Below are 230,686 nucleotides of genomic sequence, written 5' to 3'. Positions count from 1 at the left end.
CAGTATTTTGATAATATCTCACCGGTTGACGGAACCAGTTTTACCAAAATTGCTCGTTCTACAGCTGAAGATGTTGAACTTGCCATAGATGCAGCATGGGCAGCCGCACCAGAATGGAATAACTCATCGGCTACTTTTCGTAGTAACTGTCTCTTAAAAATTGCAAATGTAATCGAAGAAAACCTTGAGGCGTTAGCCCGTGCCGAGACCTGGGATAACGGAAAAGCTATTCGCGAAACTCTCGCAGCCGATCTTCCGCTAGCTATTGATCACTTTAGATATTTTGCAGGCGTAATTCGTGCCGAAGAAGGATCTGTAAGCGAAATAGACTCAGAAACTGTATCCTTAAATTTACAGGAACCTTTAGGGGTCGTAGGTCAGATCATTCCATGGAACTTTCCTATACTCATGGCAACCTGGAAAGTCGCTCCTGCTCTAGCTGCCGGAAATTGTGTAGTTCTTAAACCGGCAGAACAAACTCCCGTCGGTATTATGATTTTGATGGAACTTATTGAAGGTATTCTTCCTGATGGTGTGCTTAATGTAATAAACGGTTTTGGAACCGAAGCCGGTAAGCCTTTAGCTTCAAGCCCCAGAATCAATAAAGTTGCATTTACTGGAGAAACAACTACCGGACAGCTTATTATGCAATACGCATCAAAGAATATTACTCCTGTTACTCTTGAGTTAGGAGGGAAATCTCCAAACATCTTCTTCGAGAGTATTATGGAAGCCGATGATGAATTCTTTGATAAAGCCATAGAAGGTGCCGTTATGTTTGCACTAAATCAAGGAGAAGTATGTACTTGTCCCTCGAGAATTTTAATACAAGAAAGTATTTATGATGAGTTTATCCAACGTGTTATAGAGCGTACCGAAGCCATCAAACTGGGACATCCTTTAGATCCAGAAACGATGATGGGAGCTCAAGCATCTAACGATCAATTCGAAAAAGTATTAAACTACATAAATATTGGAAAAGACGAAGGATGCGAAGTATTAACCGGAGGTGAAGAAGCCTATGTTGAAGGCTTAGAAAATGGATATTATGTAAAACCAACCTTATTAAAGGGTAACAATAAGATGCGTGTTTTCCAAGAAGAAATCTTTGGTCCTGTAGCTTGTGTAACCACTTTTAAAGATGAAGCAGAGGCTATTGAAATTGCCAATGATACTTTGTATGGGCTTGGTGCTGGTGTATGGACTCGTGATACACATCAGGCATATCAAATCTCTAGGGCTGTACAAGCAGGGCGCGTTTGGGTAAATTGCTACCATAATTATCCTGCGCATGCGCCTTTTGGAGGATATAAAAAATCTGGAATCGGTAGAGAAAATCATAAAATGATGCTTAATCATTATCGACAAACCAAGAATATGCTTATCTCATACGATAAAAAGCCAATGGGATTCTTTTAATGTGTAATCATGATAGAACGGGTTAAAATAACAGATTCGGCTATAGCCGTTATCGATACCCTTACAAAAGAACACGGGGAGTTGATGTTTCATCAAAGCGGTGGTTGCTGCGATGGCTCCTCCCCGATGTGCTTTGAAAAAGGAGAGCTAATGATTAATGAAACCGATGTATGGTTAGGAAAAATCCATGGATGTAATTTCTATATGTCAGCCGACCAATTTGAATATTGGAAACATACACAATTAACTGTAGATGTGGTAAAAGGCCGTGGAGCTAGTTTTTCTCTTGAAATTCCATTAGGCGTGCGATTTATTATCGAATCGCGTATGTATACAGAGAATGAAGTAAACGAATTAAGCCCTGTCTATGTGGGTGAACATGTCTAAATTATAGAACTACGTCGGAATTAAATCACAATACCAGAAAGAAGTATCCCAATTTATTTTGTTATCTTCATCTTTGGTAAAACAATTATCATTTTCATCCTTCGATGGTTCATAACTACGAAGTACCTTCTCGCCTATTTCAAATTTAATTGGGTGTTTAAATATGGGGCCATCAAAAACAAAGGTATGAAACTCACCATTCTCACCGCAAGGGTCTACATCCGATGGTAAATCATATAGAAACTCTTTATCTATTAGCCTACCACAAAAAGTTTCATCCAGATATTTAGCATTTACGCATACTGTTATTGCTTTAAATCCTAGTTCGATAAATTCTAGTAATAAATCTTTGGTATTTTTCTTCCATAGCGGAAAAACACACTCAATTCCCACAGATGTTAACTGATTCTCTCGATACGTTCGTAAATCTTCTAAAAAAATATCTCCAAAAACGCAATGTGTGTATCCATTCTCCATCAATTTTAAGACTTTGTTCTTCATCACTTCATTATATGAAGACATCGAAACCTGTGCAGGTAGCTTAACTTTTTCTAGAGGTATATCTAAACTTTTGGCCTGTAAATCTAACAATTCCTCTCGTAAACCATGCATAGATACACGCTCATAGTCTTGATTTACAGTGGTCAATAATTTTGATACCTGAAATTCTTTTTGTTGTAGCACATAATATAATGCAAGAGAAGAATCCTTACCGCTACTCCAATTAAAATAAGTAGTATACATCGTATTATAAAAAGCTTTGTATTGCCAAGATATAACTTTGTAATCCAAAACCAAGAATAACCCCCTTGGCATTAGGCGAAATATAGGATTGATGCCTAAATTCTTCTCTACCAAAAGTATTAGAAATATGAACTTCTATCACTGGTTTGGATATGGCTTTTATAGCATCACCTATGCCAATAGAAGTATGTGTATAGGCTCCGGCATTAAGAATAATACCATCAAAAGAATCATTTGCTTTTTGAATTTTAGTAATAAGTTCTCCTTCTATATTAGATTGAAAATAGGATAATTCGAGGTTGGGAAACTTAGATTGTAATTGAGTAAAAAACTCATCAAATGTTTGATTTCCATATATCCCAGGTTCTCTTTTACCAAGAAGATTTAGGTTTGGCCCATTTATGATGATTAACTTCATGTGTTATTGTTCTGTTTGTCGTCTTCGGTTATTCTTGGTTTTAAATAGGTACCCCACAGATAACTGAGCAATCGAATTATTACTTGAAATATCGGTTACATTGGTATTTATGATATTGCTTACTCCTAAAGTATAATGTAATTGGAAAAACAAACCACTTTCTGCTTTATATCCTGCTCCAAAAACCCATCCAAAATCAAAGTCATTAAAGGTATCAAAAAACTCATCGGGCGTGTCATCCCTACCATCTGATGCATTTGCCAGTGTAGCAAATCGTGGTCCTGTTTCTAAACTAAAACGAGGAGTAAAATAGTATTTAGCAATAATAGGAAGCGCTAAATAATTTAAACTGATTTCGTTTTCTACTCCTGCCTCATCAAATTTATATCCTTGTGCAGAATACAATATTTCTGCCTGAACATAAAAACGTTGGGATACAGGATACTCTACCACAGCACCCAGATGCATTCGTATTCTTGCATCTGTATTTTCGAGATCACCCGTAACATTAGCGTAGTTAGCCCCGAATTTAAAACCCGCACGAGTATATAAGGGGTCATCATCCTGTGCCCGTGCAATATTTGTACATACTAAAAGTAAAATTACGACAATAAATATATTCTTGTTCATATCTAGATTATATACGGCTATTCAAAAGTAACTTTATTTTTTAAAAAATAGTATAAATAAAAAAGCATCCTGGCTTTCAGGATGCTTTTAAAGTACATTTACGATATATATCTTAGAACTTGTATCCTACTGATAATTGAATTACAGCGTTTTGATTTTTACTATTGTCAAAACCAGATCCATCATTTATATTAGAAAGACCAAGATTATATCTTGCATCAAAGAAAAGTCCCATGTCTAACTGATACCCAGCACCAAAGTTTAATCCAAAATCGATACCTTTTATAAACTCATCAATATCGATTTCTGTTGTCAAACCTGCCGTATCCGATTCAGCTTTGGCAGAAACTAAAAACCCAACCTGTGGACCTGCTTGTAAACTAAATCCTTGAGCAACATAATACTTTGCCATTAATGGTACGTTTATGTAATCAAGTTTTGTTGTACTTTCAATAGTTACTACTCCTAAAACATCAATAAAAGTTATTGTATTGAATCCGAATCCTTGAGAAGAGTATACTAACTCTGGTTGAAAAGCAAACTTTTCTGCTATAGGAATTTCTACAACAGCACCTACATGAAAGCTTGTTCTACCGTCTACACCATTAGTGCCATCTCCAGCAATATTGGCAAAGTTCACACCTGCTTTGGCACCAAATCTAATTTTTTCTTCTTGTGCAGTTACTAAACTACTAAAAGAAGCTAATACTGCGAATACTAAAAGTTTTTTCATTGTTTTTTGATTTAATAAATTTCGGGTGCAAAACTAGAATTTTTATGCATATAATTGACGTTTCTAATAATTTTAAAGCATTTTAAATTATAAACTACTGAAAAACAATACTTAACTTTTCTTTTTTTTATAAATTAAAATTTTAGCTCTCCGATTTTACAATGGTCTTTCTTTTTATATCTTAGTCATAATGAAATGGAATCACGCTATTAAGGACTATGCACACTATTTAAGAATTGAAAGAGGGCTTTCTGAAAATTCTATAGTAAATTATATTTTCGACATTGAACGACTGCTTAAGTTTCTTGAAACTAAAGAGGTACAATCTGATCCTATTTCTATTGAAACAGATATATTACAACAGTTTATATTTGAAACTGCAAAACTGGTGAACCCCAGATCACAATCAAGAATCATTTCTGGTCTAAAAAGTTTCTTCAATTACCTCGTTTTCGAAGATTACAGAGATACCAACCCTATGGATTTAATAGAATCTCCTAAAATTGGTAGAAAACTCCCAGATACATTATCAGTTGAAGAAATAGATCTTATTATTGGTGAAATTGACTTAGGAAAACCCGAGGGAGAACGCAATCGTGCTATTATAGAAACTTTATATGGCTGTGGATTACGAGTTACCGAACTGATTGAACTAAAACTATCTAGCCTTTTTTTTGAAGAAGGATTTATTAGCGTTACCGGAAAAGGAAATAAGCAACGGTTTGTTCCCATTGCAGAAAACACTCAAAAATTCATTAACCTTTATAAAAATGAAATACGAAATCATATTGCTATTCAAAAAGGATTTGAGGATACTTTGTTTTTAAACCGAAGAGGAAAACAATTAACCAGGGCGATGATTTTTACCATCATAAAACGATTGGTAGAAAAGGCCGGTATACATAAACAAGTAAGTCCGCATACCTTTAGACACTCTTTTGCTACCCATTTGCTAGAAAACGGTGCCGATTTAAGAGCCATACAGCTTATGTTAGGTCATGAAAGCATAACAACTACAGAGATTTATATGCATATCGATCGAAGCCATTTAAGTGAGGTTATTCATAATTTTCACCCAAGAAAGTAAGTATGAATAAGAGCATTGTCAGGTTACTAATTTTCTATATTATTTTCCTGTGCTGTTCTACACTATATGCTCAAAAACTACAAGCAGACGGAGGTGTTCTTCTTAACGCAGAAATTACTCTTGGAAACCAAAACCAGTGGCTAAAACTAGGTGTTTTTGGGTTTGGTACGCTTAATTATGGAGATATATCAATAGAAAGTGGATTATCATTCGCTTCGTATCAATTCTTAAAACGGCATACTGTAAATATGAATGGATTTGCATATTCATATGAGTTTTTTGCATTGGGAGGAATAGGAAAAAACAGTAATCTATTGGGTTCTTCGGTGTCAAATATGAATACATCAATTCTATTTAATCCCTACGGAAAAGGTGGGTTTAATGGCCTTGGATTGGGGTTTGGTAAAGATTTTTTACCTAAAGAACTTACAACTTATGGTATTAAACGTGGAGCATTATTATTACGATTTAGCAATGCAAATCATAACCTCCACCTCTCATTTCTTAATGATTTTAAAATAGGTTGGTTTAATGGCTCAAGAACCGATTATGGAGTAACAGGTTCTTTAGATATTGGATTTTCTAAAATCGAAAACTTAGATACCATATATCAACTTGGATTAGGAATAGATCTTTTTACTCCGAGACCAGATTATAGTCGATCTCCCAGAAATCCCATTAACTCTGATGACAACAGGAAAAATGTATGGTACACTTTGCCTCCGTTTAAAAGCTTATTTTATGGAAACATCTATACATACGGAACGTATCAAAAAGATCTATTTACACTACATACAAAACTAGGTATGAATAGTAAAAAAGCCGGTGCGTATATACAAAACACATTACATGATGGTATTGGTTTAAACCCTCGTTTTCCGTGGCGGGTTGACCAAAAAGACAAGATATACATAGAAATTTCGGGAAATGTTTTCTTAAAAGAAATTACCAATGACTAGAAAGCTCTCCATATATATAGCCCTTATATCATTGGTTATCTTTACCAGATGTAGCACATACACCAATTTTTATAGCCACACCTTCACCTCTATTCCTGATACAAACAATGCTGAGATCTATCGATTAGATGTAAGCCACCAAAACCTAGATTCTTTACCACGAAATATCTCGAAAGTAAAGAACCTAAAAATGCTAAATATAAGTGGTAATCCTAATTTAGACTTAACAAGAGTGTTTCAAAAAATAGAATTCCCGAAAAATTTAGAAATATTAATTCTTGACAGTTTAGCGATATCTAATATACCCGAATCTATAAAAGAATTTTCGAATCTTAAACATTTATCAATAGCCTATAATCCTGAGCTAGATCTTAAACAAGTTGTTGAAATCATTCCAAAAGACCAACTAGAGTTTTTAAACCTTAAGGGAAATGGCATAAAAAAGTTACCCGAAAATATTACGAAGTTAAAAGCCATAAAAGACATAAACTTATCACACAACAGGTTAACAGATATAGATAGTTATGTGCTTTTAGGGCAATTACCCAAGTTGTATTCATTATGGATCGATAATAATAATTTAGAAGAATTACCAGAGACTATTGGAAATCTCAGACAAGTACGATTTTTATATTTAGATCATAATAAATTGAAAGAACTACCAAGTTCTATGTCTGCCATGAATACAGTTTGGGTAATTCATGCAGGATATAATCAGTTTCAGGAACTACCAAAGGTTTTTACAACAATGCGGTCTCTATTTATGGTTCATATTAACAACAGTTATATTCAATCTATTCCCAATGTTTATGAAACAGATAAATATCCATTAGCAGGTTTAATTTTGGATAATAATCCAATTTCAGAAAGAGAGCGTGTTAAAGCCGAAAAAATATTCAAAGGATTTTTTCTGCTCTCCTTTAAGCAAGAATAAAAATTAATTGAAAATATCTCAACCTAGTTAGCTTTCAGATTTTTCTTTACTCCCAGCTGGTGCTTTAAACAATTCTAAATAAGCCGCGCCTATGTGTGATATTATATCTGACGCTATTAATCCTTCAAAACCGATCTGCAATGCTGCTATATCCCCAGAACTTCCATGCAAATACACTCCAAAAACAGTAGCTTGCAGAGGATCATATCCTTGTGAAAGTAACCCAGTTATTATTCCGGTCAATACATCTCCGCTTCCTGCAGTTGCCATCCCTGGATTCCCTGTATTGTTTATATACATTTGATCACCATATACGATAATAGAATTAGCTCCTTTGATTACAATAATGCAACGATGTTGTTTTGAAAATGATTTTGTTTTTTCAATTTTCTCAAAATCATCGTTCCACCCTCCAATTAATCTTTCTAACTCTTTTGGGTGCGGAGTTATAATTGTATTTTCCTTAAGGTGATCAAGTAATTCTGGATGTTTCGATACTATATTAATCCCATCTGCATCGATGACAAGTTGTGACGTGTTCTCTTTTAAGAACTCTCTAAAAGCTTTTATTGTTTTTTCGTTTGTTCCTAGTCCAATTCCTATTCCTACTGCCGAGGGTTCAAAATCAAGCTTAATTTCAGCAAGTTCATCATCATCATCTGTAATGACCATAGCTTCGGGCACCGCAGTTTGTAGTACTTCATATCCACATTCTGGCACATAAGCAGTAACCAGACCAGCTCCTGTTCGTAGTGCTGATTTTGTGGCTAAAACTACGCTTCCGATTTTGCCATAGCTCCCACCCACTATTACACAATGTCCATAGGTACCTTTATGGCTATATTTATATCGTGAACGATATAAAGGCAATATTTCATTTTTGCTAATTAACTCTGCAATTCCTGATTGTTGTTGCAAATAATTACGATCTAGCCCTATATCAATCACTTCTAGATCTTGAGTATATATTCCTGTTTGTGGTAAAAAGAAGATTAATTTTGGTACCTGAAATGTAACTGTAACACTTGCAAAAATTACTCCTTTAGGATCTTCGGGTGCTTTGTCGGCATATAACCCCGAGGGAATATCAACAGATAACGTAAAACTCCTAGAATTATTAATATGCTTAATTAAAGAAATTACCCAAGGTAACAGAGGTCTATTAAGACCTATCCCAAAAATCGCATCAATTACCATATCATTAGACTGAATAGCCGGAAAATCTTCTTCAGATTTTAGCTGAATCGGCCATTCTTTAGCAATTTCTTTAAGACGGTCATAATTTGCCAAAAATTCTTCTGAGCGGTTATCACTAAAATTAACAATATAGCTCTTTACATTATATCCATGTTTTATCAATAATCGTGAAATCACCAAACCATCACCTCCGTTATTACCGATCCCGCAAAAAACATGAATAAATATAGGTGCTCCCTGTAATTTTTCATGAATAAAATTAAATGTTTTTGTGGCAGCATGTTCCATTAATTCTAATGAAGTGATTTTTTGGGACTGCATGGTGGCTTCATCTGCCATTCGCATTTGTTGCGCAGAAAATATTTTCATTTATTTCTTTTGATTTTATGATTGCATTGTAGCACAATGAATTAAATAATAATAGTACTTTTATACTAGTGATTTCATTTACTTTTTTAGGAATTCTATAATGAAATAAGTCCTAAATTACTGAATTAACAAAAGTTTAGGGATAGTATTAATTTAATTTTCTTTAAAAGTAAAAAATTATACATTTGAATTAAAATATAAGGCAAACTAATGTTTAGTACCGTTTATATCTCAACTTTTTTGATCATGCTAGGAACGATTATCGTATCTGAGATAACTTCTATTATGGGTACTACAATTATTATTACCCCTAGGGGTTAATTTATTTCATATCATCGCCAAAAAAAGTAGGTAGTTTATAAAAACAACGACCGAAAACAAGCCTCAACATTAATTTCAATTTAAAAAAAGTATTATGAACGTTCTAAAATTTGGAGGTTCTTCTGTTGCTAATTCAGCGACTATAGAAAGTGTAATAGAAATTATAAATAAACAATCAAAAAAGCAACCTATATCAGTAGTAGTTTCCGCCATGGGCGGAATAACAGACCTTTTAATAAAAGCCGGGAAAGAAGCCTCTGAAAACAGTGAAAATTATAAAGACACACTTTTAGAAATCGAAAAAAGACATCTAGATGCGGTAAAAAAACTTATTCCGGTGGTCTCACAAAGTGCAATCATTAGTAAAGTAAAAGCAGAATTAAATACCTTAGAATCTCTATGTGTAGGTGTGTTTCTGCTAAGTGAACTATCTCCAAAAACCGAAGCTGTAATAACTAGTTTTGGGGAGATGCTATCATCCTATATTATTGCAGAAGCTGCTAAAGTAAAAGGATTAGATATTGTTCTGAAGGACTCTAGAGATTTAATTGTTAAGACCGTAAATTCTAAAACAGCAATTAATTATAAAGAAACAAATCATAGGATTAAAGAGTTTTCTGATAAGAACACACATAAGATCAGTCTTTTTCCCGGATTTGTTGCAAGAACACAGGACGGAGAACCAACTACATTAGGAAGAGGCGGTTCAGATTTTACCGCAGCCATTCTTGCCGCGGCTCTTGATGCCAAAGAATTACAAATATGGACAGATGTTAGTGGAATGTACACCGCTAATCCTAAATTAGTAAAACAAGCAAAGCCTGTTCGCCATATTTCATATTTAGAAGCTATGGAGCTCTCACATTTTGGGGCCAAAGTCATCTATCCGCCTACAATACAGCCTGTGCTCGAAAAAGATATTCCGATTGTAATTAAAAACACCTTCGAACCCCAAGATAAAGGTACACTGATCACAAGAAAAGTAGATAATCTCAAGAACCCTGTTACGGGTATTACTCATATAGATAGTGTAGCAATCTTATCGCTTGAAGGTAGTGGAATGATTGGTATTCCTGGGTTTTCGAAACGTTTATTCGAAGCTCTTTTTTTAGAAAACATTAATGTAATTCTAATTACTCAGGCATCTTCAGAACATTCTATATGTCTGGCAGTGGATGCTTCTGAAGCCACAAAAGCAAAAACAATTCTAGATGCTACTTTCGAGTTTGAAATTTCTAAACACAAAGTGAATGCCGTGAAAATTGAAAATGATGTCGCTATTGTTGCTCTGGTAGGAGATAATATGTACCATCATCAAGGACTAAGTGGTAAAATGTTTAGTACTTTGGGTAAAAACAATGTCAATATTAGGGCTATTGCTCAAGGTGCATCAGAGAAAAACATTTCTGTTGTCATAGAGAAAAAAGATATTAAAAAAGCACTTAATACATTACATGAACGATTCTTTGAAGTAAAAACAAAACAATTAAACCTATTCGTTACCGGGGTCGGAAATGTAGGAAGTAAATTAATTGAACAGTTAGAGCAACAAAACAAATATTTGAAAGACAAATTGCGCTTAAAAATTCGGGTCGTGGGTTTATCAAACTCCAGGAAAATGGTTTTTAATGAAAATGGAATTGACCTTACTGCCTGGGAAGAACAACTAGCAAAAGGTGAAAAGGCCAATGCTCTTGAGTTTTTTAATACTGCAAAAGAAATGAACCTTCGTAATTCTATTTTTGTAGATAATACGGCTAATCCCGATATCGCAAAAATATACAAGCATTACTTAGCCGAGAGTATGGCAGTGGTTACCTGTAACAAAATTGCTTGTGCAGATGAGTATACCAATTATGAAGAATTGCAAGATTTGTCTCGAAAATTTAATGCTTCATTTTTATATGAAACTAATGTTGGTGCTGGACTACCAATCATTGATACACTAAATAACCTTATTGCATCTGGGGATAATATCCATAAAATACAAGCGGTACTATCGGGAAGCTTAAATTTTGTGTTCAACAATTATAGTGAAGGAGTAACATTTCACGATATTGTAAAACAAGCACAAGAAGAAGGATACACAGAACCTGATCCGAAAATAGATTTGAGCGGCGTTGATGTAGCTCGTAAGATCCTTATTCTTGCTCGCGAAAGTGGTAAGGTTATGGAGCTTGAAAATATCGAAAAGGAAGCTTTTTTACCACAAGAAAGTTTAGACACCGCCAATAATGAAGACTTCTTTGAATCATTAAAAGAGAATGAAAACCATTTCAAAACTATTCTTGATGAAGCGAATAAAAAGGATTGTCGTTTAAAATATGTAGCACAATATGAAGATGAAAAAGCAAAAGTAGGTCTACAAAATATCCCCGCAGATCACCCTTTTTATAATCTCGAGGGAAGTGACAATATTGTACTTTTTTATACAGATAGATATCCAAAGCAACCTTTAATTGTTAAAGGAGCCGGAGCTGGAGCTGATGTAACTGCCTCTGGAATTTTTGCAGATATCATAAGAATTGGTAAAAAGTAAATCAAAATGAAAAGTATCAAAATATTTGCTCCGGCCACTGTAGCCAATCTTTCTTGTGGATTTGATGTCTTAGGATGTTGCCTTGATAATGTAGGAGATGAAATGGTTATTACTCTGGTATCAGAACCTGGGGTAAAAATCACAAAAATTGACGGAGCAGATCTTCCAAAGGAAACTCATAAAAATGTTGCTGGTGTTGCAGTAGAAGCATTACTCGAAATTTATGGTAAAAATGTGGGAGTTCATATAGAAATCTATAAGAAAATTAAAGCCGGTAGCGGAATCGGTAGTAGTGCCGCTAGCAGTGCAGGTGCAGTTTGGGCGGTTAACCATCTTTTAGATCAACCATTTACAGCCAATGAATTAGTAAAATTTGCAATGGAAGGAGAAAAATTGGCCAGCGGTAATGCCCATGCCGATAATGTGGCCCCTGCCCTTTTAGGTGGTTTTACTTTGGTGCGTAGCTATAATCCATTAGATGTTATAAAGTTGCATACTCCAAAAGATTTAACCATGACCGTAATTCATCCACAAATCGAAGTAAAAACTTCTGATTCTCGATCTGTTATCAAACATGATGTTTCTCTAAAACAAGCCATTCAGCAATGGGGTAATGTGGGTGGATTGATTGCTGGATTGTTTACCGAAGATTACAGCCTTATCGGCCGTAGTCTCGAAGACGTAATCATAGAACCTCTAAGATCCATATTGATTCCAGAATTTAAAGCTGTAAAAGAAGCCGCCCTTTCAAAAGGCGCTTTGGGGTGTGGTATTTCGGGTTCTGGCCCTTCAATTTTTGCATTAAGTAAAGGAAAAGAAACAGCAAACCTTGTTGCCGAAGCCATACGAGAAGTATACAGTAAAACGGGACTAGACTTTGATATTCATGTCTCAAAAATAAATAGTCAAGGAGTCAAAATAATTACATAACTATGAAAGAAATCAAAAAAATATCAAGTGGAGCCCCATGGGAGGATATTGTAGGATATTCTAGAGCAATTAAAATTGGCGACACTATTGAGATATCGGGAACAACAGCTAAAGGAGCAGACGAATACGAGCAAACCGTTGCGATTATTAAAATTGCCGAAAAAGCATTAAAAGAACTTGGTGCAGATTTAAGTAATGTTGTAAGAACAAGAATGTACTGCACTAATATTTCAAATTGGGAAAAGATTGGCACTGCACACGGTGAGTTTTTCGGTAAAATAAAACCTGTAACAACGATGGTTGAAGTTTCAAAATTGATTTCACCAGAAATTTTAGTAGAAATAGAGTTCTCTGCAATTATCTAAATACTATAAAGAACAAAAAAATAATGCAATATTATAGCTTAAACGACAATACAATAAAAGCATCCTTTTCTGAAGCAGTGATCAAAGGAATAGCTCCGGATAGAGGATTATATTTTCCAGAAAACATAACTCCATTACCACAATCGTTCTTCGATACTATCGAGAATTTAGATACAATTGAGATTGCTTATCAAGCGATCCAACAATTTGTTGGAGACGAAATCCCTGAAACAGAATTAAGGGATATCCTCGCTGATGTTTTAAATTTTGAATTTCCGGTTGTAGAAATTGAAGATAATATCGCCACACTTGAATTGTTTCATGGTCCCACTATGGCATTTAAGGACGTCGGAGCACGTTTTATGGCACGTTGTCTTGGATATTTTAATAGAAATAACAACAATCAGGTAACTGTTTTAGTAGCAACATCTGGGGATACTGGCGGTGCAGTTGCCAATGGGTTCCTTGGAGTTAAAGGTGTGGATGTGGTTATTCTCTATCCTTCAGGAAAAGTAAGTGATATACAAGAAAGACAATTAACTACTCTAGGTCAAAATATTACTGCATTAAAAATTGATGGTGTGTTTGACGACTGCCAGGATATGGTTAAGACAGCATTCCTGGACAAAGGCATCACAGATCATAAGCAATTAACATCTGCCAATTCTATTAATGTTGCTAGATGGTTACCTCAACTGCTATACTTTTTATTTGCATATAAACAAGTAAAAAGCAAAGGAAAAGATATCGTTTTCTCTGTACCCAGTGGAAATTTTGGAAACATCTGTGCTGGTATAGTAGCGCATAAATTGGGATTACCAGTAAAACACTTTGTTGCTTCTACTAATATTAATGACACTGTAGTTCGATACCTAAAAACTTCTGACTATGATCCGCAGCCATCAAAAGCAACAATTTCTAATGCTATGGATGTAGGAAATCCAAGTAATTTTATAAGGATACAAAGGCTTTTTGACAATAATTTTGAAGAGCTAAAAGATAATTTTTCGGCCTATAGCTTTGATGATGGTCAAACTAAAGATGCTATGAAAAAAATATATGATCAAACAAAATATATTGCAGATCCTCATGGTGCTGTAGGATATTTAGGACTTAAAAAGCAAGAACTACAAGATAATGAATATGGTATTTTTTTAGAAACCGCTCATCCAGTAAAATTTATGGATATTGTTGAAGAAACCATAAAAACGAGTTTAGAAATTCCTCCTCAAATACAAAAAGTGATGAATAAGGAAAAGAAAAGCTTTTCAATAAAAAGCTATAAAGAATTAAAGGAGTTCTTATTACAAAAATAAGAACTCCTTTAATTGATTTTTTCTATCTAAAATACTATCTATTCTTTAGCCATAGCCTTCATTACACTGTATACAATGCTGGTAGTCGAGGCAAGATATTTAAAATTAACGGTAGTATACTTATCAGAACTTTGCTTAACAAACGGAGAGTTGTCGGCATTTTTTAGTTCAGCGGTAAGTGTTACTGTATCGTACCCGAAGTTTGAAAAGAACCTACTCTCTGGGGTCGCAACAGTTCTCTTATAAATTGGTACGGGTGACTCAATACGATACAAAGATTCTAAACTTAGATTGGATGCCAGCATTTCTATAGCTCTATCCTCATCATTGTCCCATCCCATATAATCCGATCTATGCATTGAATGAACATTATAACCCTCTGTTTGTAACATCTTGGTAAACATTCTGGTTCCTATCATATTACTTTTCCAATGGTCAAAAAAGACGATCATAAAATTTTTGTTTCGCTCTTCTAATTCGGCAAGCTTCTTTGCTACATAGTAAGCAATTGCTATACCCGTAGCATTATGTATTGCACCTGGACTATTTTCTACAGTATCGTAATGAGCACAAATAATCACATATTCATCACTACCATTAGTCGCAGGAATTGTTGCATAAATGTTAGCACCTTGAAACTGATCTCCTTTTTTGTTCTTTACGTTATAATCATTCTTTTCTGGCTTAAGACCAATTTCCTTTAGAGAATTTGATAAAAAATCTGCAGTAAGTTTCCTTTCAGAGGCACTTGACCTACTATTTAAGGTTTTCTTGCCCTTAATAGGTTCATGACCGGTTAACTTACCAACTACACCACGTTGTATGTTGATAATCTCGGCTTCCATTCTTTCTTCTTCAGTTTGAGCTGGGGCTACCTGAATACCGAAAACAAATACTAGTAAAAATATTCTATAATAATTCATTTTGTAGGTTTTGTATTCCATTTTAATTTAACACAAATTTAGGCAAATAATATAATAATCCAATTTATTACTTTTAAACCTAAAATAACACATCGAATATGAAATTTCCAAAAATCGTGCCCTTTTTTTTCATTTTACTGTTTTTTGCCCACTGTAAAAAGAATAATTCCTCAAAAAACCCACTAATAGCAAAAGAAAATTGGCGTTCAGAAACAATTGATTTTCCTTTAGATTTTGCACCTTCATTAGACTATTCTGGTATAGAATATATTCGTTTTGCTCCTGGATGGGGAAACGAAAATGCAACAGATTATTTTTCTTATGTTTTTTTATGGATCATAGATCAAGATCCTAAATTATCATCAAAAAAGATAGAATCTGAAATGGAAACCTATTTTGATGGCCTTATTGCGGCAGTATCAAAAGACGATTTGAGCACTGAAAAGAGAAAATTAAACGCTAAAGCTTTTTTCGAAAAAGTAAATGATTCGGTATATGCTGGAAAAATATTAACCTACGACCCATTTACAACAAAAAAAGAGCTCAATCTCAATATTATTATAACCCATACATTCTGTAAAGCAGAGAATAAATATCTTGTACTATTCAATCTATCTCCCCAAACACCTGAACATTCAATTTGGAAGAAAATGAAAAAAATAGGTATTGATTTAGATTGTGATTGATCAATTTCTTGTTAACGGGTAAAATTTATTTTAAGTTTTTTCTTGATTTTATCATAAAAAACGTAAATTTTTACATCCAAAAAAATCATCCGTAATGAATGTTTGCTTTTTAATGTATCCCTGGGAAGATATTAGTCCGGAAAATGACACTTCCTTAACCTTAATTCATGAATGTGCCAAACGTGGGCATGGAGTCGCTATTGCTACACCGTCTAATCTTACCATACGGGATAGTGTAACCTATTCATTTTGTAAAGTACTTAACCGAGCCGAAAAAATTTCTTCTTCTATGAAGTCTTTTCATGCCAAAACTACTTTTAGAGATGAAATGTTACCTCTAGCGGGGTTTGATGTGATTATTATGAGAAGTAATCCGCCTTTGGATATGATTATGCTTAATTTTTTGGATTCTGTAAAAGATGACGTTTTTATCATGAATGACATTGATGGGATACGAAGATCCAATAATAAACTATATACTGCAGCTTTTGATGATATCGAAACTCATTTTATACCAAAAACTCATGTCACCAAGAATAAAGATTATCTTATTAAGATGATTAAAGAGGCACCCAATGATAGGATGATATTAAAACCTCTTAATGGCTTTGGTGGTTCTGGAGTAATCTTAATAGAAAAAAGAGCAATGAGCAGTATTCGCTCTCTACTTGATTTTTATATTGACAATAAAGATGGGTCCACAAATTATGTTATACTACAGGATTATATTGAGGGAGCGGATCAAGGTGATGTTAGAATTTTGATTCTCAACGGAAAACCCATTGGTGCTATGCGCCGAATTCCGGGAGAAGATGACCATAGATCTAATGTTACTGCAGGGGGTTCTGTTGTAAAACATTCTTTAACCAAACAAGAAAAAGAATTATGCCGTAAGATAGGCCCAAAATTAGTAAAAGACGGTCTCTATTTTGTTGGTATTGACGTTATTAATGGGATGTTAGTAGAAGTAAATGTAATGAGCCCTGGTGGTATTACCTACATTAACAAAAAATACAAAGTGAAGTTACAGGAGAAGGTAATCGATTTTGTTGAAGATAAAGTCGTTCAACGCGTAAACAGATTTGATAGAAAAGCCCAACTGCGAAAAACAGTAGATGATGCATAAGCTTTCTATTAAAGAGATTATAGTAAAAATTAATGCCGAAGAACCTTTTCATGCTGTGGCAGAAGATTACTCTTTCACTTTAAAAATAGATTCGTATGCCCACTATATTTGTGGTGCCGTGCATGATGGACATCAATTTCGTAAAGAATTATGGGATAATTGTTTGCATACCGAATATGATCGTTGGTATGAAGAGGATCCCGCAACCCGACAAATGGTAGAGCATCATCCTATAGTTATTGCCGGTTGTGATTCTCGTTTTGAATATGATCTTAATAGAGCTCCTGATGTTGCGATTTATGAGGACGCCTGGGGTAAAGAACTTTGGAAAAAGTCACTGCCATCTGAAATTAAAGATCGCTCTTTAGAAAAACACCATAATTTTTATAAAGTTGTTTATGCACTGGTTTCTAAGATAGAATCTAAATACGGTGCGGCTATTGTTTATGATATGCACTCATATAATTGGAGGAGATGGGATCGCAAAGTACCTGTCATAAACCTGGGTACTACTAATATTGACAGTTCAAAATATTCTACGTTCGTAGACTCATGGTCTTCTACTCTATCACAAATACATCTACCACACGGCATCGAAACTACATCGGATATTAATAATACCTTTTATGGTAATGGGTATTTCTTGAAGTATATTACTCAAAATTTTAAGAATACTCTGGTTTTGGCAACAGAGTTTTCTAAGATCTACTGTAATGAGTTAGATTATATTATGTATCCCGAAGTAGTTAAAGCTATCGAAATTGGATTGCATACAAGGCTCCCACTACATGCACAATCCTTTTATAACCATTTTGTTGAATAAGAAAACAATACACATTTGGTAATTTCCGGTTTTTGCAGTTAGTTTGTGTTTTCCCAAATTAAATAATCAAATACACAATAATGATTGAAGATGTTGTAGAAACGTATAGTGACCTTTTTGAAATCGATCAAAACCTGGATAGATTAGTTAAAAACATAGAACTTCTTAACTATCTAAATCCATTAAATATTGAACAAGAAAAAAAGGTTTTTTTTACTGGGAAATATCGAAAAAACCCAACGTTCAAATATCGTAAGCTAAAATTCAACCCCTATAAAATGCAACGGTTGTTCTTTAACCAACGATTAGAACGTATAGAAAATGAGGATATAAGAAAATTATACCAGGATATTATTTACGAATACTCTGGATTAATTCAATGTATTGAGACTATAGGAGCGGGGAAAAAATTTTATTATAACTCTCTAAAAGTATTTGGAACACCTAAAGAAAGAGATGTAGAAAATGCCCGTTTTATTCTTCATTTTGAAGATGAAGCCCTTCATGATGATGGAATAAAAAAATATTCTGCCCACGATGCAGAATTATATTTTGAAGATTTTGCTCAACGATATGATTTCAAGATCAACATTAAAAAATCTACACATATTTCCGCAGCGGCAATGGTTCTCAATGCATCCGAAATGCTTGTCTTAAAAAAGAATCATAAGTTTAGTGATAATGACCTAAAAGTACTTGCGAATCACGAAATTGGAGTGCATATGGTAACTACTTTTAATGGTAAAAGTCAGCCTTTAAAAATATTCTCTAATGGTTTTGTAAATAATACCGAAACTCAAGAAGGTCTAGCGGTGTTTAGCGAGTATATGTCTGGATGCCTTACTCTAAAACGAATGAAAGAATTGGCATATCGAGTAATTGCCGCAGATAGCTTAATCAAAGGTTACGATTTTAAAGGAACTTTTGATTTATTATACAGTCAATATAAGTTGAATAGAGAAGCTGCCTGGCAAATCACATTAAGAGCGCATCGTGGTGGCGGGTTTACAAAGGATTATTTATATCTAACCGGGCTTAAAAAAATATATGACTACTACTACGCCGGTCTGGATATGAATCCTCTATTAACCGGTAAGGTTACTCTTGAAAATAAAGAAAGTATTGTGAACCTTCAACAACTAGGCCTAGCCAATAAAAGCAAACACATGACAGATTCTTTTACTCAAAATCTAAACTCCAACAAGAAACTGGATTTTATTTTAAGGAACTTGAAATAACGGTATTTCAATATCACAGCACTTTCTTATACTTCTGAGCACAAGCTTCGATACAAATAAAATTAAGAATAAGCTCTGAACCATTCTTTTCAAAAAAAATGGTAATCACGTCATCATCACAACCAATGTTGATCGTATTATTATCTAGAGAAAAAGTGCCTGAACTTATATCTTGTGACACCGTAAACATGTTGCATAATGACCCATTTGTCGAAATCACAGTGCCATTATCAAAAAATTCTATTGTAAGTTGACTATCCACAGGTTGAAATGTGCCACTACCATCACCTGGATCCACCAACTGTTCTATCAATTGCCATTTTCCTATTAAATCAGTATTCATGACCACTGTGGTATCATCATCATTAGAACAGGAAACTAGTCCAATAAAACATATAAAAAACCCAATATATATTTTCATAATTAATCCCTTTATTAAAAGATTAGGTTTTATAGAAAAGGTTGCTTTATCACAAAATAGTAATTCTGCTTCATATTATTATGAATTCTTTAATAATGTACTGCATATATGTCCTGTGTACTGATAATTTATCAAGATTATAACAAAAAAGCATTGTATAGCTACTCAAAGTTTTTTACTTTCGGCGTCAATTTGATAACCATTCATACAATGAAAAACACCGCTTTAACCGAAACTCACATTGCCCTTGGCGCTAAGATTGTGCCCTTTGCAGGGTTTAATATGCCTGTATCTTATGAAGGCGTAAATATAGAACATGAAACTGTTCGTAAAGGAGTAGGTGTTTTTGATGTTTCGCATATGGGAGAATTTCTCATTACCGGACCTAAGGCATTAGATTTAATACAAAAAGTAACCTCTAATGATGCTTCAAAATTAATAGACGGAAAAGCACAATACAGTTGTTTACCAAATGATAAAGGTGGAATTGTAGATGACTTAATTGTTTACAAGGTTGCAGACGAAAAATATCTAATGGTGGTTAATGCATCAAATATCAAAAAAGATTGGGATTGGATTAGTTCACATAATACTATGGATGCAGATATGCGTGACTTGTCTGATGAATATTCTTTGTTGGCAATACAAGGACCTAAAGCCGCAGCGGCCATGCAATCTTTAACATCGATTGACCTTGAAGCTTTGAAATTTTACACTTTTGAAGTGGCAGATTTTGCTGGCATCGAGCATGTAATTATCTCGGCTACTGGTTATACTGGAAGTGGTGGTTTTGAAATCTATTGCAAGAACACCGAAGTACAACAGATATGGGATAAGATTTTTGAAGCTGGATCAGATTTTGATATCAAACCTATTGGGTTGGCGGCAAGGGATACCTTGCGATTAGAAATGGGGTATTGCCTATATGGTAATGATATCAACGACTCCACCTCTCCTATCGAAGCTGGATTGGGATGGGTCACCAAATTTTCTAAGGATTTTATTAATGCAGATGCCTTAGCAAAAGAAAAAGAACATGGAGCAAAACGAAAACTAATAGGTTTCGAGCTTGATGAACGTGGTATACCGCGTCATGATTATGATATTGTAGACGGTAATGGCAATACAATTGGGATCGTTACTTCGGGTACCATGTCTCCTTCTTTAGGAAAAGGTATTGGATTAGGGTATGTGCCTCCAGTTTTTGCAAAACCAGGGAGCAAAATTTATATTCAGGTTAGAAAAAAAGCAATTCCGGCTACGGTAGTAAAATTACCTTTCTATAAAGGGTAATTTTAACAATAAAAATGGTATAGTTAAGTTTCAAGGTTACATATGTAATTTTTGAAACTTAATTTTTTTTAGAATACATTATAATTGAAAAAAATTCTCATCATAGGCGCCAGTGGTTTTATAGGAAATGCCCTTTACAAAGAGCTAAACTCCTATTTTGATACCTATGGCACATATTATACCGACAATGCTTTTTTTGAAAAAAACCAAAAGTTCTTTCAGTATGATATGGAAACTGAAGATATCTCTATCTTACTTGATAATTTAAAACCTACTTTTATTATCTCTGCGCTAAGAGGTAATTTTAATTCGCAATTAGATGCACATCAACGCATGATTAATTGGATTAAAAAACATAGATGCCGATTGTTGTTTATCTCTAGTGCTAATGTATTTGATTCTTTTAGTAACTACCCATCTTATGAATACGATAAAACACTTAGTGAAAGTGTTTTTGGGAGGTTAAAAATTAAAATTGAAAATGCATTGATGAGACTACCAGCAAATAAGTATGTTATAGTAAGAGTACCCATGGTATTTGGTGCTGCAAGTCCAAGAGTACAGGAGCTTAGAACACTTCATGATTTAAAAGCCCCAATAGAAGTTTTTCCTAATGTAATTATTAATGTGACCAGCATATTAAAATTAACCCAGCAAATACATTATATTATAAATCGTGGCAAAAAAGGAATTTTTCATTTAGGAAGTACAGACCTTATCTATCATCTAGATCTCATTAAAGAGGTTTGTGACATGCTACAGCTTCAAGACGCTGTTTTTAAACAGGTTTATGATTCTAATAATGACCGTTATCTTGCGGTATTACCCAGAGATAATAAACTACCAAAAAATCTTCATATTACCACCCAACAAGTAATCAATTCTGTAATAGTAAAGTGATTCTTAATGAACTCATAATTGGTTATTAACTACTCATAATTCATGTTATCTTTGCCTTATGATTCAAGAAGGAAAAAAAATTATCTTGTTTGATGGTGTATGCAACCTGTGCAATAGCGCCATAAATTTTGTTATTAAACGTGATAAAAAAGATATATTTCGTTATGCATCTTTACAAAGTGAAGTTGGTAAAAAAATGATTGCCGAAAGAAGTATAGATACGTCAAAAATAGATTCTATACTATTAATAGACCCTTCGGTAGCTTATTACCATAAATCAACAGCTGCTTTGCAAATTGCAAAGCAGCTGTCGGGTATTTATCCTTTACTTTCTGTTTTTTTTATTTTACCGAGATTTTTAAGAGATTGGATTTATGATATCATTGCCAAGAACAGGTATACATGGTTTGGCAAAAAAGAAACCTGTATGATTCCCACCCCAGAACTTAAAGCCCTTTTTATTGATCAAAAAAATTGATCAGCATTGAACTATCTCTATCTATTTATTGTGGTGTAGATTTAGAATCCATATTTACATCCTGTATTTCTAAAACTATATTCTCTTTACTTATTTTGTTCATATTATCAATATGTACAAAAGTTAAACAAGCCATTGTAAAACAAAGTAATGCTATAGGTATTAAAAATTGTTTCATACAATTACTTTTTTTGATTTAATTTGATTTGAGGCAAAAAAACCATATCTATATTACGGTATAAAAGTAATGACATATGGATATTGCCCCCAACAACTTTTTAGAATTCGTAGTTAATCAATTAGAATTCGTTAAGTCCTTTTTATTGATCAATAGCAATTGAATCAATTTTTGCACTTCATTTAGTATCTGGAATGTCTGCAGTAATAGAATGATTTACCTGATTTTCCATATGTACCTCTGTTTGCTGTTTTTTTCTTAACTCATCTGATTGAGATTCAAGTTTATTTACATTATCAATATGTACAATACTAAGACATATCACTGCAAAAGAGATAAGAGATAATGGTAGTATAAATTGTTTCATGGTTTGTGAGTGTTTATTAGTGTGATAAAGTGATACTTCAAAAGTATGTATAAGTAGTATACGACGTAAGGGGAGTTTACCTATAAATCAAAAGGGGTTTTTCCCCCTATTGATTGTATTTTATGATGATATATATCTGTTTACTCAATCAAAATACCACTTTGCTCATTTCTGGTTTTATGAGATACAAAGGCAATATACATTAGCGTAGTAACTAAAAACTATTGTATTATGAGAACATATACCCTACTCTTTTTGTTGCTTTCTATGATGGCATCAGCGAATTCTGAAAAGAAAACACCTTCTGTTATCCAAGAAGTAACTGTATATCTTACAGGGGCACAGATCAAAAGAACAGCTCAGATAAATCTTACATCTGGTGTTAACGAAATTTTGCTCGCTAACCTATCTCCAAATATTGATGAAAACAGTATACAAGTTTCGGGCTTAAAGAATACTTCTATCCTATCGATAAACTTTAATATCGATTATCTTGAAAAGAAAAAAGATTCTGAAGAGCTAACATCATTACGAAATCAATTAGAAGATTTACTATTGAAGAAAAACAGGTTAGAGAATATACTCTCTGGACTTAGTCAAGAAAAAAAAGTCTTAGATAATAACCAACGTATAAGTAGTGATAACACAGAACTCTCACTAGAAAAAGTAAAACAAATTTCTGCATATTATAGGGAAAGATCAATAGAAATTCAAAATGAAACGTATACAATTACTCAAAAGATAAACCTGATAGATGATACCATCAAAGATTTTACCAATCAAATTGATACATTAGATGATCAAACTAAAGAAAGACGTGGAGAAATCAAACTAAAACTGGATACTCCTAGTATGACTAACCTGTTGCTAGAGATACGTTATACTGTATCAAATGCGGGATGGTTTCCTCTATATGATATTAAATCAAATAGTACAGAATCCCCTCTAAACATAGCATATAAAGCTAATGTTTATCAACAAACCGGTACCGATTGGAAGAATGTAAAAATCGTCTTATCCACTGGTGACCCTAATACTAATACTATTAAACCCAATCTAAGCACTAAATATCTAAACTTTACATACGGTGGTTATAGAAGCAATTATCCAACCAAGAGATATTCGTATAAATATAATCCAACGGTACGAAAAGTTAGCGGAATCATTAGCCACCAAAATGGCCAACCTTTACCCGGTGTAAACGTAATAGAAAAAGGAACCTCGAATGGAGTGGTTACTGATTTTAATGGAAGATACACACTAAACATTCAAACCGGAAGAGAGCTCTCTTTCTCCTATGTAGGATTCGCAAGCCAAGAAGTTCCTATCTATTCATCACTAATGAATATAAAATTAGAAGAAGATACCGCTCAATTAGAAGAAGTAATTGTATCAGGATATAGTTTAGGGTCCAGGAGAAGTTCTTCGACTTACAGTAGAAAAAAAGCTATAGAAAAAGCCGACTATAGTCAAATCGTTGAAACTAAAGAAGAAGGTGTAACCAATACCCGATTTAAAATCAAAAAGAAATACAGTATTAATTCTAATGCAGATATTACTGCCATAGAAATTGACAATTTTGATATGAATGCCGACTATAGACACTACGCTGCTCCAGAGCTTAATGAAAATGTATTTCTGACCGCAAAATTAGGAAATTGGGAACAATTTAATCTACTTGCCGGCGAAGCCAATATTTACTTTGAAGGAAGTTACGCCGGTAAAACCAATATTGATCCTTTGGCAACTACAGATAGCCTTACCATATCTTTGGGTATAGATCCAAATATTGTAGTACAACGTGAACAATTAGATGATTTTAAAAGTAAATCGTTTACAGGTAGTAATCGAATCATAAATCGTGGTTATAAGATTAGTATTAAAAACAATAAACAAAGCCCGATATTAATTACTCTCGAAGATCGTATCCCGATGTCTCAAAACAAAGAGATTAAATTAGACGATATCAATACTTCTGACTCAAAATATGATCACAAAACCGGTATTATGAAATGGAAATTAAATATCTCTTCAAATCAAAAAACAGAGAAACAATTTTCATATCAGGTAAAATACCCAAAATATAAACGAATAAATCTTTAATGCATCCAACAATTTAAAGATAAGACCTCACAGGTTACTAAAACCCGTGAGGTCTATTATTTTGATTTTATTTAACGCTGAAACGAAAAAAGGAAACCATCTCTAAATTGTTCGTCAATAGTAAACTTATTATTGATCAGCTTAATGTTACCTATACTAATTTCATTAACAATCAATTCTTGATTACCTTCAATTGTTTGTATTGAGTAATTATAGGTCCCCGTCGACAGACTGTCTTCTAAAGTATCGTCTGTATTATTATTAACAACATCGATAGTTTTAGAGGCCTCGTCAAAATTCCAGACAATGGTTTCAGCTTCAAAAATATGATCGACACCCAGAAATCCTCCGGTAACGGCAACTAAACTCCATTTTCCTTCTAATCCCGATGAATTTATATCAGGAATCGTTACGGTAGTATCATCATCGTTACTACAACCTAAGAGTGCTAAAAAAAATAATATGTACGTTAGATGTTTCATCTTCAGTTTCTATTTAGTTAACCAATATATAACTGTAGATGAAGTACTTTTAGTGTTTGTTGCGTGAATGAAATGTTAAAAATCTATATAGTTTGTTATTTTCATGTAAAATCTAAGGAAGTAATGTGCCTGCTATATACTCTATTTCATCCAAAAGCAATGTAAGATCAGCTTCTTGAGTCAATGGATTCATAATAGTTGTTCGCAAATATAGACACCCATCTATTCTAGTCTGAACAATATAAAACTTACCAGATCTAATCAGGGTTTGTCTAATTTGTTCATTTAAGGTATTAACATCCCTTTGTTTTACATCTATAAATCTAAAATTCACAATATTAGCTTTAGGCATCAATGCAAGCTCAAAATTTGGTCTTTTCTGTATGATTTTTGCAAAAACTAAAGCCATTGAATACAATCTGTCTATATTTTGCTCAAATATCTCCTCCCCGTATGTTTTTAGAATGGTATATACCTTTATAGCCATCATTGATTTAGTACATTCAAATGTTCTTTTTCCAGAATTGTACCACTCAATAGAATGTTGTGAATCCCATAGATATTGTGCTTGCTGTTCGAATGTTTTATAGGCATCATCAGATTTCTTAAAAATAAGCCCTGTATTTAATGCAGGGGTCATTAACATTTTATGAAAATCTAAAACTACCGAATCTGCATGAGCGATTCCGTTTACTAAATATTTATATTGTTTCGAAAACACTACCCCTGCTCCATGTGCTCCATCAACATGAAACCAAAGATTATTCTTTTCGGCAAAATCTGCTAGAGTTTCTAAATCATCATATGATCCGGTTGCAGTCGAACATGCGCTACCAATAATTGCTATTACATGAAATCCTTTTTCTGTTGCTTTATCTTTATATTCCTCTAGCAGATTTGTATCTATACTAAACTTTTTATTTACAGGTACTTTTATAATTCCCTCGCAACCAAAACCAAGAATTCTAGCTGCTCTATCGATACAGTAATGCGCCTCTTCAGAAACCATGACTGCTAGTTTTTCTTTATGTCCTTCTTCCCATACCGCCGAAGGCGATTTTGCCTTACGGGCTGCTAATAATGCCGTTAGATTTGCCAAAGTCCCTCCCGAAGTTAAAAAGCCAGAAGCATTTGATGTATACCCTATTTTTTTTGCTACAAGGTCAGTAACAATTTTCTCTATTGCATTAGACGCCATTCCCATTTCATATACCCCTGTTCCATTACTTAGCAAATCAGACATAAGACCTGCTAAGCCCGAAACCAATGCAGGGACTGATACTTGATGTCCAATATACCTGGGATGATGCACACTAATTGAATGATCCAAGATATTTTTAAAAACATCACTTATATCCGAATTTGATAAAAAATCTTGTTTCCAGTAGGCTAACTCATCTTCAGGATTTTGATATGATAATACAGGTTGTTCTTGATCATTTTGTACTTTCTCTATATGATTTGCCATTAAATCAATAACCTGGTGCCCTAGTGTTCTAAAATCAGAGGGATCATAAGCTTTTTTGAGTACATCTTCATTAACTATTGCGTCTTTCATCGTCTACCAAATTTGTTTGATATTCAAAATTAATCATCTTTATTTATAATAAAAAATACTTAATTTTGATAGATTAATAACAAAAATGCATTAAATGAATATACAGCAGCTTAAAAATGTAGTCGTGTTATCAGAGAAATTAAACTTTACGCGTACTGCTGAAGAATTAAACATTGTTCAACCTGCATTAAGCAGGCAAATTAAACAACTAGAAGAAGAGATTGGTGCAGTATTGTTTAAGAGAGATAAACGTAATGTGCAATTAACTCCTGCTGGATATTACTTTATAAAAGAATCAAAAAAATTATTGATTCAATTAGAAAGGATTAGTAAACAAACCCTTCATATTCATAATGGAGAAGCTGGAGAAATAAGAATAGGCTTTACTCATTCTATAATGCAAACAATTCTTCCTGAAATTCTGAAAACAATCAACCACAAAATACCTGGGATAAAGGCTGTGTTAAAAGAGATGAACAATCGGGATCAATATGTAGCATTACAACAAAATGAATTAGATATTGGTTTTGCGACAAACCCTATGGTGCCTTTCAATTTAAAGAGCAAAGTATTACATATTGATAATTTTGTAGTTCTATTGCCAGATTATCATCCTGTTGATAAAAACAACTATAAGGATTTCTCTGTTTTTGCCAAAGAAGAGTTTATTTTCCCCACTGTATCAGATGGACCTAATTATGTACATATATTAGAATCAATTTGTGTAGATGCAGGTTTTACTCCAAAAATTGTACATGAAACCGATTCTGCCAGTACGAGTTTCAGGTTAATTGAAGCCGGTCTGGGCATATCGATAGAGCCTATATCTTCATTACATGGGCACGAATTCCCAATTAAGAGTATAGAGCTAAAAAGCATCAAACAAAAAGCAAAACTCACTATGATGTGGAATCCCGAAAAAGAGTCAGAATATCCTGAATTATTCAAGTTACTAAAAAACTGGAAAGTAGATTAGTTACTTCACTTTTTCATAATGATCATCCCAATCTTTCACTTTAGGATCTCCTAATTTACCAACAGATTTTGCTACAATCATAGACACAGTAGCATCTCCGGTAACGTTAATGGTAGTTCTTAGCATATCTAAAGGTCGATCAACCGCAAAGATCAATGCTAAACCAATTGGTAATTTATCTGAAGGAAAACCTATGGCTTCGAGAACAATAACTAGCATTACCATTCCTGCTCCAGGAACAGCAGCAGATCCTATTGATGCCAATAGAGCGGTCAAAACAATAGTAATCTGATTGCTAAATGTTAGACCTTCTGGCCATAACACTTGCATAATAAATACCGAGGCAACCGCTTGATACAAACTAGTACCATCCATATTGATCGTTGCTCCTACTGGTAATACAAAACTTGATACCTCTTTGTCTACACCGATATGTTCTTCTACTCTTTCCATAGTAACGGGTAGCGTTGCAGCACTTGAACTTGTAGAAAATGCTAACAATTGTGCAGGGCTTATCTGCTTTAAAAACCAAAATGGTGATTTTTTCGTGAGTACAGAAACCAAAATACAATAAAATACAATCATCATCATCAATCCAAAAAATACAACTCCGGCATACTTTAAAAGTGCTAATAAAATATCCGGATCATCAGAGGTTACCACCACATTAGCTAATAATGCAAAAACTGCATAGGGTGCCGTTAACATGATTAAATCCACCATTTTTAATACCACATCATTAAGACTATCAAAGAATTTTTTTAGAGGTTCTGATTCTGAAGGCTTTATTAACAGCATACTAATCCCAAGAAAAATAGCAAAGAAAATCACCTGAAGCATGAGCTTATTATTACTCATTGCTGCAACCGCATTTTGCGGTACCATATCGACTACAAATTGTAATGGGCCACTTTCTTTTTGTCGTCCAGCTTCAGCAATACGTTCTGATATTTTTGCACTACCAGCATATTCTGAAGTTAATTTTTCTATAGTTTCAGGAGTAATTCCTTCTCCTGGTTTTAAAACATTTACTAATAATAATCCTATGGTTATTGCAATTACAGTGGTAATAATATAAATGACAATGGTTCTTCCTCCAATTCTTTTAAACTTCGAAATATCTTTTAGATCAGAAATTCCTTTAATCAAAGAGGCTAAAATTAGCGGAACGGCTATTAATTTAAGAAGATTAACAAAGATTGTACCCAACGGAGCAATCCAGTCCCCGGTAAATCCTTTTCCCCATGATGGGTAAGTCATAATAAACCCGAACAGTATACCCGCTACCATTCCAATTACAATCTGCCAATGCAATGCTATTTTCTTCATGTGAATTCTTTAATAATTAAGCCAAACAGCGTCGAAGATATAAATTAAAAACAAAAAAACGGTAACCCGATTAAGATTACCGCAATTATTAACTTTTATTTTAATAACTATTTTTTTATTGTTCTATTCATTAACCAATAGTCTACAAGAACCAAAGCGGCCATTGCCTCTACTATGGGAACCGCCCTAGGTACAACACAAGGATCATGTCTTCCTTTACCTTGCATATTCACAACATTACCATCTTTATCGATCGTTTCTTGATCTTGCATAATAGTAGCTACAGGCTTAAAGGCAACATTAAAATAAATATCCATTCCGTTAGAAATGCCCCCTTGTATCCCTCCAGATAGGTTCGTTTTTGTGCTTCCGTCGGTATTGAAAAGATCGTTATGCTGACTACCTTTTAACTCGGCTCCTGCAAAACCACTTCCGTATTCAAAACCTTTTACTGCATTAATAGAAAGCATCGCCTTACCAAGTTCTGCATGAAGTTTATCAAAAACAGGTTCTCCTAACCCCACAGGTACGCCAGAAATTGCACAACTCACAATACCTCCAACGGTATCGCCTTCTTTTCTGATCTGCTTAATGTATTGCTCCATCTCGTTAGCCATTTCGGGATCAGGGCAACGTACAATGTTACTTTCTGTTAATGAGAAATCAAGTTCGGTATGTGGTTTCTCTAATTTAAGAGAACCTACACCCGTTACATAGGCATTAAAACTCACTTCTGACAGTACTTGTTTAGCAATAGCTCCTGCTACTACTCTACTTGCCGTTTCGCGAGCAGAAGAACGCCCGCCGCCACGATAATCTCTTACTCCATATTTCTGATCATAGGTATAATCGGCATGTGATGGTCGATATGAATCTTTGATATGCGAGTAGTCTTTTGACTTTTGATTTGCATTTTTGATTACAAAACCAATGGGGGTTCCTGTCGTAACTCCCTCAAAAATACCGGAATAAAATTCTACAGTATCAGGTTCTTTACGTTGGGTAACAATAGCCGATTGACCAGGTTTACGACGATCCAGTTCATCCTGGATTGCCTCTAAGTCTAACTCGACCCCAGAAGGGCAGCCATCTATGACCCCGCCAATTGCTACACCGTGTGATTCTCCAAAAGTGGTAAGCTTAAATAAATTACCAAATGTATTTCCCGCCATTGAATGCAAATTTTAGCAAATGTACTTGTTAATCTTTAAAAATATGGTAGTAATATGATAGAAAAAATGGGCTTTCAATTGCAAAAATTTAATCAAGCTTTAATTTTGAGGTTTTTTTTGAGAAAAAGTTTGTTCCAGGTTTTTTTTTAATCTAATCAGTTTAAGATGACCGTTCTTTATTTAATAAACCTCAATAGATTGAAAATCGTATTAAATGAATATTTATTAGAATAAAAACCATAGAATTAATGACATAAATAACCCTGTACATGCAATAAGTGTTGTCATTACTGTCCAGGAACGAAATGTTTGCTTTTCGGTTAAACCAAGATACTGACCAACCAACCAAAAACCACTATCATTTACATGAGACAAAATTGTTGCTCCCGATGCGATAGTAATCACAAAAAGTGCAATCTGCGCCGCACTAAAATCTCCTACACTAATAATAGGAAATGTAATTCCCGCTGCTGCTATCATTGCTGTAGTGGCAGAACCTTGTAATACACGTATCAAAGCCGCAACGATAAAGGCGAAAAGTAAAGGGTGTACATATGAACTTTGCAGAGAAGAAGCTAACATCTCTCCTGCTTTGGTATCTACTAATATTTGTTTAAAAGCGCCTCCGGCACCAGTAAGTAAAATAATAGCTCCTGCGGGTTGAAATGATTTCATTGATATTTTTAATAATTCACCTCTGTTCGTTCCTCTTTTAATACCTAAAACATACCAAGCAATTAAATTTGCAATAATTAGTGCTGTAAAAGGGTGTCCAAGCAGAGAAATCGTATAGACAAACCATTCTGAAAGTACATTTTTACCAAACCAATCGCCAAGTAAGACAGTCTTAAGAACAATCAAAAAAATGGGCAATGCTATAATTAATATAATGGTTATTGGATTAGGATATTCTTTATCTTCAGTACTTTTGATATTAGTATTTGTAGGTAGTGTAAGATTTATTTTTTCTGAAATATACTTTGCAAAAAGAGGTCCACTAATAATAGCAGCCGGAATCCCAACAATAAACCCTAAAACAATTACCCATCCTAAATTTGCTCCCAAAATATCTGCAACCGCAACAGGTCCTGGCGTTGGAGGAATAAAACTATGTGTGATTGCTAATCCGGCAAGTAAAGGTATTGCATATAACAACACAGATTTTTGTGTCTTTCTGGCAATTGCATAAACTACCGGAACTAGAATAATAAAAGCTACATCGAAAAAAACAGGAATAGCAATAATAAAACCAGTAATCATCATAGCCCAGGAAGCATTTTTCTCTCCGGAAAGTTTTAGTATATATGCTGCTAATCCTTGAGCTCCTCCTGAGTGCTCTAATAGTCCTCCAAATAATGCTCCTAAGCCTACTACCGTAGCTACAAAACCAAGAGTACTACCCATGCCATTTTTTATACTCTCAAGAATCATTTCGGGAGACAATCCTGCAACAACACCTACAAGTATACAAACTATGAGTAGCGCGATAAATGCCTGTATCTTTAATTTTAAGATCATAAAAAGCAAGGCAGAAATGCCTACCCCTACAGCAATTAGTAATTGATAATCCATAAAGTTTTAGCTTTTCCAGTTTGTGTGAAAGTATTCATCTGTTGATTTATCTATTCGTTGATACGCATGCGCACCAAAGTAATCTCGTTGTGCCTGAATCATATTGGCTGAAGATTGTGCAGATGTATACGTTAAAAAGTAATTTAAAGCAGCAGATATTACTGGTAGCGAGTATCCATTTTTGATAGCTGTAGCTGCTATATTCTTTAGTGCTATATTATTGGCCTTCATAGTGGTAATTATTTCCGGAAACAGTAAAAGAGAAGTAGTATTAGCATTTACAAACAATGACGATATTTTTTCCATTAAATCACTACGAATGATACAACCATTGGTCCATACTCTAGCAATTTCAGACATGTCCAAATTCCAATCATACTCTTGAGATGCATGAGCAAGCAAATCAAATCCTATGGTATGATTAATAATACTTGTTGCATAGAAAGCTTTTTCGAGAGAAATAATAAAATCGGCTTCATTTTCTGTAATACTTGCCTGCTTTAATTGATAAGCATTTGACGCAATACCTCTTTGGGATTTCATACCAGATAAGTTTCTTGCCATTACAGCTTCAGAAATCGTATTAGCTGGCATACCTAATTCTAGTGCATCTATGGTAGACCAACCTCCTGTTCCTTTCTGCCCAGCCTTATCAAGAATTATATCGATCAAAAACTGTTCTCCTTCTTTTTTCTGAAGAATATCTGCTGTAATTTCAAGAAGAAAACCATCTTTACCATTGCTCCTCCACGATTCAAAAATCTCGCTAATCTGCTCTGGGGTCATGTTGCAATAAAATCGTAATAGATGATATATCTCTGCTAGTAATTGCATTTCACCATATTCGATACCATTATGTACCATTTTCACGTAATGTCCAGAACCTTCAGGACCAATATATGCACAACAAGAGTTATTGTTTTTGTCTTTGGCTGCAATGGCTTCAAGGAATTTTCCAGCCCTATCGTATGCTTTTTTTACTCCCCCAGGCATTATCGAAGGTCCTTTTAATGCGCCTTCCTCTCCTCCAGAAATTCCGGTTCCAAGAAAATAAACACCATGTTTTAATAGCTTCTTTTCCCGTTCTGAAGTTTTCTTATAATGAGAATTACCCCCATCAATTAAACAATCTTCTTTTGACAACAAGGGCAATAATGCTTCAATTATCATATCCACAGGCTTACCCGAATTAACCATAATCATAATTGTTCGCGGTTGTGCTATCGATGATACAAAAGATGATAAATCATCAAACCCTAATACACTTACATCGTTTGATTGTTCATTTACAAAATGTTTGGCTACATCTACTTCTTTGCCTTCGATTTGACGATTATAGACCGATAAGCTAATCTTTTTAGATAAAATATTCTTAGCCAAATTTTTACCCATAACACCAAGACCAATAAGTCCTAACTGTGATTTCTTTAGGTTCAATTTATGGAGTATTTCAACAATGATTTCTTCGGTACCTTGATCAATATTTATAGAAATGCCCGTTGATGGTTTTTCTAAAGTTTCAAATTGCGAGGTTAATAGTTCTTTTTTAAAAAAATGCTTCCTCCTAGCCTTCAAACGACTAGAGATCAAATCATAGTTTCCATCAAGAAAAATCCATTTTATAGACTCATTGTGAATAGACTTAAGCATTTCTCGATATTTTTGTTTCAATGCTGAACAAGCTAATACTGCTCCTTTTTCATGATGCCAATCCTTAATCTTATTTGCCAATTTTTGAAGCCATGGATTTCTATCTTCATCGTTTAGAGGAATGCCATCTGACATCTTTTTGATATTTGTAGCAGAATGAAAATCATCTGCATCATAAAATGGAATGTCTAATGTTTTAGCTAATACCTTACCTATTGTTGTTTTACCGCTTCCTGATACTCCAAATACAATATATACAGTTTTTGAATTCATTTAAAAGTGTAAATGATTATATATAATTCAGGTTTTTTTTAAAACCATACATTTTTAAACAAAAAAATAATGAAAGTTTAGAATTTATAATATCACAAAACGAGGTTTCAAAATTTAATTTAATATTCTGGTAACAAACCCAATAATTGTTTAAAAACCAGTAACAATATACTCATAGTAAATTAATCCTAAGTAAAAACTGCTTTACTTAATTTGTATGGATAGATAATTTTATGAAAAAACGTACTGTAGAGCTTGTTGTAATTTCTGATGTTCATCTTGGAACCTATGGCTGTCATGCCAAAGAATTACTCAACTATCTAAATAGCATTAAACCTAAAACATTGATCCTTAATGGTGATATTGTAGATATTTGGCAATTTAGAAAACGATATTTTCCAAAATCTCACCTTAAGGTTATAAAAAAGATCATATCATTTGCTTCTAAAGGCACTGAAGTAATTTATATCACCGGAAATCATGATGAAATGCTTCGAAAATTTAGTGATATTGAAATGGGTCATTTTAAATTAGTCGATAAATTGGTATTAGAATTAGACGGAAAAAAAGCATGGTTTTTTCACGGAGACATTTTTGATGCTTCTATTCAAAATGCCAAATGGCTAGCCAAGTTAGGTGGCTGGGGATATGATATGCTTATTCTTCTAAATCAACTCATTAATTGGTTTTTGGTAAGTATCGGAAAAGAAAAGTTCTCTTTATCAAAAAAGATAAAAAACAGTGTTAAAAAAGCGGTTAAACATATTACCGATTTTGAAGATGTGGCAGCAGAATTAGCGATAAAGAATGATTATCAGTATGTAATTTGCGGACATATTCATCAACCCCAAATGAGAAAGTTTACCAATAAAAATGGTTCTTGTTGTTATTTAAATTCTGGGGATTGGGTTGAAAACTTAACTTCTCTAGAATATCATAACCAAGAATGGACACTAGTACATTACGAAAATGAATCTATGCAAGCTTTTGTAGATCACACTGAAGATACTGATGATTTAACAATACTGCCAGAAACACTAATCACAACAATTGCCTCATTTAAAAAAGGATAATACTTATCTTTGACGATATAAGTTACATATCGTTCAAAACAAAACAACTATGCTTGGTTTAAAATTGGCAACAGATCCACGTTGGGCAACTATTGTAGAATCTAATATCGAAGAAATTCTTACAGATCATGCATGGTGTGAACAAAAAGCTGCAACCAATGCAATTACCATTATTACTTTAAATTCTGAACATACAGATTTAGTTACCGATCTGCTAAAACTAGCCCAGGAAGAATTACAACATTTTGAAATGGTACATGAGATCATTAAAAAAAGAGGATACAAATTAGGGCGTGAACGTAAAGATAGTTATGTAAACGAATTGTTTAAGTATAAGGTTAAGCAAGGTGGTAGCCGCACTCAAGGTTTGGTGAGTCGATTATTGTTTTCGGCAATGATCGAAGCTCGCAGTTGTGAACGATTTAAGCTTCTTTCTGAAAAAATAAAAGACCCAGAATTATCGAAATTTTATCATGATCTAATGATTAGCGAAGCAGGTCATTATACTACTTTTATTGGCTTTGCCCGTAAGTACGGAAAAGACATTGATGTAGATCAACAATGGGAAGACTTATTACAGTTTGAAGGAGAACTTATCCAGAACTATGGTAAAAGTGAAACTATTCATGGGTAAGTGAATATGAGCCATATATAAATGGTCTGCAAAACTTTGTAAATTTCTTGGGTTATCTTCCAGTTTCAATCTAATTTTTCGCGAAGCTCTTTTGCTTGTTGAAAATTAAAGTTTCTTTCATTTTTTAGAATTAAATTTAGCATATTTTTAGCTTTTTGTATATCGTCTTGTTTCAGATATACCATAGCCTTATACCAATATGCTTTAGAACTATCTACAGTACCACTATTTAATAATTCGTCAAATGTAAGTAGTGCTTTTTCGTAATCATTCAGACCTAAATAAGAAGCGCCCAGATACGATAATATATAAGGTTCAAAACCTTGTCCCTGCTCCGAAGGCTCCTCAAGTTCTTCAGAAAATATAGCAATAGCTTGTGCATACTTTTCCTCAAAAAAGAGATTCTCGCCTTTAGCAAGGATATTTTCACCATCACTTTGAACTGTTAGAGATGGTAAATCCTTCCAATTACTATACTGAGCATACAATGAACTTGCCGACTCATTAACGGTGTAGTAATTAATAAAAAAGGCGATCAATATTGCAGCAACCGACGCACTAACGTAATACATCCATTTCCTGCTTTTCTTTGATTTTACTTCATTTTCAAAATACTGGTCCCCTATCTTTTGTATTTTCGATTCAAGATCAACATATTCTTTACGTCTTCTAATTTGTTTAATACCATCAATCTCATCATTATCTTTTGGGCTTTCAGTTAAAAACCACTCTTTATCATGTATAGCATATTTTAAAGATCGATGTAGATCAACTTCTTTTCTAAGATCATTATCAACTAGAATTTTTTCTTCGAATTGTTTTTTTTCATCTTCACTCATACGTCCAGCAATAAATGCTTCTATTTGTTCGTATATTGTATTATCAAAGTCCATAACTATATGAGGTATTAGTTAAACTTGGTATCGTATTTTATTAATTTAATAAGTTTACTTTTACATTTAAATATTCTCTGTCTTGCTGTATTAATTGTAGCATATGATAGCTCTCTAACAATATCTTCATACGATACATCGTTAAAAAAAAGTGATAAAATCTGCTTACAATTATCCGAAAGTAAGCTAAACTTCTCGCGATATAATTCTAAGTGCTCCTGTTCTACCATAAAAGAAGCAAAATTTGTCTCTTTATCCTCTAGTGTATGTAGACCATCTTTTATTACCCGTTTTTTTTGTTTTTCTATCTCTCTTCTCCACATATTCTTGCAAATAGTAAATAAGTACGCCTCAAAATTATTAATCGTTAGGTTTCTTTCTCTAATCCCGACAATGATATACATTAAAGATTCCTGAAAAATATCTTTAGCCTGGGCATGAGTTCCATGATTTTGTAAAATAAAATGTAATGCTTTTGGAAAAAAACGTTTGTAAATTTCTGAAATAACGACACTATCATTTTTCAGTAATGCATGTACAAACCTATCTTCTGATTGTTCTAATTTATAGTCAGCCATAAAATCAATCTGTTTTGAGTGCTCCACAACATCAATGTTTGCGGTAAGCCCCCAACCTAAATTAAATAGTTATTGTAAAACAATTTATGTATTTTAAAGCACGATAACAACTCATAACCAATCAGTTATCTTACTTCATTTTCTAAAAAAAAACGAAAATCGCGCACCCAAAAATTTAGAGAACCCTGCAAGTTAAATTTAAAAAATGGGTAATGAATTAGTAATTCATATACTATTAAGATAAAAGTAACACTTAAAACCTAAAAAAATGAAAAGTTTAAAACCTTTATTATCTATGATGGTATATCTTATACTCTTTGGATGTACAAGTGAAGAAATCAACGCTGTTGATATAATGCAAGATGTAAAAGAGAAAAATGATCCAACTGATAATCAGCTTAATTACCCTATACTATCTGATAAAGAGCTTATTATAGAATATCCTCATGATGATTATTCTGAATTTCAAAAAAAAGAATTGAGACAAGAACATGGTGTAATTAGTTATGAAACATGTGACTGCTCAGACAAACAAATAGAAAAATGGGTATTTCAAAGTGGGATTAATATTGAAGAAGAAGAAGAACAGATTACGGCAACAGGTATTGGTGTAGAAAATGAGTTTTATTATCAAAATACGCATACAACTCCAGATAGCTTACACATTACAAATACTGAACAAAGTGATCTCTTAATTACATCTAACATTGTACCAAACTATACCTCGATAACCATAGCCATTTTGGATACTGGTATCGATCTTAATTTACTACCAAATACTGGTCCTTTTTTATTCAGACGCAGACCAAACCCACCACGTTGCATGGAAAACGGAGAACAGGAACTATCTGGGTGGGATTTTGTAAATCATGATAACAATCCACATGATGACAACGGACATGGGAGTATTGTAAGTGGCATTATAAAATCCAATCTACATGATCAAAATATAACAGATTACGAGATCTTACCTGTCAAAGTTTTTAATCATGAAGGAGAAGGATCCTATTTTAACTTACTCTGTGGCTATAGGTATGCAGTAAGTAAACCCTCTGTTTCTATCATTAACATGAGTTTTGGGTGGTATCATAAAAATGGAAGGTTACTCAAAAAGTATATTTCTCAAAACAATGATATTCTTCACATTACTTCTGCCGGAAACGATGACAATGATAATGATAAGGTGCGTCATAATCCCTCGTCTTATAACCGTCAAAATATTGCTGCAATAGGAAGCATAAATGCTACCAGAACCGAAATTGCAGATTTCTCTAATTACGGAGAAACTAGTGTAGATTTTCTATCTCTGGGCGATATGGTCAAATTTACTGATAGTAATGGCATCAATCATATGGTTTCAGGAACATCATATGCAGCACCCTTTGTAACCGCAAAATCAGCTATACAGTACCTTAATGCTATCACTGATCCTGTGGATATACTAAATCAATTGCGAATAAATGCTACTGAGCTAAGTCCTGGTGTTTTTCTACCTGTACGATGTAGACGTAAGATCATAGATTAACCCGGTTTATCAATGTCGTTAAATTATTAGTTTTTTTGACCATTGTCATCATCTCAACTTTTCCCATAGTAGAGGAAATACATGAAAGACTTCTTAATTTAACGACATCCCCCAATGTAATCAATACACCATAGAAAATTATCTTTTTTGTCGATGACCAATTAAAAAAATACCTACTTTTAGATTGCATTCATTATTTCCATATAGATACCAACTCATATATGCGATCTCTATATTGTACTTTTCTTTATATACTACTATTAAGTGTCCAAAACTTGGGACATTGCCAAGGTATCATAGAATCAATAGAAACCAACTATAAAAAATTAGAAGTTTCTGATATCGAGTATAACTGCAAGGTTGAAAAAATTAACCAACTACTCGAAACCAAAGAAGTAAATATTGATTCTGTAAAATTGGGTTATTTATACAGTGAGTTTAGTAAACTTAACTTCAGGCATAAAGACTATGATAATGCCATTCAGAATGTTCAAAAGGCGTTAGATATCCAAACCAAATTTATAGATTCTATTCCATCTACCGTTAATAAGAGTTATAATAACCTTGCTCTGTTTTATCTGCATTCTGGAAATGAACCTATGGCATTAGAGACGTTTAAAACCCTTGTTAAACAATCTCATAAGGATAAATATGTCATTAATGCCTATGCGATACGGTTGACCGATATATATATAAATCGGGGCGATTATTATAAAGCCATTGATTATCTTCAGGAAGCAGAGAATACCATCATAAAAGCAAATGACCCCATCCTTACTAGAAAACTACATCTTATATACGTTAATTTTTATAGAGTGTATTCCTTAACTATGAAAAAGGACCATTTTACAAAAGCACTAGATTATCTAAAAAAAACTGAGGATGTCATCGCTCACTTATCTCCTAAAAAACAATTAGAATTTAAGATTATTATCTATGCTGGGTACGGTTATATTTATAATCGACTAGAACAATATGATATGGCTATAAGTAATCATAAAAAAGCTTTAGAATTAGGTCTAAACGCCAAAAAAATAAACAATTCTGATATTGCCAAATCGTATAATTCTTTGGGTATCTCTTTTACCAGAATGAAAAAACCTGATCTAGCTTATAAGCATTATACCAAGGCCCTTCAACATGATTCTCTTAGAAGCGCGGTCTATAATAATTTGGGAGACTATTATGTAGCTAAACAATATTATAAAGAAGCGCTCATTAATTATCAAAAAGCCATAAGTTATAAAATTGAAAATTTTGAAAATATTGAATTTTCAGCGCTTCCTTCTCTTGAAAAATTAGCACATTCTGATCTCAAAGTAAATTTGGTAAATAACCTAAAAGATAAAGCAAATGGATGGTATGCATTTTTCTCAAAAACTAAAAACAAAGAATATTTGCATCATGCCTTGAAGACCATTGAACTTGCGGATCAGTTAATCGATGTTATTCGATCTGAAAATATAGAGCAACAATCAAAGTATTTTTGGAGAGAAAAAGGTGTTGATCTTTACATGTTAGCAACATCAATATGTTATGAGCTAAACAACCATAAACAGGCGTTCTACTTCATGGAAAAAAGTAAATCCTTATCCTTATTAGAAAACTTAACTCATGAAGAAGCTAAAAATAATGCAAACCTTCCTGAATTTGTAAAAGAAAAAGAGTATACCCTAAAACACGAAATTTTTAAAATCAGTGAGCGATTAAAAAAGGACAGTAATAGTACAGAAATAGAAAAGCAATCCCTCATTTTTGAACAAAAAAAAGTATATGAAAAATTCATAAGTTCTTTAGAACATAATTACCCAGGTTACTATAATTATAAAAAGAGAATCGATATCTCTTCATTCGATGAAACCAGGTCGAAAGTCGTTTCCCCTAACACTAATTTGCTACAATACATTTTAACCGAAAATGAAGGGTACGGAATATTAATAACAAATGAATCGACATATTTTTTTAAAATTCCGGAGGCAGAGCTATTAAATGAAGAAATTAGAATGTTGGGTAGACTTATAGCAAAACCCCTTGTAACTAAGCAACAATTAAATTCGTATACAGAAATGTCTTTTTCTGTATACCAGAAATTATTTCCATTTAAGGGTGCTTCAGAATTACTATTAGATAAAAAAATACTAATAATACCCGATTACACCTTACAATATTTTCCTTTTGAAACCTTAATTACTAATCGCTCTACAACAGAGGGAATACTGCCCTACTTAATATATTTTACAGAAACCAGTTATGCATATTCTGCATCATTACTTAAAAAGATAGAACAGAAAGAACGTAATCCAAAATCTAATTTAATTGGTTTTGCTCCAATACAGTTTAAGAAACATGAATTATCAAGTCTAAACAGAAGTGAATATAAAATGAATGAAATAGGAAAACGTTTTTTGAACACAACATTACTTCAAGAACAAGCTTCTAAATCAAATTTTGTAACCAACGCCAATAATTACAATATAATTCATCTATCAACTCATGCTAGCTCTATGAGCGATCAAGAGCCTTGGATAGCATTTTATGAAGATATCCTAACGTTAAATGAATTATACTTTATTAAAAATCAAGCAGATTTAGTCGTTTTAGATGCTTGCAAATCTGGTATTGGTGAGCTTCAATCTGGTGAAGGTGTAATGAGTTTATCCCGCGGTTTTTTTCATTCAGGTGCAAAAAGTGTTATTTCATCGCTGTGGAGTACAAATGAAAAGTCCAGTACTAAAATTGTACTTGATTTTTATGCACATTTAAAAAAAGGGAAAACAAAATCTGCAGCACTACGAAAAGCAAAACTTCAGTATTTAAAAGAAAATCAGCTCTCAGAAAATTCTCCTCATTTTTGGGCCCCTTTAATTTTGTCAGGAAGTATCGAAAACTCAATGTCTACAGCTGCTAGTACTACTACATACCTATACATTGGGTTACTTCTCTTTCTTATTGTATTTATAGGCCTTTGGCGTCGTTATAAATCATAGCGAACGTTCTTTTTTCATTTCATAAATAATTAATATTCAAAATAATAAATTTTTTTGGGTAATGAATTTGATGTACCTGCACTTTACTATGATTAATCATCAAAAACTAGAAAAGTTCTAGTACAAAAAATCATTAAACACATAAATTATGAAAAATTCAATTTTAAAAACATCAATTTTAGCAATGAGCCTAGTAGTGGTATTTATTGCTTGCGAAAAATCAGAAGAAGTATTTACTAAAGAATCTATCGAATTTACAAATGAAGAGATCCAAAGTGAGACTGATACTCATGACCATGTAGTAAGTAATAAAGAAGTAAAAGTAGGATCAGTGTTGCATATGCGTTTTGATAAAAACCTAAGTGAAGAGGAAGCCGAACTTACCTGGAATAGTGCAGTGAAAGACTATTTAATTAAAAACCCTAATCTAAGCAAAGGAGTAAGTACAGAAGCATATTACCAAGTGGTTACCAAAACTGGTAGTCAAGTCACCAATGGTACTGATGCCTTGGTACAGGCTTCAGCAGATTTTAATCATAGCGGAGGATCATTCCATACCGATTATATTACCTTAAACAACCCCGGTGATGACAGAGAAGAAGGGCAAAAGGATTTTTATCTTATTAGAATTTATTTTCCAAATATTACTATATCATGGATAGAGGTTGAACATGCACATATCCGATTACAAGGTACAGATGGATGGGTTGTTAGTTCGTTTAAAACCAAATTATTACCCGAACATCAAACTGTTCCGGCTACGGGGGTATCAAAAGTAGTTACATACCCAGAAATTTGGTTAACTAACGCTAATGCAGGAGACTGGGATTACTATTATACCGGAGTTATTGGAACAGGTAGGTTAAATTTTTAAGCTTAAAAAGACATACACATCTCAACTTTTGTTGGTTTAAAGAGGGTATCAAATAATATGCGGATACCCTCTATAATCAACATAAAATCAAAATATAGATACTAAATCTCTCCCATTACGATCTAATCTATCCTATTAAAAAATAAAAACTCATGGTCACCGAGGTTTTGACTACAGGCATATCCCAATGTCTATATAAAAACGACGGGGCCACTTTAAAACATATATTATGAAAACAAATCAAATTAGCCGTGTGCTATATCAACAAAAAAAGAGTGTACTATTCTTTTGTAGCATTGCATTTCTTGCCATTGTCTTTACAACGCAAAGTTGTGAAAACGAAGAGGTTATTGAAAGTAAAAACACAGTAACTACCAAGGAGGTAACTAAAAATAGTACATTAGGGAATCTTCAAAGTACGAACAATGAACCTATATCAAATGCTAAGATAAAACTAGGAGATCAAATATTGGCAATTAGTGGCTCACGAGGGAATTTTGCACTTGATAAAAAGGACTTTGAAATCAATGATGTCTTGATCATAGAACATGATGATTTCGTAACACTCTATAAGGTTATTGTCCCCAATATGAAGCTATTCTTTTTAATGAAAGAAAGAGCAGACCTAATTCGTATAGGTTCTAATGACGGTGGAGTTATCCCTGTAGGGCCAGGAGGAGAAATATCAATTCCATCCAATGCATTTAGTAACAATGGTAATCCATATAACGGCGCTGTAGATATTCGGGCAACTTACATAGATGTAACTGATGATTCTGAATTAGAAAGTGCTCCCGGAGCCTATATTGCCGATGATGGCCCAGGTACTAATCCTTATCCGTTAGCATCTTACGGAATGATGGAAATCATGGCTACAATTGCCGGAACCACTACTCTATTGGATCTACGTCAGGGAAAAGAAATAAAAACATCATTCCCAATTCTTGATGAGGATAAGCCAAACGATGTTAATCTTTATGAATTAAACAGAGTAACCGGTTATTGGTCTGAATTGGGAGAACTCACTGCAGTAGATAATACGCTACAAGGATCAATAACTTCTTTAAACAATGGTTATAATGCAGATAAACCATGTGCAAATCGACGTATCTGTGTGAAAATAAAAATAGTATACGCTAATGGAGGCACAGATTGTGGTATAGGGGTCAGAGGTATTACATATCGAGGATTTGACGGGTTAAAGACTCCTGATAAAGATGGATATGTGCGATTTTGGGTATGTCCCAATAGCGTATTTCAATTAAGAGCCTGCAGATCAGATGACCCGATTTATAACACAACTTTCGATTTGTCCACTGTAATTATGAATCCTTTTGGCTGCACTGATTTAGGGGTTTGGACTATAAATAATTAATAATCAAGATAAAGCATTCTTTAAAATGGTAATGGGATGGGGCGCTTTACGTCCTGTTCCATCTTGTATTTGATGTCTACAACTTGTCCCAACTGCTGCAATAATAGTATCTTCGGCCGCTTTTCTTACTGCAGGAAACAAAGTCTGCTCTCCAATTTGCATACTAATATCATAATGTTCTTTTTCATACCCAAAAGACCCCGCCATACCACAACAACCCGAAGGAATAATGGTAACTTTAAAATTCTTTGGTAAATTAAGATATGCAAACGTTGTTTGAATAGTTGATAATGCCTTTTGATGGCAATGCCCATGTATTTTGATTGTTTTGGCTGCTGTTGTAAAATGATCAGAGGTTATATTGCCCTTATTTATTTCGGAAGCTAAAAATTCATCTATTAAGAGTATATTTTCTGAAAGAGATCTTGCTTTTTGCTTATTATCTACTAAACGCAAATATTCGTCTCTAAATGTGAGTATTGCCGACGGTTCTAATCCTATAAGAGGGGTTTCTTTTGAAACCAAATTGTGAAAAACTTCTACATTATGATTAGCCAATGCCTTTGCTTGCTTTAACAACCCTTTAGAAATAAATGTACGTCCGCTCTCTTGATGATCAACTACCTTTATCTCATATTGTAAACTAGTAAGCAATTCTATGGCATCAATCCCAATTTTGGTATCCAGATAATTGGTAAACTCATCGATAAAGAAGTAAACCGTTTTGGTTGGGTTCTTGGGCTGAATTGTATGTAAATTCTTTTTGCACCAGTTTCGTAAAGATTGCTTACTTAATAATGGTAAATCACGTTCTTTAGCAATTCCTAAAACAGATTTCAGTATCCCCGAAGTAACATTATTCTTAAAAAAGAAATTAGTTAACCTTGGTGTTAATCTCCCTAATTGATTCAATTTATTGTTGTAAGCAAACAATTTGGTGCGCAGAGATACTCCATTTTTTTTCTGATATTGATATTCAAATTCTGCTTTTAGTGTAGCCACATCAACATTCGAAGGGCATTCACTAGAACATCCTTTACAACTTATACAGAGATCAAAAACCTCTTTTAATTCTTTAGTATTAAATCGATTTGTTTCTTCGCTATTTGTTAAGAATTCGCGCAATGCATTAGCTCTTCCTCTTGTGGTATCTTTTTCGTTTTTGGTGGCTCTATAACTTGGGCACATAGTCCCTCCTGCTTCTACCGATTTGCGACAATCTCCGCTTCCATTACATTTTTCGGTAGCTCTAAGAATTCCCATAGAATCCGAAAAATCTAATAGCGTTTCTATCTCCGGTTCCTCTCGATCAATTTTATATCGTAGCTTTTGATCCATTGGATATGGATCGACAATCTTACCAGGGTTTAATATAAAATTAGGATCAAATAGTTTTTTAACATGTTCAACAATCTTATAATTTTCTTTTCCTATCATAAAAGGAATGTATCCCGCCCGTACAATACCATCGCCATGCTCACCACTCATAGATCCCTGATACTTTTTGACTAAAGATGCCACATCATCTGTTATTTTCCTGAAAAGAACAACATCTTGGCTTCTTTTAAGGTCTAAAATTGGTCGTAGGTGTAGTTCTCCAGCACCAGCATGTGCATAATAGACCGCCTGCTGATCATAGGATTTCATTATTGCAGTAAACTCGGTAATATAATTTGCTAAATCCGAAATTGCAACTGCGGTATCTTCAATACATGCTACAGCTTTCTTATCTCCAACAATATTACCCAACAAACCTAGTCCCGCTTTACGAAGCTCTAATGCCTGATCTATTTCTTTTCCTTTTAAAATTGCATTGGCATAGCTTAATTTTGAATCTTCGAGAGATTTTAGCAATGCTTGTTCTTGAGTCTTTAATTCTTCTGAAGTATCACTTCTTAATTCTAGCATTAGAATGGCTTCGGGATCATCAACAATAAAAAAGCGGTTTTTCTGCTGTTCAATGTTATTTTTCGTGCAATCCAGAATGGTTTTATCCATCATCTCGCATGTAAATAATGGATGCTGCATTACAGATTCTACGGCGTTCATACAGTCATCAATAGTTTTAAAATGGGCTGCAATCATTATGGATTCCTTTGGTGGAAGTGCATCTAATTGTAAAATAATTTGTGTGGTAAACGCCAAAGTACCCTCACTACCAACTAATAATTTACACATATTAAATGCTTCAGAATGCTCTGAAAAAACATTAGAATTAATTAGCTCATCAATAGCATAACCAGTATTACGACGATGAATTTCAGGTTTTGGAAAATTATCTTTTATCTGTTTTTGAATAATTTCTGGAGAAAGCTCATCATATAAACTTTGATATATTTTCCCTTCTAGAGTATCCAGACCTTTTTTAGTATTAAATTCTTCTAAGGATAGTTCCGAAAAAACCACTTCACTTCCATCAGACAGAATCGTATGCAACTGTACCACTTTATCTCTGGTCACTCCATATTGTATTGATGTTGTACCACTACTATTGTTCCCAACCATTCCTCCTATCATACACCGATTAGATGTCGAGGTATTGGGTCCAAAAAATAGCCCATAGGGTTCTAAAAATCGATTAAGATCGTCACGTATCACACCTGGTTGAACCGTTACTGTTTTATTCTTTTGCTCTACAGAAAGGATTTTAGTAAAATGTTTTGACACATCAACCACTATGCCCTCTCCAACGCACTGACCTGCAAGAGAAGTTCCTGCCGTTCTTGGTATGAGTCCAATATTATTTTTTGAAGCAAAAGCAATCAATATTTTTATATCTGCAACAGATTTCGGAAAAGCAACGGCAGCGGGGATTCTTCGGTACACAGAGGCATCTGTAGCATATAATGCTTTTGAAAGTGAGTCGAACAGTAGTTCACCCTCGATTTGATCTTTTAGTATTTTTAATGCACTAGTATCAATCATATATTTTTCTTCGTTATAGAATCCAAAGAAACCGGTTTTTTAAAATTAGTATCAAAACAGATAAAACTATCGGTTCCGGCAACGCCATCAATTTGATGCACTTGTTCATACAAAATCCTTCGTAAATGTTGGTTGTCGATTGCAAAAATAAGAATGAAAATGGCATAATTACCCGAAACATAATTGCATTCTAATATTTCAGGGATTTTTTTTAAACCTTCTACCACTTGTTCTGCATATCTAGCTTCTCTAAGGCGAATGCCCACATAAGATTTGGTTCTATACCCTAATTGCTTTTCATCTATAACAAACTCTGCTTTTTTAATAACTCCTCGTTGCTTCAATTTTTTAATCCGTTGATGCACTAAGGAGTTCGAAATTTTTAAATCATCTGCAATTTGAGAGAATGGTTTTCTTGCATCTTCACGAATTTGCAACAAAATCTGTTGGTCAACATAATCAAAATGGTTCATAACAATCAAAAAATTAAATAGTAAGTGGTCAATATGACAATAAGAATTTTGCTCTATACCAAATTGACATATAAATCATTAATATATAGCCAAAACTAACTTAAATCATCTAAATAATAACCAAAACTAATATTTTTGCATCAAATAAAAACATAATAAGATGAATTCTACTTATTTTTTTAATGAACTATGGAATCAATATACCACAAAAACCCCTTCTGCAGAAAAGATAAAATCTTTATTAGAAGCAGAAGGTAATACGGTTTTTAATGATCATATAGCCATACGCACTTTTAATGATCCCAGAGTACATATAGAGGTACTTGCCCAACCTTTTATTGCAATGGGCTATGAACCTAAAGGTGAATATCATTTTAAGACCAAGAAATTATTTGCCAGACATTTTGAACACAAGAGTGACCCTAATGCTCCGAAGATTTTCATTAGTCAATTACTATTAGAAGAGCTTTCTGCTGAGCTAAGAGAAATTATTGATGAAATCCTAAATCAAGTGGATCAAGATATATACGAACAAGAAGATTTGATTTTAAAAGGAAGAGTTTGGCGCACACCTTCTATTGAAACCTACAATACACTTCTTGATGTATCTGAATATGCAGCGTGGATGTATGTTAACGGCTTTTGTTCTAATCATTTTACCATAGATGTTAACAAGTTAAACACTTTTGAAAGTTTATCTGAAGTCAATGAATTTTTAAAGGCCAAAGGGTATACCATGAATTCCTCTGGAGGGGAAATAAAAGGTTCTTCTTCTTTACTTTTAGAACAATCTAGTATTCTTGCCGATGTTGTAGAGGTTGAATTTGAAGAAGGTTCTAAAGAAGTAACTTCATGCTATTATGAGTTTGCTTTTCGCTATCCAAATACCGATGGAAACCTTTATTCTGGCTTCATTGCAGGTTCTGCAGATAAGATTTTTGAAAGTACAGATATGGTACTTCAAGATAGGTAGTTAATCGAAATTAACAAAAATTTAAGAATTTTACTTACAGATCAGAACAATTGTGACGTTATATTCGGGAACTAAATAAAAACCTATTTTACTATGACAAAACGTATTTTGATTATTGCAGCTTTCTTATTAAGTACACTAAGTACGATCCAAGCACAAGAGGTTTCCAAAAATGCCCTGGGAATCAGAATTGGCGATAATGATGGATTTGGAGCTGAAGTTTCTTACCAAAGAGGGTTAAGTGGAAATAACCGATTAGAATTTGATTTAGGATGGAGAGATTTTGATGCTGCTACTGCTATAAAAATAGCTGCACTTTATCAATGGGTTTTTAATCTTGATAAAGGATTTAACTGGTACGTAGGCCCAGGTGGTGGAGTTGGTTTTGTAGACTATGACGATCGTTTTTTTGGAAACAGTGGTAGTGATAGTTACTTCTTTCTTGCTGGTGATATTGGAATCGAATATAATTTTGATGCTCCGATACTTATTTCATTAGATATACGACCAGAAATTGGTTTTGGAGACTTTAACGATGGTCTAGATTTAGACATCGGTCTGGGTATTCGTTACCAATTCTAACAACCTATTATAATTTATATAGAATCGTTCCTAAGATATTGCTAATGCGCTTTCGTATAATGCAATATACTTAGGAACGATTTCATTTACATCAAATTTTAATGCTTCAGAAAAAGCCCTTTGCTTAAATATTTCTAAGGTTGCATCATCTTCAAGGATCTTGATTGCGTTTTCAGACATTTCTTTTACATCACCTACATCACTTAAGTATCCAGAAACCCCGTGATTATTAACTTCAGGAATACCACCTGCATTACTGGATATCACAGGAACTTTATTCACCATCGCCTCTAACGCAGCCAATCCAAAACTTTCTCTTTCCGAAGGAAGTAAAAACAAATCCGAAAAACACAGTATTTTATCAATTTCATTACTGTTTCCGAAGAAAATCACTTTATCCTTAATTCCTAATTCTTTACATTTTTGTTCTGCGGGTTTGCGCTCAGGGCCTTCGCCAACCATAAGAAGTTTTGCTGGTATCTTTTTTTGAATCGTATAAAATATATCCACAATATCAGAAATTCGTTTTACAGCTCTAAAATTACTGATATGCGTTACTATGCGTTCTTCTGGTTCGGCCATTAGCTCTCTCTGGCAATCTGTAAAACTAGTTTTTTGATGACTCACATCGATAAAGTTGGGAACCACCTGGATATCTTTTTTGATATCAAACAAACGTAATGTATCTTCTTTTAAACTTTGAGAAACAGAAGTTACAATATCACTATTGTTAATACTAAATGTAACTGCAGGTTTATAAAAAGGATGGTTTCCGACCAGGGTAATATCTGTACCATGCAAGGTGGTTACCATTGGTACATAAATCCCCTCTTCTTCGAGCATCTTTTTTGCCATATATCCTGCATACGCGTGAGGAATAGCATAATGTACATGAAGTACATCTATTTGATATTTTTTAATGGTATCAACTAGCTTACTGGATAATGCCAACTCATAGGGTTGATAATGAAAAAGCGGATAGGTAGGAACATTTACCTCATGAAAATGAATGTTTGGATTTAAAAGATCCAAACGTACCGGTTGCTTATACGTAATGAAATGAACTTCGTGATTCAATTTAGCCAAGGCAATACCCAATTCTGTGGCCACTACACCACTACCACCAAAGGTAGGATAACATACTATCGCAATTTTCATGTAGATAATTTTCTTGCGGTACAAGGTACAAGAAAATAGGTATTGACAGTTGTTAAAGTAGTTTTAAAAATATCATTCAAGCCCGGTCAAAAGAATCCTTCTAGAATCTAGTTTTCTAACTAAAAACTTCTTATAGCCATTTATTACACTTTTACTAGATATTTCTAAGATCCCGTCTTTCTCATCGTATTTCCAAGAAATTTTACTATACTTAAATGATTTATTATATGAAATCCTATGATCATTTCCACATCTAATTCCCTTAGTATTATAGATTTTAGCTATTCTATTTTTTTCAATATAAATTTTCTCATTATAATTGTCAGTTTGAAAATCTTCAATCAAAATATATTCTCTAACTTTTGCAGTATACTCTTCAATTTTAATTGTCAATATCCAATCTCCTATTAATTCTTGCTTATTTGGTATTTCTTCTTGAGAAGAAACGAAAGAAAATGATAATAATAAAATTAAAGTAGCTTTTATTTTCATGGTCAGTTTTTATTCGAAAAACTTATCAAATAACATGCCTAAAAAATTTATTAAAAAAAAAGCAGATCATAAGCCGGATTCTGTTCCCATAAATGGGCCCTTATCATTTATCTAGACCAGTAATTACTCACTGATTCTAACCGCCTACCCTCCAACATTGGGCGCACAACCCTCAAAAGCTGGTTTACGTGGCGTTGCACCGCATAGAGTTTACCTGGTTTCACTACAGCATTACCTGTACATACTTTCTGTTGCACTTGTCCTCGTCTCACGACGGACGGGCGTTACCCGCTATGCTGTGCTGCGGTGTCCGGACTTTCCTCGACCCTAAGGCCGCGATAAAGTGATCTGCTTTGTGCAAAAATAGGATAATAAGTATACCTTTTAAGGTTTTATATTACTAATTCTAGTAGTTAGTTATTCTTTATTTATCAAATTATTAGTTTCTTCTCCCTCTGGGAGAGGATTAAGGCGAGGGTTTTAATGTAAAAATCCCCTCATCCTAACCTTCTCCCCAAGGAGAAGGGACTTTAAGGTCTAATTGAAAGAAGCTAACAACTAGAATTAATAATCCACATTGTTAATAACTACAGCATAAAAACCACCTGATAGAATTCGCTTTTTGGCTGCAATTTTTAACTTTGTAGCAATGGAACATTTTATAGTATCTGCGCGTAAATACCGACCTCAAGCATTTAAGGATGTTGTGGGGCAACAGGCTATTACCAATACGCTGCTTAATGCTATAGACAATAATCATTTAGCACAAGCCCTTCTTTTTACTGGGCCTCGAGGAGTTGGTAAAACATCGTGTGCAAGAATTTTGGCCAAAACCATAAATCAGGATGGTAATGAGCATCCCGATGAAGATTTTGCATTCAATATTTTTGAGCTTGATGCCGCTTCAAATAACTCTGTTGATGATATACGTAATCTTATTGATCAAGTACGTATTCCACCGCAGGTTGGAAAATACAAGGTATACATCATAGATGAGGTGCATATGCTCTCACAAGCTGCTTTTAATGCGTTCTTAAAAACATTAGAAGAACCTCCTAAGCATGCCATCTTTATATTAGCGACTACCGAAAAACATAAAATCATTCCTACCATCTTATCCAGGTGTCAAATATTTGATTTTAAAAGAATTACAGTTACCGATGCAAAAAATCATCTAATGCAAGTAGCTGTTCAAGAAGGTATCACTGCAGATGAGGATGCTTTGCAAATTATAGCGCAAAAAGCAGATGGAGCTATGCGCGACGCCCTATCTATTTTTGATAGAGTCGTAAGCTTTAGTGGTAAAAATCTTACCCGACAAGCAGTTACAGAAAATTTGAATGTTCTGGATTATGAGACGTATTTTAAAACTACCGATTTAATTTTAGAAAATAATATCCCACAACTACTTTTAGAATTTAACGAGATTTTAGCGCATGGATTTGATGGCCATCATTTTATAGCAGGTTTAGCTTCGCATTTTAGAGATTTGCTCGTTTGCAAAAACCCTGCTACCATAAATCTTCTAGAAGTAGGTGATCAAACCAAAACTAAATACTTAGAACAATCACAGAAAGCTCCTCATGATTTTCTTATTAAGGGCATAGAGCTTGCTAACGACAGTGATCTCAAATACAAAACCAGTCGAAACCAAAGACTGTTAGTGGAGCTTTGCCTAATGCAGCTTGCCTCTATCCTACTGGATGGAGAAAAAAAAAATGACCAACCCTATATAATTCCGCCTTCTTATTTTAAAGAAAAAGGCATTAAAGCTGTCAAGATTTCAAAAGAAGTCAAAGAAAAGGCAGAGGAAAAAATTGAGGTTCAGCATCAAACTAAAACCGTTGAAGATAAATCTGAAATTAGTACTGTAGAAATCGAGGAGAACAGCACTGCTGAAGAACAAGAAGTTTTGAGTGTTGACACTCCGATAATTACAGAGAAAAAACAAATTTCTGTTCAGCGAGATCGCAAAACATCAGGCTTATCACTTAGTAGTATTCGAAAGAAGAAAGAACACCAAGAAAAAAAGGTGGATAATGTTGTTGACCCAAAAAACCTTCCTACTGAAGCTTTCGAGGAATCTGTCATGCAAGCCGCCTGGATTGAATATGGTAAAATGCAGGATAAAAAAGGGGAACGAATCATCGGTTCTATGTTTGCCATGAATATCCCAGTAGTAAAAGATGATAAAATTCAATTAGAATTACCTAATCAATCAATGAAGGTTGATCTCGAAAATGCGCTTCCGGGTCTATTTCAATTCTTATACAAAAAATTGAATAATTATAGTGTAGAACTGGTAATTACAGTTAACGAAGAAGCCTCTAAAAAATATGCTTTTACACCACAGGATAAATACGAAAAACTACGAGAGAAAAATCCGCTAATTGACAAATTGCGATCTTCTTTTGATTTAGATATATAAAGCAAACTCATCAATTCCAACGAGTATAAATTGCGTTTAATTTTTTCTTTTCCTAGAGGAATTCCTAAAGTAATTTCTGGTTTTAATTTTATTATATAAAACTACAAGAATTACAAACAGGCCTAATATTAACATTCCGCCTCTTCCTGTTAAGTAATCTAGTATTTCGATCATAATTATATTTTTCTCGAAGTTGTTGTCGTCTCAATTAAAAAAAACTTACACTTATGATCTCATTGTAATAAAACTGGTGTTGTAATTTATTACTATTTAAAAGCCTAGATTAACTTTAGATACCATTAGTTTTACCTAATTTTGTACTTTATAGAATAACTAAATAAAGAATTATAATGCTTGGCCTAAAACTTCCAACAGACCCAAGATGGGTTAATATTGTAGAAAAAAATATAGAAGAAATTCTAACAGATCATGCATATTGCGAACAAAAAGCTACATCAACTGCAATATCTCTAATTGTGAGTTTCCCGGAATATACAGAACTCGTGCAAGAAATGACCAAATTGGTAAAAGAAGAAATGAGTCATTTTAAAATGGTACATGATAAAATCATAGAACGAGGTTGGGTATTGGGAAGAGATCGAAAAGATGACTATGTGATTCAATTAGTTACTTTTTTCCCAAAAGGAGGAAGTCGAACAACACAGTTGGTGCATCGTTTACTATATGCTGCCTTAATTGAAGCCAGAAGTTGTGAGCGTTTTAAATTGTTATCAGAAGAATTAGAAGATCAGGAATTATCAAAATTTTATAAAGACCTTATGGTTAGTGAAGCTAATCATTATACAATGTTTCTTGGTTTTGCAAGGCAATATGGAGATCGTGCTGAAGTAGATCAAAAGTGGCAGGATTTACTTACTTATGAAGCAAAGATCATGAAAGATTTGGGTAAAAAAGAGACAATGCATGGATAAAAAAAACTCACCATTAAGGTGAGTTTTATAGTATATATTTTGATAAACTCTTATAACTTATACCCCACTGATAGTTGAATATTTGTACTACTCGCATCTATACCCCCTGGAATACCTTCATCATCAATAATATTAGACAAACCATAACCGTAACGCAGGTCTGCAAAGAAGTTTTCGGTGATACTAACTCCTATACCCGCTACAGCGGCAAAATCGAATGTATTGAAATTGGTCTCTAGTGCTGTATTATCTTCCCACTCCCATATCTTAAGTCCTACCTGCGGACCAATATGTATATTAATCATCTCGTTAATATGATACTTAATGAAAACTGGTAATTGAAGATAATCTACTCTTAAGGTTTCATCATCATTTCCTTTTGATGAGTATTGAAATTCTGGTTGTATACTCCATTTTTCGGCTATAGCATACTCTGCCAGAAATCCAACCACAATACCAAACCTACTATCGTCTAGGTTTTCTGGGATATCATCAGAATTTATTGAACTTAGATTAGCTCCGATTCTTATTCCGTAGGAGTTTTCTTGGGCAAAAGAATGTAAAGTTCCTAGCATTAAAATACAGGTAAGGTAGAGTAATGTTTTTTTCATAGTAGTATTTAGATTAGTGTTTCTGGGGTAACTTATTCTACAAATATACTGATTTCAAAAAACTTTATTATTTATTAAGTTTTTCATTGTATAGCGACTTAATAATACCATCAGACAATCCAATTTTAGGCACATAAATGTCTTTTGCACCACTCCATTTCATTGCAGATAAATATATCCGGGCAGCAGGAACTATAACATCTGCCCTATCTTGGTTTAAATTGAGCTGCCAAATTCTTTCTTCATAAGTCAAAGAATTTAAGAGTTTATAGTAAGAACTTAGGTATAAAAAAGATAGAGGTTTCCCCATACTTTTTCCACTATTCTTAAAGATGTTATTGATATTTCCCCCAGACCCAATTAATGACACTCTGGAGTAACCCCTAGTCTTTTCTTTAATCCAATGCTCTACATCTTTCCAAGATTCATCTGAAACCAGATTATTAAGCAGTCTTACCGTACCCAGTTTAAAAGATTTAGACGCAATAGTCTTTCCATTGTGATATATTGTAAACTCTGTACTCCCTCCACCTACATCAACATATAGATACGTGGCATCGGTATTAATTAATTCATGTAAATCAGTCATTGCAATAATTGCTGCCTCATCTTTACCATCAATAATATCAATTTGAATCCCTGTTCGCTCTTTTATAAGATGTACTAATTCTTCTCCATTTTCTGCCTCGCGCATTGCAGATGTAGCACATGCCTTATATTTAACTACTTTGTGCGTTTTCATGAGAAGTTGATAGGCTTGCATAGCATCTATCATCCTGGTAATATTTTCTTCGGAAACTTTTTTGGTTTTAAAAACATCTGCCCCCAATCGAATAGGTACACGTACGAGGCTTGTTTTTTTAAATCTGGTGGTTTTTCCTTCTTCTTCATGAATGCTGCTTATCAATAGTCTTACCGCATTCGAGCCAATATCAATGGCTCCATATTTTTCTATAGTTAACAAAATAAATTAGTTTCCAAGTTTTTTTAAATAATAATCATATGTAGCTATCTGCGATCTGTTTTGTTCTTGATCGTTCCTAATGTACGTATTATCTTGATCTTCAGAAAGTCTTCTTGCCTTTACATTATCTTTCCAACAAATATCAAAAGTTTCCATTAATTCCAACTTAATATCTTCATCATAGATCGGGCAAGATATTTCTACTCTTCTATCAAGGTTACGTGTCATCCAATCGGCAGACGAAATATACACTTTAGGGTCTCCTGCATTTTGAAATATAAATAGTCGCGGATGTTCCAGAAACTTATCTACTACACTTATTGCTCTGATATTTTCACTCATTCCCTCGATCCCAGGTATTAAACAACAAATGCCTCTAATAATAAGATCAATTTTTACTCCAGCCCGACTTGCTTCATATAATTTATCAATCATATCATAATCACTAAGGCTGTTTAATTTTAGCTTTATACCTGCTTGTTTTCCTTCTATACTATTTTTGATTTCTTTATCAATTAATATCACCAAAGCAGATCGCGTATAGTGCGGAGAAACCAACAAATGTTTATAGCGATTTACTTTATAATTTATTTCAAAAAATTTAAAAACTCTATTGGTTTCTTTGAGAATTGCTTCGTTTGTAGTAAACAGCGTGTAGTCTGTATAAATTTTTGCTGTAGACTCATTAAAATTACCTGTACTAATAAAACCGTATCTTTTTAACTTCCCTTTTTCTTCTCGTTCTATCACGCAAGCTTTGCAGTGCACTTTGAGCCCGGTAACACCAAAAATTAGGTTTATTCCTTCTCTCTGCATCTGCTCTGCATACCGTATGTTTGCTGCTTCATCAAAACGAGCTTGCAATTCGATCTGAACCGTAACATTTTTTCCGTTTTTTGCGGCATTAATAAGAGAACTGGCAATATGCGATATACTAGCCAATCGATATATTGTAATTTTAATGCTTTTTACTCTGGGATCGATAGCAGATTCTCTTAAAAATTTTACTGTATATGAAAATGTATGGTACGGTGTATATTGTAGAAAATCTTTTTTGGCAATTTTATTTAATAACCCTCCTTGCAAACTTAAACCAGGAATAGCTAAAGGCTGAATTGGCTGATAAATCAACTCTTTGTTACCTAAATCTGGAAAATTCATGTAATCTCTACGGTTATGATATCTACCTCCGGGTATTATACTATCGGTATTATCTACCCCCATTTTATCCATTAGATAATTAAGAGTGTCTTTACCTATATTTTTATCATAAACAAATCGTACTGGCTCTCCATCTCTTCGGGATTTTACACTACTAGAGATTTTTTGAATAAAACTTTTACTAAGATCGTTATCAAAATCTAATTGCGCATCACGAGTGATCTTAATCATATGAGCCGAAGCACTTGCATAGTCAAAAATACTGAAGTTAATGCGCATACAATACCGAATAAGATCGTCTAGAATAATGATATATTGTTTTCCATCCTTTTCGGGAAGAACTACAAATCGATCTGTATTTTTCGGGATTTCGATTAATGCGTATATTTTTTCTTTGGTGGTATGTTGTAAGATTTTAGAAATTCTACCTTCTTTCGGAATTTTATCTTTTAACACCAATTTTACTGCTAGATATGCTACACTATCCTTTAAATGAGGAAATTTTTCAAGATCATTAAGTATATAGGTCACTAAAGCCGGACTAACTTTACTAATGAAGTATTTACGAATAAAAGCATCTTGATCGGGAGTAACTTCTTTTTCATTAATAATAAAAATATTATGATCCTCCAGTCTGTTTTTTATGGTATTGATGGTTTTAAGACTTTCGGCCTGTTGCTTAATAACTATGCTCGTAATTTTTTCAAGCAAATCACTAGCCGTAGTTCCTTTAAGTACATTTTTTCCGTCTTTTCCAGCCAGATCAATCCTTTTAATAGTTGCATATCGCACCTTAAAAAACTCATCTAAGTTATTAGAAAATATCCCGATAAATCGTAGCCTTTCTAACAAAGGAACCGTATCATCTGCTGCTTCTTGTAACACTCTCGCATTAAACTGCAACCAACTCAACTCCCTATTAATATACTGATTAGTAATAATTTCTGGCATTATTTCAAAGATTTAGGAAAAATTGTTAATAAGGTTTTTCCTACATTTATATCTTTCCATTTATTACAATCAAATTCGATCCCTACTACACCAGCAGTAGGTAAATTATCAATTCTTTCGCTTCCGTAAAGATTTGCTATTGAAGTAAATGCATGGTTATGTCCAAAAATCATCAATGTGTTAATCTTATCTTCACAATTTTTTATAACATCAACTACTTTATGCCCTCCAAAATCGTAGAGATCAGGTTCTAAAGAAAAAATAGTGCTAGAAATATCTAATTGATCTACTATAATCTTTGCTGTAGAATGTGCTCTTACCGCAGGACTACATAAAATTTTATCTACTGGTTTTATCAGTGTTTTCAGCTCTTCCCCTATTAATCCTGCATCTTTAACCCCTCTTTTATTAAGTGGTCTATCCTCATCTGACACGTCAAATTCCCAAGAAGACTTTGCATGTCTAATTATATATAAAGTTTTCATAAATTCTATACTATTATTAGCAAAACGAAGTTATATAATACAAGTTTAAGAATTAGCTTTTACAATTCTAACTTTAGGAGAATAAAAAATATTATTTTATATGATCATCGACATGATAGAAAAGTTATTAACAACACATAAACAACATTTAAAACACATAGAATCATATGGCCTATGTGCGTCCTAAATCAATGAGAATGAATATAATATCCTTATGATTTTAATCGATGAAAAGTGTATTTACATCGAAAAATCGTTTTTTTTAGCCTAAAATTAAATGTTAAAATCTAAATTTACATACGGTTTTCCCTCATACCAAAATATATCCCAACACAATTATGAACACAAATTTATCATAACATAATTTAGGGTTAACAAAGACAACGAAGTGGAAAAAGTAATTATTAAAAAAAGAAATCTAACCCGATTTCAGAATTTAGGCCTACTTATTATTATATGCAGTTTATTTTCTTCTATTGCATATGGTCAGGTAGAGGTGCCTTTAAAGAAACGTACAGAGTTTACTTTTAAGGGTGATTTCAAATTTGTATCCAATACAATATTAGGGAAAGTTAGTAACGATGATGGGTCAGGAATTTTTAATCCCAATAAAAGTTATAATGACGGAGGATTGAATAATCAGTTCCAAATGGGTTTTATAGATATAGATAAGGACCCTTCGACTTTTAATTCTAGTAGTGCCGATCTAAATATTGAATCTGAATGCAATACAATCAAGCATGTAGGTTTATACTGGACTGCTGCCTATGCCGATGAGAATCGAGCACACGATATTACTACAATCAAAATTAAATACCCGGGAGATCAATCCTACTCTACCATTACGGGAGGACAAATAATCCATGATTATTATAATGACGATAAAGCTTTATTTAAACAATACTCCTGCTATAAGGACATCACTAAAGATGTATTGAACCTAAAGGATCCTCAGGGAACCTATACTTTGGCAAATATACCTGCAACAACAACAGCCGTAAATAATGATCAAACCCTAGGAAATGGCCTTACAGGCGGTTGGACTATGGTAGTAATATATGAAGATGACACAAAACCAAGAAAAAGATTTTATGTGTATGATGGTTTTGTGAATATTGACTCTAAAGCTAAACCTGTAGCTTTTTCTTTTGATAATTTTCAGACTATCCCTAATGGTGCTGTGCATGGAAGAATTGGGGTTATTGCCTTTGAAGGTGATAAAGGTATAAGAGGTGATCGTTTTCAAGTCATGTCTAATGAAACCAATAAGTACAAAAGTCTTGCAGATGGCACGAATCCGATGAATAACTTCTTCAATGCCAACATTACTGAAAATGGTAAAAATATAATGTCAAGAGTTCCCGCTAGTTATAACACACTGGGATATGATGCCGACTTATTTGATATTAAAAATGTTAGAAATAGTATTATAGGCAATAATCAAACTGAAGCAAAATTTAGATTATCTACAGATAACGATGGGTACTCTGTAATGGCTGTTGCTTTTAGTGTTGATATTTATGAACCTGCAATTCATATAATTAAAAGATCAAAATATGCAGATAACACATATGTTCATCCAACTGATGTCTTATCACCCAAGCAACAAATAACATATAATCTTACTATATATAATGATGGTAACGATGATGCAAAAAATACAATTATTAAAGATGTACTTCCTAAAAATGTAATTTTTTCAGCAAAATCTTTAGTATTACCGTCCAAAAAAATCAAAACTAAGTTTGACCAAAAATCAAGAACCTTAAGTTTTATCATTCCTAATAAAATGGTGAAAACAGACAGTGAGCCATTTGATATTAGTTACAATGTAATCGTTGACACGGCATGTGAAACTATCGAAACAATTGATGATATTTTGGTTGTTGACCAACCTGTTACTGCAGCATTTAATGGTTCCCTAAATGAAACTGTAAAATATTCTGAAGGATACAATCACATTAATAGATGTAATTTACCTGACTATTATCAATTTAAGTTGGCCATTGATATAAGCGACCTCAATTGCCCAAATGCTGTACGTCTTGCATCTCTTCCTAAAATGCAACCAGGAGATTTTGATGAGACAAGTAAATCTAATAATACAGAAAGTGGAGGAATAACACCGGGAGATATTGTTAAGTCAAACAAATCCCCAGAATCAGGACTAAAATCGAATCAAAGCATCAATAGAACCATAAATGACTTAATCGATTTAAATGAAATATATTTTGATTTTGACAAATGGGATATTACTGAAAAAGCTGAAATAGAATTAGATAGAGTGGTACGAATTATGACCGAAGATTATCCTAACATGGTAATTAAGATTGAAACTCATTCTGATAGTCGCGGTGATGAAGACTACAATCTTGAACTTTCTCACAAAAGAGCAGAGTCTATTTATAACTACCTGTTAACTAAGAATATTTCTAAAAACAGAGTTCTTTCTTATAGAGGTTTTGGCGAAAGCAAACCGGTTAACGAATGTAAAGACGGTAAAGATTGTTCTGAAGACCAATACCAGAAAAACAGAAGATCTAGTTTTGTGATCATGTAGAATCAGGGAGAAAGCCTGCTTTTTATCCACTTATTTTCTGCCGCATTAGTGAAGCGTATACGATCATGTAATCGATTAGCCCTACCCTGCCAAAATTCAAATTCAATTGGTTGCACACAATATCCTCCCCAAAATGGTGGTTTAGGTATTTCTTTTTCAGAATACTCTTCTTCAAGGGATTTAAGACGTTGTTCTATAATTTCTCTAGAATCAATTAACTCACTTTGGTAGGACGCCCAAGCTCCTAACTGACTTCCCTTTGGACGAGATCTAAAATATGCTATACTTTTTTCTTCTTCAATTTTATCTACAATACCCTTGATAATAACCTGACGTTCAAGATTTGGCCAAAAAAAAGAAAGACATACTTTATTGTTATTAGCCATTGCTTTTCCTTTCTCAGATGTATAATTGGTATAAAATACAAAACCATTTTCATCGTAATGCTTTAACAACACAATTCTAGCCTTTGGAAAGTGATCTAAGCCCAATGTAGTAATTGTCATAGCATTGGTTTCATCAACGCCTCCTTCTTGTTCTACTTCAGAAAACCAATCAGAAAAAAGTATAAATGGAGAATCAGGAAGGTTTGCTTCTTCTAAAAAACTCTTTTCGTAAGACTTTCTATACCCTGTAAGGTCTCTATTCATTTCACAAAATTATAATGCAATTTACCATTTTCTGAAACAGAAATTAACAGCACTTTCGATAAATTATTGAACTAAAACTCGAATACCTTACCATCATCTCCAATTTCAACATTCTCAAAGACGGTTTTAGCTTCTTCTCTAAACATTTCTATATTATCGTACCGAGTAGAATAATGTCCTAAAATTAAGGTTCCAACATTTGCTTTTTCGGCTATTGTCGCGGCCTCAATTGCCGAGCTATGCCCTGTCGTTGCGCACAAATGTTTGTGGCTTTCTAAAAAAGTAGATTCATGATATAATACTGTAGCATTTTCAATTAAAGGAATTTTTGCTTCATCATACCGTGTATCACTGCAATATGCATAGCTTTTAGTTGGTCTAGGAGCATCGGTAAGTTCATTATTAGGGATAATAGTGCCATTATCAAGCACAGCATCTTTTCCTTTTTTTATAGAGCGATAATACGCTTTATCAATATCAAAATTCATTACTTTGCTCATCAATAATTTTCGATCACCAGGTTTTTCCTGAAACAAGAACCCGTTGCAATACACTCGATGTTGTAATGGAATCGTTCTTACTACAACTGTTTCATCTTCAAAAACAACTTCAGATTCTTTATTTGTAAGCTCATGAAAATGTAATGGATAATCTGTCCAGGAACTAGAAAGTTTTAATTGCAGCGTAATCGCTTCTTTTATCCCTTTTGGGCCATGTATATGCAAAGGGGTTTCTCTACTCAGCATTCTAAATGTTGAAACTAACCCGATCAACCCAAAAAAATGATCTCCATGAAGGTGTGAAATAAAAATATGCTGTATTCTGGAAAATTTAATCTTATTTCTTCGTAATTCAACTTGGGTACCTTCTCCACAATCGATTAAAAAGGTATGATTGTTTATTTCTAAAACCTGAGAGGTAGGATTTGTAAATGTTCGGGGAGTTGCAGAATAGCAACCTAAAATAGTAAGTTTCAAAATTTATCTACTGCTTAATTAACAAGATTGTGAATATAAATCAATCTTATGTATAAATCAATTATCTTCCAAAAGAATCAAATGTGGTTAATAATGATATGTATCCTTTTACATCTAAATCTCTTCTATAGCCAGTTGCTCCCAAGACTACACCATTCTTATTAAGAACTAAAATAACAGGAAAAACTAATCTTTTGTTATATCGATCAGCTAGTGCCAAATTTTTCTTTTTTTGTTCTTTTGAAATTCTATTCTTTTTCCGTCTAGGAAAATCAGCTTTTAACCATACATATTTTTGATCTGCAAATGCTGAAAATTCATTACTAGACAACACATTTTTTTCTAACTTGATACATGGAGGGCACCAATCAGATCCAGTAAAAAACAATACAATTTTTTGATCCTTTTCTTTCGCGATGGCCAATGCATCATCTAAATCATACTGCCAATCCTGCGCACTTAGTGTCAAGTTACATAGCAAAGCAAAAGCAACAATTATAAACGGGGCAAATTTATTCATAATGATTGAGACGAAAAATCGTAAAATTGATTACAAAAAAAATTACTTTTTTTTTAAAAATCCAGGTCTCTTTCTATTTCTTCCATCTCCACTAAATCATAAGCCTCTTGCAGTGTAGGAACAATTGTTATTTCGGCTGGTGTATCTTCATAAGAAATCTTATCAGTAACAATAACAAATGAATGCTTTGTCGCTTTATGAGCATTAGAAACCCTTAAAAACTCATTAACATCATCTACTGTAAACTTTTTCAGTGAAAATAAATTTATTATGATGTTATCATTTTTTAAGGATTCGTATCTATCCTCAACACCTTTAACAAATTCAACAATTGTAGTTTTTTCTTGCGTAATTATGGTTGTAGAACCTTCTTTATTAAAAATCATAGTTATCGTTTAATTTTTGAAGCTAAAAGATATATTACCGCCATTCTCACTGCTACTCCATTCTGTACCTGATCTAATATAATGGCTTGATTAGAATCAGCAACATCACTCGTGATTTCTACGCCACGATTGATAGGCCCTGGATGCATAATTACAATTTCTTTATTCAGACTATCCAATAACTTTTTATTTACCCCAAATTGTTGTGTATATTCTCTGGTAGAAGGAAAATAACTAATTTCCATCCTTTCATTTTGCACGCGAAGCATATTAGCAATATCACACCACTGTAATGCCTTTTTAAGATTAGTTTCTACTGTCACCCCTAGTTTTTCGATGTATCTAGGTAATAACGTTTTAGGTCCACATACTTTTACTTCGGCTCCTTGTAGTTTTAGCGCAAAAATATTTGAAAGTGCGACTCTAGAGTGTAAAATATCGCCCACAATCACTATTTTCTTCCCTGCCACTTCACCTAATCGTTCTCTAATAGAATACGAATCTAATAAAGCTTGTGTAGGATGTTCATGAGCTCCATCTCCTGCATTGACAATACTTGCATTAATATGTTTAGAAAGAAAAACACCAGCTCCTGGATTAGGATGTCTCATGACCACCATATCTACTTTCATAGAAAGGATGTTATTAACGGTATCTATAAGTGTTTCTCCCTTTTTTACCGAAGAGGATGCTGCAGAAAAATTAATTACATCGGCAGAGAGTCGTTTTTCTGCTAATTCAAAAGATAATCTGGTTCGTGTGCTATTTTCAAAAAAAAGATTGGCAATAGTAATATCTCGGAGCGAAGGAACTTTTTTAATAGGACGATTAATAACTTCTTTGAAATGGTCTGCTGTTTCAAAGATGAGATTAATATCATTTTTGTTTAGATATTTAATTCCTAGTAAGTGATCCACACTTAATTCGCTCATTTCTAATATTTAGTTTAAAAAATCTTTTCTCTTAACATTATTCATTTACTAAATACACTGCATCTTCTCCTTCATTTTCTACCCAATGTACTTTTACTTTTTCTTGATTGATTGCATCTACTTGTCGGCCACGATAATTAGGCTGTATAGGTAAATGCCTGCTAAAACGCCGATCTATTAATGTTAATAATTCTATTTCTAACGGCCTTCCAAAAGATTGCACAGCAGTTAAAGCCGCCCTTATACTTCTACCTGTATACAATACATCATCAATAAAAACCACTCTTTTATCCTCTACGACAAAATCAATATGTGTTTTATTGGCTTCTAATGGCTTATCCCCTCGTCTAAAATCATCTCTGTAAAAGGTAATATCAAGATATCCAATTTGTATATCTGTAACTTGGTAATTATCAATTAAAATCTGACAAATTCTGTCTGCTAAAAACTTACCTCTAGGCTGAACACCAATTAGGACTGTATTCTTAAAATGCGTATGATTTTCTATTAATTGACAAGCCAAACGGTGCAGAATAATGTCTATCTCTTTTGCACTAAGTAGTAGTTTTTGACTCATAATCTCCAAATAGATATCTGGAGTACAAAAGTAGTGAAATTTTAGAATTATTATTAAGCAATTGCTATAAGTTTAAGAAAGAAGTCATCATTATTGCTTAAAATAAAAAAAGCCGTTCTTTCGAACGGCTTTAACTATACTAAAAAAATTGAGAATTATTTCCCTCCTTTTTCCATTTTAGCTTTAAGATCTGCTAATGCATCGATATCACCAAGCGTAGTTTTCTCAGAGGCATTAGATGCCGCTTTCTTCGCTGCTTGTTTTACAATCTTAGCTTCTTCTTCTTTAAACATCGCTGTATGTGAAGCTACCACTCTTTTGAATTCTTTACTGAACTCAATGATCTGGAATTCTGCTTCATCACCTTTTTTAAGCTTGCTACCGTCTTCTTTTTCAAGATGACGAGAAGGAACAAATGCTACGATATCTTCGTTAAAGTCAATTGTAGCTCCTTTGTCAACTATTTCACCAATTGATGCTGTATGCTTAGTACCTACACCAAACTCAGTTTCATATTTATCCCAAGGATTTTCTTCAGTTTGCTTATGACCAAGACTTAACTTACGTCCTTCAACATCTAACTCAAGAACTACAACATCAAGTTTATCACTAACATTTGTAAAGTCTGATGGGTGCTTAATTTTCTTAGTCCAAGAAAGATCTGAGATATAAATTAAACCATCAATACCTTCTTCTAATTCTACGAATACACCAAAGTTAGTAAAGTTACGTACGATACCTGTGTGTTTAGAACCAACTGGGTATTTGGTAGTAATATCAGTCCATGGATCTGGAGTCAATTGCTTGATACCAAGAGACATTTTACGCTCTTCTCTATCTAAAGTAAGAATTACAGCTTCTACTTCGTCACCAACTTTTACAAAGTCCTGTGCAGAACGTAAGTGAGTTGACCAAGACATTTCTGAAACGTGAATTAATCCTTCTACTCCTTCTTCAACTTCGATAAACGCACCGTAATCAGCGATTACAACAACTTTACCTTTAACTTTGTCTCCAACTTTAAGTTCTTTATCAAGAGCTTCCCATGGGTGTGGTTTTAATTGCTTAAGACCTAATTGGATACGAGTTTTAGCCTCATCAAAGTCTAAGATTACTACATTTAATTTCTGATCAAGTTCTACGATCTCATTTGGATGATTGATTCTTGACCAAGAAAGATCTGTAATATGAATAAGACCGTCAACTCCACCAAGATCAACAAATACACCGTAAGAAGTAACATTCTTAACAGTACCTTCTAATACCTGACCTTTTTCTAATTGACCGATAATTTCTTTCTTCTGCTCTTCGATATCTGCTTCGATAAGCGCTTTGTGAGATACAACAACGTTTTTGAATTCGTGGTTAATTTTTACCACTTTAAATTCCATTGTTTTACCAACATATGCATCATAGTCACGGATTGGCTTAACATCAATTTGAGAACCTGGTAAGAACGCTTCGATACCGAATACGTCTACAATCATACCACCTTTTGTTCTACATTTAACGAAACCATTTACGATTTCACCAGAATCATGTGCTGCATTTACTCTATCCCATGCTTTGATCACACGAGCTTTACGGTGAGATAAGATTAATTGACCTGTAGCATCTTCACGTACATCAATTAAAACTTCTACCTTGTCTCCTACTTTAAGATCAGGATTGTAACGAAATTCATTTAATGAAATAACACCTTCACTCTTTGCATTAATATCGATGATAGCATCACGATCAGTAATATTAATTACTGTTCCCATTACTACCTCGTCATTTAGAGTGTCAACGAAGTTTTCTGCAACTAATTTCTCAAACTCTTCTAATTTAGAGTCTGCGATAGGATCAATTCCTTCTTCGTAGTTGTGCCAGTTAAATTCTTTTAAGAATTGTTCAGGATTTGCTTGTTGTTCTGAAACTACTGGAGTTTCTACTTCCTGAACGTCTGTGTTTTTTGTTTCTTCAGACATTGAAGATAAAATTTGTATTCTGTATATCTTTGAAAATCAAGGCGAAAACTATACAGAAGCGTTAAAATAAAATTTATATCATACCCTTTTTAATTCTCTTACTCGCTAAAAAGGAGTGCAAAAGTACGATTTAAATTATTAGAAAACAATTTTCAAGTAATTGAGTTACTGAGTATTTGAGTATTTATATTTTAGCAGATGTGATTTAGCAAATAAAAAACTGACATCAATTACAAATATTCTGATTACCGATACTAAGAAAAGCTACTTCTTACGCTATCGATTTTTAAAATTTTTGAATTAATTTTCTTTCCTCAATAACTCACAAACTCAAAGACTCACACACTAATACTTCACAATTTCAAACTCACTTCTTCTATTGGTTTGATGCTCTTCTTCTGTACACCCCTTAGCACCACAATCTATTAGAGGCTGTGATTCTCCGAACCCAACAAACTTCATTCTTCTGGCATTTACATACCCCACTAATGCCAAATAGTTTCGTGTAGACTCTGCTCTTCTTTCTGATAAAACCTGATTATATGAACTTGTTCCTCTACTATCTGTATGCGAGCTTATCTTTATATATACTGTTTTATAGCGCTCTAATTTTAATGCTAGCTTATCAAGTACCTTTTTAGAATCTGCCCTAATATTCCATTTGTCATAATCAAAGTAGATTGGAGGCATTTTAAAGTATAGTTTTCCATTCTTCTCAACAACCGGAGGTCCTTCTGTATCGGTAAGAAGAGTTTCTTTTAGCTTCGTTTTTGTAATTTCTTCTTCCTTTTGTCTACTGGTAGTTATATCTGTGATTCGTACTTCTTCTCGTATAGAGACACTGTCTTTGCTTCTATTTCTCGAATCTTCTTCTGAGGAAGTAATACGTTCTTCTTTCTTTTTCTCTCTATCAAGAAAAATCACATAGGTTTCTTCTTCCTTTTCTTTTATTACAACAGGTTTAGTTCTTGTTCTATACCCTTGGGCAGAAGCCTTAAAATTATACTTACCAGGAAATAGTTTGATCCCAAAACCAGCTATAGAATCTAATTGACTCTCATACACCTCTTTATTATCATTATCATACAAAACCACATCTGAGTCTGTAATATAATCATCAGTAGCAAAGTCCCTAACTTCGAAACGTGCCCTATATTCTTTCGGGAAAATATCTCCGACCTGAGAAAACGCATAAATATCATCTCCTATTTTCTTACGATTTGAAGCAAAAAAACCATCGGTTTCATTATAATATGCCATCGAAAAATCATCAAAATTAGAATTAATAGGTGCTCCTAAATTAATTGGCGTAGTTAACTTTTCATTTTTAAACTCTGAAACAAAAATATCCATCATTCCTAATCCAAGATGGCCATTAGACGAGAAGAACAGATGACCTTCTTTATCAACATATGGAAATTGCTCTCTATGGGGTGTATTAATTTCTGGTCCTAAATTTACCGGATTGCCATAGGTACCATCTAGATTAACATCAACATAATAAATATCAAAATCACCGAATCCCCCAGGCATATTAGATGCAAAATATAATTTACTTCCATCTATACTTAATGAAGGATGCTCTATAGAATAATTCACATCATTGAATGCTAGTTTTTCGGGTTTGGTCCAATTACTATCCACTTTTACAGATTTGTATAGGTGGATTGAATTTTTTCTGATGCTATCAAATTTCTTTTTCCCTTTTTCTGAATTACTCTTCGATACATACATCGTGTTTCTATCTGCTGTAAAACAAAAATTTCCTTCATGCAGTTTAGAGTTAATTTCTTTTGCAACCGCAGCGATATCAGAGATTGGATTATTTTCTTGATCTACCTCAACTTTATAAATATCTAAAAATGGTCTATGCGTCCATTTATACTTTCTATTTAGCACACCATAAGGCTTTCTATCTGTAGTAAAATACACTAAACTATCCACCTTTATCGCCCCAAACTCAGACGCTTCAGAATTAAAGCCTACACTCTTTATTGTGTAATCATCATCTTTCAGTTTAAAATCTTCTATGATAGAAATCGCATCGGTTTTGCTAAAATCTGAAGTTTCAGTTTCGTTTGATTTATACAGTGCCAAAAATTCGACTGATTTATCATACTCACCTAGAGCCGAAAGTACCTGGTACATCATAAAGTTATATCGATTATCATAGGTTTTATCTCGATTATAAAACTTACCCGAAGTCAACACCTTTAGATATCGATAGGCTTGCCTAAATTGAAATGTGTTGTAATATGAAGTAGATATATTCTGCACAATGTGCTTCGTATATCCTTCTTGATTCAATTCTTCTTCATACTGCATCGCAGCATTTATATAATCACCTTTTTCAAAAAAACGATCAGCCCTACTTTTATTTTGAGAAACAGCAGCTTGAGTAATCAACACTGTCAATATAAATATTGTCTTAAACTTCATAATTTAGAAAAATCTTGGAGATGAATATGTATTACTGAAATTTAGAAGATCGAAATTAAAAAGCAACACAATCTCATGACTTCCATTATTATAACCACTTAAATCACTTACACTAAAGTCATATGAGTATCCTATTTTAAGGTTATTAGTAATATTAAATCCCGCTAAAGCAATAAAAGCGTCGGTATATCGATAAGAAACCCCTAGCTCAAACTTATCATATAGTAAAGAATTTAAGGAAATATCAAAAGTTAAAGGAGAATCAACAACCTGTTTAACTACTAATGAAGGTTTTAAACGGACTTCATCAACAAAATCAAAAACATAACCGGCAATACCATATATATGAGTTTTTGTTTCGGCTACACTAACGCTATTAATTTCTACATTACTAGGTAAAAGGTTAGGCGAAGAAATTCCTGCATAAAAATTGCCCGTAAACATATACAACCCGGCTCCAATATTTAATTGAGTGGTAGAAGTATTATCAGAAAAAGCGGGATCTGTAGACACATCAGAATTAGACGGGTCTATCTTAAAATTATTAACTCCTGCTTTTAATCCATAAGATAATCGCATTCGATCTGAAATCTTTGTAACATATGCAAAGTCCACATTTATGTAGTTATTATTTACAGGAATTGCATCTCCTATCTTATCGTTTACGTAATTTACACTTAACTCAATCTTTTCATTTAACGGTATATTACCAAAAACATTAGCCGTTTGAGGTGACCCTTCTATACCTGTCCACTGTTTTCTATACAAAAGACCCGTAGACACCAATCCACTTTGGTTTGTTGCATATGCAGGATTTACTGTACTCATATTATACATATATTGAGAATACTGGGGCTCTTGCTGGGCATGGATTACCGAGTAAAAAACTATAATTAGTATAAAAGTTAATTTTAATCTTATTTGTTGCATTTATTTTATTTATTAGTCAGATAGAATCGCCTAATAATCATTTTGTTACTTCAAAATTGAATATCATGACTTATTTTATATTTATCTGCTTAGGTAAAAACTTCCTTGTATTGGTAAATTGTTTTCAAAATTGGGAGAAAAAATATAGAAGTAGGTTCCAGAGGGAAGATCATCTCCTAATCGCACAGATATATTACTTTCTCCTCTAAATTCTTCGGTATCGCGTTTACCTTCGTAAACAAGTGTACCATACCTATTGTATATTTTTAAATCAAAATCGGGGAAAGCTTCTGGAATATTATACACCTCGTCTATTAACAAATCAAAGGTGTCATTCTGGTTATCGTTATTAGGCGACACCCCATCCTGAAAATCTAAAGTACATAATTCACCATTAGAGAACTTCTCCCCAGTATTAAGTATATTGATTACCACTGCTAATCGTTCGGATTCACAATTATCTACATCAACATTCGTGATATAATATACCTGGTTATCTAAAAGCAGTGGATTATCTACAATTGGAGTTTCACTCTCTAAGGTAGCATACCAATTATAATTTAGAACATCTATCTCTATATCTTCTAACCTCTTAGCATCTAGAATACAAAATTCTTGTTCGGGAACATTGGGTACTGGTACATCAATAATCTGTATAGATACATTTAACGAAGATTCATCACATGGTAACGAATTTGTCACTACATATCTAAAATTATAAATACCGTTGGTTAATGTTTCGAAATCTACTGTACCATCTGGAGTTAATGCATCTGTATTATCGGTATCTTCAAAAAAACCAGTACGCACTGTATTTCTATCCAAAAGAGAATATAAGTTTACATTCCCTTCTAGTTTACAGAAAGTTTCACTTCTATCGTTACCAATTTCGGCAGGATTAGCAATTCGTATTGCCACTGTAGATAAAGCGGCGCTACTACATCCTGCATTCGGAGGGACTGTATACGTATAAACACCTTCATTTAAAGGGGCTAACATTGTATTATTTGCTTCAAAAACCCCTAAATGATCTGGGGATCTGTACCCAAAAGGGCCTGTCCATATCCCTGTAGTATCTGGATTACCACTCAACAAATCAAAAAGTGTAATCGTTAAATTATCAGAACATAAGGTAATACCACTACTACTTCCACCTGCGTTAGACACTTTGTTTATGTTAAAAACTAGATCAGCCCTATCTGTACAACCTCCTGAGCTTGTTGTTGTATACGTAAATGTAAAGGTCTGTGACGTATCACTAACTGGAAAAACAAAAGTATTGTCAACAACATCTCCTGCAGGGTTTGTCCATACCCCTGTAGTCACTATAGCATCTGTTCCGTTTGTATTTAACAAGCTCCTTAAATCAACAGTCCCTAACGATTCACAAAGATTTACCCCTGTGGTATTCTCACCCGGGTAATCTATTGGAGATATTATGATAGTAATTTCTGTTGATTCTGGTCCACATGGATGCAATGGATTAATTGATGGTCTGCAAAAATTTGGATTGTATAATTCTTGTGTATCATACATTGAACAAAGCAATTCTGGAAACACGGTGTACCTAAAGACATATGTTCCGGTTGCCGCTCCCGGTATATTTATAATTCCTCTATGTCTTTCAGCTGGATTAGTTATCAATAAATCATCAAAGTTTGCCTGTAAATTTAGATCAGAAGGACCACTTACAAATTCCCATTGCACATAATCCTCTGTACTACTTCCATCCATATAATCAAACAAAACATCATTACTATCTCTAAAGAACTCAACAAAATCATATAAATCAGTAGAAGGATCAGTAAACTCCTCGGAACAAATTTCTGGTGGAGGACCATTTTGAGTAAATGGTTTTAACGCTTCAAAAACTGTAAATCTTACTGTTGAAGATGCATCTTCACAAACACCAGAACGTTGCTCAACGGTGTACGTAAAATTAAAATCTTGGCATCCAAACCGGGGTGTGGTAGCTACCAAATCATCATACAATGTTCTAAGATTTACTTCAGAATCATCTGGACTTGTAATTTGAACACCATCTAGCGACCATGTTCCTTCGAGATCTTCATTTAATAGATAGTCATTATCCCTTAAATTTATTGGAGCATCATAATCTCCGTTTTCAAAATTACTTTGACAAATGTTATACTCAGAAGCATAGCCAGAAAAAACCTGTCTCACGACTGATATTTTTACTTCGGTTACCGATTGTGGAGAACAAGCTGGATCAAACCCAGTAACGGTGTATCTAAATGCAAATTCATCGCTATCTATTCTACCATCTCCCGGAGTATACGGAATTGTGGTACTAAATAATGATCCATCCAAATTTACATCTGCTCCTGGTGGTCCAATATATTCCCATATTCCATTTAAATGAGGTGGAGGCACACTTTCTAAAGAAACCAATGTTTCAAATAAATCTATATCTACTAACGGATCTGGATCAGTTCTGCAAATGTCTTCCTTATCACATACGATAACATTTACTTCATTCAATCCTGAAGGTGGCAAAGCTTGCCCAGAGTAAGGCCCTAAAATTAAATTAACCCTACCCACAATTTGATCTGTACAACCAGAACTTGAATTCAATAAAACAAATTGGTAGTCATTCACAGCTCGAGAAGCGTTGTCAAGATCCCATAAACGTAGAGTTCCATCAGGATTTAAAGCAAAATTAAATCCGGGATCAAACCATTCGTCTCCCGCTTGAGGAGTTAAACCAGCTATTTCATCATAAAGATTAATAACACCATCGGGACCAGCAGTTGCATCACCGTCAATTATGGTCATATCACATATGCGTATAGACGGATACGCCGTATTACACTGTGAAAAAGAGGCATTTGGTATTATAAAAATAAAAAATAAAAATTTTACTAAGCTTCCTCCCAGAACCCTTAGCAGGTTTCCTCTTGTTTTCAAAATAATATATTTTTTTAAGTACGCGAAAATATGATTTTATTTTAAAACCCTGGTTAACCTGCGGCATTTACCTACTTAAACGTTTAAGTACATGTATTACACTCTTGTTTCCAGAGTTTTCACTATATCTTTTAATGTATACCCTTTAGCCTGAAGCAATATTAAATAATGAAACAATAGATCTGCACTTTCATTTAAGAATAGCTCTTCATCATCATCCTTTGCTTCAATAACCACTTCTACAGCTTCTTCTCCTACTTTTTGTGCTATTTTATTAATTCCCTTTCTAAACAAAGAAGCAACATAGGATTTCTCATCTTCTTGATTGCTTTTACGGTCTTTAATTACTGCTTCTAACTCTGATAAAAATCCAAATGAAGGGTCATTATCTTCTCCCCAGCATGTATCTGTTCCTTTATGACAAGTAGGACCTTCAGGATCTACCATTACCAATAGTGTATCTTGATCACAATCAACCTTAATGTCTACTAGATTTAAAATATTACCACTCTCTTCTCCCTTTGTCCATAATCTATTTTTAGATCTACTAAAAAAAGTAACCTTTTTTGTTTCTATTGTTTTTGTATATGATGCATGATTCATATAACCTAACATTAATACATTTTTGGTTTTTGAATCTTGTATGATTGCAGGAACTAATCCATCATTATTTTTGTTGAAGTCTATTTTCATATTTTAAGTTTAGAGGTATGAGCGAAGATCGACGAATAAGTTTTAATACTTATTTTATGGTATTCAATCTCTTTCTTGCTGTTATAATTGATGAAACTGTTATAGCCACAAGTTCATTCGCTTCTTTTATTAATCGCTGATTTTCATTTTTATTAATTGATAGAATTTCTTTAAATATTTCTAACCAATACATACTCTCATCTGCTTCTTCTTCTACAATTTTTAGCTTATTAATAAAATCTCTATCTGATTTTGCTCTATTAGCGGCTCTATAATTTGCTCCAACTGAACTCGAAGATCGAATTAATTGTCTAACTAAAGAATCAAACTCCCTAGACTTAGGAATAGATGAACAAAATTTGATACAGTCAAGATTGAATCTTTTTGTTCTTTGTTTAAGATCTTGCATATTGATTATTTAACATTCACTTTTAAAACTCTACGTTCTACTTTCGTAACTCTTACTTTTTTATAATCGAACAGGAATTTCATTATTCCTTAATTCTTCTTTTAAATCTCTAATTTCTATTTCTTTGAAATGAAAAACACTAGCCGCCAAAGCAGCATCGGCTTTTCCATCTTTAAAAGTATCTACAAAATGCTGTATATTACCTGCTCCACCAGAGGCTATTATCGGGATATTAAGTTCTTCAGACAATTTTGCTAACGCCTTGTTTGCAAAACCGTCTTTGGTTCCATCATTATCCATAGAGGTGAAAAGGATCTCTCCGGCCCCTCTTTTCTCAACTTCTTTTGCCCAATCAAACAAATTTAATTCTGTAGGCACTTTTCCTCCTACTAAATGCACTTTCCATTCGCCATCGATCTGTTTAGCATCTATTGCCACAGTGATACACTGGCTACCAAATTTAGCCGCTAAGTCATTGATCAATTGTGGATTTTTGACTGCGGAAGAATTTATGGACACCTTGTCTGCTCCATTTTGCAATAAAACATCAACATCTTCTACAGAAGCAATCCCACCACCAACTGTAAACGGAATATTTACTTTCTCTGCAACATGTAGCACTAAGTTTGCTAATGTTTTACGTCGCTCCTCGGTAGCAGAAATATCTAAGAATACTAATTCGTCGGCTCCGGCTTTAGAGTATATATCTGCTAACTCTACAGGATCCCCTGCATCACGCAAATCAACAAAATTGACTCCCTTTACGGTTCGTCCGTTTTTGATATCTAAACAAGGTATGATTCGTTTTGTTAACATATATTCTACGCTATTTTAGTTCCATTTTCTACTTTTCGCTCTGGTTGAAGTAATATTACCTCTTTGTCATCACCTAAACCTCCTAGCACTAGGCATTCACTCATAAAATTTGCAATTTGCTTTGGAGGAAAATTAACGACAGCTGCTACCTGCTTTCCGATAATTTCTTCGCAAGTATATAATTTAGTAATCTGGGCGGATGTTTTTCGTTTTCCTAATGCTCCAAAATCAATTGTGATCTTATATGCAGGATTTCTAGCTTCTTTAAATACTTCGGCAGAAATGATTGTACCTATTCGCATTTCTACCTTTTCAAAATCTTGCCAACTTAAATTATTACTCATTTTATTATATATTAAGAATATAGTTCTCCAATTGTTTCAAACTAATCCTATTTTCATAAATCGCTTTTCCTATAATGGTTCCTTCACAACCCAACTCTGCCAACCTTGGTAGCTCATCAAATGTTGAAATCCCTCCTGAAGCAATCAGTTTCAGGTTTTCTGTTTCTTCAAGAATTCTTTCGTACAACTCAAAAGAAGGGCCTTGCAGCATACCATCTTTACTAATATCTGTACAAATGACATACACAACTCCTTCTTTTTGATATTCTTGTACAAAAGGAATCAGTTCTTTATCACTTTCTTCTTGCCATCCGCTAACTGCAATTTTTTCATTATTGGCATCTGCTCCCAAAATAATGTTATCGGCACCATACTTTTGCACCCAAGACCTAAACGTATCGGGATCCTTTACAGCTATGCTACCTCCTGTAATTTGGCTTGCTCCACTTTCGAAGGCAATTCTTAAGTCTTCATCGGTTTTCAACCCCCCTCCAAAGTCTATTTTCAAACTAGTTTTACTAGCTATCTGTTCTAAAACTTTATGATTAACGATATGCTTAGATTTTGCGCCATCTAAATCTACCAAATGCAAATATTGGATTCCATGAGCTTCAAACTCTTTGGCAACTTCTAATGGATTTTCGTTATAAATCTTTTTTGTATCATAATCTCCTTTTGATAGACGAACGCATTTTCCTTCGATAATATCTATGGCAGGGATAATTCTCATGTGAGTAATATATTTTGAATAGTTATTTAATTAATCTAGAAGTTTTAATAGTTTTTCTGCTACCATATCACATTTTTCTCTGTTTCCTGGCATTCCAATAGTAGTTGTTTCAAACTTAAATAGAAGGTCCGATAACCCTTTTACATTTGTTCCACCAACAAGTATATTATAAACTGATGGAACATAACCGCGATATTCGTCATCAGGTGCTATATTATTTATACCTATAGGATCCCAATCCCTCCATAAAATAGTATCAATCTGTTTATATAATTGTTCCTTTTCCATTTTACATTTCCAAAAAATTTCTTAATATTTGTTCACCTACTGTACTACTTTTCTCTGGATGAAATTGCGTGCCATAAAAGTTATCTTTGTGCAAAGCTGTACTATACTCTACACCATAATTTGATTGGGCCACTGTTTGTGCCATTACGGGCACATAATAACTGTGCACTAAATAGATATATTCTTTTTCATCAACCTCTTTAAACAAAGGAGATTTTAGCGATTCTATCTGATTCCATCCGATCTGAGGAACTTTAACTCCATGGTTGAAACGCACCACATCGGTATCAAAAATCCCTAATCCCTTGGTATCGCCTTCTTCTGAGGAATTGCACATTAGTTGCATTCCAAGGCAAATTCCCAAAACTGGTTGCTTTAATTGAGGCACTAAAATATCTAACCCAGAGGCTCTTAACTTTCGCATTGCACTACTGGCCTCACCTACTCCAGGAAAGATAACTTTATCTGCGGCTTTTATTTCTTCAGGATCATCGCTCAAAACGGCTTCATACCCTAATCGTTTCATTGCAAACTTTATAGATTGAATGTTCCCTGCACCGTAATTAATAATTACAATCTTCACTTTGATTTTAGATTTATGGTTTCCGATTTACAATTTTAAAATTCGTAATTCGTCAATCTTAATTTATAATTAAATTATAGCATTCCTTTTGTACTTGGCAAAATCATTTTCTCAGGATCTCGTTTTACAGCTACTTTAATCGCTTTAGCAAAAGCTTTAAAAATAGCCTCGATCTTATGATGCTCATTAGTGCCTTCTGCTTTTATATTTAAATTAGCTTTAGCACCATCGGTAAACGATTTAAAGAAATGAAAAAACATCTCTGTAGGCATTTTACCAATCATTTCACGTTTAAAATCCGCTTCCCAAACTAACCAATTGCGCCCTCCAAAATCGATTGCCGCTTGGGCCAGGCAATCATCCATAGGTAAACAAAAACCATAGCGTTCTATCCCTAGCTTATTATCCAGCGCTGTAGAGAAAACTTCGCCTAGTGCAATTGCCGTATCCTCTATGGTATGATGCTCATCAACTTCAAGATCTCCTTTTACCTTTACATCCAAATCCATTTGACCATGACGCGCAATTTGATCTAACATATGATCAAAAAACTCTAAACCAGTGCTAATATTACTTTTACCTGTCCCATCGAGATTGAGTTTTATGTAAATATCTGTTTCATTGGTTTTTCTTGAAATTTCGGCTACTCGATCATTTAATTTCAAGAACTCATATATTTTTTGCCAGTCATTACTCTCTATAGCAATATGCCCGTTGAGTTCTTCACGTTTTATGGTTATTTCTCCCGTTCCTAAGTTGGTATTATCATTAATAAATATCCCTTTCGAACCTAGATTTTTCGCCAACTCCATATCGGTTAAACGATCTCCTATTACAAAAGAGTTTTCTAAATCGTATTCATCAGAAAAATACGCCGTTAATAAGCCTGTACCTGGTTTTCTGGTATTTGCATTTTCATGCGGAAAAGTTCTATCTAAAAACACCTTATCAAATACAACCCCTTCGTTTTCAAAGGACTTCATTATAAAATTATGTACCGGCCAAAAGGTATCCTCGGGAAAAGAATCTGTACCCAACCCATCTTGATTAGTTATCATGACTAGCTCATAATCCAATTCTTGAGCTATTTTACCCAAATAGGTAAACGCCTTGGGATAGAACATCATTTTTTCGAACGCGTCTATCTGTTCATCTACCGTTTCTTTAATGATCGTTCCGTCTCTATCTATAAATAATACTTTCTTTTTCATATGGCCTCACCTTAGCCCTCTCCGAGAAGGAGTGGGAACTAAGGATTTGTTATAGTTGTTTTAATATTTTTATTAATTTCTCATTCTCTTCAGGGGTACCCACCGTAAACCTAAGTGTATTTTCGCATAAAGGCTGAGTACTTCGATTACGTATTACGATACCCATACTCAATAATTGATGATATCTTTTATCTGCATCATCTACTTTTGCTAAAATAAAATTGGCATCACTATGATATACTTTTTCTACAAAATTAATTTGCGATAATATTCTTGCAAGGTTTTTTCTTTCTTCCAGAATCTTTGCTACCTCAATTTTTACTTGATCACTGTCTAAAACCCGCTTTAAAGCACGTTTTTGAGTTAGTTCATTAACATTATAAGGAGGTTTTATTTTATTAAGAATACTTATTACTTCTTCTGAAGCATAACAAACACCCAATCTAATTCCTGCCAGCCCATAAGCTTTAGAAAGCGTTTGGGTTACAATAAGATTAGGATAGGTTTTGATCTTTTCAATCCAGCTCTTTTTAGAAGAAAAATCTATGTAGGCTTCATCAATAATGACCAAGCCGTCAAATTTATTTAAAATTTGAGTTATATTTTCCTCAGAAAAAGAGTTCCCCGTTGGGTTATTGGGAGAGCATAGAAAAATAAGTTTTGTATTTCTATCTACTGTATCTAAAATATCTGAAACATTAGGTTGAAAAGTATTGGTTAACAACACCTCACGTTCTTCAATATTATTGATATTAGCTAATACTTTATACATTCCATAGGTTGGTGGTAATGTTATAATATTATCCATCTTAGGTTCGCAAAATGCTCTAAATAAAAGATCTAATACTTCGTCACTCCCGTTTCCTAATAATATATTCTGTACAGCAACTCCATTTTGCTCTGCCAGAACTGATTTTAAATTTCTTTGTTGTGGGTCTGGATAACGATTTACTCCATTCTCGAATGGATTTTCATTCGCATCGAGAAAAATCATTTTAGATCCATCACTTACATATTCATCTCTTGCCGAAGAGTATGGTTTCAGCCCCAATACGTTTTGCCGAACTAATTGATTTATATTAAATTGTGTTTTATTCATTTTTATGGTACTCCCGAACTAATTTCGGGATCTCTTTTTTTATTTTAAACTTTTTAATCGAAGTGTAACCGCATTTTTATGTGCTTGTAAGCCTTCAGCCTCGGCCATTAACTCAATCGCATTGCCAATCGCCTGAATCCCTTCTTCAGAAATCTTCTGAAATGTCATAGATTTCATAAAACTATCTAGATTTACACCACTGTACTGTTTTGCATATCCATTGGTAGGCAAAGTATGATTTGTACCCGAAGCATAATCCCCCGCACTCTCTGGAGTATAGTTACCTATAAATACTGATCCGGCGTTTTCAATATTATCAACATAATAGTTTTCATTTTCTACGCATACGATAAAATGTTCTGGGCCATATTCATTTATAAGTGCTAGCGCATCTATATCATTATCAATATAAATTAGTTTTGAATTTGAGATAGCGGCTTCTGCAATTTCTTTTCTTGGTAACACTGAAAGTTGTATATCTACTTCTTTTTCTACTTTATCGATCATCTCTTTTGAGGTAGAAACCAAAATCACCTGGCTATCTTTACCATGTTCGGCCTGGCTCAATAAATCTGAAGCAACAAAGGTCGGATTAGCCGTATCGTCTGCTACCACTAATAACTCACTAGGTCCTGCGGGCATATCTATAGCAACCCCATATTTAGTGGCTAATTGCTTAGCAACGGTTACAAATTGATTACCTGGACCAAATATTTTATATACTTGTGGGATACTCTCTGTACCAAAGGTCATCCCAGCAACAGCTTGTATACCTCCTACCTTACAAATTTTGGTAACCCCACAAAGATCTGCCGCATATAAAATAGCAGGATTGATTTTACCCTCACTATTTGGAGGTGTACATAGAACTATTTCTTTGCACCCTGCAAGATTTGCAGGTATTGCCAACATTAGAATTGTAGAAAACAACGGAGCCGTACCTCCTGGGATGTACAACCCAACTTTTTGAATAGGCCTTTTTTCTTGCCAACACGAAACCCCGTTGGTGGTCTCTACAGTAATTTTTTTAGTTTTTTGTGCAGCATGAAAAGCTTCAATATTTGATTTTGCAATTGCTACAGCATTCTTTAGATCCTGACTTACTAAATTTTTAGCCTCTTCAATTTCATCACTAGAAACCAAAATGGTTTTAAGCGTTGCATTGTCAAATTTTTGAGTATATCTATCAATTGCCACATCGCCTTCTGATCTAACTTCATTAAAAATATTCAAAACCGTAGTTTCTATATCCTCGACAGTTTGTGTTGGCCTTTCTAACAATGTAGACCAGGTATTTTTATTTGGACTGTATATCTTTTTCATAACCCTTCACCCTAACCCTCTCCCCAAAGAGACGGAACTTGGGCTTAATTTAATTATTCTCTAAATCGTAATTCGTATAACTTAATTCAAAAATCATAACACCATCTTTTCAATTGGGCATACGAGTATTCCTTCAGCTCCTTCTGCTTTTAGCTCATCAAGAATATCCCAAAACTTGTTCTTCTCAACTACTGTATGAATAGAGCTCCACCCCTTTTCTGCTAATGGTAATACTGTAGGGCTGCGCATCCCAGGTAATATTTTCACGATATTTTCTATCTTCTCATTGGGAGCATTAAGCAATACATATTTCGAATTTCTGGCTTTTAGAACCGCTTTAATTCTAAACTGTAATTTTTCGAGAAGTTCTCTATTCTCTTCAGAAATTTTCGGCGAAACAGCAAGTACTGCTTCTGATGCAAGCATAACCTCTACTTCTTTTAGATTATTCTTAAACAATGTACTTCCGCTAGAAACAATATCACAGATTGCATCTGCCAAACCAATGTTGGGTGCAATCTCAACAGAACCCGAAATCTGGTGTAATTCTGCAGAAATTCCCTTTTTTTCCAGGTATTGATTTACTGTATTAGGATACGAAGTAGCAATTCTTTTACCGTCGAGATCTTTAATAGTATTATATTCAAAATCCTTTGGGACCGCTAATGACACTTTACACTTAGAAAAATTAAGTCGTTCTGCAATAGATATATCTGTTCCTTTTTCTATTAATACATTTTCGCCAATGATAGCTATATCTACCACTCCATCACGAAGGTATTGCGGTATGTCACCATTTCTCAAAAACATAACCTCCATCGGGAAATTGCGCGTTTGAGCTTTTAATTGATCTTTACCGTTATCGATCGAAATTCCGCAATCTTTAAGAATTTTAACCGAATCTTCATTAAGTCGGCCACTTTTTTGAATAGCAATTTTAATTTTTGACATTCTCTTTGTTGTTGAGTTTAATCAGTTCTAACAAGCCCGTTTTAAAACAAAAAACCCGTTTGAACTTCTCAAACGGGTTAAATTTATTGTTGTATTATACACATACCACACTTACCACGCCTGAGCGAAAATGTAAGAATGATGATGATGTAAAAAGATGTTTTTCATTGATTTTTGTAAATACAACGCGAATTTATAAAAAAATATTTTCTTCAAAAGCATTTCAACTTAATTTTTTGCAATTAATCTTTTTTCTGCAATAAATCTTTAGAAATTAAACCTCATAATAGGCTGATTATAAACATTTTTAATAACTTTAAGAGACTAACACTAATCATCAACATATGAAAAATTTAATTTCTTTCATCATTTTCCTGCTATTTGCATGGTTAGGAATGTGGTGGTATTATTCCTGTAACTGGTGTTTAGGAAATGGCAATTCTACAACAATAGTAGAAAGTAATCCAGATCCAAATACTGAAACACTCACCAAAAAAGCTTATGAAGACAGTATCGCTAATGCCAATAAGAATACTGTTGGATTATTTGTAAATGATGATCAAGGTAATGAGTTATTTACGTTTAAAGAAAACTTAGAAATCAATCGTAATAACGGAAATGTATTGATTCCAAATTCTGTAAATGGTTTTAGTGATCAAATTGTCGAATACTTAGGAAAACACCAGGATCAAGAACTAGTAATATCAGGGTATGAAAATTCTTCTGAAAGAGAAAAAAGTACAAATTTTGGTATTTCGAGAGCTAATTTTATTAAAGAAATACTTATTGAAGCAGGAGTAAATGGAGATCGAATTGTTACTAAGCCTACATTAGAAGATTACAATTATAATAATGACACAGGAAATTATATAGGGGGCATACACTTAGATTTCCACAAACCAGACGAATCTAGACTAGCGGAGATAGAAAAAGGTGTCGCCAACAAATTGTTATATTCTAAATTTGCACAAAAAACATTTACCCCCGATGCTACCTTAGCAAATTACACACTAGAACTTAAAAATTATATAGAAAAATATCCCGACAAGACGATACAGATTATTGGGCATACTGATAATGTAGGTGAAGAAGAGGCTAATATTTGGTACGGACAAGAACGAGCTAATAATGTAATGAATTATCTTATTTCTCAAGGTATTACTAAAGATAAGATCAAAGCTTCATCAAAAGGAGAGTCTAGCCCAATTGCTCCAAATGATAGTGATGAGAATAAAGCAAAAAATAGAAGAATAGAAATAATTGTAAACTAAATAAACTACAACTATGTTAGATTTTTTAAACGAGGCAAATTGGTGGTGTCTATTATTATTGTTATTCCTGGCTTTTTTGCTAGGATGGTTTTTATCAAAATGGATTCTCAAAAACAAATACAAATCTGAGCTTGATGAATGCAATAGACAGGTTTCTAGATTGAGAAACTCTGGTAATCCAAAAGCAAAGACTACATTTTCTAGTCCATCGGTACCAGAAACACCAAAAACTGATAACAATATTAAAGCAATAAAAACAAGAGATCATGGTGGCGTGGCTGTGGCAAATAGTGGTGATACCCCTACATTAAATTTTGACAGTTTTGGTAAAGCCGATGCTTCTCAAAAAGATGATTTAAAATTAATAAGTGGTGTTGGACCTTTTATTGAAGAAAAATTAAATGGAATAGGTATTTATACTTTCGATCAGATAAGTAAATTTAAAAAGGAAGACATCGAAACGGTAACACAACTTATCAAGTTTTTCCCTGGTCGTATCGAACGAGATAAATGGACTGATCAAGCCACTAAACTTATGAATAAATAATTATCATTAATTATTTTCATTTGATAAAAAAACCTTCACAAAGTCTGTTTTTGTGAAGGTTTTTAATATATAAATATACTAGCAATATTTTATTTATTAACTAAGGTATCAAATAGCCTATCAATTTGTAATGGCTTCCATAAAAACCCATCAAAATAAGCTGCATATTCTTCATTATTAACCGAAGTAACATCTGCCGTAAGTGCATATATCGGGGTTTTCTGATTTTCGTTAAGTGAATTCTTAATAAGCTTAGCTGCGTCAAAACCATTCATTTCGGGCATATGAATATCCATTAAAATAAAGTCAACTTTTTCTTTTTTTGCAATTTTTACAGCATCATATCCATTTTTTACTCGCTCTATTTTTACGCCCCATTTTTTAAGCAACTGCCCCATAACTAAAGCATTTACCTCATTATCCTCTGCAAGAATTGCTGTTTTATTTTTCAGCTGATTTGTCAGCTTTTGATCAATCTGAACATTTGCCTTACTCCTTTGTAATTCTAACTCAAATCGAAATATTGAACCTTTATCTTTTTCACTAGTTAAAACAACACTACTACCATATAACTCTACTATTTTTTTTACTATTGCCAGCCCTAGTCCGGTACCTCCATTATTTCTTGTTGTGATAGTAGTAGGTATATAAAAGCTATCAAAGAGTCTGGTTTGTTCTTGTTTAGCTATTCCAACACCAGTATCTTCTACACTAAAGGATACAGTATCCTTATTCGCTACCGAAGATATTAACTCAATATCAATACTTACCGATCCTTTATTTGTATATTTTATAGCATTACTTACAAGGTTTCCTAAAATTTGAAACAATTTAGTTTCATCAAGCATATAGAATTTACTTAGAGCTATATCAATTTGAACATTTAATTCTATCCCTTTTTCAAGAGCCATTCCCAAATAAGTCTCTCTAATGTTATTGATGAGCTCCTGAAAATTAACCGCATGCATTTCTAATTCCATCTTATTAGAATCCAACTTTGAAAAATCCAAAATATCATTAATTATTCGCATTAAATTCTTTGATGAGAATTGTAAAGATGTGAGCAACTTTTGATCATCTGCATCTGCTCTTTCTTTAAGCATTGAGATAATACTTGTTACGGCATTTAATGGAGTTCTGATTTCGTGACTCATGGCAGACAGAAATGATTGTCGCATATTTGCAGTTTCCTCTGCTTGTTTTTCCTTTAATATAATAGCCTCTTTTTCACGCTTAAGATTTTCTTCTTGTTGCTCATATTTTATCTTTGAAATACGCTCGTAATTTTTGATAACTTTTAGCGTCTGAGAATTAATAGAAGCATCCTTTTCTAGTAAATAATTTTCAAGATATTTTAAAGCCTTTTTATGTTCATTTTCTCCTCTATATATTTCATAAAGAAGATGACTAGATTTAAATTTAGTTCTAGAGAGGTTATATTTTTCGCCAAATGCTACAACCTCTTTTAACGTGGTTTTTGCTCTTTCTTTCTCTCCCGTTTCTAGATATAATTGTGCCAATTTATGTTTAGTCATTCCTATACCAAAAACCTCATTATATTTTTCGTGTATACTCAATGCTTCAATATAATCAGCACTAGCTTTTTCATACTTTTTATTATAATTATATACTTTACCCCGACCATAAATAGCAAAAGCAAGACCCCTATCGTCTCCCGTTTCTAATTTTAGCGCTATCGACTTATTAATCATCTCTAGTGCTTCTTTAGGCTTATGCTTTTTTAACAAAATCCCCGACATAGGATTATACACGTTGGATTCAAGGTTTTTATTTTTACATTTTTTTGCTGTTTCAATTGCTATCTTATACGCTTCAGAAGCATTATTTTCATCCCCTAAAATTTCATAAATAGTACCCAGTGATTTTTGGGTTCTGGATTGATTATGCCAGTCATTATATTTTTGATAAATAACCAAGGCATCAATAAGGTAAATCATCCCAAGATGATAATTGTTTGTTTTATAATGTATACCCGCTATGTTATATTTAGCATCAGCTACTCCTCTTTCATCTTCTAACGTCTCAAAACAGGTAATTGCCTTTTCTGCATATGATATAGCTTCACTTCCTTTTCCACAAATCATGTTGAACAACGAGAGCATATTTAAGCTTTTGCCAATACATGCTTTATCATTTATTTTTTCACTTAGCCCTAAGGCTTCATTGGCCAGTTTTACACTTTCCTGTAAGTTATTAACCCTAAGTTTATAGGATTGTTCAAGCAAGTAAATAATTTTAGACAATGTAGTATTCTGTTTGTCCATAATGGGTAATTACGTAATAAAAATCGTACTATAAATATTTTAAAAAAAGATCAAACGATTCTTAAACAAGATAAAAATACATTTTTTTAAAATCATCAGCTATTACTCTGCGTTTTTTCTATCATAATTAAAACATAACAAGATAGTTAGATACCATTTCTATATTAGTTCTTGATTAGTTTATACACATCTTGAATACTAGTTATTGTTCAAAACGAACCCTTATTTTAGAACTTCTTAATACGCATAAAAAAACCATCATATAATATTGTGATATTATATGATGGTAGTACTTAAAAAAGCATACAGTCGATACTAATTTTCTATTGATTACCTAATATTAAAGGCATTCCATCTTTTCCTGAACCTACAACTATTACCTTTGCATTAGGAGATTTTGCCAGTTCTAATGTTGCTTGTATCCCTTTTTCTTTAAGGATTTTATCTGTTAATGAAGCACTTAGAATTTGATTAGCAACGGCTTTCCCTTCTGCATCAATTTTTTGTCTCTCTGCCTCTTTTTGAGCTTTGGTTAATTTAAACTCATATTCTAATGATTCTTGCTCTTGCTTTAATTTACGCTCGATAGCTTCTTTAATAGTAGGAGGCAATGTTACGTCGCGTACCAAAACTTCATTAAGTTGCACGAATTGATCTCCTACAATCTTTTTAGTCTCTTCAAAAATCTCTTTCTGAATAACATCTCTCTTACTAGAATATAATTGTTCTGGAGTATATCTACCGACCACACTACGGGCAGCAGACCTTATCGTTGGTAATAATATTCTAGCTACATAATTTTCTCCTTTTTGCTGATGCAATAATCCTAATTTTTCATATTGAGGTTGAAACCATGCCGAAGCATCAAGTTTTATTTCTAATCCGTTAGAAGAAAGTACTTGCATTTTTTCAAAAACCTCTTGCTGTCTTACTTCGTAAATAATTACTTTGTTCCAAGGGGCAACTAAATGAAACCCTTCTCCTAGTGGTGGTTGATCTGTTACTACTCCACCTCCAAATGTTTTATAAAGTACTCCGGCCTCACCAGAACCAATAGTTTCTGTTGATTTTGAAATAAAGACGATTCCTAAAACAATAAGAATCAGAATAGGTAACCCTATTTTTGGTAATTTTTCCATGATAATTTTGAGTTTTAATTTTAAATAAGTCCGTTATATTTTCTTGCAAACCATTCTATGGCGAGTAATAAAATAACAATTGCTAAAAGATATTTCCAATCTATTAAAGATACTACATTTTCCTTGCTTTTTTGTATCGCTTTATATCGCTGATCTTCAGACAAATCCTTAACCAAAGAATCTATTTGATCTAAATAATACGGCTTTCCTTTAGTATTAGTCGCAAGTTGTTTTAATTTTGTTACATCTGCATTAAGATATTGTTGTTCTACATTATATTCAAGAACAGTAAAACTACCTGAACGAGAGATATTCTCACCAGACACTGTAACCGTATAGTCATAATTGCCAGCCGATATATTGCTCAAATCTACTTCGTATGAATTATTTTTCAATATCATAGGAATCGTTTGTGTAGCTTCGGTGTCTTTATTTTTAATCGTAATTCTTAAGCTTCCTCTTCTATCGAATTCATAATTTTTTGTAAAATATTCTGCATTAATTTTAATACTGGCATTACCATAATAAAAAGACTCTGAAATGGTATTTAAACGGCTTTTGCGCTTGTTTGAAGCGAGATACTGAATTAGTTTTCCGAAGAAATCATCAAAGTCCTCGAAACTTTTTGCATTTAAATAATTTTGTGCTCTCCACCTCCATAATCCTTCACCAAATAACACTGCCTCTCTTATACCATCTTGTTCTACGGTAACTAAAAGAGGTTCATCTGTTTCTATATTGCTTATTGTGCGATACAGCAAGGGGTCATAACTAGTGTTAAGCTTAATCTCTCCAAAGTTTCCTGTTAATGGAGGGTAGCTCTCAAAACCAATATCATCAAAAAGAAATGTTCCGTAATTACTATTAAATCTTGGGATATAATATTCGGTTTGTCTAGTTATCTCCTGACTATATTTACTTTGTATTTTATTGAGAAAATACCAATCTGTTCTTGAACCCGTAATCGTGAAATAATTTTTTCTAAGTGAATTCAACTTTTCATAGACTCCTCGAAATCTCGTATTGGGTTGGTATAAAACAATAAGTTGATAATCGTCAAGGTTTAGATTTTTTGTGTCTGCTGGTTTACTGATGGTAATACTCCTTCTCTCATTACTTTCTACACTTTTTTTAATCGAACCTAAATCAGGATGAACAATATCACTAATCAATAAAACATTGGTCTTTTGATCTATTACTTCTACCGCAAAGGTTTTATTATTATTAATTGTGTTTTTTTCATTCTCTAACGGAATCAATCGAGCGGTATATTGCATAACACCAGCTCTATTGGCTTGTAATGTAAAATTTACAACCTTTGAATTATTGTTAAGTGAAAAAGAAACTGGATGAGAATACACAATGCTATTTCCTGATGTAACCTCTAATCTGGTATTTACATTTTTATTACCAGAATATGTGAGAATAACCTCTACCGGAAATTTATTTTTCAGGTATGCATACCTATTAATATTAAGCTGCTGAATTTTGGTATCTAAAACTGCCGTGGTATCACCTGAAACAACAGGAAAAACACTTTGTTTATATCCTATACTACTAAATTGATAATCCTTACCATAGGTCTGATTTCCATCTGTGATTAATACAACAGGAGCGACAGCACTTTTATAAACTTGATTTAGATCTCCTAACGCTTTTGATATATTAGTTTGTTTTTGATCAAAGGAAAACTTTAATGAATCATTTAATGCAGAAGAAAAAGAGTAATAGTTTATATTAAACCTATCATTTAGGGCATCGTTCTCTTGTATTTTCGTAATAAACTCAGTAATATTCTGATCCTGATCAAGATGTTTTATTGATAGAGAATTATCTATAGCAACCACAAGTTTTGGTTTCTCTGTAAAGATTTTTTTTTGTTTAAATGTTGGGTTAATTAATAATAACAGCAATGTAAAAACACTAAGAAAACGCAAAAAAGCAAAGAAAAAAGTATTCTTTTTCCTTTGCTTTGCTTTATACAAATATTGAAATAATGCTACTATCAATGCGATAATAAAAGCAGCTATAATCAATAGTATAGTTTGTGTTTGCATTCTATAAATTAGGTTAGCATTCCCCCATCTACATTAAGCACTTGTCCGGTAACATATGTACTTAAATCACTAGCAAGATATAAGCAGGCATTTGCTATATCTTCTGGAGTTCCTCCTCTTTTTAACGGAATTGCATTTCTCCATCCATCAACTACTTTTTCATCTAATTTAGCTGTCATTTCGGTTTCAATAAAACCAGGAGCAACAACATTGCTTCTAATATTTCTTGACCCTAGCTCTAAGGCTACAGATTTAGAAAAACCAATAATCCCAGCTTTTGAAGCTGCATAGTTAGACTGACCAGCATTTCCTTTTACACCAACAACAGAGCTCATATTAATGATACTACCCTTACGTTGTTTTAGCATAGTTCTTTGAACAGCCTTAGTCATATTAAAAACACTTTTCAAATTTACTTCTATGACTTTATCAAAATCTTCTTCGCTCATGCGCATTAAAAGATTGTCCTTAGTGATACCCGCATTATTGACTAAAATATCTATACTACCAAAAGTATCTAGAACATCTTTTGCCAACTCTTGAGCTTGATCATAACTTGCTGCATTACTTTGATACCCCTTTGCTTTTACACCCACATCATTCAATTCTTTTTCTAATGCTGTTGCTGCCTCGACAGAAGAACTATATGTAAAAGCTATATTAGCGCCATGCTGCGCAAAAATCTGTGCTATCCCCTTTCCTATACCACGAGTGGCTCCTGTGATGATAGCTGTTTTACCTTGTAAAAGATTCATTCGTTTTGTGTTATTTTTTGGTATGTGTTGAATAATAAATCAAATATAAGAATTACAAATAGGTGACCAACAATAAACCCTGCGATTTCTCACAGGGTTTATAAAGAAAATATACGGTCTCTTTATAATTTAATATTCTCGTTTTTCTTCTCATAATTAAAAAGATAATCAATATCCATCTCTTTAACTACTCCTAACTTGGATAGAGCATTCATATCTACATCTTTCTTATTACCAATGACCAAAATGTTATATGTTTCGCCTTTAATGTTTTGATCAAAGAACGATTTAAGATCTGCTAGAGTCATGTCCTTTATAGTGTTATACATTTCCTCACGATTATCATAGTCAATTCCTCTTTTCTTAAGGCTTTCGTATGACCAAAATATATTAGATTTTGTAATCCGTTTTGCAGCAATCTTTTTTAACGTTGCTTCTTTTGCCTGATTAAACTGTTGCTCAGCCTCGGGCATATTTGTCATTAAATCCATCATTGCATCTACCGCTTGAGGCATTTTATTGGCTTGAGTACCAATGTAAGCATACAGGTAATTCGATTTACCTTTTTCTTTTGCATTACTATATTGAGAAAATGCCGAATATGCTAATGACTTGGATTCTCTTATTTCCTGAAACACAATTGAAGAGAGTCCGCTACCAAAATAAGTATTAAATAGACTTGAAGCCGCTAATTTCTTAGGATTAAACTCGGCCCCTTTGGCTAAGAAAAGCATTTCGCTTTGTACCATATCATAGTCTACAAAGTATACATTACCTCCCGTTTCTTTCTCTACATATTCTATTTTTTCGGGATAATCCTTTAGCTCTTTATTTATTTTATGATTTTTATCTAAAGAGGATACCGCTGCTTCTACATCTTTTCCGTAATAAAATACGCGATGTTTATAATTAACAAGGTCTTTTATGATCTTCACTAATTCTTCAGGATTAATAGCTTTCAATTCTTCAATGGTATATATATTACGTAATCTTGAATTCTCTCCATATTTACCATAATTCATTAATCCATTCCACATGATGTTATCCTTTTGGGTTTTACCATCTGTTCTACTTTTGGCAATTTTATCAACATACTTATTGTATGTATCCTGATTTGCTACTGCGTTTTGACACAAATGTTCTAATAAAAAAAGACCTTGATCGAGGTTTTCTTTTAGTCCAGAAACACCTATCTGGGTTATGTCTGAAGAGGAATTTACTGCATAACTTATTCCTAACTTATAAAACTCTTTTTTAAGATCTTCTGGGGAATATTTATTGGTACCCAAATAATCTAAGTAACCAGATGCTAGCGCAAGTTTTTTATCATTATCGCGCCCCATATCAAATATGATACTTAGATTAAACAAATCATTTTGTTCATTTTCTATATAAGAAATAGGGATACCACTAGTAGTTTTGGTCGTTTTAATAGCAGACTTATAATCCACAAACTTAGGTTGTAACGTTGGAGTTTCTGTTTTAAAGAACTCTTTAACAAATACCGATTCTTTATCTCTGTTAAGCTCTACTGGAGTTATTGCCGGGTTTTCTACTTTAATCACTTTTTTATCTTCTCCTTGGCGTTTGTATGTAAGTACATAATTGTCTTTATAAAAGGAATTTGCAAAATCTACGAGTTCTTGTTTAGAAATATTTTTTAATTCATCAAGAAATTCTATTCTATCTTTCCAGTCTTGATGATGAATAAATGCATTATAGTATGCCGAAGCTAAGGCTGTACTATTTTCATACTGTCTTGTTTGAGACAACTTTAGATCGTTAACTACCGCAGAGATCATCCAATCATCAAATTCTCCTTTTTTTAATTTTTCAATCTCACCAAGAATTAAATCTTTTACTTCATCTAGGGATTGTTCTTCTTTAGGACTTCCGTAGAAAGAATGAAAACCATAATCATTCTGGAACATAGGATAACACCCGGCATTTTGCACCAACTGCTTTTGATTTAAATTTAAATCAATAAGTCCTGCTTTACCATTGGTTAAAATCATATCTGCCAGCGCAAGTAACTTTTCTTCTTTTGTACCCATACCTTCCGATCGATATGCTATCGATACACTTTCTGCCGTTGGCCCAAAAACTTCTTTTTTTATAGGGGCAACAATAGGTTCTTCTTTTGGTAACTCTGGGTGAGAAACCTCTTTTTTCTTATAATGACCAAAAGCTTTATTAACTTTAGTAATGGTTTTATCAAAATCTATATCACCAACAAGTACGACCGCCATATTATTTGGCACATAATACTTGTCAAAATAGTTATGTATAGCCACCATTGAAGGATTTTTAAGATGCTCAGAAGTACCAATAGTTCTTTGTTGTCCATAGGGGTGGTTAGGAAATAGACCTTCCATCGTTGCAGAAAATAATTTTCTAGAGTCACTATCTTGAGATCTATTAAATTCTTCGTAAACAGCTTCTAATTCTGTGTGAAATAAACGCAATACTAACTGGCTAAAACGCTCGCTTTCTACAGTAAGCCATTTATCCAGTTCATTTACAGGTATTTTATTTTTGTAAACAGTCTCTTCATACCACGTATGTGCATTGGTCCCCTGTGCTCCTAAAGAGTTAATCATCTTATCATACTCATTCGAAATTGATATTTTTGAGGCTTCCTGAGAAACTTCATCAATTTTCTTATAAATTTCTTTCTTTTTTTCAGGATCTGATTCTAATTTATGCTTTTCATATAAATCAGAGATTTCCTTCAATAACACCGCCTCTTTTTCAAAGTCCAGCGTTCCTATCTCATCGGTACCTTTAAACACCATATGTTCTAGATAGTGTGCCAAACCTGTTGATTCTTTAGGGTCGTAATTAGACCCTGCTCGAACAGCTATATACGTTTGAATTTTTGGTTCTTCTTCATTCTTGGCCAGATATACTTTTAATCCATTATCTAAAGTATATAATCTTAAACCTGTAGGGTCATTGGTTACTGTTTCATAAGAAAATCCGGCTGCATCTGTATGCTGCTCAACCTTGATTTCTTTTGATGTGTTCGTTTGTGATGATGAATTTTTACAGTTGCTAAGTGTAATTACAAATAGCAATAGTAAAATTGATTTTATTAATTTCATAGACTGACTTTATTATAAATCTTTATATATGTAAATAAGTAATATTAATGTCAAAACTAACAATTATGTTACATTTTTTAGTAAAACTTTAACAGCTCTTCTAAATTCATAAAAAAGCCTCTCGAGTTAATTCAAGAGGCTTTTTTATATATCAAATAGACTCGTATTTATCCTAATACTTCTGCTACTTTCTTACCTATCTCTGCAGGCGAATCTACTACATGAATTCCACATTCTCTCATAATAGCTTTCTTAGCCGCTGCAGTATCTTCACTTCCTCCTACGATAGCACCAGCATGTCCCATTGTACGTCCTGCCGGAGCAGTTTCTCCTGCAATAAAACCAACAATTGGTTTAGAGGTTCCACTTTCTTTTATCCATCTTGCAGCATCTGCTTCTAATTGACCACCTATTTCACCAATCATGACAACGCATTTGGTTTCTGGATCATTAACTAACAATTCTACAGCTTCTTTAGTCGTAGTCCCTATAATTGGATCACCACCTATTCCAATCGCCGTAGTGATACCAAGTCCTTGTTTTACAACCTGATCTGCAGCTTCATATGTTAAAGTTCCCGATTTTGATACGATACCAACATTCCCTTTCTTAAATACAAATCCAGGCATAATACCAACCTTTGCTTCTCCCGGAGTAATAACACCTGGACAATTAGGGCCAATAAGTTTACAGTCTTTATTTTTAATGTAGTTAGAAGCTTTAATCATATCAGCCACAGGAATACCTTCAGTAATAGTAATAATCACTTTTATTCCTGCATCTGCAGCTTCCATAATTGCATCTGCAGCAAAAGCTGGTGGAACAAAAATAATCGTTGTATCTGCTCCTACTTGATCTACAGCTTCTTTAACCGTATTAAAAACTGGTTTATCCAAATGAGTTTGCCCTCCTTTTCCGGGAGTTACACCACCAACCACATTTGTACCATACTCTATCATTTGACCAGCATGAAAAGTACCTTCACTACCCGTAAAGCCCTGAACAATAATTTTTGAATCTTTATTTACTAAAACACTCATTGCGCTATGATTTTTATTTTTTTGAGTTCCAAAAGTACACTTTTGAACACTATAGTTAAAATGAAAAATAAAAAAAATACTTTTTATTTTTTTTTACTTATTTTGAGAGAAAAGACTTCATGCTTTCTGGAGTATTATCTCCTTGTTGACTAATTTGATATCCTTTATATAATTTGCTGTCTTTAAGCTCCCATATAGCTATAAAATGAGCAATAGCCACCTCTTTATCAGGGTCTTCTATTGTTTTTGCGAAATAGGTATACCGAATAGTAACCGTATCACCTTCTGCAATTAAATGACTAATCTCGCACCTAAAGGTCTCAAAAGACAAAGCCATCTCATTAAACATAGTTTTAATATCATCGAAGCCTCTCTTATTGAAACCAAAACTACTATTCCAATACAGTTCAATTTCAGGGTGCAAATATTTAGACAAGGCTTCAGAATCATGAATCAAATCTGTTTCATAAAAAGACCTAACTATATCCTTTGCTGTTTTACTCATTCTTTTTCAATTTTTCTATTAAATCAGGAATTTGCCTAATGGCGGCAATTTCTTTATACTTTTTTCTAAAATTATCAGCCGGAGTACCAAAATAACTTTTGTTACCTTCTAAAGACTTACTCACACCAGATTGTGCTGAAATAACTGCTTTGGCACCAATTGTAATACCACTAGTGATGCCAACTTGTCCCCACATCGTTACTTCATCTTCAACAATTACACATCCTGCGATACCAACCTGAGAAGCAATGAGGCATTTTTTTCCGATAACGGTATCATGTCCTATGTGCACCTGGTTATCGATTTTTGTTCCTTCTTTTATTGTAGTATCTCCTGTAACTCCTTTATCAATGGTGCAAGAAGTACCTATGTCTACATTATCCTCTATGACTACCCGGCCACCAGAAATTAATTTATCAAATCCTTCTGGTCTTTTCTTATAATAAAAGGCATCTCCTCCCAAAACGGTTCCAGAGTGTATCGTTACATTATTACCTATAATAGTATTATCGTATAGACTAACATTTGCATGAATGAGACAATCCTCTCCTATCTCTACGTTATTACCAATAAAAGCACCAGGTTGAACAACAGTTCTTTTTCCTATTTTGGAACTTGGAGAAACTATTGCACTAGCTTTTACGAAGGGTTTAAAGTATTTGGTTAGTGTATTAAAATCTCTAAATGGGTCATCAGAAATTAGTAACGCTTTTCCTTCGGGACATTCCACATTTTTATTAATCAATATCACCGTGGCAGCACTTTGTAAAGCCTTGTCATAATATTTAGGATGATCAACAAATACAATATCTCCTGGAGAAACCACATGAATTTCATTCATTCCCAATACAGGGAAATCTGAATCCCCTACATATTCTGACGAGATAATAGTAGCTATTTGTTCTAAAGTATGCGCTTGAGGAAATTTCATTATAAAATTTAAGAATACGACTATTCTTTGATTCGTTCTTTATAGGTTCCTTTTTCGGTTTCTACTTTGATTTTGTCTCCTTCATTAATAAATAAAGGAACCATAACCTCTGCTCCTGTTTCTACCGTAGCTGGTTTTGTGGCATTTGTTGCCGTGTTTCCTTTGACACCAGGCTCTGTTGCTGTTACTTCAAGAATTACACTTGCAGGCATTTCGACAGAAAGAGGCATTTGATCTTCAGAATTAATAATCACGGTTACCACTTCTCCTTCTTTTAACAAACCAGGAGCATCTAATGTAGATTTTTGAAGCGTTATTTGATTATAATCCTCTGTATTCATAAAATGAAACGTATCTCCCTCTGCATATAAATACTGAAACTTATGTGTTTCGACACGTACATCCTCAATTTTATGACCTGCAGAAAACGTATTATCAATTACTTTTCCGGTGGTAACGCTCTTTAACTTTGTACGCACAAAAGCAGGTCCTTTACCCGGTTTTACGTGCAAAAATTCAATTATTTTATAAATATCATGATTGTATTTGATACACAATCCGTTTCTAATATCACTAGTACTAGCCATTATATTATTATTCTTTTGTTATTAGTATTCTACTCTCTTCTTTACAAGACTTAGTTCGAGAAATATCCTTTCATAATACCCCTTTGAGAATTCTTTATAAATTCTAAAACCTCATCACGTTCGGGAGTCGCTTCCATCTCAGCTTCAATAATTGCAACAGCTTGAGAGTTATTATAATTTTGTTGATATAAAATACGGTATATATTCTGTATTTCTCTTATTTTTTCGGTTGTAAATCCTCTTCGACGTAACCCAATAGAGTTAATCCCAACATAAGACAAAGGTTCTCTAGCGGCCTTAACAAAAGGAGGTACATCTTTACGCACGAGTGATCCTCCGGTTACAAATGCGTGATTACCAATACTACAAAATTGTTGTACCGCTGCCATACCTGCTAAAACTACATAATCACCAACATTAATATGACCTGCCAATGTACTATTATTAGAAAATATACAATTATCACCAACAATACAATCATGGGCGATATGACAATACGCCATAATCCAGCAGTTCTTCCCCACCCTGGTTTTCATCTTATCCGTAGTTCCTCTATTGATGGTAACACACTCTCGAATAGTAGTATTATCTCCAATCTCGGTTACTGTATCTTCATCATTAAACTTTTTATCCTGAGGAGTGGCAGAAATTACTGCTCCCGGAAAAATACTACAGTTTTTTCCAATACGGGCTCCTTCCATTATTGTAACATTAGAGCCAATCCAGGTTCCTTCCCCGATAACTACGTTATTATGAATTGTAGTAAACGGTTCTATTACAACGTTTTTTGCAATTTTTGCTCCTGGATGAACATATGCTAAAGGTTGATTCATTAGCTAAATTTTATTTTATTAATAATAAAGAGTTGAGATGAAAGCTCATTTTCACCTCTCTTTTATACTTATTTTGATTTTACAATTTGTGCCATAAGCTCAGCTTCTGTCACCAATTTACCATTGGCATAGGCAAAAGCCTGCATATGACAAATACCTCTACGAATAGGGGTTATAAGTTCTAGTTTAAATATCAAAGTATCTCCTGGGACTACTTGCTGTTTAAACTTTACTTTATCTATTTTCATGAAATAGGTAAGGTAATTTTCTGGATCTGGCACTGTACTTAATGCTAGAATCCCTCCGGTCTGTGCCATAGCCTCTACCTGAAGTACCCCGGGCATAACTGGAGCCCCTGGAAAATGCCCCTCGAAGAAAGGCTCATTCATGGTTACATTTTTAAGACCGACTACATGTTTCTCTGACATCTCTAAAATCCTATCTATTAATAAAAACGGAGATCTATGTGGTAGCATATCCATGATTTTATTAATGTCCATTAACGGTTCTTTCGAAAGATCAAATTGAGGAACTTTATTACGTTTCTCTATTTTAATAATTTTTGAAATCTTTTTAGCAAATTGAGTATTTACAAAATGCCCTGGCTTATTAGCAATTATTTTTCCTCTAATCCTTGTTCCTATAAGCGCCAAATCTCCTACAACATCTAATAATTTATGACGCGCGGCCTCATTAGGATAATGCAATGTAAGATTATCTAATATTCCATTAGGTTTAATAGCTATAGAATCCTTACCAAAGGCCACTTTAAGTTTTTCCATGGTATTAGGACTTAACTCCTTATCTACATATACAATTGCGTTATTAAGATCACCTCCTTTTATCAAACCATGCTCTAATAACATTTCTAACTCGTGTAAAAAGCTAAACGTTCTGGCATCGGCGATTTCTTTTTTGAAATCAGAGAGATGTTTTAATGATGCATTTTGAGTTCCTAAAACCTTAGTCCCAAAATCAACCATGGTAGTCACCTGATATTCATCAGAAGGCATTACAATAATCTCGCTCCCAGATTCTTCATCTGTATAAGAAATAACATCTTTTACAATGTATTCTTCTCTTTCTGCCTCTTGCTCGACAATACCCGCTTCTTCGAGAGCTTCAATAAAAAACTTACTTGAACCATCCATGATAGGCGGTTCAGACGCATCTAATTCTATTAAAAGGTTGTCAATCTCTAAACCAACACATGCAGCAAGTACATGTTCTGAAGTTTGTATACTTACACCATTCTTCTCTAAGTTAGTACCCCTTTGTGTATTTACTACATAATTAGCATCAGCTTCAATAATTGGGTTTCCTTCGAGATCAACTCTACAAAATGCGTACCCATGATTCTCAGGAGCTGGTTTAAAAACTAGTGTTACTTCTTTTCCAGTATGTAATCCCACTCCTGTAAGTCTCACCTCTTTTTTAATGGTTCTTTGTTTACTCACAGCTACATTACTCATTGTTATTTATCTTTTTCTCTAGTTTATATATTTTATCAACAATTTTAGGAAGATTTTTAAAGTGCACATAGGATTTATTATAGTCAGAATATCCTAAAGCAGGAGATCCTTGAATTGCTTCTCCATCTTTTATATTTCTTCCAATACCGGATTGTGCTTGGATTCTTACTTTATCACCAATAACAAGGTGTCCGGCAATACCCACTTGTCCTCCAATTAAACAATGTTTTCCTATTTTAGTAGAACCTGCGATGCCAGTCTGTGCAGCGATTGCAGTGTGTTCCCCTATTTCTACATTATGAGCTATCTGGATTTGATTATCAAGCTTCACTCCTTTTCTTATTACGGTAGATCCTAAAGTCGCTCTATCTATAGTTGTACCAGCCCCAACATCGACATTATCTTCTATAATAACATTACCTGTTTGTGGTACTTTACTATACTCTCCTTTTTCATTTGGTGTAAATCCAAAACCATCTGCTCCCACTATTACTCCGCTATGGATTACACAATCATCACCTATAATGGTCTCAGAATATATTTTGGCTCCTGCAAAAACAACTACGTTGTTACCAATAGTAACATTATCACCGATATATACATTTGGAAAAATCTTAGCATTTTCTCCTATAATTACATTATCACCAAGATAAGAAAAGGCACCTAAATAAATGTTTTCTCCATATGTGGCAGTTTCTGAAATAAAACTAGGACTTTCTATTCCTGCTTTATTCATCTTTACCATATTATAGTATTCTAATAGTTGCGAGAACGCTTTATAAGCATCATCAACACGTATTAAAGTAGTCTTAATTGTGGATTCTGCCTCAAAAGTTTTATCAACTATGGTAATTGATGCATCTGTAGAATAAATGAATTGGGTATATTTAGGGTTTGCCAAAAAAGTCAATGAACCTTTAGTTCCTTCCTCTATTTTAGCTAACTTGGATACTTCTACGGTTTCATCTCCTTCGATTTCTCCGTTCAGGATACCTGCAATTTGTGTGGCTGTAAAAATCATTCTTGCAAAAGTATAAAAAATGTGTTAATCTTTGTGCTTTGGATAGCACATAAAATATTTAGTCACTGGTTTAGATAGGGCTTCTAAATTATATTCATCTGTGGCTTTAACAATATCTACGATTTTATTGGATTTATATAATATATTAATATTCTGTTTATTCTGGTGATATGCCTGATTTGAGATTTTTCCTTCAAATATAAAATAACGAGCTTCTTCACTCGAAATTTTATATTTCTCTTTAAATTTTTCGATGCGATTTTCTTTTTTATTTTTCTGAAAAGGCTTCTTTTTAATTTTTATTTTTAAAAGGTCTCTATCAATAATCATTGAACACAACTTACTAAGCACAAAATCCGTTGAATTAACCCATTCCTTCATTGCTAAAACTATATCATAATCATCTAGTCTCGAAAACATTGCTAAAACATCCGTTGTAAAGTTATCAGAGGTAATTTTGTTTTCTAAGAAAAAAGTTAATGCCCTACTGGCTGGTAACTTCTCCCCTTTTTCTACAAGTTCCTTAGCTCTTTGTAAAACTCTAATTAATAAACTTTCTGCTACTAAACTAGTTTTATGAAGATACACCTGCCAATACATCAATCGTCGTGCTAATAAAAACTTCTCAACAGAGTAAATACCTTTTTCTTCTATTACCAATTCATCATTTACAACGTTTAACATTGTAATAAGACGCTCACTATTAATATTACCTTCTGCTACCCCGGTATAAAAACTATCTCGTTTTAAATAGTCCAATCGATCCATGTCTAACTGACCAGATATGAGCTGATGTAGAAAGTTTCGGTGATACTCTCCTTTAAAAACTTGTATCGCAAGCGTTAAACTACCGTTAAAATCCTCGTTGATTTTTTCCATAAACATCAACGAAATTGACTCATGATTAACCTCATTTACGATACTATGTTCCATCGCATGCGAGAAAGGACCATGACCAATATCATGTAATAAAATAGCGATAAGCAAAGCTTGTTCTTCTTCTTCAGAAATGTTAACTCCCTTAAAACGAAGAACTCTCACCACTTTTTGCATCAAGTACATGCATCCAAGTGCATGATGAAAACGGGTATGATGTGCTCCAGGATATACCAAATATGAAAGACCCATTTGGGAAATACGTCGTAATCGCTGAAAATATCTATGCTCTATAAGATCAAAAATTAGTTCGTTGGGTATCGTAATAAAACCGTAAATTGGATCGTTTAATATTTTAAGCTTATTTCTTTTTTTCAAGTTTACTTTACTTTTACAGAAGCAAATATACATATATGACCATCATATAGAACATTTCTCAATAAATTTAAGTTATTGTTACCACTATAAATGAAGAAAATAAGTTACATTATTAAAATCACAAATTATAAAAATAGAATTGATGAGTAAAATAAAAATACTGTGGGTGGATGATGAAATTGATTTACTTAAACCACATATATTATTCTTAGAAAAGAAAAATTATGACGTAACAGAATGTCAAAGTGGTACTGAAGCTTTAGACATACTCGACGATAATAATTTTGACATCGTTTTTTTAGATGAAAACATGCCTGGTCTGTCTGGCATAGAAACACTTTCAGAAATTAAAGAAAAGAAAGATAGTCTCCCCGTTGTGATGATCACTAAAAGTGAAGAAGAATACATCATGGAAGAAGCTATCGGAAGTAAAATTGCCGATTATTTAATTAAACCTGTTAATCCAAATCAGATACTTCTTAGCCTGAAGAAAAATCTGGATAATTCTAGATTGGTATCAGAGAAAACAACATCTAATTATCAACAAGAATTTAGAAAAATAGCGATGGATATGGCTATGGTAAATTCTTTTGAAGAATGGTCAGAATTATATCAGAGATTGATTTATTGGGAATTACAACTGGAAGGTATTGAGGATACAGGAATGTTTGAGATTTTAGAATCTCAAAAAGTTGAAGCTAATTCTCAGTTTTGCAAATTTATAGATAAAAACTATCCAGATTGGTTTAGTGGCAAGGGTAATGCACCAGTAATGTCTCATACCCTATTCAAAGAAAAGATTATGCCCGAAATCAGCAAAAAACAACCCACATTATTGGTTGTGATAGATAATCTTCGTTATGATCAATGGAAATCATTTGAACCTATTGTAAATAACTATTATAAAAAAGAACAAGAAAGCTCTTATTATAGTATCCTACCTACCGCAACACAATATGCCAGAAATGCGATTTTCTCTGGGTTAATGCCTTCTGAAATGAAAAAAAGACATCCAGATTTATGGCTTGATGATACTGATGAAGGAGGGAAAAACATGCATGAGAATGATTTTTTAACTGCTCAATTACAACGACTAGGACTAAACATAAAACACGAATACTACAAAATTACTAATGAAAGATCTGGAAAGACTCTGGCAGCTAACTTCAAAGGGCTTAAGGATAATGATCTTACAGTAGTAGTATATAATTTTGTGGATATGCTTTCGCATAGTAAAACTGAAATGGAGGTTATAAAAGAATTAGCCTCTAATGATAAGTCATACAGATCATTAACCCAAAGTTGGTTTAAAAACTCTCCTTTGTTAGATATGATCCAACAAGCACAACAATTAGGGTTTAAACTACTTATCACCACCGATCATGGTACCATCAACGTAAAAAACCCATCTAAAGTAATAGGAGATAAAAATACAAGCCTTAACCTGCGTTATAAAACAGGAAAAAGCCTTACTTATGAAAGAAAAGAAGTTCTTGAAGCCATAGATCCAAAATCGGTACACTTACCTTCTATAAATATGAGTAGTTCTTTTATTTTTGCAAAAGGAGATTATTTCTTTGCATATCCTAATAACTACAACCATTATGTAAGTTATTACAGAAACACATATCAACATGGTGGTGTTTCATTAGAAGAAGTAGTGATCCCTTTTATAGTTTTAAACCCAAGATAAGCAAACTGTAGTATTTGAATTTTTGCGGGTTAAAGATATATAGTAAACAATGACAATAGAATACACACTAGAGGATCTTCCTAATGTGGCAAAACAGATAATCTCTATTGCTAAGAGTAAAATTTTACTCTTTGATGCCTCTATGGGAGCTGGTAAAACCACTTTGATAAAAGAAATATGCAAACAACTAGGAGTACATGATGTAATTTCTAGCCCAACCTATGCATTGGTTAATGAATATGAAAGCAACGATGGACCAATTTATCATTTTGATTTTTACAGAATTAACGATGTAGAAGAAGCATATCATATAGGTTTCGAAGAATATTTAGACTCAGAAGCATGGGTTTTTATAGAATGGCCAGATAAAGTATCAGGTCTTCTTCCCGAAGATGTTAGTACAATAAAAATCAATGTTTCTGAAGGAGAGAAAAGAATCCTTACCCATAATTAGGACATTTAAAAACTGACCCAATTTGTTTTCTTGGCTTTTTTATTCGTAATTTGAGTTACAGAATTTCACACAAATGAGCAAACCTAAATCTCCTTTTACCAAAGAGCAGCTGCTACCACAGGAGGAAATGATCGAAGTAGCACGTAAAAAAGGAAAACTCTTTATTGGGATTCCAAAAGAAACTAGTTATCAGGAAAAACGAGTATGTCTTACTCCAGATGCCGTTGCTGCTCTAACAGCACATGGACATAGAGTGCTATTAGAAACTAATGCTGGACTAGGGGCTAGTTTTACGGATCGTGATTATAGCGAAGCTGGTGCAGAGATTACTAATGATAAATCAAAGGTTTTTGGATGCCCAATAATCCTTAAAGTTGAACCTCCTTCGTTAGAAGAGTTAGAACATATTAATCCGCAAACCGTATTAATTTCTGCGCTACAGCTCAAAACGCAATCCAAAGAATATTTTAAAGCATTAGCAAAAAAAAGAATTACTGCCTTAGGGTTTGAATTTATACGTGATGCAGATGGGGCATATCCAGCCGTTAGGGCTTTAAGCGAAATTGCAGGTACAGCAGCTGTTCTTATCGCCTCAGAATTAATGAGCAGTGCAACTAAAGCAGGCTCTGGATTAATGATGGGAAATATTAGCGGTGTACCTCCTATAGAAGTTGTTATTCTGGGTGCTGGTACTGTTGGAGAATTTGCAGCGCGCTCTGCCATTGGTTTAGGTGCTAATGTAAAAATATTTGACAACTCTATTACCAAACTTCGATGTTTACAAACCAATGTAGGTAGACCATTGCACACTTCTACAATTCAACCAAAAAACCTAATCAAAGCATTACGCCGTTGTGATGTGGTAATAGGCGCAGTTAGAGGTAAAAATCGTGCTCCGATCATAGTTACAGAAACAATGATAGAGCGTATGAAAACTGGTGCCGTCATTATTGATGTTAGTATTGATATGGGAGGTTGTTTTGAAACCAGTGAAGTAACTTCTCATGATCACCCCACTTTTGAAAGACACGGAGTAGTGCATTATTGTGTTCCTAATATACCATCCCGATATGCAAGAACATCTTCTTTATCGATAAGTAATATTTTCACTCCTTATTTATTACAGATTGGTGATGAAGGTGGTATTGAAAATGCGGTACGGTTTGATCGAGGTCTAAAAAATGGATTATATTTCTATCATGGTATCTTGACCAGTAAGCCCATAGCAGATTGGTTTGATCTTTCTTATCGAGATATAAATTTGTTGATTTTATAAATAAGTCTCTAACCCCAAAGAGCAATAGCTTCAACGCCAAATTATCATCTTAACTCGTGCTTTTTTTCCTGAGAGAGAAAGAAAACTTTATTCCTTTTAAACTTTATTCCTTTTAAACTTTGCTACTTTGTAACTTTAATTCTCTGAAACTTTACTTACTTTTGACGGCATAATTTTATTCAGTTTATGAAACTTGCACAACGTTTATTCTATTACTTAGGTGGATTTGCAATTGGCCTCATTCTTTTATTCTTTTTCCTTGGCGGAAAAAAAACTTCTTGTGATTATAGTCCTTCTGCCAGGGTTCTAAAAAATATCAGAATAAAAGAGAGAGTATTCTCAAAACAAGCACAAGCCAACATGAACACCTACCAAATAGACACTGCTGATGTATCCTCTATACTAATAAAAGGTGATGTAGATTTTTCAAAAAGTAATACAAAATTAGATTCATGCAAAACATATTTTATCGAAGGATCTATTAATGAAAAAGCAATATCAATGTTTATTGAAAATTGTGATTCGATCGCTACGATTAACTCATTAGATATCGTTAAGTAGTTTCTATAAAATCAGGTTTAATTCAATTTCCTAAAAAGAATAAATCTTATAGTATCGGAAGTTCTACACAAACTACTGTACCCGTATCAAAATTAGAATCTATTTTTATAGAACCATTATTGTTTGATATTCTTTGTTTTATACTTTTTAAGCCGACTCCGTAATTACTCTTTTTAATATCAAAACCTCTACCATTATCTTCAATTATCATATTCACCCTATTACTTTTTTCATATATCATCATATTTATTGATATTTCAGTCGCATTTGCATGTTTATTTATATTGGTTATCAACTCTTGAGTAATTCTGTAAATGGTTAACTGTAAACTCTCTGGTATCTCATTTAGCTCTTTTTCGGGGTGAATGTAATATTTGAGTTCTACATCTTTATGTGCAGAAAACTCTATAAATTCTTTCACTAAATCTGTAAAGTAAAGATGATGAATATTTTTAGGCATTAAATCATGTGAAATTGAACGAATTTCATCGTACGTCTGATCTACATTGGTTATTATTTGTTTTAATTCAGAAGGTGATCCACTCTTCATTTGCTCTAATCTAATTCTAATAGCTGCTAAATTCCCTCCAATACCATCATGAAGATCTTTAGAAACCCTTTCTCTTTCTTTATTCTGACCATCCAGATAAGCTCTAATTTTCTGCAATTTATGAGTATCTAATAGGTTACTTATTTTTTCTTCATTTAGCTCTTCCTGGTGCGAAAACAGAAGTTTTTGGCTTTTCAACCGTTGTTTGTATAAAAACAATATGACACATAATAATACCACTAACACAACGGCAACAATTATATATAACCTTTGTACTAATACTACCTCTTTTTGACGAGCAATTTCTATTTCTTTTTTAGATGTTTCATACTTAGCTTCAATTTCAAATATTTTCTTATTCTGCTCTATCTTATATAAACTATCAATTGCATTTCTATATTTGCGAATATATCGTCGAACATTTTTCATATCGGATTGTAATGCATATGCAAACATCATATTATTTGCTACCGTAGAAAGTGTTTGATAATTTCCTGTTTTCTCTGCTAGTGCCTCAGATTCTTTTAAATAAATAAGTTCTTTTTCATAATCCTTTTCTTTATGAAAAATCACTGATAAATTAGTCAATACCATACTATACAAATTCAGGTAACCAGATGTTTTGGTTGCATTTCGTGCTTCAATAAAGTATTCTTTAGCCTTTTCATATTCTTTTAATTGGTAATGTAGTGCTCCCAAATTTATGAGCATACTACAAATGTTATAATTGTCCTTCTCCTTTCTGTATAAGTCCAAACTTCTTAAAAGATTAGCTTTTCCAGCTTCATAATTCTTATTACTATACTGAAGTAATCCAAGAGAATTATATGCCGCAGCCAATAAGTCATTTGACTTTGCTTCTTCGACAATAATTTTCAAATATTGCTCTGCTTCATCGAAATCTCCTAATTCTCTATGAATTTCTGAAAGCTTATAATATAGTTTGTGTTTGTGTTTTTGATCGGTATTATTTTCTACTTTTTGCAAAGCTTCAAAAATTAAATTTACCATTCTTTCTTGATCACCGCGAATGCTATTTAATTGACTCATACCTATTACCGAAAAGGCAAACAAAGTATCGCTTTCTACGGTTCTGCTAATATCAAGAGCTTTGTCATAAAACACTATTGCAGAATCTGATTTGGCTAAATCCTCATAAGCCGTAGCTAATTTTACATAACTACTCACCAAATAAACACTGTTTTTAGATTTCAGACTATACTTGAGCATCTTGCGGGCATGTTGCAATGCTTTATCAGATGATTCATTCTCAATACTATCAAATTGTCTTTCTAGACTCTTGAAATAATCATGCTGTTGTCCGTAAAAAAGAAAAGTAAATAATAAAAAGAATAAGGTAATGACAGATCGTAGAAGATAATTCATTATAAACAAGAGGGGTTATTTAACTTAACGGTATGCTATGAGCAATATACAAAATGTTTATAATAAGAAAATGATGAAAAATATTTTTAGCCAAAATGACCTACAAAACTAATCATATGCTGAACCCTCATCACAAAATGTATTACATAAAGACAAGTTTTTGATCATTTCACACTCATAATAACCTCTTACTCATTACCCAAAAGTCAAATTCTTGTTTTCCTATGCTAAAGGGGTGTTCCCCAACTATTTCATAATCACTTCGCTCATAAAATGCAATTGCTCTTTCATTATCTTTTAAGGCAGACAACCAAAGATTCGTATTACCACTCCCCCGAGCTTCATCAAAAATCATTTGTTGTAATTTATTCCCGATACCTTGAGAGGCATAGCTTTTAAGAAAATAGATTCTCTGAAGCTTACAAACAGTAGTATTAGCATCAATAAACTTGGATGGAGCATTTAACTGTAGCTTAGCATATCCTATTGGCAGATCATCGTCAAGAACAAGCCAATATACATTGTTGGGTTTTTGTATACTTTTTGTTATTTTAGGTACAGAAAATGTGTGATCCAAATATGCTATAAGATCCTTTCGATCATGAAAAAGATGTCCAAAGGACTCATCAAAAGTTTTCTTTCCCAAAAATGAGATGCTTTTGGCATCTTCTTCAATCACTCGTCTAATATTTATCATTTGCAATTATTCTAATAATTCACGCTATCATACTCCATATATTCAGCGGTTCTATCGGCAACTTTTTCACCGTGTAACATGTTTACAATATGAAAAGACAAATCTATTCCTGCAGAAATACCTCCTGATGTATATATTTTTCCAGCGTTCACAAACCTCTTAGACTCTTGTGGTTTACCGGTCGGAACTATCTCTTTCATATTTTCATACACTTGATGATGGGTACAATATGGTTTATTATCAAGTTCTCCTAGTACTCCTAAAAGTCTCGAACCCGAACAAATACTTAGGGTCAACTCTGTCTCTTTGTGTGTTTTTTTCAGCCAACTCAATACATCCTTATCCTGGATCAATTTTTTTGTTCCCTCTCCCCCGGCTATAATTAAAATATCAATTTTTGGCGCGTTCTCAAAACTATACTGCGGATTGACCGACAAACCATTTACAGCAGAAACAGGCTCTAAATTTTTTGCTACACAAAAAACATTAAACAATTCATGATTATGTATTTCAGAACTTACAGAAAAAACCTCAAATGGGCCTGCAAAATCTAAAACCTCGGCATTATCAAAAATTAGTATTCCAACGTTTCTTTTCATTTGTTTCTTTATTTAAATATCATTATAAACTTCTACAAAACTAATTGTAGTTCCTAAACTACACATCTTTCTGTTAGGTGTTTTTCACTGCAAATCTTATTTATGTAAAGCTACATAGTTCATCACTGCTTCAGGAACTTCAACTCCTTCAGGTAAATCATCATCCGAGATAGCATCATAAGCCACTTGCTTGATTGGCACAACTCCTGCCCATATTGGTAATTTATGGTCTTCAGTTTCATCACTTACTCCTTCTGCCCTAATTTTAGCAGACGCCACATCCATACTAATTTCTAACACCAAAGTGGCATTGAATTCCTTATCATTAGGATGTCTCACATTATCCCAATGTTCTGGAACCATATGATTTAAGATGTATTTCAAGGCTTCCATTTTTTCTTTTGGTTCCTCTACTTTTTTCACTTTTCCAAAAACATTTACAGATCGATAATTGGCAGAATGATGAAAAGCAGATCTCGCCAGGACTAAACCATCTAAGTGCGTAACCGAAATGCTAGCCTCTCCTGCATCAAGCAAGCTTAATATCATACGGTTCTTTAACGAACCATGAATATAAATCTTGTCGTCTTTTCTTGCATATGCCATTGGAATTACGATTGCCTTATTATCCCAAACATACCCAACATGACATAAAAATGCATCATCTAAGATTGTATTGATCATGTCTACATCGTAATTTGCCCGTTTTGGTCCTCGAACCACTTTATTTAATGCCGAAACTGTATACTCTGCCATAACTATATTTATATTAATTGAATATTTAGATATAGTTTCCTCTCCCAAAAGAGAGGAAACTAAACTTCGAAATAATACTAAAGCAATACATCTTAAATAAAAACTTCTTTTTTATTTCTAATCCAAAAGTACTAGTTTTATGGGTTGTTATAGTAATCCAGTTTTTAAATAAGCAATAGTCCAGTTATGTTTCCTTTTAAAAATAACATTCTTCTAGATCGTAAAGCAAATCGCAACCTGTATCTTCAACTATGTGATCAGATCATTGGTCATATAAAATCCGGAAAACTCGCTCCATCCACTAAGCTTCTTGGATCAAGAAAAATGGCAGAAGACCTTGATATTCATCGTAAAACGGTTATAGCTGCCTATGACGAGCTTATTTCGCAAGGTTGGATAGAAACTATACCTGCAAAAGGAACTTATGTTACCAGTACATTACCTATAATTCGTAAGCAACGTTTTGATCAAAATCCATCTAATATTACCGTAAAACATAAAAGTGGATTTTCATTTATAACACGTGCTCATTTAATGCGTAAAACAACAACAAACATCAGACAAGATGTACTTAAAATTGATGATGGTGTTCCCGATAATCGGCTTGCTCCTATAGAAGAAATCGCAAGAATCTATCGTAATATCACAAAAAAAACGCATCATAAAAAGTTATTGGCCTACGACTCAATATACGGAAACTTAGCTCTTAGAAAAGCACTCGTTACCTACCTTAACCAAACGAGAGGATTACATATTTCTATTGATAATATTTTAATTACCCGGGGTAGCCAGATGGGAATCTATCTTGCAAGTCAACTTATACTTAAAAATAAAAAAAAGATTATTGTGGGTAAAACCAATTATATGACTGCCGATAATACATTTAAAGAAGCAGGTGGTGACATTGAGCAAGTGCCAGTAGACGAACAAGGCATGAATACTTTTGCTATAGAACAACTTTGCAAGGCAAAAAAAATAGACGCAGTATATGTAACTTCTCATCATCATCATCCAACAACAGTAACTCTTTCTGCCGAGCGACGTATGCATTTATTACAATTAGCGCAGGAGTATAATTTTGCAATTATCGAGGATGATTATGATTATGATTTTCATTATAGCAATGCTCCTATCCTACCGTTGGCAAGTAATGATTATAATGGAAATGTAATTTACATCGGTGGATTTACCAAGATTATTGCCCCGGCGATGAGAATAGGGTATTTAGTTGCACCCTCAGATTTTGTAGACGAAGCTGCCAGACTACGTCGTATAATCGATAGACAAGGTGATATGATACTAGAACAAACATTAGCCCAAATGATTACCTCTGGAGATGTGCAACGACATTGCAATAAAGCTTTGAAAACCTATAAAATTCGAAGAGATTTGTTCTGTTCTTTACTACAAGAAAAGTTAGGAAATTATTTTGAGTTTGACATTCCAAAAGGTGGAATGGCAGTATGGATAAAACTAAACAAGAACTACCACTGGGACGATGTTTATAATGAAGCCAAAAAAAATAATCTCGAACTCAACCCCGAATGGCAACGTTATGACAATGATAATTCTGGTCACAACGGAATTAGATTAGGTTTTGCTTCTTTACATGAAGAGGAGATCGTAACCGTCATTGAAAAATTGGAAAAAACCTTGCGTAATTTAAAAACATAAAAACCGTTTTATTCTACTTTTTTTTAGCTACAAAGTAATGATCTTTCCACATATAAGTTTCTTTATTAATCACCTCTAACAATTCGAAACCAGACATGTCTAAAAAAAGTTTAATCTCATCCTTGGTAAACGCCCTTACCACAGAATGATCTTTTCCCAGAGACTGAAATACACCTTCTTTCTTCTCAAAATATTCTGAACTCCAATCCCATGTCCACCCCGTTTTAAGATTCTTTTTTGAAGTACTTATTCTTTTATAATTATTAATAGTGGTTTCTTTTTGACTCTCATCAAAATTACCGAAAAGTGCAGAAGCATCAATAGCATCAAATATCAAAACTCCTTGATCTTTTAAATTTCTAGCGATATTTCTATAGCTCGCGAGCACTTCTTCATTTCTTGTCAAATAACTAATTGTTCTTCCGGTAATCAATGCACAATCAAATTTTTTATCAGCTTCAAAAGTTTTTAAGTCACCCAAAACAAAATTGTCTTGTGGTAAGTTTTTTTTAGCAATATCTAACATTTCCTGATTCAAATCCACTCCCAAATAACGATAACCCGAGTCTAAAAACAGTTTGGCTAGATTGCCCGTTCCGCAACCATATTCTATAATTTCTTTAGAAGAAAACCTTTGTAAAGTAGCAGTATAAAAATCAAATTCTTGTTCATAATCAAAAAGACTCTGATACATTTCATGATAGATAGTACTTAAGCTTTTGTATAGATTCATTGATTATTAATTTGTGTTCGTCCTAAAATAACCAAAATCCTGTATAAGAACAAGGTCTATTTCATCTATAAACACATCTCGAATGTTATTTGATAATTAAATCGTATTTGGATAAAAGTCCTATAAGTGTGGATGCATCAAATCTAGCTTTTTTAAGCCTGTTAGATTCTGGATCAATCACAAAGTTTTTTGCAGTTCTAAAATCGACTTTTTCTGCCATTGTATTGCTAAATATTGCATTCGTTAAGTCACAATTATCAAAAACAGAACCTGCAAGGTTGGCTTCGGTAAAATCTGCTTCTTTAACACTACAATTGCTAAATCTGGTATTTTTTATTACAAAATTTTGGAAAGAAGTATACTCCAAATTACAGGTGTCAAATTCTACCGAAAACATAAAATCATTACAGACACTAAAGTCTGCTCCCAACATTTTACACTCCACAAAAACTACTTCCTGAAACGATGTTTCTTTCATCATTGTTGAACTAAAATTACAATTCTCGAATCTACATTCTAAAAAAGTAACAACAGACATATCTGTATTTGAAAAATCACAATTGATAAAGACACAATTATCATATTCTTTGGCCGATAGTTTTTGGCCCGAAAAATTTTGATTTTCAAAAGATTGATCTATGACTGGAGTATTCATTAGGTATATTTTTTGAGCTTTATTCTAAACGCCATGGCGGATTCTTCCTGTTATCACCAGCAAAATACAGTATAATTTGATTCCCGTCGGGGTCTTTTAGCCGTGCTTCTCGCCAAAGCCAGCTTTGATCCGTTGGTAACTGATCAAACGTTAGACCTTCTTCAATTAACCGATGTACTTCTGTATCTAATTGTTTTGTTTCAAAATATACATAGACACCATCACCTTTGGGTAATTCTTCCACTTGATGGATAGAAAACGTAGCATCACCCTCTACGCATTCGAAACGTGCATAATGAGGCAAGGATTCTACAATAAGGTTTAGGCCTAGTTTTTTATAGAACGAAATTGATTTTTCTACATTTATAGATGGAACCGTTACCTGATTAAGATTCATTATAGTTTTCTTCTTTTTTTCTCCTGCGATAAAAGATTCAATTCACGACTGGTTTGTCCTGCTACTGAAGTATTCTCTTCTGCTCTACGAATAAGATAAGGCATTACATCTCGCACAGGACCAAAAGGCAAATATTTAGCTACATTATATCCTGCATTAGCAATATTGAAACTAATATGATCACTCATCCCATATAATTGTCCAAACCAAACTCTAGGGTCATTATGAGCAATACCCAATTGATTCATTTGCTCCATAGCCTGGTAACTACTTTCTTCATTATGCGTACCAATAAAAACTGAAATATCTTCTAAATGCTCTAGAATGTACTGCATGGTACTATTAAAATTCTGATCGGTATGGTTCTTATCCTTACAAATAGGTGTTGGATATCCTTTTTCTTTAGCTCGCTCATTTTCTTTCTCCATATACGCTCCACGAACAATCTTTACTCCTATTTTAAAACCATAGACTCTGGCTTCTTCATGCAAGCCCTTTAAATACTCCAGGCGATCATGCCTATATAGCTGTAAAGTGTTATAAACAATTGCCTTTTCTTTATTATATTTTCGCATCATTTTAGCCACCAACTCATCAGCAGCATCTTGCATCCAGCTTTCTTCTCCATCAATCAATAGGGCCACATCGCAATCATAGGCCTTTTTACAAACCGTATCAAAACGCTCCTCGATGCGTTCCCATTCTTTTTCTTCTTTTGGAGTAAGAGGAGTACCTTCAGTTTTCTTTTGCCAAATTAAAAAACGACCAAATCCTGTGGGCTTAAATACACTAAAAGGCATAGCATCTTTCTGATCAGCAAACTCAAGAAGTTTCATGGTCTTATCCAACACTGCATCGAACTGAGCTTCTTCTTCCTTTCCCTCAACAGAATAATCTAAAACAGAACAAACTCCTTTGGTAAACATTTTGTCTACCACCGATAAACAATCTTCTTCACTAACTCCACCACAAAAATGATCAAATACAGTGGCTCTTATCAACCCTTGCACCGGTAAATGTGCTTTTATAGCAAAATTAGTAACTGCAGTACCAATTCTAACCAAGGGTTCATTGGCAATCATTTTAAAAAGAAAGTATGCTCTTTCTAACTCAGAATCACTCTTTAAAGCGAATGCAATTTGAGTATTATCGAATAAGTTGTTTTGCCCCATCAAAATTAATTTTAAGAATCTTCAGTTTTAGAGATATATCTATATAAATATGATTGATTTCTATAGATACTTAGTGATTATTTTACGATATCTGCAAATATAGAACTTGCAAGTTTATTTTATTACAAATTCTACTTAATTTCGTTCCCTATAATTTACTACTATTATGAAGCCTATTGTTTCTAAAGATTCTATCGTATATTTTGGTCAGGAATGTTATACTGCTCTAAATTCTTATTTAGAAAAAGCCAATCACTCAAAGGTTTTTATCCTGGTGGATAGCAATACTCATGAGAACTGTTTATCATTATTCATGAGTGCAATCGAGAAAGAATATGATATCGAAGTTATCGAGATAGAACCAGGTGAAATTCATAAAAACATCGAAACTTGTAGTGGTATCTGGAATGTCCTTTCTGAACTCGGAGCCGATCGAAAAAGCCTTATGATAAATCTTGGAGGTGGTGTAGTGACCGATCTTGGTGGATTTATAGCGTGTACTTACAAAAGAGGAATCAGCTACATTAACGTACCAACCACATTATTAGCCATGGTAGATGCCTCTGTAGGTGGAAAAACGGGAGTTGATCTAGGAAATTTAAAAAACATGGTAGGTGTTATTAGTGAGTCTGAAATGGTTTTAGTAGACACCGAATATCTAAGTACTTTACCTGTAAATCAAATGTGTAGTGGGTTTGCCGAAATGCTAAAACATGGTTTGATCCAGGATAAACTCTATTGGGAAAAGATAAGTAACCTTTCTGAACTAAATTTTGACGATCTGGATCAAATGATCTATGATTCGGTAGTCATTAAGAATAAAATCGTTTTTGAAGATCCTACCGAGCAAAATATTAGAAAATACCTCAATTTCGGGCATACTTTAGGGCATGCAATAGAATCTTTTTATTTAACGCACCCAGAAAAACCAACATTATTACATGGTGAAGCCATTGCCATTGGGATGATTATGGAATCCCATTTGTCATCAGAATTATTATCACTTTCTAAAGATGATTTAGACCACATTAGTGATATCATTTTAGCTACGTTTCCAAAAATAGATATCGAACCCCAAGATTATCAAGAAATCATGAACCTTCTTATTCATGATAAAAAGAATGAAAATGGAAATATCTATTTTGTACTTCTAAACACTATCGGGGAAGCAAAATATAATTGTACGGTACCAGATGAACTCATACTAAAGTCTTTCGAATATTACGATTCTCTTTGATACTTTTTATATACATTTAGAAAAACAGTTTCAACTCTTAAACTCAACACATTGAAAAAAAAACTCTTTAAAATACTCAAAATACTGGTTTTAAGCATTCTTGCTTTAATTCTTATTACTGTTGCCACACTATATTTCTCATTAAACGAAAAACTTCCTGAAGGTAAAACCGGTCCTGAAGCTAATAATTTTGCATTAAAAATACAAGAAGCTGTACACCACAAAAAATACGTAGACACCGATTACCTTCAATGGACTTTTAGAAATAAAAATCACTATCTATGGAATAGAAAATCTAATGTCGTTGAAGTCACCATAGGTGATGTAATGGTAAAATTGGATCTAAATGACCCATCTAAAAGCTCTATTTACCAAAACGGAAAAATGACAATCAGCAATAAAGATCCAGAAATTATAAAAAATGCTTTAGATAATTTCAATAATGATTCTTTTTGGGTTGTGGCACCCCACAAACTATTCGATAAAGGAGTTACACGAAAATTAGTAACACTTGAAGATAATTCTAAGGGACTCTTGGTTCAATATACCTCTGGAGGAACAACACCCGGAGATTCTTATCTGTGGAAGGTAGACAAAAATTATCTTCCTACCAGTTACAAAATGTGGGTGTCAATAATTCCTATAGGAGGAATTGAAGCCACCTGGGAAGGTTGGTTGACTACTAAAAGTGGTGCCTTTCTGTCGCAACAACACAAACTATTAGGTTTCGGGATTCCGATATCTAACCTAAAGGCATGGAATGAATAAAAAAAGCCCTGAAACAAAAACGTTTCAGGGCTTTTAACTATGATTTGCTTTTGTATTATTCTTTTACAAAACGCTTCATGTCATTACCTACTCTCAACATATAAATACCAGCTTCTAATTCTCGTACATTGATTATTTTTGTAAAAGTTCCTTCCTTTACAACTTTACCAAGTAAATCAAAAATATAAAACTTGCTAGCGCCAGATGTTTTCAAGGAAACATTAATACTATTTTCTGCCGGGCTTGGATATATTTGAAAACCTGCAATAGCATTTAGATTTGTTTCGATAGTAGTATCTAGGTTAGAACGCTCTATTCTACTTAACGTATTGTCTGCGTTGACACAAAAGTTTGTAGTTTCTTGTGAAGTAAAAGATCCTCCAGAAGCCAATACACTTCCTGAGGCAGTCGTTAATTCATAAGAACCATTACCGTAACGACAACAAATACCATCTCCGTATGTATCTTTAAACACTAATGTATAGCAACCTAAATCTAATGTTCTTGCTAAATTAACTGTAGAGCCATCTGGCTGAGATCCATACGTTCCTCCAGAATATACGATCTGGTTATTATCGTCTCTAATTTCCCAACTGGTTTCCTCGGGATAATTATCTAAAGTAATACGAAAGTTTACATCGGCAGTAACAGGACCTGTTGATGTCCCTATCACAACTGTATAATCTTCTACTTCTCCGTATCGAAAAGACTCACAAGAAGTCGGAACACCATTGTACTTCATAGCAACACGCATTCTTGTTGCTCCTTCTTTTGCACTTGCAGGAACAGTAAATGTTCCACTTACCGGAGTTGTTTGTGAAGCCGTTTTACTCCATACCAACTCCCCAGAATCTGTGAAGACATTATTTTGATTATAATCTATCCAAACTGCATAGCCTTCATTATACTTAGTTCCTGTCCATACAGGAGTTATTGTAATATTAGTTGCACCTCCCGAAGTTAAATCAGTAGAAATGGAAGTATTATCGGTATATCCACCGGCTCCTGCAACAGAAGTATTATCAATTGACCCTAATTGAACACGCCCGATATACTCATCACTTGTATTATTTCCATTAGAAGCACAATAAGAGTCTCCTCCACCGCCACCTCCGCCATCGCAGGTTTCTAAACAGCTTTTAGAACTAATCGTATTAAGAATTACATTTCTTGGTTGTGGACCAAATCCTTTATTAAGATTAATCCCAACATTAGTAAGGTGGCAATAGCTCATAATAGTACCTCCACCAGATGGTAATGCTGGTCGTGCACAACCACCTTCTGTATCAACACAACCATCAATTGCTGTGTTATTACCATTCCATACACAAGCTTGAGTATGATTTGATCCCATATTATGACCTAATTCGTGAGCAACTACCATTACTGACCATGAATATGTCGGTACATTACTAAAGGATTTTCTAATTCCTGAAACCGCATATTTATAAGAAGAACACAAACCATTGACCCACGCCACTCCTCCAGAGAAATTGTAGGTAACAAAATGTCCTAAGTCTCCATTAAAGCTATTTTGGTTTCTATAACTTCGGTAATTATTTAATCCATCAAAAGGAGCTGCAGAAGTCCATGCCTTCATTCCGGATAATCGAATACTAATACCATCATTAGCATACAATACAGAAACCTGATTAAATATAGCTTCAATATAATTTGAAGCTTGCTGAGCCCCTCCTTTATCTCGCACAATATCATTCGCTATATCGAAGAAAATTCTTGGGCACTTTACAGCTGCCGCTGCCGCGTTTTTACCATTACCTCCTAATTCTTCTTCGTTATACCCTCGACCAGACATATCTTTTGCCTGGCAAACAAAATCATTAAGATGTGCAATATCCTTATCTTCGTAAATGATCTGATTTGTACTGTTTTTTAGTTGTCCAATCACTAAATTACTAGATTGCTCTCCAACGCTAATGATTCCTGAAATTTCATTTCCAAAAAAACTAATAGCAGCGACAGAATTTGGTTGACCCTTTACAATACCTCTATAATGTAATACTGAATTATCAGATTGTATCACTTTACCAGAAGGCATTTCAATAATTTCAAAATCATCGGTAGTTACATCTACCTTTACCAAGTCTAGAGACATTCCAGATTTTTGACCCGGAACCGCCAAGTTCATTGTTTTGGGAGCCCTAGCCTTGAACGTTGCTGTTTTCTCCTGATTGAAAGAAAAAATAGTGTACTCCTTTAATTCTGAAGGAACTTGTTGACTCGCCTTTTGTTGATTGATAGTTGTAAAAAGATTAACGTTTTCAAAAGTAGCTCCATAAGCTTTTTCTTGCTGTACCTTTTGACTTGGTTTGTGCGGTTGAGTTTGTGCAAAACTAAGTATCGAAAAAAAAGTAAGCACAATAGTAAAAATGTGTTTCATGTTAATGGTTTTAATTTTGAAGAATTCATGTTTTGATATATCAAGAGGATAATGATCAATTCATAAAAGCCCAAAAGAGTTTGTTAGTTAGATGTGAAAAATTGTAGTTATATATTTTTTTTAGGGTTTTGAAGACTTTGCTCATTGTAAACAGAAAACTTAGTATTAAGATCAAAAAGGGTACTTTTTTTTACAACTGCATACGCTGAGATTTATTTTTAGCGATGCAAACTAGCAACTTACGATGATTAAATATATCCGATTTTAGTATTCGTAGTAACCCAACTAGAATTCGTTTACTTGCAAAAATATTGACACCTTTAAAGATTTGATAACCAAATCTTTGTAAGCAACCTCTGATAATATAAAGCACTTCTAAATTTAGGTGATTTAGAAAATAAACATATTCTTTTTTAACAGTAAAGTCAAAAGAAAAAATCATATTTTAAATAGATTAGTAGTAAGAGAATTTCTATAGCAGAGTGTACCTCCATTTTATCTAAACACATAAGAATATTCCTATATTATTATTCTTGTTTTCAAAAAACATCACATATTTCATAAAACTGAAACTAAACCTATTTCACAAAACGCGATCAAATACCTACATTTGCATTCTTGGTTAAAATTTTATGATCGTATCAGAAGAAAATATAGAAGTTTTAGGAGCTAGAGTTCATAACCTAAAGAATATCGATGTAACCATTCCTAGAGAAAAATTGGTAGTAATTACCGGTCTATCGGGATCAGGTAAATCATCTCTGGCTTTTGATACCATATATGCAGAGGGACAACGACGTTATATAGAAACGTTTTCTGCTTATGCTCGCCAATTTCTTGGTGGTTTAGAACGCCCCGATGTTGATAAAATTGATGGGTTATCCCCCGTTATTGCTATCGAACAAAAAACCACCAGTAAAAGTCCGCGTAGTACTGTGGGTACTATTACCGAGATCTATGATTTTCTTCGTTTGCTATTTTCCAGAGGAAGCGATGCTTATAGCTACAACACAGGAGAAAAAATGGTAAGTTATAGTGATGAGCAGATCAAGGATTTGATATTACAAGATTTCAAAGGAAAAAGAATAAACATCCTCGCTCCTATTGTACGATCAAGAAAGGGTCATTATCGCGAACTATTTGAGCAAATTGCCAAACAAGGTTTTGTAAAAGTTCGTACCAATGGAGAAATTCGTGATATCACCAAAGGCATGAAATTAGATCGATACAAAACTCACGATATCGAGATTGTAATCGATCGACTAAGCGTAACTGACGATCAGGAAAATTCTAAACGCCTTATGGAAACCATTAATACAGCAATGTATCATGGTGATGATGTACTTATGGTTATAGAACATGAATCTCAGGAGGCACGTTTTTTTAGTCGAAATTTAATGTGCCCGTCAAGCGGAATTTCATACCCCAATCCCGAACCGAATAATTTTTCGTTTAATTCACCTAAAGGAGCATGTCCAAAATGTAATGGTATAGGAAATCTTTATGAAGTAAACGTTAAAAAGATCATTCCTGATGACTCTAAGTCAATCAAAAACGGAGGATTAGCACCACAAGGGCCACAGAAAAATAATTGGGTATTTAAACAACTAGAACTTATCGCGCAACGGTTTGATTTTAAACTAAGCGACCCTATAAAGAAAATCCCAGAAGAAGCGTTGCAGGTTATTCTTAATGGAGGTAAAGAAAAGTTTAGTGTCAATAGCAAAACGCTAGGAGTAACTCGAGAGTACAAAATCGATTTTGAAGGTATCGCCACCTTTATAGAAAGTACGTATAACAACAACGATTCTACTTCTTTAAAAAGATGGGCTAAAGATTTTATGGATAATATAGAATGTCCAGAATGTCATGGTTCTAGGTTGCGTAAGGAATCTCTATACTTTAAAGTGAATACTAAAAACATTGCAGAACTTGCTGCGATGGATATTATAGAGCTTGCAGATTGGTTCAAAAACTTACCTGATCAACTAAGTGATAAACAAAAGCAAATTTCTGGAGAAATATTAAAAGAGATTAATGCCCGCTTACAGTTTTTAATAGATGTAGGACTTACCTATCTATCACTAAACCGAAGTAGTAAATCGTTATCAGGAGGTGAAGCTCAACGCATACGTCTTGCCACTCAGATTGGTTCTCAGCTGGTTGGAGTGCTCTATATTCTTGATGAACCTAGTATTGGTTTACACCAAAGAGACAACGAAAAGTTAATCAATTCCTTGGTCCAATTACGAGATATAGGTAATTCGGTTATTGTCGTTGAGCATGATAAAGATATGATCGAAAGAGCAGATCATGTGATTGATATTGGTCCTTTAGCAGGGAAACATGGTGGTGAAATTATTAGCGAAGGAACCCCGGTTGAATTAAAACAACACGATACACTCACGGCAGATTATCTAAGTGGCAAAAAACAAATAGAGGTTCCTAAAAAACGAAGAAAAGGAAACGGTAAAACTATTTCATTAAAAGGAGCCACCGGTAATAACCTGAAAAATGTTTCTATAGATATTCCATTAGGAAAAATGATTGCCGTTACCGGAGTTTCGGGTAGTGGTAAATCAACATTAATCAATGAAACTCTCTACCCTATTTTAAATGCTTATTATTTTAATGGGGTTAAAAAACCAATGCCTTATAAAAGTGTTAAAGGTCTAGAGCATTCTGATAAGGTGATCGATATAAATCAATCTCCCATTGGGCGAACACCCAGATCAAATCCAGCCACATACACCGGTGTATTTTCTGAAATCCGAAGTCTTTTTGCAAAAACACCAGAAGCTATGATTAGAGGGTATAAACCTGGACGTTTTAGCTTTAATGTAGCCGGAGGGCGATGTGAAACTTGTAAAGGAGGAGGATTAAGGGTTATCGAAATGAATTTTCTGCCCGATGTATATGTAGAATGCGAAACATGTCAAGGAAAACGTTTTAATAGAGAAACTTTAGAGATCAGATATAAAGGAAAATCAATTTCTGATGTACTAGAAATGACAATAAACGAAGCCTGTATGTTTTTTGAACATATTCCTAAGATTTCCAGAAAGCTAAAAACTATCCAAAACGTCGGTTTGGGATATATTACCTTAGGGCAACAATCCACCACCCTATCTGGTGGTGAAGCTCAACGAATTAAGTTAGCAACAGAGCTGTCTAAAAGAGATACCGGTAACACATTTTATATTCTTGATGAGCCCACCACCGGACTTCATTTTGAAGATATTCGTGTCTTAATGGAAGTTTTAAACGAATTAGTCGATAAAGGAAACACCGTTTTGATTATCGAACATAATTTAGATGTGGTTAAAATGGCAGATTATATCGTTGATATTGGATACGAAGGAGGAAAAAACGGAGGCGAAATTGTTGCAAAAGGAACGCCCGAAGAAATTATAAAAAATAAAAAGAGTTATACCGCAAAGTTCTTGAAAAAAGAACTCGAGGTTCTAAATTAAAATAATATTTATGAGAAAAGAACAACACCACAAAGGTTGGAACGAAATAAAAACTAATGATTCATGGGCGATCTTCAAGATTATGGGAGAGTTTGTGAATGGTTTTGAAAAAATGAGTAAAATTGGACCTTGTGTATCTATTTTTGGATCTGCACGTACAAAAACCGATGATAAATACTACCAATTAGCCGTAGATGTAGCCAAAGAAATTGTAGATCATGGTTATGGAGTTATTACTGGCGGAGGTCCAGGTATTATGGAAGCTGGAAATAAAGGAGCGCATTTAGGAGGAGGAACTTCTGTTGGTCTTAATATCGAATTACCTTTTGAGCAACATGACAATCCTTATATAGACAGCGATAAAAGTCTCGATTTTGATTATTTCTTTGTAAGAAAGGTAATGTTTGTAAAATACTCTCAAGGATTTGTAGTCATGCCAGGAGGGTTTGGAACCTTGGATGAATTGTTCGAAGCGATGACATTAATACAAACAGAAAAAATTGCAAAATTTCCGATCATTCTAGTAAGCACAGAGTTCTGGGGCGGACTTATCGATTGGGTAAAAACTACATTACTCGAAAAATTTGGAAACGTTAGCCCGGGAGACCTTGATCTTATACATGTTGTAGATACTCCTGCTGAAGTTCTTAAAATTTTAGATCAATTCTATGGTGAATATAATTTAAGTCCAAATTTCTGAAACGTCTTATTTTCATATCAGTCTTTAACATTGAACGTAAATTCATATCTAGAACTACCTGTAATCCAATTTAAAAATTGAGCATAACAAAAATAACTCATATTATAACCGCTTTTTTTGCGCTGTCTACACTAACAGCTCAAAACAATATTAGTATCAATGCAGATCTGGATACTGAAAAAAAAGAGCTTACTATTGAGCAGGAAATCACATATACCAATACTTCAGAAGACATCTTAAATGAGATCTTTTTTCTAGATTGGGCGAATAGTTTTTCGAGTAAAACAACAGCGCTTGGTAAGAGGTTTTCTGAAGACTTTTTAAAACGCTTCTATTTCGCTAAAGATTATGAACGTGGTAGAACGGTAATCCAAACAATTACTAACGAGAAAGCACAATCATTAAAATGGGGACGTTATAACGGCACTTCAGATATTATGTGGATTGAGTGCTCTAAACCGCTTCATCCAGGAGAAAGCCAGACTTTTTTATTAAAATATAAGATAAAAATTCCGAGTAGTAAATTTACCCGGTATGGATATCACAACAATGGAAATTTTAGTTTAAAATACTGGTATATAACTCCCGCCGTGTATGATACCAAGTGGAATATCTATAGTCATAAAAACCTGGATGATCTGTATACCCCATTAGCTGATTACAAAATAAATTTTAGGTTATCCAAAGAATATGAAGTAGTTAGCGAATTAGAACGTGAGACCATTCAATCTTCTGAAGATGAATTAAGTAGGGTCATACAACTTTCTGGTAACAAAAGAAGTGAAATAAATCTATATATAGAAAGACAGAGCTCTTTCTATGGTTTTTCTGCAGGGGGGCTTCAATTTATAAGCAATATAGACGATAATGACCTAATGCCCGAAATGAAATCTGTTGCCACAAACAGAATCATGAATTTTTTACAGAAAAAATTAGGCCCTTATCCTTTTGATAAAATTCTGGTTTCAGAAAGTGATTATAAAAATAATCCGGTATATGGCCTAAATCAATTGCCCGATATTTTAAGGCCGTTTCCGGATGGTTTTCAATATGAAATTAAACAACTAAAAGCAATAACAGGAAATTACTTGGAAAATACATTGCTAATAAACCCAAGATATGATACCTGGATAAGAGATGCTTTGCATATTTACCTAATGATGGCGTATACAGAGCAGTATTACCCAGAAATGAAAATCATTGGTAAATTAAGTAAAGTAATTGGTGTACGATGGTTTCATGTGGCAGATTTAGAGTTTAACGATCAATACTTTTTGGGATATAAAAATATGGCCAGATTATTCTTAGATCAGCCTTTATCATTACCGCAAGACGAATTAGTGAAGTTTAATAAAAATATTGCCAACGCGTACAAAGCAGGAGTTGGTTTCAAATATTTAGAAGATTACCTTGAAGATGATAATATTCTAGCAGAAAGTATTAAAGATTTTTATGCAGAAAACGTCTTAAAACCTACTTCATCTAAGCGATATCAAGAAATTCTGACTACATTATCTCCTAAAAATGTGGATTGGTTTTTTGAAGACTACGTAAACACCAATGAAAAATTAGATTTCAAAATTAAATCAGTAAAGAAGAGAAAAGATTCGTTAGAAGTAACCATAAAGAACAAAGGAAATAATGCAATGCCAATTTCGCTATATGGTTTACGTAAAAAAGATGTTGTTTCTAAAACCTGGGTTACTACTATTTCTGGAACCAAAACAGTGAAGATTTTAAATGAAGATATTAGTAAACTCGTTTTAGATTATGATCAAAAAGTGCCCGAAGTAAATAGGCGCAATAATTACAGAAACCTAAAATGGATCTTTAACAAACCGCTTCAATTTAGGTTTTTACAAGATGTTGAAGACCCAAGGTACAACCAGATATTTTTTATTCCCGAGTTTGAATTTAACGTATATGACGGCTTTACCATTGCCTCAAAATTTTATAATAAAACCATTTTAAAAAGAAATTTTGAATACAACATATCCCCTGCCTATGGTTTAAAATCTAATAAATTATTGGGTTCGGCCTCTTTGTTTGCTCGTAAACAAATTGCAGAAGATGGGCTTTATCAAATTCGCTATGGAATAAATGGAAGCATGTTTAGTTATGCTCCTGATCTATTATTTAGAAGATTTTCTTCTTCAGTTAATTTTTATTTCAGACCTAAAGATCTTAGATCTAATAAAAAACAACGATTATCTATTCGAAATATAAATGTGTTTAGAGAAAGAAATGAAGAAAACCCAGTGGTTACTCCAGATTATAATGTTTTTAATACAAGGTATCGCTACTCAGATTTTAACCTTATTAACTTTTTAGGATATACGATTGACTATCAATTATCGAAAAACTTCAGTAAAGCATCGGCTACAATAAATTATAGAAAATTATTCTTGAACAACAGGCAATTAAACCTTCGATTTTTTGCAGGGACTTTCCTTTTTAATGACACAGAAAAAGATGGTGATTTCTTCAGTTTTGCTCTTGATAGACCAACCGATTATTTATTTGACTTTAATTACCTTGGTCGAAGCGAAGATACCGGTTTAACAAGTCAACAGATAATTATAGCCGAAGGAGGGTTTAAGTCACAACTAGATTATCCATTCGCCAATCAGTGGATCACTACACTTAATGCAAACACTAACATATGGAATTGGATCTATGCCTACGGAGATGTTGGCTTAGTAAAAAACAAAGGCATATCACCTAAATTCGTGTTCGATGGTGGTGTACGACTTAGTTTAGTTGCAGATTATTTTGAAGTATTCTTTCCGGTTTTTTCTAATAAAGGTTGGGAAATCTCAAGACCAGATTATGATCAGCAAATTCGATTTATTATCACACTCAGTCCCGAAACACTGATCAGACTTTTTACACGAGAGTGGTATTAATGTGCTCTAAAATTACAAATATTCTGAAAATGTGAAAATTTTGAATATTTGTTAACCAATCCTTAAAATAATCCATAAAATAATCAATTCATCAACAAAATATCGTTTTAAGTAAAATATATTCAAAAACTTTAAGAGTTTCTCATTTGCATTTGGTCTGTATTTTAATTAAATTTGCAAACCTAAAAACGTCGTTCGTATGCAACCTGAAACTATAACTACATCTAATATTTCATTCGAAGAATATAGAACTCAAATACTTAAAGATTATAAAATCGCTTTATTAAGTAGAGAATGTAGTTTGTTAGGAAGACGTGAAGTTCTTACGGGTAAATCTAAATTTGGAATTTTTGGTGGTGGTAAAGAATTACCACAACTTGCCATGGCAAGAGTTTTTCGTAATGGTGATTTTAGATCAGGATACTACCGCGATCAAACTTTTATGATGGCGATAGACCAATACACAGTAGAACAGTTCTTTGCAGGACTCTATGCACATACCGATATCAATAGAGAACCTTTTGCTGCAGGAAGACAAATGGGGGGACATTTTGCAACCCATAGTTTGAATGAAGACGGTAGCTGGAAAAACCTTACACAACAAAAAAATTCGAGTTCAGACATATCCCCTACTGCTGGTCAAATGCCTAGACTACTAGGACTTGCTCAAGCTTCAAAAGTATATCGTAATGAAAAGAGTTTACCTGAGCAGAATAACTTCTCTATTAAAGGAAATGAAGTAGCCTGGGGAACCATAGGAAACGCAAGTACAAGTGAAGGACTATTTTGGGAAACCGTAAATGCTGGTGGTGTTCTACAAGTACCTATGGTGATTAGTGTTTGGGATGATGAATACGGTATTTCTGTACATGCAAAACACCAAACGACCAAAGAAGATATTTCGCTAATTCTAGAAGGGTTTAGAAGAGATGAAAACCACGAAGGGTATGAAATTCTTAAAGTCAATGGTTGGGATTACCCTGCCTTAATGGATGCTTATGAAACCGCCGAAGAATTAGCTCGAGAAAAACACATTCCTGTGATTATTCATGTTAAAGAATTGACCCAACCTCAAGGCCATTCTACTTCTGGATCACACGAAAGATATAAGAGTGAAGAACGATTAAACTGGGAGCGTGAATATGATTGCATCAAGAAATTCAAAGAATGGATTACAGATCATAATATTGCAACAGCAGAAGAGCTTCTTGATATAGAAAAGACCTCGAAGAAAGAAGTACGAAAAGGAAAAACAAGTGCTTGGAACGCCTATTTATCTGAAATAAAGTCTGAACAAAATGAAGCTCTTACTTTATTAAAAAATGTAGAAGCCAAAAGTGCTAACAAGAATTTTATTTCACCACTGGTTACTACACTTGCTAGTAAAGAAGAACCTATTCGTAAAGATATTCTTGAATCTACAAGAAAAACATTACGCTACCTAACCAAAGAAGACTTTGCAGAAAAAGCGGCTCTTCAAAAATGGGTAAATGAATATTTTGATCGTATACAACCGAAATATAGTGATCATTTATATAGTGAGTTCGATACTAAAGCAACCAACATTAAAGAGGTAAAGCCACAATATGAGGATGATGCACAATTAGTAGACGGAAGACTTATCATTAGAGATAATTTTGAAAAAATATTTAGCAGAATTCCTGAAGCTTTAATTTTTGGAGAAGACAGTGGTAAAATTGGAGATGTAAACCAGGGACTTGAAGGGCTTCAAGAAAAATTTGGAGAAATCAGAATTTCTGACACCGGGATTAGAGAAGCAACTATAGTTGGTCAAGGTATTGGTATGGCTATGCGAGGACTACGCCCTATTGCTGAAATTCAGTATTTAGATTATATCTTATATTGTATTCAAGGTCTAAGCGACGATCTTGCCACATTACGTTATAGAACATTTGCGAAGCAAAAGGCTCCGTTAATTATTAGAACTAGAGGCCATAGACTTGAAGGTATTTGGCATTCTGGTTCACAAATGGGAGGCTTAATTCATTTATTAAGAGGTATTCATATTCTTGTACCTAGAAACATGACCAAAGCTGCTGGTTTTTATAATACGTTATTAGAAAGCGATGAGCCTGCTGTGGTTGTAGAATGCCTTAATGGATATCGATTAAAAGAGAATATGCCTTCTAACCTTTCAGAAATTAGGACCCCAATCGGAATTGTAGAGACTGTAAAAGAAGGAACAGATATTACCTTAGTATCATATGGATCAACACTAAGATTAGTTGAACAAGCCGCAAAAGAATTATTATCTACTGGCATTAATGCAGAAGTAATAGATGTTCAATCATTACTTCCTTTCGATTTAAATCATGACATTGTAAAAAGTGTAGCCAAAACTAATCGCATATTAATTATCGATGAAGATGTATCAGGAGGAGCTACAGGATACATACTACAAAAGCTAATAGATGAGCAAAATATATATCAACATCTAGACAGCAAACCTCAAACTTTGAGTGCTCAGCCACATAGGCCTGCTTTTGGTACAGATGGAGATTATTTTAGCAAACCATCGGTTGAGGACATTTTTGAAAAGATATATGAAATAATGAACGAGACAAATCCAATGGATTTCCCGAAATTAAGATAACTATTTAGTAGAAGTCTTCTATTCGTAAACGTTTTCCTTCTTTGTAAGATATTACAAAAATCTTTTTATCAAAACCAGATTGCATTAAGATTTTTCGAAACTCTTGCGCTTCGGCCAAGGTTTCAAAAACACCCAGGCTAAACTTATAAATAGACTCGTTGTTATACACTAAAGCATTGGTAAACTTATCAGAAATTGTGGCTATTTTATTATCACTAAATGCTTTTACCTGCACAGAATAAATCGTATCCTTATGTATTAAGTTTCTATAAAGATACAAGCTTTGAATTTCTCTATAATTTGCGTTTTCTTCTTTCAGTCTATCTAATTCATCTTTTGCCGCATCAAACTCTTCAAGAATTAAAGAAAGTTCTTCACTTTCATAATTTTTGGATGTTGTTTTACTAAAATAAAAGGAATTGGTCACAAGAAAAATGGCCAATAAAAAAAGAACTAGCGAAAATGATCCAAATAGTCTATTAGATTTTTTACTTTTTTTGAGCCTTACTGATTCTATATCCAAAAGATCTTCAAGTTTCTTTTGTTTTATTTCAGCTTTTTCTATTTGATAATGTAAAGATAAAAGATCTTCATCTTTAATAACTTTCATTTTTGGGGTATTAGGGGGTTGTTAGTTATTCTAAAGATATAATCACATGCCTTAAGGGAGTTTCTGCTGGGTTACTTTATAAACAACACCATTATTGGTTTCTAAAATTAAAATTGGTTTATTAGTTATAATTTTTTGAAAAGCCTTTAATGGAAAACCATTAGAAATCTGATTGATATTGTCAATCCTCACTTGTGCTCTATCGTCAACTTCTAAAACCCTAGTACTAGGATTCTGGTTGTTAATATAATAATTTTTATACAGAAAATACAATGTATCGCCGTTTTTGTCTATATCATACTCAGCATCTCCGTACTCCTTAGCCTTCTTCACAGCTCTTTTTCCATAATAATACTCTATAAAATCCACTTCAACAAAAATCACATCATTACTTTTATAAGCTCTATTTACATAACAATGCCTTTTATCAAATTTTAGTTTAGATTTATCCTGTATTGTGTCTCCTGCGATTAAACTAAATGCAGCATCAGTAGAATCAATCATGTCGTCTCTATACACATTAGACTTGAGCTTCATGACTTCTTTTTGTAATGAATCATTAATCAAACGAAGTTGTTCTAATGTATTTTGTTGATCTGAGTACTCATTAGAGAGATTTCCAGCACTATCTTGGGTCCAATAAAACCCTCCAACCCCTATTAATAATATTAAAATGACAATAAAAGCAAAATAGAAATTTCTAATATTTTTACTCTTTTTTAAATCTTCAGAAATAGACATTAGACGATCTTCCAGCTTTTGCTGTTTGACATCAGTTTTTTCCATCTGATAGTGCATTGACAATAACTCTTCTTCTTTTTTATCCATAATATATAAAAAACATCCCCCTTCAAATTAATAATAAAGGGGGATTATTAATTTACGGAATCCATTTTATATTTTTGAAATCCGGTTTTCGTTTTTCTAAAAATGCGTTCCTTCCTTCTTTTGCTTCTTCTGTCATATACGCTAATCGTGTCGCTTCACCCGCAAACACTTGTTGCCCAACCATACCATCATCTGTAAGATTCATAGAGAATTTTAGCATTTTAATCGATGTAGGTGATTTTTCGAGAATCTCTTGTGCCCATTCATAAGCGGTTTCTTCTAAATCATCATGAGGAATTACTGCATTTACCATCCCCATTTCGTATGCATCTTGCGCAGAATAATTTCTACCTAAAAAGAAAATTTCGCGTGCTTTTTTCTGTCCCACCATCTTAGCCAGATAAGCAGATCCATAACCCCCATCAAAACTAGTCACATCTGCATCGGTCTGTTTAAATATTGCATGTTCTTTACTAGCCAAGGTAAGATCACAAACCACATGCAAACTATGTCCGCCTCCTACAGCCCAACCTGGCACTACAGCGATGACAACTTTTGGCATAAATCGAATAAGTCGTTGAACTTCTAAAATATTCAACCTATGCATCCCGTCTTTACCTACATACCCTTGATGTCCTCTTGCCTTTTGATCTCCTCCACTACAAAAACTATATACACCATCTTTTGTAGACGGGCCTTCTGCAGAAAGTAAAATTACTCCTATTGAGGTGTCTTCTTGGGCATCATAAAATGCATCATAGAGCTCACTAGTTGTTTGTGGTCTAAACGCATTACGAACATTAGGTCTATTAAAAGCTATACGTGCTACTCCGTTCGATTTTTTATAAGTTATATCTTCGTATTCTTTTGCTGTTTTCCAGTCTATTGAACTCATTATTATTTTTTTTATGCTATCAAAAATACTACAATATAGTATATCATGCTATATCATATACAAGGTAAATTGCCATAAATCTTATATATTAAAAGTAAAAAAAAGAATTTAGCATAGTTTTTGATAAATTTAAATCAATTGATAATATATTTACATCATGAAGGTTTTTCTCACAATACTTATCGGAACCATTAGTTTCTTAACCTATGGACAAGAAAATACTATTACATCTATTACTATAGCATGGGAACAACTAAATACCCCTTTATCTTTAGTTAAAGAAGAATCTAAAGCCGTTGACAAATACAAACTTATAGAAATAGATTTAAGCATAGATTTGCGTGAACAGTATTATATGAAAAAAAATACTGCTCCGATTATGTATCTACCTAGAAACAAGTTTGTGAGTACCAGTTACAATATTGCAATACCACAACCAAAGACCGGTAGTATTGGATTTACCGTATCGGGGAATGGCTATAACTCAAATAACAACGCTGGAGGAATAAAAAACACAGCATATAAAGACGCTAGTTTGTATAGCGGTGCCTTTTGCCCTATTACCGGGTTGGCTTATTAAGAACCTCTCTTGATTCTCCGTTTATCTGTTCATGAATGTTTTTTAAGGTTGGTTTCCCATTTCTCTCGTTTTCATACAGATGAGACAACAAACTTAACTCTTCTTTTAAAGAATCTACTTTATCAATAAGCAGATGCATTTCATTTTTTAAATCTGCACCATCTTCTTTATTTTTTCTTTCTACCCTGGCTTTGATTTCGGTTTCCGCTTTCATTTCATCCATTCCATTCATTATAACCCCAATAAATAGATTAAGGACAATCATGGTTCCTATTAATACAAATGAAACAAAGAAAAAAGATGCCAATATTGGAGATGCTGATGGATTGGTACATAATGCTTCATTACCTCCACCATATCCATAACTATCACAACCATACATGTTAATATACATGATATCGGTCCAATCCTCTAGTGTAATGACTCTAAATAATGATAAGATTGCTGTTTGAAGGTTATCAAAATGTATTGGATCATTAGGGCCAAACATAAATACCGCCATTGCTCCATAAATATAAAATAACAAGCCTAGCAAAAGACTTATATACGCCATAGATGGAATACTACGCAAAAGCGCTCCTACGATAAGTTGTAACTCTGGAAGTGCTGTAACCAATTTAAAAACTCTAAGAATACGTATTAATCGCAAAACAGGTAGGAATTCGGCATTATCCCCAATAAAAGGGCCCGCAAAACATGCTGCGACAATGAAGAAATCAAATAAGTTCCAGGTGTCTTTAAAATAATTTTGTGGTTGGTTACCTTCGGCAGTTATTTTTATAATAACCTCTAAGGTAAAAATGATTAAGATTATCCAATCTATTCTATCAATAATTGGAGTCCATTGCTCTATTTTTTCACCATAAGTCTGTATACCTACTAAGACCCCGGCGAGTATAATTACTGAAATTATGAAGTTTTGAAACCACTTAGCTCCAGCAATTTTTTTACATAATGTGACCATTAAAATAAAAGGTTAAGTTGTTGAAATTATTTAGTTTGAGGTTATAAATTTAATAAAATATTTATTTTGAGAAATTTCTCTAAACCATTATCTAAATAACTCTGCAACTTGTCTTTTATTCTATGAGTCTAATCCCATCTTGCTCAATAGTTATTTTTCTTGCCTTATACAGTGTGCCAATAGCTTTCTTAAAACTCTTTTTACTTAATTGAAACACTTCTTTAATATCCTCGGGGTCTGATTTATCATTAAGATCTATAAATCCACCACTAGCTTTTAATTCTCTAAGTATCTGTTCTGCATTGGGTTCTATCCCCCTATAGCCATGCTGCTGAAGTGTTAGGTCTATTTTACCATCGGGGCGCACTTTTTTAACGAATCCTTTAATCTGATCTCCAGGAGTAATTTTCTGAAATATCTCATCTGCATATACTAATCCCAAATATTTCTGATTAACAATCATATTCCAACCTTGCGGTGAAGGATGCGAAGCAATAAGATCCACCTCGTCATACGGAGACAATAAAACCATCGAATTATCTAAAAAAGCATTGGTTTTACTCGAAGCAACTAATCTATTAGTTTCGTCATCAAGATAAACATAAACCAAATACCAGTTCCCTTTTCTCATTTTTGAAGCTTGCTCTTTAAAAGGAACAAAAAGGTCTTTTTCTAAACCCCAATCCAAAAAAGCACCTATTTCTGATACATTGGTACATTTTAAATATGCAAATGACTTTACAGTTGCGTAGGGCTCTAAAGTAGTTGCTACTATTCGTTCTGAGCTATCTAAATACACAAATACCTTTAGCATATCTCGTATCATGAATTGCTCTGGTACGTATTTATTAGGCAATAAAACTTCTTCACCTTCATCATCACATAGGTAAACCCCCTGATCTCGTTCTCTTACAACTTCTAAAGTATTATATTCCCCAAGTTTAAGCATGTTCTTCTATTTTTGCGCAAAGATACTTTTTTAATCTTCTCTCACACTGATTTGAAACAAAAAAGGCGCTCATTTAGAGCGCCTTTTTTGTTATCGAAAATTCTTATTTTATTTATAAGCAGATTCTTTTCCGAAATGTTTTGTCAAAAGATAATAAACAACAGCTCTATATTTATTACGGTTTGATTTACCATATTTTTCAATTACAGAAGCAATGGCCTCATCTAATTTTGGTCCATCAGAAAGACCTAATTTTTTGATTAGAAAGTTCTTCTTAACCGTATCAAGTTCTTTTTGATCACTTCCAGATACAGTTGCAGCATCGGCATTATAAATTGAAGGTCCACATCCAATAGTAACCTTAGTTAGAAGGTCCATATCTGGTGTCTGACCAATTTTGTCTTTAATATCAGAAGCATACTTAGTTATTAATTCGTCTCTTTTACTCATAAGATGATAATGTTTTAGGTTTAAGTTAATTTCAATTGTTTCTCAAATATAGAGTATTTATAATGGAATTTTGAACTGAAAAATTGTTTTCTGGCAACCATTTTAGACGAAATACTTAAAATACCCGATTAAAGTACTGTCGTTTTCTTTTCTAGGCGTAAAAATCTCTAATAACTGCGGAGAACCTTCTTGCGAATACATTTTTTGAATCGAAATATCTACTTCATCCAAAGTTGTAGCCGAGTTATATATAAAACCATACATTTCGCATAACTGTTTAGCTGTAAGGTTATGAGTGGTTTCAAAAAATTGACTAAAATTATCGCTTTCTTCCTTTCCTGGTAAAATTCTAAAAATTCCACCCCCTCCGTTATTTATTACAATAATTTTGAAATTGGCTGGAATGTAATCATTCCATAACCCATTACTATCATAAAAAAAACTAAGATCTCCTGTTACTAAAGTAGTTGGTAAACCAGACACTAATGCTGCCCCGATAGCAGTAGAAGTACTTCCGTCTATACCACTAGTACCTCGGTTACAAAAAACCTGATACGCAGGATTTAGTGAAAACAATTGCGCATACCTAACCGTGGAACTATTACTCAATTGTATCATTTGTCTATCAGGAATACGATCAAACAAAACTTCAAACACACTAAGATCTGTAAAAGGTACTTGCTGAAGATATGTTGAATGCTTTTTTCTTCTTTCATCCCGTATTGAAATCCATGTAGGTTTATACATGCTTTTTACAGCATGTGTTTGTGGCAAGAAAGAAGAGAAAAATATATTTGAATCCAATCGTATGTGCTCTGTAAGACAAAAATAGGTGTCAAATGCTTTTTTCTCATCTACATGCCAATGAGATTGGGGTTGATATTCTCGTAAAAATGATTTAATTCTTTTAGAAACCACCATACCACCAATAGTTAAAAGAATATCTGGCTGTAAGTTTTCGAACTCCTCTTTAGTTAGAGAAGTAATCAATTGGTCTATACAATTAATATGTGAAGAATGATGGATATTTGATGTCGTTTCGGTAAGGACCAAAACAGAAGGATCGTGAGCAAAATACTCAATCCATTGTTGCTTTATTTTTCCTGGGAAATTTACTCCAATCAGTACCATTTTGCGTTGTGCATGATTCCATTCTTTGATCATCTCTGATTGCAAATCATCAGAAATAGTATACTGCGGGTATTCTAGAGGTATATTTTTTGGGAAAATGGTGGGTTGTTCAATCTTATCATACAAAGGCTCATAAAAAGGAACATTAATATGAACCGGGCCTTTTTTTTCTATAGCTTTATTAAGTGCCAGATTAATCTCTCTCTCATTATGTTTTTGGGCTTCTCTAAGTTTCTGACGAACTTTTAGGTCTTGTATTTCTGTTTCTACAACAACTTCAGAATATAAATTAGCCGAATATAGAATATGATTCTCAAACACATTTTTTTGACGAATGGTTTGCCCGTCACCAATATCAATTCTCTCAATCGGTCGATCTGCGCTCAAGACTGCTAAAGGGATATCGCTATAAAATGCTTCAGAAATTGCAGGATAATAATTTAACAAAGCACTACCTGATGTACATACAAGTGCTACTGGTTTTTGGAGCTGCTGAGCAATTCCTAAAGCAAAAAATGCCGCACATCGCTCATCAACTATACTATAACAATTCATTTCGGGATGCTCACTAAACCCAATAGTAAGTGGAGCATTTCGAGATCCTGGTGATATAACAATATGATGAATACCTTTTGCTTCGCATAAGGTAACAATAGTTTGCGCTAAAGGAATTTTGGAATATAAATGTTTCTTCATTCGAGTTGCTAAATTACAATATCAACTCAATTTACCCCAACGTTTTGAAGGTAAATTAAAATAAAACGTTTTTCATTGTTTCTGTCTTTCTTACTGTTTCTTCCCACTCTTTCTCTGGATCAGAATCTTTAGTAATACCTCCACCTACATACAGGTAAGCTTCTTTTCCTTTCAGCTCCATACAACGCAGGTTTACAAATAAATTAGATACCACTCCTTTATCATTCTGTATATTAAGCTCTCCCAAAAAACCAGTATAAAACTTGCGATCATACCCTTCATGCTTTAAAATAAATGATTTTGCTTTCCCTTTGGGAACACCACAAACAGCAGGAGTTGGATGTAAAATCTTAACCACATCTTCTATCCCCGATGGGTAAGAATTTAATTTTCCTTTAATGTCTGTCCTTAAATGCAATAAGGTTCCTGCACGATGTGTATATGTTTTTGAGGAAACTATATCATTTGCAACCGGAGATAACTCTTTTAGAATAAAATCAGTGACCATTTCTTGTTCTTCTATCTCTTTATCAGCCCATACTGTTGTTTCATCAGTTTTATAAGGTTGTGTACCAGCAAGTGCCATCGTATTAAATGTATGATCCTTACTTTGCAATAATGTTTCGGGAGTAGCCCCTAACCACATACCAACTCTTGGATGAAACCACAGATACACAAAAGCCTTGGAGTACTTTTTTATTAATCGCTGAAACATGGCCAACGGATCAAAGGCCTCATCGTTTGTTATTATTTCTTTACGCGATAACACAACCTTTTTGACACCTCCAGACTCTATAGTTTTTACTCCTGATTTCACAAGTTCAAGATGCATGTTTTTCTCGATAGAGTCTTCTGTTGCTCCAGAAATGTTTGTGCTTTGCCCTTGTGCTATACTTTCTTGATCCAAAATTGTGGCATTATAACTTGTACTTCGATTAAAAGGAAAAAATACCGCTCTTTTAGAACTGTCGAAAGGTGCAAAAATAAAGCCTGAGTTAGAATACGCTCCTACCTCATATACCGTATCGTCATCTTGAGAAAACATCGTTAATACATCAGAACCTGGCTTGTTATAAACAACGAAGGGCAATTTCTGATCTAATTGTTGTTGAATTTTAGCATAAACATCAGGCTCGTTCATACTATTTTGTTTTAGGAAGTGCAATGGTGGTTAACTTAACTATCGAGATTAAATTTTCTTCCTCATCGCGGATTTTAATATCCCAAAGCTGAGTAGTTCTACCTTTATGTACCACTTCTGCCTTTGCAAATACATAGCCCTCTTTAACGCTCTTTACATGATTTGCCGAAATTTCTATACCTCTTATAAAAAAATCTTTAGCGTTAAGAAATATATATGATGCAGCGCTACCAACACTTTCTGCCAACGCAACCATTGCCCCGCCATGCAACACTCCATCAGGTTGATGAACCTTTGGTGTTACTGGCATTTTGGCTATCAAATAGTCCTCACCTACTTCAGAAAAAGATATTTCTAAGGTTTCTAAAAGCGTATTTGGACACATTTTTTTGCACTGCTCTAATATTTCTTTTTCGTTAGGATGCATTTGTATTTTTTAAATTTTAAGTAAAAATAAACAATGGCATTTAAAAATTCTAACTATATTTATTTATTATTTTAACGAACGTTCAATAAAATATGCCTAAAATTAAAACATCCAAAGAAGAAGTCTTAAAAAAGATTATCCCGGTGCTAAGAAAAAGAGGAGTTTCTAAGAGTAGTATGAGCGAGCTGGCTAAAACTTGTGGTATTCAGAAATCTCACTTTTATTACTACTTCAGCGATAAAGAAGCATTAATCAAAGAAGTACTAGTCAATGTTCATAGTTATTTTAACTACAATCTCTTCAGGATTATAGAAAACCCGTCGCTTGATCTTAATGAAAAACTTATAAAAATGAAACAGTTACTTGATAAAATATTCAAAGTAACTGATGGCGGTTGCATAATGGCCAACACCGCTTTAGAAACCATTCATTTAGATCCTATATACAAAAAAGATATTCAGTTATTTTTTCAAGATTTTATTCAAGGATTACAACTATTATTAGCACCAAATTATGCTTCAGAAGAAGCATTATCCCTTGCCGAACAAATGGTACAGGATATTGAGGGCGGTATCTTATTGACACAAATCTACGAGGATCCTAAATATGTAAACAATGCCATTGTTAGAATGGAAAAAATAATACTACTTACATCATGAAAACATACTATAAACTCATGAAAAAGCCATTTTTTGGAAGATTTATGGTCGAATGGAAAAACCCATTACCTTCAGTTTCTCAAAACGATTGGACTGCTATATCTTTTAAGAGTAATTCTGGAGCGGTACTAAAAGGGTTACACGCAAGCTCTAAATTAGATAGTACCAAAGCAACTATTGTTTTAGGGCATCCCATGGGAAAAGAAGCCAAAGGATATTATTTAAAAAATGGATATACCGATATCCTTAGAGACAACGGTTATAATGTTTTGGTTTTTGATATTAATGGATTTGGAGAAAGCGAGGTTGGAAATTTTTTCTATCATAAGGATATTATTTCGGCCGGAAAAGTAGCTAAAGAAATATTCCCCAACGTCCCGTTAGGTTATTTAGGCATATCGCTTGGAGGACAGTGGGCAACAATAGCTTTTGCAGAGGATCATAACTATGAATTTGCCATTGTAGAAAGTGCAGCAAATACTCTTGAAGAGTTTTGGGTAAAATTTCCTTTAGCCAACAACATTTTAAAAATCATGGGGTTTCTAAATCCAAGGCTTAAAAAGAAGATTCGTATGATCGATAGAATCAAAGAGGCTCATAGCCTTAAAAATGTTCTTTTTATTTACCTTGAAAATGATGAATTTATAAAAAATAATGCCGGAGAGCTTTTCAGTAAAGCCATACCGGTCCCATCAGACGTTCACATTATTTCTAACGCAAAACATGCGCAAATACCAAAATCTCCACATCGAGATGAATACTTCAGTAGGATAATATCCTTTTTTGACGCTCAGATTAATACACAAATACAATAAAAAAATGGAATCATACACTGTTCAATCCTTTGATAAATATCCGATTTCGGTTCATGAGTTTACACCTCTACAACCAAATAACAAAACTATCGTCTTTGCCCCTGCTGTAGCTGTTCCACAGAAATTTTATTTCAGCTTAGCCGAATACCTGGCTAATAAAGGCTGTAATGTCTTTACTTTTGATTATCGCGGTATTGGGAGCTCTATGTCAAAAAGTATTCAATCTCTAAAGGCACATGGGTTTTTCTCTTGGGCTTCAGATTTTAAAGCAGTCTCTAAACATGCAAAAGAAGAATTCCCTAACAACAAACAATATATGATTGGTCATAGTTACGGAGGCAACAGTATTGGCTTTAGTGATGGATATCAGTATTATGACAAATACCTAACCATTGCTTCTCAGTTTGGATTTTATAAGCATTTTACATTTAGAATGCGGTTACTTATCTATTTGAATTTTAAACTTTTTGTACCTATTACCACTAGTCTTTTGAGTTACTACCCTTCTAACTGGTTCGGATTAGGCAAGCCTTTAACCACAAAAGCCGCCAAAGACTGGACTGCCTATTTATTACATCCTGATTCTATGTTGCATTTTACCAAGAGTAAGTCAATTACTCATTATCAAGATATCAAAGAACCTATGTTACTAGTAAGTATTGAAGACGATCTCTTTGCTCCCAAAAAATCGGTCGACATTCTAGCCAATCGAGTGTATTGTAATGCAGATGTAACCAGAAAACATCTTACCCCTTCTGATTTTAATTTAAAATCTATTGGCCACTTTGATTTTTTTAGAAAGAAAAATCAAGATATCTTGTGGCCCATTGTTAATCAATGGTTTGATCTTAACTAAAACATACATCATATCACACATCTATGAATTCTGAAGAAAAAAAAGTATCCTATCAAGCTTCTAATTCTTACTCCACTCTAAATCACTTGACCGAGAACACAAAAAATGTGTGGCTCATTTTTCATGGCATCGGGTATCTAAGTCGTTATTTTATTCGATTATTTGAAAGCTTAAACCCAGAAGAAAATTATTTTATTGCTCCACAGGCTCCTTCAAAATACTATAAAGGAGAAGATTATCGAAGAGTTGGTTCGAGTTGGCTCACTAAAGAAAATACAAAAACTGAAACTGAAAATGTATTGAATTATATTGATGCTACAATTAAAGCAGAAAAAATCCCAAACAACACTCGATTTATAGTTCTAGGATATTCGCAAGGGGTTAGTATCGCCAGTCGATGGGTGGCAAGTCGAAAAATTAATTGCAAAGATTTTATAATGATATCGGGAGGTTTCCCAAAAGAATTGCATAAAGAAGATTTCACTTTTTTAACCGACACAACCAAAATCACCCATATTGTAGGAGAAAAAGATCCTTATTTTGAAATCGATAAAGTAGAAGCCGAAAAAATAAGAGTACAACAAATACTCCCACAAATTGAATTTAGAACCCATCCTGGAGGTCATGAATTAGATATTAAATCTTTAAAAGCTGTTCTATAGTTAGATAATCGTGTATTGGATTTTTTTCATAAATTTATATATTGATGGTTATGATCAAAAGAAAATAAACCAGATTCAGTCACAATTACTTTTTATGAATATCTCATGTTTGAAAATATTACTAGCATGTACATTACTTGCTAATTCTACGGGTAATCTTTACTCATTTCATGTTAAAACCAATGAGGTACCCAGGGCTTACATAAACAACCCCACCAACATCCTTTCTTCAAAATTTAACCTCCAACATGTAACTGCTTTTCAAGAAAGCAAACACGGTGACTATTATATCGACAGGTTAACCGGAAAGATATTAGGAAGAGATAGAGCGGCTACAAATAATTTAAGAGTGATCGATAAAAGAGAATGGGATTATGTTCTAAAGGAAAAAGGTGGACCTAGGTCTAAGGAAGGAATAAAAGAACTTCATAAAAATAGTTCTGTTATTGTTTTTGATGAAGACCAAATACAAAAAGAAATTCAAATACTTGGGGAAGATACAGCTCTAGAAGGCCTAGAACATCAATTGTATATAGTATTAGATGTAAATACCGGTCAAGTTTTTGCTAAAAGAGAATTTAGCCCAAATCGCATATTTAAAACAAGATCTATTATAGAAGTCTATAAAATAGGAAAAATAAGTGCCCCAAGAATAGCCGAGGGGTTGATGCTATTAGCCGAGGTGCATGGACATCCAAGAACTATTAATTTCTATGAAATTAATATTGAAGCTGCATCGGAGATAGATAAAGAAGTTGCCCGAGATCTTAATATTAATATTTTTGTGGTTGATGCATTTGACACTAAACTGAATAGCAACTATCCCAGGGCTATCCACAGAGTAAATAATACAGGTAATTTAGCAACATGGGTAGGACATACCATTGGTATTAATAGCAATAACACCTTTAATTTTACAGATTATCTCTCTAATATGCTAAGAGAAGATACATACGCCTTCTAGTTATTTCTTATTTTTCTATTACGTATGTAAACTATTTAAAATAGCTCTACTCTTAACCGTGTCGTATAGTATAGTTAGTTTATTGATTTTATTTTCAGAATTCAATTCGATGATATCAACGACTTTAAATGCTACCTCTTCTCCACTTTTCAATATCCAGTGGTAATCAAAAAGTAAAGAAATTCGATTCGTATCTTTTTCAAAAAATAAACCATCAAACTTTAATATCGAGTTGTTTGTATCTGCTGCCAAAATAGTATAGAATTCTTTTGCGGGTTTAACTCCATACAAAGGAGACTCAACAATTCCGTCTTTAGAAAACAAATCAATTACTTTGTTCATTTTACCTTTTTCTAAATGCAAAAGATAATTTCTTGCTACTTCTTCTTTAGTCATTGTATTATTCTTTACTCTTAATTAAACCATTACTACTATTGATGACTTGGTTGATGCTTTTGACAACACGTAAGATACTCTCGACAACATGCATAACACTCTTGACAATGTGCACAACGCTCTTGACAATGTGTATAACGCTCTTGACAAAAAAGTTAACGTTCTCTAAAAAAGTTGAAAATCAAAAAACTATAAATACCTTTCTTGGATAACATTAAAATGATGTTTCTGATGCCCTGCAAGTATATACCCAACTGCTCGAGTACTCATTGGGCTCCCACTAGCCTCTCCTATCCTATGCAACATTTCGTCTGTAAAACTTTTAAACAATGTAATCGAGCTACTTCGTACGGCTTCAAAATCGGCAATTATTTCTTCTTTCCTATATGAATTAGCATTAGAATTTGGCACGTAATCATCTTGTTCAAACCCTAAAATTGGCGTTTTATCATTTCTGGCAAAGCGCAAAGCGCGGTAAGCAAAGATGCGTTCTGTGTCAATTAAGTGTTGCAATACTTCATTGATAGTCCACTTCCCATCGGCATAGGCATAGGTTAGCTTTTCTGTTGGAATTGAATTCACAAAATCTACAAATTCCTTTTTACTGCTTTGCAATCCTTCTACAATATCAGAATGCTCTGCCTTAGAAATATAAATACCATAATACGGATTAAATTCTCCTTCCTTTAATAGAGATAACATAGTTGAAATTTTATGAATTCCGGCCTTTAGTTATCCTGAGCGATAGTTGAAGGGCCGGAATGAAAGTTAATAGAAATCTTGATGCATAAACATCAAGAGGTACTTTTAAAACTAAAATGAGGTAGAAATTTAATAATTCCCACCTCATTAGATAACCTTCTTAACAGTACTTTATAAATTAGGCCGAATTTCGACTTGCATTGATATTACCAAATAAAGAACGTGTTACCATTTTCTCATAAATCTCTAAGTCTTTAGGATCAGTTTTTTGAGATCGATTTAGTTCTTGTATTTTCTTTAGCGCATATTGTTGTATGGTTAATAATGGCAACACAATATTTTCTCTTATATCAATAGACGCCTTTCCTGCTGGCTCGTTTTGCATTAATTCGCTGTACCCCGTTAACTTAAACAATAATCGCTTTGTCAACAAGTACTCATCATGAATGATGTCCCAAAAAGCTCCGTACTCAGGATCTTCTTTCATATACGCTGTTAACTCAAAAAACGATTTAGTAAGGCTCATCATACTATTCCCTATCAACGTTCTAAAGAACGCAGAATCTTTATAAAGTGACGCAACTTTTTCGAACTCGCCACGATCTTCGAATCTTTTTAATGCTGTACCGACACCATAAAATCCAGGTACGTTTTGCTTTAATTGACTCCAACTACCTACAAATGGTATTGCTCTTAAATCACCAAAATCAAGAGTTGCACTTTTACTTCTTTTAGATGGTCTACTTCCGATATTTGCTTTTCCGTAGTATTTTAGAGTACTCATATGTTCTAAATACGGAAGAAACTTAGGATGGTTTTTAAAATCAACATAGGTTTGGTAACTAATGTCTGCAAGTTCTTGCATAGTACTTTTATTCTCTACAGAAAAAAGATTACTTTCATTATCGGTTAATTGATTTTCAACCCCTGCACCAAGTAATTGCTCCAGGTTATATTGACAAGAGTTTAGGGTTCCAAAATTAGAACTAATGGTTTGCCCTTGCACTGTTAATTGAATTTCTTCATCTTCGACAGTTGGGCCGAGTGATGCATAAAATTGATTTGTATTTCCACCTCCTCTGGCTGGCGGCCCTCCTCGACCATCAAAGAATACTACTTTTACATCATACTTTCTAGAAATTTCGGTAAGCTCTTCTTTTGCTTTAAAAATCCCCCAATTTGCCATAAGGTATCCACCATCTTTTGTTCCGTCAGAGAACCCAAGCATAATGGTTTGTTTCATTCCTCGGCGTTTTAGATGTGCCATATAGACTGGGTTACTATACAATGACTCCATAACCGTATGAGCAACCTGTAAATCAGGAACCGTTTCAAACAAAGGAATCACATCTACAGATGGAAACTCCCAATCACAAAGCCTTATCATCGCAAAGGTTTCCATGACGTTAAGTTCATTTCCATTATTACTTATGATATATCGGTTTGCCGCGCGTTCTCCATTTTTTAGCTGAATTGTCTTTATAGCATAGATAGATTCTAAAGTTGCCCGTGCTATATCTTCATCAAAAATAGAAGGGTCTATCTTTCCGGTTACGTTAGAGAGCACATTAATTTGCTCTTCATCAGACAGTGACATATAATCATCAGGAAAGATACCAAGACCTAATTCATTGGTTTTAGTAACCACTTCGGTAAGTACCGTATGATGAACTCTTGAATCTTGTCGAATATCTAATGTCCCAAAATGAAATCCAAAGATCTTCACTTTATTGATTAAGTCCTGTAAATCTTCAAGAAACAAAGATTGATGTTCAGAAATTAATTCTTCTCTAATTTCTAACAACCCATTCATCAAAGTTTCTACCGATAGAGGTTCTGCTGTTTTCGCATAATAGAAGTTTTCATATAATGCGTTTTCCAGAATTGTAATTTTATCCTGAAGGTTTCCAAAAGTAATTCTACGTTTTAATTCTCTTATGTCACGATAGTAATTAATTAAAATCGTTTTACGTAGTCGTTTTGCTACTTTAAGAGTTGTTTCTGTAGTTACAAATGGATTTCCATCACGATCTCCCCCTGGCCAAAAGCCCAAATTAATCAAATCATTATCAAGATCCTCTCCTTCAAAAATATTTTGCTGGACATAGTTATAGATTTTACTCGCAGATTGATAAAATACATTCTCTAAATACCAAATCAAACTTACTGCTTCGTCATACGGGCTTGGTTTTTCTTTTTTAAAGAAGGCCGTCTTACCTAGCTGAGCTAATAACTTTTTGATTTCTGATAAATCATTCCGTTGTATTGCATCATCAAGATCATGAATAATTCCCAATACTGTACCGGGATAAAACTGGGTAGGGTGTGCGGTTAATGTTGGACGAATCTTAAAACGCCTCAAATATTCCTTCAGTTCTTGTAGTTGTCCTTTGGCTTGCGCTTCTTCTTTAATACTTCTTAATGTACCGCGCCCATCCATATTGTTAACAACAGGAAAAGCAGCGTCTTCTATTGCATCAAACAATACAACCTGACGCTCGATATATTGAATAAACCTAAACAATAAATCATGCATATCCTTTTCTGAAGGGTTGTCTTGATACAGATTAAAAAAGCTCTCTACAATTTCTGTAGGATTCTTATGTTGTTCGTATCCTTTTTCGCACACTTCTTTAAAAAGTGGTAATAAAACTCCTGTATTGGTTACAGTATCGAAGGGCAATGTAATTAGTATACTATTGTATATCTGGTACTTTGCCAGAACGTTTTCATTAAAACGTTCAATTTTTGGTTTTCTAGCCATTTTGTGGTGGTACTACTAGTTAATGGTTAATAAACATCTTGCGAGCTTAAGAAATATGGTTAACAAAACTCTAATCACAAGATTTTTTAAAATAAAAAAAGCCCTCGAGGTTTTTCCTAAAGGGCTTTACATTATATATGATAAAAATACCCTTTACATTTCCTGAAAAATAGAATGCATTAAACGTTTTTTATCATTAATACTTTCTTCTAACGAAATCATAGTCTCTGTACGATACACTCCATCAATATCATCAAGCATAAATATAATATCCTTAGCATGGTTTGTATCTCTTGCTCTTACTTTACAAAATATATTAAATTTTCCTGTAGTAATATGCGCTACAGTAACAAAAGGTATCTCGTTAATTCTTTGCAATACAAACTTAGTTTGTGATGTGTTCTGAAGATAGATACCCACATATGCAATAAATGAATATCCCAATTTTCTGTAATCTAATGTTAATGAAGAACCCTCAATAATGCCAGCCTCTTCCATTTTTTTTACGCGTACATGAACGGTACCTGCAGAAATCAATAATTTTTTTGCAATATCCGTAAAAGGAGTACGGGTATTTTCAATCAACATATCCAAGATTTGGTGGTCAACTTCGTCTAATTTAAATTTTGCCATAGTAATTCGTATTATTTTCCCGATTATTTACATTGCAAAAATAACAGAAAAATACAGTTTTCATGTATTTTATTTCATCTTTTTGTCGATTCTATTGAGAATAATTCAGAATCCAAGCGGAAATTTAACAACTCCACCTCTGGAACTATCTCTACTGTAACGTTTTCGTTGTATATCGCTCTTTTTTTACCAATAATTTCTTTATGTGCATAAAAATTTTGCAAATCATCAATTTTAACAATTTTTGGTACGAATTTCACATTATTTCCTGTTAATATTTCGGTGTATTGAACGGCTATATCCACATTTTTACTGTTTAAAATCACATCTCTAATGATGATATCATAAAAACATTTTGCATTTTCAGGAATTAAAAAATAATCCTTGTACCCTTCTCCGATAATTTTGGTTTTTGCTATATATTGAATTGAAGTGACCAAGGAATAGAAAATATATTCTCTGGTCATCTCACGATCATAGTCACCTGGATAGTGTCCTGCCTCGAATAAAATGGTCGGAATCCCATTATGTTCTAACGTATCTCCAACACAATTGATATTAAACCCATCATCATAACGCCCCACCTGATTAGGGATTAATTCTTGAAGCATCGTATTCATTTTAGCAATAATATCCATTGCTACTTTTCGACTAGAAGTAATTGAGCGTTCTTTATCACCTGCAGGAGACAAAAACGATACTGTAGCTGGGTAATTCGTCGCTCCTGCACTAAAAATTGTTCTTTGGCCGTGTAGATTAAAAGCAAAATCAGGCTGTATAGCCTTTATTAGGTCACTTAAAACAATACTTTCTTTTTGTGTTTTACTTTGCGCGTCTCTATTAAGGTCTACTTTATTGTAATTAAGTCTGGTATACAGTTTAGCTCCATCTGGACTAAGAATAGGAACTATATACAAGGAACATTCTTTTAAAACATCTTTGCTTATACTATTAGTAGAATCGGTAAGAAGGTTAATAAGGTCGAAAAGAGCTTTTGTTGTGGTACTTTCATTACCATGCATCTGGGACCAAAATAGAAGCTTCTTTGATCCGTTACCAATTTTTATAAGTTGAATAGGTGCATTATTTTCTGAAGTTCCTATCTGCTTAATTTCAACTTTAGAAGATAAAACATCCAGAAGAGGAGTAATATGATCTAGATAAATATAACGACCAAATAATGAAGGTTCCTTATATGTAGCAAACCAGTTTTGTAATGTAACACTATCCATAAATCTTATATAATAGAACACGAAATTACTACAGTTTCTTGAAGAATCATAGCAAACATGATCTTATTTACATCTGTAAACTCCAGATCATTTTACATTTGTAACAGGATCGTAGTTACAAATGTAAACATGTAATTTGAATAGATCTGTTTACTTAAGTAAACGTTGATTTCTTACTCGTTTCCAAATGTATTCTTATTGTTAACAAGTATTTAAGAGATATAATTTATGGTATATCAATGAATTGTAAATCAAATTATTATAGATAGTTATCTCAAGTATTAATTTACTACTAAATCTAATGATGTTACATATGTAAACACTACTATATTACGAATTTGTTTACCTTTGTAATCATATTTAAACACATTAACAGTTTACACTTGTAACTTCATGGTTGATAGTAAAGATTTTGGAAAAAGAATTCAAAAAGTAATGGATTACTATGCTGTATCGGCTTCATCATTTGCAGATTACATGGGTGTAGGCCGATCCTCTATTTCTCATATTTTGAGCGGACGAAATAAACCCAGTTTAGATTTTGTAATGAAAATTACAGAAGCATATACCGATGTAGATTTACAATGGTTATTGTATGGAAAAGGAGTATTTCCAAAATCAGAAAATTCAGTAGTCGAAGAAAAAAAATCTAAACCCGAAGAACATATTGCCAACTCATATCAATCACCTCCTTCTATTCCCAAAACGGATAATGATTTATTTTCACAATCAATTCCCGAAAAAGAAAGTAGTACACCAGAAGTTACCTCTATAGAAAAAAACGCTCCATCAATTTCTACAGATGATAAAATTGATCGTATTGTTATTTTTTATGTGGATGGAACTTTTAATAGTTATCAAATGAAAAAATCTTAACAACTTTTTCACTCCTAGCCATAAACTTTCTGGAAATAAATTTATTTTCGTTTCTAGATTAAATCATGGTGATGAAGCAAATTGTTTTTATATTTTTCTTATCTATATGTATTACGAGTTGTTATCAGCAAAATCGCGATTGTGATAATTTTCATATAGGAACCTTTGAATTTGAAACGTATCTCGACGGTGAACTTGCCAAAACTAAATTTATTAGAACAGATTCTATAGAAATAGATTATTTTAGAGGGAAAAGTGATACTTCCAGTATTCGTTGGATTAATGATTGCGAATACATCGTAAAAAAAATACATCCGAAAAATATGGCTGAGGAGAAAGCTATACACATGAAGATCTTAACTACAGATAAAAACACCTATACCTTCGAATATGGATTAGTAGGTGCAGCAAACAAACAACGTGGAACCGCAAAAAAAATAAAATAATGTTCGAAATTTTCGCATCAGCTGACGCCTGGGTTGCCCTATTAACCCTGACTTTTTTAGAAATTGTACTAGGTATTGATAATATCATCTTTATTTCATTAGCTTCTAGTAAACTACCCGAAAAACAACAAAAAAAAGCGACTAATATTGGTTTGACACTTGCCATGGTTATGCGAATTGTTTTATTATTTGGTATTTCATTGTTAGTGGCAATGGAGGCTCCTTTTTGGCATATTAATTTACCTTGGATAGAAGCTGGTATTAGTGGCCAGGCATTAATTTTATTTGGCGGAGGAATGTTCTTATTATACAAAAGTGTACATGAGATACATGAAAAAGTGGATGAAAAAGGAGAGGAAGAAAAAGAAATACAAGCCAAAAGCTCTTCTTCTTTATCTAATGCCATTGTACAAATAACGTTGATTAATGTAGTCTTCTCATTTGATTCAATATTGACTGCGATTGGGATGACCAATGGTATAAGTGATAATCCAAACGATGCACTACTGTTAATGGTTATTGCTGTTGTTGTGTCTGTACTGATTATGATGCTGTTTGCAACACCTGTGGGCCGTTTTGTAAACAAACATCCTTCAGTTCAAATTTTAGGTCTTTCATTTTTAATCCTAATAGGATTTATGTTAATTGCAGAAGCAGCACATTTGGCTCACCTTCAAATATTTGATAGCGAAGTAGGTACGATACCTAAAGGGTATTTATACTTTACAATAGCATTCTCTTTACTAGTTGAATTTTTAAACTTTAAACTTCGTAAAAAAAATAAAGTAAGTACGAAAGAAGTTTAATCTTAAAAATACTATACTTTAACGTGCAATAATAGCATTACACAAATCACAAAAAATATATGAAAAAAATCGGGGTTATTTTAATGGTTTTGGTTTCTTCAAACGTGTTATCTCAACAAAAAAGAGCTCGAGATTATGGAATCGAAATAGGGGTCTTAAAGCCTGGAAAAAATAATGCAATTACCGACGTTGATGGCGTACAAGTTGGCCATGAAACTATAATCGAAGGAAATGATGTTAGAACTGGGGTAACCGCAATATTACCGCATACTGGTAATATTTTTCAACATAAGGTTCCCGCTGCAATATATATTGGTAATGGTTTTGGAAAACTAGCTGGATATAGCCAGGTAAAAGAATTAGGAAACATTGAAACTCCCATTGTTTTGACTAACACATTAAGTGTATCTCCCGCAATAGATGCATTAATAAGCTATACTATTGAACAACCAGAAAATCAAAATGCCAAGTCAGTAAATTCTGTTGTCGGTGAAACTAATGATGGCTGGTTAAATGATATTAGAGGTAGGCACGTTACGCAAGAACATATACTAAATGCAATAAAAAACGCTACCGGTGGAATTGTAAAAGAAGGTAATGTTGGTGCAGGAACTGGTACCATTTGTTTTGGCTACAAAGGAGGGATCGGTACAGCTTCGAGGGTCCTACCAAAATCTGAAGGAGAATATACTGTCGGGGTTTTAGTACAAACCAATTTTGGAGGTGTCCTCGAAATAAATGGAGTTCCTATCGACAAAGAATTAAATAGATTACCTAAATACAGTCAATACGAAGGCGATGGTTCTTGTATGATTGTTGTTATTACAGATGCTCCTTTAGATTCAAGAAATTTAGAGAGACTTGGAAAAAGAGCTATGTTAGGACTAGCAAAAACTGGAGGTGTTGCATCTAATGGGAGTGGTGATTTTGTTATTGCCTTATCAACAGCAAAAGATAATTTAGTTGCAAATAAAAGTAATTCTTCTTTTAATGAAAATAAAGTGCTAAGAAATGAGCAAACTACCCCTTTATTTTTAGCTACAATAGAAGCAACAGAAGAGGCTATTATCAATTCGTTATTTGCAGCAGAAACTATGACAGGGCATAATAAGCATCATATACCATCTATACCTACCAAAGGCATCATAGAAATCATGAAAAAGTACAATAGAATAAAGGATTAATTATTATTTACATCGTTGAAATTGTAAGCTTTTTTCATCTTTTAAAAGGATCAATTATAAAACGTAATGATATTCACTAATAGGTGTAATTAACATATAATAGATCTCGAAAGCAATTCTTCATTAAAGCTATTTATTAGTATTCTACAATCACCCTCATTAGCGATATACATTCATAAGCACACAAAATCTTAGTCCTTATTTCTATCAAAAAAGGATTATGTGCTATGTAATATTTTTTTAAACACATTATACCTAGAAACAATTTAAGGATAATACTTACGTTTATAGAATAAGCTAAATATCATTGATTTTTTAAACACTTAACAGCAAGGTGTTTAACCCAAAATAAATTGAGTGAGTAACATTTAAACGAGCAAAAACGAGTTTTAACGAAAAATCGACAGTGGTTTTTTGAAAATTTATTGGATTACTTGAAGTTTAAGCGAATTATGTTATTCATATTACATCTAACAACTAAAAAAACAAGGGTAATGAAGAAGAATTTATTAATTATATGTTTTCTATCAATAGCAGGAATACATGCTCAAGAAGTACTATTTGTACCGCAAATTGAACACAATACTGTTATCAATGAAACAGAACCGTTACAAACAAATACAGTACTACGTGTTGATAATGTCACCTACTCTATGAAAGAGTATGAGTCTATGATTAAGAGAGGTAAAGAGCTGACTTTTATACTCATAGAACATGATAAATTAGTACAAAAAGGGTCTATGTCCAAAAAACAAATTAAAAAATGGAAAAGAGATGTGCTAGAAGCCAAACTTCTTAATTATAGGATTGATGATTATACATCGGCTTACCTAAGAGAAGGATATTCGCTTATTGATCATGTAAGTGAAGATGTATTAAGCGATTACTACGATTTTTCTAAAGTATTAGAAACCTCGGTTCAATATGTAGGTTTTTAGTAAAACATCAAACACTTAAATCATAAGATATTATCTATAGAGGTTTATACTAAATTTGCTGTCATTTCGAAAATGGTATAGACATTTGCCCCCTTATCTTATATAGATAAGGGGGCAAATTATTTAAAATTTATACGAGAATATGCTAAATATAATGTGTAGCTACAATTACACTAATAAATTATCTACTTACTACCATAATTCTAAATTTAATCGCACTTTTGCGATTACGAAATAACGAGTCAATTAGATTAATTAAAATGAGCTTAAAAGAACTACAAACACGAAGTGGATCTGTATGTGAATTATGCGGAGTTACTGAAAATTTATCGGTATATGATGTCCCCAAGTCACCTAATGTGGGGCTTGATTCGAGTATTCTCACCTGCTCTGTTTGCAAAGAACAAATCGAAAATCCAGAAAAAATAGACGCTAATCACTGGCGATGCCTTAATGATAGTATGTGGAGTCAGGTGCCAGGTGTTCAGGTTATGGCTTGGCGTATGCTTACTCGTTTACGTTCTGAAGGTTGGCCACAGGATTTATTAGAGATGTTATACTTGGATGATGACACCCTAGCATGGGCTAAAGCTACAGGAGAAGGCGAAGAAGATAACAATACTATAAAGCATGTTGATTCTAATGGTGCAATGTTAAGTGCTGGGGATTCTGTAGTTTTAATAAAAGACCTTGATGTTAAAGGTGCTAATTTTACTGCCAAACGTGGTACTGCAGTACGCAATATCTCATTAGTACACGATAATGCAGAGCATATTGAAGGTCGTGTTAATGGTCAACATATCGTAATCCTTACGAAGTATGTGAAGAAATCTTAGAAAACGTATTAGTTAATTGATAATCTTACGTAAAGGTATTGGCATTTCTACTTCTTCGTAGAGGAATCTTTTATGTACTCTTTCTTTGAGTTTACATTTCATTTTAAACTCTTGAAAAGGCTCTGATATCCATACATAAGCTCGAACATGCACATAAGACTCATGCACATCTATCACACGAACTTCAGGGTTTTTATTCTCTTTATCATCAAAAACAGCTATATATTCTAGTTTTGAAGCTTCTTCCAAAATAATCTCTCTAACTAAATCAATATCAGCGTTTAATCCTATCTTAAAATTATTAAAACTAAGCACTTTACTATCTTCTATCGTGTGATTAAGAATAGATTCTGTACTAATAATGGAATTTGGAATAATTAATCTTTTATTTTCGAATGTATTAATTACAGTATGTCTTAAAGTAATATCAACTACTATTCCTACTCGTTCTTGGTCTAACTTGATGTAATCTCCTATCCTAAAAGGTTCAAACAATACAATAAAAACGCCGGCAATCAGGTTAGAAATAGCTGCCTGAGCTGCAAAACCTATAATCGCTGCAAGTATACCGGCTCCAGAAAATATTACGGTGGCTTGTCTCCTTAAGAAAGGAACAGTACCCATAATAATAACAAAAGCAATAATAAAAAAGAAGAATCGTATAGAATTTTTGACAAACCTTAATCTGGTAACATTATAACTACCTCTCTTTTGTTTTACATTCAAAAAAAGAACCAATAACCACTTGAAAATCAAAGAAACAACCCAACATATCAGAACAATAATGAAGGCATACAAAATAACACCTTCAATATGATCTACATTAATATATTTCTTGATAAATTCTGTCACTTAAATCATTTCTTTTCCGGTATTATATTCAGTACAAAAAATCTTAAAAGGTAATTTCTAGAATAATGTTGGTTGGTCGTTCTCATCTGCATCTGCTACCCCATCTGATCCTTCAGAATCTGATGAAGGAACATTTTCTTCTTCGATAACCTCAATTTCTTCGGCAGGAAGTGGTTCTGGCTCTTCATAAGGTAAAGGGTCTAATAAATTGATCTGTTTTACTTTATGGATCGTTAATTGATTTCCTAATGCCTTAGCACCTTTAATTGAGATAAATTCTTCAAAGTTTATTTCTTCATTTGCACGCTGATCTTTACCTCGCAATTTGGTAAAGATTATTTCTCCCATTGGTCTATGATCTGTAGAAACAACTTCTAAAAAGGATTTAGGATGTTCTGTAATAAAAAACTCTTCGCGATCAGGGCTTTCGATTAAAAAACGCTTTACATAATATCGTTCTTTCTCACCATCCCAATAAATCGCGGAAATAGGTTTTTTAGGCTTCCATTTTTCCAGAACAATCATATCCGAATTAAAATGCAGTGTCATTTCAGGAATAATCGTTTTTGCAAGACCTTTTTGAGTGATCACCAGTAAACGATCATTTCCTCTAAACTCTCCCAATAACTCTCCTCTTCCGTCTACATTAAGGCGCTGTACAGAATCATCAAACCATATTTTGCGCGGTTTTAAGGTTGAAACTCCTTGTTCCTTTAACTCTACTCTTTTAATATTATACTTAGTAACAATGTTACCTTTTACACCCCTACCTTTGATCAATAAGTCAGAGAAATCCAGGTCAAATTTGAGTTTTTTAATACTTCCCGCTTGACGTAAAAATATAGTGATCACCTCGGCTTCACCATTTGGATTTGCAGAGAAATAAGTCACTTTAGAACCTTTCTTGCCTTGCGCAAGATCATATTCTTTATCACGCGTAACACCGGTAACCGCAAACCTTTTCACATAAGAAGCCCCACCTTTACCATCTTGATAAATCACATTGTAGATTGTACGTTTATCTTTTTTCTTAAAGATGGCAACATGTATAATATCTTTACCAATAAATGTTTTTGACCCCACCTTAGTAATCATCATTTTTCCTTCGGCAGTAAAGCAAATAATATCATCTATATCAGAACAATCGGTAACATATTCGTCTCTACGCAATGAAGTACCTATAAACCCTTCTTCTCTATTTACATACAACTTCGTATTACGAATAACTACTTTGGTAGCTTCGATATCATCAAATATTTTTATTTCGGTTTTGCGTTCTTTTCCTTTACCGTAGGTCTTTTTTAACCTCTTAAAATAATCAATTGCAAATTCGATAAGATGCTCTAGGTTATGTTTTACCTCAGCAATATCAGCCTCAAGGGCTTCAATTTTTTGTTGCGCTTTATCGATATCAAACTTTGAGATACGCTTGATTCTGATTTCGGTTAAGCGAACGATGTCCTCTTCGGTCACCGCTCTTTTTAAGTGTTTGATATGAGGTTGTAATCCTTTATCAATAGCCTGGATAACGCCTTCCCATGTTTCTACCTCTTCAATATCTCGATAGATCCTATTCTCAATAAAGATTCTTTCTAAAGAGGCAAAATGCCATTGTTCCTGAAGCTCTTCCAACTGGATTTCAAGCTCTTTTTTAAGCAATTCTACTGTATTATCTGTAGAACGACGTAACATTTCAGAAACACCAATAAAATTTGGTTTATTGTCTTCGATAACACAGCCTAAAGGCGAAATAGATACTTCGCAATTGGTAAACGCATATAGAGCGTCTATTGTTTTATCTGGAGAAATACCAGAAGGGAGATGTACCAATATCTCAACCACTGCAGCGGTATTATCTTCTATTTTTTTGATTTTGATCTTCCCTTTATCATTTGCCTTAAGCACAGAATCTATTAACGAAGTCGTTGTTGTAGAAAACGGTATCTCATTTATAACTAATGTATTTTTATCTAGTTGAGAAATCTTTGCTCGTACTCTTACCTTTCCTCCTCGATTACCATCATTATAGTTGGTAAAATCTGCTATACCCGATGTTGGGAAATCTGGTAAAATGGTAAAGCGTTTACCCTGCAAGTGCTTAATCGAAGCGCCTATCAATTCTATAAAATTGTGCGGAAGAATTTTTGTGCTAAGTCCTACGGCAATCCCCTCTGCTCCTTGTGCCAATAATAACGGAAACTTAACCGGAAGGTTAATCGGTTCTTTTTTACGTCCGTCATAAGACAACTGCCAATCTGTAACTTTTGGATTATAAACAACATCCAACGCAAATTTAGACAAACGGGCTTCTATATATCGGGAAGCTGCTGCCCTATCCCCAGTAAGGATATTACCCCAGTTACCTTGCATATCGATGAGTAGCTCTCTCTGCCCAACTTGCACCATGGCATCAGCAATACTAGCATCTCCATGCGGGTGATACTGCATGGTATGTCCAACAATATTTGCTACTTTATTATATCGACCATCATCCAAATCCTTCATAGAATGAAGAATACGGCGTTGAACAGGTTTTAGACCATCCTCGATAGCCGGTACCGCACGTTCCAGGATTACATAAGATGCATAATCCAGAAACCAGTCTTTATACATTCCGGTAACCTTGGTGATCACTTCTTGTGGTTCGTGATCTTCATGGGTTGAATCGTGATGTAATTCTTCGTTTTCGTTTTCCAAATCCATATATAATTGTTGGGGCTTATTTTATACGTTTCAAAGTTACAGAGTGCCAAAGTATCAAAGCTGGTATTCTTGAGTTTAGTACTCGTAACTCGTAGTTCATAAATCGTAATTCCTTATAATTCTTCCTCTACTGTATCCAATTCTACTTTTAAATTGTCGATAATAAACTCCTGTCGTTGAGGAGTATTTTTTCCCATATAAAATGATAATAATTCTTCTATAGATTTATCTTTATCCAACATTACAGGATCAAGACGTATATCATCACCAATAAAGTGTACAAACTCGTCTGGGGAGATCTCACCCAACCCCTTAAATCGAGTAATCTCTGGTTTCCCTGATAGTTTTTGGATAGCATCTCTTCGTTCCTGCTCAGAATAGCAATAAATCGTTTCTTTCTTATTTCTTACTCTAAATAACGGGGTTTGTAATATATACAAATGCCCTTCTTTAATTACTTCGGGAAAAAATTGCAAAAAGAAAGTAATCAATAATAATCTAATATGCATTCCATCTACATCGGCATCAGTAGCAATTACTATATTATTATATCTCAAATCTTCTAAGGATTCTTCAATATTTAATGCGGCTTGCAAAAGATTGAATTCTTCATTCTCATATACAATCTTTTTGGTCATATTGTAGCAGTTCAATGGTTTACCGCGTAAGCTAAAAACCGCCTGAGTATTCACATCACGGGATTTGGTAATTGATCCACTTGCAGAATCTCCCTCTGTAATAAATAGTGTGCTTTCGAGATTACGATCCTTTTTACTATCGGTAAGATGAATACGACAATCTCTAAGTTTTTTATTATGAAGACTAGCTTTCTTTGCACGCTCCTTTGCTAGTTTACGAATTCCAGAGAGGTCCTTTCGTTCTCGCTCGGCCTGTAATATTTTACGTTGCAAGCTCTCTGTGGTATTTGGGTTTTTATGCAGGAAATTATCAAGTTTTGTCTTTACAAAATCATTGATATACGTTCTTACGGTTGGCAAACTACCACCCATATCGGTAGAACCAAGCTTTGTTTTGGTCTGACTCTCAAAAACAGGTTCCATCACCTTAATACTTATGGCAGAAACTATAGACTTGCGAATATCACTGGCTTCATAATTTTTGCCATAATACTCACGGATTGTTTTAACTATGGCTTCGCGAAAAGCAGCCTGATGGGTACCTCCCTGGGTAGTATGTTGTCCATTCACAAAAGAATGGTACTCCTCGCTATATTGTGTTTTACTATGCGTGATTGCAATCTCTATATCATCTCCTTTAAGGTGAATGATATCATATAATCTATCATCGGCATTGATATTATCAGAAAGTAAATCTCTTAATCCGTTTTCTGAAAAGAATTTTTCGCCATTAAAAATGATTGTCAATCCCGGGTTAAGATATACGTAGTTCTTAAGCATTTTAGCCACATATTCTGTGCGGTACTTAAAATGCTTGAAAATTGTTTCATCAGGAACAAAGGATACTTTGGTACCACGACGACGTGAAGTTTCTTCTAACCCATCCTGATTAGTCAGATTTCCTTTTTCAAATTCTGCCGAAGCTGATTTACCGTCTCGAGTAGATTCAACCTTGAAAAACGTCGACAACGCATTAACTGCCTTGGTACCAACACCATTAAGCCCTACAGATTTTTTGAAGGCTCTAGAATCATACTTTCCTCCGGTATTCATTTTTGACACGACATCAACCACCTTACCTAATGGAATTCCTCGTCCGTAATCACGAACGGTAACTTTATCACCTTGAATAGAGATTTCTATGGTTTTACCAGCACCCATAACATATTCATCGATAGAATTGTCGAGTACTTCTTTTAGTAAAATATAGATTCCGTCATCAGCAGATGATCCATCGCCTAACTTACCTATATACATTCCCGGTCGCATACGGATATGCTCTTTCCAGTCGAGGGATCGTATATTATCTTCGGTATATTTGGTTTCCTTGCTCATAAAATTTTGGGTAGAATGCCTGCTAATATAAGGTTTCACTTACAGAATTAAAACAGCCTTCTTACAAAGTAATTAACAAAAACATAACGTATTTTGTTGATTATTTGGTATGCAATGATTTAGGAAGTATTCGATCTAAAACCAACTTTATGTTTTGTGCTATTATACCACCACAAATCATACAAATGGTCGTAGCGATAAGATCTTTGGCTCTGGTAAAGGTTTTGTGACAGAAATATCATAGATTTTAGTAAAAAAAATTACAAACGCGTGTAAACGGAAATATTTGTACTTTTACACATATACCACTGTAAGTAAGTATATAATATTTTAGACAGAGATGATACTTAAGTTAAAAAGGAAACTACTAGGAACCACAATTGTTTGTTGGGTATTATTATTTGTGGTTGTAGCAGACATTAAAGCACAAGAGGTCGATATATTCCAAGAAATAGATCAATCTATATTAAGGAATGACACTACAGCCATGAATCAAGCTTTAATAGAAATACTATATAATAGCGATGATGAAAATAAAATTTTTGAATCTACCCAACTATTAATCGAGAATGGATTGAAAGTCAATTATAAGGATTCAACTGGAAAAACTGCCCTTCATTATGCTACTAAAAGACAAGAAGAATTCTTACCAATTATTAAATATCTATTAAAACAAGGCGCAGATATTAATATGGTAGATAATATCGGTAATACTCCACTTATATATTGTGCTTACAGTCTATTTTTCTATTATGAGGAAGAAATAGTTAAGTTTTTAATTGATTCAGGAGCTGATCTTAACGTAGTAGGACTAAAAGGATCATTATTACACATAGTTACGAATCATTGGAGCGGTAGTAAAACCGAACTTGATCGTATAGAATATTTAATTCACAAAGGTGCAGATGTTAACGTTTCGGATGCTAATGGATGGACTCCAATTTTTTGTGCCGTGGATCGTGGTGCGAATGATATTGTTGAATTGCTAATAACGATGGGAGCTGATATCGCTAAGGTTGATAAATATGGAAATACCCCTTTTCATTATGCAGCTAATGTAGATCTGGTAAAACTGTTTGTCGAGAAAGGATGCAACATTGATGCCATAAATAAAAAAGGAAATACATTGCTACATGAATTGGCTTATTGGGAAAATAGTTTTTACGAATCATCTCAATGGAGAAATTCTGAATGGGTTCGTGAAAGAAAAACCGATCTGGTAAAAAAGTTAATAGAGTTAGGAGCAGATATAAGTATCGCTAATAATAAGGGGCAGACTGCGCTTGACATATTTAAGATGGAGTATGATAAAAAAAATGAACATGACCTTTTGAAATTGTTTAAAGGGGATAAATAGAGTTCGAATTTCTTAAAGACTACCAAGTCTACCTTTAAGAAAGTTGGTTGCTAACAAATAATATAGTTCATGGCCTTAAGTAATCACCTGAAAATGAAATACAAAACTGATACTTTAGTATATATTTAAAAAGTTCATATTTGGACATTACCGCAACCGTAAAACGATACAAAAAATGAAATTTGACCCAATAAAAAAGGAAGTTTATACTGACAAAGATGAATTTGTAAAAAAAATGAATTGTCCATATAAAATGAATTGGGATAAATTAGAAAGAACCAACTCTACCATGCGCAAATGTTCAAATTGCGACCATCTAATTGTTGATACAGAATTTCTATCAGATGACGAGCTTTTAAGCATGGTCAAACTAAATCCCTACACGTGTTTAAAAATAGACTTAAATCAGCACAACATAAAAATAATATAAAATGGCATTTGGAGAGGGAAATGAAAACTCAAAAGGTTTACGTATAATAAAAACTGGGAGAGATATAGATAGCATTAATAAGGCTGCAAAAAATGGACTTAAACCAATCATAAAAAAGATCGAACCTTCTGATGAAATACGCTCATGTTATTCTGTTGTTCAGAATAAGACGACGGGAGAAATTGAAATTATAATGGACCACAGAGCAGATATTTATTCGGGTGATAATAAAGGTTTTGAACGAGTAATTGAATGGACGTATTTTTATCCACATTATTTCGAGCCTCCATTCGCAGCTTATTTAATTCCCAAAGACATTAAAATTGGTGAAAGAGTTTTTATCGAAGATTTAATCGAAGATTATATTGGTGCAAGTTGGCAAGGTAACACATACCGTCTTGAAAGTTGTGAAGCAATTTGGAATGGTTCAGACTTAGAAATTCAGTACGACCCAAGAGATAATCATTCAACTTTTGTGGGATAGAAAATGGCAGCAGGTAACAAAGGCTATAGGGTATGGTAAAGGGACGTAGTTTACAGTGTCTATTATGCTTCTATACAGACAATTAAAATTTTATTGGTATATTGAAAATCATTTTACTTTGTACCCAAGATACAATAACCTACTTATAGTGCCCTAAATTTCTAACTACCATGAAAAATTATTCTTTACTTTTACTAGCAATCACTCTATGCTTTTCTTGTAGTGATGATGAGAAACCAGTTACAAATCAACCACAATTAATTATTAAACTAGCTGTTAACCCAGAGCAAGCTCGTTTAGGAAATGACGGTTCTCCTATAGACATTCCTGTAGAGAATGCTGGTCAAGATCCTATATTTAATTCGATCTCTGCCCATTATTTAGAGTTCGCTTCTAATGCAAATACATTATTAGGAAAAGGCGCAATTGTATATCAAGCTCCAGAAACTACTTTAGGAGGTGATAATGCTATAGATTTTGAAAAATCAAGTGTTGTAACTCCTGGTGATGTATTTTTAGAAATTCCTTTACAAAATCTTACTCCCGGTTCATATGAGTGGGTGCGACTGTCACTTTCTTATCAAAACTATGATGTTGCATTTTATTTTAACAACATTCCATTTACAGGTACAATAGCTAGTTTTGTTGGTTTCAATAACTATATCACAAATTATACGGTTAAAAACGAAGAAGTGGTCGTAAACAGTAACAAGCAACAAGGATATTGGGGGTTCGAAACCATAACCGGTGTACAAACAGGACAAGCACCAGAAGGGGCTACAACCGTTCCTAATCCATTGTTTGCAACTTCACCTATTCCGCAGGGATCTTGTGTAGTTACAGGAAGTTTTGATCGTAGTTTGGTAATTACAGGTAATGAAACTAAAAATATCACAGTCACACTCACTTTATCTATCAATAAAAGTTTTGAGTGGGTAGATGTAAACGGCAACGGAAAATGGGATGTTGATCCCAATTCTGGCGAAAATATTGTAGATATGGGATTACGAGGTTTAGTACCTTCTTTTGAATAAAACACCCCACACAAAAGTTTATACATAAACACTTTGCTTTCATGGGGTATAAATTTTATAATATCAATACTAAAATTTATAATCAAAAAGCACAAAAATTATGAGACTTGTACATTAACACATAAAATGCTTGAGATTTGTATTTGTCATGAGATTTATTCAATAACCGAAGAATTCCCGTTAGAAAAGTTAATGATGCTTGATCACCTTAAAGAAAGGAAAGTACGATATAGAATTGTATTATGGGGTGGCATAAACCCAATTTTATGTTTACCTTTAAGCGGTATCAATCTATAACAACCCACAAATTTATGTTTACACTTGAAGAATTAAGTCAACTTCAAAAACGAAAACATTTGATCGGTATTGCGAATCAAAAAAATATCGATATTTCAAAAATCCTTAGAAGGCTTCGATATGAAGACGAATTAAAGTCGCTACAAACAGAGCTTGTAAATCTTCAACAATGGATTGCTAAAAAAGGCTTAAGAGTTGCCGTATTATTCGAAGGTAGAGATGCCGCAGGAAAAGGCGGTTCTATTAAACGTTTTACAGAGCACTTAAATCCTCGTTCAATGCGAATTGTAGCGCTCAATAAACCTACCGAGGTCGAAAAAGGCCAATGGTATTTTAGAAGGTACATTAAAGAGTTACCTAATCCTGGAGAGATTGTTTTCTTTGACAGAAGTTGGTACAATAGGGCTGTAGTAGAGCCAGTAATGGGCTTTTGTACAAAAAAGCAATACAACAAATTTATGGTGCAAGTACCCGAATTTGAGCATATGCTCTATGAAGACGGAATCATCGTCATCAAATTCTGGTTTTCTATCTCCAAAGAAGAACAAAAAGAACGTTTCGAAGCAAGATTAGAAAACCCATTAAAGGTTTGGAAATTTAGTCCAGTAGATATGAAAGGGCAACAATTATGGAATAAATACACCAAATACAAAGAACAAATGTTCTCTCGATCGCATACTACATATAGTCCCTGGATTATTGTAAAAACCAACAGTAAAAAAATTGCCCGCCTCGAAAGTATGAGATACGTTCTTTCACAATTTGATTATACCGGAAAATCCAAGGCAAAAACCACACTACTACCCGACCCCAATGTAATAGTAAGGTATCACAGATATATAGAACAGATAGATATTTAATTCACATGTCAACAGCTCAAAAAACAGAACTACCAAACGTATCTGAAGAAGATTTAAAAATACTCAATTCTCCTATCGGCTTAAAATATCTTTTCATGGATAAGAAAGTCGATATCGCTAAGGCACTTAGAATGACTAAATATGAAATTGAATTAAAAGAATTTCAGGCAGAACTTGTTCAACTACAGAATTGGGTGATTACGAATGGCAAAAAGATTGTTATTCTATTTGAAGGTAGAGATGCTGCAGGAAAAGGTGGTGCCATACGTAGATTTACGGCTCATATTAACCCAAGGCACTTTCGTATCGTTGCTTTACCAAAACCTACAGATGAAGAAGAAGGACAATGGTATTTTCAAAGATATGTAAATCAACTTCCTAAACCTGGTGAGATTGTTTTCTTTGACCGTAGTTGGTACAACAGAGCGGTAGTAGAGCCCGTAAATGGTTTTTGCACCCAGAAGCAATATGAAATTTTCATGGGGCAGGTTAATGAATTTGAGAGGATGATTGTAGAATCTAATACATATCTTATTAAATTCTATTTTTCAATTACTAAAGAAGAGCAAGAACGTAGATTTAGAGATATAAAATCGAGCCCCTTAAAAAAATGGAAAATGACCAGAGTGGATGAAAGAGCACAAGAGCTTTGGGATGAATACACAAAGTATAAAGTAAAAATGTTTGAGCATACCAATACAAAAAACTCTAAATGGATCATTATTGAAGCTGATAAAAAAACTAAAGCCAGAATTGAAACAATACAGCACGTACTTGATTATATCCCATACCAGGAAAAAGTATAAGCTCATTATAAATTTAAGACCTATATTTCAAAGTTTTATTTGAGATATATCAATTTATCGTATCATTCTTTGAGAATATAAAAAAATTGACTTCTCAGTTCTAAATATATAGAACTATTATTGTTTGTCTTTCTGTTTTTTTTCTACTTTTAAAATCATCAATATAGTCTATATACCCTTATTTCATATGCTTTATTGATGATTTACACATTCATTTACTAAAATTAAACCACCCATGAGAAAAATATTTTTCTTATTTATTCTCTGCATGCTATTCATGCAACCACAAATATCCCAAAGTCAAACAAAAAAAGAGCCTTTAAAAGTAGGAGTTGTAGGTTTAACTCACACGCATGTACATTGGATTTTAGGCAGACCAGAAAGAGGTGATATAAAAATCGTGGGTATTGTAGAACCCAATAAGGATTTGGCAAAACGCTATGCAGAACAACATGGATATAGTATGGATATTGTTTATAATACCATGGCAGAAATGATAAAAGCTACAAAACCTGAAGCAGTAACCGCTTTTGGAACCATATACGATCATCTAGAAGTGGTAGAAACTTGTGCTCCCTTAGGGATTCACGTAATGGTAGAAAAGCCGCTTGCTGTAAGCATGGATCATGCCATAAAGATGAAGAACTTAGCAGAAAAACACAACATTCATTTATTAACCAATTATGAAACCACGTGGTATGCCACCAATCATAAGGCATATGAAATGGTGCAAAACGGAGATATAGGAAAATTAATAAAAGTGGTGGTTCATGACGGACATAAAGGGCCAATCGAATTAGGCATTAATCAAGAGTTTTTGGATTGGCTCACCGATCCCGTTGCCAATGGTGGCGGTGCATTACCTGATTTTGGATGTTATGGGGTAAATTTGATAGTTTGGTTGAGTAAAGGAGAAAAGCCAGAAAGTGTTTTTGCAATTACTCAAACTATAAAACCTGATTTATACCCAAAAGTTGATGACGATGCTACTATTATTCTAAAGTATCCGAAAATGCAAGGGATTATACAGGCATCATGGAACTGGCCAATTGCAAGAAAAGATATGGAAGTATATGGCAAAAATGGATACATTTTTAGTGAAAACAGATCTGATATTAGGTATCGTTTAAGTGAAAAAGATGATGAAGTAAAAGAGACGTTAAAAGAACGCCCTGCTCCCTTGGATGATCCGTTTGCGCTGTTGGCTGGGGTTGTCAAAAATGAAATTACCCTTCCACCTTACGATCTTTCATCAATAGAAAATAATATGATCGTTGTGGAAATCCTTGAAGCCGCTAAAGAAAGTGCGAAAACAGGTAAAATTGTTCCTCTTAAAAAATAATCAAATGCAAAAAATATTTGTTTTACTTGCTGTTTTAGTTTCAAATATACTTCCTGGTTTTGCCCAAGAAAACAATCCTATAGCACATACTGATGCTACAATTACTTCCGGAAATGCGAGATTCACTATACTAACGGCACATCTGATTAGAATGGAATGGAATGAAAATGCCTCTTTTGAGGATAAGGCTTCCTTTGTAATCATTAATCGTAATTTACCTGTTCCTTCCTTCAAAAAAGAGGAAACCGAAACAGCTTTAACTATAACCACCAATGCACTGACATTAACTTACAAAAAAGGAAAAGATGCGTTTTCAAAAGACAACTTATCCATCTCTTACAAAGTAAATGATCTATCCAAAAGTTGGAATCCTGACATTAGAGACAACCAAAATTTAAAAGGAACAACAAGAACATTAGATGGAGCCAATGGCGGAAAATGGTGGGACGGGAAAGACATTCAACTTGAAGACGGTATTGTCTCTAGAAATGGCTTTGCGTTATTAGACGATTCAAAATCCTTTCTCTTTGATGGTTCAAAATGGAATTGGGTAGAAAAAAGAAAAGAAAACCAACAGATTGACTGGTATTTTTTTGGTCACGGCCTTAATTATAAACTGGCCCTAAAAGATTATACTTCGGTCGCAGGAAAAATACCAATGTTACCAAAATATGCCTTAGGATATTGGTGGTCGAGATATTGGGTATATTCTGATCAAGAATTAAAAGATTTGGTTAGTGATTTTAGGACCTATGACATCCCTATGGATGTATTAATTATCGACATGGATTGGCACGAAACCTTCGGAGGGTTAAAAAATACCAGTAACCCAAAAATGGATGAAACAGGTAACTGGGTCGGCTGGACTGGATATACCTGGAATCGCTCTTTGTTTCCGAATCCCGAGAAATTCCTTGACTGGACCAATAGAAACCATCTTAAAACAGCCTTAAATCTTCATCCTGCTTCTGGTATTGCACCGATGGAAGACGTCTATGAAGATTTTGCCAATGCTTATGGTTTTGATGCAAAAAGTAAGAAATACATACATTATCAAATGGCTGATAAAAAATGGGCAGAAACCTATTTCAATGTATTGCTACGACCATTCGAGAAAAGTGGAATTGATTTTTGGTGGTTAGACTGGCAACAATATCCAGAAAGTAAAATAGTAAAGGATTTAAGTAATACCTGGTGGTTAAACTACACCTTCTTTACTGATATGGAGCAACAAAGTAATAACCGACCCATGGTATTTCATAGATGGGGAGGAATGGGAAATCATCGTTATCCAATAGGTTTCTCTGGAGATGATAAAATTAGTTGGGGATCTCTTAAATATCAGACCTATTTTACTGCTACTGCAGCAAATGTAGGTTATGGTTGGTGGAGTCACGACATAGGAGGACATGCTTCTAGTGAATTGGACAGAAATCCCGAATTATATGTTCGGTGGTTGCAATTTGGAGTATTTAGCCCAATTCTTAGAACGCATAGTGCCAAAATATCAAGTATTGAACGTAGGTTTTGGAAATACCCTGATCATTTTAAAACCATGAAAGAATTGGTTCAATTGCGTTATCAGTTGGCACCGTACATTTATACTGCTTCAAGAAAAGCTTATGATCTTGGATTATCTTTAAGCCGACCTATGTACTATGACTATCCTCAAAATGAAGAAGCTTATGATAAAAAATATCAATATCTTTTTGGTGATGATATGATTATTGCTCCGGTTTCCAAGAGTGTTTCAGAAAACAATAACCTAACAGAAAAACAAATTTGGCTACCTAAAGGAAAATGGTATGAATGGCATTCTGGAAGTATTATTGAGGGAGAAAAGACTATCTCACGAAAATTTGCAATAGATGAAATACCAATATATGCCAAAGCAGGAAGTATCATACCCATGTATCCTAAAATCGACCATTTGCAACAACAAATTTCTGATTGGATATTAAATATAGTACCGGGAAATAATGGCGAGACTATTGTATATGAAGACGATGGCACTACTAATGAGTATACCAATGGCCGTTATACAACTACTAAAGTGAGTCAAAATACTACCAAAAATGAAAAGACGATAATTATAGCTCCTCGAGAGGGAGGATATGAGAATATGTATAATAGTAGAACATATAAAGTAAAACTATTAAGCTCTTTTCCTCCAAAATTGGTAACGGTAAATGGAGCGGACTACCCTTTTAGCAATGAAACAGTTAGTAATCATTGGACCTATAGTGGCAAGGAACTTTCGACTATAATTTATATCCCAAGTACTCCTGTGGATAAAGAAATAAACATTAAAATACAATATGATGAATCTATTGTCGGAAAAGAAGTTCTATTGAATAAAAAGTCTTTACTCTTTAGACGAATCTCAACCATGGTGGGTGATATGAAAATTGAAGTAGCTAGAAAAAACTGGTGGTCTTCACTTCCTAACCCTGTGCTTGCCGCAGAACAAACAGCAACCAAAATCCAGTATAATCCAAATAAAACAATACAACTTTTAGAAGATTTTGAGAAAAATATAAAAGAAATGAAAGAACTCATTCTTGGACATCCCGACGCAAGAAAAATGATCTCTAAAAAATTAGTTTCATACTTGGCATATGAGTAAAATCTTATTATTGAAATATAACTATTTTAAGCAGTAGTATAATCTTTTACTCATTTTAGAAGGTTATTTGTTTTTATATTTTCTAAGTATCTTTAAAAAAAATAAGACATGAAACACATAAAGTTTATACTTCTGGTTCTGATGTATATTATTAGTCTTTCTTCGGTTGCACAAATTGATAAAGGTCAGATACCCCAAACAGAAAAGATCAAAGGAAATTTTGTTCATACAGTCCTTTTCTGGCTTAATAATCCCGATAATCTAAAGGACAGGAAAACTTTTGAAGATGGAGTTTCAACATTGCTAAAACAATGTAAATTTATAGCATCCAGCCATATAGGAATTCCTGCTGATACCGCTACAAGACCCGTAGTTGATGATTCTTACACCTATTGCGTAGTAATCACTTTTACATCTAAAGAAGAACATGATGCTTATCAAATAGATCCTTTACACACCAGTTTTGTTGAAAACAATAAAAATCTTTGGAATAAAGTATTAGTCTATGATTCTGTAAGCTTTTAATCACATACAGAATCATATTTTAACCGTACGAATACTAAATTTTAATCTACACTACCCCTTTAACCAGGCTTTTCTAAGTTCTAATTGGTTTTTTGAAGGATTATCAGCCGTTGTAAGCTTTTTACCCTTAGTATAAGATTTAGCCACCTTAGTTTTGATAACAACCTCTTCTCCCGCTCTATTTAACTTAACTTCTACATCATCGCCTTCTTGCCATTGAAATGTGGCCCCAAGTATTTTGTTAGCATTTTGCAATGTAAGCTTGGTACCGTTAACCTCTACTATATTATCATTGGGCATAACTCCATTTTCTTTCCAAAAACTATTTTCTGAAACCAATTCTGTAAAAAAGATAGTTCCTTTCTCTTGGTCACCTGCTATAATCAAAGCTCCTGCATTTTGGATATAATTAGTTTGTATTCTTTCAGATTTTACTGCAAGACCAACTTTATTAAAAAACTCTTCATAATTAATAGGGGTTTTTCCTATTACATGTGTTTTTAGAAATTCACCAACCGAAGGATAAGTCATGGCTGTAATTTCTTCTATGATTTTATCATCCTCAAAAGGTTTATTCTTACCATATTTCAATGACAACTCTTTCATTAACGACAAGATACTTCGATTTCCATTACTTTCTTCGCGCATCAAAATATCTATACACATCCCAATTAATGCTCCTTTTTCGTATACATTAACATAATTAGAAGCATACGGTTTATCTAATATGTTTTCACTCATTACCGTAAAACTCATGGTGTCATCAAATCCGCTGGCACTTTGAATTTTACCCATTATTTTTTCGTAAAACTCATCTTGTTCAACCAAGTCCTGGTTAACCTGAAAAAGTGTTGCAAAATATTCTGTTACTCCTTCATACATCCATAAATGCTTAGAAAAAGTAGGTTTATCATAATCAAAGTAATGTACATCTTCAGAATGAACACTAAGAGGAGTCACTATGTGAAAAAACTCATGTGACACCACATCAATCATCGCTGATGCCAATGCATCATCTGGCATTTGTTCCGGCAAAACCACCACTGTAGAAGTATGATGCTCTAAAGCACCAAAACCTGTTGGCGAATCTTCTAATCCCGACGCCAAGTATAAATAAATGTCATATCTGGGAGTACTATTAATATCCCCTAGATAGGCTTTTTGTCCCTTCATCATTTTATATACAGTTTCTTTAATCTTGGCTGCTGTATGAACTTTATTCGGAGAATATATACTTAACACTATTTTTATTCCTCCTACCTCAAATTCTTCTACATCAAGGTTTCCATACATCATAGGATTATCAGTAATTTCAAAATATCTCGAAGCAAAATATTTATCTGTGGTAACAGCTCCATCTTCACTTACTTCAGAGCCTATATTCTGTAGTGCCGAAGTCCTTTTCATTGCTGTTGGCGCAGTAACATCCAAAGCATATTGATTATTTTTAAGAACATCGAAATACCCTATAAAACCATGTAAATTCAATACATAATTTTCTGCCTCTATGTTGGTACCGGATGGAGAAAAAGGAGTTTCTACTCCTCCATTTTCTATATCATAGGTATCATTAACCAAATAGCTCATTTTATCCAACTGCTTTGCATTGGCAATTACCCATGTGTTGACATCCAGTTTTTCTGTTTTCAACTCATTACCAGCATAATCAAAAGCCTTAAAATCATCGACAAACTTTCCAAAATCACTCACCGAATATGTGCCTTGCACTACCCTTGGAAGATAGTATTTAACAGTATCTTGAGTAAATCGTCCAGGATTAATAGTAACCGGAACCTTATCTTCAACCACTTGAGTTAAATCTATTGTGGTTACTATGGGCACATTGGTTGCTACATCTTTAGAAGGGTTTGTTGTACCACACCCTATTAGTAATAACGCTACAGAAATCTTGACTACTATCTTTTTCATGTATTTCTTTTATTGTTAATAATCATGTAGGTCTTTTTATAATATACAAATTGTCAATATGCTCAATGATTGACTTTTACATGATTCGGTTAACTATTTATTATTTTTAGACTAAAAAAAGTAGCTAATGTTACAATTTTAATGACGCAAAATATACAATTTGCATTGACTTTAGCTTATTTTTAAGGTTTTTTATAACAAAAGCATCATTTTTTGGATTTGATAATTAACAATCGCCGCATACGTCTATCTATAGACCCCAAATTATTATCTATGGATAAAAGGACTATTATTTTTCTACATGACTCTCTCGGTTGTATTAAACTCTGGAGAAATTTTCCCGAACAAATAAAAGAAAAAACGGGGTGTAATGTTCTTTCTTATGACCGACAAGGTTATGGAAAATCAGAAGCTTTTACTGCCTCTAAAAGGAGTAATGATTATCTCAAAAAGGAAGCTGAAATATTGGGAAAAATAATAGATCAATTACAATTAAGCCATGTTGTATTATTTGGTCATAGTGATGGGGGGAGTATTGCTTTGTTAACAGCTGCTTTATATCCCGAAAGAATAGCTGGCATTATTACAGAAGGAGCACATGTTTTTGTAGAAAAAGAAACTATACAAGGTATACAAGAGGCTGTTAAGGCATATATGAATACGAATCTAAAAGATAAATTGCACAAATATCATGGTAACAAAACAGAGGATGTATTTAGAATGTGGACAGAGACCTGGCTTTCAAATACATATCAATCATGGAATATTGAAGAATACTTATCAATGATTACATGTCCCTCATTAATTATTCAGGGAGAAAAAGATGAATTTGGAACCATTGATCAGGTGAATGCCATTACTCAAAAAACCAGTGGTGATTCTAATGCTCTTATAATCCCTAACATTGGTCATACACCACACAAAGAATCCCCAGAAATTGTAGTTAAAGAAACAACAGCGTTTATCAATAACTTACAGTCTTTTTTAATTAAAGAATTACTACCGTTTTAAATTCTTTGATATTATATTTCTCAAATCATTCTTATTTAGAGGTTTATTAATAATATCATTCATCCCAATAGCCATGCATTCTTCTTGCACCTCACTTAATTCTGCAGCTGTAAGGGCTATAATTGGTGTAGCTGTATCAAATTCTCGTATACGTTTGGTAGCCTCTAAACCATTTAGATATGGCATATTTAGATCCATTAATATTAGATCAAAGTTTTCTTTCTTTACCATTTGTAAAGCATTAAACCCATTTTCAACAATTGTACAATCATACCCAATGAGATCCAAAAGATTTTTGGTTACAATCTGGTTTATCTTATTATCCTCTGCTACTAATATTTTTCTATAAAAATTAATTTCATCTTCTCCATTAAGATTTGGTTTATCATCATTTTTTTCGTCAATCACCTCTAATTTTAGATCAAAATAAAACTTCGTACCTCTTCCTTCTTTACTGTCTAAATGGATTTCGCTTTCCATCATTTCAAGAAGATTTTTTACAATCGACAACCCTAATCCAGTACCCTCTAATTTATTAAACTCCCTACCTACCTGAGAAAATTTTTCAAATACAAATTCTTTTTTATCCTCAGGAATTCCCAAACCATTATCTTCAATTTCAAACCTGATCATTATTTCATCCTTTTCAATTGAAATTATTTTAATTCTAAGCCATATTTTTCCGTTTTCGGTAAACTTAGACGAGTTTCCGATAAGGTTAATCAATACTTCGGATAGTTTTAATGAATCAACAAGTAATATTTCTGGCAGCTCATTCTGTACTTCTAAAACAAGTTCATTCTTTTTATTTTTTGCTTGATAATCAAAAGAATGTAGCAGGTTTTGCGAAAGCTGTAGAAGATTGGTAGGAGTTTTAGTTAGCTTTTCTTTGTTAGATTCTATTTTACTGATTTTTAAGACTTTATTAATAAGATCTAGAAGGTAATCTCCAGAAAACTTTAACGAATTAAGTAACTTTTTATGTTTTGATGTAATCTCTTGATCCTCCATTAACAGGGTTGTAATACCTACTACACCATATAATGGAGTTCTTAATTCATGACTCACTGTAGAAATAAACTGTGACTTTACATTGGTAAGCTTTTCTGCTTCAATTTTTGCTTCAAATAGCTCTTCATTTTTTTCTTTTAGAACTTCATTAAGCTTTTTCTTTGATCGATACCCACGATAAAAGAAAAATACCACGACTAACAATAAAACAACACTCACAGAAGTAATGCTTATTGCTACTTTATTTCTGGCAATTTTTGCTAAGTATTCTTTTTCTTTTTTAGCGGTTTCTAACTCTCTTTGGTATTCATCTACACTAAAACTTAATTTTGCTATTTCTGTTTGTTTTAATTTTTCTTCGTCAAATAATTTATCTTTGTATTGCAAATATTTTTTTATACTATATAATGCAGAATCGGTATTGCCTGCACCTTCAAATGCCTCAAATTTTGCTTCATATGTATCTTTAAGTAAATAAAAGATTTCTTTTCCTTCTATTACTTTGATTACATCATTAAATAATTGATTTGCTTTTTCAAAATCACGCTTTCCTGCATAATATCTTCCTAATAAATATTTAACATGACTAAGAGCGACTATTTTAATAGAATCTTGAGCTAATTGTTGTGCTTCTACTAAATAAGGGTATGCCAGATCATACTTCTTTTCATCAATATAGGTCCATCCGAGATTTAATATAGGACCAAACTCTTCTTCGCTAGTTTTTATGCTTTTTGCAATTTTTAATGATTGATTATAGTAATCAACTCCTCTCTGAAGATCTTTATACCCATCAGAATATACATTTCCTAATCCATTTAAGCTTCTTGCTATCCAAATTGAATCTTTAGCGCTTTTCGCATATTTTAAAGCTTCTTTATAATGAAGTTCGGTGTTTTTAAAATCTTCTATAACTTCATAATTACAAGCCATATAGTAGTGTCCTCTACTTATATTAACATCATTATTGATCTGATGTGCAAGGTCTATAGCTTTAATAGTATAATTTAAAGATTCCTTTATTTTATAATCAGAAAGTAAATCATTTGATTTTATAATGAATTTTTCTATGCTGTCATTAATACTTTTCTCCGCCAGATTTTGCCCATAGGAAATGTATCCTAAAAATATGACATGAAATATTAGCACAACTGTTCTCAAGGCTCTTAGTTATTAGTTATGAGTCTTGTTTACTTTATAAGTATGTTTCCGAAAAAATCCCCCTCATGTAAGCAAACACTTACTATTAGTTTGTTAATTTAATAAAAAAATATTAAAAAACACTTAAAACACCATAGACCTATTCTATGCTATTATATTGTACTACTATTTCAATTTATTGTATAATTTTATAGGACTTGATTACAATTGCTACGATTTGAATTAAATCTATAAATTAATAGTGTTACTATAATTTTTCAGGATACTGTAGATATATCCAACCACATTCAACAAAAAACCTCCTTGTAATACAGGGAGGTTCTTTGTTGCTATATAGTATAGACTTTCTTTTTATACGTTAAATAAGAAATGCATTACATCTCCATCATTTACAACATATGATTTTCCTTCAACTCCTAGTTTTCCGGCTTCTCTCGCCTTGGATTCACTTCCGTACTTTACAAAATCATCATATTTAATTACTTCTGCTCTAATAAATCCTTTTTCAAAATCTGTATGAATTACTCCAGCTGCTTGGGGAGCAGTAGCACCAATAGTAACAGTCCATGCTCGTACTTCTTTAACTCCTGCAGTAAAATATGTTTGCTGATTTAGTAGTTTATAAGCTGCACGGATTAAAACTGAAGCACCTGCTTCTTCTAACCCCATATCCTGTAAAAACAGTTGTCGTTCTTCATAATCATCTAATTCTGTAATATCAGCCTCTGTTCCTACAGCCAATACTATTACTTCAGCTTTCTCTGAAGCAACAGTCTCTTTAACTTTATTTACATAATCATTTCCGTTAACAGCCGCTCCTTCATCAACATTACACACATAAAGCACTGGTTTATCGGTAATACATTGTAATGATTTAACATAGCCTTCTCGATCGTCTTCAGAAATATCAATAGCTCTAACCGATATTCCTGCTTCTAACCCAGCTTTAAGTTGTAATAAAATAGCCTCCTCTTTCTGAGCTTCTTTATTACCTGTTTTAGCCGCTCTTTTTACCTTATCCAATTTTTTATCAACACTTTCTAAATCTTTTAATTGTAATTCGATATCTATGGTTTCCTTATCTCTAATCGGATCTACAGAACCATCAACGTGTACAATATTATCATTATCAAAGCATCTTAAAACATGTATAATCGCATCTGTCTCTCGAATATTTCCTAAAAATTGATTCCCAAGACCTTCTCCTTTACTCGCTCCTTTAACCAATCCAGCAATATCAACAATCTCTACAATAGCGGGGATTACTTTTTCGGGCCCCACTAATTCTTCTAATTTTTCTAATCTAGGATCTGGTACATTTACTACTCCTATATTAGGTTCTATCGTACAAAAAGGAAAATTAGCACTTTGCGCTTTTGCGTTAGATAAACAATTAAATAATGTTGATTTTCCAACATTAGGTAATCCTACAATTCCTGCTTTCATAATAAAAATATAAAATCTGTGTTATTTAAAATTGAAATCAATTTTGAGAGTGCAAAGATAACGGTAATAATACTAAGTATACAAGTACAAGATCACAAGAATATGTATTTATTCAATATCTTACTACTTATCGTGTTAACTACCCTAAACACGTTTAAAAATTCAGGGTTTTTATGTGTTTTTGCATTTTTTTGTAACTTTAAACCACCAATTAATAAGCAAATGAGAACGTTAAAAATCCTAACTACAACAGTATTTATGAGTTGTGCAACTATGATATTTGCACAATCAGAAGAAACGAAACCTAAAGAAAATTCATCTAAAGAAACGGTAACTAAGATTATTCGTATCAAAGGACCCAATGGTGAAGAAAAAATAATAAAGAAGCAAGAGGTAATTACTAAAAAGAGTAAGATAAAGCTCAATCCAGGTGATGAGGATAAAACTAACCAAACTGCTATCTATGAAGATGAAGAAGTAAATGTGCAACAATCACATTCTTCTTCTGATACAGGTACCTATAGTAAAATATCTGATGGTAAAGGATATCGTATGACATTTATGGATAAGTCTGGAAATAAAGTATCTAAAGTGAGAAAATTAAGTAGTGGCTACTACAATGTAAACATGGGAGAAAAAGATAATTGCTTGGGACATTTTGATAAGGATAAGAATTTTATCCTAGAAAAATATGATGCGCAATCCGACAAAATAATCACAACTATTTATAAAGCTAATTAAGTATTGCTCAACCCAGTCTGAGTAGTAATTACAAGTAAAAAACCGGGTGTATATTCTCGGTTTTTTTTGTTAATTAAATTAAAAAAAATTAAAAGAGGTTGTTAAAAGAGTGTGCTTTTAGATATATTTATGACCACAATCATCTTAAATATACACTTTTTTATGAAAAAACTCACACTTATTTTATTCGCATTAACAACTAGTTTGTGCTTTTCGCAACAAACGGTTACGGGTCTTATATCAGACTCCGATGGCGCTCCACTTCCAGGAGTAAATATTATTATTAAAGGAACCAATACTGGTACTACCACAGATTTCGATGGTAAATATAGTATAGAAGCTACTCCAGAAAACACTTTAGTTTTTAGTTATGTAGGTTTTAACTCTAAAGAAGTGCTGGTACAAGGTCAAACAACTATTAATATTACGCTATCAAGTGGTGCTCAACTCGAAGAAATTGTACTGGTAGGATCCAGAGCATTACCAAGAAGTAATACCACATCTTCTCTTCCGGTTGATGTATTACCAGCAAAGGAGTTAGCCTCTACCGGTCAAATTACATTTGACAAAGCATTACAATATAAAATCCCATCTTTTAACACGGTACAAACACCGGTTAATGATGCTACATCATTATTAGATCCTTACGAGATTAGAAATATGGGACCAAGTAGAACATTAATTCTAATTAATGGAAAACGTAAAAACTTAAGTTCCCTATTATATACACAAACCTCTCCAGGACGTGGTGAAACAGGTTCTGACATCTCTGCAATACCAACAGATGCTATTAAGCGAGTTGAAATATTGAGAGATGGTGCATCGGCCCAATATGGATCAGATGCTATTGCCGGTGTAATGAATATTATTCTTAAAGATAGTCCAGAAGAGGGTTCGGTAACCCTAAGAACCGGTATCACTTCTGAAGGGGATGGAGAAACCGTTGGTATTAGTCTTAACAATGGCGCAACCATTGGTGAGAATAAAGGATTCTTTAATTATACCGTAGATTTCTCTAAAGTAAGTCTCGCTAACCGTCCAGGTGATGTAGATGCGCTTGGTGAATTTATAGATTTTGGTGGAACAAGAGTTGGAGAAAGACAAGAAGATATCGAAGCTTTCTTAGCCAGACGTCCTGATGCAGGAAATATTAATGGATCTCCAGAAACATCTGCAGCAAAATTTTTGGTAAATGGAGGGTATGATATTAATGAAAATACTCAAGTGTATGTAAATGCCGCTTATGTATATAAGAAAGTAAATAGTTTTGCTAATTATAGAACTCCGTATTGGAGAGACATTCAGGATTTTCAGTATTTAGGTAATTTCTTTCCAGGTGCCAATCCATTAACCACAGGTGTTACATTTACAGACAACAATGGAAATACATTTGATGGTAACGGATATGATGGATATGTACCTACTTTTGAGGGAGATCTAAATGACTATAATGCAACTATTGGGTTTAAAACCAAAAAGAACGGATGGAATTATGATCTAAGTTATACTACTGGGGGTAACTCACAAGACTATACCGTAAATGACTCACACAATCGTAATGCTGTTTTCGCACCAAGTTTTGATGACACTAACGGAAATGGTGTTCCAGATGCTGGAGAAGAGTTTATTCCTGTTGAATTATATAGAGAAAACAGTCCTGTTTCGTTTGATCCAGGAGGTACAAAATTTAAGCATAGTGTAGGTAACATTGATATTGCCAAATTGGTTTCTGATCAAATAAGTATCGGTTTTGGAGCAGAGTTTAGAACCGAAACTTTTGAAATTATAGAAGGAGACCTTGCCTCATATGATGGTGGTGGTGCCGATTCTTTTGCTGGTAACCGACCAGAAAATTCTGGTAAATTTAACAGATACAATTTTGGTGGTTATTTTGATGTATCAGCCGATATTACCCCTGACTTCTTAGTAAACGGAACCATACGACTAGAAGATTATAGTGATTTTGGAGAAGCTTTTGTATGGAAACTAAGTTCGAGGTATAAATTCTTAGAAGATAAACTTACCCTAAGAGCATCTATATCAACAGGATTTAGAGCACCTACATTACACCAGATATATACACAAAGAGCACAATTCTCTTTTGTTCCTGGTCAAGGAATCCAGGTTGGTGGATTAGTAAACAATGTTTCTCCACAAGCAAGATTATTAGATATCCCACAACTTGATGCCGAAGAGTCTACCAACTTTACTGTAGGTATTGGTGCAAAAATCAATAGAAATATCAACTTTACTATAGATTACTATAATATCCAGGTTGATGATAGAATTGTCTTAAGTACAGAAATAGGGGCTTCAGCAACAGGAGGTACTCCGCTAGACCAAGTTTTACAAGACAATGACCTGTCCGATGTAAGTTTCTTTGTTAATGCTATTGACACCAGAACCTCGGGTATTGATGTTGTTGCCAATTATAAAAACATAGAAATAGGTTCTGGAAAACTTGGTTTTAGCCTATCTGGTAATTATACGATCGAAAATGAAAGAGATGGTGATGTAAAGAACCCGGCACTAGTTGCACAAGCCGGTCAATCTGTTGTTAATGATACACAAGAAGCATTATTCTTTACTTCTAGACCAGAATATAAAGCAATATTAGGTGCTAATTATGATATCGGTAAATTTAGTTTTTCATTAAATAACACCTTATTTGGTCCTACTAGGTTTAGAAATCAAGGATTACAAGATGTAGAAGAATTATTAGATGTTACCCCGGTAGCGGCGACTTTAGATGGAGGATCTGATTTAAGTGTTGAGTTTATGACCAAAATAGTGACCGATCTTGGTATTAATTTCAATGCAACTGATAAAATAACAATAGCATTAAATGTTAATAATCTATTGGATGTATTACCAGAAAGAGAATTTAAATCACTTACAGCATCTGGTGATAGAGTTTTAAATGGAGCAGTAACTCCAGCAGGTTTAGCTAGTGGTATTCCAGCAGGTATATCTGTAGAAAAAATAGTAGATAACTTAATTACTTTTAATCAAAGATATTCTCAAATGTCGTATGATGGTTATCATTTTAGTCAGTTAGGAGCTATGTTTAACTTATCATTAAACTATAAGTTCTAAAGAACGCTAAATATCATAAATTTTATTAAATCGCTTTGTTTATTATAATAAACAAAGCGATTTGTTTTTTATCAAAAGCTTTAATCATAATTTTGCATAAAATCTAGATTAAAGTATCCATGAAGGAATTAACCCGTTATTTTTATAATCTCTTTATTGCTAAAGGCTTTTCTGAAGAAGCTTCAGAGTTCCTAAACCTTATCATAGGGATTGGCATATTAGCGCTATTTCTGTTCGTGTTGGATTTAGTAACAAAAAAGGTAGTAATCGCTATTTTCAAAAAATATGCTTCGAGATCCAAAAATGTGTTTGATGATTATTTAGTTAAAAACAAAACATTTGATCACCTGGCGCATATCATCCCAATTTCTATAATAATCTGGATTGCCCCTCTTTTATTTATTGCGTATCCCACTGCAGAAAAATATCTCGAGATCATATTCGATATCATGGTCATCGTATTGGTTATTTGGATCGTGAGAAGCCTTTTAAGGACTTTTAGGGATTACTTAAAATCTTTAGATTCTTTCAAAGACAAGCCTATAGATAGTTATATCCAGGTGTTTATGATATTTGCCTGGTCTATTGGAGTTATTTTAATTTTTTCTTCGATTACCGGAAAATCAATATGGACATTCTTAACTGCGCTGGGAGCAATGTCTGCAATAATTCTTTTAATTTTTAAAGATACTATTCTAGGTTTTGTAGCAAGTATACAAGTATCAGTAAATGATACTGTTAGAATTGGAGATTGGATCACTATGGAAAAATATGGTGCAGATGGTGATGTAATTGAAATCAATTTATCGTCGGTAAAGGTTCAGAACTTTGATAAGACTATTACTACAATTCCTACCTACCACCTAACCTCTGAATCTTTTAGAAATTGGAGAGGTATGATGGATTCTGGCGGAAGAAGAATAAAAAGATCACTATTAATTAAAACAACTAGTATTTCTTTTTTATCTCAAGAAGATATTGCTAAGCTTCAAAAAATAGAGCTTATCAAAGAGTATCTTGAAAAAGCGCAGCATAAAATTAACAACTATAATCAAGAGCACAATGTAGATAAAAGCATATTGATCAACGGAAGAAATCTATCGAATATGGGAGTTTTTAGAATGTATGTAGAATCTTATATTGAAAATCATCCATATATTAATAAGGAAATGACGATCATGAGTCGTCAATTAGCTCCTTCTGCACAAGGAACTCCTCTGGAGATATATGCGTTTAGTAATGATAAAGTATGGAAGAATTATGAAAAAATAATGGCAGATATTTTTGATCACTTATTGGCAGCAATTCCATATTTTAACTTAGAAGTATTTGAACTAAATTTTAACCCGGAGAAATAATTTTCACCCAAATAATGTCAATTTTATGATTACAAGTTTTAGATTAATAAGTTACCTAGAAGGTATTTCATATCTACTTATTCTTTTTATAACCATGCCTTTAAAATATATGTTCGAATCTCCAGAACCGAACAAAGTAATAGGCATGGCACATGGTTTTTTGTTTCTGATTTATATCGTATTTGCCTTTCTAGTAAAACCAGAAAAACAATGGGGTACTAAAACTTTGGGAATAGTCCTTTTATGCTCTATTATTCCATTTGGTACTTTTTGGATGGATAAGAAATATTTGAGTGTTTGAGTGTTTGAGTGTTTGAGTGTTTGAGTGTTTGAGTGTTTGAGTGTTTGAGTGTTTGAGTGTTTGAGTGTAAAATTAATAATCACTAGGAACTATTCGTATAAATTTAAAAAACTAATAATTACTTGCTCTAGTTACTCCATAACTCATAACTCATAACTCATAACTCATAACTCATAACTCATAACTCATAACTCATAACTCATAACTATTCTGGATATTCTATCCTAAGATGATAAATATTGGTTAGCTTACGTTTAAAGACTTTTTTAACCTGTTGAATCTCTTTAAATGTAATATTTGAGTTCAAAAATTGTCCGTCTTCCATCTGTTTACTTACAATTTTCTCTACGAAAGAATCAATTAAACTACTTGTGGGGTTTTTTAAACTCTTCGAAGCGGCTTCTACACTATCACTCATCATTAAAATTGCCGTTTCTTTAGAAAATGGTTTTGGCCCAGGGTACTGAAAATCTTCAATATTTACATTTTCATTACTTTCTTTTTCTTTAGTATAAAAATAATATACAGTACTTGTTCCGTGATGCGTTCTAATAAAATCAATAACCCGATCAGGTAAATTATTCTTCTTAGCAATCTCTATACCTCGTATCACATGATTAACAATGATTTTAGCACTTTCTTTTGGAGATAATACATCGTGTGCATTACCAGATGCAGACTGATTTTCGGTAAAATACGTTGGATTAACCATTTTACCGATATCATGGTATAATGCTCCTACTCTAACGAGCATTGCATTGGCTCCAATTTCGTTGGCTGCCGCTTCTGCAATATTGGCCACATTAAGTGAATGATGAAACGTTCCTGGGGCCTTATTGGATAGCTCTTTGAGCAAAACCGAATTCGTATCACTAAGTTCTAATAACGATACATCAGAGATCAATCCAAAAATCTTTTCATAAGCATAAATTAAAGGATGAACTATTAGAGTAGCAAAACCACTTATTACAAATAACACCACTGTAGTCCAATCAATATTACTTATATTTCCTTCATGGATAATATGAAAAGAGATATAAGCAATAATATAAATCAAAGTAATTTGTCCTACAGAGATAAACAAATTGGCACGTTTAAATGATTCTGAAATCGTAAGTATGGTTACTATCCCTGCAATAATTTGCAAAAAAGTATACTCATAACTATTCGGTACCACGAAACCAAGAATTAAAACCGTGACCACATGCGTAAACAACCCTAATCGTGAATCAAAAAATGCTTTTAGTACTAAGGGAAGAATACACAGGGGGACAACATAAATATAGTTTGATTTATACTTAACGACTAAAGTAGTAACCAACACCATGAATAGAATATTAAAGAAAATAAATGTTACTTGTGTATTGTTATCATAAATATCTGCCCTATACTTTCGAATAAAAAGCAAAAGCATCATTAGTGCCAGAGAGACCAGAAGACAATATCCTAATACTATCCAATAGAAGTTTTTATCACTCCATACTTGAGATTCATATTCGGCTTTTAAAGAACTTAATATTTGTAGCGTATCCCCTTCTACAACTTCTCCTTTTGCTATGATTCTACTCCCACGAGACACTCCGCCTCGTGTAGTAAGCACTTTGGTCAATTCATTTTCTAATGTACTTTCTGTTAATTTATCATTTAACCTAACATTGGGTTTAACTAAATCAAAAAACAGTGCCACAAAACCACTTTTAAACTTAGTATACTCGCTTTTATCAATACGCGTATTAATAAGCTTAGTTAAGGCATTTGGGGTTAAAATTTGCCCATACGTTATTGCCTCTGCTTTGTTTCCTCTATTTAAAAATATTTGCCTTTTATTTCCATAGGAATAGGTTTCTTGCAACACCCCATACCTATAAATATCATTTAGTAAAATTCTCCCGAAAAGTTTGGCTTGATCACGTGATCCACTTTGATTCAAAACCTTTAAATAACTTGAGAAAGCATTGTCATATGATTCCTTAGCCGTATTAGAAATTATAGTATCATACTCAAAATAAGGAATGATATTATCTGTTATCCGCTTTTTTTCGGTTTCTATTTCTTCTTCTGTCTTTGCTATTGCAAAATCAAATGGAGCATATAAATTTTCATATTGCCATGGTTTTCCTTTGGTAAACTCATACTTAAATATTCCTCCTTTAGGGAATAAATACACAATTAAAGCGGTAGTGCATATAAAAAGAAAAATCCTATAAATAGAGGACTGTCTTTTATAAAATCTATTCAACAATCTTTTCACAAGTAATATTCTATAAATTACTCAAAAGTACTAAATCAAAGTTAGAAGTACGATGTACAGGATAAAATTACAACACATCGGTCAATTTTTGAATTTCAGAACAACAAAGACAAAAACTGCCCGCATAAAAGTTCGCTATGGGTGAAAGATTTAAAAAAATACAATATCACATCTCTTACTTACTACTTTGCAAATTGTACTTAGTACTTTACTATGTATATCCTTCAAAAATCCTTAAATTCGCACCAAACAATACACACAATTTAAATAATATATAATGAGTAAAGAAGTAGTAATTGTATCTGCAGCACGTACACCAATTGGTAGTTTTTTAGGAAGTTTATCTACTGTTCCCGCTACACAATTAGGTGCTACAGCTATCAAAGGTGCATTAGATAAGATAAATCTTGATCCATCATTGGTGCAAGAAGTATTTATGGGTAATGTGGTACAAGCAGGAAATGGCCAGGCACCTGCCAGACAGGCTGCATTAGCTGCTGGTATAAGTGATACTGTTCCATGTACTACTGTAAATAAAGTATGTGCCAGTGGTATGAAAGCAGTAATGCACGCTGCACAGGCGATTGCACTTGGTGATGCAGATATTATTGTTGCAGGAGGTATGGAAAACATGAGTTTAATTCCTCATTATGTAAGGCTAAGAGCTGGTCATAAATTCGGGCCACAGACTCTTGAAGATGGCATGCAACGAGATGGATTAGTTGATGTATATGATGGCCATGCCATGGGTGTTTGTGCAGATCAGTGCGCAGATAAGTATGAATTTAGCAGAGAAGACCAAGATGCATTTGCTATCCAATCTTATGAAAGATCAGCAAAAGCATGGGCAGAAGGTAAGTTTGCTAATGAGGTTGTTCCTGTTGCAGTTCCTCAACGTCGAGGTGAACCCGTTATGATTACCGAAGATGAAGAGTACAAAAATGTTAAAATGGAAAAAATACCAGCATTACGACCAGCTTTTTCTAAAGAGGGTACCGTAACTGCTGCCAATGCTTCTACAATTAATGATGGTGCAGGTGCCGTTGTAGTGATGAGTGCAGAAAAAGCTGCAGAACTAGGGCTAAAACCATTGGTAAAAATTAAAAGTTATGCAGATGCGGCTCATGAACCAAAATGGTTTACTACGGCTCCTGCCAAAGCGCTTCCTAAAGCAATAGAAAAAGCAGGAATAGCACTTAATGATGTTGATTTCTTCGAGTTTAACGAAGCCTTTTCTGTAGTAGGGTTAGCAAACTTAAAAATTCTTGGGCTTAACGATAAGAACACCAATGTTAATGGAGGTGCTGTATCATTAGGGCATCCTCTAGGATGTTCGGGAGTACGTATCTTAATTACCCTAATGAATGTATTAGAGCAAAATAATGCAAAAACTGGTGCTGCTGCTATTTGCAATGGTGGGGGTGGTGCTTCTGCTATGGTAATTGAACGCATTTAATTTATAGACACAAGGTATTTGTACATGAGGTTTTAGGTAAGTTATTAGTGTACATTTTGACTATTAATATTGAGTTTGAAAACAAAAATATTTATCTAAAACTTCATGAACCACCTTGTATGTTCTTTTAAAAAAAGCTATTACACTCTACAACTAATTACTAATAATTAATCATTATAATGCAATACGGCATTTGTAACCTAAGCATCGTTCCGTTACGTTTTGAGCCCAGAGATCCCAGCGAAATGGTTTCTCAGTTATTATATGGGGAACATTTTAAAGTGCTCGAAAAACGTAAGAAATGGAGTAAAATTCGATTGGCTTTTGATCAATACGAGGGTTGGATTGACAACAAACAATACATAGAAGTTACAGAAGAACAGTATAAAACTTTTGATCAGCAAGATATATCCTTATCTGGAGATTTGGTCGAGTTTATTAGCTGTGATCAAAATCAATTAATGCCTATCCCACTGGGAGCATCATTAGGGGCCTTAGAATTTCTAAAGCACTCATATGATGGTCATAGAATTTCTCAAAAACAATCCAAAGAACACTTGGTTGAAAGTGCATTTATGTACCTCAACACTCCTTATCTATGGGGAGGAAAAACAAATTTTGGTATAGATTGCAGTGGTTTTACTCAGATGGTCTATAAACTTAATGGTTATCAACTACTAAGGGATGCATCACAGCAAGCTACGCAAGGAGAACCCCTTAGTTTTATTGAAGAAAGTGAACCCGGTGACCTGGCCTTTTTTGATAATGAAGAAGGGAGTATTATACATGTAGGCATTATGATGAAAGATAACTATATTATCCATGCACATGGCAAAGTACGTGTGGATCGTATTGATCATACCGGAATCTACAATACCGAAAAACGTACTCATACGCACAACCTTAGAGTTATAAAAAGGATTATATAATTTAAAAATCTTCAAAATGACTTCTCAAGAAATAAAAATAATACCAATACGGCTTGAGGATAATCGTACACTTCTAGAAATTGGTCGACAAACTTTTTATGATGCCTTCGGTCCTCCTATAAATACTGAGGAAAATATTCAAGTATATTTAAAAGAGAAATTCACTTTAGATCAAATCAATAAAGAACTACAGCATCCCGACTCGCAATTCTTTTTTGCTATATTCGATACCGAAATTGTGGGATATATAAAACTAAATACAGAAGACGCACAAACTGAATCTGTTCATAACAATGCTCTCGAGATAGAACGAATTTATGTGGTAAAGGAGTACCAAGGCAAAAAGATTGGCCAACTACTATTAGATCAATCCTTAAATGTGGCTAAACAAAAAGAAACTGATTTTATTTGGTTAGGTGTCTGGGATCAAAATCCTGGAGCGATACGGTTTTATGAAAGAAATGGGTTTAAAATCTTTGATAAACACCAATTCAAGCTAGGAACCGAGATCCAAACTGATATCATGATGAAACTGGAATTATAATGTTTCAAAAACTTTATGATTTTGATAACATAAACTTGTTAATTTTTGCCTAATTTTGAAACGTTCATTTCATTAAAAATGCCAAAAACAGAAACATTCAATAGAAACCAGGTTTTACAAAAAGCCACAGAAGTATTTCATAAAAAGGGATATAACGGCACTTCTATGCAAGATTTAGTGGATGCCACATCATTAAATCGATCCAGCATATATAACTCTTTTGGTAGTAAATTAAATATGTTTCTTGAGGTTCTTTCTTACTATCAATCTTTTCATAACACTAATTTTAATCAGGGCCTGGCAAATTCGTATAATGCTAAAGAAGCTATTGAAACTATTTTCGAGCTTAATCTCAACGAAATTGTGAATGATAATGATCGTAAGGGATGCATGATAGTGAATTGTAAATCAGAAATGGTAAATCAAGAGATATCAATTAAATCTTTCATGGAAAAAAATCAAGACCGTATGATCGCCATGTTAGAAGATATTGTGAGCAAAGGCCAAATGGAAAAGATTTTCAACAAGAATCAAACCGCGAATCAATATGCATTATACTTGTTCTCCTCTATCCAAGGATTAAGGATGACAGGAATATTAAATAAAAACAAAGAAGATCTTATAAATCTAATAAATACTATACTTAAAGTACTGTATTAAATCAATTTTTTTTAAACTAATTTGAAATGATCGTTTCAAGATAAATATTCACAAATACATAAAATAATACAATGAAAAAGTTAGAAAACAAAGTAGCCGTTATTACAGGAGCTAATAGCGGAATAGGATTAGCAACAGCTAAACTATACTTACAAGAAGGTGCCAAAGTTGTCCTTTCAGGAAGGCGTCAGGAAGCGTTAGACGAAGTTGCAAAAGATCTCGATGGAGATTTTATTACCGTTACAGCTGATGTTTCAAAAACAGATGACAACAAAAGATTAATCCAGGAAGCAACCGCTAAATATGGGAAGATTGATGTTTTATTCCTTAATGCCGGCGTTGCTCCAGTTGCACCCACGAATGAAATTACCGAGGGACATTATGATGAAGTATTTAATATTAATGTAAAAGGCCCGATACTGACAACCAAAGAGGCTTTACCTAATATCAACGATGGTGGTACGATCTTATTTACCAATTCAATCGTTCACCAAAAGGGTTTTGACGGACTTGGAGTATACTCAGCTTCCAAAGGTGCTTTAAGAGCATATCAACGTGTATTAACCTCAGAAGTTAAGTCAAGAGGTATTCGTGTTAATTCTATCGCTCCGGGACCAATCGAAACTCCCCTATATGGTAAAATGGGATTACCACAGGATGTTGTAGAAGAAATGGGAAAAGGATTTGCACAACAAGTACCTTTAGGTCGTTTTGGAACCTCCGAAGAAATTGCTAAATCAGCACTATTCTTAGCATCAGACGATGCCTCCTTTATAAACGGTGTAGAGTTAGAAGTAGATGGTGGCTTGAGCCAGATTTAAAGTTGAAGTAAACTACCTCGGGGCAAGCCCGTGAGGCATTGGTTGGAAAATAATTTTGATTTCGAGGCAAGCCTCGGAGCATTTAAATCTCGATTATCGAGTAACTTAACTAAGTTTGAAATCAAAAAGTAAAAGGTGGATTCTAAAGAATCCACCTTTTTTATACAATTTAGACTGTTTTATAATTATAGCTCTAATATTTGTCTAATCATTTGATTGGTAAATCCCCACTCATTATCATACCATATCATTACTTTGACCAAATCTCCATCAACCACTCTGGTCATAGAAGCATCAACAGTTGCCGCATAAGGGTTTTGTTGAATATCTGAAGAGACGATAGGTTCGTAAGTAACATCCAAAACTTTAAGGTATCTATCCGTTTTAGCTTCTTTTTCTAGAATTTCGTTAATCTCTTCAGCACTTGTATTTCTTTCTGCTATAAAAGTAACATCGCTAATTGATCCCACAGGAACAGGAGTTCTTATTGCTATTCCATCAAATTTTCCTTCAAATTGCGGTAATGCTTTGGTAGTAGCAATAGCGGCACCAGTAGAGGTTGGAGTAAGGTTAACTGCTCCTGCTCTACCCATCCTAGGATTTTTTTTAGATGGTGCGTCTACTAAAGTTTGAGAAGCGGTATATGCATGAATCGTATTTAATATTGCTTTTTTTACACCTATGGTACGCCCTAAAATCTCTACTACCGGGCTTATATTATTGGTTGTACAGCTAGCACATGAAAAAATTGCAGTCTTTCCTTCTTCTGTATTAACACCATGTACCACCGTAGGAGCATCTTTGCTTTTTGTTGGCCCCGATATTACTACATTAGTTGCACCTGCATGAATATGCTTTTCTGCATCTTCTCTATTGGTAAAGAAACCAGTACTTTCGATTACAATATCAACGTCATTTTCTTTCCAGGGTAATTGCTCTGGATCTCTTTGATTAAAATACAGTATTTTTTGCCCGTCTACATGAAGGTGATCCTCATGAATACGTACCTCCTTATCATAAATACCATAAACACTATCGTATTTAAGTAGATATTGTGCATTTTCTATAGACATTAGATCGTTTACTGCTACCACTTGTAACCCTGGCTCTTCCATAATTACTTTTAGTGCAGCACGTCCTATTCTTCCGAATCCATTAATTGCTATTCTCTTCATAGTAAATTATCATTTTTTGTTGGTAAAAATCTGAAAGAATATCTAAATGATATTCCCTTGCTATAAGGTCGTAAAAAAGAGGTAATAATTACCTGTAAAAGCCAAAATTAAAGTTTTAATCTTCCAGTAGTGATACCCCATTCAAATCGGTGGTCAATACATCACTCATATAGTCAAAATAAGGTCTTAATAATTCGTAATGATATACTACTTTATCCAAAAAATCTGGAGCAAAAACTTCCTTGTCTGTAAAACTATGCTCGACAAAAAATGATTTATTTTTAATCAAATCTATAGCCGGGTGATCTTTACTAAAGCCTTTTGGTGCAGTTTTGACTTGATATCCGGTATTAAATCCTCCAAACGCTTTTTTGAAATCTTGATTGGCTAGTATTTCCCTAATTTCCTGATCATCCATCTCAAACTCCTTTCTAATTCGTAGTAAATCAGCTGGTTCGGGACTAAAAAACCCTCCTGCCATTAGAGAATTACCAGGTTCTAACCTTAGGTAATACCCACCTCTTCGATGAGCTCCAGTCCTGCTAAAACTAACGCTACGATGTACATTATAAGGCGTTTTATCCTTGCTAAAACGAACATCTCGATTAATTCTAAAAACTTTAGTCTTCTCTATTTCGTCCTTTTCATTTAATCGTTCTGCAACCAGCGCATAAAAAGCTTTCAACGTCTTTTCATTAGCTTGATATTGTTTCTTGTTTTCGGTCATCCAATCCCGATGGTTATTCTTTTTTAAATCATTTAAGAATTCAAATGCTGATTTTGGTATATTGCTCATAAAATTTACTTTGATTTTAAAAGTACTAAAATCTGTTTTCTAAGTCAAAGTTTAATTTATGTTTATAGGATGTGAATAATAATCACCTTGCATTAATAAGAATATAAAATTCTAAGGTTCTCAAAATTGTTCCAATAAATAATTTATTAAATCTGTAGTCGTTACAATACCTACTAGTTTACCATTGTCAATAACTGGTAATGCATGAAATTCTCTTTTAGATAAAATCTCTGCAACTTCTTTTATAGTAGTATTAGAATTTACACTTACCAAATTTTTTGCCATTACCTGTTCTATCGTAAACATTTCATAAACAATTGTATCAACATCATGTTCATTTTCATTAATGGCATCTGCAAAACTTATACGAAGTAAATCTGTATAACTTAGCATGCCAATAATTACATCGCCCTTAACAACAGGAATATGACGTATGTTATTTTCTTTGAATAACATTTCTGCAGTTTCTAAACCATTAGTACTATTTAAAGTGATGACATCAGAAGTCATAATTTTGGAAACGGGAGTTCTTTTTTTCATTATTATTTAATTTAAATTGATACTCAAATATAGGATCAAACTCCAAAAAAAATTATGATAAATATCAGTAGAAACAATAACAAAAATCACCTTCTTTTTACTACTTTTAGATGTAATACTTCTATCATTATATCTTCTATTCATTAAAAGAATAAGATCCAAACTGGATTATGTTCTTCAGGTTTTTTAACCAAATTTTATAGATTACTATCAATTCTTACGGCTGTTTGTTATTATTATTGTAAAAATGTAAGGATTCACAACTTATTAAGACGTATATATTCTTTATTCTATATATTTACTAGAGTTTTCAAAAAGACAATGATGAGCAAAGAACGAGATGAGATTATTGCTAAGATCGAAGAGCAAAAAAAGAATCCAAATCTAAAGCTGAAGCTAAAAGAAAGAACCGAATATTTTACCAACTTACTTTTCTATACATTATTTGATACAGATACCGAAGTTGCAAAAAATATAGACCTTCTTGAAGTTACTTTTGAAGAACTTATTGATCTCGCCTGTTGGGAAACCGAAAAACCATGTAGTACACTATGGCAATCTTATCTTGAAAAATTACCAGAGATATTAGAAAAATTGAACCTGGATGCTAAAGCATTTATGAAAAGCGATCCGGCTGCCAACTCTATTGAAGAGATTTATATGGCGTATCCAGGGTTTTATGCAATAGCTATTTATAGATTAAGTCACGAGTTATTAAAATTTGGATTACCATTGGTACCAAGATTAATGACAGAATACTCACATAGATTGACTGGTACAGACATTAATCCGGGTGCAGAGATCGGAGAATCATTCTTTATCGATCATGCAACAGGTATTGTAATCGGGGAAACTGTGATTATAAAAAACAACGTAAAAATATATCAAGGAGTTACTTTGGGTGGGTTATATGTAGATAGAAAACTTCGAAATGTAAAACGTCACCCTACGGTAGAAGATAATGTAACTATTTATGCTAATGCCACTATATTAGGAGGTAGCACGATTATTGGAGCCAATAGTACTATTGGTGGTAATGCATGGATTACATCTTCTGTACCCGAAAATTCAATTATTTCTAATACTGCAGAAATTAAGATTAAAAAAGTTGTTTAATGTCACATAGTATTTTAGACCTTATCGGAAATACGCCTTTGGTAAAGGCTACTTCTCTTATCGACAATCCTAATATCACATTATATCTAAAGTTAGAAGGACATAATCCTGGCGGAAGTGTAAAAGATCGTGCAGCATACAATATGATCAAATCTGCTTTGGATCGCGGGGATATCGATCAAAACACTAAGCTTATTGAAGCCACTAGTGGTAATACAGGTATTGCATTAGCTATGATTGCGGGGATCTTTAAACTAGACATAGAATTGGTGATGCCAGAAAATTCTACCAAAGAACGTGTACAAACCATGCGTGCCTATGGTGCAAAGGTTATTCTTACTTCTGAAGACATTGGTATTGAAGGTGCACGTGATTATGCCGAAGCTAAAGTAAAAAACGAAGGTTATGTTATGCTAAATCAGTTTGCCAATAATGATAACTGGAAAGCACATTATAAAACCACCGGCCCTGAAATTTGGAGAGATACAGAAGGTAGAATAACACATTTTGTTTCTTCTATGGGGACTACAGGAACTATTATGGGTACCTCAACCTATCTCAAAGAGCAATCTAAGGATATACAAATTGTGGGTGTACAACCTACCGATGAATCCAGAATCCCAGGCATACGCAAATGGCCAAAAGAATATTTACCCAAAATATTTAATCCGTCCAAAGTGGATCAAGTAATTGAAGTAAGCCAGGAAGAAGCCACAGAAATGGCTAAACGCCTTGCCAAAGAAGAAGGTGTGTTCTCTGGTATGAGTAGTGGTGGATCCGTTACAGCTGCTCTAAAACTTGCTAAAACTCTTAAAAGTGGAGTGCTCGTAGCTATTATCTGTGATCGTGGAGATCGATACTTGAGTTCAGATTTGTTTGAGTGATGTTTTCTTTTTCTTTACACCTAAACATAATAAAAACTTAGCTTAAGCAGTATATAATTAGTTGCAGTAGAATTTCCCTACTTCAACAAGCTAAGCACAAATATCAGAAATTCACTTGCTTTAATTATCTTTAGCAATGTGAAAAGCACTCGTGTACTTTCTCAATAGTAATTATACACAAATACATTATTCATCATGGCTAAAAAGCGTACCTGGAAATTTTGGACCTCAAGAACAATACTTATCATCATTGTATTAGGTCTTCTTTGGTTGACAAATCTTATCTGGTTTCGACCATTTAATATAAAGCACTTTTACGACAAAGTATTTGTAGAGTTAGCTTTAGAAAGTCCGGAGCTCACAACTTCTATGGGTATTCCGGTTTTGTATGATATGTCTAAGGATGAATTAGATGATATTTCTGATGCAAAACAATGGGAATCTTTCAATAAAATGAAAGAGGATTACGAGACCTTGTTGAGTTATGATTTCGAAGGACAATCAGAAACGAATAAATTAAATACTAAAATTTTAGCTTTTTATTTAAAAGGATTGAAAGATGGTGAAGCGTTTTTCTATCACGGTTACCCGGTTAACCAAATGGGCGGAGTACAGAACTCACTACCTAGTCTTATGGAAAATTCTCATAAGCTAAGAGATGAGAGTGATGCAGAAGCATATATTGAGCGTTTATCTAAATTTGATATTAAATTCAACCAATTAATTGAAAGCTTAAAAATAAGCGAGAACAAAGGCATACTACCTCCTAAGTTTGTCATTAATCGTGTGTTGGATGAAATGAATGGTTTTATTGGTGTAAAAAGTGGCAGTGCAGATAGTATTCAAGATCTACAAAAGACAGCGTCGCCTGTAAAATCAAATATTCTATATACCAATTTTGAATCTAAAATTGACAAATTAGATAATTTATCTCAAGAAGAGAAAGACACCTACAAAGAACAAGTTGAAGAAGAAATAGGAACCACAGTCTTTGGAGCCTATAAAAACCTCATTACGTATTTCGAACAACTTAAAGAAAAGGCCACTACAGAGGATGGTGTTTGGAAATTACCTGATGGAGAAGCATACTATCGCTATCAATTAAAACAACGTACAACTACCGATTTAGATCCTGAAGAAGTACATCAAATCGGATTATTAGAAGTGGCCAGAATAAAAAATGAAATGCAAAATATTCTCACAGCCGAGGGATACACCGATACTACGAAAACACTTGGAGCTACCATTCAGGAATTAAATAAAGAAGAACGTTTTCTTTTTCCTAATAATGACGAAGGAAGACAAATGGTACTCGATGAATATGATCGCATCCTGGCCGAAATAAGTGCTGGTTTAGATGATGCCTTTGATGTACGGCCAAAAGCAGGTCTCGAGGTAAAACGCGTTCCAGAGTTCAAAGAGGAAGGTTCGGCAGGTGCCTATTATAACAGGCCCGCAATGGATGGTTCGCGAGGAGGAACATTCTACGCCAATCTTAGAAATGTACATGAGTCTGTAAAATTCGGGATGAAAACATTAGCATATCATGAAGGAATCCCCGGGCATCATTTTCAAATCGCTATCCAATCAGAGCTTGAAGGTGTTCCCATTTTTAGAACTATCGGACTTTTTACGGCATATATCGAAGGTTGGGCATTATATTCTGAGCAGTTAGCCTGGGAGCTAGGCTTTTATAAAGATGACCCTTTTGGAAACCTGGGTAGATTACAAGCCGAAATGTTTAGAGCCGTTCGACTTGTGGTTGACACGGGTATTCATTATAAAAAATGGACACGAGAAGAAGCTATTGATTATATGGTAGCAAATACCGGAATGACCACGACAGAAGTAACTACAGAAATTGAACGATATATTGTTTGGCCAGGACAAGCTTGTGCTTATAAGATCGGAATGTTGAAAATACTAGAGCTTAGAGAACGAGCAAAAAAGAAACTTGGCGATCGTTTTAGCTTAAAAGAATTTCACAATGTAGTATTAAAAAACGGAGCAGTTCCGTTAGATATTCTAGAAGAACTTATTGATGCCTATATTAATGAAACACTTGCAAATAGCGATGGCTAAAGAATAGTGAGACAATCTTCTGTCATAGTTTTATTCTCAATTTTCTTCAGCGCTAGAATACTAGAGCGTCAATATTCTAAAAGGGTATCTAATAAGATTGTTTGATTATCATGAAAATATAAAATCAAATTAATCAAAAAACATTTTTGGTATGGGTTACATAGGATCAGAATAATAAATATCTAAGTTCTGAATTGTTCGAATAACCCCAGATATATTGCCTAAAGCATAAACAATTACAGCTTTCTTTCCAAAAATCACAGTAGTGTTTCTGTCACATTAATTAAATCCAAAAGTCTCTTTATCTAGTAGTTTAGAAATAGTACTGCTTTTGGAATCTGATTTTATTTTGATCATAATACAAAATAAGCCTAGGTAAAAAACATAGGTAGTTAATTTTTCCGAAATAAGTATTCTTCTAAAAAATCTACAATAAAATTAGTGTAAACAGAGTAAGATAAAACTATTCTAAGTTATCTCTACTTAATAAAAAAATTACATATAATGAAGACCCAAATATTAAGATTAATCATTCTATTAATATGCATTAACTTATTGTCTTGTTCTAATGATGACACTATTGTTACAGAACCTATTCCAACTCAAATAATAGGTGAAGGAGTAAAAATATTGCCTTTGGGAGATTCCAGAGTTCAAGGATCAAGTCCGGTTTTTGAAAGTTATCGATATGAGCTATGGAAAAACCTAGTTGCTAATAATTGGGCTTTTGATTTTAGTGGCCCTCTCATTGATGGAATTTCAAATCCTAAATTTATGAACAAAGAATTTGATACAAATCATGCTGGAGTTGGTGGTTTTAAAACTGAGGATATTTTAATCAATATTCATCAAATAATAGAAGATGCAGGTGTCCCCGATGTTGTATTGCTAGGTATAGGTACTAATGATCTCTTTAAAGGTGTTAGTGTAAAAAATGCAATTATAAATGTTAATAGAATTATAAACATTTTACAGAAACACAATAAGAATGTTACTATTTTCATAGAACAAATAGCTCCTGGAAGGTCTGATTTTATGACTCCTCAAAGTACACTTGCATTTAATCTATTTAATCGTCAAATTAAAAAAACAGCACAATTGCAAACAACAGATTCTTCTAGAGTAGTGGCAATAAATATGACCAAAGGATGGGATGATCGGTTTATGGCTGATATTGTACATTATAATGAAACTGGAGCAAAAGTAGTTGCAGATCGATATTATAAGGCAATAGAATTTTTTGTTAAAAAACAATAAAGCTTCCTTACTATAAAATTAGATCATAAAATTGCTCTTCATGCATTATCGAATTGTTACTGTCTCGCCCTAAAAAAACAGCGATAACTTTTGCGAGGTTTAGCCGTTTTTTTGTAAAATAGTAGGATCTTATACTGGCTGGTCGCACACTAACGACTAATACCACAAGAAAAACATTGACTTTATAGAAATCATTAAATCTCATCAAAATGAAAATCAAAGTTATCCTTTTAACCCTTGTAAGCATGGTAATTCTTACCAGCTGCCAACAAACTACATCAAGTGATACTTCTAAAATTAAAAAAGGCATGCTCAAAGTAACGATCCTATATCCAAACGATGACGGAAAAACATTTGATATGGATTACTATTCCAATACCCACATGCCCATGGTTGCACGTGTATTAGGTGACTCACTGAAGCTGTTAGCAATTGATAAGGGAATAGCCGGCCGTACGCCCGATGAACCCATACCCTATTTAGCTATTGGATATTTGTACTTTGACACGCTTTCAGCCTATCAAAATTCTTTCGGACCAAATGCTGAAAAAATTGTTGGCGATATCCCGAACTATACCAATATTCAGCCGGTTGTTCAAATTAGTGAGGTATTCCGATGAATCGCTATTCCAAAATATTAATATTTATTTTTTTTTTATTTCTTGTTAGGGTAAAAACGTTTCAATCTGTTATTAGCTAAAACAAACTTATAATATGAAACTGATTACAAAATTTAAAGCATTAGTATTTTTAGGATTACTTATTACAATATCTTGTTCTGAAGATGATAACAATATTCCAAATCCCACTGTAGGTAGCGGAATAAAAATCATGCCTTTGGGTGATTCTAGAATAGAAGGCGCAAGACCCGAGTTTGAAAGTTATCGATATGAATTATGGAAAAACCTGGTTACTAATAATTGGGAATTTGATTTTACGGGACCATTAAAAGACGATGCCAGCTATCCCCAATTTATGAATATGAGTTTTGATAATGATCATGCTGGAGTTGGTGGTTTTACAACCCGGGATATTATAAACAATATTCAAGAAGCATTAACTTCAGGAACTCCAGATGTAGTTTTGATAGGAATTGGCGGTAACGACCTAACGGGAGGAAGCACTGTTTCAAATGCAATTACTAATATTAATCAAATTATAGACATTCTACAGGGTAGTAACAACAACATTACAATTTTCTTAGAACAAATCGCACCGGGTAGATCGGATTTTATGACGCCCGAATTTACTGCCTTATTTAATGAATTTAATAGTAGTATCACCGGTGTTGGGGACCAACAAACCACTACAACTTCTAAAGTAATTGTTGTAGACATGGCAACAGGATGGAAAGATACCTACATGGCAGATGAAGTACATTACAACGTAGAGGGTGCAAAAGTTGTAGCCGACCGATATTATAATGCCATCACTCAATTTATAGAAAAGCAATAATTTAATAACTACTCAGTTTCAAAAAATGAAACTGATATTTCTTATCCTTGCGGCATTATTAATTTTAAACCGCGAACAGATTCAGCTTTAGAAAATCTAATGTATCTAAATAGTGTACTTTATTTATTTTCTAAAGCTATTTTTGTTCCTTTGCACTTATGCCAGAATCAAGAGAAATCTTACATATTTTAAAAGAATATTTCGGTTATGATAGCTTCAGACCGTTACAGGAAGAAATAATAAATTCCATTTTTGAGGGTGATGACAACCTTGTGATTATGCCGACTGGCGGAGGAAAATCTATTTGCTATCAGCTTCCAGCTTTATTGTTACCTGGTGTAACTTTGGTAATTTCACCTTTGATTGCTTTAATGAAGGATCAAGTAGATGGATTATTGGCCAATGGTGTACAAGCTGCATTTATCAATAGTAGTCAGCATGAAAATGAACAACAAGAAATCTACCAAAAACTCCTCGACAAAGAAATCAAACTTTTGTATGTGGCGCCAGAGAGTTTAAGTTTTTTAGACACCATACTCTCACAAATAACCGTTAGTTTAATTGCTATTGATGAAGCACATTGTATTTCGGCCTGGGGGCATGATTTTAGACCTGCTTATACACAATTGGGATATCTTAAAAACAGGTTTCCAGAAACTCCGGTTATAGCATTAACCGCCACTGCTGATAAAGCTACCAGACAAGATATTTGTAATCAACTTAACATTCCTGATGCAACACAACATTTAGCCTCTTTTGATAGAGAAAACCTGAACCTAGAGGTACGTCCCGGAAATAAAAGAATTGAACAAATCATTGATTTTCTACAAGATAAACCTAATGATAGTGGAATTATATACTGCCTTAGTAGAAAAACAACACAAATGCTAGCCGAAAAACTACAAAGTCAAGGTTTTAAAGCTGAAGCATACCATGCAGGAATTGATCATCAGAAAAGAGCTCATACACAAGAAGGGTTTATTAATGATACTGTTCAAATCGTTTGTGCTACCATTGCTTTTGGAATGGGAATTGACAAATCCAATGTTCGTTGGGTGATTCATTATAACTTACCCAAAAATATTGAAGGCTATTATCAAGAAATTGGCCGTGCAGGTCGTGACGGATTACCATCCTCTACTCTACTCTTTCATAGTTATGCCGATGTAGTGCAACTGCAAAAATTTGCAGATATGTCGGGTAACAAAGAAGTACAGCTTGCCAAATTGGATCGTATGAAACAATATGCTGAATCTTTAAGTTGCAGACGTAAAATTTTATTAAGCTATTTTGGAGAATTAATCCAAGAAGATTGTGGTAATTGCGATGTATGTAAAAACCCTCCTACTTTTATTGATGGGACAATCGTTGCTCAAAAAGCATTATCGACTGTAACTCGAATCAAAGAACAGGAACCCATAGGTACGGTTATCGATGTGTTACGGGGGGCTCAAAACGCGGCAGTATATGATAAAGAATACCAGAACCTAAAAACGTATGGTATAGGTAATGATATTTCATGGAGAGATTGGCAACAATATATTATTCAGTTAATCAATCAAGGATATCTGGAAATCGCATTTCATCAAAACAATAAACTGAAACTAACTGAGCTCTCTAAAAAAGTATTATTTGAAGGTGAAAAAATAAGTTTAGCTAACCTTAAAGACATAGAAAAAGCTAAAGAAGTTGTTGCTCAATTATCTAATAAGACCAAAGCGAATACCTTATTCGAAAAATTGAGAGCACTTAGATTAGAATTAGCTAAAGAGGCAGGAATTCCTGCTTATCAGATCTTCAGTGATGCTACACTAAAGGAAATGGAACAACACCGTCCCATGAGTGATGATGAATTCCTGCAAATAAGTGGTGTTGGAAGGCAAAAAATGCAAAATTATGGATATCAATTCATAAAAACTATTATTGATTTTTCGGCAGAAAAGACAAAAAAGAAGAAAAAATCCAATAAAGGAAATTCACATAAAGAGACATTAAGTTTATATAAGGAAGGCTTATCTATAGAAGAAATAGCGATCAAAAGACAATTAGCACAGTCGACCATTTTTTCTCATATTATGAAATTGTATACCGATGGCGAAAATATTGATCTAACACAATTTATAAGTAAAGAAGATATTGGTACGATCAAAAAAGCCAAAGAAACATTAGAAAGCCCCACTACTTTAAAACCATATTTTGATCATTTTGAAGGTGCCATTGAGTATAATACAATCAAATTAGCGTTAACAATTTTAGAAGAAAACTAACACCTAAATCATCTATGCAATCTCACATCATTTTTGGGGCCGGATTAATTGGCGGTTTTTTAGGAGGTGTACTTACTTCTTTAAACATAAATACGACACTGGTTTGCAGACCTAGTGTTCGGCAAAAATTGAGCAATGGTATTAAACTAACCGATTATTTAGGAAATGAAAAAAAGGTAAAAACTCTTCATTTTTTAACTGAAAAAGATGGGCTAAAAGAACCGAACAAAGAGCATTTCTGTGATTTTCTTTGGATTACTGTAAAATGTACAGGGATAGATCAAGCAAGCAAAGATATTTCTCCTTTGGTTGGCCCTAATACCATAATTTTTTGTTGTCAAAATGGGTTGGGTTCTGAAAAAGTAATACAACGACAATACCCTAACCATACGGTATTACGAGTTATGGTACCTTTTAACGTTTCCGAACCAAGCCCAGGGCATTTGCATCGAGGATCAGAGGGTACATTATACATTGAAACAACAACTCAACTAAACGAGCTTATTTGCCCCTTGGTACTACGGCTTACTACTCCAATTATGCCTGTAGCTCAAACCACAAAAATGCAAGAATTATTATGGGCCAAACTACAATTAAATCTAGGTAATAGCATAAATGCTTTAGCCGACATCCCTGTAAAAAAAATGCTACAACAGCGTGAGTATCGTTTGGTCATTGCAGCACTAATGAAAGAACTGCTTTCTGTAACCAAAGCCCTAAATATTAAACTACCTAAATTGACAGCGGTACCCGCCCAACTTATTCCAACCGTACTTGGTTTACCTAATTTCTTATTTACTATTGTGGCTAACAAAATGTTGGCAATTGATCCAACGGTAAGAACTTCAATGTGGTGGGACCTATCTCAAGGTAAAACGACCGAAATAGAATATCTAAATGGAGCTATTGTAAACATTGCAGAAGAATTAAAAATCAATTGTTTTGCAAATCAAAAAATCATATCGCTTATCAAACAAATAGAACAAACGAACGAACAAAAAACACCAAGAAAAGTAATCTCTGGCAAAGAGTTATTGCATGAAATAAAGAAAGGGAACCACTAGATTTTGTAAGTACTTAAGCTCTCTTTGAAAAGTACTTCTTATCACTATAAGAGACCAGTGGATCCATTAAAGCTTTATCTAAGATATCTTTATGTTTTTCTTCTTCGTAATGAAACATTAACGTATTCAGTTCTGCGATTGTTATTCCTGTACTATGCTCTTCTTCTATGACAAATTCATCATTAGTAGTTACAAATCCAGGTGTCAAAACTCTAACATATACGCCCGAAAACAAAGAATCAATAAATTGTTTTATAATTTTTTGATCCTCAAAACGAACTCCTAATTTATAACAAGGTTGTCTGGGCCGTGAAATCTGCACGACTGCTTCTCCCAATTTATAAATACTTCCAATCTTTATGTTGTACTCATCAAATCCATCAACTGTAAGGTTTTCGCCAAACATTCCGTGTTGCCAGTCCAGATCTGGATATTTTTCTTTCCAATATGAATAGTGATCAGCGGCATATAAATAGCATGCTTTATCAACTCCACCGTGATATCTTCTATCGATTACATGATCGCCTTCAACATCTTCTTTATCCAAATAAATGGGTTTACTAACAGGATACTTATAAATTCCTGTCTTCACCTCTTTACCTCTCCAGGAAATAATTTTTGTTTCGGCGATATTGGTAGCAATAACTTTCATGTATTTTATGATTTAAGTTCGACAGAATTTAGTATTAATCCAGAGCCAGGTACTATATGTTCTAAGACAATTTCTTCTGCATTGGGATTTAAAGTCTTCTTAATAAAATCTATATTTATTTTTCCTTTCCCCAAATCTACAAGCGCACCCATCATTAATCGGATTTGATTTCTTTTAAATCCTTCGCCTTTGACTTGTAACAAATAACTTTCTTTAGGGAAAAAACTAGCCGTATAGAGGTCATTTCTCTTTATTTCACAATGTGTAATTTCTCCTTCAAGAATTGTGTTTTCTGAAGGGCGATGACAATAGGATCTAAAATTATGTTTTCCTTCAAACAATCTTGCCGCTTCTTGCATTAAAGTTATGTTAAGTTCCTCGGCAACATTGTACATAAATGGAGCGCAAAAAGGATGAAATTTTGATCCAAATGAAAACAAATACAGATATTCTTTGATCTTTGGCGATTGAATAATATTAAAATGTTCATCGGTCTCTTCGATACATATTGCTCTTATATCTTGTGGTAAGTTTTGATTGAACAAGGGATAGAAAACATCAAGATCAAGAGGGTCGTGATCTACAAATAGTTCTATATAAGCTTGATTTGCAGAAACCTTTGCATCGGTTCTTCCGGCAGCTAATATCTTGAAATCATTAGAATCCAAAACATAGTTTATAGTACGCTCAACCATTCTTTGTAGCGTGTTGACTTTAGGTTGTTTTTGCCAACCGTGGTATCTAAATCCTAAATATTGCAGTTGGATAAGATAATAGAAGCGTTTTCGAAACATCTAGCAAAAAATTAAAATCTATCCGAATATAGATAAATTATGTATTTCAACGATTATTTAGTGATTTTTAATCCCAAAATTATGCAAAAACAACGTTGTAATTTGTTATATTTGAGTAAATCAATTTAATAATTTAAAATCAACTTAGTTATGGTAAAAGCTAAATATCAAGGTGTATTAGACTTAGGACAAAAGTTAAATATTCAAGATGGTGATGTATCTGAAGACAATGGAACTCTTAAAATAAAAGGGACTGCAAACACTCAATACGAAAAAAATCAACTTTGGGATAAAATCAAAGAAATAGGTGGTGATTCTCCTTCTGATATTGTGGCTGACATTAAAGTAGCTGATACTTCTATATACCACAAACATACGGTTAAAAGTGGAGAGTCATTAAGTAAAATCGCTAAGCATTATTACGGTGATCCGATGAAATACAAAGCTATTTTTGAGGCCAATACTAATATTTTAAAAAATCCTGATATCATTCATCCTGATCAGGAATTAATTATCCCTAATCTATAAAGATAAGATTCACTTATAATAAGAAAAAAAGACCACTAGTAAGTGGTCTTTTTTTTATCTATATAAACATTCTTTTCTAATAGGATATAGATCGCAACCATAATATGCAACATCTACGATCTAAGACCCCTGTCACTTATCAATAAAATGATTTTTTTATAAGAAAACATTAGTATTTCGATTATTTTTATACTTGTAAAATTAGGTAAATTGTGTATTTCATCGAAAAAACACCATTAAAAATTGCAAAATTGCATATAAAAATACGGTAAAACCGTAATTTTGTGTTAATAACCTATACTCAACTTCAATGAATAAATATCTACTTTTAATTTTTACACTATTTTCTATAGTGCAATATGGTCAGTCTTTATCTAAAACTTCGATACTATATGAGTCAAAAGATCTGGTCGTAATGAACAATGGTAAATCATATCAAATACTAGACGAAAAGCCTTTTTTTGAAATTTCGGATACCACAATCGAAAAATACATTCAGATAGAGGACCATTTACTAAGGTTGAACCGCATTATGATGCTACGAAACGAAAATGAGTATTCTGAACTTATCGAATGGTTAAAAGACGATTTTAAGTTTTACAAATCCAGAGTGATTATTGATTATGACAATAAAGGAAATAATGTTTCAGATTCTAATACACTTACAATAGATTAACCTCTGGCAATTGCGGTTTTGGCAAGCTGTAAAATTTGCTCAAATTGTTCTTGTAGTGTAAGATTAGAATTATCTATTTTGATGGCATCACCTGCTTGTCGAAGAGGAGAGTCTTTTCTTGTGCTATCGATATGATCTCTATTAACTACATTCTTCAAAACATCCTCGTAAGTGATATTTTCATCTCTAACTTTAAGTTCTAAAAATCTACGTTCTGCACGATCTTTTGCTGTTGCAGTCATAAACAGCTTAAGTTCTGCTTTCGGAAAAACTACCGTCCCTATATCCCGTCCATCCATAACAATTCCTTTCTCTATTCCCATTTGATGTTGCTGCTCAACCAATTTTTTTCGAACTGCAGATACCGCTGCGACCTTACTTACATGTTTAGAAACTGCTAATGTCCTAATTTCATGTTCTACATTCTCTCCATTAAGTAAAACCTCTGCTAAGCCTGTGTCTGGATTGATTTCAAAATTAATATTGATATTAGGTAATTTTTTTTCCAATTCCTCTTGATTAAATTGAAGCTCATCAATAAAATTATTTCTCATCGCATATAGGGTAACCGCGCGATACATAGCGCCCGTATCTACATAAATATATTGTAATGCTTTAGCTAACTGTTTTGCCACTGTGCTTTTTCCTGTTGAAGAATGACCATCAATAGCTATAATTATCTTCTTATCGCTCAAATCTTAGAAAGTTTATGTTAGAAATAAATGTACTTACCTCTTCAAAATCAAAAATAAATGAAACTAGCCTGAAAAGATGATTTATATGAAAAAAGTTATAACAAATATAAAAAAGGTATTTATACTCTAATTTCCCCATCTTTTTTTCCTTTACTCAATGAAGTAGATAGATACCGGTTCTATACCAAATTGAATACATCTGAAACCGTTAAAAATAAAACGCACCGTACTAGTAAAAAACATCAACAAAACACAATAATTACACTTTATCGAAGTTATTAAACCTTTAAACGTTTATTGCATGGATATAAGTTACTCTTAATACCGGATCCCCCGAGATCTACAACATACATTAACCAAATCAAATACACTATGGGCTTCTTTGATTTTTTAACAGATAAGATTGCAATAGATCTAGGTACCTCAAATACGCTTATTACACATAAGGGTAAAATAGCAGTAAATAACCCTTCAATTATAACCATAAATCAAATTACAGGAAAAATCATAGCCGTTGGTAAAGAAGCGGGTATGATGAGAGGTAAGATTAATAAAAATATTAAAACAATCTACCCTTTTAAGGATGGAGTGATCTCAAATTTTGATGCTTCAGAGAAGATGCTAAAAGCATTTATTAAAAAGCTATCTTCTATTAATGCATCGGTTTTTACAACCTCTTATAATATGATCATTTCTATTCCTTGTGGGAGTACAGAAGTAGAAATGCGTGCCGTAAAGGAATCTGCAAAACGTCTTAATGCCAAAAATGTTTTCTTGATACATGAGCCAATTGCAGCCGCTATTGGGGGAGGTATCGATGTTTTAGAACCAAAAGGGAATATGATTGTTGATATTGGTGGTGGTACCACAGAGGTTGCTATTATCTCTCTAGGAAGAATTATTAGTGGACAATCTGTTAAAATAGCAGGTAATACATTCAATGAAGATATAGTACAATATATCCGAGAGTCTCGAAATCTTCATATAGGAGAGTACATGGCAGAGAAAATAAAAATACAAATTGGGGCTGCTGTTGATAGGTTAGAATTTCCTCCAGAAAATATGGCTGTAGAAGGGCGAGATTTACTTACCGGAAAACCTAAGCAAATTACATTATCGTATAAAGAAATTGAAAAGAGTTTAGATAAATCTATTGCGCAAATTGAAAATGCAATTTTGGAAACATTATCAGAAATTCCGCCAGAATTATCTGCAGACATCTATAATTCGGGTATTTATCTAACGGGAGGCGGATCGATGTTAAGAGGATTGGATGAACGATTATCCAAAGCTACCGATTTACCTGTCCATCTGGGTGATAAACCATTAAAAACGGTAGTAAAAGGTAGTGAGATAGTTCTAAAAAACTTAGACAAGTTTTCTAGTGTTTTAGTAGAAAAAATGAGGCGTTAATTTCACATTCTAAGTAAATAGATATAAAAAAGCAGAACCTAGGTTCTGCTTTTTTATATCTATTTTTAAAGTGTTTTGGCGTTTTTAACTTTGGTTTTTGTTATAGCCAACTTCAGAACATCTTCCATGTCTTTTACATAGTGAAACTTAAGGCCTTTTAAATACTCTGCTTTAATTTCATCGATATCTCGTTTATTATCTTCGCAAAGCAATATTTCTTTTATGTGCGCTCTTTTGGCGGCCAGGATTTTTTCTTTGATCCCACCAACCGGAAGCACTTTTCCTCGCAAAGTAATTTCGCCTGTCATCGCCAAGCTTTTCTTCACTTTTCGTTGTGTAAATAGAGAAACTAGTGATGTAAGCATAGTAACCCCGGCACTAGGTCCATCTTTTGGAGTAGCACCTTCTGGAACATGAATATGCACATTGTACTTATCAAAAATACCTGGGTTAATGCCTAAATCATCTGCATTTGCTTTTATATATTCCATAGCAATAGTTGCAGATTCTTTCATTACCTTTCCTAGGTTTCCTGTAATACTTAAGGTTCCTTTTCCTTTAGATAAAATAGATTCTATAAATAATATATCTCCACCTACGCTAGTCCATGCCAATCCTGTAACTACACCAGCTATTTCATTATTCTCGTATTTATCACGTTCTAATTTTGGAGCACCTAACACTTCTATAATATCATCATTGCTGACCTTGATATTATACTTCTCTTCCATTGCAATATTTTTAGCTGCAAAACGTACCATTTTAGCAATTTGCTTTTCTAAGCCTCTTACTCCTGATTCTCTGGTGTACCCTTCAACTATTTTTTCGAGTTGTGGTTTTCCTATTTTAAGATGAGTTGCATTTAAACCATGCTCCTCTAGCTGTTTTGGTAGCAGGTGTTGTTTTGCTATTTCAACTTTTTCTTCGATGGTATACCCAGTTACATTAATAATCTCCATACGATCTCTTAATGCGGGTTGTATAGTACCTAAACTGTTAGATGTTGCAATAAACATCACTTTAGATAAATCAAATCCCATTTCTAAGAAGTTATCATGAAACTCAGAATTCTGTTCTGGATCCAATACTTCTAATAAAGCTGAAGACGGGTCTCCTTGATTACCTACAGATAACTTATCTATTTCATCTAAGACAAATACTGGATTACTAGTTCCTGCTTTTTTAAGGCTTTGAATAATCCTACCTGGCATGGCGCCAATATAGGTTTTTCTATGTCCCCGTATTTCTGCCTCATCTCTTAGGCCTCCTAATGATATTCTAACATATTCTCTACCCAATGCCTCGGCGATCGATTTTCCTAATGAAGTTTTACCAACTCCAGGAGGTCCATACAAACATAATATTGGTGATTTCATATCATTACGTAGTTTTAGCACTGCCAAATACTCTATGATACGTCGTTTAACCTCATCTAGACCATAATGATCTCTATCTAATATTTTCTTTGCACGTTTTAAATCAAATTTATCGGTACTAAATTCATTCCATGGTAAATCCAGGAATAAATCTAAATAATTACGTTGGATAGAATACTCTGCTACTTGTGGATTCATACGTTGCATCTTGGCAAGTTCTTTGTCAAAATGTTTTTGAATCTTTTCATCCCACTTTTTATCCTTACTACGCAAACGCATTTCTTCTAATTCATCTTCATGAGATACACCTCCAAGTTCTTCCTGGATAGTTTTCATTTGTTGATGCAAGAAATACTCTCGTTGTTGTTGGCTCATATCATGCTGAACCTTACTCTGAATATCATTCTTAAGCTCTAACTTCTGAAACTCTACATTCATGTATTTCAGCGTAGCTAAAGCTCTCTCTTTAAGATCATTAACTTCTAACAACTTTTGTTTCTCTTCTACGGGAAGATTTAAGTTAGAAGAAACAAAATTGATCAAAAAAGAGTTACTTTCGATATTTTTAATTGCAAAGGATGCTTCTGAAGGGATATTGGGGCTTTCTTTTATGATCTCTAATGCTAATTCTTTGATTGAATCAATTATAGCACTAAACTCTTTATTTTCTTTTGCCGGCCTTGCTTCTGGAACTTCATCAACCTTAGCTTTGATATACGGTTTTTCTTTAACGATTTCATTAATCTTAAACCTCTTTTTTCCTTGTAAGATCACCGTAGTATTACCATCGGGCATCTTTAATACTCTTAGAATACGAGCAACCACCCCTACTTTATTAATATCTTTTAAAGATGGATTCTCTACTCCTTCTTCTTTTTGAGAAACTACACCAATGGTTTTATTCCCATTATTAGCTTCGTTTATTAGTTTAATCGACTTGTCTCGACCTGCAGTAATCGGAATAACGACTCCTGGAAATAAAACCGTATTTCTTAGTGGTAATATGGGTAAAATTTCTGGTAAATCTTCTTTATCAATTTCTTCTTCATCTTCAGGTGTCAATAAAGGAATCAATTCTGCATCTTCGTCTATTTCCTGAAATGACAAACTGTCAAGTGTCGTAAATTTCGTTTTCGTCATATGTTTATGTAAAAGTCATTTTGTCATTACAACACAATAACTATTCTTTATTAAATTAATATAAGCTATATAAAAAACCTTATAAAACCTACTAAAATAGCAAGTTATTCCTGGTTTTGCTATTTATATTTCAATTGTTATGCCATAAACTTTAAAAAAAATATTTTAAAACTGTAACAAATCTCTTCAATATATATCTTTATGAAAAAGAAAACTGATTTTTTTGTCACTAACCCAACTAAATACAGAGCAATTAATAGCGAGATGTCGTAAGCAAGATCAAAATGCTCAGCTAGAAATTTATAATCGCTATTATAAAGCAATGTATAATACAGCATTAAGGATTCTAAAAGATTCTGCTGAAGCCGAAGACATAATGCAAGAGGCTTTTTTAACAGCTTTTACAAAGTTGCCTATGTTAACTGAAAATAAAATGTTTGGAGCATGGTTAAAAAAAATAGTGATTAACTCAAGTCTAACGGCGGTCCGGAAAAATGAAGTACACCGTGACGTAGCCCTAGAAACTGTCGAGTATGCACTTGCAGATGGAGACGGAATTGCAGAAGAAGATTTGACCGCTGTAAAGGCAAACACAATAATTAATACAATGAACCAACTAAAAGACAGCTATAGCACCGCATTATCATTACACTTTATTGAAGGGTATGATTATGAAGAAATTTGTCAAATCATGAATATATCATATTCTAATTGTCGTACGCTTATTTCGCGCGCAAAAGAAAGCTTACGAAAAAAATTACAACCGGTATGAAAGAGGATAAAATAGAAAAACTATTTAAGGGTATGCAAGATCAATTAGACATACATGAGCCATCTGCTGATCACCAAATACGGTTTTTAGAAAAACTGCAGCAACAAAACAAAGTTATACCGTTGCAGCCTAAAAAACGAAACTGGTACAAGCCATTAGCGATAGCAGCCTCGATTGTTGTTTTATTTGGGTTAGCAACCATGAACTTAATTTCTGATACCGAAGAAGCTGAACTAGCTAGTGTTTCGCCGCAAATGCAAGAAACCCAAAGTTTTTTTACTTCGGCTATCCAAATACAGTTAGAAGAAATTAATAAAGCCTCTTCTAAAGAAACCAAGGAATTGGTTACTGATGCCATGACTCAAATAGAAAAACTAGAATCAGATTATGAGACTCTAAAAAAAGACCTTGTTCGTAGTGAAAATGATAAACGCGTAATCAGTGCTATGATCAAGAACTTTCAGAAGCGTGCTAATTTATTAGAAGATGTGCTTCAAAAAATCAATGATATTAATGAATATAAATTATCAGAAAATGAAAACTCTATACTATAATATAACCTTATTATTACTATTTATACCTCTGTTGACAATAGCAAATAATAATGGAGATCTAAAAGGAAAATACACTAAAGAAAAAACGTTAAAAAAAGAATTTTCAGTAAATAAAGATGCCTTATTGAAAATTAGTAATGACTACGGTAACTTGGATATTACGTCATGGAATGAAAACCGTATCGTTATGGAAATTAACATTAAAGTAAGCGGCAATAATGAAGAGAAGGTTATAAAAAAACTGGAATCTATAGGTGTTGAATTTGATGCTTCTTCGCAACTGGTTAGTGCCAAAACTACCTTTAATAAGAACGATAGCTCTTGGTGGGATAAGTGGACCAGTGGCTGGGGTAATAATCTAAACATGAAAATTAACTATACCGTAAAAGTACCCAAAACGAATAGTGTGGATCTAAATAATGACTACGGAAGTATTACACTAGATAAAATTGAAGGGAACGCTAAAATTAATTGCGATTACGGTCAAATTATTATTGGAGAATTATTAGCAGACGACAACTATATCAATATCGATTACACCAATAACAGCAGTATAAAATTTATGAAATCTGGTAAGATTAATGCTGACTATTCTGATCTTGAAGTCGGAAATAGTGATAAAATCGATCTAAATGCGGATTACACCCAATCAAAGTTTAAATCAGTACGACATCTAAACTATAATTGTGATTATGGTAGCTTACGAATAGAAAATGCTGGTAAAGTATATGGGGACTCTGATTATATAGGAATAAAAATTGGAAGTATATCTGAAGAGTTAAGTATTAATTCTGATTACGGCTCTATTGATATACAGTCACTACAGCCTTCATTTAAAAATATAACTATCAAAACTGATTATACAGGCGTTGATATTGGGTATGCAAGTGACTGTAATTTTGATTTTGCAATTAAGACTTCATATGGGGGCGTCAAAGTTGATGAGGGTGTCAATGTTCAGAAAAAATATGTGAAAGACTCTAAAAAAGACTATCAGGGATATAGAGGCAAATCAAACAGCGGGAGTACAATCAATATTTCTTCGAGTTATGGAGGAGTTAAATTAAGACAAAACTAATACACAAATTAAAATTCAATCAAATGAGAACAGCAATAGTAATTTTAAGCATCCTAATTTGTAACATCACCTCATTACAAGCGCAATGGTGGGGAAACGGTAAAAAAGTAAGTGGTAATGGCGAAATGACGACTAAAAGTAGAAGCATTTCTGATTACGATGAAGTTAAATTAAAAGGAAGTCTAGATGTATCATTAGTATCTGGAACCGAAGGAAAAATAACGATAGAAGGAGAAAGCAACCTTATAGAATATGTGCTTACCGAGGTTGAAGATGATGTTTTAAAAATTTATGTAAAAAAAGGATATTATCTTAAAGTATCACATGGTAAAAAACTAGTAGTTACAGTACCTTTTAAGGATTTAAATAAGGTTACTTTATCGGGATCAGGAGACATCTACAGTAAAGATGTAATAAAAACTGTAAATTTTAAAACCGGCATATCTGGATCGGGTGATGTAAAATTAAATGTTGAAGCCCAAAACACTGAAGGTTATATCACCGGGAGCGGCGACTTGTCTTTAAGCGGTTCATCAGATAGTTTTGATTGCAAGGTTACAGGATCTGGTGATTTAGAAGCATACCGCTTACAAGCTAAAGAAGTAATTGCTTCTGTAACTGGATCAGGAGATATACACGTAACTGCTACGTCATCGATAAAAGCACGTGTTACAGGATCTGGAGATATTCTATATAAGGGAAATCCTGAGTTAGAGGATAAAAAAGTATCCGGATCAGGGGATATTACCAGACAATAAAGCACTACAAAAACAAACATAATTTAAACTGTTTAATGCTTCTTAATCATTAAACAGTTTTTTTTATGTATATTAAAATCTCTACTTTTGCATACTAATTTAGTGAGTAAACATTTTTATATAAATTCACCCCAACCATAATTACATTGTTGTTTTTAAACAAAAAAGAAATTCCTTTTAATGAAATTATTCCTGATGGTTATGTTGATATTCATTCACATTTACTGCCGGGAATAGATGATGGAGTAAAAACAATATATCAATCTGCCTACATTTTAGAACAATTCGAAAAACTTGGTGCGAAAAAAATAATCACCACACCCCATGTTATACAAGAGATATGGCCCAATTCGTCGCAGACTATAAGCAATGAGTTAGAAAGTTTAAAAAACATTCTTCCTACTTTAGGAATAACAACAATCGAACTAGAGGCAAGTGCAGAATACATGATGGATGATTTATTTTATCAGAGAATAAAAGAAAATGATATTATCCCGCTGTACAAAAATTATATCCTTGTAGAAATGTCTACTTTTAATGTACCTATTAACCTTAATGAAATAGTATTCGAAATTAAATTAGCTGGGTATACTCCTATATTAGCGCATCCCGAACGATATACTTTTTACAATAACGATTTAAAGAAATTCGACGAATTGAAAAAATCCGGTTTTCTGTTTCAGTTAAATTTATTATCCCTAACAGGATATTACGGAGATCAAATTAAGGCTTTTGCAAAAAAAATGATTGATCATGGATATATCGATTTTACAGGTACAGATGTACATAATTACCATCAATTAGGAATATTAGAAAAGGGGTTTCATCCCAATGTGGCTAAAAAGATAACTGCACTTATGAGAAACAATTCTAATTTCTCCTAGCTCTTTTTACCATACCCGTATCCATAGTTATACCCGGCTTTATTACCCGCCGCATTAAGCAATACAGCTACGTTAGGTAATCGTTTCTCTCTGTAGAAATTCTCAGGAATTTGTAACACTCTCTTATCCGTATAATTTTCTCTTACTATATAAATACTAAGATCTGCAAAATGACTAATCAACAGTGTATCTGTAACCAAACTTACCGGAGCTGTATCAACAACTATATAATCATAGTTGCTTTCTAAATACTTAAACATCTTTTCTACTCGAGGTTGCATAAGCAATTCAGCAGGGTTTGGTGGTATCGCACCCGATGGAATAACATCAAATGAATTTTCGTCCTTACCCGAATATATCACATCTTCTGGTAAAATATCCTCATTCATAATGTAGTTGGTTAGGCCTTTCGTATCTTTTCCTCTTGGCAGGTCTAAAAACTTATGAAATTTAGGATCTCTTAAATCTGTTCCTAGATATGCAACTTTATTACCAGAAATAGCCAGTATTTTAGCTAAATTAGAAGACACCAATGTTTTTCCTTCACCAGAGATGGTAGAGGTAACAAAAACAACTTTACCTACATTTTTATTTGCTCCAGCCATCAAGAAACCGAGATTGGTTCTTAAAATCCTAAATGCCTCTGCAATTGCAGATCTATCATTCTGCGAAATAACAATTCTACTTTTTGATTTAATCTTGGGTATAGATCCAACAATAGGCATAGAAAGTATTTTTTCAAGATCTTCTCTAGAGCTCACCTTAACATTAAACAAATCAGATAGGTATATCACCATAAAAGGCAAAAGCAAACCTACAAATATTGCCCCTGCATAAATCACCTTCTTATTAGGTGATACAGGGTATGAGCTCAAAGTAGAAGCCTTATCAATTACTCTTGCATTAGATAGGGTAACGTGACTTGTTATTTCGGCTTCCTCTCTTTTTTGTAATAAATAAAGATACAATTGCTCTTTAATGGTTTGTTCTCGTTCTATAACCCTTACCTCCTTCTCACGTATTGGAGCGCTATACAATTGGCCACTAAAATATTTATCTTGTGTTCTAAGGCTATTTAATTGGATATTAATAGAGCTTTTTAAACTATTCAAACTCCCGATTAAAACCTGACGTAAACCATCTATTTGTTGATCTATATTCACTACAACAGGGTTTTGCTCACTAGAGGTTTTTAATAATCGCTTACGCTGAAGAATCAACCCGTTATATCGAGATACTGTTGTTGAAATAGTGGTATCATCAAAACCTAAATTAGCAGGCACTAAATCATATCTTCCTTCTTGACTTAATACAAACCTACGCATAGATTCTATTAAATTAAGCTGAGTATTTAACTGCGCTATCCTCTGAACATTTCTTGTGTCTATATCCGCTACTCTCTGTGTTTGCGCACTTATATCACTAGTTAAACCGTATTTGGATAAATAACCTGCCGCCTCATCATCTACCTCTGATAAATCACCAGAAATAAGATTTAATCGTTCATTGATAAACTCTGCAGTACGCGCAGAAATCTGCTTTTTATTCTCAATAGTAGACTTATTGTATTCTTCGACAAGGTGATTAATAATGTCTTTTGCTTTTTCTTTAACAGGATCGTTTAAAGAAAGTTTAACCGTAGATGAATTTTTTAGTGGTAAAATTAATAGTTTATTTCTGTACGCTTCTGTAACCAAATTTACCGGAGTAATGTGAATTTTTATAATTTTACCTATACTAGATTTTATATCATCAATGCTAGGAGTGATTACTATATCACCAACAGTGTTATCATTTACAGTATTACCGAAAGAATGGTCACTAATCGACTTACCTTTTCCATTAAGAAACGAAAAAGAAGTACTAGAATTGATTCTTACATGAAAAACTTTTGATTTCGTATGAACTATCGAATCATGTGACAAAAAATTAATTTCAATTAAAGATTTTGGGTAATTCTCTATTTCCAAAATTCTTCCTTCAGAAAAATACCTCACATTAAGTTTTAACTTATTGACAACATTGGTGATTAAAGTCCTTGATTTGATGATTTGAACCTCATTAGAGATTGTACTTTGAGTATTATTTATTAAGCCTAAATCTTTGAATGCAGCAAGCTCAGATTCGCTTATGTTTTCATCCTGAGATATCATTATAGTAGACGAAACATTATATTGTGGGATCGTATACCTTATTTTAAGATATGCTAAAGCAAAAAAAATGGTGACGCTAAGAGCAAACCAATACCATTTTTTAAAGTACTTTATAATTTGATCTCTAAGATTAAAGCCAAATCCAGATGAAACATTAAATGAATTATTTGTTTCTGGGGTATTATTAGTATTGGAAATCATATAGTTTATCTTAGAATCAATCCAATTGTAGTAATTGCAACACCAAACACGCTCAAGACAATGGCCAGTGTATTACTATTTGTTTTGGACGTTCTTATTTGTGAATTATTAGGCTCAACATAGAGAACATCATTCTGAGCCAAATAGTATACAGGAGATTCAAAAATTGATTTAGAAGTAAGGTCTACCCTATGGTATGTATTCACTCCTTCATTTTCTCTGATCACCATAACATTGGCTCTTTTACCTTTGATCGTTAGGTCACCGGCCATACCAAGAGCTTCTATTATTGTTATTCGTTCATTTGGGATGGTATATGCACCTGGGCTACTTACTTCACCTAACACTGTTATTTTAAAATTTTGAAGTCTTACACTAACTATAGGATCATTAATATAAACTTTCAGTTTTTCTTTAATTATCTCTTTTGCTTCAATACGGGTCAATCCAGCCACCTTTAATCTTCCAAGTACAGGAAAATCAATATTCCCTTCTTCATCGATTAAATACGTAGGTTCTGTAGAACCGCCACCAGCACTCGCTCCTCCATTTTCTGCTCCACCACTCGCTATAGAAGATCCTCCCATAAGATTAAAAGGCCTAGCTGCATCCATATCTGAAGCAGAGATTAATATACTAACGATATCATCTACTTTAAATACAGGAGTAAAAGAATTTGTTGAAGTGATTTGTTCCAAATCTTTAGAATCCTGAAAATAAACTACATCCCCAGGAACTTTACAGGAAACAACTGAAATTAACAATAGCAGCAAAAACAAAAATTTACATCGCATATACGTATTACTTTAAAGGTAAATCAAGGAATGATTCACAAAAATATAACTTTATTTAATTTAGCAATGGAATTTTGTTGTATCTGTTTCTATTTATTCCTTTTTCGATAATCAATACACTACTATTCTAAGGAATTATGTATACACAATTCCTCTAAATAACCAATCATATGTAATCGAAAAATCCACTACCCCATAAAAATAAAATTATCTAAACACTACACTCAATTATCTAAGCAAGAATCTTGTGTTTTGCCTGAACCGTGTCCTTATTAATTTTATCTATACTTTCGAAAGTAGAATTATTAGAAATGTATTCCGGTACAATTTCTTTTAATTTTCCAACAATCTGATGATCCTGATTAAATAAATTCATAATACAAAGATCATCTATTTTATCTTTTACGTTTGCACAATCATTATCATCAAACTTACTAATCATAATTTTCTTGTGATATGTAGGCAATGTATTTTCTGTGTCTGCCAGCAACTCCTCATATAGCTTCTCCCCTGGTCGTAAACCAGTAATTTTGATATCAATATCTTCTGGATATCTAAGGTCTGATAGTCTTATCATTTTCTTTGCAAGATCAAATATCTTAACAGATTCACCCATGTCAAAAATAAAAATCTCTCCTCCATTACCCATAGTACCCGCCTCGATAACCAGTTGAGATGCTTCTGGTATAGTCATAAAAAATCGTGTTACATCTTTATGAGTAACAGTTAATGGTCCTCCTTTTGCTATTTGTTTTTTGAAAAGTGGTATTACCGATCCATTAGAACCTAAGACATTACCAAATCTAGTCGTTATAAATTTAGTTTTACTTGTGCTATGAAGGCACTTTATATACATCTCTGCAACTCTTTTTGTGGCTCCCATGACATTAGTAGGGTTAACCGCTTTATCTGTAGATACAAAAACAAATTTATCTACGCCAAACTGTGATGATAAATCAGCAAGTTTTCTGGTTCCTAAAACATTAATCTTTATAGCTTCACATGGATTAGACTCCATTAAAGGAACATGCTTATATGCTGCAGCATGAAAAACCATATTAGGTCTATATTTCTCAAAAATTGTTTCTATTCGCTGATGATCACGAATATCTGCCACTATTGGAGTAAAATTAACAACCCCTTTACTTAACAATTCCTGTTGTAAATCATATAATGCAGACTCTGCTTGGTCTACTAAGATTAGATTTTTATAGCTATAGAATGATGCTTGTCTAGCTATCTCACTACCAATAGAGCCTGCAGCACCTGTAATCATAATTACTTTATCATCAAGTTCTCTTTTAATATTCTGATTATCCATATTAATAGGAGCTCTGTCTAATAAATCTTCTATTTCTATTTCTTTAATCTGAGAAACTTTTAATTTACCATCTATCCAATCATTTACAGCTGGTATAATTTTCACCTTCACTGGAAGTTTAAGCAACTCATCAGAAATTTCAGACAGTCTTTTCTTGCTTATATGCGGTATCGATACTACAATTTCCTTAATATTATTCTTAATAAGGAAGTTGTAATCAATAGAATTTGACGAGTATACTTTAATACCGTTAATCGTCTTACCAATTTTTTGAGAATTATCATCAATAAAACCAAAAACCGATAAAGACCTATTAGAATCATTTGTAATCGCAGCCAGAGTAATCAATCCAGAATCTCCGGCACCATAAATCAGAATTCTTGAAGATTCACCTATTTTTGATTTAATATAATAGTAACAATATTTAAATATTAAACGACTTGTTGTAAGTGTAATAATATTTAACATGTAATGTGTACAAATTATCGATACAGGAATATTTAGAAGTTCTGGCATCAATGATAATCTACTCGATACCATTAAAAATCCAGTAAGTGCAATCAAAACTGTAACTGCAAGAAACAAATTGTACGCATCTCGCATTCCTGTATGTCTAACCACACCTTTATACGAACCAATTAATAAAAAGCTTAATGCAGCCAAACCGGCTACAATTGGTATTTGATACACTAAATTGGAAGTATCAAAATCAAGTGTGATCCCAAATCTAATTACGTAGGCTAAAAAGAAATTAAAAATGGTAATAGCAACATCTATTAGTAATACTAACCATTTAGATGCATGCTTATGTGAGTTGTTTATTAGGAAGTTCTTAATCATCTCAATACATTTTTAATAACTGATACAATTCTATATAAATCATCTTCTTCAAGATTTGACCCGCTGGGTAAGCAAAGTCCACGATCAAATAGATCATCAGAAATTCCATTTAGGTAAGCCTCACAATCAGCAAATACTGCTTGCTGATGCATGGGTTTCCATAATGGCCGTGATTCGATATTTTCTTCGGCTAATAACAACCTTATTCCTTCTCTTAATTTATAGGAACTTGTTTCTATACAGGTAAGCCATCTATTAGAATAATAGCCTGACGGTTCTTCTAAAAATCGTATTTCAGAAGAATCTTTTAAATGCTTTTTATAGAATTCAAAATTTCTACGTCTGTTATCAACGTGCTCATCAAGTACTTGCATTTGGCCACGTCCTATTCCTGCAGTTATATTACTCATTCTATAGTTATATCCAATCTCAGAATGTTGGTAATGAGGAGCATCATCCCTGGCTTGCGTTGCTAAGAAAATTGCTTTTTCTTTATGTTTCTGGTTTTTAGAAACTAAAGCACCGCCACCAGAAGTAGTAATTATTTTGTTCCCATTAAATGAAAGAATAGCAATATCCCCAAAAGTCCCACACTTTATTCCGTGATACGAACTCCCTAAGGCTTCTGCACTATCTTCTAATATTGGGATTTTATATGCTGAAGCAATTTGATGAACAGCTTCAACCTGGTAAGGCATTCCGTATAAATGAACTGCTATTATTGCTTTCGGCTTTTTTCCTTTAGCAATTCTATCCTTGATTGCTATTTCCAGTTGTTCTGGACAAATATTCCAGGTTTCCTTCTCACTATCTACAAATACCGGCTTTGCTCCAAGATATACTATAGGATTAGCCGATGCTGCAAATGTCATACTTTGACATAACACTTCATCTCCGGCCGTGACTCCTAATAATTTTAATCCAAGATGTAAAGAGGCTGTACCCGAACTCAATGCTGCTGCATATACGTCATTATCTAAATAGGATTCTATATCCTTTTCAAATCCATCAACGTTTGGTCCTAGTGGTGCTACCCAATTTGTATCAAAGGCTTCTTTTACGAAATTTTGCTCTGTCCCACCCATATGCGGCGAAGAAAGCCATATCCTTTTTGAATCAATTGCATTCATAATTTTCCCATTAATAATGAACAAAAAAATCCTATATGGTTATGAATTAAACATTAATCCATGACCAAAAATCTTTTTCATGACAATCTAAAAAATGCTGGAAGAAGGGGGTAGAAACTTCCTTTTTGAAATTACTTTTAATATATATTTTCCTCAGCTAAAATAAGTTAGTTAAATCAATTATCAATTTAAATTTTAACTTTTTAGACAGAATACTTAAAAATCACGTTTAAAGGTTCTTATTGTCGAAAAAAAGTAATTAAAATACGTTTGTTCCGTAAGAAAAGTATTATAATAACTTAATCAATAGTACAACTATCACTTTAAAAAATCTGGCAAATACGACAGAAAAAAGTTTTAGTTAACATACTTTAACAAAAAAATTCCCCAAATATGAATGTCATTTTTTTCATATTCTGGTCATTCAATAATGATTAACCAACAGTACAATAGTAGTTCTTTTTTTTATGAATTAAACTAGTACAACACCTTTTTTTTTAGGGGTAAATACCCCTTTTTTTTCATACATACACTTTCATATATTGAAGTTTTTTCTAACATCGAAAAAATTATTACTATAAACCTTGATTTATTTAATTAAATACACAAAATTTACACTCTTCAAAACCAAATACATTGCCCATAGTGTATTTTTAGTTAAAGAATCCCCATCAGATAATACTAATTAAGCCATATATAGATGCTATTTAATTCTTTAGAGTATATCATTTTTTTGCCGGTAGTATTTTTTGTGTATTGGTTTTTTTTAAAGAAAAAACTACAAACCCAAAATTTGTTTCTATTAATTACCAGTTATTTCTTTTATGGTTTCTGGGATTGGAGGTTTCTGTTTCTTATACTAGCAAGTACCATTGTAGATTTCTTTGTTGGGCAGCGCATCTATTCAAGCACCACCAATAGAAAGAAAAAAAGCTGGCTGGGGTTTAGCATCCTTTTTAATTTAGGACTTCTAGGGTTTTTCAAGTATTATAATTTCTTTATAGATTCTTGGGTAGATCTTATCTCAATATTCGGATACGAGTTAAATAGCATCTGGACTTTAAAAATTATATTACCCGTAGGGATTTCATTTTACACATTCCAAACCATGTCTTATTCGTTTGATATTTATCATAAAAAAATCAAACCAACAAGAGATTTTATATCCTTTGCAACTTTTGTAAGTTTTTTTCCTCAATTAGTCGCCGGGCCGATCGAGCGGGCTTCTAATCTTCTTCCACAGATATTAAACAAAAGAGTTTTTGAATACAACCAAGCTGTAAATGGGTTAAAACTTATATTATGGGGTTTTTTTAAGAAATTGGTGATTGCAGATGCTTTGGCTCCAATTGTCGATGATATATTCACGAACTACACGCACTATTCGTCTGGTACTCTTATAACTGGAGTATTCTTTTTTGCTTTTCAGATTTATGGTGATTTTAGTGGTTACTCTGATATCGCAATTGGTACTGCAAAATTATTTGGAATCGAACTGAGTCCTAATTTTAGATTCCCATATTTTTCTAGAAACATTGCTGAATTTTGGCGCAGATGGCATATTTCTTTATCGAGATGGTTTAGAGACTACCTCTATATACCTCTTGGAGGCTCTAAAGCTGGCACATGGATCTCTATAAGAAACGTATTTATTATTTTCTTAGTGAGTGGATTTTGGCATGGGGCAAATTGGACTTTTATCGTTTGGGGTGCTATACATGCTTTTATGTTTTTACCACTTTTTTTAACCAACAACAATAGAAACCACCTTAGTACTACTATAGCCGAAAAAACTATACTTCCTTCTGCAAAAGAGTTTTTTCAAATCATCATGACCTTTATTTTAGTAACCTTCTCATGGATCTTTTTTAGAGCCGAATCATTGGCACATGCATGGGAATATCTGAAAGCTATTTTTATAAATGATACCATAATTAGTTACAACAATCCCTTTGGGTATAGAATGATCGATTATTATATTATGATAATTCTATTTGTTATTTATGAATATTGTATCCGAAAAGATGAGAGAGCTCCATTCAATTTTAAATCCCGATACGTTAGATTTTTAATTTATGCTATACTCCTTTTGGCTATATTACTATTTTATGATGATCAAATAGATCGGTCATTTATATACTTTCAATTCTAAATTTTGAGACTATGAAAAAACTACTTAAAAAAAGTATTTTATATGGTTTTCTTCTGATCATCTCATTAGAAATTTTAGTCCGAATATTTTATTTAGGAAAAGACAATCCTACGCGATATTTAGATCAATATGATGTAGAAAAATGGAAACCAAACCAACATGGGTTTTCTGTAACCGGAAATCGAAAACAAAATTTCTCTGAATACAAAATCAATAGTTCTGGTTTTAATTCTTACCGAGAGTATACTCCAACTAAAGACAAAGTTGAGATTGCCATCGTAGGAGATTCTTTTATTGAAGGTTTTCATCAAGATTATTTCAATTCGATCGGAAAAAAAGTAGAAGGCTTATTACCCAAAACAGAAGTTTATGAATACGGCTATGCTGGATATGACATGGCCGATCAATTGCACCTTATTCATAAGTATAAAGAGCAATTCGATGTTATTGATCACGTAGTCATCTATATCAGGTTTTCTGATGACCTAACACGGAACACATATACTGTTGTTAAAGATAGATTAGCCTTAGAATCACCAATCAATAAGACGCTAAAAAAAAGTAAATTATTAGTGTATACTAAAAGTATAGGAGTATTTACTCCTTTAAAGCAACTCATCTCAAGGGTCAAAGGTTTTGTAAAAGGCAAGACTCCTATAAAAAAAGCTAGTCGTACAAATAAAACAAATCATAAAAAAGACAAAAAGTATATCGATAATTTCAAACACCTTACCTCTACCTATGGTTATGATAAAGATCGTTTTGTCTTACTTCTTGACGTTAAAGCCACAAGCCCATTGTTTATATCTTATCTAAAAGAAAATCATTTTGATTACATAGATTTTTCTAAAGCATTCGAAGCTTCAGATCAAGATACAACCTTAATTTATGATCAGCACTGGAACAATCATGGTAGGGATATAATAGCCACTATGATTTCAAACTACCTGAGAGGTAAATAAAATATTGTATTCGTATCGTTTATTTGGCTCTATATAATGGAAAAAAATCTGTTTCATTATCCAGATCAGTATATTGACTAGTAAGTTGATCATACACTTCTCTATTCACAATATATTTCCATACTTTAAAATCTCTATAATCCTTAGAGAAAGAAGACTTAAACCTGAATAAAGAATCCTCTGCTCCACCAAGGCCACCTCCCAGATTAAAATACTTATAATTTTCTGAAGTACCCTTGATTCTCATTTCATCAATTAAAATCCGTATTGGTGTTAGATATAAATAATCATCTCGAGTACCGGAAATATGATATTGTATAATATTATTGGTCTTTACCATCATAGCGGCAGAAATAATTTCATTGGTTTCATTATAAGTCGCGAGCAACACATCGGTTTTAAAATCACTACTATTAATGAAGTAATTAAAGTAATCTTCGGTAAAATAATAATTCTTTTTTGCCTGAACTCTATCCATATTCTCATAATAGAGTTCCATAAAAGTAGAGATATCTTCTTTTGAATTACTTAGCCTAACAGAACATAATTTTCTACCTTTATTAATATATCTTTTGGTTGTTTTAGAAAAAACACTTCGTTGTATATCTATATCCTGTGTCAAGTCAATATTTACAATCGTACCAAGCTGAACCAAATCCCCTAATCCTTTTAAAACAATTTCTTGATTTTTGATAAAAGGATTTAATCTCGAGAATACCGAAACTACCTTTTTCTCCCGAAAAAATTGATTGAGCTGGCTTGCAAAATCGAGGTTGTTAAACGAAGAGTTTATAGTACTACACAAAGGTCCTGCATAGCCATAAACAGAGGTGACATCATAATAATCAGTATCAAAAATCTTTCTTAATAGCAATGGTAACCCAATAACATTACCCTTATCTTCATACTTAATAAGTATTGGCTTTTCATCTGGCGCCTTAGAGAGTTGATGGTAATCATAGGTATGGTAAAAATCATAATACTCTACCATATTCAATAGATTTTGCCATTCTACTTTTTCTTCAATGATTTCAATATTTAAGACAGGCAAACTCATACTTTATTCATTTTGTCTATATAATGGAAAATAACTGTTTCTAATATCATCTGGATCAAGAACATCTTTTACTACTCTTTTTAAACTAAGGTCATTGTATATTTCGTGATTTATTATTTTTCTTCCTGTATAATACACAATATCTTCTTCATTAGGAAAAAATGACTTTTTATATTTATACAATCCATCGCCGTCTTCTCTTCCTCCTCCCAGCACATAGTATTTATAATCATTTTCTCTTGCCCATTTCATCATTTCAATTTTTAAAAAATCATTGGGCCTGGTAAAAAAGTAGTCCGACAATGTACCTCCGAGGTAAGAATATAATGTATCCTTGTCCTTCAATATTAATTCTGTCGAAATAGGTGTAGATTCCTTATAAACAATTGCAATAATTGCACTATTTGGGTTCTCTGAAATAAAATTTGTAAAATAATCTATGTAGAAAAAATACTGATCATGCGCATTGATACGCTGCATGGTTTGTATATATATATCGTAAAAATCTTTAATCACTTCTAATGATATCGGAGCATCAAATATTTCTATCCGAAGGTTTTCTTGTACTGCCTTTCTATAGTTATTTCTAACTTTTGGCTTAAAGTTATTCCATTGTTGTTCTTCATCCAGAATTACTCCTTTTACATTCTTTAGACTTGGGATCAATTCTCCCGAATACTCTTTATAATTGTTAGTAAGACTAAATCGAACAAATTCACTAACAATATTTCTTTTGTGGTACCATTGATCTACTTCTTCCCAGAACAGTTGTAATAATTGCAGAGTTACCTCTTCTTTATCAAACAACGGCCCGCTATATCCATAAGGTGATATTACATCTTTGTATGAAGTTTGTTGCCCATCGATTAGAATATCCCTTTCATAAAAAGGCATAATTACAACAGGTTTGTTATTCTTTTCTAATACAAAATAACATAATTGATGAACATTCATATCTGATGTTCCCAACAACTCAGTTTTATAAAATGGATTAGAAATGTTCAATGCATTGATCATTGTTTTATACTTTTCTAAATCCTCATCATCTTCAATCATGTACGTTTCAAATCTAGTATCTGTACATGTATTATTAAAATAGTTTTCTCCCATTTCTCTTTTTCTGATAATTTTTGCAGGTACCCCATAAGCAATATTATAATCACATATATCCTGTGTTACAACCGCTCCTGCCCCAATAACTGTATGCTCACCAATAGATAAATTCTGAAGTACCGTTGCTCCAATAGATATTGCAGAAAGTTCTCCTATTCTTACCGCTCCTCCTATAGTAGCACTTGGTGCTAAACTTGAAAAGTTTTTCATCACACTGTCATGCCCTAAACTCGAATTGGTATTAATAATACAAAAGTCCCCAGCTTTTGCATCTGCATTTATTTTGCCCGAGTTAAGTACTACTGTTCCTTTTCCTATTGATGCATATTTACTAACAATAGCAGAAGGATGAATCACAGTAATAAACTCAAAATCGGGAACTAATTTTTTAATTTTAGTATACATCAAAAACCGCAGCCAATTATCCCCAATGGCAATAACACATTTTGTTACTCCTTTCGTAAATAAATCTGGTATAATCTTTTCTGTTCCTAAAACCTCATACCCCAGAACTTTTTCTCCTTTAGCTTTAAAGGAATCGACAAAACCATAAATCTCATACACACCCATAAGTTCTATAGCATCTGCTACTACTTTAGCATGACCCGAAGCACCTACAATTAGAATTTTATCCATTCATTTTTTTATAATATCTATCACTAAAAAAGCAATTTATAATACGTTTCTAAAACTCCTTATTTCGCAATATCCAAAAATTCATTCAAAACTAACTTTCTGCTTGGCAGATTTACCTTTAATCACAAATGATTTTATGTCATGTACATATTGAAAAATTTCAATATCTTTTATATGCTCTGAATATGAATATAAGAAATCATATGTTATTCTATTTAAATAATTAAAATTTTTAGACCCAAAAGATACTTTAAGAAATTCATGACTGTTTAAAGTTTCTGTAAATTGGGTTACCTTATAATGTTTCGAGGTATTTTTTTTCTTCTTTTTTAAAAGAAATAAAAATTTGCTTTTAAGCATTCCTATATTTCTTTCTCTTAAATTGTTTTTAAATCTAAAATACAAAGACATGATCCATGAAAGCAAAGTTGCAGTCCATGAACTACCATCATAAAGTATACGATAAGAAAAATAATACGTTCTATCACTCCATTGTGTTTTATATCCAAATTTACCTTTCGAAAAATCAAAAACATCAAGCTCTTTATCGATTGCCCATTCAAGAAGTTTATGTATAATAGTAAAACCCAAATAGAACTTAGAATAATCAGTATCATAAGCCATTATTGCTCCAATTGCAATTTGACCCATATGGTAATTAATTGATCCCGCGATAATTTTATCTCCATCATAGATTACATATATCGAGGCTTTTTCTTGTAAGACCATATCATAAATCACATCATAATAAAATGACCATTCTTTTGGATCTAAGTTATTATTATGAATATGAATATCTGAAAACCTTTTTTCTAGCAATACTTTAAACCTATCGAATATAAGATCATAGGTTTCTCTGGATATATCCCCATAATAAAGGGTATACGTAATATCAAAACTAGACTCAAGTTTACGCTTATACTTATTTACCTTAGCAAGACTACTTTTCCCAAATTTGCTTTTCTTGTACTCTGTTATATCCGAATATTTAGATATATCCACTAAATATCCCGGATATTGTTTACTATCAATCGTTTTTAAAGAAGAAAATGTATGCGTAGTATCTAACTCAAAATAATCAGGAATGTCATACAATAAAAACACCTTATTCTTAAAATCTTTTCCTTTATCCGAGAAGTTATATGATATTCCTTTGGTATGACTTTTACCCACATTAACATAAACAGGAAAAAAAGATTTCTTAACAAACGAAATGTTTTTTATAAAATCGAATCTTTTTTCTGGTTTAGATGTACTAAAATGTTTAATCCACTTATCGGTAAAGACCGGTAAGGTAAAAGGATTATTATTCATCATTTTTAAGTATTTTTTTTCTATATATTTATTTTTGGGGGTTACTAATTGTCTTTACGTATTATATAATTTATTCATTGTCACCTCCTGTAAATACAGGCATATTTAGATTGTCTTGACTATTAACTCCTTCTTTTAACACTACTTTTTTAATAGTCTTAATGATAATTTTCATATCTAAAAGAAATGATAAGTTGTCAACATACCAGGTATCGTATTCAAATTTCTGTTTCCAACTAATTGTATTTCTCCCATTCACTTGCGCCCAACCCGTAATACCAGGTTTAACATTATGTCTTCGTCGTTGCCAATCTTTATATAAAGGTAAATATTGTTCTAATAAGGGTCTTGGACCAATAACACTCATATCACCCTTAAGCACATTAAATAATTGGGGGATTTCATCTAGAGAATATTTTCTTACAAAAGCACCCATTTTTGTAATCCTATGTTCATAGGGTAATAATTCCCCATGCTCATCCTTCTTATCATTCATTGTTTTTAGTTTAATTATTTTAAACAACTTCTCACCTTTCCCGGGTCGGGATTGAAAGAAAAATGGTTTCCCTTTATTTGAAAACAGTAAAACGATAACAACAATTATTAATACAGGGAATAAAAGTATAAGCCCGGTTAAAGCTGCAAAGAAATCAAAACAACGTTTTAAAAACAGTGTATACATAGGAAATTCTGATCAAGTATTTTTTGGTTATATTTTTTTGGTTTGTTGTATTATGGTTATCCGATATCCATCAGATAGTAATCTTTTCTATTTTTTTAATTGTTTTTGCAATGACCTTCTTTCCTTTTTTGGTAAACTTTGGATACAATGTTTCAAAAGTATCATCCTTTTTAATCCTAATGGGTTCTTGACAAAGAATTATCCCTTCATCCAGTTTATCATCAATAATATGCGTCGTTATTCCTGTTATTTTAACACCATAATCTAATGCATCCTGGATAGCCGTTTGAGTACCTAAAAAACTGGGGAAAAGTGAGGGATGAATATTAAGTATTCTGTTGGGAAAAGCAGCTAACATTTCATCCTTTATAAGGTACTTATAAGCGAGCATAAAGATATAATCTATATTTCTTTTTTTTAGTTCTTCGATGAGTTTTTTTTGATACGAAATTAAATTCGGAAAATCCTTTTTTACGAGTCGTATGGTTTCAATACCAATTTCTCTGGCTTTTTCTGCAGCTCCACAAGGTTCTTGTTCATAAATCAATACAGAAATATGACTTTTTTTAAACGTATCCTTTTCAAAAGCCTCTATAGTATTCCTGGCACTAAGCCCCCAACCAGATGCTAAAATTGCCCAATTAATTTTAGTAGTACTATTCATTTATTTCCTGTTCTTTATGGTGCTATTGATATGCATATCTCTGTCACATTTTCAAAATGAAAATTAAAATACAATATTACCTTAAAATTATGGCTTTTATATATATATTTACGGCTTTTAAAATTCATCTTTTCAAAAGTGAAATTAAAAAACACTCCCCCTTTATTATTTTACGTCATAATAAACTTAACGTCAATATAATCGATCAAGAAATAAACAAATAATGGTAATATTAGGGTTAAACTACTACTTTCATGATTCTACAGCTTGTATAGTTGTCGATGGTAAATTAATAGCTGCAATAGAAGAAGAACGTCTTAACAGGGATAAACACACAAGAGTTTTTCCTCAAATGGCAATAGATCGCTGTCTCAAAATTGCAAAACTAGATTATAATGATATAGACCATATTGCAATATCTATAAAACCATCTCATAATCTGGGCAAAAAGTTATTGCATTGTGCAAAAAATCTCAAAAGTTTTAAGCCTTTTATTAATCACGAATTTGTTCATGCCTATAATAAGCAAAAAGGTTTCTGGAATTGGTTTAAATACCATTGGAATAGCAAGAAAGAAGGACCACAAGTTCATCTAATTCCACATCATTATAGCCATGCGCCAGGTTCATTTTTTGTATCTCCGTATGAAGAAGCTGCTTTACTAGGTATAGATGGTTCTGGAGAATGGGCAACAAGCTGGTTAGGTTACGGAAAAGGAAACGATGTTAAATGTATCAATCAAAGTTTTTTTCCGCATTCGTTAGGATCTTTTTATGAGGCCGTTACCCAATTCTGTGGATTTAGAACGAGTTATGACGAAGGAAAAACAATGGGATTAGCGCCTATGGGCGACCCCAGTGTTTTTAAAGATGAAGTAGAAAAAATAATTACAGTTGATAAAAACGGGCAACTACATTTCGACCTAAGCTATTTCAACTATCAAAATATGAGTTGGAGACGATGCTCACCAAAGTTTTTCAAGGTTTTTGGTGAACCTCGCAAAAATGGAGAAGACTTCCAAAAACATCATATGGATGTTGCTGCAGCTTTTCAGAGGGTTTTAGAAGATAAAGTTCTTGAGATTTGTGACATTTTACACGAAAAAACGAAAGCAGACTACCTGGTTATTTCTGGTGGAGTTTCTCTAAATAGTGTAATGAATGGCCGAATAGTAAGAGAAAGTAAGTTTAAAGATGTCTATGTAATGCCAGCTGCCGGAGATAATGGTACTGCGCTTGGAGCTGCATATTACCTTTACAATGGTATGCTAAACAAACCAAGAAATTTTGTTCACCTAGATCCTTATGTAGGAACAAGTTATACCAATGAAGAAATCGAAAAGGTTTTAAAAGGTGCGAAACTACCTTATGAATATCATGAAGATATTTGTGAAAAGGCGGCATCTCTGCTTGAACAAGGTAAAATAATAGGATGGTTTCAGGGCACTATGGAAATTGGACCTCGGGCACTGGGCAGTCGAAGTATTTTAGCGAATCCAGCATTTCCGGATATGAAGGATAAGATTAATGCTGAAGTAAAATTTAGAGAAGCATACAGACCCTTTGCTCCTTCTGCAATCGTTGAGGCCAAAGACGAATTCTTTGATCTCGAGGTAGAAGCTCCTTTTATGCTAAAGGTATGTAATGTTCTTGAAGACAAACAAAAGATAATCCCTGCCGTAACCCATGTAGATGGTAGCGCAAGGTTACAAACCGTAGGAAAAGATCTTCATCCTAGGTATTATAATGTTATCAAAAATTTAGGTGACAAAACTGGTGTACCTGTTGTTTTGAATACAAGTTTCAATATACAGGGAGAACCCGTTGTAGAATCACCAAAAGATGCCATTAGATGTTTCTTCTCCACTGGTTTAGATGGATTAGTAATTGGCAATTATGTATTAATGAAAAACTAAAAGATTCTTAGGCAGAATCTCGGGGAGGTCTTTCATCATCTAAATTGATCATTACAGATTGTGGATCAACCACCACATCTTTTGATGTGATTACGCTCTGGATGGTTTTAAGGATAATTTTAAGATCTAATACAAAAGAAAGCTTGTTTACATAATCAACATCCAAACCTAGCCGGTCGTCCCAGTTAAGAAGATTTCTACCCGAAACTTGTGCCAAACCTGTGATCCCTGGGCGTATAGAATGCCGTATTCTCTCACTTTCTTTATAATAAGGTAAATATCGTATTAATAAAGGCCTTGGGCCTATAAAACTCATCTCACCCTTAAGCACATTAATCAACTGTGGTAATTCGTCTAATGATGTTTTTCTGACAAAACTACCAATAGTTGTTAATCTATCTCTATCCGGTAGTAATTCGCCTTTTTCATCGGTAAGATCATTCATTGTTTTAAACTTAATGATACTGAAGATCTTTTCGTTCTTACCTGGTCTTTTTTGAACAAAAAATGGTGTTCCTCTATTTGCAAAAGCCAAAAAAATACTAATGCCTAAAAAAATTGGTGATATAAAAAGTAAAAGTGTTAATGCAACACAAAAATCAAAGATTCGTTTTATAAAAAGTTTATACACTGGTTGGTCGTTTGATTTAATTGTTTTTTTATCAAGCTATTCTATAATGGTTCTATATTCTTCCAACAAAGAATTCCAAACATAACGACGTTCGTATCTATCAATAATCATAGTCCTGGTATTTTGTGATAACTTAGAAAATAATACGTTGTCTTCTAACAGTTTTTTCATGTTCTCATATAGAGCCATAGCATCCTTTGGAGGAATTATAACACCATTTACCATATGCTCAACGATTTCATTACATCCATTAATATCGGTGACAATACTAGGCAATCCCATCGAACCTGCCTGCATTACTACATTAGGAAACCCCTCTCTATAACTAGGAAAAGCTAAGGCATCAGAAATTGCAAAAAACGGCCTTACATCATTTTGCCAACCAGCAGATATAATATTAGGATTACCATTGATTTCTTTTTCTGTTTCGGGTAAAACTGGATCCAATTCCTTTTCATAAGGACCCACAAGTAATAGTTTTACATTATTGTGATCTTGATTGATTAACTTAAAACTCTCTATCAATTCATTAATCCCTTTATCAGTAACTAATCGTCCTACATAGACAAAAACAAAATCTGATTCATCTATACCATATTTTTGTTTAAAAGCAAGATTATCTTTGGCAGTATAAAGTTGGGGATCAAAATATGAGGTATCTATACCATTAGAACTTCCTTTAGCTATTACCTTAAGCTTATTTGCCTTAGTATATTTGTTTTTAAGTATAATATCTTTAAGAACAAAAGAATTAGGATAAATCATTGTTGCACAAGAATAGGTCAATTTCTCTACCGTATCTAAAAGTTTTCGCTTCCCCCCTTTAGCTTCAAGAAGTGGCAAACCAGCAATGGTATGTAATCTATGTGGTACACCTGCAAGCCTTGCCGCCATCATAGATAATGTACCTGCCTTAGGCGTATGACTATGCACAATATCCGGTTTTTCTTTTTTAAAGATTTTATACAACTGATAAAGGCCTTTAAGATCATGAAATGGTGTTATTTTACGTGTCATTTCTACAGGAATAACCTGTACACCTTCTTTTTCTGACACATACTCTAATATATCACCCCCTCGGCTAGAAACACCAATAACATTATAATGTTGAGACATAAACTTTAATTGTCCCTGTAATAAACCGCCTAACGATATTGGCACGGTGGTCACCCGTATTATTTTTTTCATGTAAACAGAATTGTAAAATTTGAGCGCAAATATAAACGGGTACAAATATAGGTATATGCAAAGGTTTGAAAACTCAAAATTTAAGTTTCTTTTTGTATTTAAATTTTTAGAATACATCTCGAACAAAAAAATACTATTTTTATATATTAGTGATTAAAATGAATGTTTTGACAAGTATAAAACGCTGATTTAATGATTGTTAACTATTTTTTAACGTATTTTTAACACTTTCAACCTGTTTTTTGTACAATTTATCCGATAACCCCACGTTTAATGATGCATAAATAACCCAAAAAATAATTCCCCCAAATGAAAAATTTAGTTTTTCCCTTACTTTTTATTTTATCAGTTTTTATTTTTTCTTGTAGCAGTGAAAGCGTTGGAGATTTAGTCCCACAAGAAATTGTAGACGGACCAGGAGGTCCTATTGAGGTTGACCAACCAGAAAATGTAATCACAACACCTTGTGGTTTTGACATATCTGGTGTTAGCGCCAACGAAACAGTTGTTATGGATTGTCTTTTAGATCTTCAAGGTGAAACTGTTACTTTACCCGCTAATGTTACTTTTGATTTCGCAGGTGGTGATATCATCAATGGTAAATTAATATTTGCCGGTGGTACTATCGACGGAAGATTATTAAGTTCTAAACTTGAAGTTGAAGGAGATGTACAATTAAAAGAACCTACGTTTAAGTTTTATGCTGTGCGATGGGAGCTTGTAGAAGGCCAAACCAACGAAGATCAAGCTCAAAAAAATGTAGCCATCCTAGAAGATACGTTTGAACTAGTGAAGAGATTACAAGGAACTACAGTTGAAATCAACAAACTAGATGCCTTTTTTGATGTTAGTAGAGTCACAAGTACTACAAGTAACCAAAACTTTTACCCAAGTGTAGAAGCTGTCAATGTTCCTTCAGATTTTAATCTGGTAATGACCGAAAATACAAACCTTAGAGTAATCCCAACCAATAGAGGATCTGGAGTACTACTAGCGGTTAGAGATGCAGAAAATGTTACTATTACAGGAGGTAACCTATGGGGAGATCGTGATCAACATATATATTCTAGACCAGAAGCTGAAGAAGGACAATTTTTATTAATGCTTCATGGTGCCCGTAATGTTGTGGTAGATGGTATAACGATGAGAATGGGATCTGCAGGATCTATGAACATTAACTCTATCGGATTTACATTTCAACCGGATTATATTGCTTCTCGTGATATCGTGATTAAAAACTGTCTTGTAGAAGAAAGTAGAAGAATGAGTTTATCGATCACTGATGGATACGATATTTTAGTAGAAAATAATACGTTTGTGAATACGGGTCGTCATAGAGAATTATCAGACGGTTCTACCGTAGGGTATGCTATCAATATCGAAGCATTAAGAGCTAGAGATGCAGCTACTGGTGAACTTATTTTATATGAACTAGCACAAGATATAACGATCAGAAATAATACAGAGCGTGGTAGTAGAATTGGTGGTATCACGGTTTCTATAGGAGAAAGAGTAACCATCGAAAATAATACGATGGAGAGTAAAATAGTATACTCTACTACAAATAATACTAAGATTATTAATAACACTTTTACTGCATCAGAACAATCTGCAGGATCGCCTGCCTTAATCGCTGGTGGAGAAGGCCCAACGGTATTTAATAATGAGGTATCTGGTAATACATTCTCTGGATATGGTGTAGCTATTGCAGCTTTTAATGATGATGTAAAAATTAATAACAATATTATCAACGAGTGTATTAGTGGAATACAGATCAAAAAAGCTACTAATATGACGATTAACGGGAACAAAATCACAAGTAGTAGAACATCAAGTAAAGGAGTTTCTGCTCAGCTTACTACAGCCGATAATGTTACTATCATGGGTAACGATATCTCTGTACAAGGTAATCACTTATATTTTGTAGAATTGAACCAGGGAGCTGGTGAAGAGAATTTTAATGTTATGGTGGACAATAATATGTTCCGTACTCCGGTAAGCTCTGTGTTCTCAAAAACTAATGGTGTTACGTATCAGAATAATAATTCTCAAGGAGGATTACAATTAATTAATGCTTCTAAAATATCATTAGCAACTAACGATATTGTGTCTCCTAGTCATGGTGTACGTTTAAGCGAAGTTAATTCTGAGATATCGATAACAGGAAACAGCATATCTGTTCCTTCTGGATCATTTCAGTGTATTAAAGATGATTCTTCTAATGCAAATGCAATTGGTACCGATACTGGTAACACCTGTGGAACAAGATAATTTTATCTAACATATAAACTACCTTATGGTAGTACTATAAAGGGATGCACAAGTGTATCCCTTTTTTTATGCCTCCATTTTAAAACCTCAAAAGTTAGATCATATATCACAAAATAATTACGGCCAGGGGGATTTACCCCAATTTTTAATCTCACTTATTTTTGTACGTAAATAAAATGTATATTTGGCACTTATTTAGAAAGCCCCCACCTCTTTTACATTAAAATTTTAAGATTTAACAATGTTATTTAATTCACTGGAATTTCTAATATTCTTACCTGTTGTTTTTATTTTATACTGGTATGTATTTAATAAAAAACTCAAATCCCAAAATTTATTAATACTTCTGGCCAGTTATGTATTTTATGGTTGGTGGGACTGGCGGTTTTTATCGCTAATCATTTTTAGTTCGATATTAGACTTTTTAATAGGTGTATCCCTGTCAAAAACAGAAAAAATAAGCAAGAGAAAATTACTCCTAACCGCCAGTATTCTAGTTAATATTGGTTTTCTGGGGTTCTTTAAATATTACAATTTCTTTCTGGAAAGCTTTTCTGATGCCTTCACATTCTTTGGGACAAGTATATCTGCAGAGCGATTAAATATCATTCTTCCTGTCGGAATTAGTTTCTACACGTTTCAGACGTTGAGCTATACTATAGATGTATATAAGAAGAAGCTGGAACCTACTAAAGATTTTATTGCATTTTTTGCCTTTGTGAGCTTTTTCCCGCAGTTAGTAGCTGGCCCCATAGAAAGAGCTACCAATCTTTTACCACAGTTTTATGTACCTCGTAAGTTTGAATATGCAAAAGCAGTAGATGGTTTACGTCAGATTTTATGGGGATTATTTAAGAAAATAGTTATTGCAGATAATGCCGCAAAGTTTGCCAATATTATCTTTAATAGTTCTGCAGAATATTCTGGTAGTACGCTTGCATTGGGAGCTATATTTTTTGCTTTTCAGATTTATGGTGATTTTTCTGGGTATTCGGATATTGCAATAGGAACCTCAAGATTGTTTGGTTTTAACTTAATGCAAAATTTTGCATTCCCTTATTTTTCTAGGGATATCGCAGAATTTTGGCGTAGATGGCATATTTCGTTATCAACCTGGTTTAGAGATTACCTCTATATCCCGCTTGGTGGTAGCCGAGGAGGTACCTGGATGAAAGTAAAAAATACTTTTATCATATTTTTGGTAAGTGGTTTTTGGCATGGTGCTAATTGGACATTTATTGTATGGGGAGGCTTAAATGCACTCTATTTCTTACCGCTAATGCTTTTAAATAAAAACCGTACGCACACTAATGTCGTTGCCGAAAACAGACTATTTGCCAGTATTAAAGAAGTGTTTCAGATTTTGATGACATTTACTCTTACCACCATTGCCTGGGTATTTTTTAGGGCAGAAAATATCACACATGCATTTGCATATTTAGGAGAAATATTTTCACCTTCGTTATTCGAAAT

200 protein-coding genes and 1 other RNA gene (2 of these 201 cut by a window edge) are annotated in these 230,686 nt (G+C 33.4%); 93 read left to right on the top strand and 108 right to left on the bottom strand.

All coding sequences use genetic code 11. The features are described 5' to 3' along the window. On the top strand, positions 1–1,419 hold the 3' portion of the coding sequence (locus ABW637_RS15850) for an aldehyde dehydrogenase family protein (protein WP_367585698.1). Its footprint begins 105 nt before the window's first position; the window shows 1,419 of its 1,524 coding nt (coding positions 106–1,524); its start codon lies beyond the left edge, outside the window; it ends in the stop codon at positions 1,417–1,419. A 9-nt stretch (positions 1,420–1,428) separates the two neighbouring features. Next, complete coding sequence (locus ABW637_RS15845; RefSeq protein WP_367585697.1) at positions 1,429–1,806, top strand: DUF779 domain-containing protein; 378 nt, start codon at positions 1,429–1,431, stop codon at positions 1,804–1,806. 9 nt (positions 1,807–1,815) lie between these two features. On the opposite strand, the gene ABW637_RS15840 is transcribed toward ABW637_RS15845, so the two are convergent. The 4 genes from ABW637_RS15840 to ABW637_RS15825 form a co-directional block, all read right to left on the bottom strand. Then, positions 1,816–2,550, bottom strand: coding sequence for a Dph6-related ATP pyrophosphatase (locus ABW637_RS15840; protein WP_367585696.1), 735 nt, complete (start codon positions 2,548–2,550; stop codon positions 1,816–1,818). Between the two features lie 4 nt (positions 2,551–2,554). Continuing rightward, complete coding sequence (aroQ, locus tag ABW637_RS15835; RefSeq protein WP_367585695.1) at positions 2,555–2,968, bottom strand: type II 3-dehydroquinate dehydratase; 414 nt, start codon at positions 2,966–2,968, stop codon at positions 2,555–2,557. A 3-nt stretch (positions 2,969–2,971) separates the two neighbouring features. Beyond that, complete coding sequence (locus ABW637_RS15830; RefSeq protein ID WP_367585694.1) at positions 2,972–3,598, bottom strand: porin family protein; 627 nt, start codon at positions 3,596–3,598, stop codon at positions 2,972–2,974. A gap of 112 nt (positions 3,599–3,710) precedes the next feature. After that, positions 3,711–4,331: a porin family protein gene (locus ABW637_RS15825; RefSeq protein ID WP_367585693.1), complete on the bottom strand. Its 621-nt coding sequence runs from the start codon at positions 4,329–4,331 to the stop codon at positions 3,711–3,713. Positions 4,332–4,521: 190 nt separating this feature from the next. Between ABW637_RS15825 and ABW637_RS15820 the strand changes: the two genes are divergently transcribed. Genes ABW637_RS15820 through ABW637_RS15810 form a run of 3 tightly spaced genes read left to right on the top strand, consistent with a single transcriptional unit; the run spans position 4,522 to position 7,311 of the window. Next, positions 4,522–5,418 carry a site-specific tyrosine recombinase gene (locus ABW637_RS15820; protein WP_367585692.1) on the top strand — a complete coding sequence of 299 codons (897 nt, stop codon included), beginning with the start codon at positions 4,522–4,524 and terminating at the stop codon, positions 5,416–5,418. Positions 5,419–5,420: 2 nt separating this feature from the next. Next, the gene (locus tag ABW637_RS15815; RefSeq protein ID WP_367585691.1) at positions 5,421–6,377 is read left to right on the top strand and encodes a hypothetical protein; all 957 of its coding nucleotides are present in this window, start codon (positions 5,421–5,423) and stop codon (positions 6,375–6,377) included. Then, complete coding sequence (locus ABW637_RS15810) at positions 6,370–7,311, top strand: leucine-rich repeat domain-containing protein (RefSeq protein ID WP_367585690.1); 942 nt, start codon at positions 6,370–6,372, stop codon at positions 7,309–7,311. The genes ABW637_RS15815 and ABW637_RS15810 overlap by 8 nt, the downstream gene beginning before the upstream one ends. A 27-nt stretch (positions 7,312–7,338) precedes the next feature. Here ABW637_RS15810 and ABW637_RS15805 read toward each other — a convergent pair whose 3' ends face one another. Continuing rightward, entirely contained in the window at positions 7,339–8,877 is a 1,539-nt protein-coding gene (locus tag ABW637_RS15805; protein WP_367585689.1) for an NAD(P)H-hydrate dehydratase, read from the bottom strand. A gap of 415 nt (positions 8,878–9,292) precedes the next feature. On the opposite strand from ABW637_RS15805, the gene thrA reads away from it, so the two are divergent. From thrA to thrC, 4 genes are read left to right on the top strand one after another with little or no spacing between them, the layout of a single operon-like run. Then, positions 9,293–11,737 carry a bifunctional aspartate kinase/homoserine dehydrogenase I gene (gene thrA / locus ABW637_RS15800; protein ID WP_367585688.1) on the top strand — a complete coding sequence of 815 codons (2,445 nt, stop codon included), beginning with the start codon at positions 9,293–9,295 and terminating at the stop codon, positions 11,735–11,737. 6 nt (positions 11,738–11,743) lie between these two features. Next, positions 11,744–12,667, top strand: coding sequence for a homoserine kinase (locus ABW637_RS15795; RefSeq protein WP_367585687.1), 924 nt, complete (start codon positions 11,744–11,746; stop codon positions 12,665–12,667). Between the two features lie 2 nt (positions 12,668–12,669). Then, on the top strand, positions 12,670–13,032 hold the full coding sequence (locus tag ABW637_RS15790) for a RidA family protein (protein WP_367585686.1): 363 nt from the start codon (positions 12,670–12,672) through the stop codon (positions 13,030–13,032). Between the two features lie 23 nt (positions 13,033–13,055). Continuing rightward, on the top strand, positions 13,056–14,348 hold the full coding sequence (thrC, locus tag ABW637_RS15785; protein WP_367585685.1) for a threonine synthase: 1,293 nt from the start codon (positions 13,056–13,058) through the stop codon (positions 14,346–14,348). Between the two features lie 38 nt (positions 14,349–14,386). Here the strand turns inward: thrC and ABW637_RS15780 are convergent, their stop codons facing one another. Continuing rightward, the gene (locus tag ABW637_RS15780; protein ID WP_367585684.1) at positions 14,387–15,271 is read right to left on the bottom strand and encodes a M28 family metallopeptidase; all 885 of its coding nucleotides are present in this window, start codon (positions 15,269–15,271) and stop codon (positions 14,387–14,389) included. Between the two features lie 98 nt (positions 15,272–15,369). Between ABW637_RS15780 and ABW637_RS15775 the strand changes: the two genes are divergently transcribed. From ABW637_RS15775 to ABW637_RS15760, 4 genes are all read left to right on the top strand, one after another. Continuing rightward, on the top strand, positions 15,370–15,957 hold the full coding sequence (locus ABW637_RS15775; protein WP_367585683.1) for a hypothetical protein: 588 nt from the start codon (positions 15,370–15,372) through the stop codon (positions 15,955–15,957). 94 nt (positions 15,958–16,051) lie between these two features. Further along, entirely contained in the window at positions 16,052–17,083 is a 1,032-nt protein-coding gene (gene gshB, locus ABW637_RS15770) for a glutathione synthase (protein ID WP_367585682.1), read from the top strand. Next, positions 17,076–17,906: an N-formylglutamate amidohydrolase gene (locus ABW637_RS15765; protein WP_367585900.1), complete on the top strand. Its 831-nt coding sequence runs from the start codon at positions 17,076–17,078 to the stop codon at positions 17,904–17,906. The genes gshB and ABW637_RS15765 overlap by 8 nt, the downstream gene beginning before the upstream one ends. 80 nt (positions 17,907–17,986) lie before the next feature. Beyond that, positions 17,987–19,144 carry a peptidase MATCAP family protein gene (locus tag ABW637_RS15760; protein WP_367585681.1) on the top strand — a complete coding sequence of 386 codons (1,158 nt, stop codon included), beginning with the start codon at positions 17,987–17,989 and terminating at the stop codon, positions 19,142–19,144. A 13-nt stretch (positions 19,145–19,157) separates the two neighbouring features. On the opposite strand, the gene ABW637_RS15755 is transcribed toward ABW637_RS15760, so the two are convergent. Continuing rightward, on the bottom strand, positions 19,158–19,565 hold the full coding sequence (locus tag ABW637_RS15755; protein WP_367585680.1) for a lipocalin family protein: 408 nt from the start codon (positions 19,563–19,565) through the stop codon (positions 19,158–19,160). Between the two features lie 210 nt (positions 19,566–19,775). Here ABW637_RS15755 and gcvT point away from each other — a divergent pair, with 210 nt between their 5' ends. From gcvT to ABW637_RS15740, 3 genes are all read left to right on the top strand, one after another. Then, a complete protein-coding gene (gene gcvT / locus ABW637_RS15750; RefSeq protein WP_367585679.1) occupies positions 19,776–20,858 on the top strand; it encodes a glycine cleavage system aminomethyltransferase GcvT in 1,083 nt (360 codons plus the stop codon). An 84-nt stretch (positions 20,859–20,942) separates the two neighbouring features. Then, on the top strand, positions 20,943–21,758 hold the full coding sequence (locus ABW637_RS15745) for a sugar nucleotide-binding protein (protein ID WP_367585678.1): 816 nt from the start codon (positions 20,943–20,945) through the stop codon (positions 21,756–21,758). A gap of 58 nt (positions 21,759–21,816) precedes the next feature. Next, positions 21,817–22,236 carry a thiol-disulfide oxidoreductase DCC family protein gene (locus ABW637_RS15740; RefSeq protein WP_367585677.1) on the top strand — a complete coding sequence of 140 codons (420 nt, stop codon included), beginning with the start codon at positions 21,817–21,819 and terminating at the stop codon, positions 22,234–22,236. Between the two features lie 25 nt (positions 22,237–22,261). Here the strand turns inward: ABW637_RS15740 and ABW637_RS15735 are convergent, their stop codons facing one another. Together ABW637_RS15735 and ABW637_RS15730 are read right to left on the bottom strand one after the other, a co-directional pair. After that, complete coding sequence (locus ABW637_RS15735) at positions 22,262–22,414, bottom strand: hypothetical protein (protein WP_367585676.1); 153 nt, start codon at positions 22,412–22,414, stop codon at positions 22,262–22,264. 178 nt (positions 22,415–22,592) lie between these two features. After that, the gene (locus ABW637_RS15730) at positions 22,593–22,781 is read right to left on the bottom strand and encodes a hypothetical protein (RefSeq protein ID WP_367585675.1); all 189 of its coding nucleotides are present in this window, start codon (positions 22,779–22,781) and stop codon (positions 22,593–22,595) included. A gap of 231 nt (positions 22,782–23,012) precedes the next feature. On the opposite strand from ABW637_RS15730, the gene ABW637_RS15725 reads away from it, so the two are divergent. Further along, entirely contained in the window at positions 23,013–24,884 is a 1,872-nt protein-coding gene (locus ABW637_RS15725) for a DUF4139 domain-containing protein (protein ID WP_367585674.1), read from the top strand. Positions 24,885–24,955: 71 nt separating this feature from the next. On the opposite strand, the gene ABW637_RS15720 is transcribed toward ABW637_RS15725, so the two are convergent. Together ABW637_RS15720 and ABW637_RS15715 are read right to left on the bottom strand one after the other, a co-directional pair. Next, a complete protein-coding gene (locus tag ABW637_RS15720) occupies positions 24,956–25,366 on the bottom strand; it encodes a hypothetical protein (protein WP_367585673.1) in 411 nt (136 codons plus the stop codon). A gap of 112 nt (positions 25,367–25,478) precedes the next feature. Next, positions 25,479–26,924: a pyridoxal phosphate-dependent decarboxylase family protein gene (locus tag ABW637_RS15715; protein ID WP_367585672.1), complete on the bottom strand. Its 1,446-nt coding sequence runs from the start codon at positions 26,922–26,924 to the stop codon at positions 25,479–25,481. A gap of 94 nt (positions 26,925–27,018) precedes the next feature. On the opposite strand from ABW637_RS15715, the gene ABW637_RS15710 reads away from it, so the two are divergent. Then, positions 27,019–27,900 carry a LysR substrate-binding domain-containing protein gene (locus tag ABW637_RS15710; protein ID WP_367585671.1) on the top strand — a complete coding sequence of 294 codons (882 nt, stop codon included), beginning with the start codon at positions 27,019–27,021 and terminating at the stop codon, positions 27,898–27,900. Here ABW637_RS15710 and ABW637_RS15705 read toward each other — a convergent pair whose 3' ends face one another. The 4 genes from ABW637_RS15705 to gnd all read right to left on the bottom strand — a co-directional run bounded on the left by ABW637_RS15705 (position 27,901) and on the right by gnd (position 33,896). Further along, positions 27,901–29,229: a dicarboxylate/amino acid:cation symporter gene (locus ABW637_RS15705; protein ID WP_367585670.1), complete on the bottom strand. Its 1,329-nt coding sequence runs from the start codon at positions 29,227–29,229 to the stop codon at positions 27,901–27,903. It lies immediately after the preceding gene. A gap of 107 nt (positions 29,230–29,336) precedes the next feature. After that, positions 29,337–30,401, bottom strand: a complete 1,065-nt coding sequence (gene aroC, locus ABW637_RS15700; RefSeq protein WP_367585669.1) for a chorismate synthase — start codon at positions 30,399–30,401, stop codon at positions 29,337–29,339. 225 nt (positions 30,402–30,626) lie between these two features. After that, positions 30,627–31,973, bottom strand: coding sequence for a GntP family permease (locus tag ABW637_RS15695; protein WP_367585668.1), 1,347 nt, complete (start codon positions 31,971–31,973; stop codon positions 30,627–30,629). 6 nt (positions 31,974–31,979) lie between these two features. Continuing rightward, entirely contained in the window at positions 31,980–33,896 is a 1,917-nt protein-coding gene (gnd, locus tag ABW637_RS15690; RefSeq protein WP_367585667.1) for an NADP-dependent phosphogluconate dehydrogenase, read from the bottom strand. Positions 33,897–34,129: 233 nt separating this feature from the next. Between gnd and ABW637_RS15685 the strand changes: the two genes are divergently transcribed. Together ABW637_RS15685 and ABW637_RS15680 are read left to right on the top strand one after the other, a co-directional pair. Next, positions 34,130–34,969 (top strand): UDP-2,3-diacylglucosamine diphosphatase, encoded by an 840-nt coding sequence (locus ABW637_RS15685; RefSeq protein ID WP_367585666.1) that lies wholly within the window; start codon positions 34,130–34,132, stop codon positions 34,967–34,969. Between the two features lie 49 nt (positions 34,970–35,018). Next, positions 35,019–35,603, top strand: a complete 585-nt coding sequence (locus ABW637_RS15680) for a MiaE family protein (RefSeq protein ID WP_367585665.1) — start codon at positions 35,019–35,021, stop codon at positions 35,601–35,603. A gap of 65 nt (positions 35,604–35,668) precedes the next feature. Here the strand turns inward: ABW637_RS15680 and ABW637_RS15675 are convergent, their stop codons facing one another. Both ABW637_RS15675 and ABW637_RS15670 read right to left on the bottom strand, forming a co-directional pair. Beyond that, a complete protein-coding gene (locus tag ABW637_RS15675) occupies positions 35,669–36,496 on the bottom strand; it encodes a tetratricopeptide repeat protein (RefSeq protein WP_367585664.1) in 828 nt (275 codons plus the stop codon). 14 nt (positions 36,497–36,510) lie between these two features. Further along, on the bottom strand, positions 36,511–37,101 hold the full coding sequence (locus tag ABW637_RS15670) for an RNA polymerase sigma factor (RefSeq protein WP_367585663.1): 591 nt from the start codon (positions 37,099–37,101) through the stop codon (positions 36,511–36,513). 241 nt (positions 37,102–37,342) lie between these two features. On the opposite strand from ABW637_RS15670, the gene ABW637_RS15665 reads away from it, so the two are divergent. The 4 genes from ABW637_RS15665 (at position 37,343) to ABW637_RS15650 (ending at position 43,835) form a co-directional block, all read left to right on the top strand. Continuing rightward, positions 37,343–38,599: a S8 family peptidase gene (locus ABW637_RS15665; protein ID WP_367585662.1), complete on the top strand. Its 1,257-nt coding sequence runs from the start codon at positions 37,343–37,345 to the stop codon at positions 38,597–38,599. 275 nt (positions 38,600–38,874) lie between these two features. Next, on the top strand, positions 38,875–41,586 hold the full coding sequence (locus ABW637_RS15660; RefSeq protein WP_367585661.1) for a CHAT domain-containing protein: 2,712 nt from the start codon (positions 38,875–38,877) through the stop codon (positions 41,584–41,586). 148 nt (positions 41,587–41,734) lie between these two features. Continuing rightward, positions 41,735–42,460: a hypothetical protein gene (locus ABW637_RS15655; RefSeq protein WP_367585660.1), complete on the top strand. Its 726-nt coding sequence runs from the start codon at positions 41,735–41,737 to the stop codon at positions 42,458–42,460. 229 nt (positions 42,461–42,689) lie between these two features. Next, complete coding sequence (locus ABW637_RS15650) at positions 42,690–43,835, top strand: hypothetical protein (protein ID WP_367585659.1); 1,146 nt, start codon at positions 42,690–42,692, stop codon at positions 43,833–43,835. Between the two features lie 3 nt (positions 43,836–43,838). Here ABW637_RS15650 and ABW637_RS15645 read toward each other — a convergent pair whose 3' ends face one another. Together ABW637_RS15645 and ABW637_RS15640 are read right to left on the bottom strand one after the other, a co-directional pair. After that, positions 43,839–46,760, bottom strand: a complete 2,922-nt coding sequence (locus ABW637_RS15645) for an FAD-binding and (Fe-S)-binding domain-containing protein (RefSeq protein WP_367585658.1) — start codon at positions 46,758–46,760, stop codon at positions 43,839–43,841. Further along, the gene (locus ABW637_RS15640) at positions 46,757–47,233 is read right to left on the bottom strand and encodes an Lrp/AsnC family transcriptional regulator (RefSeq protein ID WP_367585657.1); all 477 of its coding nucleotides are present in this window, start codon (positions 47,231–47,233) and stop codon (positions 46,757–46,759) included. Before ABW637_RS15640 ends, ABW637_RS15645 begins: the two co-directional genes overlap by 4 nt. A gap of 160 nt (positions 47,234–47,393) precedes the next feature. Between ABW637_RS15640 and ABW637_RS15635 the strand changes: the two genes are divergently transcribed. Then, positions 47,394–48,206, top strand: coding sequence for a DUF1338 domain-containing protein (locus ABW637_RS15635; protein ID WP_367585656.1), 813 nt, complete (start codon positions 47,394–47,396; stop codon positions 48,204–48,206). 93 nt (positions 48,207–48,299) lie between these two features. Further along, the gene (locus ABW637_RS15630) at positions 48,300–48,788 is read left to right on the top strand and encodes a hypothetical protein (protein WP_367585655.1); all 489 of its coding nucleotides are present in this window, start codon (positions 48,300–48,302) and stop codon (positions 48,786–48,788) included. 30 nt (positions 48,789–48,818) lie between these two features. Here ABW637_RS15630 and bshA read toward each other — a convergent pair whose 3' ends face one another. The 3 genes from bshA to rnpB all read right to left on the bottom strand — a co-directional run bounded on the left by bshA (position 48,819) and on the right by rnpB (position 50,793). Then, positions 48,819–49,946 (bottom strand): N-acetyl-alpha-D-glucosaminyl L-malate synthase BshA, encoded by a 1,128-nt coding sequence (gene bshA, locus ABW637_RS15625; protein ID WP_367585654.1) that lies wholly within the window; start codon positions 49,944–49,946, stop codon positions 48,819–48,821. 72 nt (positions 49,947–50,018) lie between these two features. Next, entirely contained in the window at positions 50,019–50,438 is a 420-nt protein-coding gene (locus ABW637_RS15620) for a hypothetical protein (RefSeq protein ID WP_367585653.1), read from the bottom strand. Between the two features lie 54 nt (positions 50,439–50,492). After that, positions 50,493–50,793, bottom strand: an RNA gene (rnpB, locus tag ABW637_RS15615) — RNase P RNA component class A. A gap of 294 nt (positions 50,794–51,087) precedes the next feature. On the opposite strand from rnpB, the gene ABW637_RS15610 reads away from it, so the two are divergent. Both ABW637_RS15610 and ABW637_RS15605 read left to right on the top strand, forming a co-directional pair. Further along, complete coding sequence (locus tag ABW637_RS15610; protein WP_367585652.1) at positions 51,088–52,866, top strand: DNA polymerase III subunit gamma/tau; 1,779 nt, start codon at positions 51,088–51,090, stop codon at positions 52,864–52,866. 350 nt (positions 52,867–53,216) lie between these two features. After that, complete coding sequence (locus ABW637_RS15605; protein ID WP_367585651.1) at positions 53,217–53,798, top strand: MiaE family protein; 582 nt, start codon at positions 53,217–53,219, stop codon at positions 53,796–53,798. A 50-nt stretch (positions 53,799–53,848) separates the two neighbouring features. Here ABW637_RS15605 and ABW637_RS15600 read toward each other — a convergent pair whose 3' ends face one another. The 4 genes from ABW637_RS15600 to ABW637_RS15585 form a co-directional block, all read right to left on the bottom strand. Further along, positions 53,849–54,409, bottom strand: coding sequence for a porin family protein (locus ABW637_RS15600; protein ID WP_367585650.1), 561 nt, complete (start codon positions 54,407–54,409; stop codon positions 53,849–53,851). Positions 54,410–54,476: 67 nt separating this feature from the next. Beyond that, a complete protein-coding gene (locus ABW637_RS15595; RefSeq protein WP_367585649.1) occupies positions 54,477–55,373 on the bottom strand; it encodes a Ppx/GppA phosphatase family protein in 897 nt (298 codons plus the stop codon). 6 nt (positions 55,374–55,379) lie between these two features. Continuing rightward, positions 55,380–57,485: a polyphosphate kinase 1 gene (gene ppk1 / locus ABW637_RS15590; RefSeq protein WP_367585648.1), complete on the bottom strand. Its 2,106-nt coding sequence runs from the start codon at positions 57,483–57,485 to the stop codon at positions 55,380–55,382. After that, the gene (locus tag ABW637_RS15585) at positions 57,485–57,970 is read right to left on the bottom strand and encodes a SixA phosphatase family protein (RefSeq protein ID WP_367585647.1); all 486 of its coding nucleotides are present in this window, start codon (positions 57,968–57,970) and stop codon (positions 57,485–57,487) included. Before ABW637_RS15585 ends, ppk1 begins: the two co-directional genes overlap by 1 nt. 388 nt (positions 57,971–58,358) lie before the next feature. Here ABW637_RS15585 and ABW637_RS15580 point away from each other — a divergent pair, with 388 nt between their 5' ends. Continuing rightward, positions 58,359–60,530 carry an OmpA family protein gene (locus ABW637_RS15580; protein WP_367585646.1) on the top strand — a complete coding sequence of 724 codons (2,172 nt, stop codon included), beginning with the start codon at positions 58,359–58,361 and terminating at the stop codon, positions 60,528–60,530. 2 nt (positions 60,531–60,532) lie between these two features. Here ABW637_RS15580 and pdxH read toward each other — a convergent pair whose 3' ends face one another. From pdxH to hisG, 21 genes are all read right to left on the bottom strand, one after another. Continuing rightward, a complete protein-coding gene (gene pdxH, locus ABW637_RS15575) occupies positions 60,533–61,180 on the bottom strand; it encodes a pyridoxamine 5'-phosphate oxidase (protein WP_367585645.1) in 648 nt (215 codons plus the stop codon). Positions 61,181–61,251: 71 nt separating this feature from the next. Further along, positions 61,252–62,157 carry a ribonuclease Z gene (locus ABW637_RS15570; RefSeq protein WP_367585644.1) on the bottom strand — a complete coding sequence of 302 codons (906 nt, stop codon included), beginning with the start codon at positions 62,155–62,157 and terminating at the stop codon, positions 61,252–61,254. 61 nt (positions 62,158–62,218) lie between these two features. Continuing rightward, positions 62,219–62,677 carry a thioredoxin family protein gene (locus ABW637_RS15565; protein ID WP_367585643.1) on the bottom strand — a complete coding sequence of 153 codons (459 nt, stop codon included), beginning with the start codon at positions 62,675–62,677 and terminating at the stop codon, positions 62,219–62,221. A 53-nt stretch (positions 62,678–62,730) separates the two neighbouring features. After that, positions 62,731–63,063, bottom strand: coding sequence for a ribonuclease Z (locus ABW637_RS15560; protein WP_367585642.1), 333 nt, complete (start codon positions 63,061–63,063; stop codon positions 62,731–62,733). 2 nt (positions 63,064–63,065) lie between these two features. After that, positions 63,066–63,995 carry an aspartate carbamoyltransferase catalytic subunit gene (locus ABW637_RS15555; RefSeq protein ID WP_367585641.1) on the bottom strand — a complete coding sequence of 310 codons (930 nt, stop codon included), beginning with the start codon at positions 63,993–63,995 and terminating at the stop codon, positions 63,066–63,068. 37 nt (positions 63,996–64,032) lie between these two features. Next, positions 64,033–64,572: a bifunctional pyr operon transcriptional regulator/uracil phosphoribosyltransferase PyrR gene (gene pyrR / locus ABW637_RS15550; protein ID WP_367585640.1), complete on the bottom strand. Its 540-nt coding sequence runs from the start codon at positions 64,570–64,572 to the stop codon at positions 64,033–64,035. A 155-nt stretch (positions 64,573–64,727) separates the two neighbouring features. Next, positions 64,728–66,542 (bottom strand): 30S ribosomal protein S1, encoded by a 1,815-nt coding sequence (gene rpsA / locus ABW637_RS15545; protein ID WP_367585639.1) that lies wholly within the window; start codon positions 66,540–66,542, stop codon positions 64,728–64,730. Between the two features lie 345 nt (positions 66,543–66,887). Then, positions 66,888–68,981: an OmpA family protein gene (locus ABW637_RS15540; RefSeq protein WP_367585638.1), complete on the bottom strand. Its 2,094-nt coding sequence runs from the start codon at positions 68,979–68,981 to the stop codon at positions 66,888–66,890. Positions 68,982–68,984: 3 nt separating this feature from the next. Then, a complete protein-coding gene (locus ABW637_RS15535) occupies positions 68,985–69,911 on the bottom strand; it encodes a PorP/SprF family type IX secretion system membrane protein (protein ID WP_367585637.1) in 927 nt (308 codons plus the stop codon). Between the two features lie 81 nt (positions 69,912–69,992). Further along, positions 69,993–72,839, bottom strand: a complete 2,847-nt coding sequence (locus ABW637_RS15530) for a T9SS type B sorting domain-containing protein (protein ID WP_367585636.1) — start codon at positions 72,837–72,839, stop codon at positions 69,993–69,995. A gap of 96 nt (positions 72,840–72,935) precedes the next feature. Continuing rightward, a complete protein-coding gene (gene hisIE / locus ABW637_RS15525; RefSeq protein WP_367585635.1) occupies positions 72,936–73,532 on the bottom strand; it encodes a bifunctional phosphoribosyl-AMP cyclohydrolase/phosphoribosyl-ATP diphosphatase HisIE in 597 nt (198 codons plus the stop codon). A gap of 49 nt (positions 73,533–73,581) precedes the next feature. Then, complete coding sequence (locus tag ABW637_RS15520) at positions 73,582–73,941, bottom strand: four helix bundle protein (RefSeq protein ID WP_367585634.1); 360 nt, start codon at positions 73,939–73,941, stop codon at positions 73,582–73,584. Positions 73,942–74,001: 60 nt separating this feature from the next. Then, positions 74,002–74,757, bottom strand: a complete 756-nt coding sequence (gene hisF, locus ABW637_RS15515; protein ID WP_367585633.1) for an imidazole glycerol phosphate synthase subunit HisF — start codon at positions 74,755–74,757, stop codon at positions 74,002–74,004. A 5-nt stretch (positions 74,758–74,762) separates the two neighbouring features. Next, on the bottom strand, positions 74,763–75,101 hold the full coding sequence (locus ABW637_RS15510) for a tRNA-binding protein (protein ID WP_367585632.1): 339 nt from the start codon (positions 75,099–75,101) through the stop codon (positions 74,763–74,765). A gap of 4 nt (positions 75,102–75,105) precedes the next feature. Beyond that, on the bottom strand, positions 75,106–75,831 hold the full coding sequence (gene hisA, locus ABW637_RS15505; RefSeq protein ID WP_367585631.1) for a 1-(5-phosphoribosyl)-5-[(5-phosphoribosylamino)methylideneamino]imidazole-4-carboxamide isomerase: 726 nt from the start codon (positions 75,829–75,831) through the stop codon (positions 75,106–75,108). Between the two features lie 30 nt (positions 75,832–75,861). After that, complete coding sequence (locus tag ABW637_RS15500; RefSeq protein WP_367585630.1) at positions 75,862–76,119, bottom strand: hypothetical protein; 258 nt, start codon at positions 76,117–76,119, stop codon at positions 75,862–75,864. A 1-nt stretch (position 76,120) separates the two neighbouring features. Next, positions 76,121–76,702, bottom strand: coding sequence for an imidazole glycerol phosphate synthase subunit HisH (gene hisH, locus ABW637_RS15495; protein WP_367585629.1), 582 nt, complete (start codon positions 76,700–76,702; stop codon positions 76,121–76,123). A gap of 74 nt (positions 76,703–76,776) precedes the next feature. Continuing rightward, positions 76,777–77,913, bottom strand: coding sequence for a bifunctional histidinol-phosphatase/imidazoleglycerol-phosphate dehydratase HisB (gene hisB / locus ABW637_RS15490; RefSeq protein ID WP_367585628.1), 1,137 nt, complete (start codon positions 77,911–77,913; stop codon positions 76,777–76,779). A gap of 49 nt (positions 77,914–77,962) precedes the next feature. Beyond that, positions 77,963–79,012, bottom strand: a complete 1,050-nt coding sequence (gene hisC / locus ABW637_RS15485; protein ID WP_367585627.1) for a histidinol-phosphate transaminase — start codon at positions 79,010–79,012, stop codon at positions 77,963–77,965. A 39-nt stretch (positions 79,013–79,051) separates the two neighbouring features. Beyond that, the gene (gene hisD, locus ABW637_RS15480; RefSeq protein ID WP_367585626.1) at positions 79,052–80,335 is read right to left on the bottom strand and encodes a histidinol dehydrogenase; all 1,284 of its coding nucleotides are present in this window, start codon (positions 80,333–80,335) and stop codon (positions 79,052–79,054) included. Positions 80,336–80,428: 93 nt separating this feature from the next. Beyond that, positions 80,429–81,286: an ATP phosphoribosyltransferase gene (hisG, locus tag ABW637_RS15475; RefSeq protein WP_367585625.1), complete on the bottom strand. Its 858-nt coding sequence runs from the start codon at positions 81,284–81,286 to the stop codon at positions 80,429–80,431. Positions 81,287–81,630: 344 nt separating this feature from the next. On the opposite strand from hisG, the gene ABW637_RS15470 reads away from it, so the two are divergent. Both ABW637_RS15470 and ABW637_RS15465 read left to right on the top strand, forming a co-directional pair. Further along, positions 81,631–82,557 carry an OmpA family protein gene (locus tag ABW637_RS15470; protein WP_367585624.1) on the top strand — a complete coding sequence of 309 codons (927 nt, stop codon included), beginning with the start codon at positions 81,631–81,633 and terminating at the stop codon, positions 82,555–82,557. A gap of 13 nt (positions 82,558–82,570) precedes the next feature. Next, on the top strand, positions 82,571–83,104 hold the full coding sequence (locus ABW637_RS15465; RefSeq protein ID WP_367585623.1) for a helix-hairpin-helix domain-containing protein: 534 nt from the start codon (positions 82,571–82,573) through the stop codon (positions 83,102–83,104). A gap of 89 nt (positions 83,105–83,193) precedes the next feature. Here ABW637_RS15465 and ABW637_RS15460 read toward each other — a convergent pair whose 3' ends face one another. From ABW637_RS15460 to ABW637_RS15400, 13 genes are all read right to left on the bottom strand, one after another. Next, positions 83,194–85,389 (bottom strand): tetratricopeptide repeat-containing hybrid sensor histidine kinase/response regulator, encoded by a 2,196-nt coding sequence (locus ABW637_RS15460; RefSeq protein ID WP_367585622.1) that lies wholly within the window; start codon positions 85,387–85,389, stop codon positions 83,194–83,196. A 323-nt stretch (positions 85,390–85,712) separates the two neighbouring features. After that, positions 85,713–86,528 (bottom strand): prohibitin family protein, encoded by an 816-nt coding sequence (locus tag ABW637_RS15455; RefSeq protein ID WP_367585621.1) that lies wholly within the window; start codon positions 86,526–86,528, stop codon positions 85,713–85,715. Between the two features lie 20 nt (positions 86,529–86,548). Continuing rightward, positions 86,549–88,585, bottom strand: coding sequence for a VWA domain-containing protein (locus ABW637_RS15450; protein ID WP_367585620.1), 2,037 nt, complete (start codon positions 88,583–88,585; stop codon positions 86,549–86,551). Between the two features lie 8 nt (positions 88,586–88,593). Further along, positions 88,594–89,340 carry a 3-oxoacyl-[acyl-carrier-protein] reductase gene (gene fabG, locus ABW637_RS15445; RefSeq protein ID WP_367585619.1) on the bottom strand — a complete coding sequence of 249 codons (747 nt, stop codon included), beginning with the start codon at positions 89,338–89,340 and terminating at the stop codon, positions 88,594–88,596. Positions 89,341–89,462: 122 nt separating this feature from the next. Continuing rightward, on the bottom strand, positions 89,463–92,444 hold the full coding sequence (locus ABW637_RS15440; RefSeq protein WP_367585618.1) for a M16 family metallopeptidase: 2,982 nt from the start codon (positions 92,442–92,444) through the stop codon (positions 89,463–89,465). 167 nt (positions 92,445–92,611) lie between these two features. Then, on the bottom strand, positions 92,612–93,484 hold the full coding sequence (sucD, locus tag ABW637_RS15435) for a succinate--CoA ligase subunit alpha (RefSeq protein ID WP_367585617.1): 873 nt from the start codon (positions 93,482–93,484) through the stop codon (positions 92,612–92,614). Positions 93,485–93,581: 97 nt separating this feature from the next. After that, complete coding sequence (locus ABW637_RS15430; RefSeq protein ID WP_367585616.1) at positions 93,582–93,989, bottom strand: nuclear transport factor 2 family protein; 408 nt, start codon at positions 93,987–93,989, stop codon at positions 93,582–93,584. After that, a complete protein-coding gene (locus tag ABW637_RS15425; RefSeq protein WP_367585615.1) occupies positions 93,982–94,920 on the bottom strand; it encodes a UDP-3-O-(3-hydroxymyristoyl)glucosamine N-acyltransferase in 939 nt (312 codons plus the stop codon). Before ABW637_RS15425 ends, ABW637_RS15430 begins: the two co-directional genes overlap by 8 nt. A 20-nt stretch (positions 94,921–94,940) precedes the next feature. After that, a complete protein-coding gene (efp, locus tag ABW637_RS15420) occupies positions 94,941–95,507 on the bottom strand; it encodes an elongation factor P (protein ID WP_367585614.1) in 567 nt (188 codons plus the stop codon). Positions 95,508–95,557: 50 nt separating this feature from the next. Further along, the gene (gene lpxA, locus ABW637_RS15415) at positions 95,558–96,340 is read right to left on the bottom strand and encodes an acyl-ACP--UDP-N-acetylglucosamine O-acyltransferase (RefSeq protein WP_367585613.1); all 783 of its coding nucleotides are present in this window, start codon (positions 96,338–96,340) and stop codon (positions 95,558–95,560) included. A 68-nt stretch (positions 96,341–96,408) separates the two neighbouring features. Then, the gene (locus tag ABW637_RS15410; protein ID WP_367585612.1) at positions 96,409–97,812 is read right to left on the bottom strand and encodes a bifunctional UDP-3-O-[3-hydroxymyristoyl] N-acetylglucosamine deacetylase/3-hydroxyacyl-ACP dehydratase; all 1,404 of its coding nucleotides are present in this window, start codon (positions 97,810–97,812) and stop codon (positions 96,409–96,411) included. Beyond that, complete coding sequence (lpxD, locus tag ABW637_RS15405) at positions 97,805–98,833, bottom strand: UDP-3-O-(3-hydroxymyristoyl)glucosamine N-acyltransferase (RefSeq protein ID WP_367585611.1); 1,029 nt, start codon at positions 98,831–98,833, stop codon at positions 97,805–97,807. Before lpxD ends, ABW637_RS15410 begins: the two co-directional genes overlap by 8 nt. Before the next feature lie 24 nt (positions 98,834–98,857). Then, positions 98,858–100,087, bottom strand: coding sequence for an HD domain-containing protein (locus ABW637_RS15400; RefSeq protein ID WP_367585610.1), 1,230 nt, complete (start codon positions 100,085–100,087; stop codon positions 98,858–98,860). 142 nt (positions 100,088–100,229) lie between these two features. Between ABW637_RS15400 and porX the strand changes: the two genes are divergently transcribed. From porX to ABW637_RS15380, 4 genes are all read left to right on the top strand, one after another. Then, the gene (gene porX, locus ABW637_RS15395) at positions 100,230–101,780 is read left to right on the top strand and encodes a T9SS response regulator signal transducer PorX (protein WP_367585609.1); all 1,551 of its coding nucleotides are present in this window, start codon (positions 100,230–100,232) and stop codon (positions 101,778–101,780) included. A gap of 49 nt (positions 101,781–101,829) precedes the next feature. Beyond that, entirely contained in the window at positions 101,830–102,234 is a 405-nt protein-coding gene (tsaE, locus tag ABW637_RS15390; RefSeq protein WP_367585608.1) for a tRNA (adenosine(37)-N6)-threonylcarbamoyltransferase complex ATPase subunit type 1 TsaE, read from the top strand. Positions 102,235–102,307: 73 nt separating this feature from the next. Further along, a complete protein-coding gene (locus ABW637_RS15385; RefSeq protein WP_367585607.1) occupies positions 102,308–103,510 on the top strand; it encodes an alanine dehydrogenase in 1,203 nt (400 codons plus the stop codon). A 186-nt stretch (positions 103,511–103,696) separates the two neighbouring features. After that, positions 103,697–104,071 carry a hypothetical protein gene (locus ABW637_RS15380; protein ID WP_367585606.1) on the top strand — a complete coding sequence of 125 codons (375 nt, stop codon included), beginning with the start codon at positions 103,697–103,699 and terminating at the stop codon, positions 104,069–104,071. 46 nt (positions 104,072–104,117) lie between these two features. Here the strand turns inward: ABW637_RS15380 and ABW637_RS15375 are convergent, their stop codons facing one another. The 4 genes from ABW637_RS15375 to ABW637_RS15360 all read right to left on the bottom strand — a co-directional run bounded on the left by ABW637_RS15375 (position 104,118) and on the right by ABW637_RS15360 (position 108,059). After that, on the bottom strand, positions 104,118–106,007 hold the full coding sequence (locus ABW637_RS15375) for a tetratricopeptide repeat-containing sensor histidine kinase (protein WP_367585605.1): 1,890 nt from the start codon (positions 106,005–106,007) through the stop codon (positions 104,118–104,120). A 175-nt stretch (positions 106,008–106,182) separates the two neighbouring features. Then, positions 106,183–106,704, bottom strand: coding sequence for a GNAT family N-acetyltransferase (locus ABW637_RS15370; protein ID WP_367585604.1), 522 nt, complete (start codon positions 106,702–106,704; stop codon positions 106,183–106,185). A gap of 11 nt (positions 106,705–106,715) precedes the next feature. Continuing rightward, positions 106,716–107,303 carry a DJ-1/PfpI family protein gene (locus tag ABW637_RS15365; RefSeq protein ID WP_367585603.1) on the bottom strand — a complete coding sequence of 196 codons (588 nt, stop codon included), beginning with the start codon at positions 107,301–107,303 and terminating at the stop codon, positions 106,716–106,718. A 96-nt stretch (positions 107,304–107,399) separates the two neighbouring features. After that, entirely contained in the window at positions 107,400–108,059 is a 660-nt protein-coding gene (locus ABW637_RS15360; protein WP_367585602.1) for a pyridoxamine 5'-phosphate oxidase family protein, read from the bottom strand. Between the two features lie 186 nt (positions 108,060–108,245). Between ABW637_RS15360 and pdxR the strand changes: the two genes are divergently transcribed. Next, positions 108,246–109,733: a MocR-like pyridoxine biosynthesis transcription factor PdxR gene (gene pdxR, locus ABW637_RS15355; protein WP_367585601.1), complete on the top strand. Its 1,488-nt coding sequence runs from the start codon at positions 108,246–108,248 to the stop codon at positions 109,731–109,733. A 13-nt stretch (positions 109,734–109,746) separates the two neighbouring features. Here the strand turns inward: pdxR and ABW637_RS15350 are convergent, their stop codons facing one another. From ABW637_RS15350 to ABW637_RS15335, 4 genes are all read right to left on the bottom strand, one after another. After that, a complete protein-coding gene (locus ABW637_RS15350; RefSeq protein WP_367585600.1) occupies positions 109,747–110,466 on the bottom strand; it encodes a class I SAM-dependent DNA methyltransferase in 720 nt (239 codons plus the stop codon). Positions 110,467–110,551: 85 nt separating this feature from the next. After that, positions 110,552–111,121 carry a pentapeptide repeat-containing protein gene (locus tag ABW637_RS15345; protein WP_367585599.1) on the bottom strand — a complete coding sequence of 190 codons (570 nt, stop codon included), beginning with the start codon at positions 111,119–111,121 and terminating at the stop codon, positions 110,552–110,554. A 19-nt stretch (positions 111,122–111,140) separates the two neighbouring features. Continuing rightward, positions 111,141–111,518, bottom strand: coding sequence for a VOC family protein (locus ABW637_RS15340; RefSeq protein WP_367585598.1), 378 nt, complete (start codon positions 111,516–111,518; stop codon positions 111,141–111,143). Beyond that, positions 111,518–112,690: a proline dehydrogenase family protein gene (locus ABW637_RS15335; protein ID WP_367585597.1), complete on the bottom strand. Its 1,173-nt coding sequence runs from the start codon at positions 112,688–112,690 to the stop codon at positions 111,518–111,520. Before ABW637_RS15335 ends, ABW637_RS15340 begins: the two co-directional genes overlap by 1 nt. 166 nt (positions 112,691–112,856) lie before the next feature. Here ABW637_RS15335 and aroB point away from each other — a divergent pair, with 166 nt between their 5' ends. Continuing rightward, a complete protein-coding gene (gene aroB, locus ABW637_RS15330; RefSeq protein ID WP_367585596.1) occupies positions 112,857–113,927 on the top strand; it encodes a 3-dehydroquinate synthase in 1,071 nt (356 codons plus the stop codon). 51 nt (positions 113,928–113,978) lie between these two features. Next, a complete protein-coding gene (locus tag ABW637_RS15325; RefSeq protein WP_367585595.1) occupies positions 113,979–114,695 on the top strand; it encodes a hypothetical protein in 717 nt (238 codons plus the stop codon). A gap of 55 nt (positions 114,696–114,750) precedes the next feature. Here ABW637_RS15325 and ABW637_RS15320 read toward each other — a convergent pair whose 3' ends face one another. Further along, a complete protein-coding gene (locus ABW637_RS15320; protein ID WP_367585594.1) occupies positions 114,751–117,096 on the bottom strand; it encodes a GEVED domain-containing protein in 2,346 nt (781 codons plus the stop codon). Positions 117,097–117,728: 632 nt separating this feature from the next. Here ABW637_RS15320 and uvrA point away from each other — a divergent pair. The 4 genes from uvrA to ABW637_RS15300 all read left to right on the top strand — a co-directional run bounded on the left by uvrA (position 117,729) and on the right by ABW637_RS15300 (position 126,789). Then, on the top strand, positions 117,729–120,569 hold the full coding sequence (uvrA, locus tag ABW637_RS15315; RefSeq protein ID WP_367585593.1) for an excinuclease ABC subunit UvrA: 2,841 nt from the start codon (positions 117,729–117,731) through the stop codon (positions 120,567–120,569). 10 nt (positions 120,570–120,579) lie between these two features. Then, positions 120,580–121,269, top strand: coding sequence for an LOG family protein (locus ABW637_RS15310; protein WP_367585592.1), 690 nt, complete (start codon positions 120,580–120,582; stop codon positions 121,267–121,269). 77 nt (positions 121,270–121,346) lie between these two features. Further along, positions 121,347–124,175, top strand: a complete 2,829-nt coding sequence (locus ABW637_RS15305; protein WP_367585591.1) for a gluzincin family metallopeptidase — start codon at positions 121,347–121,349, stop codon at positions 124,173–124,175. A 199-nt stretch (positions 124,176–124,374) separates the two neighbouring features. Then, positions 124,375–126,789, top strand: coding sequence for an alpha-ketoacid dehydrogenase subunit alpha/beta (locus ABW637_RS15300; protein ID WP_367585590.1), 2,415 nt, complete (start codon positions 124,375–124,377; stop codon positions 126,787–126,789). A gap of 4 nt (positions 126,790–126,793) precedes the next feature. On the opposite strand, the gene ABW637_RS15295 is transcribed toward ABW637_RS15300, so the two are convergent. From ABW637_RS15295 to ABW637_RS15285, 3 genes are read right to left on the bottom strand one after another with little or no spacing between them, the layout of a single operon-like run. Beyond that, positions 126,794–127,399: an SPOR domain-containing protein gene (locus ABW637_RS15295; RefSeq protein WP_367585589.1), complete on the bottom strand. Its 606-nt coding sequence runs from the start codon at positions 127,397–127,399 to the stop codon at positions 126,794–126,796. A 51-nt stretch (positions 127,400–127,450) separates the two neighbouring features. Further along, on the bottom strand, positions 127,451–128,227 hold the full coding sequence (locus ABW637_RS15290; protein WP_367585588.1) for a hypothetical protein: 777 nt from the start codon (positions 128,225–128,227) through the stop codon (positions 127,451–127,453). 52 nt (positions 128,228–128,279) lie between these two features. Then, a complete protein-coding gene (locus ABW637_RS15285; RefSeq protein WP_367585587.1) occupies positions 128,280–129,122 on the bottom strand; it encodes a 1,4-dihydroxy-2-naphthoyl-CoA synthase in 843 nt (280 codons plus the stop codon). Positions 129,123–129,279: 157 nt separating this feature from the next. Here ABW637_RS15285 and ABW637_RS15280 point away from each other — a divergent pair, with 157 nt between their 5' ends. Then, on the top strand, positions 129,280–129,702 hold the full coding sequence (locus ABW637_RS15280) for a hypothetical protein (protein ID WP_367585586.1): 423 nt from the start codon (positions 129,280–129,282) through the stop codon (positions 129,700–129,702). Here the strand turns inward: ABW637_RS15280 and ABW637_RS15275 are convergent. The 6 genes from ABW637_RS15275 to ABW637_RS15250 form a co-directional block, all read right to left on the bottom strand. Then, positions 129,683–130,666, bottom strand: a complete 984-nt coding sequence (locus ABW637_RS15275) for an ion transporter (protein ID WP_367585585.1) — start codon at positions 130,664–130,666, stop codon at positions 129,683–129,685. The genes ABW637_RS15280 and ABW637_RS15275 overlap by 20 nt on opposite strands. Before the next feature lie 115 nt (positions 130,667–130,781). Next, a complete protein-coding gene (locus ABW637_RS15270) occupies positions 130,782–131,615 on the bottom strand; it encodes a CvfB family protein (RefSeq protein ID WP_367585584.1) in 834 nt (277 codons plus the stop codon). A gap of 108 nt (positions 131,616–131,723) precedes the next feature. Further along, entirely contained in the window at positions 131,724–132,065 is a 342-nt protein-coding gene (locus ABW637_RS15265) for a DUF2853 family protein (protein ID WP_367585583.1), read from the bottom strand. A 102-nt stretch (positions 132,066–132,167) separates the two neighbouring features. Continuing rightward, positions 132,168–133,892 (bottom strand): 2-succinyl-5-enolpyruvyl-6-hydroxy-3-cyclohexene-1-carboxylic-acid synthase, encoded by a 1,725-nt coding sequence (gene menD, locus ABW637_RS15260; RefSeq protein ID WP_367585582.1) that lies wholly within the window; start codon positions 133,890–133,892, stop codon positions 132,168–132,170. 55 nt (positions 133,893–133,947) lie between these two features. Next, positions 133,948–135,033: an isochorismate synthase gene (locus ABW637_RS15255; protein WP_367585581.1), complete on the bottom strand. Its 1,086-nt coding sequence runs from the start codon at positions 135,031–135,033 to the stop codon at positions 133,948–133,950. A 1-nt stretch (position 135,034) separates the two neighbouring features. Next, entirely contained in the window at positions 135,035–135,460 is a 426-nt protein-coding gene (locus tag ABW637_RS15250; RefSeq protein WP_367585580.1) for a PaaI family thioesterase, read from the bottom strand. A 92-nt stretch (positions 135,461–135,552) separates the two neighbouring features. Here ABW637_RS15250 and ABW637_RS15245 point away from each other — a divergent pair, with 92 nt between their 5' ends. The 5 genes from ABW637_RS15245 to ABW637_RS15225 all read left to right on the top strand — a co-directional run bounded on the left by ABW637_RS15245 (position 135,553) and on the right by ABW637_RS15225 (position 139,416). Then, on the top strand, positions 135,553–136,119 hold the full coding sequence (locus ABW637_RS15245; RefSeq protein WP_367585579.1) for a TetR/AcrR family transcriptional regulator: 567 nt from the start codon (positions 135,553–135,555) through the stop codon (positions 136,117–136,119). Next, positions 136,116–136,934 (top strand): alpha/beta hydrolase, encoded by an 819-nt coding sequence (locus ABW637_RS15240; protein ID WP_367585578.1) that lies wholly within the window; start codon positions 136,116–136,118, stop codon positions 136,932–136,934. The genes ABW637_RS15245 and ABW637_RS15240 overlap by 4 nt, the downstream gene beginning before the upstream one ends. A 4-nt stretch (positions 136,935–136,938) precedes the next feature. Beyond that, a complete protein-coding gene (locus ABW637_RS15235; RefSeq protein ID WP_367585577.1) occupies positions 136,939–137,790 on the top strand; it encodes an alpha/beta hydrolase family protein in 852 nt (283 codons plus the stop codon). 23 nt (positions 137,791–137,813) lie between these two features. Continuing rightward, complete coding sequence (locus ABW637_RS15230) at positions 137,814–138,452, top strand: alpha/beta hydrolase (protein WP_367585576.1); 639 nt, start codon at positions 137,814–137,816, stop codon at positions 138,450–138,452. Positions 138,453–138,561: 109 nt separating this feature from the next. Beyond that, positions 138,562–139,416: a hypothetical protein gene (locus tag ABW637_RS15225; protein WP_367585575.1), complete on the top strand. Its 855-nt coding sequence runs from the start codon at positions 138,562–138,564 to the stop codon at positions 139,414–139,416. Between the two features lie 18 nt (positions 139,417–139,434). Here the strand turns inward: ABW637_RS15225 and ABW637_RS15220 are convergent, their stop codons facing one another. The 5 genes from ABW637_RS15220 to ABW637_RS15200 form a co-directional block, all read right to left on the bottom strand. Then, entirely contained in the window at positions 139,435–139,812 is a 378-nt protein-coding gene (locus ABW637_RS15220; protein WP_367585574.1) for a nuclear transport factor 2-like protein, read from the bottom strand. A 189-nt stretch (positions 139,813–140,001) separates the two neighbouring features. Then, positions 140,002–140,514 (bottom strand): DinB family protein, encoded by a 513-nt coding sequence (locus tag ABW637_RS15215; RefSeq protein WP_367585573.1) that lies wholly within the window; start codon positions 140,512–140,514, stop codon positions 140,002–140,004. A gap of 178 nt (positions 140,515–140,692) precedes the next feature. Further along, positions 140,693–143,278, bottom strand: a complete 2,586-nt coding sequence (locus ABW637_RS15210; RefSeq protein ID WP_367585572.1) for a phosphoenolpyruvate carboxylase — start codon at positions 143,276–143,278, stop codon at positions 140,693–140,695. A 153-nt stretch (positions 143,279–143,431) separates the two neighbouring features. Beyond that, entirely contained in the window at positions 143,432–143,911 is a 480-nt protein-coding gene (locus ABW637_RS15205) for an Lrp/AsnC family transcriptional regulator (RefSeq protein WP_367585571.1), read from the bottom strand. Positions 143,912–143,985: 74 nt separating this feature from the next. Then, on the bottom strand, positions 143,986–145,143 hold the full coding sequence (locus ABW637_RS15200; RefSeq protein ID WP_367585570.1) for a M14 family zinc carboxypeptidase: 1,158 nt from the start codon (positions 145,141–145,143) through the stop codon (positions 143,986–143,988). Between the two features lie 393 nt (positions 145,144–145,536). Here ABW637_RS15200 and ABW637_RS15195 point away from each other — a divergent pair, with 393 nt between their 5' ends. The 6 genes from ABW637_RS15195 to ABW637_RS15170 all read left to right on the top strand — a co-directional run bounded on the left by ABW637_RS15195 (position 145,537) and on the right by ABW637_RS15170 (position 150,229). Continuing rightward, positions 145,537–146,019, top strand: a complete 483-nt coding sequence (locus ABW637_RS15195; protein ID WP_367585569.1) for a helix-turn-helix domain-containing protein — start codon at positions 145,537–145,539, stop codon at positions 146,017–146,019. Positions 146,020–146,090: 71 nt separating this feature from the next. Beyond that, entirely contained in the window at positions 146,091–146,465 is a 375-nt protein-coding gene (locus ABW637_RS15190; protein WP_367585568.1) for a DNA topoisomerase IV, read from the top strand. Further along, positions 146,465–147,271 carry a TerC family protein gene (locus tag ABW637_RS15185; protein WP_367585567.1) on the top strand — a complete coding sequence of 269 codons (807 nt, stop codon included), beginning with the start codon at positions 146,465–146,467 and terminating at the stop codon, positions 147,269–147,271. Before ABW637_RS15190 ends, ABW637_RS15185 begins: the two co-directional genes overlap by 1 nt. Before the next feature lie 59 nt (positions 147,272–147,330). Beyond that, on the top strand, positions 147,331–148,455 hold the full coding sequence (locus tag ABW637_RS15180; protein ID WP_367585566.1) for a DmpA family aminopeptidase: 1,125 nt from the start codon (positions 147,331–147,333) through the stop codon (positions 148,453–148,455). A 494-nt stretch (positions 148,456–148,949) separates the two neighbouring features. Next, entirely contained in the window at positions 148,950–149,393 is a 444-nt protein-coding gene (locus ABW637_RS15175) for a hypothetical protein (RefSeq protein WP_367585565.1), read from the top strand. A gap of 260 nt (positions 149,394–149,653) precedes the next feature. Beyond that, positions 149,654–150,229, top strand: coding sequence for a PhnA domain-containing protein (locus ABW637_RS15170; protein WP_367585564.1), 576 nt, complete (start codon positions 149,654–149,656; stop codon positions 150,227–150,229). A 12-nt stretch (positions 150,230–150,241) separates the two neighbouring features. Here ABW637_RS15170 and ABW637_RS15165 read toward each other — a convergent pair whose 3' ends face one another. From ABW637_RS15165 to ABW637_RS15155, 3 genes are all read right to left on the bottom strand, one after another. Further along, positions 150,242–151,081: a mechanosensitive ion channel family protein gene (locus tag ABW637_RS15165; protein WP_367585563.1), complete on the bottom strand. Its 840-nt coding sequence runs from the start codon at positions 151,079–151,081 to the stop codon at positions 150,242–150,244. A gap of 57 nt (positions 151,082–151,138) precedes the next feature. Then, complete coding sequence (locus ABW637_RS15160; RefSeq protein WP_367585562.1) at positions 151,139–153,784, bottom strand: DNA gyrase/topoisomerase IV subunit A; 2,646 nt, start codon at positions 153,782–153,784, stop codon at positions 151,139–151,141. Between the two features lie 113 nt (positions 153,785–153,897). Beyond that, positions 153,898–155,757, bottom strand: a complete 1,860-nt coding sequence (locus tag ABW637_RS15155; protein ID WP_367585561.1) for a DNA topoisomerase IV subunit B — start codon at positions 155,755–155,757, stop codon at positions 153,898–153,900. Positions 155,758–156,097: 340 nt separating this feature from the next. Between ABW637_RS15155 and ABW637_RS15150 the strand changes: the two genes are divergently transcribed. The 8 genes from ABW637_RS15150 to ABW637_RS15115 all read left to right on the top strand — a co-directional run bounded on the left by ABW637_RS15150 (position 156,098) and on the right by ABW637_RS15115 (position 165,518). Beyond that, a complete protein-coding gene (locus ABW637_RS15150) occupies positions 156,098–157,114 on the top strand; it encodes an ankyrin repeat domain-containing protein (RefSeq protein WP_367585560.1) in 1,017 nt (338 codons plus the stop codon). A gap of 431 nt (positions 157,115–157,545) precedes the next feature. Beyond that, complete coding sequence (locus tag ABW637_RS15145) at positions 157,546–158,028, top strand: hypothetical protein (protein WP_367585559.1); 483 nt, start codon at positions 157,546–157,548, stop codon at positions 158,026–158,028. 170 nt (positions 158,029–158,198) lie between these two features. Continuing rightward, positions 158,199–159,062 (top strand): hypothetical protein, encoded by an 864-nt coding sequence (locus ABW637_RS15140; protein ID WP_367585558.1) that lies wholly within the window; start codon positions 158,199–158,201, stop codon positions 159,060–159,062. Between the two features lie 311 nt (positions 159,063–159,373). After that, the gene (gene ppk2 / locus ABW637_RS15135) at positions 159,374–160,219 is read left to right on the top strand and encodes a polyphosphate kinase 2 (RefSeq protein WP_367585557.1); all 846 of its coding nucleotides are present in this window, start codon (positions 159,374–159,376) and stop codon (positions 160,217–160,219) included. Between the two features lie 5 nt (positions 160,220–160,224). Then, entirely contained in the window at positions 160,225–161,025 is an 801-nt protein-coding gene (gene ppk2 / locus ABW637_RS15130; protein ID WP_367585556.1) for a polyphosphate kinase 2, read from the top strand. 235 nt (positions 161,026–161,260) lie between these two features. Continuing rightward, positions 161,261–162,367 carry a Gfo/Idh/MocA family protein gene (locus tag ABW637_RS15125; RefSeq protein ID WP_367585555.1) on the top strand — a complete coding sequence of 369 codons (1,107 nt, stop codon included), beginning with the start codon at positions 161,261–161,263 and terminating at the stop codon, positions 162,365–162,367. 4 nt (positions 162,368–162,371) lie between these two features. Next, positions 162,372–164,993 carry a glycoside hydrolase family 31 protein gene (locus ABW637_RS15120; RefSeq protein ID WP_367585554.1) on the top strand — a complete coding sequence of 874 codons (2,622 nt, stop codon included), beginning with the start codon at positions 162,372–162,374 and terminating at the stop codon, positions 164,991–164,993. Between the two features lie 108 nt (positions 164,994–165,101). Beyond that, positions 165,102–165,518 (top strand): Dabb family protein, encoded by a 417-nt coding sequence (locus tag ABW637_RS15115; protein ID WP_367585553.1) that lies wholly within the window; start codon positions 165,102–165,104, stop codon positions 165,516–165,518. Between the two features lie 51 nt (positions 165,519–165,569). Here the strand turns inward: ABW637_RS15115 and ABW637_RS15110 are convergent, their stop codons facing one another. After that, positions 165,570–167,447, bottom strand: a complete 1,878-nt coding sequence (locus tag ABW637_RS15110) for a M61 family metallopeptidase (RefSeq protein ID WP_367585552.1) — start codon at positions 167,445–167,447, stop codon at positions 165,570–165,572. A gap of 273 nt (positions 167,448–167,720) precedes the next feature. On the opposite strand from ABW637_RS15110, the gene ABW637_RS15105 reads away from it, so the two are divergent. After that, on the top strand, positions 167,721–168,458 hold the full coding sequence (locus ABW637_RS15105; RefSeq protein WP_367585551.1) for an alpha/beta fold hydrolase: 738 nt from the start codon (positions 167,721–167,723) through the stop codon (positions 168,456–168,458). Here the strand turns inward: ABW637_RS15105 and ABW637_RS15100 are convergent. Further along, positions 168,447–170,630 carry a tetratricopeptide repeat-containing hybrid sensor histidine kinase/response regulator gene (locus ABW637_RS15100; protein ID WP_367585550.1) on the bottom strand — a complete coding sequence of 728 codons (2,184 nt, stop codon included), beginning with the start codon at positions 170,628–170,630 and terminating at the stop codon, positions 168,447–168,449. The two genes, ABW637_RS15105 and ABW637_RS15100, sit on opposite strands and share 12 nt — an antisense overlap. 351 nt (positions 170,631–170,981) lie before the next feature. Beyond that, entirely contained in the window at positions 170,982–172,076 is a 1,095-nt protein-coding gene (gene ychF, locus ABW637_RS15095; RefSeq protein WP_367585549.1) for a redox-regulated ATPase YchF, read from the bottom strand. Between the two features lie 222 nt (positions 172,077–172,298). Between ychF and ABW637_RS15090 the strand changes: the two genes are divergently transcribed. From ABW637_RS15090 to ABW637_RS15075, 4 genes are all read left to right on the top strand, one after another. Beyond that, entirely contained in the window at positions 172,299–172,817 is a 519-nt protein-coding gene (locus ABW637_RS15090) for a hypothetical protein (protein WP_367585548.1), read from the top strand. A gap of 162 nt (positions 172,818–172,979) precedes the next feature. Beyond that, positions 172,980–175,913, top strand: coding sequence for a TonB-dependent receptor (locus tag ABW637_RS15085; protein ID WP_367585547.1), 2,934 nt, complete (start codon positions 172,980–172,982; stop codon positions 175,911–175,913). A gap of 119 nt (positions 175,914–176,032) precedes the next feature. Next, positions 176,033–177,271 carry a mechanosensitive ion channel family protein gene (locus tag ABW637_RS15080; RefSeq protein WP_367585546.1) on the top strand — a complete coding sequence of 413 codons (1,239 nt, stop codon included), beginning with the start codon at positions 176,033–176,035 and terminating at the stop codon, positions 177,269–177,271. A gap of 25 nt (positions 177,272–177,296) precedes the next feature. Continuing rightward, a complete protein-coding gene (locus ABW637_RS15075) occupies positions 177,297–177,572 on the top strand; it encodes a DUF3817 domain-containing protein (RefSeq protein ID WP_367585545.1) in 276 nt (91 codons plus the stop codon). Positions 177,573–177,777: 205 nt separating this feature from the next. Here the strand turns inward: ABW637_RS15075 and ABW637_RS15070 are convergent, their stop codons facing one another. Continuing rightward, positions 177,778–179,823: an HD family phosphohydrolase gene (locus ABW637_RS15070; RefSeq protein WP_367585544.1), complete on the bottom strand. Its 2,046-nt coding sequence runs from the start codon at positions 179,821–179,823 to the stop codon at positions 177,778–177,780. 277 nt (positions 179,824–180,100) lie between these two features. On the opposite strand from ABW637_RS15070, the gene ABW637_RS15065 reads away from it, so the two are divergent. From ABW637_RS15065 to ABW637_RS15045, 5 genes are all read left to right on the top strand, one after another. Beyond that, entirely contained in the window at positions 180,101–181,279 is a 1,179-nt protein-coding gene (locus ABW637_RS15065; protein ID WP_367585543.1) for an acetyl-CoA C-acyltransferase, read from the top strand. A gap of 179 nt (positions 181,280–181,458) precedes the next feature. Beyond that, a complete protein-coding gene (locus ABW637_RS15060; protein ID WP_367585542.1) occupies positions 181,459–182,208 on the top strand; it encodes a C40 family peptidase in 750 nt (249 codons plus the stop codon). 16 nt (positions 182,209–182,224) lie between these two features. Continuing rightward, positions 182,225–182,752, top strand: a complete 528-nt coding sequence (locus ABW637_RS15055) for a GNAT family N-acetyltransferase (protein WP_367585541.1) — start codon at positions 182,225–182,227, stop codon at positions 182,750–182,752. 78 nt (positions 182,753–182,830) lie between these two features. Continuing rightward, positions 182,831–183,412: a TetR/AcrR family transcriptional regulator gene (locus ABW637_RS15050; RefSeq protein WP_367585540.1), complete on the top strand. Its 582-nt coding sequence runs from the start codon at positions 182,831–182,833 to the stop codon at positions 183,410–183,412. A 71-nt stretch (positions 183,413–183,483) separates the two neighbouring features. Beyond that, on the top strand, positions 183,484–184,233 hold the full coding sequence (locus ABW637_RS15045; RefSeq protein WP_367585539.1) for an SDR family NAD(P)-dependent oxidoreductase: 750 nt from the start codon (positions 183,484–183,486) through the stop codon (positions 184,231–184,233). Positions 184,234–184,418: 185 nt separating this feature from the next. Here the strand turns inward: ABW637_RS15045 and gap are convergent, their stop codons facing one another. The 3 genes from gap to ABW637_RS15030 form a co-directional block, all read right to left on the bottom strand. Beyond that, positions 184,419–185,408: a type I glyceraldehyde-3-phosphate dehydrogenase gene (gene gap, locus ABW637_RS15040; RefSeq protein ID WP_367585538.1), complete on the bottom strand. Its 990-nt coding sequence runs from the start codon at positions 185,406–185,408 to the stop codon at positions 184,419–184,421. A 115-nt stretch (positions 185,409–185,523) separates the two neighbouring features. Further along, positions 185,524–186,204, bottom strand: a complete 681-nt coding sequence (locus ABW637_RS15035) for a DUF2461 domain-containing protein (protein WP_367585537.1) — start codon at positions 186,202–186,204, stop codon at positions 185,524–185,526. Positions 186,205–186,324: 120 nt separating this feature from the next. Further along, positions 186,325–186,744, bottom strand: a complete 420-nt coding sequence (locus ABW637_RS15030; RefSeq protein WP_367585536.1) for a CBS domain-containing protein — start codon at positions 186,742–186,744, stop codon at positions 186,325–186,327. 324 nt (positions 186,745–187,068) lie between these two features. Here ABW637_RS15030 and epsC point away from each other — a divergent pair, with 324 nt between their 5' ends. The 8 genes from epsC to ABW637_RS14990 all read left to right on the top strand — a co-directional run bounded on the left by epsC (position 187,069) and on the right by ABW637_RS14990 (position 196,869). Then, a complete protein-coding gene (gene epsC / locus ABW637_RS15025) occupies positions 187,069–187,860 on the top strand; it encodes a serine O-acetyltransferase EpsC (protein ID WP_367585535.1) in 792 nt (263 codons plus the stop codon). Next, positions 187,860–188,744, top strand: a complete 885-nt coding sequence (gene cysM / locus ABW637_RS15020) for a cysteine synthase CysM (protein WP_367585534.1) — start codon at positions 187,860–187,862, stop codon at positions 188,742–188,744. Before epsC ends, cysM begins: the two co-directional genes overlap by 1 nt. A 195-nt stretch (positions 188,745–188,939) precedes the next feature. Next, the gene (locus ABW637_RS15015; protein ID WP_367585533.1) at positions 188,940–190,826 is read left to right on the top strand and encodes a DUF885 domain-containing protein; all 1,887 of its coding nucleotides are present in this window, start codon (positions 188,940–188,942) and stop codon (positions 190,824–190,826) included. A gap of 504 nt (positions 190,827–191,330) precedes the next feature. Beyond that, the gene (locus ABW637_RS15010) at positions 191,331–192,083 is read left to right on the top strand and encodes a GDSL-type esterase/lipase family protein (RefSeq protein WP_367585532.1); all 753 of its coding nucleotides are present in this window, start codon (positions 191,331–191,333) and stop codon (positions 192,081–192,083) included. Between the two features lie 209 nt (positions 192,084–192,292). After that, complete coding sequence (locus ABW637_RS15005; protein WP_367585531.1) at positions 192,293–192,703, top strand: EthD family reductase; 411 nt, start codon at positions 192,293–192,295, stop codon at positions 192,701–192,703. 94 nt (positions 192,704–192,797) lie between these two features. Then, positions 192,798–193,538, top strand: a complete 741-nt coding sequence (locus ABW637_RS15000; RefSeq protein ID WP_367585530.1) for an SGNH/GDSL hydrolase family protein — start codon at positions 192,798–192,800, stop codon at positions 193,536–193,538. Positions 193,539–193,696: 158 nt separating this feature from the next. Then, a complete protein-coding gene (recQ, locus tag ABW637_RS14995; RefSeq protein ID WP_367585529.1) occupies positions 193,697–195,805 on the top strand; it encodes a DNA helicase RecQ in 2,109 nt (702 codons plus the stop codon). Between the two features lie 14 nt (positions 195,806–195,819). Beyond that, the gene (locus tag ABW637_RS14990; protein WP_367585528.1) at positions 195,820–196,869 is read left to right on the top strand and encodes a 2-dehydropantoate 2-reductase; all 1,050 of its coding nucleotides are present in this window, start codon (positions 195,820–195,822) and stop codon (positions 196,867–196,869) included. A 13-nt stretch (positions 196,870–196,882) separates the two neighbouring features. Here the strand turns inward: ABW637_RS14990 and ABW637_RS14985 are convergent, their stop codons facing one another. Next, a complete protein-coding gene (locus tag ABW637_RS14985) occupies positions 196,883–197,521 on the bottom strand; it encodes an MOSC domain-containing protein (protein ID WP_367585527.1) in 639 nt (212 codons plus the stop codon). Between the two features lie 5 nt (positions 197,522–197,526). Next, positions 197,527–198,315 carry a tRNA pseudouridine synthase A gene (locus ABW637_RS14980; protein ID WP_367585526.1) on the bottom strand — a complete coding sequence of 263 codons (789 nt, stop codon included), beginning with the start codon at positions 198,313–198,315 and terminating at the stop codon, positions 197,527–197,529. Between the two features lie 150 nt (positions 198,316–198,465). Between ABW637_RS14980 and ABW637_RS14975 the strand changes: the two genes are divergently transcribed. Together ABW637_RS14975 and ABW637_RS14970 are read left to right on the top strand one after the other, a co-directional pair. After that, positions 198,466–198,843, top strand: coding sequence for a LysM peptidoglycan-binding domain-containing protein (locus ABW637_RS14975; protein WP_367585525.1), 378 nt, complete (start codon positions 198,466–198,468; stop codon positions 198,841–198,843). Between the two features lie 310 nt (positions 198,844–199,153). Next, on the top strand, positions 199,154–199,519 hold the full coding sequence (locus tag ABW637_RS14970) for a hypothetical protein (RefSeq protein ID WP_367585524.1): 366 nt from the start codon (positions 199,154–199,156) through the stop codon (positions 199,517–199,519). Here the strand turns inward: ABW637_RS14970 and cmk are convergent. Continuing rightward, complete coding sequence (gene cmk / locus ABW637_RS14965) at positions 199,516–200,214, bottom strand: (d)CMP kinase (RefSeq protein WP_367585523.1); 699 nt, start codon at positions 200,212–200,214, stop codon at positions 199,516–199,518. The genes ABW637_RS14970 and cmk overlap by 4 nt on opposite strands. 372 nt (positions 200,215–200,586) lie before the next feature. Here cmk and ABW637_RS14960 point away from each other — a divergent pair, with 372 nt between their 5' ends. Continuing rightward, positions 200,587–201,627: a rod shape-determining protein gene (locus ABW637_RS14960; RefSeq protein WP_367585522.1), complete on the top strand. Its 1,041-nt coding sequence runs from the start codon at positions 200,587–200,589 to the stop codon at positions 201,625–201,627. A gap of 65 nt (positions 201,628–201,692) precedes the next feature. Here ABW637_RS14960 and lon read toward each other — a convergent pair whose 3' ends face one another. Continuing rightward, the gene (gene lon, locus ABW637_RS14955; protein WP_367585521.1) at positions 201,693–204,143 is read right to left on the bottom strand and encodes an endopeptidase La; all 2,451 of its coding nucleotides are present in this window, start codon (positions 204,141–204,143) and stop codon (positions 201,693–201,695) included. A gap of 223 nt (positions 204,144–204,366) precedes the next feature. Between lon and ABW637_RS14950 the strand changes: the two genes are divergently transcribed. The 5 genes from ABW637_RS14950 to ABW637_RS14930 all read left to right on the top strand — a co-directional run bounded on the left by ABW637_RS14950 (position 204,367) and on the right by ABW637_RS14930 (position 208,189). Then, positions 204,367–204,915 carry an RNA polymerase sigma factor gene (locus ABW637_RS14950; RefSeq protein WP_367585520.1) on the top strand — a complete coding sequence of 183 codons (549 nt, stop codon included), beginning with the start codon at positions 204,367–204,369 and terminating at the stop codon, positions 204,913–204,915. Continuing rightward, positions 204,912–205,469, top strand: a complete 558-nt coding sequence (locus tag ABW637_RS14945; RefSeq protein WP_367585519.1) for a hypothetical protein — start codon at positions 204,912–204,914, stop codon at positions 205,467–205,469. Before ABW637_RS14950 ends, ABW637_RS14945 begins: the two co-directional genes overlap by 4 nt. Further along, on the top strand, positions 205,450–206,547 hold the full coding sequence (locus ABW637_RS14940) for a DUF4097 family beta strand repeat-containing protein (RefSeq protein WP_367585518.1): 1,098 nt from the start codon (positions 205,450–205,452) through the stop codon (positions 206,545–206,547). The genes ABW637_RS14945 and ABW637_RS14940 overlap by 20 nt, the downstream gene beginning before the upstream one ends. A gap of 23 nt (positions 206,548–206,570) precedes the next feature. Beyond that, on the top strand, positions 206,571–207,305 hold the full coding sequence (locus ABW637_RS14935) for a head GIN domain-containing protein (protein WP_367585517.1): 735 nt from the start codon (positions 206,571–206,573) through the stop codon (positions 207,303–207,305). 149 nt (positions 207,306–207,454) lie between these two features. Next, complete coding sequence (locus ABW637_RS14930) at positions 207,455–208,189, top strand: tyrosine-protein phosphatase (RefSeq protein ID WP_367585516.1); 735 nt, start codon at positions 207,455–207,457, stop codon at positions 208,187–208,189. Here ABW637_RS14930 and ABW637_RS14925 read toward each other — a convergent pair. The 4 genes from ABW637_RS14925 to ABW637_RS14910 all read right to left on the bottom strand — a co-directional run bounded on the left by ABW637_RS14925 (position 208,186) and on the right by ABW637_RS14910 (position 214,628). Further along, positions 208,186–210,543 (bottom strand): GumC family protein, encoded by a 2,358-nt coding sequence (locus ABW637_RS14925; protein WP_367585515.1) that lies wholly within the window; start codon positions 210,541–210,543, stop codon positions 208,186–208,188. The genes ABW637_RS14930 and ABW637_RS14925 overlap by 4 nt on opposite strands. A 5-nt stretch (positions 210,544–210,548) precedes the next feature. Beyond that, positions 210,549–211,337, bottom strand: a complete 789-nt coding sequence (locus ABW637_RS14920; RefSeq protein ID WP_367585514.1) for a polysaccharide biosynthesis/export family protein — start codon at positions 211,335–211,337, stop codon at positions 210,549–210,551. 232 nt (positions 211,338–211,569) lie between these two features. After that, on the bottom strand, positions 211,570–213,498 hold the full coding sequence (locus ABW637_RS14915) for a polysaccharide biosynthesis protein (RefSeq protein ID WP_367585513.1): 1,929 nt from the start codon (positions 213,496–213,498) through the stop codon (positions 211,570–211,572). Further along, a complete protein-coding gene (locus ABW637_RS14910) occupies positions 213,495–214,628 on the bottom strand; it encodes a DegT/DnrJ/EryC1/StrS family aminotransferase (RefSeq protein ID WP_367585512.1) in 1,134 nt (377 codons plus the stop codon). Before ABW637_RS14910 ends, ABW637_RS14915 begins: the two co-directional genes overlap by 4 nt. 700 nt (positions 214,629–215,328) lie before the next feature. Here ABW637_RS14910 and ABW637_RS14905 point away from each other — a divergent pair. Next, a complete protein-coding gene (locus tag ABW637_RS14905; protein ID WP_367585511.1) occupies positions 215,329–216,780 on the top strand; it encodes an MBOAT family O-acyltransferase in 1,452 nt (483 codons plus the stop codon). A gap of 11 nt (positions 216,781–216,791) precedes the next feature. Further along, the gene (locus ABW637_RS14900) at positions 216,792–217,742 is read left to right on the top strand and encodes a hypothetical protein (RefSeq protein ID WP_367585510.1); all 951 of its coding nucleotides are present in this window, start codon (positions 216,792–216,794) and stop codon (positions 217,740–217,742) included. 19 nt (positions 217,743–217,761) lie between these two features. On the opposite strand, the gene ABW637_RS14895 is transcribed toward ABW637_RS14900, so the two are convergent. The 5 genes from ABW637_RS14895 to ABW637_RS14875 all read right to left on the bottom strand — a co-directional run bounded on the left by ABW637_RS14895 (position 217,762) and on the right by ABW637_RS14875 (position 223,208). After that, positions 217,762–218,799, bottom strand: a complete 1,038-nt coding sequence (locus tag ABW637_RS14895; RefSeq protein WP_367585509.1) for a GNAT family N-acetyltransferase — start codon at positions 218,797–218,799, stop codon at positions 217,762–217,764. Positions 218,800–218,802: 3 nt separating this feature from the next. Next, positions 218,803–220,548, bottom strand: a complete 1,746-nt coding sequence (locus ABW637_RS14890; protein WP_367585508.1) for a NeuD/PglB/VioB family sugar acetyltransferase — start codon at positions 220,546–220,548, stop codon at positions 218,803–218,805. Between the two features lie 81 nt (positions 220,549–220,629). Beyond that, positions 220,630–221,865, bottom strand: a complete 1,236-nt coding sequence (locus tag ABW637_RS14885) for a GNAT family N-acetyltransferase (RefSeq protein ID WP_367585507.1) — start codon at positions 221,863–221,865, stop codon at positions 220,630–220,632. Between the two features lie 67 nt (positions 221,866–221,932). Continuing rightward, positions 221,933–222,544, bottom strand: a complete 612-nt coding sequence (locus tag ABW637_RS14880) for a sugar transferase (protein ID WP_367585506.1) — start codon at positions 222,542–222,544, stop codon at positions 221,933–221,935. Between the two features lie 70 nt (positions 222,545–222,614). After that, positions 222,615–223,208: a formyltransferase family protein gene (locus ABW637_RS14875; protein WP_367585505.1), complete on the bottom strand. Its 594-nt coding sequence runs from the start codon at positions 223,206–223,208 to the stop codon at positions 222,615–222,617. Positions 223,209–223,431: 223 nt separating this feature from the next. On the opposite strand from ABW637_RS14875, the gene ABW637_RS14870 reads away from it, so the two are divergent. Then, positions 223,432–225,123, top strand: coding sequence for a carbamoyltransferase family protein (locus ABW637_RS14870; RefSeq protein WP_367585504.1), 1,692 nt, complete (start codon positions 223,432–223,434; stop codon positions 225,121–225,123). 7 nt (positions 225,124–225,130) lie between these two features. Here the strand turns inward: ABW637_RS14870 and ABW637_RS14865 are convergent, their stop codons facing one another. Continuing rightward, positions 225,131–225,754, bottom strand: coding sequence for a sugar transferase (locus tag ABW637_RS14865; RefSeq protein ID WP_367585503.1), 624 nt, complete (start codon positions 225,752–225,754; stop codon positions 225,131–225,133). A gap of 36 nt (positions 225,755–225,790) precedes the next feature. Further along, positions 225,791–226,942 carry a glycosyltransferase family 4 protein gene (locus ABW637_RS14860; protein ID WP_367585502.1) on the bottom strand — a complete coding sequence of 384 codons (1,152 nt, stop codon included), beginning with the start codon at positions 226,940–226,942 and terminating at the stop codon, positions 225,791–225,793. 309 nt (positions 226,943–227,251) lie between these two features. Between ABW637_RS14860 and ABW637_RS14855 the strand changes: the two genes are divergently transcribed. Together ABW637_RS14855 and ABW637_RS14850 are read left to right on the top strand one after the other, a co-directional pair. Further along, positions 227,252–229,213, top strand: coding sequence for a right-handed parallel beta-helix repeat-containing protein (locus ABW637_RS14855; RefSeq protein WP_367585501.1), 1,962 nt, complete (start codon positions 227,252–227,254; stop codon positions 229,211–229,213). Positions 229,214–229,454: 241 nt separating this feature from the next. Further along, a protein-coding gene (locus ABW637_RS14850; RefSeq protein WP_367585500.1) for an MBOAT family O-acyltransferase crosses the window boundary here: on the top strand, positions 229,455–230,686 show its 5' portion. The gene runs 205 nt beyond the window's last position; only the first 1,232 of its 1,437 coding nucleotides appear in the window; the start codon lies at positions 229,455–229,457; the stop codon falls past the right edge of the window.

The sequence above is a fragment of the Aquimarina penaris genome (assembly GCF_040786285.1).
GTDB lineage: Bacteria > Bacteroidota > Bacteroidia > Flavobacteriales > Flavobacteriaceae > Aquimarina.
This window is presented reverse-complemented; position numbering and strand designations above follow the sequence as displayed.

Excerpts from the sequence above, each read along its gene's own strand:
- ABW637_RS15775 (WP_367585683.1), top strand. The coding sequence starts at position 15,370 with ATGAAATTTCCAAAAATCGTGCCCTTTTTTTTCATTTTACTGTTTTTT.
- ABW637_RS15385 (WP_367585607.1), top strand. The coding sequence starts at position 102,308 with ATGAGCAAACCTAAATCTCCTTTTACCAAAGAGCAGCTGCTACCACAG.
- ABW637_RS15210 (WP_367585572.1), bottom strand. The coding sequence starts at position 143,278 with ATGGCTAGAAAACCAAAAATTGAACGTTTTAATGAAAACGTTCTGGCA.
- ABW637_RS15375 (WP_367585605.1), bottom strand. The coding sequence starts at position 106,007 with ATGAATTATCTTCTACGATCTGTCATTACCTTATTCTTTTTATTATTT.
- ABW637_RS15075 (WP_367585545.1), top strand. The coding sequence starts at position 177,297 with ATGATTACAAGTTTTAGATTAATAAGTTACCTAGAAGGTATTTCATAT.
- ABW637_RS15300 (WP_367585590.1), top strand. The coding sequence starts at position 124,375 with ATGCAACCTGAAACTATAACTACATCTAATATTTCATTCGAAGAATAT.
- pdxR (WP_367585601.1), top strand. The coding sequence starts at position 108,246 with ATGTTTCCTTTTAAAAATAACATTCTTCTAGATCGTAAAGCAAATCGC.
- ABW637_RS15500 (WP_367585630.1), bottom strand. The coding sequence starts at position 76,119 with ATGGAAAAGGAACAATTATATAAACAGATTGATACTATTTTATGGAGG.
- ABW637_RS15230 (WP_367585576.1), top strand. The coding sequence starts at position 137,814 with ATGAATTCTGAAGAAAAAAAAGTATCCTATCAAGCTTCTAATTCTTAC.
- gap (WP_367585538.1), bottom strand. The coding sequence starts at position 185,408 with ATGAAGAGAATAGCAATTAATGGATTCGGAAGAATAGGACGTGCTGCA.
- ABW637_RS15450 (WP_367585620.1), bottom strand. The coding sequence starts at position 88,585 with ATGCAAACACAAACTATACTATTGATTATAGCTGCTTTTATTATCGCA.
- ABW637_RS15125 (WP_367585555.1), top strand. The coding sequence starts at position 161,261 with ATGAGAAAAATATTTTTCTTATTTATTCTCTGCATGCTATTCATGCAA.
- ABW637_RS15755 (WP_367585680.1), bottom strand. The coding sequence starts at position 19,565 with ATGAAAATATATATTGGGTTTTTTATATGTTTTATTGGACTAGTTTCC.
- ABW637_RS14945 (WP_367585519.1), top strand. The coding sequence starts at position 204,912 with ATGAAAGAGGATAAAATAGAAAAACTATTTAAGGGTATGCAAGATCAA.
- ABW637_RS15080 (WP_367585546.1), top strand. The coding sequence starts at position 176,033 with ATGAAGGAATTAACCCGTTATTTTTATAATCTCTTTATTGCTAAAGGC.
- aroB (WP_367585596.1), top strand. The coding sequence starts at position 112,857 with ATGAAGCCTATTGTTTCTAAAGATTCTATCGTATATTTTGGTCAGGAA.
- ABW637_RS15730 (WP_367585675.1), bottom strand. The coding sequence starts at position 22,781 with ATGAAACAATTTATACTACCATTATCTCTTATCTCTTTTGCAGTGATA.
- ABW637_RS15735 (WP_367585676.1), bottom strand. The coding sequence starts at position 22,414 with ATGAAACAATTTTTAATACCTATAGCATTACTTTGTTTTACAATGGCT.
- ABW637_RS14870 (WP_367585504.1), top strand. The coding sequence starts at position 223,432 with ATGGTAATATTAGGGTTAAACTACTACTTTCATGATTCTACAGCTTGT.
- ABW637_RS14970 (WP_367585524.1), top strand. The coding sequence starts at position 199,154 with ATGAATAAATATCTACTTTTAATTTTTACACTATTTTCTATAGTGCAA.
- ABW637_RS14935 (WP_367585517.1), top strand. The coding sequence starts at position 206,571 with ATGAGAACAGCAATAGTAATTTTAAGCATCCTAATTTGTAACATCACC.
- gcvT (WP_367585679.1), top strand. The coding sequence starts at position 19,776 with ATGAAAAACACCGCTTTAACCGAAACTCACATTGCCCTTGGCGCTAAG.
- ABW637_RS14990 (WP_367585528.1), top strand. The coding sequence starts at position 195,820 with ATGCAATCTCACATCATTTTTGGGGCCGGATTAATTGGCGGTTTTTTA.
- ABW637_RS15090 (WP_367585548.1), top strand. The coding sequence starts at position 172,299 with ATGAGAACGTTAAAAATCCTAACTACAACAGTATTTATGAGTTGTGCA.
- ABW637_RS15195 (WP_367585569.1), top strand. The coding sequence starts at position 145,537 with ATGGTTGATAGTAAAGATTTTGGAAAAAGAATTCAAAAAGTAATGGAT.
- ABW637_RS15115 (WP_367585553.1), top strand. The coding sequence starts at position 165,102 with ATGAAACACATAAAGTTTATACTTCTGGTTCTGATGTATATTATTAGT.
- ABW637_RS15350 (WP_367585600.1), bottom strand. The coding sequence starts at position 110,466 with ATGAATCTATACAAAAGCTTAAGTACTATCTATCATGAAATGTATCAG.
- ABW637_RS15005 (WP_367585531.1), top strand. The coding sequence starts at position 192,293 with ATGAAAATCAAAGTTATCCTTTTAACCCTTGTAAGCATGGTAATTCTT.
- ABW637_RS15190 (WP_367585568.1), top strand. The coding sequence starts at position 146,091 with ATGAAGCAAATTGTTTTTATATTTTTCTTATCTATATGTATTACGAGT.
- ABW637_RS15825 (WP_367585693.1), bottom strand. The coding sequence starts at position 4,331 with ATGAAAAAACTTTTAGTATTCGCAGTATTAGCTTCTTTTAGTAGTTTA.
- ABW637_RS15815 (WP_367585691.1), top strand. The coding sequence starts at position 5,421 with ATGAATAAGAGCATTGTCAGGTTACTAATTTTCTATATTATTTTCCTG.
- ABW637_RS15805 (WP_367585689.1), bottom strand. The coding sequence starts at position 8,877 with ATGAAAATATTTTCTGCGCAACAAATGCGAATGGCAGATGAAGCCACC.
- ABW637_RS15015 (WP_367585533.1), top strand. The coding sequence starts at position 188,940 with ATGGCTAAAAAGCGTACCTGGAAATTTTGGACCTCAAGAACAATACTT.
- ABW637_RS14975 (WP_367585525.1), top strand. The coding sequence starts at position 198,466 with ATGGTAAAAGCTAAATATCAAGGTGTATTAGACTTAGGACAAAAGTTA.
- ABW637_RS15710 (WP_367585671.1), top strand. The coding sequence starts at position 27,019 with ATGAATATACAGCAGCTTAAAAATGTAGTCGTGTTATCAGAGAAATTA.
- bshA (WP_367585654.1), bottom strand. The coding sequence starts at position 49,946 with ATGAAAATTGCGATAGTATGTTATCCTACCTTTGGTGGTAGTGGTGTA.
- ABW637_RS14855 (WP_367585501.1), top strand. The coding sequence starts at position 227,252 with ATGAAAAATTTAGTTTTTCCCTTACTTTTTATTTTATCAGTTTTTATT.
- ABW637_RS14910 (WP_367585512.1), bottom strand. The coding sequence starts at position 214,628 with ATGAATGCAATTGATTCAAAAAGGATATGGCTTTCTTCGCCGCATATG.
- ABW637_RS15840 (WP_367585696.1), bottom strand. The coding sequence starts at position 2,550 with ATGTATACTACTTATTTTAATTGGAGTAGCGGTAAGGATTCTTCTCTT.
- ppk2 (WP_367585556.1), top strand. The coding sequence starts at position 160,225 with ATGTCAACAGCTCAAAAAACAGAACTACCAAACGTATCTGAAGAAGAT.
- porX (WP_367585609.1), top strand. The coding sequence starts at position 100,230 with ATGAGTAAAATAAAAATACTGTGGGTGGATGATGAAATTGATTTACTT.
- ABW637_RS15250 (WP_367585580.1), bottom strand. The coding sequence starts at position 135,460 with ATGCATCCTAACGAAAAAGAAATATTAGAGCAGTGCAAAAAAATGTGT.
- ABW637_RS14885 (WP_367585507.1), bottom strand. The coding sequence starts at position 221,865 with ATGATGAATAATAATCCTTTTACCTTACCGGTCTTTACCGATAAGTGG.
- ABW637_RS15145 (WP_367585559.1), top strand. The coding sequence starts at position 157,546 with ATGGCATTTGGAGAGGGAAATGAAAACTCAAAAGGTTTACGTATAATA.
- ABW637_RS15030 (WP_367585536.1), bottom strand. The coding sequence starts at position 186,744 with ATGAAAAAAAGAACTCCCGTTTCCAAAATTATGACTTCTGATGTCATC.
- ABW637_RS15010 (WP_367585532.1), top strand. The coding sequence starts at position 191,331 with ATGAAGACCCAAATATTAAGATTAATCATTCTATTAATATGCATTAAC.
- hisF (WP_367585633.1), bottom strand. The coding sequence starts at position 74,757 with ATGTTAACAAAACGAATCATACCTTGTTTAGATATCAAAAACGGACGA.
- uvrA (WP_367585593.1), top strand. The coding sequence starts at position 117,729 with ATGATCGTATCAGAAGAAAATATAGAAGTTTTAGGAGCTAGAGTTCAT.
- ABW637_RS15180 (WP_367585566.1), top strand. The coding sequence starts at position 147,331 with ATGAAAAAAATCGGGGTTATTTTAATGGTTTTGGTTTCTTCAAACGTG.
- ABW637_RS15320 (WP_367585594.1), bottom strand. The coding sequence starts at position 117,096 with ATGAAACACATTTTTACTATTGTGCTTACTTTTTTTTCGATACTTAGT.
- gnd (WP_367585667.1), bottom strand. The coding sequence starts at position 33,896 with ATGAATTCAAAAACTGTATATATTGTATTTGGAGTATCAGGAAGCGGT.
- lpxD (WP_367585611.1), bottom strand. The coding sequence starts at position 98,833 with ATGATTTTTACAGCCACACAAATTGCAGGTATCCTGAACGGAGAAATC.
- ABW637_RS15535 (WP_367585637.1), bottom strand. The coding sequence starts at position 69,911 with ATGCAACAAATAAGATTAAAATTAACTTTTATACTAATTATAGTTTTT.
- ABW637_RS15470 (WP_367585624.1), top strand. The coding sequence starts at position 81,631 with ATGAAAAATTTAATTTCTTTCATCATTTTCCTGCTATTTGCATGGTTA.
- ABW637_RS15650 (WP_367585659.1), top strand. The coding sequence starts at position 42,690 with ATGAAAACAAATCAAATTAGCCGTGTGCTATATCAACAAAAAAAGAGT.
- ABW637_RS15360 (WP_367585602.1), bottom strand. The coding sequence starts at position 108,059 with ATGGCAGAGTATACAGTTTCGGCATTAAATAAAGTGGTTCGAGGACCA.
- ABW637_RS15255 (WP_367585581.1), bottom strand. The coding sequence starts at position 135,033 with ATGAACGAGCCTGATGTTTATGCTAAAATTCAACAACAATTAGATCAG.
- rpsA (WP_367585639.1), bottom strand. The coding sequence starts at position 66,542 with ATGTCTGAAGAAACAAAAAACACAGACGTTCAGGAAGTAGAAACTCCA.
- ABW637_RS15245 (WP_367585579.1), top strand. The coding sequence starts at position 135,553 with ATGCCTAAAATTAAAACATCCAAAGAAGAAGTCTTAAAAAAGATTATC.
- ABW637_RS15695 (WP_367585668.1), bottom strand. The coding sequence starts at position 31,973 with ATGGATTATCAATTACTAATTGCTGTAGGGGTAGGCATTTCTGCCTTG.
- ABW637_RS15335 (WP_367585597.1), bottom strand. The coding sequence starts at position 112,690 with ATGGGGCAAAACAACTTATTCGATAATACTCAAATTGCATTCGCTTTA.
- ABW637_RS15600 (WP_367585650.1), bottom strand. The coding sequence starts at position 54,409 with ATGAAAAAAACATTACTCTACCTTACCTGTATTTTAATGCTAGGAACT.
- ABW637_RS15275 (WP_367585585.1), bottom strand. The coding sequence starts at position 130,666 with ATGGTCACATTATGTAAAAAAATTGCTGGAGCTAAGTGGTTTCAAAAC.
- ABW637_RS15200 (WP_367585570.1), bottom strand. The coding sequence starts at position 145,143 with ATGGATAGTGTTACATTACAAAACTGGTTTGCTACATATAAGGAACCT.
- tsaE (WP_367585608.1), top strand. The coding sequence starts at position 101,830 with ATGACAATAGAATACACACTAGAGGATCTTCCTAATGTGGCAAAACAG.
- ppk1 (WP_367585648.1), bottom strand. The coding sequence starts at position 57,485 with ATGCCAGAAATTATTACTAATCAGTATATTAATAGGGAGTTGAGTTGG.
- recQ (WP_367585529.1), top strand. The coding sequence starts at position 193,697 with ATGCCAGAATCAAGAGAAATCTTACATATTTTAAAAGAATATTTCGGT.
- ABW637_RS15035 (WP_367585537.1), bottom strand. The coding sequence starts at position 186,204 with ATGAGCAATATACCAAAATCAGCATTTGAATTCTTAAATGATTTAAAA.
- ABW637_RS14960 (WP_367585522.1), top strand. The coding sequence starts at position 200,587 with ATGGGCTTCTTTGATTTTTTAACAGATAAGATTGCAATAGATCTAGGT.
- ABW637_RS15555 (WP_367585641.1), bottom strand. The coding sequence starts at position 63,995 with ATGAGCGAATTAAGTGTGGATCACTTACTAGGAATTAAATATCTAAAC.
- hisD (WP_367585626.1), bottom strand. The coding sequence starts at position 80,335 with ATGAAAAAGATATACAGTCCAAATAAAAATACCTGGTCTACATTGTTA.
- ABW637_RS15715 (WP_367585672.1), bottom strand. The coding sequence starts at position 26,924 with ATGAAAGACGCAATAGTTAATGAAGATGTACTCAAAAAAGCTTATGAT.
- ABW637_RS15510 (WP_367585632.1), bottom strand. The coding sequence starts at position 75,101 with ATGAGTAATAATTTAAGTTGGCAAGATTTTGAAAAGGTAGAAATGCGA.
- pdxH (WP_367585645.1), bottom strand. The coding sequence starts at position 61,180 with ATGAATAGAGACCTTACAGGGTATAGAAAGTCTTACGAAAAGAGTTTT.
- pyrR (WP_367585640.1), bottom strand. The coding sequence starts at position 64,572 with ATGAGTCAAAAACTACTACTTAGTGCAAAAGAGATAGACATTATTCTG.
- ABW637_RS15635 (WP_367585656.1), top strand. The coding sequence starts at position 47,394 with ATGAATTCTACTTATTTTTTTAATGAACTATGGAATCAATATACCACA.
- ABW637_RS15265 (WP_367585583.1), bottom strand. The coding sequence starts at position 132,065 with ATGAGTAAAAGAGACGAATTAATAACTAAGTATGCTTCTGATATTAAA.
- ABW637_RS15720 (WP_367585673.1), bottom strand. The coding sequence starts at position 25,366 with ATGAAACATCTAACGTACATATTATTTTTTTTAGCACTCTTAGGTTGT.
- ABW637_RS15440 (WP_367585618.1), bottom strand. The coding sequence starts at position 92,444 with ATGAAATTAATAAAATCAATTTTACTATTGCTATTTGTAATTACACTT.
- ABW637_RS14880 (WP_367585506.1), bottom strand. The coding sequence starts at position 222,544 with ATGTATACACTGTTTTTAAAACGTTGTTTTGATTTCTTTGCAGCTTTA.
- ABW637_RS14980 (WP_367585526.1), bottom strand. The coding sequence starts at position 198,315 with ATGTTTCGAAAACGCTTCTATTATCTTATCCAACTGCAATATTTAGGA.
- ABW637_RS15000 (WP_367585530.1), top strand. The coding sequence starts at position 192,798 with ATGAAACTGATTACAAAATTTAAAGCATTAGTATTTTTAGGATTACTT.
- aroC (WP_367585669.1), bottom strand. The coding sequence starts at position 30,401 with ATGGCGGGAAATACATTTGGTAATTTATTTAAGCTTACCACTTTTGGA.
- ABW637_RS14920 (WP_367585514.1), bottom strand. The coding sequence starts at position 211,337 with ATGCGATGTAAATTTTTGTTTTTGCTGCTATTGTTAATTTCAGTTGTT.
- hisG (WP_367585625.1), bottom strand. The coding sequence starts at position 81,286 with ATGTCAAAAATTAAAATTGCTATTCAAAAAAGTGGCCGACTTAATGAA.
- hisB (WP_367585628.1), bottom strand. The coding sequence starts at position 77,913 with ATGAAAAAGAAAGTATTATTTATAGATAGAGACGGAACGATCATTAAA.
- ABW637_RS15295 (WP_367585589.1), bottom strand. The coding sequence starts at position 127,399 with ATGAAAGTTATTAAAGATGAAGATCTTTTATCTTTACATTATCAAATA.
- ABW637_RS15765 (WP_367585900.1), top strand. The coding sequence starts at position 17,076 with ATGCATAAGCTTTCTATTAAAGAGATTATAGTAAAAATTAATGCCGAA.
- ABW637_RS15760 (WP_367585681.1), top strand. The coding sequence starts at position 17,987 with ATGATTGAAGATGTTGTAGAAACGTATAGTGACCTTTTTGAAATCGAT.
- ABW637_RS15215 (WP_367585573.1), bottom strand. The coding sequence starts at position 140,514 with ATGTTATCTCTATTAAAGGAAGGAGAATTTAATCCGTATTATGGTATT.
- ABW637_RS15185 (WP_367585567.1), top strand. The coding sequence starts at position 146,465 with ATGTTCGAAATTTTCGCATCAGCTGACGCCTGGGTTGCCCTATTAACC.
- menD (WP_367585582.1), bottom strand. The coding sequence starts at position 133,892 with ATGAAGAAACATTTATATTCCAAAATTCCTTTAGCGCAAACTATTGTT.
- ABW637_RS15455 (WP_367585621.1), bottom strand. The coding sequence starts at position 86,528 with ATGGAAAAATTACCAAAAATAGGGTTACCTATTCTGATTCTTATTGTT.
- ABW637_RS15205 (WP_367585571.1), bottom strand. The coding sequence starts at position 143,911 with ATGGCAAAATTTAAATTAGACGAAGTTGACCACCAAATCTTGGATATG.
- efp (WP_367585614.1), bottom strand. The coding sequence starts at position 95,507 with ATGGCTAGTACTAGTGATATTAGAAACGGATTGTGTATCAAATACAAT.
- ABW637_RS15740 (WP_367585677.1), top strand. The coding sequence starts at position 21,817 with ATGATTCAAGAAGGAAAAAAAATTATCTTGTTTGATGGTGTATGCAAC.
- ychF (WP_367585549.1), bottom strand. The coding sequence starts at position 172,076 with ATGAAAGCAGGAATTGTAGGATTACCTAATGTTGGAAAATCAACATTA.
- ABW637_RS15370 (WP_367585604.1), bottom strand. The coding sequence starts at position 106,704 with ATGATAAATATTAGACGAGTGATTGAAGAAGATGCCAAAAGCATCTCA.
- aroQ (WP_367585695.1), bottom strand. The coding sequence starts at position 2,968 with ATGAAGTTAATCATCATAAATGGGCCAAACCTAAATCTTCTTGGTAAA.
- ABW637_RS15705 (WP_367585670.1), bottom strand. The coding sequence starts at position 29,229 with ATGAAGAAAATAGCATTGCATTGGCAGATTGTAATTGGAATGGTAGCG.
- ABW637_RS15725 (WP_367585674.1), top strand. The coding sequence starts at position 23,013 with ATGAGAACATATACCCTACTCTTTTTGTTGCTTTCTATGATGGCATCA.
- ABW637_RS15105 (WP_367585551.1), top strand. The coding sequence starts at position 167,721 with ATGGATAAAAGGACTATTATTTTTCTACATGACTCTCTCGGTTGTATT.
- ABW637_RS15060 (WP_367585542.1), top strand. The coding sequence starts at position 181,459 with ATGCAATACGGCATTTGTAACCTAAGCATCGTTCCGTTACGTTTTGAG.
- ABW637_RS15055 (WP_367585541.1), top strand. The coding sequence starts at position 182,225 with ATGACTTCTCAAGAAATAAAAATAATACCAATACGGCTTGAGGATAAT.
- ABW637_RS14860 (WP_367585502.1), bottom strand. The coding sequence starts at position 226,942 with ATGAAAAAAATAATACGGGTGACCACCGTGCCAATATCGTTAGGCGGT.
- ABW637_RS15845 (WP_367585697.1), top strand. The coding sequence starts at position 1,429 with ATGATAGAACGGGTTAAAATAACAGATTCGGCTATAGCCGTTATCGAT.
- ABW637_RS15640 (WP_367585657.1), bottom strand. The coding sequence starts at position 47,233 with ATGAACCATTTTGATTATGTTGACCAACAGATTTTGTTGCAAATTCGT.
- fabG (WP_367585619.1), bottom strand. The coding sequence starts at position 89,340 with ATGAATCTTTTACAAGGTAAAACAGCTATCATCACAGGAGCCACTCGT.
- ABW637_RS15830 (WP_367585694.1), bottom strand. The coding sequence starts at position 3,598 with ATGAACAAGAATATATTTATTGTCGTAATTTTACTTTTAGTATGTACA.
- ABW637_RS15155 (WP_367585561.1), bottom strand. The coding sequence starts at position 155,757 with ATGAGCAAGGAAACCAAATATACCGAAGATAATATACGATCCCTCGAC.
- ABW637_RS15585 (WP_367585647.1), bottom strand. The coding sequence starts at position 57,970 with ATGAAAACTTTATATATAATTAGACATGCAAAGTCTTCTTGGGAATTT.
- ABW637_RS15065 (WP_367585543.1), top strand. The coding sequence starts at position 180,101 with ATGAGTAAAGAAGTAGTAATTGTATCTGCAGCACGTACACCAATTGGT.
- ABW637_RS14940 (WP_367585518.1), top strand. The coding sequence starts at position 205,450 with ATGAAAACTCTATACTATAATATAACCTTATTATTACTATTTATACCT.
- ABW637_RS15340 (WP_367585598.1), bottom strand. The coding sequence starts at position 111,518 with ATGAATCTTAATCAGGTAACGGTTCCATCTATAAATGTAGAAAAATCA.
- hisIE (WP_367585635.1), bottom strand. The coding sequence starts at position 73,532 with ATGAAAATAGACTTCAACAAAAATAATGATGGATTAGTTCCTGCAATC.
- ABW637_RS14900 (WP_367585510.1), top strand. The coding sequence starts at position 216,792 with ATGAAAAAACTACTTAAAAAAAGTATTTTATATGGTTTTCTTCTGATC.
- ABW637_RS15410 (WP_367585612.1), bottom strand. The coding sequence starts at position 97,812 with ATGAGTAATGTAGCTGTGAGTAAACAAAGAACCATTAAAAAAGAGGTG.
- ABW637_RS15520 (WP_367585634.1), bottom strand. The coding sequence starts at position 73,941 with ATGCAAGATCTTAAACAAAGAACAAAAAGATTCAATCTTGACTGTATC.
- ABW637_RS14890 (WP_367585508.1), bottom strand. The coding sequence starts at position 220,548 with ATGGATAAAATTCTAATTGTAGGTGCTTCGGGTCATGCTAAAGTAGTA.
- ABW637_RS15310 (WP_367585592.1), top strand. The coding sequence starts at position 120,580 with ATGAGAAAAGAACAACACCACAAAGGTTGGAACGAAATAAAAACTAAT.
- ppk2 (WP_367585557.1), top strand. The coding sequence starts at position 159,374 with ATGTTTACACTTGAAGAATTAAGTCAACTTCAAAAACGAAAACATTTG.
- ABW637_RS15560 (WP_367585642.1), bottom strand. The coding sequence starts at position 63,063 with ATGATTTTTAATAAAGAAGGTTCTACAACCATAATTACGCAAGAAAAA.
- ABW637_RS14925 (WP_367585515.1), bottom strand. The coding sequence starts at position 210,543 with ATGATTTCCAATACTAATAATACCCCAGAAACAAATAATTCATTTAAT.
- ABW637_RS14915 (WP_367585513.1), bottom strand. The coding sequence starts at position 213,498 with ATGATTAAGAACTTCCTAATAAACAACTCACATAAGCATGCATCTAAA.
- ABW637_RS15425 (WP_367585615.1), bottom strand. The coding sequence starts at position 94,920 with ATGAAATTTCCTCAAGCGCATACTTTAGAACAAATAGCTACTATTATC.
- ABW637_RS15430 (WP_367585616.1), bottom strand. The coding sequence starts at position 93,989 with ATGAGTAAAACAGCAAAGGATATAGTTAGGTCTTTTTATGAAACAGAT.
- ABW637_RS15175 (WP_367585565.1), top strand. The coding sequence starts at position 148,950 with ATGAAGAAGAATTTATTAATTATATGTTTTCTATCAATAGCAGGAATA.
- lpxA (WP_367585613.1), bottom strand. The coding sequence starts at position 96,340 with ATGAATCAACCTTTAGCATATGTTCATCCAGGAGCAAAAATTGCAAAA.
- ABW637_RS15645 (WP_367585658.1), bottom strand. The coding sequence starts at position 46,760 with ATGATTGATACTAGTGCATTAAAAATACTAAAAGATCAAATCGAGGGT.
- ABW637_RS15110 (WP_367585552.1), bottom strand. The coding sequence starts at position 167,447 with ATGAAAAAGATAGTAGTCAAGATTTCTGTAGCGTTATTACTAATAGGG.
- ABW637_RS15655 (WP_367585660.1), top strand. The coding sequence starts at position 41,735 with ATGAAAAATTCAATTTTAAAAACATCAATTTTAGCAATGAGCCTAGTA.
- ABW637_RS15140 (WP_367585558.1), top strand. The coding sequence starts at position 158,199 with ATGAAAAATTATTCTTTACTTTTACTAGCAATCACTCTATGCTTTTCT.
- ABW637_RS15780 (WP_367585684.1), bottom strand. The coding sequence starts at position 15,271 with ATGAATTATTATAGAATATTTTTACTAGTATTTGTTTTCGGTATTCAG.
- ABW637_RS15150 (WP_367585560.1), top strand. The coding sequence starts at position 156,098 with ATGATACTTAAGTTAAAAAGGAAACTACTAGGAACCACAATTGTTTGT.
- ABW637_RS15285 (WP_367585587.1), bottom strand. The coding sequence starts at position 129,122 with ATGAGTTCAATAGACTGGAAAACAGCAAAAGAATACGAAGATATAACT.
- ABW637_RS15170 (WP_367585564.1), top strand. The coding sequence starts at position 149,654 with ATGAGCTTAAAAGAACTACAAACACGAAGTGGATCTGTATGTGAATTA.
- ABW637_RS15610 (WP_367585652.1), top strand. The coding sequence starts at position 51,088 with ATGGAACATTTTATAGTATCTGCGCGTAAATACCGACCTCAAGCATTT.
- ABW637_RS15345 (WP_367585599.1), bottom strand. The coding sequence starts at position 111,121 with ATGAATACTCCAGTCATAGATCAATCTTTTGAAAATCAAAATTTTTCG.
- ABW637_RS15685 (WP_367585666.1), top strand. The coding sequence starts at position 34,130 with ATGAAAAAACGTACTGTAGAGCTTGTTGTAATTTCTGATGTTCATCTT.
- ABW637_RS15465 (WP_367585623.1), top strand. The coding sequence starts at position 82,571 with ATGTTAGATTTTTTAAACGAGGCAAATTGGTGGTGTCTATTATTATTG.
- ABW637_RS15050 (WP_367585540.1), top strand. The coding sequence starts at position 182,831 with ATGCCAAAAACAGAAACATTCAATAGAAACCAGGTTTTACAAAAAGCC.
- ABW637_RS15220 (WP_367585574.1), bottom strand. The coding sequence starts at position 139,812 with ATGACTAAAGAAGAAGTAGCAAGAAATTATCTTTTGCATTTAGAAAAA.
- ABW637_RS15380 (WP_367585606.1), top strand. The coding sequence starts at position 103,697 with ATGAAACTTGCACAACGTTTATTCTATTACTTAGGTGGATTTGCAATT.
- ABW637_RS14985 (WP_367585527.1), bottom strand. The coding sequence starts at position 197,521 with ATGAAAGTTATTGCTACCAATATCGCCGAAACAAAAATTATTTCCTGG.
- lon (WP_367585521.1), bottom strand. The coding sequence starts at position 204,143 with ATGACGAAAACGAAATTTACGACACTTGACAGTTTGTCATTTCAGGAA.
- ABW637_RS15540 (WP_367585638.1), bottom strand. The coding sequence starts at position 68,981 with ATGAAGTTTAAGACAATATTTATATTGACAGTGTTGATTACTCAAGCT.
- ABW637_RS15675 (WP_367585664.1), bottom strand. The coding sequence starts at position 36,496 with ATGGACTTTGATAATACAATATACGAACAAATAGAAGCATTTATTGCT.
- hisA (WP_367585631.1), bottom strand. The coding sequence starts at position 75,831 with ATGAGAATTATCCCTGCCATAGATATTATCGAAGGAAAATGCGTTCGT.
- gshB (WP_367585682.1), top strand. The coding sequence starts at position 16,052 with ATGAATGTTTGCTTTTTAATGTATCCCTGGGAAGATATTAGTCCGGAA.
- ABW637_RS15120 (WP_367585554.1), top strand. The coding sequence starts at position 162,372 with ATGCAAAAAATATTTGTTTTACTTGCTGTTTTAGTTTCAAATATACTT.
- thrA (WP_367585688.1), top strand. The coding sequence starts at position 9,293 with ATGAACGTTCTAAAATTTGGAGGTTCTTCTGTTGCTAATTCAGCGACT.
- ABW637_RS15620 (WP_367585653.1), bottom strand. The coding sequence starts at position 50,438 with ATGAAAATAAAAGCTACTTTAATTTTATTATTATCATTTTCTTTCGTT.
- ABW637_RS15235 (WP_367585577.1), top strand. The coding sequence starts at position 136,939 with ATGGAATCATACACTGTTCAATCCTTTGATAAATATCCGATTTCGGTT.
- ABW637_RS15085 (WP_367585547.1), top strand. The coding sequence starts at position 172,980 with ATGAAAAAACTCACACTTATTTTATTCGCATTAACAACTAGTTTGTGC.
- sucD (WP_367585617.1), bottom strand. The coding sequence starts at position 93,484 with ATGAGTGTTTTAGTAAATAAAGATTCAAAAATTATTGTTCAGGGCTTT.
- ABW637_RS15790 (WP_367585686.1), top strand. The coding sequence starts at position 12,670 with ATGAAAGAAATCAAAAAAATATCAAGTGGAGCCCCATGGGAGGATATT.
- ABW637_RS15045 (WP_367585539.1), top strand. The coding sequence starts at position 183,484 with ATGAAAAAGTTAGAAAACAAAGTAGCCGTTATTACAGGAGCTAATAGC.
- ABW637_RS15665 (WP_367585662.1), top strand. The coding sequence starts at position 37,343 with ATGAAAAGTTTAAAACCTTTATTATCTATGATGGTATATCTTATACTC.
- ABW637_RS15365 (WP_367585603.1), bottom strand. The coding sequence starts at position 107,303 with ATGAAAAGAAACGTTGGAATACTAATTTTTGATAATGCCGAGGTTTTA.
- ABW637_RS15820 (WP_367585692.1), top strand. The coding sequence starts at position 4,522 with ATGAAATGGAATCACGCTATTAAGGACTATGCACACTATTTAAGAATT.
- ABW637_RS15460 (WP_367585622.1), bottom strand. The coding sequence starts at position 85,389 with ATGGACAAACAGAATACTACATTGTCTAAAATTATTTACTTGCTTGAA.
- ABW637_RS15290 (WP_367585588.1), bottom strand. The coding sequence starts at position 128,227 with ATGGATAAAAAAGAAGAAGAGTTATTGTCAATGCACTATCAGATGGAA.
- ABW637_RS15810 (WP_367585690.1), top strand. The coding sequence starts at position 6,370 with ATGACTAGAAAGCTCTCCATATATATAGCCCTTATATCATTGGTTATC.
- ABW637_RS15795 (WP_367585687.1), top strand. The coding sequence starts at position 11,744 with ATGAAAAGTATCAAAATATTTGCTCCGGCCACTGTAGCCAATCTTTCT.
- ABW637_RS15280 (WP_367585586.1), top strand. The coding sequence starts at position 129,280 with ATGAAGGTTTTTCTCACAATACTTATCGGAACCATTAGTTTCTTAACC.
- ABW637_RS15680 (WP_367585665.1), top strand. The coding sequence starts at position 35,019 with ATGCTTGGTTTAAAATTGGCAACAGATCCACGTTGGGCAACTATTGTA.
- thrC (WP_367585685.1), top strand. The coding sequence starts at position 13,056 with ATGCAATATTATAGCTTAAACGACAATACAATAAAAGCATCCTTTTCT.
- ABW637_RS14895 (WP_367585509.1), bottom strand. The coding sequence starts at position 218,799 with ATGAGTTTGCCTGTCTTAAATATTGAAATCATTGAAGAAAAAGTAGAA.
- ABW637_RS15565 (WP_367585643.1), bottom strand. The coding sequence starts at position 62,677 with ATGAATAAATTTGCCCCGTTTATAATTGTTGCTTTTGCTTTGCTATGT.
- ABW637_RS14875 (WP_367585505.1), bottom strand. The coding sequence starts at position 223,208 with ATGAATAGTACTACTAAAATTAATTGGGCAATTTTAGCATCTGGTTGG.
- ABW637_RS15160 (WP_367585562.1), bottom strand. The coding sequence starts at position 153,784 with ATGGATTTGGAAAACGAAAACGAAGAATTACATCACGATTCAACCCAT.
- ABW637_RS14905 (WP_367585511.1), top strand. The coding sequence starts at position 215,329 with ATGCTATTTAATTCTTTAGAGTATATCATTTTTTTGCCGGTAGTATTT.
- ABW637_RS15240 (WP_367585578.1), top strand. The coding sequence starts at position 136,116 with ATGAAAACATACTATAAACTCATGAAAAAGCCATTTTTTGGAAGATTT.
- cysM (WP_367585534.1), top strand. The coding sequence starts at position 187,860 with ATGTCACATAGTATTTTAGACCTTATCGGAAATACGCCTTTGGTAAAG.
- ABW637_RS15270 (WP_367585584.1), bottom strand. The coding sequence starts at position 131,615 with ATGCTTAAACTTGGGGAATATAATACTTTAGAAGTTGTAAGAGAACGA.
- hisC (WP_367585627.1), bottom strand. The coding sequence starts at position 79,012 with ATGAATAAAACACAATTTAATATAAATCAATTAGTTCGGCAAAACGTA.
- ABW637_RS15630 (WP_367585655.1), top strand. The coding sequence starts at position 48,300 with ATGACAAAACGTATTTTGATTATTGCAGCTTTCTTATTAAGTACACTA.
- epsC (WP_367585535.1), top strand. The coding sequence starts at position 187,069 with ATGAGCAAAGAACGAGATGAGATTATTGCTAAGATCGAAGAGCAAAAA.
- ABW637_RS15605 (WP_367585651.1), top strand. The coding sequence starts at position 53,217 with ATGCTTGGCCTAAAACTTCCAACAGACCCAAGATGGGTTAATATTGTA.